This window comes from Rhodococcus sp. C1 (assembly GCF_020809065.1).
GTDB classification, from domain to species: domain Bacteria; phylum Actinomycetota; class Actinomycetes; order Mycobacteriales; family Mycobacteriaceae; genus Rhodococcus_F; species Rhodococcus_F qingshengii.
Window position 1 is genome coordinate 1,843,382 of sequence record NZ_CP078080.1, and the last position, 230,686, is coordinate 2,074,067.

Here is a 230,686-nt window from a genome sequence, read left to right on the forward strand (position 1 = left end):
TCCGGCAATGGCCGGAGCCATCGGTATCTTCGTGGTGCTGCTGGCCACTTTGTCCGCGTTCTTCCTCGATTCGCTTCCGTTCGTGGGAGCAGGCTCGTCCTACTCCGCCGAGTTCTCCGAAGCCGCGGGTCTCAAGCCTGGTAACGAGGTTCGTATCGCCGGCGTGAAGGTCGGCAAGGTCACTTCCGTCGATCTCGACGGTGACCGTGTTCTCGTCGACTTCAAGGTCAGTGACGCGTGGGTGGGAGATCAAACCTCTGCGTCCATTCAGATCAAGACCATTCTGGGACAGAAGTACCTCGCACTAGATCCGCGCGGAACCGACAACCTCGATCCCAAGGATCGGATTCCGCTCGAGCGCACCACCTCTCCGTACGACGTCGTTCAGGCCTTCTCGGCAGCGGCGGACACCGTCGGCGACATCGACACCGACCAGTTGGCGAAGAGCATGGAGACGTTGTCCCAGGCATTCTCCGAGACACCTGGCGACGTCCGCGCTTCGCTCGACGGTGTCAGCCGGCTGTCGCAGACGATCGCGAGCCGCGATCAGGACCTGCAGAAGCTCTTCGCCGCCACCGGGAAGACGTCGCAGATTCTTGCGGATCGCAACAAGGAATTCACCCAGCTGATCCGTGACGGCGGACTTTTGGTGCAGGAACTCAACAATCGCCAGCAAGCGATTTCGCAGCTGCTCACCGGAACTCAGCGCGTCTCTCAGCAGCTCACCGGTCTCGTTCGTGACAACGAGGCGGCAATCGGGCCGGCGCTGACGCAGCTCAACGGCGTCATCGACATCTTGAAGGCCAACAACGAGAACTTGGACAAGGCACTGAAGCTCTACGAACCCTTCATTCGCTTGTACGCCAACGTGGTCGGCAACGGCCGTTGGTTCGACCAGGTCGTCGTGAACCTCCTTCCGCCGGGTCTGCCGGACATTCCGGGCTACCGTGACCCCGTTCGTACGTTGGGAGGCAACTGATGGCTGATACTGCCGAAGCCGGAAGCGGCTCCAAGAAGCGCTCGGTCGCGATCATCGCCGCTGTTCTGATCGGGTTACTCGTAATCGGTGGCGCGCTGTGGTGGGTGTTCACTCGCGCCGGAACCACCAAGATCACCGCCTACTTCGACAAGTCGGTGGGTATCTACGACGGCTCCGACGTTCGTGTTCTCGGTGTCAAGGTCGGCACCGTCGAATCCGTCGAACCCCAGGGAGATCAGGTCAAGGTCGAGCTGCGTGTCGATCGTGGGATCGACATTCCCGCGGGTGCCAGTGCCGCTCAGATCACGCCGTCGGTGGTTGCCGACCGCTACATCCAGCTGACACCGGTCTTCACCGGCGGCGACAAGATGGCCAGCGGTGCAGTAATTCCGATCGAGAAGACGGCGACGCCTGTCGAGGTCGACCAGTTGTACTCCAGCATCGACGAACTCGCGTCGGCTCTCGGTCCTGAAGGTGCCAACAAGAACGGAGCACTGTCCGATTTCGTCGAGACAGGTGCGGCCAACCTCGAGGGCAACGGTGAAGCGTTGGGAGACAGCATCACCAACCTCTCGGATGCCGCACGGACGCTCAACGATTCGCGTGACAACATCTCGCTCACCATCAAGAACCTGGATACTTTTGTGGGCGCTCTCGCGGCCAACGATCAGCAGGTGCGCCAGTTCAACACGCAGTTGTCGGACCTGACCGGATTCCTGGCAGGTGAGCGCGACGATCTCGGTGCCGCTCTGAACCAGCTCTCGATTGCGCTCGGCGACGTCGCGAAGTTCGTGGCCGACAACCGCGATCAACTGGTCCAGACAACCGAAGGTCTCGTCGAACCGACACAGACATTGGCGAACAACAAGGAAGCACTGGCCAACACGCTCACCATGCTTCCGCTGGCGATCTCCAACTTGGTCAACTCGTACGACGCCGAATCAGGTGTGCTGGCTTCACGTCTGGCGTTCCCTGATCTTCAGAACCCGGCCGGCGTGCTCTGCAAGTTGATGGACCTCGGCAAGCTGTTGCCCGGTGATCCGCGGTTCGAGGCATTGGGAAGGCAGATGCAACCGGCTATCGACCAGTGCGCAAACGTCGCAGCGATGACCGACGCAGCCAATCAGGCTGCAGGCCTGAACCTTCCCTTCGGCATCCTTGCCGGTTCCGAACGACAGATGCAGGTAGTTCCGGGCACTGTGCCCGGCGTCGTGTCACCGCGACTGACCAGTGGAAACGGGGAGGGCGAGTGAAGCGTTCATTGATAGTCGGCGCCGGATTGTGCGCCGTCCTGATCTCGGCAACCGCCTGCTCGTCCGAGGGGATCTACGCTGTCCCGCTTCCCGGCGGTCCTGATGTGGGTTCCGATCCGATGCACTTGACCATTCAGTTCGACGACGTGCTCGACTTGGTTCCGCAGTCCGCTGTGAAGGTCGACGGCGTTCCCGTCGGTCGCGTCGACGACGTGTCGGTCGGACCGGACGGATGGACCGCGGATGTCGGCATTATCCTCGACTCGTCGGTTGATCTGCCCGCCAACGCAATTGCCGCGGTCGAGCAGACCAACCTGCTCGGCGAGAAGTTCATCCAGCTGTCGGCCCCGCCGTCCGGACCGGACTCTACGAAGCTGGCCGACGGTGATCTCATTCCGCTGGATCGCACTCGCCACGCCACGGAGATCGAGCAGGTTCTCGGCGCATTGTCGCTGCTGCTCAATGGCGGCGGTGTGGGCCAGTTGCAGCCCATCGTCGAAGAACTCGGTGCCGCGTTCGACGGTCGCGAAGGCAAGACGAGAAGTCTTCTGGAGCAGGCGAACACACTCATCGGTGGACTCAACGAGCAGCGTGACGACATCACACGCGCGCTCGACGGCCTGGATGTGCTCTCGACTCGCGTCAACGATCAGAACGAGAAGATCGGGAAGATTCTCGAGGAACTCCCCGTTGCGACACAGGTTCTCAACGAGCAGCGTCCGCAGCTGACGCAGATGCTCGCTCAGGTGGATCGACTCGGAACAGTGGGAACCGACGTCCTCACACAGTCCAAGGACGATCTGATCGCTGATCTTCAGGCTCTGCGTCCGACGCTGCAGGCGCTCGCAGACTCCGGTGACGACTTCGTGGGGGCACTTCCGTTCCTTCCGACGTTCCCGTTCCCGGACGGTGTCGAGAAGATTGCACAGGGTGGTTCCGTCAACCTCTTCCTGAGTGTCGACCTGCAGATCGGCAATACACTCTCGGGTCTCGGTGTCGGGCAGGGAGAACCGGAATACCGCCAGCCCAAGTTCGGCAATCCCAAGCCGGTGGTCGACCCCTCCAACCCGTACTACAACGGCAACGGACCGCGACCGGGCTGGCCGACAGTGTCACTGCTGCCGATCGCTCCGATCCTGCCGCAGGTTCCCGTTGTCGCCGGCCTTCCCGCCACAACAGCGGGTGACCCGGCAACGCCGGCGCCCGCGGCGAACCCACTCAACCCCATCCAGGGAATGCTGGAACAGTTCGGAATCGGCGGTGATGGACAGTGAGATCAGCTCTGGTCAGATGGCAGCTCGTCGGCTTTGTCGTGGTTGCGCTCCTGGGTCTCATCTACGTCGGCGCCAAGTACGTGCGCCTGGACAACCTCATGGGGTTCGGTCAGTACACGGTCAAGACCGAATTGGCCACGTCCGGTGGGATTTTCACCAACGCCGAGGTGACGTATCGCGGCGTGCCGGTCGGGCGAGTGGGCGACATGTCGTTGACCGAGGACGGAATTCAGGTCGACCTGAAGATCGACAACAGTGCTCCGGAGATTCCCGCGTCGGCCCGTGCCGTCGTGGCCAACCGCTCCGCCATCGGTGAGCAGTACGTCGACCTTCAGCCCGATACCGATCAGGGACCGTTCCTCGAGGACGGCTCGGTGATCGCGGTGGGGGACACCACAACTCCGATCCCGATCGAGGATGTGCTGACCAGTGCCAACGGCTTGGTCAAGTCCGTGCCCGTCGACGCGCTCCACACCGTCGCCGTCGAACTCGGTGCAGCGTTCAACGGCAAGGGCGAGGACATTCAGGTCCTGGCCGATTCGCTGTCCGGTCTCTCGCAGTCCGGGCTCGACACTCTGCCTCAGACGCTCGCGCTGATTCGGAACAGTGAGACGGTACTGACGACGCAGTCGGATCAGTCCTCCGCGATCAAGCAGTTCAGTACCGATCTCGATGCTGTCACGGCGCAGTTGAGGACCAGCGATCCGGACATCCGTCGCTTGATCGACAACGGCATCCCGGCCAGCGATCAGATCGGTGCCCTCATCAACGAGGCGGGCCCGAGCCTGACGACTGACCTGACCAATCTTGCCGCGACCACCAAGACGCTTGCACCCCGAACGATCGCGCTGCAGCCGTTCCTGATCTTCCTTCCCGGCCTGGCCGCTGCCGCACCGACGGTTGCTCCCGGCGACGGAACGGTCCATCAGGGCTTGGTGCTCGAGACCAACAATCCGCTCTCGTGCACGGTGGGTTACGAAGGCACCATGGCGATCCTGGACGAGATGAAGCGTCAGAATCCCAACTTCGACGACACCCAGCAGGATTTCCCGCTCAACACCGCGGCCTCGTGTGAGACGCCGCTGGGCAGCGAGACGGGCGTCCGCAGTGCCAACCGCGTGGTGTACGCCGATCCCGACACGATCCAGCCTTGGGACTTCAAGCCGAAGGTCGATCCGGACAAGTTGAACCTCAACCCGATCGCGACGCAGTTGGCGCCGTTGCTCGGAGTGACACCGAAGTAGACCGATCCGAATGTGGTCGAGTTTGTGCAGTTCAGGCTACTGAGTTGTGGCAGTTGACGATTCGCGGCCAGAGGCTGGGCAAAACAGGTAAGTAGGGTAGTGAGTGTGATTCAGAGAAACAGTTCCCCGCAGTCCGGCGGGCCCGAGCAAGTCGAATCGGGAGCGCCGACAACCGGTAGACCGAAGGGGCTGACAGCGTCTCTGATTGCGGTCGGTGTCTTGCTTCTGGCGGCAGTGGTTGCGCTCGGTGTGTTCGGCGTCCCGTACGTTCGGGCGCTCACCACCGACCGCACCACCGCCGAGATGCGTGACGACGCGTTGATCGGTGCGCAGCAAGTCGCGATCAACCTCAACAACGCGGATTCGGCCAATCTCGACCAGTCGATCGAGAACATGCGTTCTTCGGTGACCGGTGACGAGATGACGACGTATCTGCAGACCGTTCAGGATTCCATCACAGACGAGTTGCGTAACTCGGGCTCGAAGGCTGACACCGAAGTCGTTCAGTCCGCGCTGACCGAGCTCAATACCGATGACCGGACCGCCACGGCACTGGTCGTCGTTCGAGTCACCACGACCCAGGGCAACCAGTTCGTCAAGAATCAGCTCGGCATGCGGCTGGGCATGGTCGAGGTCGACGGGGTCTGGAAGGCTCAGTCGGCTGATCCGATCGGCTCTCGGCTCGATCTCGGCTCCGGCACCCTGCCGGCCACCGACGGCTCCACGCCTGCTCCTGACGCAACGCCCGCACCCGGTTCGGGGACCGAGGCACCTGCCTCCGGTGCTCCCGCACCGACAACCGAGGGCGGTGATTCCGGTGGCCAGTAGTTCGTCGAACCTGCACACCGACATCCCTCGAAGGAGAAGCGCGTAATGCCACCCAAACGTCGTACCGGCGGACCGTCCTCCCCGCAGAACCGTCGGCCGAAGATCGCGGGAAGCGCTCGCTCGCTCAACGTCCCCGCGGGGACGTCCGATTCGGATCCGGTCGAGCCCACGATCGAACAGCCGGAAGAAGAAACACAGGAGGCTGTGAAGCCGGAGGTTGCGAAGCCGGAGGTTGCGAAGCCGACGCTCACGAAGGCCGAGTCCGGAGAAATCGAGCCGCCGAAGACGGAAACCGACGCTCCGGAATCCACACCGGGCCCCGATCTGACCAAACCGGCGAAAACCGTCGCAGACGAGCCCAAGGCCCCTGCTACCCCGGAGACGGGCGCGGGGGAGTCGGCGACAACACCTACACAATCCAAGGCCGGTTGGCGCCTGGTCGCGATCCTGGGGGCCGCAGCGGTCATCGTCGCGATCCTCGCCGGCATCGCCTTCTTCAAAGTCGGCGCGAAGACGGACGACATCGCCTGGGTGGACGAAGGCGCCACGGCTGAAGTTCTTCGTGTGACGCCGTCGGCGTTGGCTGCAGTCTTCACGTTTTCTCCCGACACCTTCGACGCCGATTTCGACAAGGGTGTCCAGGGCCTGAACCAGTCGATGCGCGATCAGCTGACGCAGTACAAGGACACGCAGAAGGCCGGCGTCGAACAAACCCAGACGGCAACGACCGCTGATGTCCCGCTGATCGGGATCACACGGCTAGAGAAGGACCGGGCGCAGTTGCTCGCCCAACTGAACGTCAGCTCGACGCAGAACGGCGTGGCGGCAGACTCTCGCTCCGGAATGGTCATCGTGAGTCTGGAGAAGCAGGACGGAAACTGGCTGATCTCGGAGATTCGCGACCAGTAGCTCGGAGATTCGCGACCAGTAGCACCTGCGCACCAGCGCGAAGATCTGGATCGACGCACGATGTCGGTCCAGATTTTTCGTATGTGACGCCGTTGCTGGCTACACTCCCGGTGGCAGTGTTCGAATGCGCGTCACGAATGTTCGAATGCTGCGACACGCGCTCTCGCCCTTGACGGAGCGGTCCGCAAGGTCCACTCTGATCGGTGAACATGCACGGACGAGTGATCGGCAGTCTCACGTCAGTATCTGAATTCGACCCTCAGTTACACCCGACTCGACATTTCCAGAGTAAGGGTGTACTTTTGGACGTTGCGCTGGCTGCCTCCTGTCCACCCCTCGTCTCAACCGCTGCGAAGTCAAGTACTTCTTGCTTTCTGCGACGGGTTTCGTTCGGGTTGTAACCAGCGAAATTCGAAGCAGATACAGCGGCGGTCGCAACAGCACGGAGCGGCCCGCGTGAGGTGCTGGAAGGACGCATCTTGGCAGTCTCTAGCCAGACCAAGGCAGTTTCCGGAATCCCCGGAGCCCCGAAGAGGGTTTCGTTCGCGAAAGTTCGCGAACCCCTCGAAGTTCCCGGGCTTCTTGACGTACAGACAGATTCGTTCGAGTGGCTGATCGGCGCGCAGAGTTGGCGTGAACGAGCAGCGGCACTCGGCGACAATGCAGTGTCCGGTGGTCTCGAGGACATCCTCGCGGAGCTTTCTCCGATCGAGGATTTCAACGGCACTATGTCGCTGTCCTTCTCCGACCCTCGATTCGACGAGGTCAAGGCCTCGACGGACGAGTGCAAAGACAAGGACATGACCTACGCGGCGCCGTTGTTCGTCACCGCGGAGTTCATCAACAACAACACTGGTGAGATCAAGAGCCAGACGGTCTTCATGGGAGATTTCCCGATGATGACCGACAAGGGCACCTTCATCATCAACGGCACCGAGCGTGTGGTCGTCTCGCAGCTCGTGCGTTCCCCCGGTGTGTACTTCGACATGAGCGTCGACAAGAGCACCGAGAAGGATCTGCACAGCGTCAAGGTGATCCCGGGTCGCGGCGCATGGCTCGAGTTCGACGTCGACAAGCGCGACACCGTTGGTGTCCGTATCGACCGCAAGCGTCGTCAGCCTGTCACCGTCCTGCTCAAGGCACTCGGCTGGACCACCGAGCAGATCACGGAGCGCTTCGGCTTCTCCGAGATCCTCATGGCCACGCTGGAGAAGGACAACACCGCCGGCACCGATGAGGCGTTGCTCGACATCTACCGCAAGCTGCGTCCGGGCGAGCCCCCCACCAAGGAGAGCGCGCAGACCCTGCTGGAGAACCTGTTCTTCAAGGACAAGCGCTACGACCTCGCTCGCGTGGGTCGTTACAAGATCAACAAGAAGCTCGGCCTGAACGCGGGTCAGCCGATCGTTGCATCCACGCTCACCGAAGAAGACATCGTCGCCACCGTCGAGTACCTCGTGCGTCTGCACGCAGGTGACACCTCGATGACGGCTCCGGGCGGCGTCGAGGTTCCCGTCGAGGTCGACGACATCGACCACTTCGGCAACCGTCGTCTGCGTACGGTCGGCGAGCTCATCCAGAACCAGATCCGCGTGGGCCTGTCCCGCATGGAGCGTGTGGTTCGTGAGCGCATGACCACGCAGGACGTCGAGGCAATCACGCCTCAGACGCTGATCAACATCCGTCCCGTCGTCGCTGCGATCAGGGAGTTCTTCGGAACCTCCCAGCTGTCGCAGTTCATGGACCAGAACAACCCGCTGTCGGGGCTGACGCACAAGCGTCGTCTGTCCGCCCTCGGCCCGGGTGGTCTGTCCCGTGAGCGCGCCGGCCTCGAGGTTCGCGACGTTCACCCGTCGCACTACGGCCGCATGTGCCCGATCGAGACCCCGGAAGGCCCGAACATCGGCCTGATCGGTTCGCTGTCGGTCTACGCCCGCGTCAACCCGTTCGGTTTCATCGAGACCCCGTACCGTCGCGTCGTCGACGGACAGGTGACCGACGAGGTCGACTACCTGACCGCTGACGAAGAAGACCGCCACGTAGTCGCGCAGGCCAACTCGGCCATCGACCGCGAGGGTCGCTTCACCGACTCGAAGATTCTCGTCCGCCGTAAGGGTGGCGAGGTCGAGTTCGTCGCGTCCTCCGACATCGACTACATGGACGTTTCGCCGCGTCAGATGGTGTCCGTCGCAACCGCGATGATTCCGTTCCTCGAGCACGACGATGCAAACCGTGCCCTGATGGGCGCGAACATGCAGCGTCAGGCTGTCCCGCTGGTTCGCAGCGAGGCACCTCTCGTCGGTACCGGCATGGAGCTGCGTGCAGCTGTGGATGCCGGCGACGTCATCATCACCGAGAAGACCGGTGTCGTGGAGGAGATCTCCGCGGACTACGTCACGGTGATGGCTGACGACGGAAGCCGCAAGACGTACCGGATGCGCAAGTTCGCGCGTTCCAACCAGGGCACGTGCGCCAACCAGCGTCCGATCGTGGACGAGGGACAGCGTGTCGAGGCCGGCCAGGTTCTGGCCGACGGCCCTTGCACCGAGAACGGTGAGATGGCGCTGGGCAAGAACTTGCTCGTCGCGATCATGCCGTGGGAAGGCCACAACTACGAGGACGCGATCATTCTGTCGCAGCGTCTCGTGGAAGAGGACGTCCTGACCTCGATTCACATCGAGGAGCACGAGATCGATGCCCGCGACACCAAGCTCGGTGCCGAGGAAATCACTCGCGACATCCCGAACGTCTCCGACGAGGTCCTCGCCGACCTCGACGAGCGCGGCATCATCCGTATCGGTGCCGAGGTTCGTGACGGCGACGTGCTGGTCGGAAAGGTCACGCCGAAGGGCGAGACCGAGCTGACCCCCGAAGAGCGCCTCCTTCGCGCCATCTTCGGTGAGAAGGCTCGCGAGGTTCGTGACACGTCCCTCAAGGTTCCTCACGGTGAGACCGGCAAGGTCATCGGAATCCGCGTGTTCTCACGTGACGAAGACGACGATCTGCCTCCCGGTGTCAACGAGTTGGTCCGCGTCTACGTGGCACAGAAGCGCAAGATCCAGGACGGCGACAAGCTCGCCGGCCGCCACGGTAACAAGGGCGTCATCGGCAAGATCCTGCCGCAGGAAGACATGCCGTTCCTCTCGGACGGCACGCCTGTCGACATCATCTTGAACACGCACGGCGTCCCGCGTCGTATGAACATCGGTCAGGTCTTGGAGACCCACCTCGGGTGGATCGGCAAGACCGGCTGGAACGTTCAGATCGCGTCCGACGGCTCTCGTCCCGACTGGGCTGCGACCCTGCCGGAAGAGATGCTGTCCGCTCCGGCCGACTCGAACATCGCCACCCCGGTGTTCGACGGTGCGAAGGAAGACGAGCTCACCGGTCTCCTCGGCGCGACGCTGCCGAACCGTGACGGCGAGCAGATGGTCGGACCCGACGGAAAGGCCACCTTGTTCGACGGCCGCTCCGGCGAGCCGTTCCCGTACCCGGTCTCGGTCGGTTACATGTACATCATCAAGCTGCACCACTTGGTCGACGACAAGATCCACGCTCGTTCGACCGGTCCGTACTCGATGATCACGCAGCAGCCTCTCGGTGGTAAGGCCCAGTTCGGTGGCCAGCGCTTCGGTGAGATGGAGTGCTGGGCGATGCAGGCCTACGGCGCGGCTTACACGCTGCAGGAACTGCTGACCATCAAGTCTGACGACGTGGTCGGTCGAGTCAAGGTGTACGAAGCCATCGTCAAGGGCGAGAACATCCCCGAACCCGGCATCCCCGAGTCGTTCAAGGTGCTCCTCAAGGAGCTCCAGTCGCTCTGCCTCAACGTGGAGGTGCTGTCCTCGGACGGCGCGGCCATCACGATGGCGGACGGCGACGACGAGGACTTGGAGCGGGCCGCAGCGAACCTGGGCATCAACCTGTCCAGGAACGAAGCTGCGACGGTCGACGACCTCGCGAACTAGGTTTCGGTCCCCGGGTTGCTCTTGAGAGAGCGGCCCGGGGGCGTAGTTCACATTTGAATTGGCAGTCAGGTTGCCGGGTGACCGGCAACCGTAACCCCAACGGGGAAAGGAAGTTACGTGCTCGACGTCAACTTCTTCGATGAACTCCGCATTGGCTTGGCCAGTGCAGAGGACATCCGCAATTGGTCCTACGGCGAGGTCAAGAAGCCGGAGACCATCAACTACCGCACGCTCAAGCCCGAGAAGGACGGCCTCTTCTGCGAGAAGATCTTCGGCCCCACTCGGGACTGGGAGTGCTACTGCGGTAAGTACAAGCGTGTCCGCTTCAAGGGCATCATCTGTGAGCGCTGTGGCGTCGAGGTCACTCGCGCCAAGGTTCGTCGTGAGCGCATGGGTCACATCGAACTGGCCGCACCGGTCACGCACATCTGGTACTTCAAGGGTGTTCCGAGCCGTCTCGGTTACCTGCTCGACCTGGCTCCGAAGGATCTCGAAAAGATCATCTACTTCGCTGCCTACGTCATCGTCGGTGTCGACGAGGAGCTCCGTCACAACGAGCTGTCCACCCTCGAAGCCGAGATGCAGGTCGAAAAGAAGACCGTCGCAGATCAGCGCGACGCCGATCTCGAGGCACGTGCGCAGAAGCTCGAAGCCGACATCGCCGAGCTCGAGGCAGAGGGCGCGAAGTCCGATGTCCGCCGCAAGGTCAAGGACGGCGGCGAGCGCGAAATGCGTCAGCTCCGTGACCGCGCGCAGCGTGAGCTGGATCGTCTCGACGAGATCTGGACCACCTTCACCAAGCTGAGCGTCAAGCAGCTCATCATCGACGAGCTCCTGTACCGCGAGCTGGTCGACCGTTACGGCGAGTACTTCACGGGTGCGATGGGCGCAGAGTCCATCCAGATCCTGATGCAGAACTTCGACCTCGACGCCGAGGCAGAGTCTCTCCGCGAGACCATCCGCAGCGGCAAGGGCCAGAAGAAGCTGCGTGCACTCAAGCGCCTCAAGGTGGTTGCGGCATTCCAGACCAACGGCAACTCGCCGATGGGCATGGTCCTCAACGCTGTTCCGGTGATCCCGCCGGAGCTTCGCCCGATGGTTCAGCTCGACGGTGGACGTTTCGCGACGTCCGACCTCAACGACCTGTACCGCCGCGTCATCAACCGCAACAACCGCCTCAAGCGACTGATCGACCTCGGTGCTCCCGAGATCATCGTCAACAACGAGAAGCGGATGCTGCAGGAGTCGGTCGACGCCCTGTTCGACAACGGTCGTCGTGGACGTCCGGTCACCGGACCGGGTAACCGCCCGCTGAAGTCCCTGAGCGATCTGCTCAAGGGCAAGCAGGGTCGCTTCCGTCAGAACCTGCTCGGTAAGCGCGTCGACTACTCGGGTCGTTCCGTCATCGTCGTCGGTCCTCAGCTCAAGCTGCACCAGTGTGGTCTGCCCAAGCTGATGGCTCTCGAGCTGTTCAAGCCGTTCGTGATGAAGCGCCTGGTCGATCTCAACCACGCGCAGAACATCAAGTCGGCCAAGCGCATGGTCGAGCGCAAGCGCGTCCAGGTGTGGGACGTCCTCGAAGAGGTCATCGCCGAGCACCCCGTGCTGCTCAACCGTGCACCTACGCTGCACCGTCTGGGTATCCAGGCATTCGAGCCGCAGCTCGTCGAGGGCAAGGCCATTCAGCTCCACCCGCTGGTGTGTGAGGCCTTCAACGCCGACTTCGACGGTGACCAGATGGCTGTTCACCTCCCGCTGTCGGCAGAGGCTCAGGCCGAGGCACGCATCCTGATGCTGTCCTCGAACAACATCCTCTCGCCTGCTTCGGGTCGCCCGCTCGCCATGCCGCGTCTGGACATGGTCACGGGTCTGTTCCACCTGACCCGTCTCGACGAGGGTGTCACCGGTGAGCTCGTTGCTCCGACCAACGACGAGGCAGAGCAGGGCGTGTACTCCTCGCCCGCCGAGGCTCAGATGGCAGTCGACCGCGGCGCGCTCTCGGTTCAGGCTCAGATCAAGGTGCGTCTGACGCAGCAGCGTCCGCCGCGCGACCTCGAGAACGAACTGTTCCCCGAGGGCTGGAACTACGGTGACGGCTGGACCGCCACCACGACACTCGGCCGTGTGCTCTTCAACGAGCTGCTTCCGGCGGACTACCCGTTCGTCAACGAGCAGATGCCGAAGAAGCGCCAGGCGACGATCATCAACGATCTCGCCGAGCGGTACCCGATGATCGTGGTTGCTCAGACCGTCGACAAGCTCAAGGACGTCGGGTTCTACTGGGCCACCCGTTCGGGTGTCACGGTCTCGATCTCCGACGTGCTCGTGCCGCCGGAGAAGCCTGCCATCATCGAGGACTTCGAGGCTCAGGCCGACAAGATCGAGAAGCAGTACCAGCGTGGTGCTCTGGACAAGAAGGAGCGCAACAGCGCTCTGGTCACCATTTGGCAGGAAGCGACCGACAAGGTCGGCAAGGCCATGGAGGCTCACTTCCCCGACAGCAACCCGATCCCGATGATCGTGAAGTCCGGCGCAGCCGGCAACATGACTCAGGTTCGCTCGCTCGCCGGTATGAAGGGCCTGGTGACAAACCCGAAGGGTGAGTTCATCCCGCGTCCGATCAAGTCTTCCTTCAAGGAAGGCCTGACCGTTCTCGAGTACTTCATCAACACGCACGGTGCTCGTAAGGGTCTGGCCGATACCGCACTCCGCACCGCCGACTCGGGTTACCTGACCCGTCGTCTGGTGGACGTTTCGCAGGACGTCATCGTCCGCGAGGTCGACTGTGGAACAGAGCGCGGCATCGTCACCACGATCGCCGAGAAGCAGGCCGACGGCACGATGATCCGCGATGCTCACGTGGAGACCAGCACGTACGCCCGTACCTTGGCGGCCGATGCAGTCGACGCGAACGGCACCGTCATCGTCGAGCGTGGCCACGATCTCGGTGACCCCGCGATCGATGCTCTGCTCGAAGCCGGCATCACGACGGTCAAGGTCCGCTCGGTCCTGACATGCACCACCGGCACCGGCGTTTGCGCCACTTGCTACGGCCGCTCGATGGCCACCGGCAAGCTGGTCGACATCGGTGAGGCTGTCGGTATCGTCGCCGCACAGTCGATCGGTGAGCCCGGTACCCAGCTGACCATGCGTACCTTCCACCAGGGTGGTGTCGCAGGAGATGACATCACCGGCGGTCTGCCGCGTGTCCAGGAGCTGTTCGAGGCACGTGTGCCCAAGGGCAAGGCTCCTATCGCGGACGTCACCGGTCGGGTACAGCTCGAAGACGGCGATCGTTTCTACAAGATCACCATCGTTCCGGACGACGGCGGCGAAGAGGTTGTCTACGACAAGCTCAGCAAGCGTCAGCGTCTGCGCGTCTTCAAGCATGCCGACGGTCGCGAAAGCCTCTTGGCTGACGGTGACCACGTCGAGGTCGGACAGCAGCTCATGGAAGGTGCTGCCGATCCCCACGAGGTCCTGCGAGTCATGGGTCCGCGTCAGGTTCAGATCCACTTGGTCAACGAGGTCCAGGAGGTGTACCGGAGCCAGGGTGTGTCGATCCACGACAAGCACATCGAGGTCATCGTGCGCCAGATGCTTCGTCGCGTGACGATCATCGATTCCGGTGCCACCGAGTTCCTGCCCGGTTCGCTCACCGAGCGCGCCGAGTTCGAGTCGGCAAACCGCCGCGTTGTCGCCGAGGGTGGCGAGCCCGCAGCCGGCCGTCCGGTGCTCATGGGTATCACGAAGGCGTCGCTCGCGACGGATTCGTGGCTGTCCGCGGCATCGTTCCAGGAGACCACTCGTGTCTTGACCGACGCGGCTATCAACTGCCGCTCGGACAAGCTGATCGGTCTGAAGGAAAATGTCATCATCGGCAAGCTGATCCCTGCCGGTACCGGTATCAACCGTTACCGCAACATCCAGGTTCAGCCCACCGAAGAGGCACGCGCCGCTGCTTACGCAGTGCCGTCGTACGACGACCAGTACTACAGCCCGGACGGCTTCGGCCAGAACACCGGTGCTGCAGTTCCGCTGGACGACTACGGCTTCAGCAACGACTACCGCTAAGCGTTAGTTCGTAGAAAATCCCCCCACTTCGAAAGAGGTGGGGGGATTTTTCATGTCAGGAGTGGGACGTTTTCAGGAGTTGCTGCCGCTGAGGTCCGGGATGACGATCTCCTGGACGGCCCACTTGTTCCCGTCGGGGTCGGCGAAGTAGATGAACCGCCCCCAGGCCTGGTCGTCGATCGGGCTGATGTCGATGCCGCGGCTCTTGAACTCGCGCTCAGCCTCTTCGATGTCCTTGACCACTACCTGCATGCCGACGACCGAGCCGGGCTCGGCGTCGGTGATTCCCTTGCCGATGCAGATCGAGCAGGCCGAACCGGGAGGGGTCAGCTGGACGAATCGCAGGTCTTCGCTGACCGTGTGATCGTGGTCGGCATTGAATCCGAGGCGGACGTAGAAGTCCTTGGCGCGGTCGATGTCGGTGACGGGAATGGCGACCAGTTCGAGCTTGATGTCCATGACGTGCCCTTCATGTGATGGTGAATTCCGGCGACAGGTCCAGTGTTGCGGGTATTGCGGTCAGAAACGGTCCTCATTAGGCGTCCGGATGAAACTTTCCGAATTCCTTGTTGCTCCGAGGGTGCTTCTCTCACTGCTCGACCGATCCCGAACCCGGAGCGGATACCCCGACTCCGCAGCTCTGACGCATTCCGTCGAACGTGCCGCGCACGCCGACGCTCTCGGCTACCACCGGTTCTGGGTCGCCGAGCATCACGCGGTGCCCGGGATCGGGAGCGGGTCGCCGGCAGTACTGCTTGCCGCGATCGGCGCGCATACGCGCGATATCAGACTCGGCAGCGGTGGGGTCATGCTGCCGAATCACCAACCGCTGATCGTCGCCGAGCAGTTCCTGATGCTGGAGGCTCTCTACCCGGGGCGAATCGATCTCGGCCTCGGCCGATCGCTGGGATTCACGGAGCCCGTACGTCAGGCACTACGACGCAGCAAGGACGCTCCGGACACGTTTGTGTCGGACCTGGACGAGGTGAGGCGTTATCTGGACGGATCCGCGGCAGTGACGGCACGGCCGGCGTCGCAGACTGGAGTCCCGATCTTCGTGCTGGCGACGCGCACAGGTCTGAAAGTGGCAGCGCAACTGGGGCTTCCGGTGGTCGTGGGTGGGCCGATACTCGGAATCGGGGGTACCGGCCGGGTGGATGCGTTGGACGAGTACCGCCGAGCTTTCCGGCCCACCGACACGCATCCCGAACCCTATGTGGTGGTTTCTCTCGAAGTGGCGGTTGCCGATTCCACCGACGCGGCGCGTGAGTTGCTGATCCCGGAGGCATACGCGCTCGCAGAATCGTCACGGACGGGGGAGTTTCCGCCGCTCGCGTCGCTGGACGAGATCAGGCGCGCCCCGCGCAGTGATCGAAATGCCAGGCGTATCGAGTCGTTCACGGCGTCGGCGCTGCACGGCACACCTGTCGAGGTGAAACAACAGCTTCACGATCTCGCCGAGCGGACCGGTGCCGACGAAGTGCTGGCGTCGACATCGACGTACGACCGTGACGCGCTTACACTTTCGGACCGCCTGCTACGTGAGGTGCTTTAGCGGTGTGGTTGATCTAACGGGGCACGTGAAACTCGAGCAGAGTGGCGACGGAGTCGTCGAGTTCGGTCCACGGTACCGGTACGGAAAGGACGGCGATCGCCGAAGTGGGGAACTTGTCGCGGATACGTTGGGCCGCTTCGGAGTTTTCGTTCGATGCGAGATCGAGTGCAGTCCAGGGAATTCCGGGTTCGTGTCCGACGATCAGGAGCGTCTTGACGTGGTCGGACGTGGTTCGCGCGGCTGCAATGACGTCTGCGGGTGAGCCGCCGTAGATGGACTTCTCGAATCCGGCGGGAGCTTCGATTCCCGTCGAGGCAAGGGTTTCGACGGTCCGCCGGGAGGTGGAGCACAGAACGGCGTCGACGGGCGGGACGTTTTCACGGATCCATTCGCCGCCGATGCGGGCCTCGCGCAGGCCCCGTTCGGCGAGCGGACGCTCGTGATCACGGATGCCCTCGGGGTAGCTGGACTTGCCGTGTCGCATGAGGACGAGGGTGCGGTGGTCGGCCATGCGTTCACGGTATCCGCTTTGTGCCCGTCAGTCCGGTTACTCTGGATGGTCAGGACCTTGAAGGAGGTTTTCGATGGCCGGTAAGAAGCTCGATCGAACTAATGCCCGAACTGCACTCGAGGTGGTACGAGAAAGCCCCACCATCGCTTTCATCACCGTTGCCCCGGCAGTGGTCGTGTTCGGCGTGGTGTGGTGGCTCTTCGGTTTCTGGGCCGCGATTCTTCTTGCGTTGGTGTTCGGTGTCGCGGCTGTCGCGACCCAGAAACTGCGTTAGAGGGCGCTCACCTGCGCAACTGCGCGGAGCGCTTCGCCGACCAGGAACCAGACCGTGACGGTCTTGTCGTCGACGCGGCTGCGCAGGACGACGTCGTCGCTGGAGACGATGGGGGAGAGGTACTCGATCAGTGCTCGATGCGGAACTGTCCGTAGTTCGGTGCGAGCGCTGAGGACCTCTTCGACTGCCTGCCAGTAGACGGCGTTGTTGACGTGGTCGAACGGGTCGATATCCGTGGCGCGCAGAGCGAACGGCGTGTCCAGAACACCGGCGTCGTCCGCCTCCGGTGCGTTCTCGGCGAGGACACGCTTCCACTTCAGGCGATGCTCGTCGGTGGATTCCTCCAGTGGCCGCATGAAGTCGTCACTCATCCGCGTGGGCATGCCCGACTCGGCGCTGATGTTGATCCAGAAGCCTTCGGTTTCCATCAGCGCGCCGTTGCTGCCGTCGAAGCGCACACGCATGTTCGCCCATCTCGTGGAGAAGCCGGAGCACCAGCGAGTCATCGTCAACTCTTCCGGCCAGATCGCCGGGCGTACGACGTCGACGACCGTACGACGCACTATCCAGAGCGGGTGGGTGTCGATGGCTCCCGCGGCCTCGATGTTGTCGTTGCCGATGTCCTGCAGGTAGCGGGCGACGGCGTCGAGCCTGACCTGCTTGGCGACGTCGATGTCGCCGGTGCGGACCGGGCGGGACTTGACGAAGATCGGTCCTCGGTCCGGCTGTTGCGCGAGCGTGAGATCTGGGTTCACGTGAGATTCCTGTTCGCTGGAGTGAGCCGATTCTGTCAGGCTTTTCAGCGAGTGGCGATTATCTGCTTTCCGCAGCCGGAGCCGTCGACCATTCGTGCCACGGCGACGGCGGTGTCGGCAAGGGGATGAACGGAGTCGATCACCGGGGTGATGTCACCTGCGTCGATCATCTGCGTCAGGACCTCCAGATCGTCGGCGTTCTCCGAAGCGATGAAGGTGCCCATTTTCTGAGATATGAACGGAGACAAGCACTGTGCGCGTATTTGGCGATCGGTTCCGCCGAGCCACCGTCCGCCGTTCTCGCCGCCGACGATCACCAGCGTTCCGGTGCGTGTGAGCGCCCGTCGAAGATCTCGCAGTCGGCGGTTGCCGCCGGTGTCGATGATGACGTCGTACCGATGCGATCCGTCGGTGGCGTCGTCGACGCGGTAGTCGAGAACCTCGTCGGCACCGATGGAGCGGACGGTATCGGTTTTCGAGGTGCTGCACACGCCGGTGACGTGAGCGCCCATGGCTTTTGCCACCTGCACCGCGTAAATCCCGACGCCACCGGATGCGCCGAGTACGAGGACGGATTGGCCCGCCTGCACGCGGCCGTGGTCGCGCACGGCTTGCAACGCTGTGAGGGCGGAGACCGGCACCGCTGCTGCTTGTGCGAACGACAACCGGGCAGGTTTTGCGGCAATCTTCGTCTCCAGTGCGCGTGCGTACTCCGCGAACGAACCGACCGCGATCCCGTATACCTCCTGGCCGACTGCCACGCGGGTCACCGAACTGCCGACGGCCTCGACTCGGCCGGATACGTCCAGTCCGCGTACCCGGTTCCTAGGTCTGCGCAGCCCGAAACCCGCGAGGCGCAACGGATATGGCAGTCCGGCCATGAGATGCCATGCCCCGCGGTCGACGGACGCGGCCTCGACGCGTATCAGCACTTCGTTGTCGGCGACAGTGGGGCGCGGAATGTGGTCGACGTAGAGAACGTCGGCCTCGCCGTAGCGATCCTGTACGACGGCGGTCATCAGTTCCTTCGGCATGCGAGTCTCCGTTCGTCGAATACTTACAACGTAAGTATGGCACTTACGGTGTAAGTTCTGTCAATGTGGAGAAGCGCGCAAGATTGACCCGAGACGACGTCGTACACGCTGCTGTCGCGCTTGCCGATTCCGTCGGAATCGATTCGATGACCATGCGGAAGCTGGGCACCGAACTGGGCGTCGAAGCGATGTCTCTGTACAACCATGTTTCGGACAAGGGGGATCTGCTCGACGGAATGGTCGATGCGGTCTTCGCGGAGATCGATCTGCCGACGCCGGGACGCCCGTGGCGCACGGAACTTCATGTGCGAGCGGTATCGACAAGGGAAGTGTTGGGGAGGCACCCGTGGGCAACTCCGTTGATGGAGTCCCGAACGACGCCTGGTCCCGCGACCCTGCGCCACCACGATGCCGTCATCGGAACGCTACGCGCCGCCGACTTTCCCGTCGCCCTTGCTGCGCATGCCTTTTCGATCATGGATGCGTACATCTACGGCTTCGTGCTGCAAGAAGTGAGCTTGCCGTTCGAAACAGCGCAGGAAACGACGGAACTGGCGAAGGCGATCATGGGCTCGTTCGAGAGCGGTCAGTATCCGCACCTGGCCGAGTTGACCACCGAGCACGTCCTTGCTCCGGGATACAGCTACGCCGCCGAATTCGCTTTCGGTCTCGATCTGATTCTCGACGGACTCGAACGTCTGCACATCGGGAGCGAACGATGATCTGACGTGAGTACCGGGTTAAAGTCGAGAAAACCGGGTTACCGGTCCAGACTTCAGATGTCCCGAAGAGGAGCTTTCTGTGCGCGCCATGGTGGTTACGGAACTGTCCGGTCCCGAAGGAATTGTCGCGCAGGAGGTTCCCGAGCCCGCAGCCGAAGGTCTTGTTCTCATCGATGTGAAGGCAAGTGGCGTCTGCTTTCCGGACCTGCTCATCACCTACGGCAAGTATCAGATCCGCCCGGAACCGCCGTTCATTCCCGGCGCGGAGATCTCGGGCGTCGTGGTCTCCGCGCCGGAAGGGTCGGGTTTCGCTCCGGGCGATCGTGTTCTCGCGGCCGCGTATCTGGGTGGGTATGCAGAGCGGATTGCCGTCAACCCGGCGCAGGTACTCCGAATTCCGGACGGACTCGCCTTCGACGAGGCGGCTTCGCTGATCATCAACTATCAGACGATGGAGTTCGCGCTCGCTCGTCGCGCGAAGATCGTCGCGGGGGAGGCAGTCGTCGTGCTCGGCGCTGCAGGCGGAGTCGGAACGGCAACCATCCAGCTGGCCAAGGCGCACGGTGCCCGGGTGATCGCCGTGGTACGACGCGAGGGCGTCGATGACTTCTTGCGTGAGCTCGGTGCCGACGAGGTGGTCGCGCTGGCTCCGGGATGGGGAGAGCGGATTCGGGAACTGACCGACGGCGTCGGCGCTCAGATCGTGGTGGATCCGGTGGGCGGCGATGCGTTCGACGACGCGGTCCGGGTTCTGGCACCCGAAGGACGACTCGTGGTGATCGGATTCGCCGGCGGCGGTATTCCCGAGGTAAAGGTGAACCGGGTGCTGTTTCGCAATATCAGCATTGTCGGCGCGGCATGGGGTGAGTTCACGCGTACCAATCCCGAGGCGGTAGCCGAGGTACACGCATCGCTGGTAGAACACGTCCGAAACGGCTTGCGTCCGCTGGTCAAGGCACGGTATCCGCTTGCCGACGCAGCAGTTGCCCTGGCTGATCTCGAAAGCGGCAAAGTTCTCGGAAAGGCCATCTTGCTGCAGGAATGATTCTTCGCAACGTGATGGTGGTCACCAAATAATAAGTTGCAACATGTTTTCATTTGGGCAATAGTTGCAACCGCACTACCATTTGCCAGGTGATCGCTTCCGATTCTGATGACCTGTATGGAGCACTCGACGAGTTGTTCACTCGCCTGATGAGCGCCGGTGATTCGGAGTCGATCGATGCGTTGATCGAACTGGATCTCTCGTTCTCTCAGGTGCGTGTGCTGTTCGTACTTGCACAACGTGATGCGGCGATCCCGATCAACGAGGTTGCCGACGAGCTTCGGCTCTCGGTGGCAGCTACGGGGCGGAACATCGATCAGCTCGTGAACATGGGTCTGGTCGATCGCCGTGAAGACGAGCGGGACCGACGCGTCAAGCGGGTTTCCTTGTCGGAGGCCGGTCGTAAGGTGACGACCAACCACATCGAGTGCAAGCGCGGCCAGCTTCGCGAATTCGCGTCGCGTGTTCCTGAGCCAGAGCGGATTCGTTTGTTCGAGGCTCTCAAGCCCATTCTCGCGGGTGACTATCTGCGAGCACTTAACCAGGAGACTTCGCGATGACATCGCCGAACGCGCCGGCACCGGCGTCCGACAAACTTGACGGGGCGGTCCTCAAGATCGCTTCCGTGGTGGTGCTCGGCGCCATCATGTCGATTCTCGACGTAACCGTGGTGAGCGTCGCGCTCACCACTTTTGCCGAGGACTTCGAAACTTCGTACGCCACCGTCGCGTGGACGATGACGGCCTACACACTCGCTTTGGCGACGGTCATTCCGGTTACCGGTTGGGCTGCCGACCGTTTCGGCACCAAGCGCCTGTACATGACGGCCCTGGTGCTGTTCGTACTCGGTTCGGTCGCTTGTGCGATGGCGTGGGACATCACCTCGCTCATCGGCTTCCGCGTGCTCCAGGGTCTCGGCGGCGGCATGTTGATGCCGCTCGGTATGACGATCATGACCCGGGCCGCCGGTCCGGACCGCGTCGGTCGCGTCATGGCAGTTCTCGGTATCCCGATGCTGCTCGGTCCTATCGGCGGCCCGATTCTCGGTGGTTGGCTGATCGAGGCCGCGAGCTGGCACTGGATCTTCCTGATCAACTTGCCGATCGGCATCATCGCTCTGGCTGCTGCGTTCATCATTCTGCCGTCCGACAAGGCGAAGCCTTCGGAGTCCTTCGACTTCCTCGGCATGATCCTGCTGTCGCCCGGCCTGGCGCTGTTCCTGTTCGGTGTGTCGTCCATCCCTGAGGTGGGAACCGTCGCGTCCGCTCGGGTTCTGGTGTCGGCCGGTATCGGTCTGGCACTGATCATCGCCTTCGTGTTCCACGCGCTCAACAAGGATCACCCGCTGATCGACCTGCACCTGTTCAAGAACCGTCAGTTGACCACTGCCGTCATCACGACGTCGCTGTTCATCGTCGCCTTCATGGGCGCCGGGTTGCTGTTCCCGAGCTACTTCATCCAGGTCGGCGGTCACACCACGCTCGCTGCCGGATTGTTGATGGCTCCGCAGGGTCTCGGCGCTATGGTCACCATGCCGATCGCTGGTCGACTGGTCGACAAGATCGGCCCGGGCAAGATCGTCCTGACCGGTTTGCCGTTGATTCTGATCGGCTTGGGTGTGTTCACACAGGTTGCCTCGGATTCCCCGACGTGGCTGCTGATGGGTGCCTTGTTCGTCATGGGCCTCGGTATGGGTTGCACCATGATGCCGCTGATGACCGCAGCTATCGTGACGCTCTCCAACGAGCAGATTGCTCGCGGCTCCACCCTGATGAACATCGTTCAGCAGACCGCAGGTTCGATCGGTACCGCCGTGATGTCGGTGGTCTTGACCAACCAGCTTCTCGATCGTGGCCTCGACACGACGATGGTCGGTGCGGCCTCGCACATTCCGACCGAACCGGGAAGTCCGCAGGAGTCTGCTGCGAATTCGATTCTCAGTGCGGCGTCGGATGCCTTCGGTAACACCTTCCTCGTTGCCACTGTGCTGATCGTCCTGACCCTCATCCCGGCGTTCTTCCTGCCGCGGAGCAAGACCACCAGGCCGGTGGCCGAGGGCGAGACGGCAACGCCGATCGTTATGCACTGACCGCTTTTCGGTAGATCGTTCGTCCAGGTGAGGGCGGCACACATCTTGTGTGCCGCCCTCACCTTTTTGCCGTGGAATACAGCTGGATGGTTGAATGTTTGATCAGTTACATGCAAACGCATGGATCTAGTTCGCGGAGGAGCAACCATGCAGTTCGGAATCTTCACGGTCGGTGACGTCACCACTGATCCCACGACGGGTAGGACCCCGACAGAGCACGAGCGCATCAAGGCCATGACGACCATCGCCAAGCACGCCGAGGAAGTCGGTCTCGACGTCTTCGCGACCGGCGAGCATCACAACAAGCCGTTCGTGCCGTCATCTCCGACCACGATGCTCGGATACATCGCGGCCCAGACCGAGAAGATCACGCTCTCCACGTCCACGACGCTGATCACCACCAATGACCCGGTGAAGATCGCCGAGGATTACGCGATGCTTCAACACCTCGCCGAGGGGCGCGTCGATCTGATGATGGGTCGCGGAAACACCGCGCCTGTGTACCCGTGGTTCGGCAAGGACATTCGCGCCGGTATCCCGTTGGCTCTCGAGAACTATCAACTTCTTCGCCGGCTCTGGGACGAGGAGGTCGTGAACTGGCAAGGGGAGTACCGCACTCCACTCCAGGGATTCACGTCCACCCCGCGCCCGCTGGACGGCGTCGCGCCGTTCGTGTGGCACGGCTCGATCCGCAGCCCCGAGATCGCGGAGATCGCGGCGTATCACGGCGACGGATTCTTCGCGAACAACATCTTCTGGCCGAAAGAGCACTACATCGAGCTGATCAATCTTTACCGCCGTCGTTACGAGCATTACGGCCACGGGTCCGCGGATCAGGCGATCGTCGGTCTCGGTGGTCAGGTCTTCATGCGCAAGAACAGTCAGGACGCGGTCAAGGAATTCCGTCCGTATTTCGACAATGCTCCGGTGTACGGCCACGGGCCCTCACTCGAAGAGTTCACCGAGCAAACGCCGCTGACCGTCGGTTCCCCTGAACAGGTCATCGAGAAGACGTTGGCGTTTGCCGATTTCTTCGGCGACTACCAGCGCCAGCTGTTCCTGATGGATCACGCCGGGCTGCCGCTCAAGACGGTGCTCGAGCAGCTCGATCTGCTCGGTGAGGAAGTTGTTCCGGTTCTGCGCCGTGAGTTCGCGGCCAGGCGGCCAGCACATGTGCCGGACAACCCGCCCACTCACGCGTCGATGAAGGCGGCTCGTGAGGCAAGCAGTGTCACTGCCTGACGAGCAACCGCCTGAGGTTCCGGTCAGCACCACCGAACTCGCCACCGACGCCTGGGAAGCCTTGTTTCGCGCCCAGGTGTCGGTGCTGCGGCGGCTCTCTGCCGATGACGTCTGGGATCAGGTGTCGATGCGCGAGTACGACGTGCTGTTCACGCTGAGTCTTGCGCCGAGTAGTTCCCTTCGCCTGCATGACCTGAATCGGGAGATATTGCTGAGCCAGCCTTCGCTCAGTCGCCTGGTGGAACGGTTGGAGGGCGAAGGTCTGGTAACGAGAAGTGTTGATCCACAGGATCGCCGCGGGACGATCGTGCAACTCACCGAAACGGGTGCAGCGCTGCAGAAATCAGTGGGTCGCCGTCATGCCGCGAGCATCCGCCGCCACGTCGGACCGGCCCTGGACGCGGATGAACTTCGACTGTTGGCCGAATTGTGCACGCGTCTGCGTCTCGCGCAGTCATGACTGGAGGCAGGATGGACGATATGAGCAACCTCGAAGCGCAGCCCGTCGAGCAGGAATGCGAAGGCCATCCGGCGGAGAGCGAGATTCAGATCCTCACCCCGCGCGACGTACCGCTCGGTGGCCCGCGGGCCATGCGAGTGCGACGCACCCTCCCGCAACGCGAGCGTTCGCTGATCGGGGGATGGTGTTTTGCAGATCATTACGGTCCGGATGACGTCGGCTCAGGACCGGGCATGCATGTGCCGCCGCATCCGCATACCGGTTTGCAGACGGTGAGTTGGCTGTTCACCGGAGAGATCGAGCACCGTGACAGCATCGGTTCCCATGCGATGGTGCGGCCGGGTGAACTGAATCTGATGACGGCCGGGAGTGGGATCGCGCACTCCGAGGTGTCGACGCCGAATACGAAGGTTCTGCACGGGATGCAGTTGTGGGTGGCCCTGCCGGATGCGGCGCGCGATACCGCACCCGCGTTCGTTCACTATCGACCGGAGCCGGTGACAACCGATGGTGTCACGCTCAGTGTGTTCCTCGGTTCGCTCGCCGGTGAAACGTCTCCGGTGTCTACCTTCACCGAATTACTCGGTGCCGAGGTGATTCTCGATCCTGGGGCCGAGATCGCCCTCGATGTCGATCGTTCACATGAGCACGGCGTGATCGTCGATCAAGGATCGGTTGTTCTGCGTGGTACCACTGTCGGCTGGGCCGAGTTGGGTTATCAAGCACCGGGTTTCGGAAAACTGACTTTGCGCAATCCGGGATCCGAACCGGCTCGACTGCTACTTCTCGGCGGGCAACCGTTGGGCGAGCAGGTCATCATGTGGTGGAACTTCATGGGCCGTACACACGAAGAGATCGTCGAGTATCGACGCAAGTGGCAGGCCGAGCTTGCCTCCGGATTCGACGGCAGCGTCCCGGACCGGCGTTTCGGCGTCGTGCCGGGATACGACGGTCCGGCGCTCCCGGCACCCGAGTTGCCGAACAGTACGTTGCGGCCCCGAGGCTAGTCGTTGCTCTTGCTGCTACCGGCCGCGAGCGCCGTTTCGATCAGGCTTGTTCGATGTCCTGGTGAGCCTTCGCGAGCATGATGTAGCCGGCGCCGTTGGCGGTGATACCGGCCTTTTCGCCTTCGGAGAGTTCACGTTTGACCTTGGCGGGCACGCCGGCGACCAGTGATCCAGGTGGGATTTGCATCCCCTGAGACACGACGGCGCCGGCTGCAATCAGTGACCCCGAGCCGATGTGTGCGCCGTTGAGCACCACGGCACCCATGCCGACGAGAACGTCGTCTTCGACGGTGCACCCGTGCAGCACTGCGTTGTGGCCGACCGAGATTCGTTCGCCCAGCACTGCGGGGAACGTCGGGTCGGCGTGCACGGTGCAGTTGTCCTGAATGTTGGTGTCAGCGCCGATGGAGATCGATTCTGCGTCGCCGCGGATAACCGCGCTGTACCAGATGCTGGCTCCCGCAGCGATGGTCACCGCGCCGACAACGGTGGCGTTGGGTGCGATGAACGCACTTTCGTCGATCTGCGGGGTGTTACCGAGAACGGTGGCGATGATCGGGTTGGTCATGGTTCTCCTGTGCGTTGGAATGACGTGCTCTGACGGTACCTGGACTACTTCGCTGTGGGTTTTCGATTCATGACGACTGTGCCGACGCCCGCGGCCACCACCAGTGCGATGGCCACGAGTGTGAACGCGTCGAGCGTTTGCCCGATCACGAGGACTCCGGCCAGTGCGGCCGCTGCGGGTTCGAGGGCGATGAGGACGGCAAAGACTTTCTTGGCTAGAGAGCGCAGCGCCCACATTTCCAAGCTGTACGGGATGACGGACGAGAGGACGGCGACGGCTGCGCCTGCGGCGAGCATCGTCGGATCCAGCAGTTCACTTCCGCCCGAGACGACGCCGAAGGGTAGCGTCAATACGGCCGCGACGATGCTTGCGCCTGCCAACCCGTCGGCGCTCGGGAGCGTCGCGGCCAGGTGGGAACCGGCCACGATGTATCCGGCCCACGCAGTAGCGGCGATCAACGCGAACATCACCCCGATCGGGTCCAAACCGGATTCGCCGTGATCGCCCAACCCGAGCAGCAACACTCCGCCGAAGGCGAGCAGCACCCATGCTCCGTCGGCCCACCGACGAGACAGAACTGCGGCCAGGGTGAGCGGTCCGAGGAACTCGATGGTGACGGCCGTTCCGATGGGCACCGTGTCGAGGGCGAGGTAGAAGGCGCCGTTCATCACGGCGAGGGCGATGCCCAGCGCGAAGATGCCTTTGCGCTGCCGGTTCGACCATCTGCTCCATCGCGGGCGGACGATGACGCCGAGGATGATCGCGGCGATCGTCAGCCGCAGCGTCGTGGCTCCGGCCGGCCCGATCTGCGAGAACAGTGTCGTCGCGAATGCCGCTCCGAACTGGAGCGACAGTATCGACGTGAGGACTGCTCCGACCGGCAGTAGCTGACTGCCGGCCTTCATTCTCCGGTGAACTCGGGACTTCGACGCTCGAGCATCGCGGCGACGGCTTCGTGGTGATCTCGGGTGTGGTGGGCGATCGACTGCATGGCGGCCGAGAGTTCGAGCAAGCTCTCGAGGCTCTGGTGCTGGCCCTCGCGGAGGAGCTTTTTGGTCATGCGGAGTACCTGCGGGGGATTGGCGGCTACTCGAGCTGCCAAAGCGTGCGCAGCGGAAAGCAATTCCTCGGGCTCGGTCACCTGCGAGACCAGACCCCAGTCGAGTGCCTTCGCAGCATCGATCGGTTCACCGGTGAACGCCATCTCGGCCGCGCGGGCGTTGCCGATCGCGCGGGGGAGCAGCCACGCTCCGCCGTCGCCGGGAATGAGTCCTACCTTGACGAAACTCTCGGCGAAGACTGCGGCGGTCGAGGCGATGCGGAGGTCGCACATGAGTGAGAGGTCGCAGCCCGCTCCGATGGCCGGGCCGTTGACCGCCGCGATGGTCGGCACCTCACACGTGTACAGCGCGAGCGGGATGCGTTGGATGCCGTGCCGGTAGCCCTGGCGGATCTCGCCGGGTGCGCCACCGAACATGCCCTCCTTGTCTCGCATGTGCTTGACGTTGCCGCCGGAGGAGAAGGCCGATCCGGCCCCCGTCAGAATGACCGTGCGCACACTCTGATCTCGGTTGACCGCGGTGACTGCGTCTTCGAGGGCCTCGATCATGTCGATCTCGGAGATCGCGTTGCGGGTGTCCGGGCGATTGAGGGTCCACGTGACCACATCGCCGGTTCGCGAGATCAGTACGGCGTCGCTCATGGGTGCTCCTGGTTGTCGATGGCAGTTGAACTCAGTCTCTCACCACAGGATTTCGCAATAACAATCATTCGTGCTTGATTTTTATGGATGTGGGTGTGATGCTGGTCGCATGGCCGAACTTCAGACGTTCATCGATGACTTGCGGGCCGAAGGCGAGAGCCTAGACGCCCTGGTTGCGGATCTGCCCGAGGAGAAGTGGGCGACAATGACGCCTGCGGAAGGGTGGACCATCGCACATCAGATCGGGCACCTGCACTGGACGGACAGTGCAGCGATCCTGGCGATCACCGACCCGGACGGGTTCGCGGAGCAGTTGAAGGCGGCGTTCGTGAACCCGGCAGGGTTTGTCGACGACGGTGCTGCCGAACAGGCGGCCCGCCAGCCGGCGGAGTTGCTCGCCGATTGGCGAGCGGGGCGCACCGCTCTCGTCGAGGCGCTCACCGCCGCCCCGGCCGGAACCAAGTTCCCCTGGTACGGCCCGCCCATGGGCGGTGTCTCCATGGCTACCGCGCGACTGATGGAGACGTGGGCGCACGGGCAGGACGTTGCCGACGCACTCGGCGTCGAACGCGCTCCGACGGCGCGCATCAAGAACATCGCTCACCTGGGTGTGCGGACGCGAAACTTCGCGTACTCGGTCAACGAGAAGACGCCGCCCGCCGACGATTTCCGGGTTGAGTTGACCGCGCCGGACGGGTCGCTCTGGACCTGGGGGCCGGAAGATGCGCCGCAGAAGGTCACCGGGCCGGCGTTGGACTTCTGCTTGCTGGTCACCCAGCGTGCCAATCGCGCCGATCTCGATCTGGTCGCCGTGGGTGCCGATGCGGACGAGTGGCTCGGGTTCGCGCAGGCCTTTGCCGGACCCAGCGGTGAGGGACGAGCCGCCGTCGGATCCAGCGGTGAGGGACGAGCATCGAAGGTGGGCAAATGAGTTCGGTACGGATCGGTAACTGCTCCGGGTTCTACGGCGACCGCGTCTCGGCGATGCGCGAGATGCTCGAGGGCGGCGAACTCGACTACCTGACCGGCGACTACCTGGCCGAACTGACGATGTTGATCCTCGGGCGGGATCGGATGAAGGACCCGTCGCTCGGCTACGCGAAGACGTTCCTGCGGCAGGTGGAGGACACGCTCGGCCTTGCGCTCGACAAGGGGGTGAAGATCGTCGCGAATGCAGGCGGTCTCAATCCCGCCGGACTGGCCGACGCGTTGCGCGAGGTCAACACCAAGCTGGGGTTGAACGCGAAGATCGCCCACGTCGAGGGCGACGATTTGATCTCTCGGGCAGACGAACTCGGACTCGGCTCCCCACTGACGGCCAATGCGTACCTCGGCGCCTGGGGCATCGTCGAAGCATTGTCGGCCGACGCCGATGTCGTGGTCACCGGACGGGTCACCGATGCGTCGGTGATCGTCGGTCCGGCCGCTCACCATTTCGGTTGGAAGCGAGATGATTTCGATCAGCTTGCCGGTGCTGTCGCGGCGGGCCACGTTATCGAGTGCGGAACCCAGGCCACCGGCGGCAACTACGCGTTCTTCACAGAGATTCCCAATCTGGGCCGGCCTGGCTTCCCGATCGCCGAGATCAACGCGGACGGAACCTCGGTCATCACCAAGCACGCCGGAACGGACGGCGAGGTGAGCGTCGGCACGGTGACGGCGCAGCTGCTGTACGAGATCACCGGTGGACGCTATGCAGGCCCGGACGTGACGACCCGCATCGACAACGCAGTGCTCACCCAGGAAGGCCCGGACCGGGTGTTGATCAGCGGCGTCACGGGCGAGGCTCCGCCGCCGCAGTACAAGGTCTCCCTGAACACGCTGGCCGGGTTCCGTAACGAGGCCACCTTCATCCTCACGGGTCTCGACATCGAGGCCAAGGCCGATCTGGCGAAGACTCAGCTCGAATCCTGGCTGACGAAGAAGCCCGCCGAACTGGTCTGGACTCTCGCTCGCACGGATCATCCGGATTCCGACACCGAGGAAACCGCGAGTGCGTTGCTGCGCTGCGTGGTTCGCGATTCCGACCCCAAGGTGATCGGTCGCCCTTTCTCCGCGGTTGCGGTGGAAATGGCACTTGCCAGCTACCCCGGCTTCTCGCTGACGGCTCCGCCGAGCAACGGCCAACCGTACGGAGTGTTCACCCCCGGCTACGTCGACGCGGGATCGGTGCCGCACGTGGCCGTACTGCCGGACGGCACGCGCGTGGACATCGCTCCGTCCACGTTGACGCAGGACCTCGAACCCGTCGGCGAACCGGAGCGTCCGGAGCCGTTGCCGCCACAGACGTCGCTTTCAGTACCACTCGGCACGATCGCCGGTGCCCGTAGCGGCGACAAGGGCGGAAATGCCAACGTCGGCGTCTGGGTTCGCACGGACGATCAGTGGAAGTGGTTGGCGCACACACTGACCGTCGAGATGCTCAAGGAACTGCTACCGGAAGCAGCAGACCTGAACGTCACTCGCTACCAGCTTCCGCACCTTCGTGCCGTCAACTTCGTGATCGAGGGAATTCTCGGTCAGGGTGTCGCCTCGCAGGCGCGGTTCGATCCGCAGGCCAAGGGAATTGGTGAATGGCTGCGTTCGCGCCACATCGACATCCCGATTTCGCTACTCCCCGTAACTGACGAGAAAGAGGATTCACGGTGACCGTGTGGACCACACCGGAAAGGCTTGCGCTTCGCGAGACCGTACGCGGATTCGTGAACCAGGAGATTCTGCCGCATCTGACGCAGTGGGAGCGAGACGGCGAGATTCCGCGCGAATTGCACCGCAAGGCAGGCGCTCTCGGACTCCTCGGGGCCAGCGCACCCGAATCGGCCGGTGGTGAGGGCGGCGACGCCGTCGACTCCATCGTGATCTGTGAGGAGATGCATCAGGCAGGTGCATCGGGCGGGCTGTTCGCATCGCTCTTCACCTGCGGCATCGCGGTGCCGCACCTGATCGCGGCCGGCGACGAGGCGCAGATCGAGAAGTGGGTCAAGCCGACCCTGCGCGGCGACAAGATCGGCTCGCTCGCCATCACCGAACCCGGCGGTGGCAGCGACGTCGGCCACCTGACGACAACGGCCAAGCGCGACGGTGATCACTACGTCGTAAACGGGGCCAAGACGTTCATCACCTCTGGTGTTCGCGCCGACTTCGTTGTCACCGCCGTCCGCACCGGTGGCCCTGGTGCGGGTGGTGTCTCACTGCTCGTGATCGAGAAGGGCACACCGGGATTCACCGTCTCGCGCAAACTCGAGAAGATGGGCTGGCGCGCATCCGATACCGCGGAACTGTCCTTTGTCGACGCTCGGGTTCCGGTGGAGAATCTGGTTGGCGCAGAGAACAGCGGCTTCGCACAGATCGCCCAGGCATTTGTTTCCGAACGTGTCGCTCTCGCCGCGCAGGCGTATGCCAGTGCAGAGCGTTGCCTGGAGCTGACCCTCGAATGGTGTCGCGCCCGCGAGACTTTCGGTCGCCCCCTGATCAGCCGGCAGGCCGTGCAGAACACCGTCACCGAGATGGCCCGCAAGATCGACGTCGCCAAGGTGTACACGCACTCGGTGATCGAACGGCACATGGCCGGTGACGGCGATCTGATCGCCGAGGTGTGCTTCGCCAAGAACACGGCAGTCGAGACGGGCGAATGGGTTGCGAACCAAGCCGTTCAGCTGTTCGGCGGCCTCGGATACATGCAGGAAAGCGAAGTGGAGAGGCAGTACCGGGACATGCGAATTCTGGGAATCGGTGGCGGAACCACCGAAATCCTCACCGGCCTCGCGGCCAAGCGATTGGGGTATCAGTCATGAGTGTCATCCGGTCAACACTGGACACCAATTCCGAGGTGTACAAGACCGCAACTTCGACCATGAACACCAAGCTCGCCGAGATCGAGGTCGAGCACGCCAAGGCGTTGGCGGGTGGCGGCGAGAAGTACACCGAGCGGCACCACAAGCGGGGAAAGCTCCTGGCACGCGAGCGGATCGAACTCCTGCTCGATCAGGATTCACCGTTCCTCGAACTGTGTCCCCTCGCTGCGTGGGGGAGTGACTTCCCGGTCGGCGCCAGCACTGTGGTCGGTATCGGCGTCGTCGAAGGTGTCGAATGCCTGATCGTCGCCAACGATCCCACCGTGCGCGGCGGCACCAGCAATCCGTGGACGCTGCGTAAGGGATTCCGGGCCAACGACATCGCCATGCAGAACCGCCTCCCGGTGATCTCCCTCGTAGAGTCCGGTGGCGCAGACTTGCCGACGCAGAAAGAGGTGTTCATCCCGGGCGGGCGTATGTTCCGTGACCTCACTCAGCTGTCCGCAGCCGGAATCCCCACCATTGCACTGGTCTTCGGTAACTCGACGGCCGGCGGTGCGTACATCCCGGGCATGTCCGACCACGTCGTGATGATCAAGGAACGCTCCAAGGTGTTCCTCGCAGGCCCGCCGCTGGTCAAGATGGCCACCGGTGAGGAATCCGACGACGAGGCACTCGGCGGCGCCGAAATGCACGCTCGCAAGTCCGGGTTGGCCGACTACTTCGCCGCCGACGAGCAGGACGCGATCCGCATCGGGCGCTCGATCGTCAAGCGGCTCAACTGGACCAAGAAGGGGCCGGCGCCGCGCGCGGAGATCATCGAACCGCTCGAGGATCCGGAAGAGTTGCTCGGCATCGTTCCGGCCGACCTGAAGATCCCGTTCGATCCGCGTGAGGTCATCGCCCGTATCGTCGACGGCTCCGACTTCGACGAGTTCAAGCCGCTCTACGGCTCCTCCCTCGTGACCGGGTGGGCCGAGCTGAACGGCTACCCGATCGGCATCCTGGCGAACGCACGTGGAGTGCTCTTCAGTGAGGAATCACAGAAGGCCACGCAGTTCATCCAGCTCGCCAATCGTTCCAACACGCCGTTGCTGTTCCTGCACAACACCACCGGCTACATGGTGGGTAAGGAATACGAGGAGGGCGGCATGATCAAGCACGGATCGATGATGATCAATGCGGTTGCCAACTCCAAGGTTCCGCACATCTCGATCCTGCTCGGAGCGTCGTACGGCGCCGGTCACTACGGTATGTGCGGACGCGCGTTCGATCCGCGGTTCCTCTTTGCGTGGCCCAGTTCCAAGTCCGCCGTCATGGGCGGTGCGCAGCTCGCCGGCGTCATCTCCATCGTGGGACGCGCTGCTGCCGAGGCCCGCGGCCAGGTCTTCGACGAGCAGGCCGACGCCGGCATGCGCGCGATGATCGAGAACCAGATCGAGGCCGAGTCACTTCCGATGTTCCTGTCGGGTCGTCTGTACGACGACGGCGTCATCGATCCCCGAGACACCCGCACCGTGGTGGGAATGTGCCTGTCGGCCATCGCCACCGCCCCGATCGAAGGCACCGAGAACTTCGGCGTCTTCCGTATGTGAGGCACGCCGTGACAATCACTTCAGTACTGGTCGCCAATCGTGGCGAAATCGCCCGCCGTGTCTTTGCAACCTGCCGCAAGAACGGAATCGGCACGGTCGCGGTATTTTCCGACGCAGATGCCGACAGCCCGCACGTCGCCGAAGCCGATGCTTCGGTTCGCCTACCGGGTAACACGCCTGCCGAGACCTACTTGCGGGGTGAGCTCGTCATCGCCGCCGCCAAGGCTTCGGGCGCCGACGCGATTCACCCCGGATACGGATTCCTCTCCGAGAACGCGGAGTTCGCGCGCAGCGTCATCGACGCGGGACTGACGTGGATCGGCCCGCCCGTCGAATCCATCGAGCTCATGGGGTCGAAGGTCGAGTCCAAGAAGATCATGGACGCCGCCGGAGTGCCGGTGCTCTCCGAACTCGATCCCGCCGCGGTGACCGAGGCTCATCTGCCGGTGCTGATCAAGGCGTCGGCGGGCGGCGGCGGACGCGGAATGCGTGTCGTTCGTGAATTGTCGGCGCTGGACGGCGAACTGGAAGCGGCGCGGCGTGAGGCGCAGTCCGCTTTCGGCGACCCGACAGTCTTCTGTGAGCGTTACCTCGAGACCGGTCGGCACATCGAGGTCCAGGTCATGGCCGACCGCCACGGTGCGGTGTGGGCGGTGGGGGAGCGCGAGTGCTCGATCCAGCGTCGGCATCAGAAGGTGGTCGAAGAGGCCCCGTCGCCGCTCGTGCAACGCATCCCCGCCATGCGCGACAGGCTGTTCGACGCCTCGCGGCTCGCAGCCAACGCCATCGGTTACGAGGGCGCAGGAACCGTCGAGTTCCTCGCCGACGAGAAGGGCGACTTCTTCTTCCTCGAAATGAACACGCGTTTGCAGGTGGAGCATCCGGTCACCGAGTGCACCACTGGACTCGATCTGGTGGAACTGCAATTGCAGGTCGCTTCAGGTGAAGCACTTCCGGACGATCAGCCGGAGATCCGTGGGCATTCGATCGAAGTGCGCCTGTACGCCGAGGACCCCGCCAAGAACTGGCAGCCGCAGAGCGGAACCGTCCACCACATCGAGTTGCCCGGTGACCCGCAAGAATTCAGTGTTCTGCGTGAGCAGGGCGTTCGCCTCGACTCCGGCGTCGTCGACGGCAGTGTTGTCGGCGTCCACTACGACCCGATGTTGGCCAAGGTCATCTCGTACGCGCCGACGCGGACCGCAGCTGCCCGGCTGCTCGCATCGACGCTGGCGCGCACCAGGATTCACGGGCTGCGCACCAACCGCGACCTGCTCGTCAACGTCCTGGCCCACCCCGCCTTCATTGCCGGAGACACCGACACTGCCTTCTTCGAGACTCACGACCTCGAGAAGCTGTCTACGCCCTTGGCCGATACCGCCGCCGAAAGACTCTCGGCGCTGGCGGCGGCACTTGCCGATGCCGCGCACAACCGGGCGTCGGCCCGCGTCATCGGCCGCTTGCCCAGCGGGTGGCGCAACCTCCCGTCGCAGCCGCAGAGCAAGAGCTACTCCACTGCGTCGGGCGAGTACGACGTCCGCTACTCCCTGAGCCGAAGCGGCGTGCTGAGTGCAGAAGGCTTCGACGACGTGCGCCTGGTATCGGCAACTGCGACCCGGGTAGTGCTCGAGCAGAGCGGAGTACAGCGCTCGTTCGACGTTGCGGCCTACGGGAGTGAGATTTTTGTCGACTCCTCGCTCGGACCCGTCGCGTTGACGGCAGCACCGCGCTTCGTGGATCCGTCGGCAGAAGTCGCCGCCGGTTCGTTGCTCGCTCCGATGCCGGGATCGGTCATCCGCCTCGGTGCCGCACTCGGTGACACCGTCACCGCCGGCCAGCCGATTCTGTGGCTGGAGGCCATGAAGATGGAACACACCGTCACCGCGCCGACTGCCGGTGTCCTGGTGGAACTTCCGGTCGCCGTCGGCCAGCAGGTCGAGGTCGGATCGGTACTCGCACGTGTGGAAGAACCCGCTACAGAAGAGGAAGCATGATGAGTTTCATCGAAACCGAAGAGCAGAAGGAACTGCGGGCATCCGTTTCCAAACTGGGTGAGCGCTTCAACTACGTCGACTACGTGCTGCCCAAGGCGCGAAAGGGGGAGCCGCTCACCGAATTGTGGAACGAGGCGGGCAAACTCGGATTCCTGGGCGTCAACCTGCCGGAGGAATACGGCGGCGGCGGTGCAGGCATCTACGAACTCGCGCTGGTGCAGGAGGAATTGGCGGCGCAGGGTGCCGGTCTGCTCCTGGTTGTCGTATCCCCGGCCATCTGCGGCACCATCATCGGCAAGTACGGCACGGCGGAGCAGAAGCAGCAGTGGCTACCCAGCCTCGCCGACGGCTCCAAGATCATGGCGTTCGGAATCACCGAGGCCGACGCTGGTTCCAACTCTCATCAGATCACCACGACGGCACGCAGGGATGGCGACGACTGGATCCTGAGCGGCAACAAGATCTACATCTCGGGTGTCGATCAGGCTGACGCGGTCCTCGTCGTTGCGCGGACCGAGGACTCCAAGACGGGCAAGCTCAAGCCCGCTCTGTTCATCGTCCCCACGGATTCTCCCGGATTCGTGAAGACGCAGATGGAGATGGACATCATCGAACCGGACCACCAGTTCATCCTCTTCCTCGACGACGTCCGTCTGCCGGCCGACGCTCTGGTCGGCGAAGCCGATGCCGCCCTGATGCAGTTGTTCGCCGGCCTCAACCCCGAGCGCATCCTGGGTGCGTCGATGGCCATCGGCATGGGCCGTTACGCCCTGAACGCCGCAGTGAAGTTCGCCAACGAGCGCACGGTGTGGAAGACGCCGATCGGTGCGCACCAAGGTATTTCGCATCCACTCGCGCAGGTGAAGATCGAACTCGAGCTCGCCAAGCTGATGATGCAGAAGGCCGCGGTGCTCTACGACAGCGGTGACGATTTCGGTGCTGCCGAAGCCGCGAACATGGCAAAGTACGCCGCCGCTGAAGCCAGCATCAAGGCGCTCGATCAGGCGATCCAGACGCATGGCGGCGCAGGACTGACGAAGGAATACGGACTGGCCGCCATGCTCGGTGCGGCTCGTATCGCCCGTGTCGCGCCGGTGAGCCGCGAGATGATCCTCAACTTCGTCTCACAGCATTCCCTCGGTCTGCCACGGTCCTACTAGGAAGAGGCGACTCATGACGGATCAGGACAAGCCATACGTACGGTACGAAGTATCGGGCGGTGCTGCCACGATCACTCTCGACTCACCCCACAACCGCAACGCGATTTCGACGCGGTTGGTCACGGAGTTGCAGGCTGGGTTGACGGCGGCTGCCGCCGATCCGGCAGTTCGAGCGGTGGTACTCACCCACACCGGTGGAACATTCTGTGCGGGAGCCGATCTGAGTGAGGCCTCCGGTTCGTCCGCATCACCGGAGGACGCCGTCAAGGAGCGAGGACGGGGGATGCTGACACTCTTGCGCAGCATTCTCGAGCTTCCCAAGCCGGTGATCGGGCGGATCGACGGTCACGTCCGGGCCGGAGGCATGGGTCTTGTCGGGGCGTGCGACATCGTCGTCGCCGGACCGGCGAGCACCTTCGCGGTGACGGAATCACGGTTGGGTTTGGCAGCGTCCATCATTTCGCTCACGGTCCTGCCGAGGCTCGACCAGCGATCTGCGAGCCGCTATCTGCTCACCGGAGAGAAGTTCGGCCAGCACGAGGCCGAATCCATCGGACTCGTCACCGCCGCGTCGCAGGACACGGGGGAGTCGATCACCGAACTGCTCGGCACCTTGCGCCAATGTTCACCGCAGGGACTTGCCGAATCGAAGTGGATCACGACGCGTTCGGTCCTGGCTGGATTCGACCGGGACGGCGAGGAGATGATCGCGCAGTCGGCTCGGCTGTTTTCCTCTGACGAGGCTCGTGAGGGCATGATGTCTTTCTTGCAGAAGCGTCCAGCGGCCTGGGCGCAGTAGAAACTGCGCAGCTGGGACACAGAAGCGCTGGAACACAGAAGTAGAAGGGATGGCGGCGCGATGACTCGAGAGCCCAAGCAGGACCGAAGTCGAGTCACGCGCTCCCACCTGCTCGAAGTGACTGTGGAGTGTCTCGCCGAACTCGGGTGGAGCGCAACGACGATGAGCGTCGTCGCGCAGCGTGCCGGGGTGTCCAGAGGCGCGATGCAGCATCACTTCCCGACCCGCGAGGACCTCATCACCGCGGCGCTCGAGGTGATGTTCGACGCCCGGATGGATCAGGCACGAAAGGAATCGACCGACCTTCCGGTGGGTGCCGGACGAACCGAGGCGATCATTTCGCGGTTGGTGGAGTACTACACCGGGACTCTGTTCAAAGCAGCACTGCAGGTGTGGACGGCCGCTGCCTCCGACCCCGACCTGCGTGCCCGCGTACTGCCCCTCGAGGAACGATTCGGGCGCATCGCGCACCGCATGGCCGTCGAGAGTCTGGGTGTCGACGACTCCGACCCGGTGACGCACCGCTTGGTACAGGCGACCCTGGACCTGGCCCGCGGGCTGGGGCTGGCTGATGTCTTGACAGACGACTCGCGCCGACGCACCGAGGTGGTCAAACAGTGGGCGGCGCAATTGGATTCCACGCTTGTTCGGGTACCGGTGGCAACTCCCTGAATCGGTAGCGGCGGGGCCGGCGCCGGTGCTCTCGACGCGCACGTGGCGTGTGTCGGGGGCCACCGAGAAGTACAGTCGGCTCCATGGCCGCACGCACTCTCACTTCGATCGGGACTTCGGTATTGGTCTCGGCTGCCGTGCTCTCGGCCGTGGTCGGCTGCAGCTCCGGCGACGGGTCCGTCGATCAGCCGGGCGACGGTGCGGGTTCGCAGGCACTCGCACCTACGGATCCGGGCCCGATGTTCGCCGAATGCGGCTCGGTGACCGACGAGGAAGTTGTCAACGCCTTCAATCTCGGCGCTTTTGCGACGACGACGCGCAACGGCGTCGGTTGCCAGTGGGAAGTCGCCGGTTCGAACGGCCCGAGCGTCAGTTTCTCCTGGTACCGCGGTAGCCCGATCGGCCGCGAACGGGCCGGGTCCGACCTGCTCGGACGTCCTGCCGACGACATCACGATCGGTGGACACCAGGGCTTCATCGCGTCCACGGCAGGTTCGTTGTGCGAGTTGGGTATCGCGTTCGGCGGAGACTTCGTGCACTGGTCGATCACCTACGGTTTGCTGCCACCGACCGCGGATCCATGCACGGTGGCGCGGGATCTGATGGAAAAAACAGTTTCGAGGGCACAGTGAAGTTCGAGGGCGCCGTGAAGCGCATAAGGATCGGACTCGCCCTGGCGGGGTCGCTGGTTCTGCTGACAGGCTGCGGCTCGGTGGTCACCGGGACTCCTCGTGCGGAGGGCAGCTACGGTGGTAGTGACAGCCAGGAATTCGCGAACGTCCTCCAAGAATGCGAAGCCGTCACCGACGAGCAGATCGCCGGTGCCGTGGGTGCCGACGCCGTCGGGCGTGGGTTCTTCGGCGCTATCTGCCGTTGGGACGGCATCGGCGCCGCGGGTCCGATCAAGATCACCTTCAACTGGTTCGAGACGGGCACCCTCGATCACGAGCGCGCTGCATTCGAGCACCTGGGATACGTGGTGGCGAAAATCGACATCAACGGCAGTGGCGGGTACCAGGTTCGCCAGCCGGCCGATCCGCAGAGCTGCGGGGTGAGCGCGAGCGCACCGGCCGGGGGAGTGTTCGGTTGGTGGGTCACCGAGCCGCAAGGCGGCGCGGATCCGTGCGAGGCTGCGGCAAAGCTCGGCGCGTTGACGTTGAACCGCAGCATCTGATCGCGACCGGTCCGGCTGCGTGGTCTGAGTGTGCAGCCAGAGTCTCTGGTCAGAGCGTGAGGTCACTATCACCGTGGCCTCGCTTTGACCTCGTGGCGCGCCGACAGGTATCGTTATGGGTCGTGTCCGGCATGCCCGGGCCGATCTGTGTGCCTAGCTAGGTATTGCCGTGCGCGCGTTCGAGCAGAAACTGCTGATGAACGAGCATCCGGCTGCCTGTGTGGGGGTATGCGACACGCCCGACCTCGGGGGCAGTGCGCGGCATGAAAGTGCTGAGTACAGACTCTGAGGTGGGTGAGGAGCAGCAGCTCTCTTGCTCCAACTGCTAGATCCCTAATTTCAGAACAGCCACGTTTTCGAACGGCCCGAGTTCGCTCGAGCAGTCTGTTCGTCACAAGAAAGCCGGTAAATGCCAACCATCAACCAGCTGGTCCGCAAGGGTCGCCGCGACAAGACCGCCAAGGTCAAGACGGCAGCCCTCAAGGGCAGCCCGCAGCGTCGTGGCGTGTGCACTCGCGTGTACACCACCACCCCCAAGAAGCCGAACTCCGCGCTCCGTAAGGTCGCACGTGTTCGCCTCACGACTTCGGTCGAGGTCACCGCGTACATCCCCGGTGAAGGTCACAACCTTCAGGAGCACTCCATGGTGCTCGTCCGTGGCGGTCGTGTGAAGGACCTCCCGGGTGTCCGTTACAAGATCATCCGCGGCTCCCTCGACACCCAGGGTGTCAAGGGTCGCAAGCAGGCACGCAGCCGCTACGGCGCCAAGAAGGAGAAGAGCTAATGCCACGTAAGGGCCCCGCTCCGAAGCGCCCGCTCATCAACGACCCGGTTTACGGTTCCCCGTTGGTGACGCAGCTCGTCAACAAGATCCTGCTGGACGGCAAGAAGTCCACCGCAGAGCGAATCGTGTACCAGGCTCTCGAGCAGGCACGCGAGAAGACCGGCACCGATCCGGTCGTCACCCTCAAGCGCGCCCTGGACAACGTCAAGCCTGCACTCGAGGTTCGTAGCCGCCGCGTCGGTGGCGCTACCTACCAGGTGCCGGTCGAGGTTCGCCCCGGTCGTTCCACCACGCTGGCACTGCGCTGGCTGGTCACCTTCTCGCGTGCACGTCGTGAGAAGACCATGGTCGAGCGTCTCGCCAACGAGCTCCTCGATGCCAGCAATGGCCTCGGTGCAGCTGTGAAGCGTCGCGAAGACACTCACAAGATGGCCGAAGCCAACAAGGCATTCGCCCACTACCGCTGGTGATGTAAAGCGTCGGAGCAACTGCCATCGGGTGGGGCTCCGACGCTTGTCGCCGTTGGCGGCCTGATCATCGCGACGGATTCCGGACGCAGGTGGCCAGGTTCGCCTCGGCAGAGACATAATTGAAAGACCATGGCCCTGACGGTGGAACACACCGATAAGGCCGACACCCGAAAACCAAGCAACGAGCGGGGAAGAAACCTGTGGCACAGGAAGTGCTGACTGACCTGAACAAGGTCCGCAACATCGGCATCATGGCGCACATCGATGCCGGCAAGACCACCACCACCGAGCGCATCCTGTTCTACACCGGTGTCAATTACAAGATCGGTGAGACGCACGACGGTGCGTCGACGACGGACTGGATGGAGCAGGAGAAGGAACGCGGCATCACGATCACGTCTGCCGCCGTGACTTGCTTCTGGAACAACAACCAGATCAACATCATCGACACCCCCGGCCACGTCGACTTCACGGTCGAGGTGGAGCGGTCGCTGCGCGTGCTCGACGGCGCAGTTGCTGTCTTCGACGGTAAAGAGGGTGTCGAGCCGCAGTCCGAGCAGGTTTGGCGTCAGGCTGCCAAGTACGACGTTCCGCGCATCTGCTTCGTCAACAAGATGGACAAGATGGGCGCGGACTTCTACTTCACAGTCCAGACCATCATCGACCGCTTGGGCGCGAAGCCGCTCGTTCTCCAGCTGCCCATCGGCGCTGAGGACGACTTCGACGGCGTCGTCGACCTGGTCGAGATGAAGGCCATCACCTGGCGCGGCGTGGTCCCGACGGGAACCGCTCCGACCATCGAGGAGATCCCCGCGGATCTCGTCGAGAAGGCTGCCGAGTACCGCGAGAAGCTGCTCGAGACGGTTGCAGAGTCCGACGAAGCTCTCATGGAGAAGTACTTCGGCGGCGAAGAGCTCACCATCGAGGAGATCAAGGGCGCCATCCGCAAGATGACGGTCGCCTCCGAGCTGTACCCGGTTCTCTGTGGCTCCGCGTTCAAGAACAAGGGCGTTCAGCCCATGCTCGACGCTGTCATCGACTACCTTCCGAACCCGCTGGACATCGGCGAGGTCATCGGCCACAAGCTCGGTGACGAAGAAGTAGAGATCACTCGCAAGCCGAGCAAGGACGAGCCGTTCTCGGCTCTCGCCTTCAAGATCGCTGCTCACCCGTTCTTCGGCAAGCTGACCTTCGTCCGCGTGTACTCGGGTCGTATCGATCCGGGTGCTCAGGTGCTCAACGCAACCAAGGGCAAGAAGGAGCGCATCGGAAAGCTCTTCCAGATGCACGCCAACAAGGAGAACCCGGTAGACGAGGCCGTAGCCGGCCACATCTACGCAATGATCGGCCTCAAGGACACCACCACCGGTGACACCTTGTGCGATCAGGCGAGCCCCATCGTCCTCGAGTCGATGTCGTTCCCCGCGCCGGTCATCCAGGTCTCCATCGAGCCCAAGACCAAGTCCGACCAGGAAAAGCTGGGCGTCGCGATCCAGAAGCTCGCCGAAGAGGACCCGACCTTCTCGGTCGAACTCGACGAAGAGACCGGTCAGACCGTCATCGGCGGTATGGGCGAGCTCCACCTCGACATCCTCGTCGACCGCATGCGTCGCGAGTTCAAGGTCGAGGCGAACGTCGGTAAGCCGCAGGTTGCGTACCGCGAGACCATCACCAAGAAGGTCGAGAAGCACGACTACACCCACAAGAAGCAGACGGGTGGCTCGGGCCAGTTCGCAAAGGTCATCATCGCTCTGGAGCCTTTCGTGGGCGAAGACGGTGCTACCTACGAGTTCGAGAACAAGGTCTCCGGCGGACGTATCCCGCGCGAGTACATCCCCTCCGTGGATGCCGGTGCGCAGGACGCGATGCAGTACGGTGTTCTCGCCGGCTACCCGCTCGTGAACCTGAAGCTGTCGCTGCTCGATGGTGCTTACCACGACGTCGACTCCTCGGAAATGGCGTTCAAGGTTGCCGGTTCGCAGGCACTGAAGGAAGCCGCCCGCAAGGCCGGCCCCGTCATTCTCGAGCCGCTCATGGCTGTCGAGGTCACAACGCCCGAGGAGTACATGGGCGACGTGATCGGCGACCTCAACTCCCGCCGTGGCCAGATCCAGGCCATGGAGGAACGCAGTGGTGCCCGTGTCGTGAAGGCGCTGGTTCCGCTCTCGGAGATGTTCGGTTACATCGGTGACCTGCGGTCGAAGACCCAGGGCCGAGCGAACTTCTCCATGGTGTTCGATTCCTACGCAGAGGTTCCCGCGAACGTCTCGAAGGAAATCATCGCCAAGGCGACGGGCGAGTAAGCACAGCGAGCTCCCCAGCCCGCGCCGGCAAGTAACCTCGGTTTCTTCCGGCACGAAGCACGACCTAGTAACAACCAACCGCACTGCTGCATACGGCAAGCAACAACAGTCCAGGAGGACACAAAGTGGCGAAGGCGAAGTTCGAGCGGACGAAGCCGCACGTGAACATCGGCACCATTGGTCACGTCGACCACGGCAAGACCACGACGACGGCGGCCATCACCAAGGTTCTCGCGGATGCATTCCCCGACCTGAACGAGGCTTCGGCCTTCGATCAGATCGACAAGGCTCCCGAGGAAAAGGCTCGTGGCATCACGATCAACATCTCGCATGTTGAGTACCAGACGGAAAAGCGCCACTACGCGCACGTCGATGCACCGGGTCACGCCGACTACATCAAGAACATGATCACCGGCGCAGCTCAGATGGACGGCGCTATTCTCGTCGTCGCAGCTACCGACGGCCCGATGCCCCAGACGCGCGAGCATGTCCTGCTCGCTCGCCAGGTTGGCGTTCCTTACATCCTCGTCGCCCTGAACAAGGCCGACATGGTTGACGACGACGAGATCCTCGAGCTCGTCGAGATGGAGGTCCGCGAACTGCTGGCCGCTCAGGAATTCGACGAGGAAGCCCCCGTCATTCCGATCTCGGCACTCAAGGCACTCGAGGGTGACCCGAAGTGGACGCAGTCCATTCTCGACCTGATGGCTGCTGTCGACGAGTCCATCCCGGACCCGATTCGTGAGACCGAGAAGCCCTTCCTCATGCCCGTCGAGGACGTCTTCACGATCACCGGCCGTGGCACCGTTGTCACCGGTCGTATCGAGCGTGGCGTTGTCAACGTCAACGAAGAGGTCGAGATCGTCGGCATCAAGGAAACCTCGACCAAGACCACGGTCACGGGTATCGAGATGTTCCGCAAGCTGCTCGACTCGGGCCAGGCCGGCGACAACGTCGGACTGCTCGTTCGTGGCATCAAGCGCGAAGATGTCGAGCGTGGACAGGTTGTCGTCAAGCCGGGCACCACGACTCCCCACACGGAGTTCGAGGGCCAGGCATACATCCTGTCGAAGGACGAGGGCGGCCGCCACACCCCGTTCTTCAACAACTACCGCCCGCAGTTCTACTTCCGTACCACGGACGTTACGGGCGTCGTGACGCTGCCTGAGGGCACCGAGATGGTCATGCCCGGTGACAACACCGAGATGTCCGTCAAGCTGATCCAGCCTGTCGCCATGGACGAGGGCCTGCGCTTCGCAATTCGCGAAGGCGGCCGTACGGTCGGCGCCGGCAAGGTTGCCAAGATCATCAAGTGAGACTCTTGTCTCGCTAGCTGATTCACAGCACTGAAAAAGGCGCTCATTCCCTTCGGGGAGTGAGCGCCTTTTCTGTGTCTTCCATCGGGTGGCCTGTGATCGAGTGTTCGGTGATCGGGTGCCTGCGTGGTTCTTACTTACTTGTTGGCTTCCACCCGGTCGAGGTGCAGCAGAACCTGTACTGCGACGGTCGAGCCGTCCAGGCTGCGCCTGGTTGCGCCGGCGATACGTTCGGCCGAAGCGGTGAATCCGGCGACGTCGATCGACGGATCTGCGGTGACGACAATCGACAGCGTCGGCAATCCGCGATCGACCGTCGCTTTGCTCTTGGTGCTCCGCACGCCGGTCAGCTGAGCGAGCTCGGCCGCTACGCCGTCTGCGACGGGTCCGAGATCCACGCTGACGTCGGTACCGGATTCGTTGTGCCGCAATGTGACTGCGCTTGTGCGGCGCCGGCGAAGGTTCAGGTACAACAGCCCGAAACCGGCGAAGACACAGAGGACGAAGGTGCCCGACAGTACCCAGTGCCACCACGGCTCCTCCGGAAGGCCGAAGAGGACCTCCCGATCGAAGCGTGACACCCAGGTTCGAATCAGCGACGCGCCCGCGTCCCACGCGATGGCGTATGCGCCCGCCGCGAGGAGTGCGATTCCGACGATGAGGACGATGATCCGATCGACCGCGGAGATCCAACGGTTCACGAGGCGTCCTTTCGTCGTACTACAGTTTCTCGCACGACAACCGAAAGTTGCAGTGGCCGCTGCAGTATCGCGAGGTGGGGCCGAACCGCCGCGTCGACGGCTGCGGCAAGTTCAGCTCGATCGCCACCGGTCGATTCGATGTGGACCTTGACGTGTTTACGGTCGACGCTGGTGTGAGCCGAGCCGACGCCGGGAACGACCGCTGCGTGGCTACTGCACAGACGTGCAATGTCAGTCGGCCGCATCCACACCGTCGATGCGCTCGGGCTCCCGAGTGGGACATGGGTTTTCGCACGGCGTTTGATCGCCGACATTATCAGGACAACACCCGCGACAACGGCAGCGATTGCCACCGGAAGTAGCCACGGTTGCCAGTGCAGACGAGACGTCCACTCCACGGAGTTTCGGATCCAGGGTGCCGATTCGAAAGTTCCACGGTTGATGAACCATTCGCGCGAGACGACGAAGGCGAGTGCGAGTAGACCACACGCGATGACGACGGCCGAAACCGCGGCCGCCGGGTTCGCAGAGGGGACCCGCGGCGGAATCGGATCCGAGAGTGCCTGCTGTGCCGGGCCCTCCGCGATCTCGACGCCGGAAACACAGGAGTCGTCAGAACCCTCGGTTGCCGCGATCATCACGTTCATGTCGTGGAGTGGAAGCCCGGTCAGCGATTCGACGCTGCGACCGACTTCCGTTCGCACCCGGCCGGTCAACTCGGTGACCGAACACGGCCAGGACACGGCGAGGAAGAGATTGATCGCGACGGCGTCGCTACCCATCGAGATGTCGGCTCGCGGAAGGTCGCGTCCTGTCAGGCGGGTCAAGCCACCGGACTGGCGGACCACCCCCGGGACGTTCACCGCTGCGGCCGTGGCGATCTTGGCCATCGCACGGTCCTTGATGACCAAGGAGCCGCGTAGGCCAGGATCGTCCGCTGCGCTGGGATCGGACGGCTCAGCCACGGCCACGGCTTCGGAGGATCGCGCCGAGGTCGAGATGTCCGTCGCGGTGTGCTCCGATCGCCATACCGGCGGCGCCGAGCAGGACTGCGAAGACGAAACCGCTGAACCCACCCATGATTCCGGCGAGTGCGAGGAGCAGACCGACCAGCAGTCCGACGGTGGTGCTGTTCATGTCAGTTCCCTTCTCGAATGTTCGGTGCAATGTCTGTGACGGTGGCAGGCTCGGTGACTGCGTTTTCGGCATCAACGGGTAGATATCCCGCTGTCGACAGGTCGCCGACGGTCACGTTCACCGGTACGTCGACCAATCTCGCCACCACCGCTCGTACGCGTTCGGCGACGCTGCGAACGTCGGCCGGATAGTGAACGGAAATGTGTACAGCACAGGAGTTTTCGTCGACGACGACGCCGGTGATGCGGCGTCCGGGGAGGTAGGTTCCCACTTCGCCGAACTGTCCTCCGTGCAGATCTGCCACTTCCGGGATGGCAAGAACCGCGTCGGCGACTACCTCGGCCGCGTCGATCTCGCGGCCGGCGTCGGCGGTACTCACTGAACCCTCGGCTTGGCTTCCGGATCGGTACTGCCGCCGCTCTCTGCATCCTCGAAGAGCATGACGTCGAAGACGGTGATGTTGACCTCGGTGACCTCGAGACCCGTCATGCTTTCCACTGCGGCAATGACGTTGCGGCGGATACCTACCGCCAGTTCGTGGAGTGCGACGCCGTACTCGGCGACAATGCCGATGTCGATGGCGGCTTGTTTCTCGCCTACCTCCACCGCCACGCCCTGGGCATGGTTGACGCGGGCGCCCGGTATGCGGTCGCGAAGTGCCCCCACCGCACGCGCTGTGCCCCCGCCGACGTCGTACACGCCGTTGATCTCGCGGGTCGCGATACCGGCGATCTTGGCGACCACGGCGTCGGCGATGATCGTCTTACCCTGGGTGCTGACTAGTTCCGCGCCACCGTCGGCGCCGAATCGGACGCTGTTCTTTTCACTGGAATCGCTGGTCATGGGGGCTCCCTGCTCATGTGTCAGTGCGTGCGTCTGAAGTACCTCCAACTGTAGTGACTGGTAGGTGACCATGCGGGATGCACCACACCTACTCCGGCATTTGGTATGGCAGAGTCGGAGGCAAATAGTGACGGCGTTCATAGTGAGCGCTGCAAGTGACGTGGGTCGGACAGGGTGGTACGTGGTGGCACGGATAGTGATCGTGGGTGCGGGTTTGTCGGGACTGCGGACCGTCGAGGAACTGCGACGAGCTGGTTTCGAAGGTGAATTGACGCTCGCGGGTGGGGAAACGCATCTGCCCTACGACAGGCCTCCGTTGTCGAAGGAAGTGATCCGCGGCGACAAGGACGAGACGACCTTGCGTCCGGCCGAGTTCTACGTCGAGAACAAGGTCGATCTCAAGCTCGGTTCGCCGGCAACCTCGGTGGACACGGTCGCCAAGTCGGTGGCGTTCGCCGACGGATCCACCCTGGACTACGACGAGTTGGTCATCGCGACCGGACTGACTCCGCGTCGCATCTCCGGCCTTCCGGAGTTGTCCGGAGTGCACGTTCTGCGCTCCATCGAGGAAGCGTTGGCCCTCCGCGCCGACCTTGCTCCCGGTAAGCGTGCGCTGATCGTCGGGGCCGGCTTCATCGGCTGCGAACTGGCCGCGAGCATGAAGTCTCACGGCGTCGACGTCGTGTTGCTCGAACCCCAGCCGACGCCGCTGGCGTCGGTGCTCGGCCCCACGGTCGGCGCCCTCGTCGAACGTCTGCATCGGAACGAGGGCATCGACGTCCGAGTCGGTACGGGCTTGACCTCGTTGTCCGGCGACGGAGCGGTTGCCGCGGCGACCTTGAGCGACGGTTCGGAAATCCCGGTCGACGTGGTCGCGATCGGAGTCGGTTCGGTGCCGGTCACGGGATGGCTCGACGGTTCGGGGATCGAACTCGACAACGGAGTGCTCTGCGACGGCGTCGGCCGCACCAGCACCGAACACGTCTGGGCGGTCGGCGACGTCGCGTCCTGGCAGATCGGAGATCGACGCAAGCGTGTCGAACACTGGACCAATGCTGGGGACCAGGCCAAGATCCTGGCGGGAGCGATCACCGGAACGGGTGATCCGGACGCGCCGGCGCAGGTTCCGTACTTCTGGAGCGATCAGTACGACGTCAAGATCCAGGCATTGGGGACCGTCGCACCCACGGACACCGTTCACATCGTGAAGGACGACGGCCGAAAGTTCGTCGCCTACTACGAGCGCGACGGTGTGCTGGCAGCTGTCGTCGGCGGCGGTAGCGCGGGAGCTGTGATGAAGATGCGCGCGAAGATCGCAGCCGGCACGCCCATCTCGGACGTGTTGGAGTCCACACCGGCCTGAACGGATGAGGCAGGACCGGTTCCGAGACGATAGATTTGTGCGGTGATCGTTGCACTCATCGACTCGGGACTGGGCCTGCTCCCTACCTCTGCGTGGCTCAGACGCCTGCGCCCGGATCTCGATCTTGTGCTGTCCCTCGATCCGGACGGCGCCCCCTGGGGGCCCAAGCCCGAGGAGTGGGTCGTCGACCGGGTACTCGGTGCGGTGCGCCGGAGCCTCGATCGTGGGGCTCAGGTCATCGTTCTTCCATGCAATACCGCGAGCGTCACCGCTCTCCCACACGTCCGTGAACTGGTCGGACCGGGTGTGCCGGTCATCGGAACGGTGCCCGCGATCAAGCCCGCGGCCGCCGCGTGCGATTCAGTGGCGATCTGGGCTACCGCCGCGACGACTGCCAGCCGGTACCAAGCCGATCTGATCGAACAGTTCGGCAACGGCGCCAAGGTCGTCGGGGTGCCGTGCCACGGCCTGGCCGATTCGATAGACCTCGGTGATCGTGCAGCCGCACTTGCAGCCATCGAATCCGCAGTGGCCCGGACGCCGGACGACGTCAACGGCGTTGTCCTCGGCTGCACGCACTACCCACTGCTCGCGGACGAAATCGCAGCGCGGCTACCCGCCGGTGTCACACTCTTCGACAGTGCCGAAGCCGTTGCACGACAGACCCTGCGGCGGATCGACGGGCTCGGTGACGCGGGTGAAGGATCGGGAACCGTCGAGGTTTTCGTGAGTGGACGTCCGGGCGCGCTACCGCCCAGCGCCGAAGCCTTCGACGCCGGGCGGTTGTTGGGCGCGATCAAAGCCTGATCCAGCCTGCAGCCAGCCATTCATCAATGGGCAGCTACTCCGCTCCGTCAATGGGCGGCTACGCCGCTCCGTCAATGTGCGGCTACGCCGCCGTGACCCCCGTGATGCATCCGCGCACTCATCACCGGCATCGCACTCACCGCGACCACAACGGTCAGGACCCCGACCACCCAGGCCGTCCACGACGCACCGCGTAGAGCGTCGAAGCTCATGACCCAGGGTGAAATGAACATCAAGACGCCGAAAACGCCCATCGCGTAATCCGCCATGGCCATGTCCGGACGTGCCATGTGCGCCAGACCCGACAGTGCAACCAGGACACCCAGGACGACGAGTGACCACATTGCCCGATCGGTGGTGTCGAGCCACATCGGCGAGAGAGCCGCAAAGACGCCGAGAACCACCGCGACGGCATCTTGCATTCGATTCCACGACTTCATGACGAGACCTCCAAAGACGAGAGTGTGTCCACCTGTAGTACACGCCCGCGGCAGATCGAGATCAACTCTCCGCCAATTGCATTCGCGTTGCAGTTAGAGGCGATGTGGAGGCTCGAATATCAAGATTTGTGACTATTCGTCCGGATTGCCACGAGCCCGCGCGGAGCGCTGGCCGCGATATGTCCCGAGAGTGCCATGAGGGTGAGAGTGGTGAATGCGATAGCGGCGGTGATCATGGGTGGTCCTTTCACTGACTGTCCTCGAGTGTCGTCTGCCGACCTGTGGCCGAGCAGGGCACACGGTGTGAGGACGCTGAGAGAATCGAAGAGTCCGCACAGACGACCCGTGAGAAGGTTCTGGGGTGTCGCAATCGAGTGCCCAGGACGTGATCGAACAGTTGGCCGACCTCGCGGATCCCGCGGATGCCGTCCAGCTACAGAAGTTCTTCAAGACAGCGCCGGGGGAGTACGGCGAGGGTGACGTCTTCATCGGCGTGCGAGTACCGAAGACGCGTTCGGTGGTGAAGAAGCATGTCGGTCTCGAGTTGCCTCAGGTACGCCTCCTTCTCGACAGCGACGTCCACGAGCATCGCTTGGCCGGTCTGTTGATCCTTGTTGCTCGATTCGAAAAAGTCAGTCGCCCAAAATTTTTCGACGACGAGAGTCGCTCCCGCATCGCCGACTTCTATCTCAGCGCTGTCGAGGACGGGCGGGTGAACAATTGGGATCTCGTGGATTCGTCCGCCGGACAGATCCTCGGCGGCTGGCTGTACGACCGAGATCGCCGGCTGATCTTCGAGCTTTCCGATTCGGGTGACCTGTGGCGACGACGGGTGGCGCTGCTGACGACGTACGGATTCATCACTCGCGGCGACGGGTCGACCACGCTCGAACTTGCCGCGCAGGTGCTGGGTGATCGACGAGACCTGACCCAGAAAGCGATGGGCTGGATGCTCCGCGAGGTGGGCAAGCGGGTGGACCGGGATTTGTTGACCGGTTTCCTCGCGAAGAATGCAGCAGACATGGGACGCACGGCGCTGAGCTACGCGTGCGAACACCTGACCGCAGAAGAGCGAGCGCACTTCCGGGCGGCCCGCTAGCGAAGTACCGCTCGGTAGGTTGTGGGACGATTCTCGGTATGCCCGCCACCCGTGTCGAGGCGTCTCGAATTGTGACGATCGGTTCACTGATCGCTGCCGGCGTCGCAGCTCTGTGTTATCTCGTGTTCTCCGTTCGAGCCGTCGAACCCGTTGATTTTCTCGTCTACCGCTACGCTGCCCAGGCGTTCGCAGCGGGATCGAACATCTACGAGGGCAATCTGTCCGGCCCGTTGATCGTCGAAGAGGGTATGCCGTTCACCTACACCCCATTCGCGGTGATCTTCCTCTGGCCGACTGTCCTCTTCGACTGGTGGACTGCCTATCTGCTGTGGTCGGGATTGTGCATCGCGGCGTTGGTGTGGACGGTTGCGAGGTTCACTCCCGCTCGCGTCCCCAAGCGGCCGCTCGTCATGGCGGCATTGGTCCTGGCCGTGTCGGTGACCCCCATCGTCAGTGCGCACATCTCATTCGGCCAGGTGAACTTGGTGCTGATGGTGCTCGTACTGCTCGATGTGACTCGCCGAGAGGATTCGAGATTCGGCCGGTGGTTTCCGCGAGGACTGCTGATCGGCGTCGCGGCCGCGATCAAGCTGACTCCGGCTCTCTTCATCGTCTACTTCGTCGTCACGAAGCAGTGGCGACTCGCGATCTGGAGTTCGATCGGATTTGCCGCGGCGACCGCCGTCGCAGCAGTGGTGGACCCGGCCGTCAGCTGGACCTTCTGGTCGGACGTCGTCTGGAACCTCAGCGACCGGGTGGATTTGAGCGGGCAGGCGATCGCGAGTGCCGGCAACAGTTCGCTGCAGGGCGGACTTGCCGCGCTGGGCCCATGGACAGCGTCTCTGGCGATGCCGTCGACCGTGCTGTGCGCGGGGGTAGCGCTATGGATCGCCCGAGATGTCTATCGCGTCGGGCGAGCGGTCGATGCGGCGTTGGTGATCGGATTGAGCGCGCCGATTCTTTCGCCGATCAGCTGGATTCACCACTGGGTGTATCTCGTGCCTGCCGCCGTCACGGTTCTCTTTCGGCTTCGATCGCCGCTGCAGTTCGGTGCGGCCGCTCTGGGGTTGGCGATCGTCTACTGCGGGCCGAGTATGGGACAGCAGTTCATCGAGACGTCGCCGCTCCTGCTGTCGTTCGGGTTGGTCTTTCGTGAGGGTTTCCTGATCGTGACCCTCGCACTGATTCTTGCGCTGTGGCGGTTGCCCACAACGGCGCCTGCGTGGGTTTCGCGGCGGGACTCGGAAGATGACTCGGGAGACTCCGAACATGACAAAGCCCCCGATTCCGCAGGGAATCAGGGGCCGTCATGCATCGAAGCAGGGTTCAGAACTCGATCTTCAGGTGATCGGTGATCGGCTTCGCCTGGCAACCGAGGATGTAGCCGTTCGCCACGTCCTCGGCGTCGAGGATTTCGGAGTTGTCCATCTGAACTTCGCCTTCGGTGACGGTGCAGGCACACGACCCGCACTCGCCTTCCTGGCAGGAGTACGGCACGTCGAGGCCCTTGGCGAGCATGATGTCGACGAGCGTCTGCTTGCGCGGCCAGACGAGGGTGTGGGTTTCACCGTCCAGTTCGACCTCGACGGTTGCGGCGTCGGCTGCTTCCTCGTCGGAGACCTCGGCTACCTCGACGTCACGGAACGGGTCACCCGCGAGTGAATTGAAGACCTCGGCGTGAACCTGCGTGCGGGGCATGCCGGCCTCTGCCAGTGCCTTGTGGACGGCGTCCATGAAGGGGCCTGGACCGCACATGAAGGCCTCGTACGCGACAAATGGCTTGGCCAGTGTCGCCAACTGTGAGACGGCGGGGAGTCCCTGCACGGTTTCGATCCAGTGGACAACGGTGAGGCGGCCGGGGTGTTGCGCTGCCAATTCGCGAAGTTCGGCGCCGAAGATGACGGACTTCTCGTCGCGATTCGCGTAGATCAGCACGACGTTGCCGCTGCCCTGCGTGAGGGCGGACTTGAGGATCGAGATCACCGGAGTGATACCGCTGCCTGCACCGAAGAGCAGGAAGTCGTGATCGAGCGACTTGGGCGTGAAGACACCTGACGGCGGCAGCACTTCGATGGTGTCGCCGACCTGGAGCTTGTCGCACAACCAGTTGGAGCCGTAGCCGTCGACGGTTCGCTTGACGGTCACCTTGGGGGCGTCGTCGGTGAAGGGTGAACTGGCCAGCGAGTAGCAGCGTGCGACCGAGCCGGTCTGATCACTCGGGATGCGCAGGGTCAGGAATTGACCTGGCTTGTAGTCGAACTTGTCCTTCAGTTCTGCGGGAATCTCGAACACCAGCGACCGGGCGTCGGAAGTCTCTTCGATGACTCCGGACACGGTGAGTACCGCCGATCGCGAGCTGTGCGGTACCTCGACTGTCGTCATCGCGAAGCTAGTCCTCTCGTGAAGCTGGGTAAAGCGCAGGTCAGTGAAGTGCAACATCTAGAACGTGTTCTAGTTCAATGTTAGCAGTGATGAAAAGCTACTGGGGATCGTAGTCGCCGAGCAACACGTTCCCGATCAGCGGGAACCACGGCGGTCTGATCCAGCCGTCCTGGCAGTCCGGGGTGGCGTCGACCTGCCCGAACGGGCGGTTCGTGAGCGGCGTCCGGGCGGTTGAGCTGCCGAAGTCTGTGCACGGGCTGTTTGTCGGTACACAGTGGGAACCAGGTGAGACGCCGGTCACAAAGATTCGGCTCGAATCCCTCCCGCAGTCACATTCGTGCACATCCCTGAGGAGATACCGATGGCTATCGAGCTCAACCAGATCTGGGACTTTCCCATCAAGGAGTTCCACCCCTTCCCTCGCGCCCTGATGGGTGTGGGCGCTCACGACATCATCGGGGTGGAGGCCAAGAACCTCGGCTTCAAGCGCACCCTTCTGATGACGACCGGTCTGCGCGGTTCGGGCATCATCGAGGAACTCGTCGGCAAGATCGAGTACCAGGGTGTCGAGGTCGTGCTCTACGACAAGGTCGAGTCGAATCCCAAGGACTACAACGTCATGGAGGCCGCGGCTCTCTACCAGAAGGAGAAGTGCGACTCGATCATCTCGATCGGCGGTGGTTCGAGCCACGACGCCGCCAAGGGCGCTCGCGTCGTGATCGCACACGACGGTCGCAACATCAACGAGTTCGAGGGCTTCGCCAAGTCCACCAACAAGGAGAACCCGCCCCATATCGCCGTATCCACCACGGCCGGAACGGGTTCCGAGACGTCGTGGGCGTACGTCATCACCGACACGTCGGACATGAACAACCCGCACAAGTGGGTGGGCTTCGACGAGGCGACCATCGTCACCCTGGCGATCGACGATCCGCTGCTCTACTACACCTGCCCTCAGCATTTCACCGCGTACTGCGGCTTCGACGTACTCGCGCACGGCAGTGAGCCTTTCGTGTCTCGTCTCGATTTCGCGCCTTCGCTCGGTAACGCGATCTACTCGGTCGAGTTGGTCGCGAAGAACCTGCGCGAGGCCGTCTTCGAGCCGCGCAACCTCAAGGCCCGCGAGGGAATGATGAACGCGCAGTACATTGCCGGGCAGGCCTTCAACTCCGGTGGGCTCGGCATCGTTCACTCGATCTCGCACGCGGTCAGTGCCTTCTTCGACAGCCACCACGGTTTGAACAACGCAATCGCGTTGCCGCGTGTGTGGGAGTACAACCTGCCTTCGCGCTACGAGCGCTACGCCCAGTTGGCCGGCGCACTCGGTGTCGACACTCGCAACCTCACCACGGTTCAGGCCGCGGATGCTGCCGTCGAGGCTGCCATCCGTCTGGCCAAGGACGTCGGTATCCCCGACAACTTCGGTCAGGTTCGCACCGACTCGTACGCGAAGAACCAGATGAACACCAAGAAGTACGAGGGCCGTGGTGATGTCATCAAGGGTGACGAGAAGACTGTGCGCGCCATCTCCGAGCACATTCAGGACGACTGGTGCACCCCGGGCAATCCCCGTGAGGTGACCGTGGAGTCGATGATCCCGGTTGTCGATCACGCGATCAACAAGTCGTACTTCTAGCAGGGCCTTCGGCCCCGTGCGCCTTTTTGGTAGCCCGCACTACCAAAAAGGCGCACAGGGGCTTGCCCCCCATGAAAGGTATTCCATGTCCGGTCGCAGTTTCTCCAGCGGAATCGAAGTGAAAGATGCTCTGCGAGAGCAGGACTACATTGCCGATGACGAGTTCGCGGTAGTCGTTCATCTGGCGACGGCGCTGGGGCGTCCGCTCCTGCTCGAAGGTCCGGCCGGTGTCGGCAAGACGGAACTGGCGAAGTCTCTGGCTGCGATCGGGGGCCGCAAACTGGTGCGATTGCAGTGCTACGAAGGGCTGGACGACAATCGCGCCCTGTACGAATGGGACTACGCGAAGCAACTCCTGCACGTGCAGATGCTCCGCGACCGGATCAGCGATCAGGTTTCCGAATTCGACAGCGTCGCCGAAGCGTCCAAGTTTCTGGCCGATCAGGATTTCGGTTTGTACTCCGAGAACTTCCTGTCCGTACGACCGCTGCTCGAAGCAATCCTCTCACCCGATCCGGTAGTGCTTCTGGTCGACGAGGTAGACCGCACCGAGGAGTCGATGGAAGCACTGCTCCTCGAGATTCTCGCCGAACAGCAGATCACCATTCCCGAGGTCGGTACGTTCGTTGCCCGCTCGCAGCCCTGGGTCATCCTGACGTCCAACGACACCCGCGAGCTCTCACCCGCACTCAAGCGTCGTTGTCTGCATTACCATCTCGGCTATCCGACATCGGAGCGTGAACGCGAGATCGTCACGGCCCGAGCGCCGGAGGTGGATTCGGCTACGGCCACCGAGGTTGTCGAATTGGCTCGCATCTTGCGTGATCTCCCGCTGCGCAAGAGCCCGTCCATCTCGGAGGTCATCGACGCGGCCAGAGCGGCAACAGTGCTCGCGGCCGGCGGATTCGACACCGCTTCCGACGCCAAGGTGCGCGACATCCTGCTCACGGCGTTGCTCAAGTACTCGTCCGATGTGACGCTGGCCAAGGAACGATTCGACGGAAAGCGTCTCGAATCACCGTCGCGTGACGGCGGCGAGCCGATCGAGCGGTCCACGGTGGCAAGCAAACCCGCCAACACGACGACGGCCGTGTTCCGGGGCACGGGTGGACGTGACCCTCATCAACAGGGAATCCGCGGCGGCAGCGGAATCCGTTCGACGCGATGACGACGCTCGGTGGCCTTGCCGTGTGGCAACCGTCGTTTGTTCTCGACGTGGTGTCCGCGAGTTTCGGCCGATTGCTGAGGGCGGCCGGAGTTTCCGCGTCACCGGCCGAGGTCATCGAGGTTCGGCGTGTTCTCGCGATGGTCGGCGCTTCGGATCGTGAGACGTTGCGAGCATGTCTTCGGGCAGTGTGCGCCAAGTACTCTCACGAGCAGGCCGGTTTCGATCGGGCGTTCGACGCGCTGTTCCGGCCGGCCGCAGGCAAAGCGCACGGCGAGCGGATGGGTTCGCGCGCCGAGGTGGCGGACGGTCTACCTACCGCGCTGGGGATCGACGAGGATCAAGAAGTTGGTCGGTACGCCGAGTACAACGAGCGTGCGGCCGAGGTCGGCGACTACTTCGACACTCCGGAAGCGGAGAAGGGCTTCAACCCGCACAAGGACGACGACGATGTGTCGATGACGTCGAGCGATGCCGAACTGTCGGTCGATACCGGTTCGGAGACCGGTCGACGCGGAGTCAGTTACACGGTCGACGTGGACCGTGCAGCATCGGCGGTGGCCGGTGACCTGAGCACCAGTGTTGCTGCAGCAGTGGTCGGCTCGCTGTCCTGGGACGATCCGACGTCGATCCTCGCCTGGTTGGATGCCTACGACCCGAGCAAAGCGTATGCAGATGTCTCCGACGACGGGCCGTTGACGCAAGCACAATTGAACCGGCTCGTCGAGGCGGTCGAAGCGTTCGTGCAAGCACTCTCGGCAGCTGCACTCGCCGAAACCGCTCCCGATGCGCCCGACAGTGAATCTGCAGCGGGCGCAACGCACAACGACATCGAACTCGCGTGCCACGAAGTGCTTCGGCGGATGAGAGGACCGTCCAGACCTCGGCCCCGTGAGCGCTCTCGTGGGCATCTCGACATGCGGCGCACGGTGCGTTCGAGTCTGCGCACCGACGGAATTCCCTTCCATCTGGTCGTGAAAGCTCCTCGCCCCGATCGTGTTCGACTACTTCTCATCGCCGACGTGTCGCTGTCCGTGCGCCCCATCACCGCGTTCACTCTGCGCTTGGCTCAGGCAATGCATCGCCGAGCAGATCGTTGTGAAGTCCTCGCCTTCGTCGATCGTCCGGTCGACGTGACCGACACCCTTCTCGCCAGTAGTGGTGACGGCGCACTGGCCGCGGTACTCGCGCACCCGGTTCTGGATCTGGAAGCCAGCAGCGATTACGGGCGGGTGCTCACAGAATTGTTGGACGAGCACGGAAACACCTTGAACTCACGGACGTCTGTCATCATCGTGGGCGACGGTCGGTGCAACGGGTTGCCCCCGCAGGCGGACAAGCTCGAGGAACTCCGCCGAAAGGTCCACCGTCTGGCCTGGATCACGCCTGAACCACAGCGTTACTGGAACCAGGCATCGTGCGCGATGCCGGAGTATTCGGAGATCTGCGACGAGGTTGTTGTTGCCCGAGATGCCGCGCAACTGATGGCAAAGGCCGCCGAGCTGGGGCACGCACTTCGCTGATGTCAGTGCACTTCACCGATGTCACTGCGCGATCTGTCGTGAACTAGTTTGATCTCATGTCCGAAATCAGGGGATCGATCTGGCGACCGATCGCGGCGCTGACAGTGCTCGGCGCCGTGTGTGGGGTTGTGGCGCTCGGCGTGTTTCAGTGGTGGTGGAAGTCGTTGGCGTCACCGCACATTCTCACCGGAGGATCCTATCGGGAGCCGTTTTCCGAACCGACATACACCGGACCCATATTCATGGACCTCTTTCCGGCAGAACCTGCCCCGTGGTTGTACTCGGGACTGGTCCTCGGACCGACTGTGGTCGGCTTGCTCGCCGGGATCGTGTTCGTGGTCTTCGTCCGGTGTAATCGTGCGCAGAACCGCGCGAGTACACCGGACGAATCATCAGAGCGCTAGCAACGCGCGCGAGCGCAGGCGGGGGTCTGCCAACGGACGTAGCGCCAAGCGCAGCAGGACCAAGACGTTGTCGTCGCCGGCAATCCTGTTGACTTTCAACGTATTGCACTCGACACACTGGTGAACGAGCATCCATTCACCGTCTTGACGGACCGACAGGCACAGCGCCGCCATGGCACCTCGGCACTGTTGTGCTCGGTCGCCCGGAACGCGACCGTCCACGTGGCGGCTGGCCAGACAGTTCGGGCAGTGGTTCCGATGAGCGGTACCCGGCGCCGCAGTGGAGATGTCCAAACGGCATGTGAGACAACGGAAGCTCGATCCTTGTTCTCCGCCGATTCCGTGCAGTACGTGCTTGGCCCGTTGCGGTGCCCGCCGCGCGCGGGTGCTGGGATTCCTACGTGGCATCTGATTCCCCCTCACAAGTCGCCGAAGGCTTCGAGCGGGAAGGGCGGTTGCGCGAGCGGTCGCACTGCCATTCTCATCAACAACAACTGGTTGTCGTCTCGGCTGACGGGGTTGGAGGTGAGCTCGAGGCACTGTGCGCAGCGGTGGATGATCATCCAATCGCCACTGCGCAGTACTGCGATCGAAATGGGAGCCATCCGCATTCCGCAGTCCGACGGTCCACCTTCCACCTGGTCGAACAGGTGTCGGGAATGCAGGCAACTGGGGCAGTGGTTTCGGCGATCACCATCGGGGCCGTACGTCATGACTGTGAGTCCGCACTGAATGCACGAGAAGGTGTCGGTTTTCGAGATGGAATTGTGTGATTGAGGCACTGGAGAACTCCTAGCTGAGTGAACAAAGCAGTAGGAGCAGGCCGAGGGGGCCTCGCGGCTGTCAGTCCGACGTTTCGAGGATCAGCATGTGACCCTCGAGGTTGCCGGCAGTGCAGGGGCGGGAGGCGCGCTCGGCGCGGGCTGGGTCATAAACACCTTCTGAATCGGTTCTACGGGCCACTCTGGCCGCAACCGAAAGTACAGCGGGACCTTCTCGCCGCGCCATTCATTTTCCCGAGACGCCTTACCTGCCCGAACGGGTAGGTAAGCGCCTCTCCTTCGGTGGGTGTGCCCCGACTGCTGTCCGCGTAGGCTCGGGGCCAGCGATTGTAAGGTGGATCACACCAGTTTGTGCACGTGGGAGTTGATGCGCTGAGAGCGACGGATGCGAAATCCCGACCGGAGATCTCAGAGCAGCGAGAGGAGAGTGGGGTCGTGTCCGTGGCATACCCGGATGCTGTGAACCACGGTGTTCATCGCCGCGGCACTGCTGCTCGACTGGTCAAATTTCACGCCCCCGAGATCGTCTTCGGTATCGGTTCCCTGGTCGAGGCAGCACACGCGACTCTGAGGTTCGGCGGGTTCCGGCCATTCCTGGTCACCGATCCCGGTCTGATCGACGCGGGGTGGGTCAGCGAACTCGAAGACCATCTCACGGAGCAGGGATTGACGGCGACGGTGTGGTCAGGGCTGACGCCCAATCCCAAGGACTTCGAGATCGCGGCCGGTTTCGAGGTGTACCAGGAAGGCGAGTGTGACGTCATCATCGCGCTCGGCGGCGGTTCGGTCATCGACGCGGCTAAAGGTGTAGCCGTCCTCGCTGCCAACGGTGGCAACATACTCGACTACGAGGGGGTAGATCAGGCGACCAAACCGATCCCGCCGTTGGTGATGGTTCCCACCACGTCCGGCACGGGCGCGGACGTGTCGCAGTTCTGCATCGTCACGGACACGACCCGCGGCACCAAGATCACCATCATCGGCCGGGCGCTGGTGCCAGATGTGACGGTCATCGATCCGCGGTTGCTCACGACGATGCCCGAGTGGCTCAATGCAGCAACAGGATTGGACGCATTGACGCACGGAATCGAAGCCTTCGTCTCACTGGCGCACAATCCGTTGACCGATCATCACGCGCTCCGCGCGGTCGGCCTCGTGACCGAGAACCTGGTGCACACGATCCAGGACCCGATGGAGATGGAAGCTCGATCGGTGATGGCGCAGGCGAGCCTCGAGGCCGGGTTGGCGTTCACCAACGCGATACTCGGAGCCGCGCACGCCATGAGCCATCAGGTGGGCGGCATGCTCGACCTTCCGCACGGCGTCATCAACGGAATTCTCTTGCCCCACGTCATCCGGTTCAATTCCACCACGGACGCCGCCCCCTTTGTCGCCATCGCTGCGGCACTGAGTCTTCCCGAGCAACGCGGCACCCCGGAGGAAGCAGCGCTGGCGGTGGCCGACCGGGTCGAGCGTCTCGCCCGGGAGGTCGGTGTGCCGAAGGGGCTGGGGGAGTTGGGTGTTCGCGAGGAAGACCTGAGTAGGCTCGCCAGCTTCGCGTTGCTCGACGCCTGCATGTCCACCAATCCCAGGGAAGCGACGCAGGAACAGATGGTGGCGTTGTTCCGAGGTGCCTTGTGAAGATGGACGCTGTGAAGATGGACGCTGTGAATTGGTGCAGGCGATGACCGCGGACCTGTCCCGGCTCACCGGATTACGATCGGGTAAGAGTTCGTTCTACCCGCAGTATCGCGGTGCGGCCGAGCGCCTCGAACGCGTCGTGCATGCCTTGGAGTTGATCTCGCGGGCTTTGGTGCGCACCGTCGAGGGGCCGGAAACCCTCGTCTGCGCGGTCGCGGAAGCTGCCCGTGCGCATCTGAGTGCCAACTGGATAGTCTTCGCCTTGGCTGACGGAACTTTGCCCGACGCCGGACCACGGCGACTGGTTCTCGGCCCGGACGCCACCCCTTTTCTGGTCGACAACGTCGAGGGGCCGCCACTTCCGGAGGATGTCGTCGAATGCCTCGACGACATCCGGTACGGAAGAATCGAATCCAACTCGGTGATCGACGCGCACTACGCGTTTGTGCCGATCGTGCTCGGTGGCGGCGTGGTAGGTGCCTTTGCAGCCTGGACGCCGGCCAACCGAACCCTCGACACGACGGACGGAGCCGTGCTCAGCATTCTGGCCAGCCAGACTGCTGTGGCTCTGCAGAATTCGGCGCTCTATCAGCGCGGACAACTACTGCTCGAGCGTGCCGAAGATGCGTATGCGGAGGCCAATCGTACTGCAGCCGACCTTGCGGTGCGCAACAGCGAATTGGAGTCCACTCAGCGTCAACTCGGAGTGGCGCACCGGCACCAAGTGGTCGACGACGAACGTCACCGGATCGCCCGCGAACTGCACGACAGTGTGACACAGGCGGTGTTGTCGGCCGGCATGCAGATCGAGGTCTGCCGGAGTGACATCCCGGAGGCTGAACGCAGTGAAAGACTGGACTTGGCAAAGGATTTGACCAGGAGGGCGGTCGAGCAGCTTCGTTCGGCGATCTACGCGCTCAATCATTCGTCGGACGCGGACCGGACGTCGTTGCCCGAGATGCTCGAGCAGCTCGGCGTGGTTCACATGCCGGACGAGTTGGCGGTGAGCGTTCGCGTCGGCGGTACCCCGACCGAACTTCCGGGCGATGCCGAACACGCTCTTCTCCGGATCGCGGGGGAAGCGCTCTTCAATGCAGCGGTCCATGCTCACGCGAATCGGGCGGTGCTTCGTCTGACCTATCGGGCGGACTCCGTGTTGCTGTCGGTCTCCGACGACGGTGACGGCGACCCTGCGCGAATGCGTCTGATCCTCAAACTCGCAGCCACCAACGACGTCGACGGCCGCCATCGCGGTCTCGCGAACATGCAGGCGCGAACACTCGAGTTGGGTGGTGCGCTCGAAGTACGGCGCGCGCGGATCGGTGGGATTCAGATTCTCGTGCGACTACCACTGCCGTTCGACTCGGGCATGGAAAACCTTTGCTCCACCACTGAAATCGAGAGCGAGGAATCATGACTACTGCGCGTCCCGTCATCACCCGCGGAGCATCGCCGGTTCTGGGATTGGTTCGAATCGTCCTGGTCGACGACCATGCAATTCTGCGGCAAGGGCTCCGCTCGGTTCTCGAGCGCGAAAGCGATCTCGAGATCGTGGGGGAGGCGTCGTCCCTCGCCGAGGCACTCGCCGTGGTCGACAAGGTCGGCCCGGACATCGTCCTGATGGATCTCAAACTCTCCGCCAGTTCGGACTACGAGGGACTGACCCTGTGTGGCCAGCTGTCCTCGGCGCATCCCGGCCTCGGACTGTTGGTTCTCACCACGTTTCTCGACGATCAACTGGTGGTGCGAGCGGTGCACGCGGGTGCTCGCGGCTATGTCGTCAAAGACGTCGACACCACCGAATTGGTGCGTGCGATCAGGGCGGTCTCGCGGGGTGAGAGTGCGTTCGATTCGCGCAGCGCGTCAGCTGTCGTGCGATCGCTCAACGGGCAGTCGTCGTCGAAAGAACGATTGACCGATCGCGAACTCGAAGTGCTCAGACTCCTCGCAAACGGCTTGTCCAACATCAAGATCGGTGAGAGATTGTTCATCTCACCGACCACCGTCAAGTTTCACGTCAGCAACATCATGCGCAAACTCGAGGTGAGCCGTCGAGCAGAGGCCGTCTATGCCGCGAGTAAGCAAGGTCTGATCTAGCTCTGCTCGGAGACCGTCCAGGCGCGCAGCGCTTGATGCTGTAGGAGGAGCACGCTCGAACGAGTTGTGCGCAGAGTCGACGCGGTCATCTCGGCAGTCAGACCCACTGCGATTCGTAGTACCAGAACCTCACGTTGGTCGTCGGTCAGGCGACGCGGGCGTTTGAATTGTCCGTCGATGTTGCGTGACTGGGGAATTGACGCAATTCGTCGAGAGGCCAACTCGTACGCGAAGGTCTCGATGCGTGTGTCGGCCGAGATCGTGTCGGACATTCGTGTGACGACGTCCAGGGTGCATTGGTGGGCGAGATCGTCGGCGAATGTCGCGACGGGCGTCCCGAGGAGTCTGGCGCGATAGTAGAGAACGACGCGAGGGTGCAACCGGGCCAGTAGTTTCGACAGTGCATGGTGATCACCGGCGAATGCCTCGGCGGCGGTGCGATTCAGGGAAATCGATCGTTCACAGGTTTCGGGTGAAGCGGTACGCGCGAAGGGTGGAGTCGGTGAAGTGTTCGCGCCCCTGATCGACAGCTTCATCAGCAACTCCTCGATTACACCGCACCTGACCATGCTGGAACGAGAATTGAGGTACCCCGCCGAAATTGCGGGTAAACCTGAAGTTACCTGCCAGGTGTCCGGTCTTTTCGCCGGGAGCGCCAGTCCGCGAGCATTCGCGGCATTTCCGCGGCCATGAAGTCGAAGAAGTCGCGCAGATCTGCCATACGATCGCCGGCGGTTGTTCCTTCACCGAGGACTCGTATGCCCTCGTCCGCAACTGCCGAGACCTGGTAGAGCGAGGACTGTTTCGTGACAAACGCGTCGGCCCACATGTCGACGCTGACGCAGTAGTGCTGACGCCGCGATCCGGGGACGGCCACACGCTCGATCAATCCGACTTGCTGGAGGTATCGGACGGCTCCGGAAATGGCGGCGGGGCTCACTCCCAACCGAGATCCGAGATCTCCTGGCGTGGACGAGGGTGTCTCGCTGGTCATCAACGCGGCCCAGACGCGGGCGGGCATCGGCGGAAAACCCATGTCGCTCAGTACGAGTGAGAGTCGCTCGACATAGTGTCGGCTCTCGTCCGGTGCAACGGTGTGGCTGGTGTCGGTCATCGGAACCCTTCGATCTTTCCGTCTTTTCTATCTTCACACATTTGTGAAATCGGCGTACGGTCAAATTCATGGGTGCGGCAATTTCAGTGAAAAGCCTCGTCAAGACCTTCGGTACCACCCGCGCGCTGGACGGCCTCGACCTCGACGTCTCGACGGGTGAAGTGCACGGATTCCTGGGGCCGAACGGTTCCGGAAAGTCCACCACTATTCGGGTGCTCCTCGGCCTGCTCCGCTCGGACTCCGGAGACGCAACCGTTCTCGGCGGCGATCCGTGGCGAGACGCTGTTACTTTGCATCGACGTCTCGCCTATGTGCCTGGCGACGTGAATCTGTGGCCCAACCTCACCGGCGGTGAGGCTATCGATCTGTTGGCGGGCCTGCGCGGTGGCCTGGACCGAAAACGCCGCAGCGAGTTGCTCGATCGCTTCGAATTGGACCCGACCAAGAAGGCGCGCACGTACTCGAAAGGTAACCGGCAGAAGGTTGCACTCGTGGCCGCGTTCTCGTCCGACGTCGACCTTTACGTCCTCGACGAACCCACATCGGGGCTCGACCCGTTGATGGAGGCGGTATTCCAGGACTGCGTCGAGGAGGTGGCTCACGCCGGAAAGACGGTACTGCTGTCGAGCCATATCCTCGCCGAGGTCGAAGCGCTGTGCGATCGCGTGAGCATCATCCGCGACGGGCGGACGGTGGAAGAGGGAACACTGTCCGAACTCAGGCATCTCACGCGCACGTCCGTCGCGGCGGAGACGCAGCGTCCGATCGACGGACTCGACGGACTCGGCGGTGTCCACGACGCGGTGATCGACGGTAACCACGTCACCTGCGAAGTCGAAAGCGCGCAACTCGGACCACTCATGACGTACTTGGTCGGATTCGGAATCGTGGCGCTCACTTCCACTCCGCCGACTCTCGAAGAACTTTTCTTGCGGCATTACGGTGACGAACGGGCCAGGGAGACTTCGGTACACCTGCGAGCCGAGACCGGAGTACGGCCGTGACCGTTGTTGTCGAGGCCGCTCCACCGGTACCGGCCTCGGCAAGTCAATTCACCGGCACACGCCGACTGGTTCGGCTGGCTTTGCGGCGGGACCGAATTCAGCTCTCCGTGTGGGTTATCTCCATCGTCTTGTTCATGCTGCTGGTTGTCGCCAGTGTGACCGGGCTGTACTCGACACCCGAGGAATTACGAAACATCGCAGTCAGTTCCGCGGTATCGCCGGTCGCGCTGGCGACCAACGGGATCGTGTCCGGTGATTCGCAGGGCGCGATAGTCGCCAGTCAGTCGGTGCTCGTGTTCGCGTTGGTGGCCGCATTGATGAGCACCCTTGCGGTGGTTCGCCATACGCGACAGAACGAGGAGACCGGCCGAGCCGAGATGATCGGTGCAGCGGTGGTAGGTCGACGAGCGCTCCTGACCTCCACATTGATCGTAACGGTCGGTGCGAACGTCGTTCTTGCACTGGGAATTGCACTGGGATCGATCGCCGTCGGTTTGCCTGTCGTCGGTTCGTTCGCGTTGGGCGCCTCGATAGGTGGGACCGGAATCGCGTTTGCCGGAGTGGCAGCCGTGACGGCGCAGATCACCGACGGTGCTCGTACGGCCAACGGCCTGGCGGGTGCCGCGATCGGCGTTGCGTTCATGCTGCGCGCGATCGGCGACGTGAACAGTACGGTCGTCGACGACGGAACTCGCGTGGTCAGTGGCTGGTTGTCGTGGCTCTCGCCGATCGGATGGGCACAACAGATCAGACCTTTCGACGACGACGCCTGGTGGATCCTGTTGTTGCTGATCGGATTCGCGGCTGTGCACGTGGTGGTGGCTTTTGTTCTCATCGGCCATCGCGATCAGGGAGCGGGACTCGTTCAGCCCCGACCCGGCCCGCCAGTCGCGGCATCGTGGCTACCGTCGGCTTGGGGCCTGGCGTGGCGCATGCAGCGAATGACGATGTTCTGGTGGATCTTTGCCGTTGTCATACTCGGGTTCGCGTACGGCGCTGTGGGCAACGAGATCGACGCGATGGTGGGATCGTCGCAGCAGACCGCGGAGATGTTCGAGAAACTTGGCGGCGGCGGATCGGATCTGGTGGATTCCTACTTGGCCACTGCTCTGGGGCTCACGTCGATAGTCATCGCGGCGTATTCGGTCCAGAGTCTTCTCCGGATGCGGGGCGAGGAAACTTCGGGACGGCTCGAACCGTTGCTGGCAACGTCTTTGTCGCGGTGGAGGTGGATGCTTTCCCACCTGGGTGTGGTTGTGGGCGGCGTGATCCTCGCGCACGTCTTGATGGGTGCCTTCACCGGATTTGCCTTCGGGCTCGTCACGGACGACATCGGCGGCAACACACTTCGCATGACTGGCGCCGCGTTGGCCTATCTGCCTGCGGTGCTCGTAGTCGTGGGGTTGGTGTCGTTGGCTTTCGGACTGTTTCCGACGTACGCGTCGGCGCTCTCCTGGGGAATCTTGGCGGCATGCATCGTGCTCGGGCAACTCGGCACGTTGCTGAAGCTTCCGCAGGTAGTGCTGGATCTGTCGCCCTACACTCACGTGCCGGGTGCCCCTGCCGAGCCGGTGACAGTTCTGCCACTGCTGGCAATGATCGTTGTGGCAGTGGTGCTTTCGACAGCATCGCTTGTTGCGTTCCGTCGTCGCGACCTCCAGGTGTAGGAGAGCTGAAACTCAACTCAGAATTCGACGAAGCTGGCGAGCCCGAGCAGCAAGTCGTCCGGTCGAGTCGAATAGTTCGGATTCGTCAACACAGAGAGTGTCCGTCGCCCAGGCAGTCCCGTGGCGTAGGCGATACCACGGTGACAGCGTTCGGGGATCTGCCGTGAGGTGCTCCGGGGTGAAATGCGCGGTGAACTCGATGGTCGGTATGGCCACGGGCATCGTCAGTGTCGCGAACAGTCCGGGCGGAAGCGCGTCGAGAAGGACCGCGGCGCGCTCTTGGGCCGTGAAATCGAGGTCTGTGAGCAGGCGGATCCAGACGTCGAATTCAGGGGAGTCGCCACCGGCGAACGGCCTCGCGGAATTGATCGGCCGGATGTCGAGGTGCTGGGCGAACGGCACAAAATCCACCGGGATCTCCAGCGGCGGCAGGGTTGACGGGTCGGCCGGAGCCGGTTCGGCGACAGGGGCGGACATTGTTGTAGCTCCTATGTCGCGGGCCAACCGAACGAGAGCGGATCCCGAACCGGTCAGCGTGACGTGGCAACTGACGGTCCGCCCGCCCCGCATCTCGCCGACAGTCAACTCGGCCGGCCCAGGAGGAACGGGGCGGTCCAGATGCGCCGTGACTGCCAGCGGTTCGGCTCCGGACGCGTCGGCCGCCACCCGCAGCATCCGTGCAATTGCGAGTCCGCCCTGGATGCCGTCGAAACTCCGCCAACTGGAGTCGAATTCGGTGTGATGACGCGCTGCGTCGGTCGACGGCGCGGCCGCCACTGATGCCTGACTAGTAATTGCCATAGTCAGCACCCTAGGTGCTGACTATGGCTATGGCAAGCTAGGGTCTATTCGGGAGTGCTGGACGACCCACCGAAGAGCATGTAGATGAGGATCTGAAGAATGCCGAGAGGATTGATCTCGCCGAGGCTGCTCATGTGTGAGGAACTCCTGATTGCAGGGATGGGTATTGTTGCGTCGCAACGTCACTGAAAGTACGGCAATTCGAACAGTGTGGTGCGAAATTTACCGATAATTCACTGTCCGCGAGTCGAGCGGCAGTGCAGGTAGGCGTCAGTGACCACGTCGAGAACGCGATTGCCGTGTGCATCGACCAATTTCGCTGTGATGGTCACCAATCCTCGCGCGCGATTGTCGAACACGACGTTGTCGACGGTGACCTTTCCGCTCAGGGTGTCACCGGGGCGAAGCGGACGGAGGAAGCTCACGTCGCGCATGGTTTTCCCGGCGATCACGTTCCACTGGTCGTAGAGACTGGCGACCACCAACTTCTGGCAGATCGACAGGGTGTGCAGCCCGCTGGCGATCAACCCGCCGAAGACGCCGGACTCGGCGGCTTCCTTGTCGATGTGAAACCACTGGGGATCCCACTGAGTTGCGAACTCGACGATTTCCTCTTCGGTCACCGAATACGAACCCAATGGGATCACTTGGCCGATCTCGAGATCCTCGGCGAACACTGCGCGTTTGTGAAGGGCGGCCGAATCGTTCATGGTTGTGAAAATCTCCTGCGTGTTCCGGGTGTACTCGGAACATACTCTCGCAGTGTGTTCGAGTCGGTCTCCGGTGTCGTCGGGCAATGCAGGGTCACTAGAATCGCCACATGGTCGACGACGCGAAAATCGAGCCGAGGGCGCTGGTAGGAAAGTGGCACTTCGAGCGGGACATCGTCGACCGCCTTTCCGGTTCCACCAAGCATGTATTCGGCGAGACCACTATCTCCGACGCCGGTGACGGTCGGATGCGCTGGTACGAGAGCGGCACGCTGCGTGACGGCGACCTGGAATTACCCGTGTTCCGAACTCTGTTCATTGCCGAGCGCGGCCTCGAGTGGGCCGTGACATTCGAAGACGGCAGAGAGTTCCACGACTGGGCGCCGGGGGAGGAAGTCGAGCACCTGTGCGGTGCGGATACCTACCGCGGGCGAATCGACGTCACTGCCGGAGATCGATCGACCTGGACTGTCGTCTGGACCGTGACGGGGCCGAGCAAGGACTACACGATGACCACGCATCTCACCCGGCCCTGATCACATCGCTCGCCAGTTACTCGACGCCGATCGTCACCTCGGTGGACTTCACGAATACCGTTGCGGCTTGGCCTGGTTCAAGATCGAGATCCAGTGCGGCATCGCGGGTGATCGACGAGGTCACAATCTGATTCCCGCCGTCCAACTTCACCTTGACCGTCGCCATGACGGTGCCGAGGTTGACCTCGGTGATGGTGCCGGTGAGTTGATTTCGTGTGGACAGTCGCATCGCTGAACTCCTGTGCTCTCGGGTGGGTGTTCTTCGACCATAATGCGATGGTCGCGTGTCTACCCAGCGATTCCGCAGGTGCGGACATGCGGGCGCCGCCGGTGCGCGAATATTGTCGGGCGGTGGAGGTAGATTCCGGTCATGACTGAACCCGTGAAAGGCCCGGCGTCGTATTTTCCGTCGATCGAGAAGAAGTACGGTCGGCCGATCGGTGAATGGCAAGAGCTGATCAGAAGCTCAGACCTCACGAAGCACATGGAATTGGTCAACTGGTTGAAGTCGGAGCACGGTATGGGTCATGGGCACGCGAATGCGCTTGTCGCCCATACGCTGAAAGAAGGCTAGTTCTTTTCAGGCGGCCGATGCGTCCAGCACCAACCAGCCGCCGTGATGCTCGAATACCTCGAACGGCACACGGCTCTGCCGGCCGACCGCACGCAGTGACTCGAGATCGAAAGTGCGGATGTGGCCGTGGCACGCGGTGGCTTCGTCTTCGAAGGGGACTGCAATGACGACCCGTTGACGCGCGATCCGGAGTGCTTGCGCGATCACGGCCTCGCCGACTGCGTCGTCGACGTGTTCGAGGAGATGAATCGCGGTGACGGTGTCGGCGCTGTTGTCCGGTGCCGGTACTTCACCCGCGTCGCAGATCACCGTGTCGATCGTGATGCCGAGTTCGGGGGCGACCGCGTCGAGCAGGATCATCGTTCCGGGCAGGATGTCCGTGGCGGTCACGTCCATTCCGGCGCGCGCGAGCCGCAGGGGCAGGAAACCGAAGCAGGAACCCAGATCGAGTACGGAACCGCGAACCAGTTCTTCGGCTTTGTCGTGAATCGGCGCGAAATCTGCAGTGCCGTCCAATAGTTCGGCAAGGGAGTTCCGGTAGTAGGTGGTCCAGGATTCGAGAGCGCCGTCCACGGTGGAGCGAACCAGGCCGACCATCGTCAACTCGAATTCGTCCTGACCGAACTCCGCGTCCTGGATCGACGAGGTGACTCCGGCGACGAGTCGCTCACTCAGATCGGCGGGAGTGAGGGAGTGCCTGACGTGGAGGCGACCGCCTCGGCGATCGAGCGAGATCGGACCGGACTCGACGCGTTCGACGGTGACATGTCCGAACGACCACAAGCCCGGCGTCGACGGCGCCAGGGAATCCAGGACGGGTTCGTTCGTGATGGTGGACATGATCGCCTTTCTCAGGTGGTGATGCTTTCTCAGGTGCTGATACCGGTCCGCAGGGACTGCGTACCTGTTTTCAAGAGTTCCGGTAGCTCGAGTGAATCGTCGGTGAGCCACTGCTCGTACGCCGACATCGCGACCCCGAGCAGAAGATAGCCGACCGTGCGTGGGCCGTGATCGGTCGGCTCGAGATTCATTCGGCGTGCGACGTAGTCGGCGACCACCTGCCGCCAACCTTCGTACATCACCACAGAGTATGCCTGAAGCGTCGGAACTTCGAGGATCAATTCCATCCGTTTGCGATGTACCGCAGTCTCTTCCGGTGGGAAGGTGTTGAACGTCAACAATGCGGATTCGAGTGCGTCGACCAACGGAATATCAGCGGGCAGTGAATCCAGGTGCTCGCGCATCTCGTCGAGATGTCCGTCGAAGTCTCCCCAGGGGACGGCGTTCTTGGACGGGAAGTAGCGAAAGAAGGTCCGACGCGCGATGCCGGCGGCGTCGGCTATCTGGTCGACGCTCACCTCGTTGAAGCCGACTGTCGAAAACAGTTCGATCCCGATCGTGCTGATTCCCTCCTTCGTTGTGGAGGGGCGACGACCTATCCGAGCGGACGGTTTCTTGCGGCTACGCATACTTTTTTCGCTCCATGTGTGTCATTCTGCACTCGATGCCATTACAGTGGTGAACCGAGTCACAGTGAAGTCCCACTAGTGACCACCAACTCCCAGGTTGGAAGTCTGATCTACAGACTTCCAGACGGAGTGCGACCGCAGGAGGAATCCATGTCAGATCGTGACAACAAGGCGCTCGAGAACGACCTCGTCGAGGAGTCCCTCGTGGAGGAAGTTTCCATCGACGGCATGTGCGGCGTGTACTGACCGTGTCTGCTTTGGATCTCGATGCGGGGTGGAAACTCCACCCGCAGGTAGCGCTTCGCCCCGAACCTTTCGGGGCGTTGCTCTACCACTTCGGAACACGCAAGCTGTCGTTCCTGAAGAACACGACCATCGTTGCGGTGGTCAAGGCGTTGCCAGACCATCCTGATGTCCGGTCCGCACTACGTGCGCAAGGCATCGAAGATGACGCGGCTCCCCAATATGCCCGCGCGCTGAGCACTCTCGCCGACTCGCACATGATCGTGCCTGTCTGAGCCAGACGCTCGCCCCCACGTGCGGAACAGCCCTTCCGCACGTTCGCCCGCTTCATTTCTTCGCGAGGACACAGCCATGACCTCAGTTCTTGAACAGCCCTCCCCGCCCGCCAAGGTGGGTCGCCTCGTCGATCAGTTCGAACTCGGACTCGACGCCCCCATCTGCCTGACGTGGGAACTCACCTACGCCTGCAACCTGTCCTGCGTGCACTGCCTTTCGTCGTCGGGTCGTCGTGACCCCAACGAGCTGAGCACCGAACAGTGCAAGTCCATCATCGACGAGCTGCAGCGTATGCAGGTTTTCTACGTCAACATCGGTGGCGGCGAGCCGACGGTACGCTCCGACTTCTGGGAGCTCGTCGACTACGCGACCGACCACCAGGTTGGTGTGAAGTTCTCCACCAACGGCGTGAAGATCGACAAGAAGGTCGCGGCGCGCCTCGCAGCCAGTGACTACGTCGACGTGCAGATTTCCATCGACGGTGCCACCGCTGAGGTCAATGACGCTGTGCGCGGGCCTGGTTCGTTCGCGATGGCCGAGCGCGCTCTCGCGAACCTGAAGGAAGCCGGCTTCAAGGACGCCAAGATTTCGGTGGTCGTCACGCGGCACAACGTCAGTCAGCTCGACGAGTTCAAGGCTCTCGCGGACAAGTACGACGCGACCCTGCGCATCACTCGACTGCGTCCTTCGGGCCGCGGCGCCGACGTGTGGGACGACCTGCACCCGCGTCCGGAGCAGCAGCGTGAGCTCTACAACTGGCTGGTCGCCAATGGCGAAGGCGTCCTGACGGGCGACTCGTTCTTCCACCTCTCCGCCTTCGGCGATGCACTGCCCGGTCTCAATCTCTGTGGCGCGGGCCGCGTCGTGTGCCTGATCGACCCGGTCGGTGACGTGTACGCATGCCCCTTCGCGATTCACGAGCAGTTCCTCGCCGGAAACATCGTGAAAGACGGTGGATTCCAGGAAGTCTGGCAGCACTCGGACCTGTTCGAGGAGCTGCGATCGCCCCAAACCGGTGGCGCCTGCAGCAAGTGCAACCACTACGACTCCTGCCGCGGCGGCTGCATGGCAGCCAAGTTCTTCACCGGACTGCCGATGGACGGACCTGACCCCGAGTGCGTCATCGGCAACGGTGAAATGGCACTGGCGTCGGCGGGCGAGGTCCCGAAGTCCAGTGTCGACCACTCCCGTTCCGGTCAACGTAAGACCCCACGCGCATCGGTGCCACTGACACTGATGATGCGTCCGCCCGCCAAGATTTGTGACGAAAACCCGCTTGCGGGAATGCAGTAACTACTGCGCGATACCGACAGTGCGGCGAAAGCTGCACCCCAGAGAGGTCAGTTCAATGGCTAAGAATGCTTTCTTCGAGACGGTGGCAGAAGCACAGCGCCGTGCGAAGAAGAGGTTGCCCAAGTCCGTGTACGCGGCGTTGGTGGCGGGATCCGAGAAAGGGCTGACGGTCGACGACAACGTCGCGGCATTCAGCGAATTGGGTTTCGCTCCCCACGCTGCCGGGCTGTCGGACAAGCGCGAGATGTCCACCACCATTATGGGCCAGGACATTTCGTTGCCCGTCATGATTTCACCGACCGGTGTGCAGGCAGTGCACCCCGACGGTGAAGTAGCGGTAGCCCGTGCGGCTGCAGCACGGGGAACAGCCATCGGACTGAGTTCTTTTGCCAGCAAGTCCATCGAAGAAGTTGCCGCGGCCAACCCGCAGGTCTTCTTCCAGATGTATTGGGTCGGCAGCCGCGACGTGCTCCTGCAGCGTATGGAGCGCGCTCGCGCTGCCGGTGCCAAGGGCCTGATCATCACCACCGACTGGTCCTTCTCGTACGGTCGCGACTGGGGCAGCCCGTCCATCCCCGAAAAGATGGACCTCAAGGCGATGTTCCAGTTCGCACCCGAGGGAATCATGCGCCCGAAGTGGTTGCTCGAGTTCGCCAAGACCGGCAAGATCCCGGACCTGACCACCCCCAACCTCGCGGCTCCCGGCCAGCCTGCACCGACGTTCTTCGGCGCATACGGCGAGTGGATGCAGACTCCGCTTCCGACGTGGGAAGACATCGCCTGGCTTCGTGAGCAGTGGGGTGGACCGTTCATGCTCAAGGGCATCATGCGCATCGACGACGCCAAGCGAGCTGTCGACGCCGGTGTCTCCGCTATCTCGGTCTCCAACCACGGTGGTAACAACCTCGACGGCACCCCGGCGCCGATCCGTGTGCTCCCGGGCATTGCCGAGGCCGTGGGCGATCAGGTGGAAGTTGTTCTCGACGGCGGCATTCGACGCGGCGGCGACGTCGTCAAGGCGCTCGCACTCGGAGCCAAGGCCGTCATGCTCGGGCGCGCCTACCTGTGGGGCCTCTCGGCCAACGGCCAGGCCGGTGTCGAGAACGTGCTCGACCTCATGCGGATGGGCATCGACTCGGGGCTGATGGGCCTCGGCCACTCGTCCATCACCGAACTGAGCCCGGCGGACCTGGTGATTCCGGAAGGCTTCACACGCACATTGGGTGCCAGCTGAGATTACGGCTCCGATAGAGCTGTGAGTTGACACTCGACGAACACACGACCCTGGCCGGACGCCTCGTCCGGTCCAGGGTTGTTTTCGGTCCGCACGAGACCAATCTTGCTGTGGGACGCTCGCTTTCCGATCGGCACCGTGCGTACTACCAGCGCCGCGCCGAGGGCGGAACCGGGATCGTCGTCACCGAAGTGGCCTCGGTATCGGAGAACGACTGGCCGTACGAGCGGGCGCCGTTGGCGTCGCAATGTGGCCCGGGGTGGCAGTCGATCGCGGCTGCATGTGCTCCGTACGGAACGCTGGTTCTGGCCGGGCTCGGTCATACCGGCATGCAGGGATCGAGCGCATACTCCCAGTCGGTGCTGTGGGGACCGTCAAGAGTGGCCGACCCGGCGACGCGTGAGTTGCCGATGGCAATGGGGCAGCCGGAAATCGACCAGTTGATAGCCGGCTTCCGTGAGGCGTCGGCGCTGGCCGTCGCTTCGGGAATGGACGGAGTGGAACTCGATGCCGGTCCTCGAAGCATTCTGCGACAATTCCTTTCGGGTCTGACCAACACTCGGCAAGACCGATACGGTAGCGATCGCGTTGCTCTTGTTCGCGAGGTCATCTCGGCAGTGCGCGAGGAAGTCGGGTCGGATCACGTTGTCTCCCTGCGGTTGTCCTGTGACGAGGAAGCTCCATGGGCGGGCCTGACGCCCGATCTTGCCATCGGTATCGCGCGTGAAGTGTCTCCGTTCCTCGATCTCCTTGTCGTCGTTCGTGGCGGACTCTATTCGTCTGACCGGTACCGCCCCGATTTTCACTGCCCGCCGAACTTCAACCTCGATCTGTGCCGTGAGATCAAGGCCGCTCTGTCGATTCCTGTTGTCGTGCAGGGGAGCGTCGTGGACATCGCCGACGCTCACGCGGCGCTGGAAGTAGGTGAGTTCGTCGAGATGACCCGGGCCCAGATCGCAGACCCGGACCTGGTTGTGAAAGCCGCGCGCGGCGATCGTCCCCGGCCGTGTGTGCTCTGCAATCAGACGTGCCTCGTGCGTGATCCTCGCAATCCTGTCGTGACGTGCGTCGGGAATCCGAGCGCGGGTTTCGAGACGGTGGACCCCGATGAGCGAGAGCAGATTTCGACACCGGGAGCCGTGCTGGTCGTGGGGGGTGGCCCCGCTGGGATGGAAGCCGCACGGATCTCGGCGGTGGCGGGGCACTCGGTCACACTCGTCGAGAGTTCATCGCAGTTCGGCGGCATGATCCGAACTTTTGCGCGAGGTGACGGCCGTAGCCGGTTCGCACTCCTCGCGCAGTGGTTGGAGGACGAATGCCGTCGTAGCGGCGTGACGATGCGGACCGGGGCGGCGCTCGACGCCCAAGACCTGGGTGACGCACGCAGCCGGGGCGAGTTTGTTGTCGTTGCCACCGGTAGTGCTGCGAGGCCGCCGACGTATCCGGTCGACGATTCGGTTCGATGGTTGGATGCGTCGGAAGCCTTCGAGAAGTTGAGCACCGTGGGGCCGGGTCCGGTCGCGCTGATCGATCCCCTCGGTGGACCGATCGCGGTGGCGCTCGCAGAAGCACTCGCGGCCCATGGCATCTCCGTCTCGATTGTGACTCCCGACAGCATCGTCGGTTCGAGGCTCGGTGCGAGTGGGGATCTGGTCGGCGCCAACACGCGCATCCAGCAGGCCGGGGTCACCAGGGTGCTCGCGTCACGTGTCACCGAAATCGCTCGAGGGGCCGTCTGCGTCGAACACGTCCATACCGGCGAGCGGTCACAGCTCGAGTGCGAAGTGGTGATCGACTGCTCGCCTCGTCTGCCGAACGAAACGCTGAAGGAAGAGGCCGACATTCAGGTGGGCGACTCGGTTGCCCCGAGAACTGTTCTCGAATCCATCCGCGAAGGGCGCTTTGCAGGGTTTACTACTAGAACGAGTTTCAATTCTGCAGAGAGGGCTATCTCATGACACAGGGTTCAGTTCGTTCGCTCGAAGGTCGCGTTGCTTTCATCACCGGCGCAGCGCGCGGTCAAGGACGTGCGCACGCGGTCAAGATGGCGCGCGAGGGAGCAACGATCATCGCGGTCGACGTATGCGCGTCGGTGGCGTCGGACAATTCCTACGACGCAGCAACTTCCGAGGACTTTGCCGAGACGATACGTCTGGTGGAAGCGGAGGGCGGGAAGATCCTCGCCCGTGAGGTCGATGTCCGTGACGGCGCAGCGCTCACCGCGGTGGTCAAGGACGGCGTCGAACAGTTCGGACGTCTCGACATCGTGGTCGCCAACGCCGGGGTCTGCAACTGGAATCGATTCTGGGAAATGTCGGACGAGCAGTGGGAAACCCTGATCGACATCAACCTGACCGGAGTCTGGAAAACCCTCAAGGCCTCGGTGCCGGCGATCATCGAGGGTGGGCGCGGTGGATCGATCATCGTGGTCAGTTCGGTGGCCGGACTCAAGGCGCTGCCCGGACAGGCGCACTACGCGAGCGCCAAGTTCGGTCTCGTCGGTCTGACGCAGGCCGCGGCAAAGGAACTGGGGGAGTACAAGATCAGGGTCAACTCGATCCATCCTTACGGAGTGAATACGCCGATGGGGGTCGACCAGGGCGCTCTCGAGGTATTTGCAAAGTTTCCGCAGTACCTTCCCAACTTCACTCCGATCCTCTCGGACATCGCTTTCGCCGAACCTGACGAGATCGCCGATACCGTCCTGTGGCTCGCCGGTGACGGTTCCCGCACCGTCACGGCAAGTCATATCGCTCTCGATCAAGGAAACTCCAAGGTCTGATGACGCCGTACCCGCGCCTCTTCGCGCCACTGCGCCTGGGCAACCTGACACTCCGCAATCGGGTCGTGTTCTCCGCACACCTGACCAATTACGCGGAGAACGGGTTGCCGACGGAGCAGCACGCGAGCTACTACGAGGCGCGGGCACGCGGCGGTGCGGGTCTGATCATCACCGAGGAGCACTCGACGCATCCTTCGGATCGACCGTACGAGAAGATGATTGCGGGCTATCGGCCGGAAGCGATCGAGGGATACCGGCGGATCACCGACGCCGTTCATGCGCATGGTTCGTCGATTCTCGCGCAGATCAACCACAATGGGGGTCAGGGCGCTGGAACCTATTCGCGATCGCCGCTGTTGGCGCCGAGCGCCGTTGCGGATCCGTTGTTCCGCGAGGTGCCCAAGGCTGTCGACGACGCGGACATTGCCGAGATTCTCGCAGGGTTCGCCCTTGTTGCGCGCAACTGCGTTGCCGGTGGCTTCGACGGGGTGGAATTGCAGGCGTCGCAGTCGTCCATCGTGCGCGCGTTTCTCGCACCCTCGACCAACCTGCGCACTGATCGCTACGGCGGGGGCGTGGCGAATCGTGCGCGTTTCCTTCTCGAAGTGCTCGGGGTACTGCGTAAGGCCATCGGCCCTGATCGTGTGCTCGGTGTGCGCCTGAGTGGATACGAAGGAACGCGGGGTGGCATCGAACTGTCCGACGCGGTAACCACCGCCCAACTCATCGAAGCTGACGGTCACGTCGACTACATCAACACCACCGTCGGAATGGCCACGGAAACACTGCATCTGGTCGAAGCATCGATGGCTGTACCCACCGGCTACGCCAACTTCGTCCCGTCTGCGATCAGGGAGGTCATCGATCTTCCAGTCGTCGGAGTCGGCCGTTTCAAGACGCCGGAGCAAGCCGAAGCTGCACTCGAGGACGGTGTATGCGATCTGGTGGGCGTAGTTCGCGGGCAGATCGCCGATCCGGATTTTGTGAACAAGGCGCGTGCTGGTCAATCGGTACAGGTGCGAACCTGCCTGTCCTGCAACCAGGAATGCGTCGGGCGGATGGGTCTGGGACGTTGGTTGGGGTGCACCGCAAATCCGCGCGCTGGTCGGGAATCGGTACCGCTGCCGATGCCGCGGCGACGGGGCCGCACGGTGGTGGTGGTCGGTGGCGGCCCCGCCGGCCTGCAAGCTGCGGCTACAGCGGCCCAGCGAGGTCATGCGGTGACGCTGTTCGAGCGTGAACGAAGACTTGGGGGACAGATTCTTACCGCCTCGGTGGTACCGGCTCGCCGTGAGCTCGCCGACCTCGTCCGGAATCTCGAATCTGAGTGTCGCCGAAGTGGTGTGACGATCGAGTTGGATGCTGGAGCTGATCTCGCGATCGTGGAGGAGCGCGCGCCCGAGGTGGTCGTGATTGCAACCGGAGCGCGGCCTTTACGCCCAGCGTGGGCGGGTGGATCAGAGCGTGTGGTGGGTGTTCGAGACGTTCTCGACGGCAAGATTCTGCCGAGTGGAACGGTGCTCGTCTACGACGAACTGGGATTCCATCAAGGTACGTCGGTGGCGGAGTTCCTCGCTGATCGAGGCTGTGCCGTCACGATCGCGACCAACGGTATGGTGGTCGCGCAGGACCTGAGCATCACCCTGGATTTCGAGGGGTGGAACCGCCGAGCGTTCGAGAAGTCGATCGGTCAACGGACAGATCTGATGGTGACTTCGGTGAGCGCTGGGGCCTCGCCGCTCGTGAGCTTGGTTCACCTTCCGACGGGTGTGACCGAGGAAGTTGCAGTCGACTGGGTGGTCTTCGCGACACAGCAGGAACCTGTCGACGAGTTGTGGAACACCTTGCAGGGAAGCTGTTTCGAGAAATTTCGCATCGGTGACGCCTTGTCTCCGAGGCGTTCGCACGCGGCCGTCATCGAGGGGCATCGGGCCGCGTTGGCGATATAGTCGTCCGTTTTGTCCCTGGTTCTCGAAAGTATGTTTTGAGCATGGACAGTCGGGAAGCGTGGCAACTGGATGGCGTGGGCCTCAAGAGCGAGGTTCTCGATCTGGTGCGCGCCCGGCACGAGTTGCAGTCGCGGATGGTGCTGCTGATCGTGGAGATGTTTTCCCGGGAGGTTCTCGGCGGGAAGGGTTTTCGGGCGATCGCGCAGTGGTTGCACGGGTCGACGAATCTGGAGATCGGTGAGTGCAGTCTGCTGGTCGGGTTGGCGCGGTTGTTGATGCTCGAACCCGTGGTGGCGATGCGTTTCATCGTGGTGACGTGGATGCGTTGAAAGCCCGTCAGGTGGCGTCGTTTTGTCAGCATCCGCCCAAGAACATGACCCTGGCGGATGTGGACAAGGCCCGCGGGATCCTGCTTGGCCTGGCGTCGAAGAACATCGCCGATTGTGATGCGGTGCGGGCGGCGATCCGGCGGATCGAGAAGCAGTACGGCAAACGCGAGGACGGCGTTCCGGTCGGCGAGGATTCCGAACGTAACGAGTTCTACGCGTCGAAAGGCCTGTACGGCAGAGTAACTGTGAAGGGCGAACTGGATGCTGTGAACGGGGCCCGGTTGATCACGTTGTTGTCGAGCCTGTCGGCTCCGACACCGGAAAAAGACGGCGTCAAAGACACCCGCACCCCGGCGCTGCGGCGTGCGGACGGGTTTTGTGAGTTGTTGCGCCGGTATGAGCGGGCGGGGTTGGGCCCGATCGAGGGCGGGGTGAAACCGCACATCACGGTCACCGCCAGCGCGAAAGACATGACGGATCTGCAAGCGTTGAAGGACTTGCTGCCGTCGACCGATGAACTCGGGTTTGCGTGGACGGATTGGGTAGGTCCGATCAGTATCGATACCGCGCGGATGTTGGCGTGCGACTGCACCGTGACGCGGATTTTGTTGGATGAGAATGGTGTTCCGCTCGAGTGCGGTAAGGAAGCGAGAACAGCGACGGTTCCGCAGCGGCGGGCGTTGGCGGTTCGTGATGGCGGGTGTGCGTTTCCGGGATGCGGAACGCCGTCGGGGTGGTGCGATGCTCATCATATTGTTCACTGGAACGATGGTGGCCCAACAGATCTCGACAATCTGATTCTGTTGTGCGGTCATCATCATCGGACGATGCACCACATGGAGTGGCGGGTGGAGATCGGGCCGGATCGGAAGACGGTGTTCTATCCGCCGATGTCGGTTGATCCGTATCAACAGCCGATCGGTGGGAACAGCCCACCGACAGCGGCGTGAACCGCGACAACTGACGAATACGCCGGGCACAACAAAATGCCCCGGTGTATCCGCATGCAGTGTTGCGGTGGGAGGGGCCCACACCAAATACGATCGGGGGATGAGTTCTCCGCGTGACCTTGCTGCCATCCCGAGTCCTGCGCTCGAGGGCACTGCGCTCACCGTCGTGGTCCCGGTCGGTTCTTTCGAACAACACGGACCGCACCTGCCTCTCGATACCGACACTCGGATTGCGAGAGCAGTCGCACAGGCTCTGCCCGACGTCGTCGTGGCCCCGGCCATCGAATACGGGGCGAGCGGCGAACACGAAGGGTTTGCCGGCACGATTTCGATCGGTGCGGAGGCCATGGAAACCGTCGTCGTCGAATACGGAAGGTCGGCGTTCCGATGGACGAAGAGGGTGCTGTTCGTCAACGGCCACGGCGGAAATGGTCCCGCATTGGCCAAAGCGGTGGCACTTCTGCGGTATGAGGGGCGTGATGCTGCTTGGGCGCCGTGCGCTGTTCCGGGTGCCGACGCGCATGCCGGACACACTGAAACGAGCCTATTGCTGCACCTTTCGCCCGATTTGGTGCACATGAGCCTTGCTGAGACAGGAAATTTGTCTCCTATCGCGGACCTGATGCCAGGAATGCGTTCGGGCGGTATGGTCGCTGTGTCGCAAAACGGCGTTCTCGGCAATCCAGTCGGGGCTACCGCCGAAGACGGCGCATACATCTTCGGTGAGTTGGTAGGACGCGTGACGGATGGACTGGCCCGGTGGGAGCCTGGTCCAGATGGGAGGCTTCGGTGACGACCACGACCGAGTGGGGGCGGACGGTCCACCTGCGACGGCTTTCGAGGCTGCGACGAGTTGCAGCACGACGGGCTACGTCCCTTACGATCATCTGATGCGACCAGCAAGACTCCCCGACGGCTTCGGCATTCGGTTGGACCCCAAGGTGCGCACGTACTCGGGTGGCCGGGTACTCATCGGCGGATCTCCGACGCGGATGCTCAAGCTGGCGCCGACGGCTGCGGCGATGATCGGTGACGGCTTCCTCGAGGTGGTCGATCAGCAGAGCGCTGCGGTTGCGCGACACCTTCTCGATTCAGGTGTCGCGAATCCTCGTCCGATGTCGACGCCGTCCGCTGCCGATGTCACGGTCGTGATTCCGGTCAAGGACAACCAGGCCGGCGTCGAACGCCTATTGCCCGTCCTCAAGGATCTGACCGTCATCGTTGTCGACGACGGTTCGGAAGTGCCGGTGGAGCCCCGTCGCGCCTGCCCGGGCACCGGCACCATCACAGTGGTCCGGCACGAGAGTGCCCGCGGACCCTCGGCAGCGAGAAACTCGGGATTGCGTTCGGCCCAAACACGTTTCGTAGCTTTTCTGGACTCTGACGTCATACCGCGTGCCGGTTGGCTCGAGTTGATGTTGGGCCACTTCAGCGATCCGGGGGTTGCCCTTGTTGCACCCCGCATCGTCGCCCTCGATCCGTACGGGACGGCGCTGGCGCGGTACGAGAACATGCGATCGTCTCTCGACCTCGGACGCAAGGAAGCTGCGGTGAAGTCGGGCAGTCCGGTCGCCTATGTCCCCAGCGCCGCCGTGATCGTCCGGCGCGACGTGGCACTCGAATGCAACGGTTTCGACGAGAGTCTCGAAGTAGCCGAGGACGTCGATTTCTGCTGGCGACTGCAGGCTGCGGGTTGGCGACTGAGGTACGAACCGGTTGCGCATGTCGCCCACGATCATCGAGTTCAGTTCGACAAGTGGTTCGCCAGGAGAGCGTTCTACGGCACGGGTGCGGCGCCGTTGGCTGCAAGACACGAGGGTTCGGTTCCGCCGATGGCGATGTCGTTCTCGACGCTCTTCGCGTGTATCGCCGCTGCAACACTGACCCGTTCCGGTCTTGCCGGCGCACTCGGCGCTTTGCTGTTTACCGTTTACCGGCTGCGAAAGATGTTCACCGGCCTGAGTCAACCCACCCGGATCGCGGCGATCCTCACCGCGCAGGGAGTTGTCGGCGGATTCTGGCAACTCGCCTCGGCAATGTGTCGTCACTACTGGCCCGTGACGCTCCTGGCGGTGATCGCCTCCCGTCGAATTCGGCGGCTGGCCGTCGCTGCAGCAGTCACCGAAGGTTTGGTGGACTGGTATCGCCACCGTGAGCCAGGCGGGCTGGGACCGGTTCGGTACGTCTTCTTCAAACGAGCCGACGACATCGCGTATGGAGCCGGACTCTGGCGTGGCGCATTCGACGCCCGCGACTGGGCGGCGCTGAAACCTCGAATCACCAAGTGACAGAAGCCGACTACGCAGATTTCCTGGTTGTCGGTGGTGGCACGTGTGGTTGCGTGGTCGCAGCCAGGCTCAGTGAAGATCCATCCGCCACGGTGATGCTCCTCGAATCGGGAAGCGGATATCGATCGGCGCTCGAACTCCCGGACGTCCTGGGTGATCCGTACCGACTGCCGGTCGGACCTGCGAGCGAATACACGTGGACCTATCCGGTCGAACTGACGCCGCGTCGGGCGTCCACAATTGCGCGGGGGCGGACACTCGGTGGATCCGGAGCCGTCAACGGTGCGTACTTCACCCGCGCGACCCGTGCTGATTTCGAGAATTGGCCGAGTTCATGGCGATACGACGACGTCTTGCCGTACTTCAAGAAGTCCGAAACGGATCGTGATTTCGAGGGCGAGTTCCACGGGACCGCCGGACCGATCCCGGTCGAGCGTCGAGCGTGGGACCAACTACATCCACTGAGCGGCGAGTTTCATGCGGCAGCGCTCGGAGCAGGCTTTCCCGACGACGTCGACAAGAATGCGCCGGACTCGTTCGGGGTGGGCCGAGTGCCACTGAACGTCTCGGATCATCGTCGGATCAGTACGGCGATCGGGTATCTGATGCCGGCGTTGCACCGGCCGAATCTGCGGGTGGAATCCGGAGTGAACGTCATTCGCATCGCGTTCTCGGGTACCCGTGCGATCGGCGTCGACGTTCTCGACGACGGTAATGTCCGACGCATTCGTGCCGACCATGTGGTCGTGTGTTCGGGCGCGGTGGCGACACCGCACATTCTCCTGAATTCCGGTGTTGGTCCAGCGGAACAACTTGTAGGGCAGGGAGTTTCCGTCGTTCTCGATCGACCGGGCGTCGGACAGAACTTCGTCGACCACCCGGAAGTGCTGCTGCCGTACCATTTTTCGAAGCCCCGCACGATTCGATCGCAGACTCCGGTGCTGGAGACAGCCCTCAACCTCGCTGAGATCGAAATCCGTCCGTACACAGCATCTTTCACAGACCTGGTTCCCGGTGTGCCTCGCATGGACCACGGCGTCGGAGTGGTCCTGATGGCGCCGCACAGCCGGGGAAGCATCGAACTGGTATCGGGGGATCCCGCTGGGGCGCCGCGTATTCGGTACAACTATGTCGCGTCGGCGCACGATCGAGCTGCCATTCGGGAAGGGATGCGGATCGCCGAGAATCTTCTCGAGTCGATCGCCGAGACGGGGTTGATCGATCGCCCCGTCGTGGAGTACACCGATGAGTGGGTCGAATCCCGCCTGGGAACGTCGCTGCATATGTCCGGTAGTTGCGTGATGGGTGCCGAGGCGGACCCGTTCGCAGTCGTCGACGGTCGGTGCCGTGTGATCGGCGCGCAAGGACTCAGTATTGTTGACACGTCAATCCTGCCGACGATCCCGACCCGCGGCCCGCATGCGACCGCGGTGATGGTCGCGGAACGAGCAAGCGCCATTCTGCTCGGTGACGAGTGACCGCGAGGGGTAGCAGGCTGGGTCGGCAGTCATACCGAATGGTCGTTCTCGCCTATGGGCTGTGATCGGCGTTACAGTGGTCCACGGAGCGGAGGAACGCAAAATATGGCACGTGAACAGGCTGTGCCCGGCAACCCGTGGGTGGCGGTCAGGCCAGGCGATGACGTCGCGTTACTCGCGCGGCGACTTTCGTCTGCCCATCAGTCGTTCATCGATGCTCGCGGCGTGCCCGGCCAGGGGCTGACCGACGACTCCCATGTCCGCTCGGTCGTACTCGAGTCCTGGATGCGGAGCCGCAACAAGGGGGTAAATCCCGATGTGGTCGGCAACCCTGAGATGCTCGAAGGGTTGGAGCTCGAAAAGTATCGCTCCGCGCATCCCATGTCACTGATCCGTCCGGTGATTCGGAAACTCCTGGTGGAAGATGCTGCCGAGACCGGACTACTGATCGCGATCAGTGACGCACACGGTCGATTGCTTTGGGTGGAGGGTGACAACTCGGCCAAGGACAAGGCGTTGTCCATGAACTTCGTTGAAGGCGCCGACTGGAGCGAAGATCGTGTCGGCACCAATGCGCCGGGAACGGCGCTTGCTCTCGATCACTCCGTACAGATTTTCGGATCCGAGCATTTCAACCGAACCGTGCACGACTGGAGTTGTTCGGCCGCACCCGTCCACGATCCCACCACTGGGCAAATCCTTGGTGCCATCGACATCACCGGTGGTCCCAGGGTTGCGGTTCCCGAAGTGCTGTCACTGATCCGTGCAACTGTCGCGGCCGCCGAATCGGAATTGCGATTCCATCTCTTGAACTCGCCCATCCCACTCAGTGCCACGGCTCCGCGCCTCGAAACATTCGGTGCCGGCCGGCCGACGCTGGTTCGCGGCGGTGACCGCATCCCGATTTCGCAGCGTCACGCCGAGATTCTCCTTCTGCTTTCCGAACACCCGGAGGGCCTCAGCTCCGACCACCTTGCGGTCCTGCTCGACGAGGGCGAACTCGACGCAGTGACCATTCGCGCGGAAATGTCGCGGCTTCGTAAGGTTTTCGGCGCCGACCGGCTGGCTTCGCGCCCCTATCGGATCATCACGGAGTTCACGACAGATGTCGGCGATGTGCGGGCAGCGTTGGACCGAGGCGACGCAGCGACGGCGATGAAACTGTATTCGGGCCCGGTGCTGGCGGGCTCTGCCTCCCCGGGAATCGAAGAGGTGCGGGAAGAACTACGCACCAGGGTCCAGGCAGCTCTGCTGCGTGGAGGTGACGCCAACCTTCTGGCCCGGTGGACCACGTCGGTGCACGGCCGCGAAGACTCCGTCGTGTGGGAGGCCTACCTGTCCACGTTGGATCCTCAATCTCCGCTGTATTCGCAGGTCCAGGCTAGAATTGATCTCCTCGACCGCCAATTGGGCATCTGAGAATCATCTGCGTTTCTCGCACGCAACGTACTTGCAACGTTGCAACTCCTAGTGTTGTGAATCACACCCCACCGGGGGGTGGGATTGCAGTCACCGATTTGGTGGGTGCGCCCAGGAAGATCACGTTTACATAGGAGCTTGCAATGACCGTGTACGCCCGCCCAGGTACCGCCGACGCGATCATGTCCTTCCAGTCTCGATACGACAACTGGATCGGCAACGAATGGGTTGCTCCGGTCAAGGGTCAGTACTTCGAGAACCCGACACCGGTGACCGGACAGAATTTCTGTGATGTGGCTCGTTCCACCGCAGAAGACATCGAACTCGCTCTCGACGCAGCGCACGCAGCAGCTCCGGCCTGGGGCAAGACCTCGGTCGCCGAGCGCGCGATCATCTTGAACAAGATCGCTGATCGTATGGAGGAGAACCTCGAATCCATCGCACTCGCCGAGTCGTGGGACAACGGCAAGCCGATCCGCGAGACCCTCAACGCCGACATTCCGCTCGCCATCGATCACTTCCGATACTTCGCGGGAGCTATTCGCGCACAGGAAGGTTCGCTCTCGGAGATCAACTCCGACACCGTGGCGTACCACTTCCACGAGCCGCTCGGCGTAGTCGGCCAGATCATTCCGTGGAACTTCCCGATCCTCATGGCCGTGTGGAAGCTTGCCCCCGCCCTCGCTGCCGGCAATGCCATCGTGCTCAAGCCTGCCGAGCAGACGCCAGTCTCGATCCTGCACCTCATCGGCATCATCGGTGACCTGCTGCCTGCCGGTGTTCTCAACATCGTCAACGGCTTCGGCGTCGAGGCCGGAAAGCCGCTCGCGTCCAGCCCGCGTATCAAGAAGATCGCGTTCACCGGTGAGACCACCACCGGTCGCCTGATCATGCAGTACGCGTCGCAGAACCTTATCCCCGTCACCCTCGAACTCGGTGGCAAGAGCCCCAACATCTTCTTCTCCGACGTTCTCGCCTCAAACGACGACTACCAGGACAAGGCACTCGAGGGCTTCACGATGTTCGCCCTCAACCAGGGCGAGGTCTGCACCTGCCCGTCACGTTCGCTGATCCAGGAAGACATCTTCGACGAGTTCCTCGCGATGGCAGCCATCCGCACCAAGGCTGTGCGCCAAGGGGATCCGCTCGACACCGACACCATGATCGGTGCCCAGGCCAGCAACGATCAGCTCGAGAAGATCCTCTCGTACATCGAGATCGGCAAGGCCGAAGGCGCCAAGGTCATCACCGGTGGTGAGCGAGCCGAACTCGGCGGAGACCTGTCCGGCGGCTACTACGTCCAGCCGACGGTGTTCACCGGCAACAACAAGATGCGCATCTTCCAGGAAGAGATCTTCGGACCCGTCGTCTCGGTCACCTCGTTCAAGGACTACGACGAGGCCATCGAAATCGCCAACGACACGCTCTACGGTTTGGGCGCCGGTGTCTGGTCCCGCGACGGCGGAGTTGCTTACCGCGCAGGCCGCGACATCCAAGCCGGTCGCGTCTGGACCAACACGTACCACCAGTACCCGGCACACGCCGCTTTCGGTGGATACAAGCAGTCCGGCATCGGCCGCGAGAACCACCTGATGATGCTCTCGCACTACCAGCAGACCAAGAACCTCCTGGTCAGCTACGCCCAGAAGGCTCAGGGCTTCTTCTGATCTACCCACCGGCACCCGTGAGCCCCTCGCTGCGGGTGCCGGTGAGCAAGACTGCAACACGCGAAACCTGCACAAACACACGGAGGTTGGAATGAGCGCCACGGACACACCCGATACCGGCGCCGTTCCACCCCGGTTGGTGACCACCGCTGGGGCGGCTGACCTCCTGCGCCGCCTCAGCGGGACTCACGGCGAACTGATGATGCATCAATCCGGCGGATGCTGCGACGGCTCGGCCCCGATGTGTTATCCCTCAGGCGAATTCATCGTCGGGGACCGTGACGTACTACTCGGAATCGTCGATCTCCGACTTGCTGTCGGAGAGACTCCCGAAGACCTTCCCACCGGAACCGACGCTGTACAGGTCTGGATTTCCGGATCACAGTTCGAAGCCTGGAAGCACACCCAGTTGGTGCTGGACGTCGTGCCCGGCCGCGGCAGTGGATTCAGCCTGGAGTCTCCTGAAGGATTCAGATTCCTCAGTCGAGCAAGGGCATTCACACCGGACGAAAACGAAGCACTCGGCGCGTCGAGCATTCTCGTGGGCGCTGATTGGGAAGCGGGCGTGCGTCCTTTGCCCCCGACGGTTCCCCAGGTGGTCGCCGAGGCCGTCGACGCCTGCCCGGTGCCGGGCGCGGCCGCCCGATCCTGAGAACGGCAGCCTGAAGAAGATCTGAACAGACTCGGGACCGCTCACATGACAGCCAGTTAACAGCACGGTCATCTCCAGGCGACCTTCTCCGTACATCGCCCACATACCGTTCATTTCACGCGACGCATCCACCGTGCGTCGTCTCATTCTTGACCGATTCAGAGGATGGACATGTCTCTTTCCGACCACGCAACCGGCAAAAACGCCGGTGCCGCGGGTGCACACCACGACGGCGCAGACTTCCATGCGGAAGACAATTCGTATCTGGAGAAACGAACACTCCGAAAGGGAACAGCAGGGTGGGTGCTGCTTGCGGGGTTGGGTGTCAGCTATGTGATTTCCGGTGACTACGCCGGCTGGAACAACGGTCTGGCCGAAGGTGGTTTCGGTGGCCTTCTCATCGCGGCGGTTGTCATCGCGGGTATGTACCTGGCGATGGTGCTCGGTATGGCCGAGATGTCTTCGGCACTTCCTGCCGCTGGTGGTGGATACACGTTTGCCAGACGGGCCATGGGGCCCTGGGGCGGATTTGCCACCGGCACAGCAATTCTCATCGAGTACTCGATAGCACCCGCAGCGATCGCGACCTTCATCGGTGCGTACGTCGAGTCCCTGAACCTGTTCGGGATCACCGACGGCTGGTGGGTGTACCTCGCGGTGTACGCGATCTTCATCGGCATTCACCTCACCGGCGCCGGTGAGGCACTCAAGGCGATGTTCATCATCACCGCCATTGCACTCGTCGGCCTGGTCGTGTTCGCGGTTTCGGCTGTCGGCCTTTTCGATTCGTCCAACCTCACCGATATCGCCGTCGACACCAGCGCAGTCGGATCGTCGTCGTTCCTGCCATTCGGTCTGCTCGGAATCTGGGCCGCCGTGCCCTTCGCGATCTGGTTCTTCCTTGCGGTCGAAGGTGTACCGCTGGCCGCCGAGGAAGCACGTGAGCCGGAGAAGAACGTCCCCCGCGGCATCATCATCAGCATGTTGATCCTGATCGTCACAGGCGCAACGGTTCTCTTCCTCGCCACCGGTGCGCTCGGCGCAGACGCCCTGTCCACCTCCGGAAATCCGCTCGTCGAGGCTCTGGGGGACAGCGGAGCGGCAAAGGCCGTCAACTACATCGGACTTGCCGGTCTGGTCGCGAGCTTCTTCTCGATCATGTACGCCTACTCACGCCAGACGTTTGCGCTCTCCCGCGCCGGCTACCTGCCGAAGAACCTGTCGGTGACCAACAAGCGCAAGGCCCCCACTCTCGCTCTCGTCGTACCCGGAATCATCGGCTTCGCGCTCTCACTCACCGGTGAAGGTGCAATGTTGCTCAACATGGCGGTGTTCGGCGCGGCAGTGAGCTACGTCCTGATGATGGTGAGTCACATCGTTCTTCGTAAGCGTGAGCCGAACATGCCGCGCCCGTACCGCACGCCCGGCGGTATCGCCACCACCTCGTTTGCACTCGTGATCGCGGCAGTGTCGGTGGTCGCCACCTTCCTGGTCGATCCCGTTGCGGCACTGCTGACGTTGGTCGCCTTCGGTGTTCTCATGGCGTACTTCGGTCTCTACAGTCGCCACCACCTTGTTGCCAACTCGCCGGACGAGGAGTTTGCTGTACTTGCACAGGCGGAAGAAGAATTGGGATGAGTCGCGGGATGGCCAAGTATCACCAGCAGGTATCCGGAACCAACTACTCGTTCGACGGTCTCGTCGATCTGATGGCAAAAGCGACACCACTGCGGTCGGGTGACGAACTAGCCGGTTGCGCGGCAAGCTCCGACGCCGAACGTGCTGCTGCTCAATGGGTTCTGGCTGATCTTCCGTTGACGGTGTTCCTCGAAGATCTGGTGGTTCCGTACGAGGACGACGAGGTAACCAGGCTCATCATCGACAGCCACGATCGCCTGGCCTTTGCGCCGGTGGCCCACCTGACTGTTGGCGGACTACGAGACTGGTTGCTCGAGACCGCGTCGGCGCCGGAAGCTTCCGCACGGTTGTCCGCCGTAAGTCCCGGGCTCACCCCCGAGATGGTTGCGGCGGTCAGCAAGATCATGCGCAATCAGGACCTGATCGCCGTCGCGAAGGCCATCACCGTGACCGCGGGGTTCCGTACGACCATCGGACTGCCCGGCCGGCTGAGCACCCGACTCCAGCCAAACCACCCGACAGACGATCCACGCGGCATCGCGGCGGCCACATTGGACGGTCTCCTGATGGGATGTGGCGACGCCGTCATCGGTATCAACCCCGCGACGGATTCACCCCAGGCCACCTCGGATCTGCTCCACCTGCTCGACGACATCCGTCAGCGATTCGAGATCCCGACTCAGTCGTGCGTGCTCTCGCACGTGACCACCACGATCGGACTGATCGAATCGGGGGTGCCGGTCGATCTCGTCTTCCAGTCGATTGCCGGTACCGAAGGCGCCAATTCCGGTTTCGGAGTGAACATTCCGCTCCTGCGTGAGGGCAACGAGGCCGGGCGCTCCTTGAACCGCGGAACGGTCGGCAACAACGTCATGTACCTGGAGACGGGGCAGGGGTCCGCCCTCAGCTCAGGTGCCCACTACGGCACCGGCGGAGCCCCGGTCGATCAGCAGACACTCGAGACCAGGGCATACGCAGTGGCACGTGATCTCGAACCGCTGCTGGTCAACACCGTGGTCGGCTTCATCGGTCCCGAGTATCTCTACGACGGCAAGCAGATCATTCGCGCGGGCTTGGAGGATCATTTCTGCGGAAAACTCCTCGGGCTGCCGATGGGAGTGGACGTTTGCTACACCAACCACGCCGAAGCCGATCAAGACGACATGGACAACCTGCTCACCTTGCTGGGCGTCGCCGGCGCGGCGTTCGTGATCGCGGTGCCCGGCGCCGACGACGTGATGCTCGGCTATCAAAGTCTGGCGTTCCACGACGCGCTGTATGTGCGTAAGGTTCTCGGTTTGCAGCCCGCCCCGGAGTTCGAGACCTGGCTCCACAATTTGGGGATGACCGACGCAAACGGTCGGGTTCTTCCGATCGATGCCGAAATGTCGCCGTTGCGGGCTTTGACGGTGAACTCATGACCGAAGATCAGGCACCGATCCTCGATTTCTGGGGTCCACTGCGCAAGACCACACAATCGCGTATCGGGTTGGGCCGTGCCGGTGATTCGTTGCCCACCAAGCGGGTTCTCGAATTCAAGGCAGCGCACGCCGCAGCTCGCGACGCGGTCCACGAGCCACTCGACTCCGAGACGCTTGCCAGTCGGGTCGAAGGGGTGGGCATCGGGGCGCCGGTGGTGGTCGCGAGCAGCGTCTCCACCCGCAGTGAGTATCTCCGGAGACCTGACCTGGGGCGCCAACCGGCTGACCTGGGTGCGATCTCGAGTTCCGACAAGGAAATCGGGTTCATCCTCGCCGACGGACTCTCGCCACGCGCACTGATGGACCACGGCGAGCAATTACTGTCTGCGTTGGTCACGGTGTTGGGGGAGCGGTACTCGATCGCGCCGCCCGTGATCGCCACGAATGCCCGTGTGGCACTGGGTGATCACATCGCTGCCGCGATGGGAGTGCAGACGGCGATCGTCCTGATCGGCGAACGTCCAGGGCTCTCCGTTGCGGACAGCGTCGGGATCTATCTGACTCACCTTCCGCGCGTCGGTCGTACCGACGCGGATCGAAACTGCATTTCCAATGTCCACCCACCCGAGGGACTCGGATACGAGCAGGCTGCTCGTGTCGTCCTGGGATTGGTGACGGGAGCGCGCCAGTTGGGCCGCTCCGGCGTCGACCTCAAGGACACCTCTCGCGCCGACGCCGTTGCGTCGGGAGAAGTGCTGACGCTCGATTAGTTGACGGAATTGGCAGATTTCTGCGTCAGAGATACAGCACGCGATACTTGAGGCTGCCCTGGAGCTTGCCGACGAGATTGCCGGCGTGAACGAACCACCTTCCACGCGGAATTGGAGAGAACCTGCTCGGAACAAGCGGATTGAAAAGCAGAAGCGCGAGTAAAGTAGTTCCAAGGGTTCTCATTGGGGTACGGCGGTGACCGAATTCTCGAAAATGTGAGTAGAGCTGGGCTGACGCCATCCCGTATGCGCGCGTCTGATTCCACGTTTCGCGATAAGTGCTGCGCAGGCGATACGCGACGACTGCCTCGGGTGCGTGAGCCAACTTCATTCCTGCCAATTGGAGGCGCCAGCTGAGATCGATGTCTTCACCGGAGTTCACGTAGCGAAGATCGAAACCGTCGACCTGGTCGAAGGCAGATCGCCAAATACCGAATGTGCAGGTTATTCCGTAGGGAAGAAAATCATCGCTGCCGAACTGTGTGTTCGTAAACGTGCGCCATGAAGCTACCTCGGCGGAGTTGATCGACATTGTTTCTACAACTCCACCAACTGCATGCGCGTTCGCCGCAGCATGTGTAAGAGCTGTGAGCCAAGACGGGTGAACACGATCGTCTGCGTCGCAGAATGCGATGAAGTCGCCACGTGCGGCCGAAACACCTACGTTGCGTGCGTACCCACCGCCTCGGGCGGAGGACGCATCGATTAGTCGTAGAGTCAGTGACTGAGAAAGCACATGGTTTGCGATGTGCGTACCAAGGCCATCACTGGACCCGTTATCGGCAACAAGGACCTCGAATGCGCCTTCATAGTCCTGCTCGGAGAGGGCAGTGAGTTGTTCGTCGATGTGATCCATTGCATTGAACGCGGGGATCACCACCGAGACTAGTCGGGGAATCACCTGGGTAAAGATATCGTAAGAAAGGGAACTTTGCCCTGTTTCCGAATTTTGGTAAACGGCAACGCATCATTCAGCCGCTGGATTGTGATCTTATTCTTTCAGGCCCCTTGTCGGGCTGCGGAAACCCAGGGGTGTCCGCTGTGATGCTGGAGCCGCAGAGGCGGCACGTGAGTAGGAGAAATCGATGGCCTTCGCTGGCAATGTGGACGAGTTGGCACTGCTCCAAGCAGTACGTCTCAAGGAGCGGGTCGGAGCGGTCGTCCTGGCCGAGCACCTGGGCGTCAGCTCGGCTTCCGGTCAAGCTGCGTACGACGCACTTGTCGCGCAGGGCAAAGCGGTCGAAGCGGAAAACGCCATCAGCCTGACCGAGAAAGGTTTGGCAGAACTCGAAGATCAGTTGGACGCCGAGCGCGTCTCGATCGACGAGGACTCCATCGGTGAGGTGTACGAGGCGTTCCTTCCCTTGGACGAGGAGTTCGCCGCGCTCATCGACAACGCAGATGCGGATTCCCTTGCAGAGTTGGATCGCCGGGCTGCAAACCTGTTCGACGATCTGTCGGCATTCGTTCCGCGGTTGTCTCGTTACCAGGATCTCTTCTCGGATGCTCTCGCGAAAGTGCAAGCGGGGGAGTCCAAGTGGATTTCCGAACCGATCATCGACTCCTACGCCACGGTGTGGGGCGAGATCCGTCAGGAACTGTTCGGGGCTGCCGGTAAGGCTTGATCCGTAGCGTTGCACCGTGACGCCGTTTCTCGAGGGCCGTCCGATTCGTGAGAACGAATCGGACGGCCTGCGGCATGTCGAGGGTCGTGAAACTCGTTACCATTGCATACAAGTGGTGACCGAGATCACTCCTACCCCCTTTCGGGGGTAGTGCGGGGGTGAGCCACATCACTACCTTTCCTTCTATCGACGGTGATGCCCACAGGGCGACACCACGGGACCACGGAGGAATCGAGTGACCACAGTCTCTCCCACAGGCGGCACCAGTGCCGCCGGCGCCGGGGGTGCGAGTGCCGCAGGTGCGACGCAGCCCCCGCAGAACACCACCAGTGTGCGGCGCGTCGCAATCGCGAGTTGTATCGGCACGACTATCGAGTTCTACGACTTCTTTATCTACGGAACCGCTGCGGCACTTGTCTTTCCGACGGTGTTCTTCCCCGCGCTCGGTGCCACCGCGGGAACTGTCGCGTCGTTTGCGACTTTCGCAGTCGCATTCATCGCCCGGCCCGTCGGCGCAATGTTGTTCGGACACTTCGGTGATCGCATCGGTCGCAAGAAGACGCTGATCTCGACGCTCCTGCTCATGGGTATCTCGACGCTCCTGATCGGCTTGCTGCCGGGTGCTGCAACCATCGGTGTCGCGGCCCCGATCATCTTGGTGCTCTTGCGATTCGGCCAAGGTTTCGCGGTCGGTGGTGAGTGGGCAGGCGCAACCTTGCTCACCGCGGAATACGCTCCACCGGGCAAACGTGGTCTGTATGCGATGTTCCCGCAGCTCGGCCCTGCAATCGCATTCGTTCTCTCGAGCAGTACCTTCCTCATCACCGGCGCAGTTCTCGGCGACACCAACCAGGCTTTCCTCGATTACGGCTGGCGTATCCCGTTCCTGTTCTCCATCGTGTTGGTCGGCATCGGCCTCTACATGCGACTCGCTATCGAGGAGACTCCCGTCTTCAAGGCGGAGCAGGCAGAGCGCGTCGCGGAGCAGAAGAACGAAGCACCTCGCACCCTCCCGTTCCTGGATGCTTGGCGGTTCCAGACCAAGGAGATCCTCCTCTCGGCAGGCGCCCTGGCTTGCCTGTTCGCGTTCTTCTACATGGGCACGGCTTTCCTGACGAGCTACGGAACAAAGACCCTCGGCTTCTCCCGTCCGTTCGTCCTGTCTGTCGGTATCGCTTCCGCGGTTGTCTTCGGTGCGGCGATCGTCGTTTCCGCTCTGTACTCGGACCGCATCGGGCGCCGCAAGGTCATCATGATCTCGTGTGGTCTGGCCGTCGTCTGGGCGCTGGTGCTGTTCCCGCTCCTCGACACGGGATCGCCGATCGCGTTCATCATCGGAATGTTCGGCACGCTCATGATCTTCGGAATCGCCTACGGCCCCTGCGGTGCGCTGCTTCCGGAAATGTTCCAGACCCGCTACCGCTACACCGGTGCCGGCCTCGGCTACAACCTCGCCGGAGTGCTCGGTGGGGCAGTGCCGCCGCTGATCGCCGCACCGCTGGCCTCGGCCTACGGGAGCATGGCCATCGGAGTCATGCTTGCGATCCTGGGTGTGTTGAGCCTGATCTGCACCTGGGCACTCGTCGAGACCAAGGACCACGCGCTGTAACCACTGTGCGCCTTCATTAACCGCCGGCGGCTAATAAAGGCGCACAGCAGGCGGGTGGGGTGTCCGGACTCTGAACAGTTACGGCCACCCCGCACCGGGAAGTATGTCGTGCATCACACCGAATCGAGTAAATTCGTAGATGAGAGGGTCCGCTGCGGCGGCCCCTCTCATAGGTGCCTGAACAGGTAACCGGAGAGGACAGAACACATGAGTACGCCGCTGCCCAGCTATACGTCCGGAGTATGGGACGGTCCGATGCTGGGCGACACCATCGGAGACAACCTCGATCGCACGGTTGCCGCACATGGCGACCGCGATGCGTTGATCGACCACGCCAGCGGTCGACGATGGACGTACCGGGAGTTCGCCGAGCAGGTGAACGGGCTCGCTGCCGGACTACTTTCCCGTGGTGTGGGGAAGGGCGATCGGGTAGGAATCTGGGCTCCCAACTGTCCGGAATGGACGTTCACGCAATACGCGACGGCAAAGATCGGCGCGATCCTGGTCAATATCAATCCGGCGTACCGCTCGCACGAGTTGCAGTACGTACTCGAGCAGGCCGGGATCTCGACGCTGGTGTCTGCGGCCAGCTTCAAGACCTCGGACTACGCGTCGATGATCGAGACGGTGCGGCCGCAGTGCCCGGATCTGACGTCGGTGCTCCTGCTCGGTTCACCCGAGTGGGACGCGGTGTTTGCAGACGGCTTGGCGGCGCAGGCAAGCGATCCGGCTCCGCTCGCCGCAGCCCAGGCCGCGTTGTCGGCCGACGACGCGATCAACATCCAATACACCTCGGGTACTACCGGTTTCCCGAAGGGCGCGACGCTCAGTCACCACAACATCCTCAACAACGGCTATTTCGTCGGCGAGTTGTGCCACTACAGCGAGGTCGATCGGGTGTGCATCCCGGTGCCGTTCTACCACTGTTTCGGCATGGTAATGGGCAACCTTGCGTGCACCAGTCACGGTGCTGCCATGGTCATTCCGGGTCCGGCTTTCGATCCGCGTGCTTCGCTCGAAGCCGTTCAGGCCGAAAAGTGCACGTCCCTCTACGGCGTTCCGACGATGTTCATCGCGGAGTTGGCGTTGCCGGACTTCGACAGCTTCGATCTGTCGTCCCTTCGCACCGGCATCATGGCGGGCTCGCCCTGCCCGGTCGAGGTGATGAAGCAGGTCATCGATCGCATGGGCATGTCGGAGGTGTCCATCTGCTACGGCATGACGGAGACCTCGCCGGTGTCGTTGCAGACCCGCTCGGACGATTCGATCGAGCAGCGCACCGAAACGGTCGGACGGGTAGGGCCGCATCTCGAGATCAAGATCGTCGATCCGGCAACCGGATTGACGGTGCCCCGTGGCGAGCCGGGTGAACTGTGCACGCGTGGTTACTCGGTCATGCTCGGATACTGGGAGAACCCGGAGAAGACCGCCGAGGCGATCGACGCTGCCCGGTGGATGCACACCGGAGACATCGGAGTCATGGACGAGGCCGGATACGTCGCCATCACGGGACGCATCAAGGACATGGTCATCCGCGGTGGCGAGAACGTCTATCCGCGTGAGATCGAGGAGTTCCTCTACACCCACCCCGACATTCTCGATGCGCAGGTCATCGGTGTACCCGACGCAAAGTACGGCGAGGAATTGATGGTGTGGGTCCAGATGCGCGAAGGTGCAGACGATCTCGACGCCGATTCGGTCCGCGCGTTCTGCACCGGCAAGCTCGCGCACTACAAGATTCCGCGGTACGTCCATGTCGTCGACGAGTTCCCGATGACAGTCACGGGCAAGGTCCGCAAGATCGCGATGCGAGAACAGGCGATCGAATTGATCGGTCAGGCCTGAGAGTATGTCCGCGAACCCAGGGGAGCGTGAGCCGGTACGCCCCGAGATCGCGCTCTCCTGGAAGCGTTCTCGACTCAGTGGCCTCGACCCGTCGTCGGCCATCGCCGTGGACACCGAGGAGCAGGACGGTGAGTCTCGTCTGCTCCGGGCCGCCGCACCCGTGCTCGACGAAGTTTCGCAACAGATCGCGGGCACCGGTTTCTGCGTGCTGCTTGCCGATCGAGAATGCCGCGTCGTCGCTTCGGTGTACTCCGACAGTCGCGTCGAGCGAACGATCGAGCGGTTGGGCGTCGTCAACGGTTCACGCTTCGGCGAAGAGCACGCCGGCACCAACGCGCTCGGTACGCCCCTCGAGGTCGGACGAAGCGTGGTGATCCACGGTGACGAGCATTTCCTCGACAGCCTCAAGGGTTTGAGCTGCTACGGACAGCCGATCCTGCATCCCGTCACACGTCGTGTCGAAGGCATTCTCGACATGACCGGCGTTGTCTCGCAGGCCAACCCACTGTTCGCGCCCTTCCTTGCGCGTGCTGCAGCGGACATCGAGAAACGGCTGCTCGAAGGCTCGAAAGCATCGGAGCAGCGGCTGGTCGACGCATTCCAGCGAGTTTCACATCAGCGCCACATTGCCGTCGCGGCCATCGGCGACGACATCCTGCTGAGCAACCGAACCGCTTTGGATCTGCTCGACACCGCAGACCATGTATCGCTCCGTTCCTTGATTGCCGACCTGAATCCGGACCAATCACGATTGGTGACAGTCGAATTGGCGTCCGGCGCTCTGGCGCGAGTTCAAGCCGACCGGATTTCCGGGGCTGACGGTGGTGCGCTCTTCCTGGTCGAACCACTCCAACGGGAACGGGCACCGATCCGCAGAACGCACGAGCGGGCACCGTCTCCGGGCGAACGACTGCGGCGCGACCTGATGCGGGCGCGGGCAACCTCTGCCGCCGTGGCGATCTCTGGTGAAGCGGGATCCGGCCGAACCTCGGCAGCATCGGACGTCGTCGGCAGTGTCGATGCGAGTTGGCTCGATGCCACGCGAATCGCGTTCGACGGCCGTGAGCAGTGGGTCACCGATCTCGTGCGAGCAGCCCGTAAGCGTTCGGGCGTGGTCGTGATCGAACAGGTACAACTCCTTCCTGACTCGGTGTTGCCGCTGGTCGCAGACCTGATCGACGCCAGCGCCGAGGGGCCGAAAATCGTACTGACCAGCGGAGCGGCAGTTGATCTTCCGCCGACCATCGCCGCGCTGCTCTCACGATGCGCCTCCCGGGTTGTCATCACCCCACTGCGCGAGCGACAGGCTGAGATCGCCGAGTTGGCACAAGTCATGTTGGAGGGGATCTCGCCAGAACTGAGGTTGACCGCCAGCGCTGCCGAAGCACTCGCGGCGGCCAACTGGCCGGGCAACCTGGCCGAATTGCGCGTCGTGTTGAATCGCGCCTCGGATGAACGCTCGAGCAATCGCATCGACGTCGCTGATCTGCCCGAGGACTATCGCACCACGACCAAGGTGTCGCGGTTGGCAGGGCGGGAGAAAGCCGAGCGCCAGGCGATCATCGGAGCGTTGAAAGACTGCGGCGGCAACAAGGTTCACGCGTCGGCGCAACTCGGAATCAGCCGAAGCACTCTCTACACACGGATGCGGGCGCTCGACATCACTGTGTAGTTTGCTGTCCGACTTCAGTTGTACAAAGTTCGGACAGTTAGCACCCCCGGAAGCGCGGAAGTATGGCGTGCATCACATTCGCACCTCACTACTTCAGGGGAGTTTCCGATGACGGCAGTAGCCGAACACACCATCAGTTCCGCGGTACAGGGTTTCCTGAACGGACCGAAGAAGCTCTACATCGGCGGCGAATTCGTCGACGCCGCTTCGGGTCAGACCTTCGCGACGTACAACCCGGCTGACGGACAGAAGCTCGCAGACGTGGCACACGGTCAGGCCGAAGACATCGACCGCGCGGTACGTGCCGCTCGAACGGCTTTCGAGGACGGCCCCTGGTCACGTATGAAGGCAAACGAGCGCGAGCGGATGATCTGGCGCGTCGGCGACATTCTCAGTGCTCGTGCCGAGGAATTCGGTCAGCTCGAAGCTCTCGACAACGGCAAGTCCGTTGCCATCGCCACCGCCGTCGACGTGGCTTGGGCCGCAGACGTTTTCCGCTACTACGCGGGTTGGGCCACCAAGATCGAAGGCAGCACCGTCAACGTGTCGATGCCCTTCTCTCCGGGCGGCGAGTTCCACGCCTACACCCTGCGTGAGGCGATCGGCGTCTGTGGACTGATCGTGCCGTGGAACTTCCCGCTGCTGATGTCGTCGTGGAAGCTCGCCCCCGCGCTCGCCGCCGGCAACACGGTGATCCTCAAGCCCGCTGAGCAGACCCCGCTCACCGCACTGCTTCTCGCGGAGGTCTTCGAAGAAGCAGGCTTCCCGCCCGGCGTCGTCAACATCGTTCCCGGCTTCGGCGATGCAGGTGCTGCTCTGTCCGGCCACGACGACGTGGACAAGGTTGCGTTCACCGGTTCCACCGAGGTGGGTAAGAAGATCGTCGACGCCGCCAAGGGCAATCTGAAGAAGGTTACGCTCGAGCTCGGTGGCAAGAGCCCCAATATCGTGTTCGCCGACGCCGATTTCGATTCCGCGGTGGAGGGTTCGCTCAACGCGTGGCTGTTCAACCACGGACAGTGCTGCGTTGCGGGTACTCGTCTGTACGTCGAGGACACCATCTTCGAGAAGTTCACCGAGGCCGTCGCGCACGCAGCGAGCCAGGTCAAGATCGGACCCGGCCTCGATCCCACCACCCAGCTCGGACCGCTGGTCTCGCAGGAGCAGTTCGACAAGGTGACCGGCTACCTGCGTGAGGGAATCGCCGACGGCGCACGTGCACTGACGGGCGGCAACCGCTGGGGCGATCAGGGCTACTTCGTCGAGCCGACCGTCTTCGTTGACGTCAAGCCCGAATTCTCCATCGTTCAGGAGGAGATCTTCGGACCCGTCGTGGCGGCGCTGCCGTTCAATGCGGACGACGGACCGATCACTGCCGCAAACGATTCCATCTACGGCTTGGCCGCCGGCATCTGGACCCGGGACATTTCCAAGGCTCACCGCACGGCGAAGCGCTTGAAGGCCGGTTCGGTGTGGATTAACCAGTACAACGGCTTCGACACTGCAATGCCCTTCGGTGGATACAAGCAGTCCGGCTGGGGCCGCGAGCTCGGCGCTTCGGCTATCGATCTCTACACCCAGACCAAGGCCGTCAACATCGCTCTCTGACCGACCCCATCGCTCATTCTCGTCCGACAATCAAGGAGATCACCAGTGAAGACCAAAGCTGCTGTACTGCTCGAGCCCGGAAAGCCTTTCGAGATCATGGAACTCGACCTCGACGGCCCGGGTGTGGGTGAGGTACTGATCAAGTACACCGCTGCCGGACTGTGCCATTCGGATCTGCACCTGACCGACGGTGATCTCCCGCCGCGTTACCCGATCGTCGGCGGACACGAAGGCTCGGGCATCATCGAAGAGGTCGGCCCAGGCGTCACGAAGGTCAAGCCGGGCGACCATGTCGTGTGTAGCTTCATCCCCAACTGCGGCACCTGTCGCTACTGCTCGACCGGTCGCCAGAACCTCTGCGACATGGGTGCCACCATCCTCGAAGGCTCGATGCCCGACGGTTCCTTCCGTTTCCACGGCAACGGAATGGATTTCGGCGGAATGTGCATGTTGGGAACGTTCTCCGAGCGCGCCACCATTTCTCAGCACTCGGTAGTCAAGATCGACGATTGGCTTCCCTTGGAGACGGCAGTGGTCGTCGGCTGCGGCGTGCCGTCGGGTTGGGGAACGGCCGTCAACGCAGGCAACCTCCGCGCCGGTGACACCGCGGTGATCTACGGCATTGGTGGCCTCGGCATCAATGCCGTTCAGGGTGCGGTTTCGGCCGGCTGCAAGTACGTCGTTGTGGTCGATCCGGTTGCTCTCAAGCGTGAGACCGCACTGAAGTTCGGTGCTACGCATGCCTTTGCAGACGCCGAGAGCGCCGCTGCCAAGGTCAACGAGCTGACGTGGGGACAGGGTGCCGACGCGGCGCTCATCCTTGTCGGCACCGTCGACGAGGACGTGGTCAGTGCAGCGACGGCAGTGATCGGCAAGGGTGGCACCGTGGTGATCACGGGACTCGCCGACCCCGCCAAGCTGACCGTTCACGTGTCGGGTACCGACCTGACGCTGAATCAGAAGACGATCAAGGGCACGCTGTTCGGGTCCATGAATCCGCAGTACGACATCGTGCGACTGCTGCGTCTCTACGATGCCGGTCAGCTCAAGCTCGACGAACTGATCACCAACACCTACAGCCTCGAAGACGTCAACAAGGGCTACCAGGATCTACGTGACGGCAAGAACATCCGTGGCGTGATCATTCACGACAAGTAACCCCAAGTGCTGTGCGCCTTTATTAACCGCCCGCGGTTAATAAAGGCGCACAGCACTATTTCTTGGCTTTCGACAAAATCTGCATCAACTGAAGTAGCGCCGAGAACTTCGCGAACACCGAGCGCGAGACCACCGGACCGAAAGCCGCGGTGTCGGTTGCGTCGAAGGCGTCGAGCAGATCCCGAAAGCTTTCGATCTGCTTGATCATCGCGTCCAGGTCGACGTGCGTGACGGCGTCGGCTTCGCGCAGAGCGAGCAGGTACTGCGGCGCCGTCACCAAGGCGACCGCCGGGATCTTCCGCTCGAACAGTGGTTCGCCCTCACCGAAATGAATGACCGGTCCTGGCGCCACGATTCGGCGATCGCCCGCTCCAATGTCGCGCCACAGCGGTGCAACGATGTCGTGCACTTCCCGACTCGTCGCGTAGAGCAGTTCCGGTTCCGGAGTGGTCTCCAAGGCATAGCCGCCGGTCGAGTTGTCCTCGGTATCACCCAGTGCGCCGAGGTGCTCGATGGCGATCCCCGCTACGGCGCGCGCCTGACCGGCTTCGCCCTTCCACATCTCGGGGTGCGCTTCGAGCCAGGTGGACGTTGCCTGTCCGTGCTTGGACACCGCTGGAATACGAAGGTGGCCAGTCGTCAGGACAAAAACGTACGACCGTCGATGCGGCTGCGCCACGGCGTGCCGCGCCAACGCCAACATTCCCAGATGGCCGTTCTCCTCGACACCGTTGGTTCCGTCGCTGTGAGTGATGAGCAGAATCGTCTCTTCGGGTGAGGTTCCGGGGGACACCGCCCACACCGTGTCGGTCCGGGTGTCCGGATGCAGAGTCGCATCCAGTACCAGAGTCGCCAGCTGACCGGAGCGAGCTGCAGCGACAACCTTCGCGCCCTCGTCGCCGGCCACCCAGACGGCGGGGATGTCGTGATATGGCTGCGTGAACGGAAGATATTGTCCCAGTGCGTTGTCCGGAGCGATGTCACGCCACACCGCGATCACGCCGAGGACACCGGCCTTGCGGGCCTTGTCGAGCTTCGGGCCCAGAAGTGTTGCGGAGAGAACCGGATTTCGAAGTGTCTCGTCGGTGGCGATCGGGCCCCACTCGCTGACCAGTAGCTTGCGGGGGAGATCGATGTGCGGGACCTCGATCACTGCGATCGCGCCCTTGGCCGCCGACCACTTGGGGCGTCGCGCGCTGACGTAGACCAGGGGAGCGGAGATTCCCTGTGGCCCGGTCAATCCGGAGTAGGGGAATGCGGACGAAACTCTGATCGGTCCCGTCGGCAATTCGATGCGAAGTCCGTCAGGTGTCGCCGGCAGATCCCAGCGTTCGAAAGTGTGTGAATCACGCCGGACGTCGAGGCCCAGTTCGGTCAGTTCGTTCGCGACTTCTTCCACCACCTCGTGGTGTGCAGGAGAGCCCGTCAATCGTGGGCCCAGCGCGTCGAGTCGCTGTTGGCCGGCAAGGAGGAGATCGCGATCGACGGCCTGGCCGTGATTCATGGGATTGCCTTTCGTACTACGTGGCGTCTGCTCTGGCGAGGCGCCTGCCCGTGTCGTGTCCACGGTACCGAGCGGTCTGAAAACGGGACGAAGGCGCGTCGGATATGCCGTTTTCGCAGATATACCGGGTGCCAACAGGCCGATCGGTCCGTACCGTATGTCCCTGGCACCGAAAGACTCCGTGTTCTTCGGACAGACCAGTCCACGGCGAGAGAGGCCTACGTTGGCTACGTATCTTTACAGGTTGGGGAAGTTTGCTTTCCGCCACAAGTATCTTGTGGTGGCCGCGTGGATTATCGTGATCGCGGTGGTGGGGGGCGCAATCAGCGCCACAAATCCGACGTTCTCCAAAGAATTCAATCTTCCGGGCACTGATTCCCAACGTGCGACCGAGTTGATGAACGAGAACTTTGCAGCGGCAGCAGAGCAACAAACTCAGGCGTCGACCAGCATTCTCATCGCGGCAGACGACGGACTTGCCGCACACAGCGATCAGATCGACCAGTTGATCGCGCAGGCGAAGACGTTGCCGGATATCGTCGATCCCGAGAAGATCGTCAATCCGGTGACCCTCGCGGAGGCAAATCCGGCGGTGGCGTCGGCCGTTCTCGGCGACAACGGCAAGGTCGGGCTGATCCAGCTCAATCAGTCGATTCGCATCGAGGATCAGACACAGGCCAACAAGACGGCGTTCCTCGACTTGATGGCAAAATTCCGCACCGGTGGCCTGCAAGTCGAAGGCACCGGTTCGATGATGCAGGTACAGGCCGCAGGTGGTCTGTCGGAGATGCTCGGCTTCGCGGTGGCGTTCATCGTGATGATCGTGGCGTTCGGCGCGCTCATTGCGGCCTTTATTCCGCTGTTCACCGCAATTCTGGGAATTGCGCTGGCCACTTTGACGGTCACACTCGGTTCGGGCTTCTTCGACATCAACGAAGGCGTCACGGGAATCGTCACGATGATCGGCATCGCAGTATCGATCGACTACGCGTTGTTCATCGTTTCGCGTTACCGCAGTGAGCTCAATTTGGGCGGAACGAGGGAAGCCGCTGCCGGGCGCGCAGTGGGTACTGCCGGTTCGTCCGTCGTCTTCGCCGGCCTGACGGTTGTGGTCGCGCTGGCAGCCCTGGCGGTGGTCGGGGTTCCGATGATCACCCAGATGGGAATCTCTGCAGCGGTTGCCGTCATCATCGCCGTCCTCGGCGCAATCACGTTGATCCCGGCTGTCCTGGGTATCTTCGGCAGATTCGCGTTCTCGCCTCGTATCCCCGGGCTTCGCCACGGTGACGAGCCCGAGACGATGGAATCCAACGGACATCGCTGGGCCAAGATAGTCACCAAGTACCCGTGGCCGATCGCGGGTGCTGCGCTGGTGCTTCTGGTGATCGCGGCTATTCCGATGACGAAGCTCGAACTCGGACTCTCGTTCACTCAGGACGAAGAGCGGCCGGCACTTGCCCTGCTGCAACGTGGGTTCGGTGAAGGCGTCAATGGCGAATTGTTCGTCGTGCTCGACGCGCCTGACGGCACCGATATCACCGCGATTGCCGAAGGCACTGTCGCGCACATCAAGGGCCTCGACAACGTCGCAACTCCGGATCAGTTGATGTGGGTCGGAAACGGACCCGACGCGGCAAACCCGATGGCGGGCGCCAACTCTGCGCTCATCGCGGTCACCCCGCAGATGTCACCGAGCGGCCCCGAAACTCACGAGCTGATGAATCAGATCCGGGATTACGGATCGACGGTGAAATCGGAAGGCGCAGAACTCGGTGTAGCGGGGCAAACCGCGATCGTAGCCGACATGTCGTCGAAGCTCAGTTCCGCGCTCATCCCGTATCTCATCGTGGTTGTGGGGCTGGCGTTCATCATCATGATGGTCGTCTTCCGCTCGATCCTGGTGCCGCTGACCGCAACTCTCGGATTCCTGTTTTCCGTCTGTGCGACCTTCGGCGCCACGGTGGCCATCTTCCAGGAGGGCGACTTCGGGCTGATCGAGCACACACAACCCATCATCTCGTTCCTGCCGATCTTCATGATCGGTGTGGTCTTCGGGTTGGCGATGGACTATCAAGTGTTCCTCGTGACGCGAATGCGCGAGGAATACGTGCACGGATTGTCGGCCAAGGACGCCATCATCTCCGGCTACACCCATGGTGCTCGCGTGGTCGCGTCGGCGGCCATCATCATGATCTCCGTGTTCGGCGCATTCATGCTGTCCTCGGAGACGACAAGCAAGATGATGGGCTTCGGCCTCGCGGCTGCAGTCTTCTTCGACGCCTTCATCATCCGCATGATCGTGATCCCTGCGGTCATGTCGATTCTCGGTGATTCGGCATGGAAGTTGCCGGCGTGGCTCGACAAGATCCTGCCGAACGTCGACATCGAGGGTGAAGCGATTCGACGGATTCCGATCGAGCAGGATCCGGATTCCGATCCAGACCCGAATCAGGTGCCTGTGAGGGTGTAAGCACTCAGGCAGTCAGAACGGGGTGCCGGTTGCACAGCAACTGGCACCCCGTTCTTCTGTGTTCATACGGAGCCCGCGCGATAGGAAACCATCCGGTTGGTAACAGAAATTGCTGTGATCGCGACAGGAATTCCAGAGGCGACGCGCATCGGGGGCGAGCCGTGACGGTGACTGCGAGGGTACGTGTCGAAGGAGCAAACCGATTTGAAGCGGGCCGAGAAGTGGACCTTCGCGCTGACGGTCGTCTCCCTGATCGCCGGTGGGACAGTGGTTGCCGGGCTGGTGGATCGGTGGAGCAGTTCGCCGTCCGATGACATCTCGGTAGCTGCGTCATCTTCGATCACCATGACGTCCACACCGGACGAGATTCCGGCGGAAGACGTGCCTGAATTCTCGTACGTCACGCCGAGCGCGGTGTACCCGACCACGATTCCGGGTTGTGAAAGCGTCGAAGCGCCGGACGACGAACACGGAATCTCGATCTTCACATCGACAGGTGGCGACGACGCGTACGACGACCCACGTTTTCCGTGGTTTTCCGGCGCCAAAGCTGTATCGATGTCGGATGCGGTCGCCGATGCGATTCCGGACGGCGTCGAGATCAAGTTCGCCAGTCCGAGCCGATCACTCCAGTTCGGTCCGATCTCGGCACCGTCGACCTCGGACGAGTTGCCCGAGGGATGGACGATCGAGGATCTGGCGTCCACTGATGCGTCGGCGACAATACTTCGAGGCGAGGCCAGTGGTGGACTGTCGGTCTCGGTCAACAGCAGTAAGGCGCCGGTTCCTCCGTGCATTGCCGGTTCTCTCGTCGAACGTCGCTCACTCGCGGATGGTTCAGTTGTGGACGTGCAGGACTCGTGGAGTGAAATCAACGGACAACGCACTCTCTCTCGTTCGGCGTTCCTTTACGGCATCGATGGCACACGAGTTCACGCCTATCTCGATGACACTGCCGATCGAGTCGGCGCCGAGGTTCAGGCAAGCGGCGCGCTTCCACTGACCATCGACGAACTGGTGTCCTTGGTCAGCCTGCCGCAACTGCGAATCACGACGCCTGCTCCGCCGGGTACGGCACCGCTTTCGCCCGGGTGCCACGGGATCCCCCGAGACTCTGGCGACGTGGCCGAACTCGATCGCGCGACGATCGAACGTCTCAACGCGGTACTCGAAGTCAGATGGCGCGCTGTACCTCCGGGTTTTCCGATTCTTGATACCGGACCGGGCACTATGACGGTGGCGGAGAATGACAAGTCCACTGCATGTCAGAGACTTCTCACCCGGACGGGAGACAGCGAGTCGACGCTCAACATGACAATTACCGGCGGACAACCACTCCCTACGGAGCCCAACAAATACGACCCTTCCTACGACGGGCACCCCTTGGAGGTCGTGACGCGACCGGATGGATCCGTGATCGAGCGAGACGAACGGAACTACGCGACCGTGCCCATGACAAATGACGGCTCGAAAGCAGAATCTACGCAGGAAACGAGCAGGTCGGTGGTCGTCACCCGCCCGAATGGGACCCAAGTCTCGGTTTCGTCGTCGGCTGCGATCCCGAACGATCCGATGACGTTCGCGCAGTTGGAGTTTCTCGCGACGACCGAAGGCCTGGAGATTCGATGACCACCAGATTCTCCCCGAAATCGCGACTTCGGATCGCGGCCGCCGCAGCCGTAGTCACCGTCACTGCCGCCATCGCCACGGTGGTCACGTCGACGAGTTCCGAACCGACAGCGATCTCGTCGCCGCTATGGAGCGTCGAGGCCTCCGAGATTCTCGGGCGCGAGTTCGCGATCTTCCGGAGCCCACTTGTTGGAACCGAATTCAACATGGACATGGGCGGATTCATCGACGCCGGATCACTCGTGGTCACGATGATCGGTATGCCGGATCGTCAGGCGTATTCGTTGGACGACGCAGAATTGGTCGGATTGGACGCCGAAGATGGCACAGTTCGTTGGCGCACGTCGGCGGTCGACATCGGTGGTTGCTCCGAGACTCTGCTCGGCAGTTCGGTGCTGTGTTTCTCCGGGCCGTACGTATCCGGTGGTTCGTACTCGCTGTTCGACATCGAGACGGGAGAGCGGCGAGACATCAAGACACCGTGGTCGCCGATCGTCGCGGTTGTCTCGGGCGACACCGTACTCGCGCTCGAAGGTGATATCGAGAGCAACGACGTTCGCGTGCACAGCGGAACCGTCGACGATCCGGAAGCGAACTGGTCCAAAGCGTTCGACGTCGGTGGATCGTGGGAAGCCGGATACGTCGATCCGGTGATGTCGGTTCACGGCGACCTGGGCGTGATCGCTCTCGACGAGTCCTTGGGATTCGACCTGAAGACCGGCGAACAGCGGTGGGTACACGGTTACTCCACCTGTTCGACCGCGCACACATCGTCCGACGGGGTGACGTTGGTGTCGGATGGCGGTTGCGAAGGCAATGGCCGTCCGACAAGTGAGTACGCGCTCGATCAGTACGGGCGCGAGTTCGCCAGGACGGACGAACTGCCCTCGGAGTCCTCGTACTACGGCGGACGATACAGCAGAGATGATCCGGCGGGAGGATCGACTCCGATCATTCTGGGACACAGCGGTTTCGACCGGACTTCGGGCGAGAAATTGTGGTCCAACAGTGAAGTCTTCGACACCGCACAGTCGTTGGCGGTGATCGGCAACGTGATCGCCGTGACCCGTTCTGGTTCCGAGCCCGAGGTCCAGTTCGTGGACCTGCTCACCGGGGAGGTCCTGTGGCGATCGAACGCCGAGCGCGCCGGGGAGGTTGTCTGGCACGGCGATGTCGTTATCGACGAGGGAAACGTCTACGGAACGGATATCCGTACAGGCCAACGTAGTTGGGAGGTTCGGGTGGACCAGGACGGGGACGACGAGTTCACCCCCTGGGCGATGCCGCGGGAGCTGTGGGCGGGGGACAAGGCGCTGTTGCGTTCCAGTGAAGACCGCATCACGGCGTTGAAGGTGTCGTGAGATCCGGTGTGGTGCATGTCCGTTAATACACTCGGATAAGCGCTCGGTACTCGGCGGTCAGCGGCCCGAACGGTCATCGATGAGCGGGTTTCGGTGTACCTCGTGGAGGACACGGCGGACTTTTGTGCGCATCAGCAACGAGGGGCTCTCTGCTGCACTGTCACTTCGCACCTGTAGTGAATAGCGAGGCTGGATTGGCTACTGGTTGACCGGCATGATTCGTCCTTGCGATTTGCCGAACAAGCGTCTGAACTCAAAACGCTCCTGCTCGAAATTGTATGCACGGTATATCGGCCATGCCAAGGCGTGGACCACTGTGTCCAGCCGGATCAGGAACTTGAAGCGCCAATTCATGATGTTGTGGAGTCGAAGGACCGATTCAGAAGCGCGGTTGTACTTCGAGTATTCGCGCGGAGGTGTTTCTCCCCGCCTCCCCGATGTTTCGACGCGCATGGAGTCGCACTGTCCGATTGTCAACCCGATCTTCTGGAGACTTATCGAGAGATCCATGTCTTCGTGAATGTCAGTGCGCTCGCTCAAATTCTTCCGCACTTCTAGCCACGCAGATCTCTTCACAGCCATGTTCGCTCCGGTAGCAGCTAGCACTCGGCGATCATGATTGAACTTTCCACGTCGAATTTGTCGGTCAAGTACGAACCGGTGGACGCGCGAAAAAGGGGATTCGAAGAGGTATGTGACGCCCGCAACGGCGCAGTGGGTGGAGTCGGGGCCGAGGAATTCGCAAATCGCGGCCGCCCATCCGGTCTGGACCCGGGTGTCGGCGTCGATTCGGCCGACCAGTTCACAAGAAGACGCGTCAAAACCCGCATTTCGGGCATGCACAACACCTTGGCGTGACTCGAAGATATATCGAACTTTTTCGTGTGACCCTGCGTAGCGTTCTATTATCGAGGCAGTTCGGTCTGTGGAGTTGTTGTCGACTATCAAGATTTCGTCGATTGTGTCACCTTGGGCGAGCAGACGGTCAATGCAGTCCGCGATTCCTGCCTCTTCGTTAAACACAGGTACAACGACCGACAATTGATTTCGGTTAGGCTTCTCAGTCGATTGCTTTGGGGACGTCACAATCGTTCCTGAGGTTTACGGTTTGGGCGAATCTTCACAAAATAACGGTATCAATCAATTTTTCACCCTCAAAATCGTGGCACTCGGGTAGGTAGGCCATGCCGAAACGGCCGCATGGCTACTGGTGTACGATTTGTTCTTTTTGTTGAGATTCGCGTTTGTAAAATTGCAGGTAGCGGGATATCTGATCGATAAGAGGGCTGTGGCGGCGCCGGCTGTCGGTCGATGTGCGGGCCGCCGTTCGAGTGCCAGAACTTATGCCGTATCTCACGCATTCCATACCGTGGTGGATGACTTGATGAGACGGACTGCCCGACTGTTTGGCCTCGGCGTAGGTTTACTGCGAGATTCAGATCGAACTATGCCGAACGGCCTTCCCGTGCGGATCGACTTCCCCGAGCGATGGAACGTCTTCGCCCCCGTGTACTCGGCGCATGAGCTCGTCGTCGAGTTGCCAACCGCCGTCGGTAAGGTATTCAAGATTCCACTGATCAATGGCGCAATGCGACGGGTGATCGTCGAAGAGGTTGTCGACCTCGCCCTCGCGGCCGAATTGTCGTCGATGGTGACCGGGCATCGGTATACCTCGACCAGTTGTCGGCGAACGATCGTGTGGATCAGCTACGAGACCGTATTCTGCACTATCACTTCGAATCTGCGGTGATTATCGAAATCGATGGGCTACTGGTGAACCGGCATGATTCGACCCTGCGATCTGCCAAACAAGCGCCTGAACTCCAGGCGCTCCTGCTCGAAGTTGTAGAGGCGGTAAACGGGCCACACGAGCGCGTGGAGCATCGAGTCGCCCCAGATTGTCAGTTTGAGGCGCCAATTCATGATGTTGTGAAGGTGCAAAACCGATTCGGATGCCTGGTTGTACTTCAGGTACTCCAACGGAGGGGTTTCACCGCGTCGACCGGACGTTTCTGCTCGCATGTCGGCGATCTGACCGATCGTCATCCCTTCCTTCCGAAGGCACAGTGAAAGGTCGATATCTTCGTGGATGTCCGGCCGGTCGCTGACTCGCTCGCGGACGGCCAGCCATGCGCTTTTTCTGATCGCCATGTTTGCTCCGGCGACAGCAAGCACTTGACGTTCGCAATCGAACTTTCCCTGCTTGACCTGACGGTCCAGTGCGAAACGGTGGATTCGGGCAAACGGCGATTCGAAGAGATAGGTGAGTCCGGCGACCGCTGAATGCGCAGTGCTGCGCTGGAAGAAACCTTTGACCGCACGGGCCCATCCCGGTTGGACCCGCGTGTCTGCGTCGATCCGACCGATGATGTTGCCGGTCGAGGCGTCGAAGCCGGCGTTCCGCGCATGAACGACGCCTTGCCGGGCCTCGAAGACATATCTCACTCGGTCGTGCTTCTCGGCGAACTTGTGAATGATCGATGCGGTGCTGTCCGTCGAGTTGTTGTCGACAATCAGAATCTCATCGATTTCCGACTCGGTCAGTAGACGCTCGATGCAGCCGGAAACCGCGTTCTCTTCGTTGAATACCGGAACAACCACCGAAAGTCGATTAGTGGACAAGTGTTCAATGTCCTGCATGAATGCGGTCACTGTATTCCTTTGCTGGGCAATTGGGTCCAGTCCTTCGCAAAGGTTACGATAGCAATTGGTGACCATTCGGACAATTTGAACCGAGGGCCATATGATCAATCCCGCAACAGCTTATTGCGGGAAACGATCAGCATAAGTGCAGCTGGCACGGCATAAATGCATGCAGAATAAGGCTTTCGGAACTGATTGATTTTTACCCACTCGAGTCTATTGGTCGGTCGAACACCGGACTTTAGTCCTTCTAATTCCGGCAAATATAATGCTGCCCGTTCGCTGGATTGTGAATCGACACTGCGGCAACCGCCGGGCAATATCTGGATGTCGCAAGTTGCTTTTCAGTGAAGTGGAGTCGGTGCAGCGCAAGTGTCGTATTTGTAGATTCAACGGTCCCTCGTCGGCCGGGTTGTCGCCATCTGCAAATATTTGCTTTTGTAGCTGTCGGTCTGGATTTTCCAGTGAAGTCTGCTCCCGCGACTTTTCAGCACCGATTTCCGATGTGCAAACAGCAGTCGGCACCTACCTATCGGGTCAGGATGCCTTCGGTTTCGGGTGCCGGAACGGTTTTCCCCGTGATCGGATCGACTTCCTCGAGCGGTGGAACGTCTTCTCCGTCGAGCACTCGGCGCATGCGCTCCTTGTCGAGCTGCCCCTCCCAATTGGCGACCACGAAGGTTGCGACACAGTTCCCGAGCAGGTTCACCGACACCCGCATCGAATCCATGATTCGATCGGCGCCCAGTAGGAGAGCGACTGCGGCTACGGGAATTGCGCCGTGACCGATTGCGGCCACGGTGGCCGACAGCGCCAGGAATGACGATCCCGGCACGCCGGCCATTCCCTTCGAGGTGAGCATCAGAACCAGGACGGCAGTGATCTGTTCACCGAGTGTCAGGTCCACGCCGAGTGCCTGCGCCAGAAACAGCATGCAGATCGACAGGTACAGCGTCGCGCCGTCGAGATTGAACGAGTAGCCGGTAGGCACCACTAATCCTGTTGTAGTGCGCGAGCATCCGGCGTTGGTGAGCTTGACCATGATTCGGGGCAGAACTACTTCGGTCGACGCCGTTCCCAAAGCGAGGAAGAGTTCGTCCTTGATGTACTTGACGAACTTCCACAGGTTCACGCCCGCGAAGTACCTGACTATCGCGGCCAGGATGAGGATGAACAGGACGGCGGCGAGATAGCATGCGGCGATCAGCTTTCCGTAACTTCCGAGCGAAGCGATCCCGTACTGACCGACGATGTACGCCATCGCGCCCAAAGCGCCCAACGGCGCCAGTCTCATGATCCAGCCGATGATCGTGAAGAACAGATGGTTCAGACGATCGACGAGTTCGAACACGATCGGTGGTCCACTCTCACCCGCCTTGGCCAATGCGAGCCCGAACAGTACGGCGAAGAAGAGGACTTGGAGGAGTGCGTTCTCGGCGAAGGCCGAAACTATCGACACCGGAATGATATTGAGCAGGAATTCGACGGTGTGGGGAAGTTCGCCACTTCCGGTCTTGGCGGCCACGGCGTCCGCACCGTTCGCCAGCGTCTCCGGATCGATGTCGAATCCCGCACCCGGCTTCATCAGATTTCCGATGAGCAGCCCGAACAACAGGGCGAAGGTGGTCACGACCTCGAAGTAGATGAGTGCTTTGACGCCGATACGCCCCACGGCCTTCAGATCCCCGACGTGGGCGATCCCGATCACAACGGTGCAGAAGATGATCGGCGCGATCAGCATTTTGATCAGCTTGATGAACCCGTCGGCGAGGGGCTTGAGGTTCGCGCCGAATTCCGGCCACAACCAGCCGATGAGAACACCGATGACGATAGCGGCGATCAATTGCACGAACAGTGATCGGTACCAGGGCGGCTTGTTGGCGAGTCGCGCGAGCTCGCTGTTCGGCAGTTTTACGGAAGTGGGCATGGATGGGAACGGTAGGTCCGCTTGATTGCGAAAAAATAACTCGCGAATGTCGTGGATGTAACGCGTCGAGGTTGCATCTCGGACAACAATTCGGTCAACAAGCGACAGTTGTGTGTGACTGTGGTTATTGTTTCTCTGAGCGGTGATCTTCCGTCCGCGTGCATGCACGACGTGTGAGAGGGGCTGTCATGGGGCAAATTATCGGAACCATCATTTTCGGCGCAGTCATCGGAATCCTGGCTCGTCTCGTACTGCCAGGTAAGCAGCAGTACGGCATGATCGTGACCGTCGTGCTGGGTATCGCCGGAGCGCTTATCGGGTACTGGGTCTGGGGAGCGATCTCGGACAAGGGCGACACGGGTGGAATCGACTGGATCCGCTGGATCATCAGCATCGCCGCGGCGGCCGTGCTCTCGATCGGCTACAGCGCCGTCACGGGCAAGAAATAGCAAGCCGACCCAATTGGAGAAGTGCGCCCTCCCGAAGTTCGGGAGGGCGCACTTCTTTTTGTTTGACCTAGTTGTCCGACCCCAGTTGTGAGCGAACGGCACTTTCGTCGCCTCAGATGCGCCGAAAGGCGCGTTCGCTCAGGGGAGGGGGACCGAAGTCAGAGCGCCCGTCGCTGAAGATGCAGCGCCTCGAGGAACTGCGCCGGCAGATCCTGCTCGAGGATTTCGTCGTCAGGATGCGGTAGCGCTTTGATTTTCGCGAACTCGTCGTTGAGTCGTTCCATCTTGACGTCCAGGCGGTGTGCCGCGGCCGCTGCCTCGGTGAGTTCGTCGAGGAGTTCGACGGGAACCTCGCGGTTGTACTTGTAGTAGATCTTGTGTTCGAGGCTCGCCCAGAAATCCATCGCGATCGTGCGGATCTGAAGTTCGATCGGTACGTGCCTGACGCGGTCACTCATGAAAACCGGGACCTCGACGATCAAGTGCAAGCTCTTGTAGCCGTTGGGTTTCGGATCGGCGATGTAGTCCTCGCGCTCGATCACCCGAAGGTCCGTCTGGCTGGTGAGCATCTCGGCGATTCGGTACGTGTCGGAAATGAAGCTGCAGGTGATACGTACTCCAGCGATGTCGAAGATGTTCTTCGAGATGTCGTCGATCGTGAGCGGGATGTTCAGGCGTTGAGCCTTACGCAGGATGCTGTCCGGTGACTTGACCCGTGACGTCACGTGTTCGATGGGGCTGTACTGATTGATGTGAGTGAACTCGTCCTTGAGGATGTTCACCTTGGTCATCAGTTCGGAGATTCCGAATTGGTACAACATCATGAAGCGGGAGAACTCGGTCCGCAGTTCGGCGAAATCGGCCCTGCTGACCCCACTGCTGTCTTCCACGTTCGGCACCCTCATCTGTTAGCTGGTGTAACCAGTCTGCCACCGATTGTGCCGTGTCCGGTTTCAGTGGGTGCGCAGTGCGGCGAGCGTCATATCCCGCAGGACTCGACGCGCGCGTGCCGGCGAAGCGGGGTTGGCGCTGTGAGGGGTCGAGTTGATCAGACCGAAGGTGGCATGCGCTTTGATTCGTGCGTCCGCCTGATCGAGTTGGGGATCGAGTTGCTCGAGCACCCCGACCCAGACCTCGACGTACTTGCGCTGCGTCTGGCGTACCTGTCGACGCGCGTCGGCCGGCAGGCTTTCGAGGTCGCGGTCCTGGATGCGGATCAGGTCCGGCTCGCCGAGCGCGAAGTCGAGGTGGAACTCCACCAGTGCGTCGAGTGCGGCGCTCGGTGAGTCCGCTGCCTCCGCTGCCGCAGAACCGCCTTCGTGCAGGCGCGTGCTGATGCCGACGAGAAGTTCCACGAGGACGGCATCCTTGTTGGGGAAATGCCGGTACACGGCCGGGCCGCTGATGCCGACGGCCGCGCCGAGGTCTTCGAGTCGCACACTCACGAATCCACGCTCGGCGATCAACCGGGCGGCGGCGTCCAAGAGTTGACGTCGACGGTCGGCCTTCATCTGATCGCGTCGCGTCGGAGCTGCTACCTGCTCAGAGGTCATTCTCTCGATCTTTCTTCGCTTGTGTTCTGGACAACTCAGTTAATCATAGTTAATCTAGTTTCAGTTATCGAGCATTAACTCATGGCGAAGGCGGCGGGATGACTCCCAGTGGAATCACGCAAGAATCGGGCTACCGGTCCGATCACACCGTTCTGGTGGACGAACTGAAGAAGAAACTCGCGCAAGCAGCGCTGGGTGGCAACGAGCGCTCTCGCGAGCGTCACGTGAGCAGAGGGAAGTTGCTGCCGCGAGATCGCGTCGACTCGCTGCTCGACCAGGGCAGCCCGTTCCTCGAGCTGTCCCCACTGGCGGCCAACGGCCTGTACGACGACGAGTGCCCGGGCGCCGGCGTCATCACCGGTATCGGCCGTGTGTCGGGTCGCGAGTGCGTCATCGTTGCCAACGACGCGACGGTCAAGGGCGGCACCTACTACCCGATGACGGTGAAGAAGCACCTGCGCGCGCAGGAAGTTGCGCTGCAGAACAACCTTCCCTGCATCTACCTCGTCGACTCCGGCGGCGCCTTCCTGCCGCGCCAGGACGAGGTCTTCCCGGACCGTGAGCACTTCGGCCGGATCTTCTACAACCAGGCGACCATGAGCGCCAAGGGGATTCCCCAGATCGCCGCGGTTCTCGGTTCGTGCACCGCGGGCGGCGCCTACGTGCCCGCGATGAGCGACGAAGCAGTGATCGTCCGCAACCAGGGCACCATCTTCCTCGGCGGCCCGCCGCTGGTGAAGGCAGCCACCGGCGAGATCGTGACGGCGGAAGAGCTCGGCGGCGGCGACCTGCACTCCAAGGTTTCCGGCGTCACCGACCACCTGGCCGAGGACGACCGCGACGCACTTCGGATCGTGCGCAACATCATTGCCACGCTCGGCCCCCGCTCCGAGCGCCCGTGGGACGTCATCTCCACGGTTCCGCCCGTCGCCGATCAGAGCGAGCTGTACGACGTCGTTCCGACTGATCCCCGTACTCCGTACGACGTGCACGAGGTCATCACCAAGCTCGTTGACGGTGGCGCGTTCCAGGAGTTCAAGGCTGAATACGGCAAGACGCTCGTCACCGGTTTCGCGCACATCGAGGGCCACCCGGTCGGCATCATCGCCAACAACGGCGTGCTCTTCGGCGAATCCGCCATGAAGGGAGCACATTTCATCGAACTGTGTGACAAGCGCAGTGTGCCGCTGCTGTTCCTGCAGAACATCGCAGGCTTCATGGTAGGACGCGACTACGAGGCCGGCGGCATCGCCAAGCACGGCGCCAAGATGGTCACGGCAGTCGCGTGTGCACGGGTCCCCAAGCTGACAGTCGTCATCGGCGGCTCGTACGGCGCCGGCAACTACTCCATGTGTGGACGCGCGTATTCACCTCGCTTCCTGTGGATGTGGCCGAACGCGCGCATCTCGGTCATGGGCGGCGAGCAGGCCGCGTCGGTGCTCTCGACGGTTCGTAGTGACCAGCTCGACAGTGCGGGTAATCCGTGGTCGGCCGAGGACGAAGAATCCTTCAAGGCGCCGATCCGCGAGCAGTACGAGGCTCAGGGCAATCCGTACTACTCCACTGCGCGGCTGTGGGATGACGGTGTCATCGATCCCGCAGATACCAGAACTGTTCTCGGCCTGGCCCTTTCGGTGTGTGCGAACGCGCCGATCGAGCCGGTCTCCTACGGCGTCTTCCGGATGTGAGCGAAATGACTGAGTTGCGCACTATCGATACTGTTCTCGTGGCCAACCGCGGTGAGATCGCGGTTCGCGTGATCCGCACGTTGCGTGAGTTGGGAATTCGCAGCGTCGCCGTCTACAGCGACGCCGACGCGAATGCTCGCCACGTCCGCGAGGCCGACACTGCCGTCAACATCGGACCGGCCGCGGCGCGTGAAAGCTACCTCGTCATCGACAAGGTCATCGACGCTGCCAAGTCCACCGGTGCTCAGGGTATTCACCCCGGTTACGGCTTCCTGTCGGAGAACTCGGCGTTCTCGGCTGCCTGTGCGGCTGCCGGAATCGCCTTCCTCGGCCCCTCCGAGCACGCCATCGAGGTGATGGGTGACAAGATCACCGCGAAGAACGCCGTTGCCGCGTTCGACGTACCGGTGGTCCCGGGTATCGCTCGCCCCAATCTGACCGACGAAGAACTGATCGCAGCGGCCGAGGACATCGGCTACCCGGTGTTGGTCAAGCCTTCGGCCGGCGGAGGCGGCAAGGGAATGCGTCTGGTCGAGGATCCGGCCAATCTGGCCGAGGCTCTTCGCAGTGCCCGCCGTGAGGCCGCGTCGTCGTTCGGCGACGACACCCTGTTCCTCGAGCGATTCGTCCTGCGGCCCCGGCACATCGAGGTCCAGGTTCTCGCCGACCAGCACGGCAACGTCGTTCACCTCGGTGAGCGCGAATGCAGCCTGCAGCGGCGTCATCAGAAGGTCATCGAAGAGGCTCCCTCGCCGCTGCTCGATCAGGTGACCCGTGACCGGATCGGCGCGGCAGCGTGCAACACCGCTCGAAGCGTCGATTACACCGGCGCCGGCACCGTGGAGTTCATCGTCTCCGCCGACAAGCCGGACGAGTTCTTCTTCATGGAGATGAACACCCGCCTCCAGGTCGAGCATCCCGTTACCGAAATGGTGACCGGACTGGATCTGGTCGAATGGCAGGTCCGCGTGGCAGCAGGGGAGAAGTTGGCCTTCTCCCAGAGTGACGTCACGCTGACCGGGCACGCCATCGAAGCTCGTGTGTACGCGGAGGATCCGGGCCGTGGATTCCTGCCGACCGGCGGCCGCGTCGTCGATCTGGTCGAGCCGTCAGGTTCCGGCGTGCGCGTCGATTCCGGACTGCTCGCGGGCACCGTCGTCGGCAGTGACTACGACCCGATGCTCAGCAAGGTCATCGCCCACGCTCCCGACCGCGCGGGCGCACTGCGCAAGCTCGATCGCGCACTCGGTGACACCGCAGTGCTCGGAGTCGTGACCAACATCGAATTCGCACGGTTCCTCCTCGCTGATCCGGATGTGATCGCGGGCAACCTCGACACCGGTCTGCTCGATCGTCGCGTCGAAGACTTTGTCGCAGCCGACGCCTCGGACGAGGTGCTCATTGCTGCCGCGGCGTATCGCTGGCTCTCGCGGTGGACAACCTCGGAACGCTTTGATCCCTGGGATGTCCCGAGTGGGTGGCGCGTCGGAACTCCCGCTCCGACCAGCATCAGGCTCTCCGCCGGCACCCGAACGGCGCACGTTGCGATCGTCGGCGTTCCCGCGGCTGCAAAGGTCGAGGTCGAAGGTTCACAGCCGCGCGCATTCAGCGCGACCCTGACGGGATCCGAACTGGCGGTGGTGATCGACGGACGTCGACGCACGTTTGTCGTCGCCGAGACCGATGGTGGTCTGTGGCTGGCAGGCGGCGGAACCTGGCACGTGCGCGAGGTTGCCGAAGTCAGCGTTCGCGGTGAGGACAAGCACGCCGGTGACGCCGAAATCGCCAGCCCCATGCCCGGTGCCGTCATCGCAGTCAACGTCGAGAACGGCGCGGCAGTGAGCGCGGGACAACCACTCGTCGTGGTCGAGGCCATGAAGATGGAGCACTCCTTGACGTCCCCGATCGACGGGATCGTGGAAGTGCTTGTCCGTCAGGGCGATCAGGTGATGGTGGATCAGGTTCTGGCCCGCGTGGTACCTGTCACGGACGAAGAGACTGCAGAAGTAAAGACCGAGAACACGACGCAGAAGGAAGACGCCTGATGTCCGATTACCTTGCCACCGGAGCGCTTCCGGACGAATACCAGCAGCTCGCCAAGACGGTTGCGGATTTCGCGAAGACCGTAGTGGCACCGGTTGCTGCCGAGCACGACGCCAACCACACCTTCCCGTACGAGGTAGTGGCCGGGATGGCCGACATGGGACTGTTCGGCCTGCCGTTTCCCGAGGAGTACGGCGGAATGGGCGGCGACTACTTCGCACTCTGCCTGGCGCTCGAAGAACTGGGCAAGGTCGACCAGAGCGTCGCGATCACTCTCGAAGCTGGTGTGTCCCTTGGTGCCATGCCGATCTACCGTTTCGGTAACGAGGCACAGAAGCAGGAGTGGCTTCCGCAGCTCACCAGCGGCAAGTCGTTGGCGGCCTTCGGCCTGACCGAACCCGGTGCGGGTAGCGACGCCGGCGGCACCAAGACCACCGCGAAGTTCGACAGCGGTGAGTGGATCATCAACGGCAACAAGCAGTTCATCACCAACTCGGGCACCGACATCACCAAGCTCGTGACGGTCACCGCGGTCACGGGTGTCAAGGACGGCGGCAAGAAGGAGATCTCGACGATCCTCGTGCCGACCACGACGCCCGGCTTCACGGCCGAACCGGCGTACAACAAAGTCGGTTGGAACGCATCCGACACCCATCCGCTCACGTTCGCCGATGTTCGTGTCCCCGAAGAGAATCTGCTCGGTGAGCGCGGCCGCGGCTACGCGAACTTCCTGCGCATCCTCGACGAAGGCCGCATCGCCATCTCCGCGTTGAGCGTCGGTGCCGCCCAGGGCTGCGTCGACGAGTCGATCAAGTACGCCAAGGAGCGCGAGGCGTTCGGTCGCCCCATCGGACACAACCAGGCCATCGCGTTCAAGATCGCGCGTATGGAGGCTCGTGCCCACGTCGCACGTACCGCGTACTACGACGCGGCCGCACTCATGTTGTCGGGCAAGCCGTTCAAGAAGCAGGCGTCTATCGCCAAGCTGATTTCCTCCGAAGCTGCCATGGACAACGCCCGTGACGCCACGCAGATCCACGGCGGATACGGCTTCATGAACGAGTACGCCGTCGCGCGCCACTACCGTGACAGCAAGATCCTCGAAATCGGTGAGGGAACGACCGAGGTGCAGTTGATGCTCATCGCTCGTGAGGCAGGGCTGTGACGAACCCCAAGAAGATCACTCAGCGCGGGCTCTGGTTCGAGGAGTTCGAGGTCGGCGCGATCTACGAGCATCGCCCAGGCCGGACGGTGACCGAGGCTGACAACGTCCTGTTCACGACTTTGACCATGAACACGCAGGCGTTGCATCTCGATGCCGCGTACAGCGAGGACACTCAATTCGGTGTGCGGCTGGTCAATTCGATGTTCACCCTGTCGACCATCGTCGGCCTGTCCGTCGCGCAGTTGACGCAGGGCACCATCGTGGCGAACCTCGGTTTCTCCGAGATCAGCTTCCCGAAGCCGCTCTTTCACGGCGACACCTTGTATGCCGAGACGCTCATCGCGGACAAGCGCGAGTCGAAGAGCCGTCCAGGTGAAGGCATCGTGACGCTCGTGCACACCGGGCGTAACCAGCACGGTGACGTCGTCGCACTGGCCACGCGCAAGACACTGGTGCAACTGCGTCCGGCAGAGGTGTCCTCATGACGTGGACACCGCCGGGGCCGGCGTGGTTGTTCTGCCCGGCGGATCGTCCCGAGCGCTATGCGAAGGCCGCGGCTGTTGCCGACGTCGTGATCCTCGATCTCGAAGACGGTGTGGCTCCGGCCGACAAGGAAGCCGCACGTGCAGCCCTGATCGACACGCCTCTCGATCCGGAGCGGACGGTCGTGCGCGTCAATCCGGTCGGTACGCCTGATCACGAACTCGATCTGATCGCGCTGGACGGCACACACTATTCGCGTCTCATGCTGTCCAAGTGCGAATCGGCCGAGGACGTCCTCTCGCTCGCACCGGCGGACGTGGTTGCGCTCGTCGAGTCCCCGCGAGGAGCCCTCGCCGTGGCCGACATCGCGCTTGCTGCGAACGCCATCGGTGTCATGTGGGGAGCCGAGGATCTTGTTGCCGGTCTCGGCGGCAACTCGAGCAGGCACCCGAACGGTTCGTACCGCGACGTTGCCAAGCACGTCCGATCGACGTCTCTCCTGGCCGCGAAGAGCTACGGCCGGTTGGCTGTCGATTCCGTGTACCTCGACATCAAGGACCTCGTCGGCCTGGGCGTCGAGTCCGCTGATGCCGTCGCAGTCGGCTTCGACGTGAAGGTTGCGATCCATCCGAGTCAGGTCGAGGTCATCCGCGGGGCCTTCGCACCTTCGGAAAAAGAGATCGACTGGGCCACACGAGTGCTTGCCGCGGTGTCTACTGAACGTGGTGTGTTCGCGTTCGAGGGCAAGATGGTCGACGCTCCCGTTCTCCGTCACGCCGAGAAGCTTCTTCACCGAGCCGGAATCTTTCAGCAGAAGGAGAACTAACGGATGAGCAAAGTCGTGAATACGGCAGCTGAGGCAGTTGCCGACATCGCGAGCGGATCCAGGCTCGCAGTGGGCGGCTTCGGGCTGTGCGGTATTCCCGACGCACTGATCGCGGCGATCGCCGACGGCGACGCCACCGATCTCGAGGTGTTCTCCAACAACTGCGGTGTCGACGACTACGGTCTCGGCATTCTGCTCGGCGCGCACCGGATCGCCAGGGTGACGGCGTCGTACGTGGGGGAGAACAAGGAGTTCGCGCGCCAGTATCTCGCCGGTGAGCTCGAAGTGGAGTTGACGCCGCAGGGGACGCTGGCCGAGCGGCTGCGAGCAGGCGGTACCGGCATCCCGGCGTTCTACACTCCGGCCGGCGTCGGCACCCCGATCGCCGAGGGCGGCTTGCCGTGGCGATACAACCCGGACGGTTCGATCGCCGTGGCGTCGCCACCGAAGGCGACGGCAGTGTTCGGTGGCCGCACGTATGTATTGGAAGAGGCGATCACCGCTGACTTCGCGCTCGTGCACGCGGACTACGGCGACACCGAAGGAAATCTCGTCTTCAACAAGACGGCGATGAACTTCAACCCGCTTGCTGCCATGGCCGGCCGGATCACCATCGCGCAGGTGGAGAACCTCGTCGAGCCGGGCGACATCGACCCCGCACACGTGCACCTACCTGGAGTGTTCGTCGCGCGGGTCGTGCACACAGGCCCACAGGAGAAGCGGATCGAGAAGCGGACCGTCTCAGGAGGCACCAAGTGACCAGTGCAGAGGAAACCCGTATCGGTTGGACTCGCCACGAGATGGCCGCTCGCGCTGCCGCCGAGATGCGGCCGGGGGAGTACGTCAACCTCGGCATCGGCCTGCCGACTCTGATCCCCAGTTACCTGCCCGAGGGCGTCAAGGTGGTCCTCCACAGCGAGAACGGCATCCTCGGTACCGGACCGTATCCGACCGATGATCAGGTCGATGCCGACCTCATCAATGCCGGTAAAGAAACCGTCACCGTCAATTCAGGCGCCGCGTTCTTCGACTCGGCTCTCTCCTTCGGCATGATCCGCGGTGGTCACATCGACACCGCGGTGCTCGGCGGGATGCAGGTGTCGAAGACCGGTGACCTTGCCAACTGGATGGTGCCGGGCAAGATGGTGAAGGGTATGGGCGGGGCGATGGATCTGGTCCACGGTGCCCGCCGCGTCATCGTCGTGATGGAGCACACCGACCGCGACGGCAATCCCAAGATCGTCGAGGCCTGCACGCTGCCGCTTACCGGTCAGAGCGTCGTCAACCGGATCATCACCGACCTGGCAGTGCTGGACGTCACCGCGGACGGGCTGCAGCTTGTGGAGCTGGCTCCAGGGGTCAGCAGCGAGCACCTGAAGAGTGTGACTGGTGTGGGCTTTTCCTGAAGCTTCGTACCGTAAATCGAAGAACGCGCCGACCGCTGGTCGGCGCGTTCTTTCGTCGGTCTGTCGGCGAGTACCGATAGTCTCGATCAGCGACTGTCGAATCTTGTTCGAGCTCAGACACCCAGTACCCGGCGGCCCTGTAAATTGTCCGAGGTGACTGATGTGGATTGGGGTGTAGATCGTCGGTTGCAATTGATTGTCCCAGGGGGAGAGGTGTCGCGCGCCGCGTCTGAACGGTGTGTTTCGGCAATGCGATCGGGGGGTAGATGAGCTGGGCGATTTGTAACGAATTGCAACAAAACCGTCGATACACCGGGGTATGGATTTCTCTTGTCACCTATGTATCGGAGACAATGGGTGGTTCTGGCTCGTCGAGGTTGGATGAGGTCGGTAGCTGCTGCGAATCGGACGTTCGGCTCGCACGGGTGCGCAATGGTGTGGAAGAGAGGCTGTGGGCGTGAATTCGCTGGGTAACGGAGAACTGGGGAGCGGCAAGCCGGAGGTCGGCAGCTCGCCGGAAGACGTTCAGCGATCCGACGCATTCCCGCTTTCCGCGGCCCAGCTCGGTATGTGGTTCGCGCAACACCTCGATCCCGCCGTTCCGGTCAACATCGCTCAGTACGTCGAACTCCGTGGTGCTCTGGAACTTGACGCCCTTCGGCAGGCCTGCGCAGACGCCGGTCGCGAAATCGGGTCGGCCTTCGTCCGGATCTTCGAGATCGACGCCCAGCCTTACCAGATCATCGACCCCGCACTCGATGATTCGGTCGGTTACGTCGACCTTCGTAGTGAAGACGACTCGCACGACGCTGCCATGCGGTGGATGCGAGCAGATCGCAGCCGGCCGATCGACATGCTCACGGACCGCTTGATCTCTGCCACGATCCTGCGGCTCGGCGAGAATCGCTACTACTGGTACACACGGGTCCACCACACAATTCTCGACGGTTTCGGTGCGTCGACGTTCGTCACTCGTGTGGCGGAGCTGTACTCGGCGCGCGTGGAGGGCCGGGATCCGGAGCCGAGTGAGGCCTCCGATCTCCGGAACGTCTACGAGGTGGACAACAAGTACCGCCAGTCGAGTCGTTTCGAAACCGATCGCAAGTACTGGGCAGACAAGATCGAGAATCTCGACGAGATCTCGAGCCTCGCGGGTCGAAGTGCCGCGCCGGCTCCAGTCAGTCGGATCGACAGTGCAGCGCTGTCCAACCACGTCGAGGCTCTGCTCGGGCGGTTCCTCGAGCGCATCGAGAAGACCACTGTTGCCGGCACTGTCGTCGCGGCGTTTGCGGCGTACCTCGCTCAGATGACCGGACGAGAGGACGTGTCGCTGAGTCTGCCCGTTTCCGGTCGAACAACAGCCGTGCTGCGTCGATCCGGAGGCATGGTCTCCAACGTCGTGCCGCTGCGCCTTACCGTCACCGCGGACACCACCGTCCAGGAGCTTCTGGACGATGTCAGGAACGAAATGTCCGGCGCACTGCGCCACCAGCGATACCGACACGAGGACATGGTTCGCGGCGGGGACGGGCCGGGCCGGGGCGGATTCTTCGGCCCCTGGATCAACATCATGATGTTTTCCACCGAGTTGGCGTTCGGGCCCCTCGTCGGCGAACTTCACATCTTGTCCACGGGTTTGATCGAAGACCTCGGTGTCAACCTGTATCAGAGCGTCGGCGATACCCGCACACACATCGACTTCGAGTCGAATCCCAATCTGTATGCGCCCGCGGACGCCCAGCGAAATCACTCGCGGTTCGTGGAGTTTCTCGAGAAGTTCGTCTCGGCCGAAACGAGCCGCAAGGTCTGGGATCTTCCTGTCGCAACCGACGAGGAGCGAAACAAGGTTGCCTTGTGGAACCGCACCGGCTTCCACGTTGCCTCGCAGACCATCACCGAAGCATTCGAGCGTCAGGTCGAGAGAACTCCCGATGCCACCGCTGTCGTTTTCGAAGGCGCCAGCCTCACGTACGCCGAATTCGACTCTCGCGCAAATGGTTTGGCTCGTCAACTCATCGCCATGGGTGTTGGGCCCGAATCGCTTGTAGGACTGTCGATCCGCAGGTCTTTGGACTTGATGGTCGGTCTGTACGCGATTGCCAAGGCCGGCGGAGCCTGGGTACCGGTGGATCCCGACCACCCAGCCGACCGCACCGCCTACATTCTCGAGTCGGCGCAGCCCACGTGTGTTGTGACCACTGCGCGGGACGACGTGGATCTGCCCTCGGGCACACGGGTCATCGAGATCGACACACTGGACTATGGGCAGCTCGACAGCAGACCGATCGTCAACGCAGATCGCCTGTCTCCCTTGCATTTCTCGAACACTGCGTACGTGATCTACACCTCGGGTTCGACCGGTCGACCCAAGGGTGTCGCGGTCACTCACGCGGCGATCAACAATCAGCTTCAGTGGATGAACGCCGAGTACGGGCTTTCGGCGTCGGACATTTACCTGCAGAAGACCGCTACGACATTCGACGTGTCGCTGTGGGGATTTTTCATGCCGTTGCAGGTCGGCGCCACGCTCGTCGTCGCGACTCCGGACGGTCATCGAGACCCGATCTACGTGGCGAACAAGATCGCGGAGCTCGGCGTCACGATCACCGACTTCGTGCCATCCATGCTCACGCTGTTCACTGCGAATGCACCTGCCGGATCTTGTGATTCGTTGCGCCACGTGTTTGTCATCGGCGAGGCGCTCCCGCCCGAGACGTCTTCCGCCTTCCGCGAACTCTGTGGAGCCGGACTGCACAACCTGTACGGTCCGACCGAAGCCGCGGTATCGGTCACGTACTACGAGGCCGTTGTCTCGGACACCACTTCCGTGCCGATCGGTATGCCGCAGTGGAACACTCAGGCACATGTGCTAGACGGGCAACTTCGCCCGACGCCCATCGGACAGCCAGGTGAGCTCTATCTCGCCGGCGTTCAACTCGCGCGCGGATACGTTGGTCGACCGGACCTGAGCTCGGATCGGTTCGTAGCCAATCCGTACGGCACGGCCGGTGAGCGTATGTACCGCACCGGCGACCTCGTTCGTCGCCGTGAGGACGGAAATCTCGACTACATCGGGCGTACAGACTTCCAGGTGAAGTTCCGCGGGCAGCGCATCGAACTCGGCGAGATCGAGACCGTCCTTCTGGCGCACCCCGACGTTTCGCAGGCTGTCGTTTTGGTGACCGTCACCCCGACCGGTGATCAATTGGTCGGCTACGTCGTGCCGGGTCCAGGCCGAAACATCGATGCTGCGGTGCTCAGTGAGTTCGCCGGCCGAAGCCTCCCGTCGTACATGGTTCCGGCCGCGTTGATGGTGCTCGATGCGTTGCCGCTCAACACGAGTGGCAAATTGGATCGTGCCGGGTTGCCCGAGCCGGTGTTCGCGAGTGCGAAGCAGTACCGCGAGCCCCGCACCGAAATCGAACGCATCGTGGCGGACGTGTTTGCCGACGTTCTCGGTGTCGAGCGCGTCGGTATCGATGACGACTTCTTCGAGCTCGGTGGAAACTCTCTGGTTGCAACACAATTAGTGACGCGAGTGGGTTCGGCATTGGGAGTGCAACTCGGCGTTCGAGAGCTCTTCGAATCCACCACGGTCGCCACCCTGGCGGCCCGCGCCGAGTCGGTGGCGGGCAACGCCAGGCAGCTCACCCCGCTGATCGCCAAGCCTCGTCCCGAGGTCGTCCCGCTCTCGCTTGCGCAGCAGCGCATGTGGTTCATCAACCGTCTCGATCCGTCGACGCCCGCCTACAATCTTCCGTTCACGGTCCGGCTCACCGGTTCGGTGGACCCGTCCGCCCTGCATGCCGCGGTGATGGATCTTCTCGAGCGACACGAGTCCTTGCGGACGATCTACCCTGATGTCGACGGAACCGCGCAACAGCTGGTTCTGCCGGTCGACCGGGCCGCGGTGGAGTTGAATCCGGTCAAGATTCGGAATTCGCATCTCGACGCGGCGCTGTTCGACGTGGCGTCTCGCGGCTTCGACGTGACGCTCGAAATCCCGGTACGGGTTGCCCTCTTCGAGGTGTCTCCGACGGACTACGTCCTGGTGATGGTTCTCCATCACATCGCTGCAGACGGACTGTCGTTCCGTCCGCTCGCACGTGACCTTCTCGTCGCCTACTCGGCGCGAAGTGAGAAGTCTGCGCCGGCGTGGACGCCGCTGCCAATTCAGTACGCCGACTACGCCCTGTGGCAGCGCGAAGCACTGGGATCCGACGAAGACCCGCGCTCGGAGTCGTCTCGCCAGATAAACTTCTGGCGCCGGGCACTTGCCGATCTGCCGGATCAGTTGGATCTGCCGACCGACCGACCTCGTCCTGCCATCGCGTCCAATCACGGCGCCAAGCACCATTTTCAGATCAGCGAACGCACGACGCGCAAGTTGAACGAGTTGGCGCGCTCGAGGAGCGTCTCGCTGTTCATGGTGTTGCAGGCGGCATATGCAACGCTGTTGAGCCGGCTCAGTGGTACCTCCGACATCGCGATCGGTGCCCCGATCGGCGGGCGAGGCGATCAAGCGCTCAACGACGTGATCGGCATGTTCGTGAACACCCTGGTGCTTCGCACCGAGGTCGATCCGAACGAACGATTCGAAGAGTTGCTCGCTCGGGTAAGGGAATCGGGCTTGTCTGCCTACGGGCATGCCGATGTGCCGTTCGAGCGGTTGGTCGAAGTCCTGAGTCCGGCGCGTTCGCAGGCTCGTCACCCGCTGTTCCAGGTTGCGCTCACTGCGGAGATCAGTGGACGACGCGAACTGGAATTCTCAGGTGTCAAAGCAGTTGCAGCTGAATTGGAAGTACCGGTCGCCAAATTCGATCTCGAGCTCATGGTGTCCGAGAATCCTGAAGGCAGCGAAGACTCGGACGTCTTGAGCGCCACCTTCACCTATGCCACGGACCTGTTCGATCCGGCCACGGTGAACACTTTCGCTACTCGGTTCGTGCGCATCCTCGATGCCGTGGCTACCCGACCTGAAACGATCGTCGGCGATATCGACCTGCTCTCACGCTCCGAGCGCACCGATCTGACGGTCGTAGCCGCGGATGACACGATGCCCCGGCAGAGTCTCGTCGACATCTTCCTGTCCGGCACGGCTGAGGCGGATTCGGTTGCTGTGCGCTTCGAGGGTCGATCGATCACCTATCGAGAGCTCGATGAGCAGTCGTCGAAGCTCGCACGGGTTCTGATCGGACGTGGCGCCGGCCCCGAGACCATTGTTGCTCTCGCCTTTCCTCGCTCGTACGAGATGGTCTGTGCAGTATGGGCGGTGGCGAAGTCAGGGGCGGCATACGTCCCAGTCGACCCGAGTTATCCGGAAGACCGTGTCCGGCACATGCTGGCCGATTCTTCGGCCGCGATCGGACTCACGTCGGGACAGTTCGTAGATCAGCTTCCTGCGGTCACAGAATGGTTGGTCCTTGACGGCCAGGCGCTGAACGGAGAACTGTCGGCGCAATCTTCAGCGCCGGTCACGGACGAGGACCGAATCGCTCCGATTCACAGTTCTCACGTTGCATATGTCATTTACACATCCGGTTCCACGGGAAAACCGAAGGGTGTCAGCGTCACTCACGGTGGACTCCGTGGCGTCAGAGACGCAGCACAGCGTCGCTACGGGGTAGAACAGTCCTCGCGCTTCCTCCATATCTGTTCACCGAGCTTCGACCCGTCGGTACTCGAATGGATGGTCGCCTTCTCCGCGGGTGCAACTTTGGTGATCGTTCCGTCGACAATTATCGGTGGACACGAGTTGTCGGATCTTCTTCATTCCGAGAAGGTCACACACGCGATCATCACTCCCGCAGTACTCGGGACCATGGAGCCGGCAGAGCTGCCTGAATTGCGAGTCGTCTCCGTCGGCGGTGACGTGACCACTCCCGAGTTGCTGGCGAAATGGGCCCCAGGGCGCGCCTACTTCAATGGGTATGGTCCGACCGAGACCACTATCATCTCGTCGTTCGGCGATCTCGCGATCGGCCGATCGATCGACATCGGGCGTCCCGTCGAGGGCATGTCGGCACTGGTACTCGACGAGCGTCTGCATCCTGTTCCAGTCGGTACCAGGGGAGAGCTCTACTTTGCGGGCGCTGCATTGGCTCGCGGCTACCATGAGCGGCGAGGCCTTTCTGCGGAACGGTTTGTCGCCAACCCGTATTCGCCGGATGGCGAGCGAATGTACCGGACCGGCGATGTCGTGCGCTGGACCGGCGGAGACGCGCGCGGTGACGCGGGGGTTCTCGAATACGTCGGCCGCAGTGACTTCCAGGTCAAGGTTCGCGGATTCCGTATCGAACTCGGTGAGATCGACGCAGTTCTGTCCTCGCACGAGTCTGTGCGCTTCGCGGTGACGGTCGGAAGCGAAGGCGCGGCGGGTGTCACAACCCTCGTTTCCTACGTCGAACTGGCTGACGGGTCGAGTTTCGATCGGGACGTGCTCGCCTCGTTCGTGGCGGAGGCTCTGCCGAGCTACATGGTTCCGTCCGTCATCATGGAACTCGCTGAGGTTCCGTTGACCCCGGTGGGCAAATTGGATCGCCGGGCTTTGCCGGAGCCTGTTTTCGAGGTCCGCGAGTTTCGTGCACCCACCACGCCGGTGGAAGAGATTGTCGCGCAGGTGATTGCGGATGTTCTCGGAGTGGAACGAGTCGGCCTCGACGACGACTTCTTTGAACTCGGTGGCAACTCCCTGGTGGCTACTCAGGTCACCTCCCGATTGGGGCGGGCGCTCGACACTACGGTGCCGGTGCGAACGCTATTCGACGTTTCCACCGTCGAGGCGCTCGCCGCACACATCGAGTCGCACGTAGGTAGCGGCGGGCAGAAGGCGCTCGTCGCACAGGTGCGTCCCGCGGAAATTCCGTTGTCGCTGGCGCAGCAGCGCATGTGGTTCCTGAACCGCTTCGACACCGACTCAGCTGCTTACAACATCACTTTTGCTCTGCACCTGACTGGTCATCTCGATACTGCCGCGATGGAAATGGCGCTGGAGGACGTACTGGCCCGGCATGAGGTGCTCCGAACGGTATATCCGGACGGGGCTTCCGGACCGAAGCAGTCGATTCTGTCGCTCTCGGAGGCGTTCGGCGGGCTGACCGTGGAGTCGGTTTCGGATCAGGACGAGCTCGAAAGTCGAGTCGCTGCAATCGGATCCTCAGCGATCGACGTCACCGTCGACGTGCCGATCCGTGTCCGCCTGTTGACGGTCAGCGACACCGAGCACACCCTTGCGATCGTGGTTCATCACATCGCCGCTGACGGTTGGTCGATGGCGCCCCTGGCTCGCGATGTCATGATTGCCTACTCGGCACGCAAGGACGGGATCGCGCCGGCGTGGCAGCCGTTGACTGTGCAGTACGCCGACTATTCGTTGTGGCAGCGTGAGGTTCTGGGCTCGGAATACGACTCGGAATCACTGATCTCGCAGCAGATCTCGTACTGGACCGAGACTCTGGCAGACCTACCGGACGTGATCGAGCTTCCGTCGGACCGGTCTCGGCCTGATGTGGCGTCGATGCGCGGCGAGCGATTCGCGTTCGAGATCTCCGGGGATGTGCACCGTCGATTGGACGCGCTGGCACGGGAGAACAACGCGACGCTCTTCATGGCGTTGCACTCGGCGCTTGCCGTTCTGATGGCCCGACTGAGCGGGACCTCGGACATCGCCGTGGGCACTCCCGTTGCCGGTCGCGGGGACGAGGCGCTCGACGATCTCGTCGGCATGTTCGTCAACACGCTTGTTCTGCGCACCGAGGTCGACCAGGCCCAGGCTTTCACAGATCTGCTGGCTGCGGCGAGTGATTCCGCGCTCGGAGCGTTCGCTCACTCGGACGTGCCCTTCGAGCGGTTGGTGGACGTCTTGGCTCCCGCCCGGTCGCAGGCCAGACATCCGCTCTTCCAGGTTGTGCTGTCCTTGCAGAATCTCGCGCAAACGGCATTGGAACTGCCGGGACTGGCGATCAAGGCCGCCGAAATCGACACGACCACTGCCAAGTTCGACCTCGAACTCGCAGTGACAGAGTCGATCGGCGAAGACGGGATCCAGCAAGGGCTCTCGGCCGAATTCACGTTTGCTGCAGATCTGTTCGACGTTTCGACGGTCGAGGGGTTTGCTCGGCGTCTGGTTCGTATCCTCGAGACTGTCGTGTCGGTTCCTTCGATTGTCGTCGGTGACATCGATATTCTCGATGCGGCCGAGCGGGGTGTGCTGGCCGATGTTCATGGAGGTCAGTCGGTCTCGGGAACCCTGGTCGAGATCCTCACAGCGGCGGCCGCTTTGGATCCGTCGGCGGATGCGATTCGCTTCGACGGTCAGTCGATCAGCTACCGCGAACTCGACGAGCGGTCGTCGCGACTCGCTCGTGTTCTGATTGCGAAGGGCGTCGGGCCGGAGGATCGGGTCGCGATCGCGATTCCGCGTTCGGCCGATTCAGTTCTCGCTCTGTGGGCGGTGGTGAAAACGGGTGCTGCATTCGTGCCCGTCGACCCGACGTATCCGGTTGACCGTATCGCCCACATGATCTCCGATTCCGGTGCGGTGCTGGGTCTTGCGCTCAGTGACGTCGAGGCAGGATTGCCGTCGGCGTTGACGTGGGTTGTTCTCGACGACGAGAGGACAGTGTCGGCGTGCGCGGCAGAATCTTGCGCGCCGGTAAGTGATTCGGATCGACGCAGTGCGATCGACGAGCGGCAGCCTGCTTACGTCATTTACACCTCGGGCACCACGGGTCTGCCCAAGGGCGTTGTGGTCACCAATGCGGGTGTGGCGAACTTCTGCGCCGAGCAGGTCGAGCGCTATGCGCTGACCGCGGATGCTCGGACGCTGCATTTCGCCTCGCCGAGTTTCGATGCTTCTGTTCTCGAGTTGCTGATGGCATTCGGAGCAGCATCGACGATGGTGATTGCGCCGACGACGGTGTACGGCGGCGCGGAATTGGCCGAGATCTTGCGCTCGGAGGGCGTGACGCATGCGTTCGTGACGCCCGCTGCGCTGGCATCAGTGGATCCGAGCGGGCTCGACGCGTTGCGGGTGGTTGTCGTCGGTGGCGAAGCCAGTTCGCGGTCTCTCGTTGCCAAGTGGGCGGTGCCGCTTCCGGATGGCGGTGTGCGTGGATTCTTCAATGCGTACGGTCCGACGGAGTCGACAGTCGCCTCGAACATCAGCGATACGCTGACCGCGTTTGATCGTATGAACATCGGCGGCCCGATTCGGGGAATGGCCGCGCGGATCTTGGACGGCCGCTTGCAGCCCGTTCCGGTTGGTGTCGCAGGTGAGTTGTACGTGTCGGGTGTTCAGGTCGCTCGTGGATACCTGGGACAGCCGGCATTGACAGCGGGTCGTTTTGTCGCAGACCCGTTCGGGGCGCCGGGAGAGCGGTTGTACCGCACGGGTGACGTGGTCCGGTGGATCGACGGTGGCGCAGTGGAGTACGTGGGCCGCAGTGACTTCCAGGTCAAGATCCGTGGGTTCCGTATCGAACTCGGCGAGATCGAGGCCGCGCTGACCCGTTGCGCGGGCGTTGCGCAAGCTGTTGCTCTCGTTCGTTCCGACGATCACTTCGGAGATCGTCTCGTTGCATACGTCGTGCCGCAGGCCGGCGCCGAGGTGGATCCCGCACAGGTCATCGAGTCGGTGTCGACGTTCCTGACCGGCTACATGGTCCCCGACTCGGTACTGGTACTCGATTCGATTCCGTTGACCACCGCGGGCAAGACGGACATCAAGGCTCTGCCCTCGCCCGTGTTCGAGTCCAAGGTGTACCAGGCGCCGATCACGACCGTCGAAGAGACTGTCGCGCAGGTGTTCTCCGAAGTTCTCGGAGTCGCACAGGTTGGCCGCGACGACGACTTCTTCGAGCTCGGAGGCAACTCGCTGATCGCGACCCGTGTCGCCGCACGACTGGGGGAGGCGCTTGACACAAGCGTTCCGGTTCGTGCGCTCTTCGAAGCGTCGACCGTGCAGTCACTCGCCATCCGGCTCGAGCTGCACGCCGGTTCGGGTGCCACGGCCCCACTGGTCCCGCAGTCCCGGCCCGCTCGGATCCCACTTTCGTTGGCGCAGCAGCGCATGTGGTTCCTGAACAGGTTCGAACCCGAGTCCGCAGTCAACAATATTCCGGCCGTGCTTCGTATCTCAGGGAATCTGGATGTCACCGCGCTCGACGCCGCAGTGCGCGATGTCGTCGAGCGCCACGAGGTGCTTCGGACCGTGTATCCGGAAACGGACGGGATCGGTTACCAGCTCGTCCTATCCGTGTCCGAGATGTGGTCGGGACTGACTCCGATTGTAATCACCGAAGCGGCAATCGAAGCCGAAATCGCTGTGCTGGTGACCGTCGGGTTCGACGTTACAACGGAAGTTCCGTTGCGCGTGCGGCTCTTCCAGCTGTCCGACGGCGAGTACGTGTTGGCATTTGTTGTGCACCACATCTCCACTGACGGCTTCTCGATGGCACCCCTGACACGTGACCTCATGCTTGCCTACGAGGCTCGCACTCGTGGTGGCGTTCCGTCGTGGGCACCGCTGCCAGTCCAATACGTGGACTACACGCTGTGGCAGCGCGATGTCCTCGGTTCCGAGAGCGACGAACAGTCGGTGATCTCCCGCCAAATCGGATACTGGCGTGAAGCGCTGGCAGAATTGCCGGGGCAGCTCGATCTACCCAACGACCGCACTCGCCCGCAGCGGGCGTCCGGACGAGGCGCCAACTACGACTTCATCGTGGACGCACAAATGCAGGAGCGCCTCGAAGCCTTGGGACGCACGCACAATGCGTCACTGTTCATGACTGTGCACGCGGCGCTTGCCGTGACACTGGCGCGCTTGTCGGGTACGACCGACATCGCGATCGGAACTCCCGTCGCAGGGCGCGGGCAGGCACAACTCGACGACCTTGTCGGTATGTTCGTCAACACGTTGGTGCTCCGTACCGAGATCGATCCGGCCGGTTCGTTTGCCGAATTTCTGTCGGCGGTGCGCGAGCGCGATCTCGAGGCTTTTGCACATGCAGACGTGCCCTTCGAACGGTTGGTCGAGGTTCTCGAACCGGTACGGTCGCAGGCTCGCCATCCGCTGTTCCAGGTCATGTTGTCGTTCCAGAACCTCTCGGGCACCGAGCTTGTCCTCGGTGATCTGACGGTCTCGCCGTTGGATTCCGATCTCCCGGTGGCTAAGTTCGACCTCCAGTTGACGCTCACTCAAGCCGTCGACCAGTCCGGCGTTCCTTCTGGACTAGCAGCTCAGTTTACTTACGCAACAGACCTTTTCGACGAGTCGACAGTGGCCTCGTTTGCGGACGGGTTGTGCCGTGTCCTGGCGAGCGTGACAACTGATTCTCTTTCGCCGGTGGGTGCAGTGGAGATCCTCGACGAAGAGGAGTCGTCGCAGATTCTGGGGTGGTCGCGCGGACAGCACGTACCGTCAGCTGACGTCTCGATTCTCGGCTTGTTCGCGCAGACAGTGGTCGAGTTCCCGGAGCGATCGGCCGTCGTTGCCGGCAACGTCACGTTGTCGTACGCAGATCTGGATGTTCGTTCGTCCGTATTGGCAGCGGAGTTGGTTGCAGCGGGCGTAGGTACGGACGATGTCGTGGGAGTGATAATTCCACGTTCATGGCAGTGGATCGTCGCATTGGTAGCGGTATGGAAGGCCGGGGCGGCCTATCTGCCGATGGATCCTACATTGCCGACGCAGCGCATTGAGGCGGTTCTGTCCGATATTGACGCGCGGTGCGTAATCGCTGTCGACGACGTTTCTCTGACCGTGCCGGTAATTCGCATACAAGACGTGGTGGAGACGACGGGCACCCCTGAGTGGGTTGATCGCTGGGTCGGGCACGGCGCGGATTCTCGTTCCGCCTATGTGATCTCGACATCCGGCTCCACCGGTCGTCCGAAGCCGACAATCGTCGCGATGGCAGGTATCGCCAACACCGTCGCGTGGTATCGATCCGAGATTCCGCCGGCCGCTAGTGTCCTGGTGGCGTCATCTCCGAGTTTCGACCTGACCCAGAAGAATGTGTGGAGTCCGCTGTCGAGCGGCGGAACTGTGATTGTGGCCCCAGCCGGGTTCGATCCGTCGGAGATACTCGGTGTAGTGGCGAGTTCGCATGTGCAGGTGGCGAACATGTCTCCGAGCGCGTTTGAAGCGTTGGTGGATGCGGATTCCGACGGTGCGTTGTCGCGCCTTCAGGTCGTCTATCTTGGAGGCGAGCCGATTCAGGTGAGGCGCCTTGCCGCACTGATGAACTCGGGTGTTCGAATCGTGAACAGTTACGGCCCGACGGAGGCGTCGGACGTGGTGTCGCGGCGTGACGCCTCCGTCGATGACATCATGGGTGTGCCGATCGGATCGCCGATTCCTAATATCGATCTTTTCGTGCTGGATTCGCGGTTGCAGATCGTACCAGTAGGTGTCGTCGGCGAGTTGTACGTCGGTGGTGTCGGCGTAGGCCGCGGCTACGGCGCTCGATTCGACCTGACTGCGGGACGATTTGTCGCCAATCCGTTCAGCGATAGTGGATCTCGTCTGTACCGGACAGGTGATCTGGTCCGCCGGAACCGTACGGGAGAATTGGAATACCTGGGGCGCACCGACTTCCAGGTCAAGGTCCGCGGCCTCCGTATTGAACTCGGTGAAATCGAGTCGGCACTGGTATCTGTGGACACGGTGGCGTCTGCCCTCGTGACAGTGCATCGGGATCAACTGGTCGCGTACGTGGCGCCGGATGCCGGAGTTATCCATCCCAATGCACTTCGCGTGCACCTGAGTGATCGTCTGCCTGATTACATGGTCCCGGCGCTTTTCATCGTGCTCGACGCAATGCCTCTCAATGCGAACGGCAAGGTTGATCGCCGTGCCCTACCTGAACCGGTTTTCGAGGTCGTAGCTTTCCGGGCTCCGACGTCGGTGGTGGAAGAGGTCGTGGCGCAGACATTTGCGGATGTTCTGGGCATTGAGCGTGTCGGTTTGGATGACGATTTCTTCGCGCTCGGAGGTAACTCGCTGATCGCGACACGGGTGATGTCTCGTCTGGGGCAAGCGCTCGAAACCAAGATTCCGGTCCGGATGCTGTTCGACGCGTCGACTGTGGAAGAACTCGCTGCGCGCATCGACGGACACGTCGGCGGCGACGGAGAACGAGCATTGACCGCGCAGGTGCGTCCGGCGCAGGTGCCGCTGTCGCTTGCTCAGCAGCGCATGTGGTTCCTCAACCGCTTCGATACAGAGTCGGCCGTCAACAACATTCCTGTTGCAGTTCGTCTCACCGGCGAGCTGAAAGTGGATGCTCTTCGTGCGGCGATTACCGATGTCATTGCACGACATGAGGTTCTGCGCACGCTGTACCCGGAGATCGACGGCGTTGGCTACCAGCAGATTCTCTCGCCGGAGGATGCCTCGATCGAATTCGATACAGTGCGCACTGCCGAGAGCAACCTTCAGGCAGAGCTCTATGCCTTCTTCGCGGAGGGATTCGATGTCACCGTCGAGGTTCCGTTGCGCGCCAAGCTGTTCCAGGTCGCCGATGATGACTTCGTGTTGTCCTTCGTGGTGCATCACATCTCCACCGACGGTTTCTCGATGGGCCCGTTGACCCGCGATGTGATGACCGCGTACTACGCGCGCTCACAGGGGCAGACCCCGACGTGGGCTCCGCTGCCGGTGCAGTACGCCGACTACGCGTTGTGGCAGCGCGAGGTCCTCGGCTCCGAGGACGAGCCGACGTCCGTCATCGCGCAGCAGATCAACTACTGGTCAGATGCCCTGGCCGACCTGCCCGAGCAGCTGGACCTTCCCAGTGATCGCACCCGCCCCGAGATCGCAACGGGACAAGGAGCGAACCACACCTTCACCATCGACCCGCAACTGTGGGCCGATGTGGAAGCAACAGGTCAGGCGGCGGGCGCAACCCCGTTCATGGTCGTCCACTCTGCGCTGGCCGTGCTACTGGCACGGTTGTCCGCGACAACCGACATCGCAATCGGCGCTCCTGTCGCCGGTCGCGGTGAAGCGCAGCTCGACGACCTGATCGGTATGTTCGTCAACACTTTGGTGCTGCGTACTGAGGTTGATCCGTCGATGTCGTTCGCGGAGCTGTTGGCTTCTGCGCGTGAAGTGGATCTGCAGGCGTTTACCCACGCTGACGTTCCGTTCGAGCGGATCGTTGAAACGCTCGATCCGGTTCGTTCGCAGGCTCGTCATCCGTTGTTCCAGGTGGCATTGACCTTCCAGAACCTTGGACAGAGTGCTCTCGAACTGCCCGGACTCACCGCCGCTGCTGTGGAATTCGACGCAGCACTGGCCAAGTTCGATCTGCAATTCACTCTTGAAGACGCCGCTGACGCCGGTATGTCCGGCACCCTGACCTACGCGACGGATCTGTTCGACGCGTCGACAGCGGCCGAGTTCGCTGATCGGTTCGTGTCCGTCCTCCGTGGCGTTGTCGCGAATCCGGCCGCTGCCGTTGGCGACGTGGATGTTCTGACCGCCGGTGAGTTGGATCGCGTTCTGTCATGGAGCGACACGGGTGTCGACAGTGGTGTGGATTCGACGTTGTCGGCGTGGTTCGATGATGCTGCTGCGCGGTTTGGTGATCGGACCGCAGTGCGGTTCGGTGACGATTCGTTGACGTATGCGGAGTTGTCGGTTCAGTCGAATCGGTTGGCGCGCAGGTTGATTGCTCAGGGTTGTGGTCCGGAGTCGTTGGTGGCGGTGGCGTTGCCGCGGTCGGCGGATCTTGTGGTGGCGTTGTTGGCGGTGGTGAAGTCCGGTGCGGGGTATCTGCCGGTGGATCCGTCGTATCCGGCTGATCGTGTCGAGTTCATGTTGGCTGATGCTGCTCCGGTGGCTGCGATTTCGTGGTCCGGGCGTGAGTTGGTGTTGCCCGCTGGTTTGCCTGTGGTTGATATCGACGCGGTGGATTTGTCGGAGTTCGATGGTTCGGTGGTTTCGGATGCGGATCGTGTTGCGCCGTTGCGGTCGTCGAATGTTGCGTATGTGATTTACACGTCGGGTTCGACGGGTCGCCCGAAGGGTGTGCAGGTTCCGCACACGACGGTGGCGAAGTTGTTTGCGAATACTGAGAGTGTGTACGGGTTCGACGAATCCGATGTGTGGACGATGTTCCACAGTTATGCGTTCGACTTCTCGGTGTGGGAGTTGTGGGGTTCGCTGTTGTACGGCGGCACGTTGGTGGTTGTGGACTATGTGACGTCGCGGTCGCCGGAGCAGTTCCTGGAGTTGCTTGCTGCTGAGCGGGTGACCGTGCTCAATCAGACGCCGTCGGCGTTCTATCAGTTGGCCGAGGCTGATCGGTTGGCGTCGGAATCCGGTCAGGCCGCTGAGTTGTTGTTGCGGTGGGTTGTTTTCGGTGGCGAGGCGCTCGAGCTTCGACGCTTGTCGGACTGGTACGGCCGCCGCGGTGACAGTGCGCCGACGTTGGTGAACATGTACGGCATCACGGAGACGACGGTGCATGTCAGCCATCGCGTGCTGGATGCTGCGATGGCGGCGGATGCGTCGGCGAGTGTTGTGGGTCAGGCTATTTCGGGTCTGCAGGTGTTCGTGCTCGATACGCGTTTGGCTCCGGTGCCTGTTGGTGTCGCGGGTGAGATGTATGTCTCGGGTGTGCAGTTGGCTCGGGGTTATCTGGGTCAGTCGGGGTTGACGTCGACGCGGTTTGTGGCGAGTCCTTTTGCTGCTGGTGAGGTGTTGTACCGCACGGGTGACGTCGCTTCGTGGAACAGCGCTGGTGATTTGGAGTATCTGGGTCGCGCGGATGATCAGGTGAAGATCCGTGGTTTCCGGATCGAGATCGGTGAGATCGAGTCTGCGGTGTTGGCGGATGTGTCGGTGGCGCAGACGGCGGTGGTTGTTCGTGAGGATTCTCCGGGTGATCAGCGGTTGGTGGCGTATGTGGTTCCGGCTGCGGGTGTGAGCGTTTCGGTCGAGGATGTCCGCACCAGTGTGGGTTCGTTGTTGCCGGAGTACATGGTGCCGTCGGCGTTTGTGGTGTTGGATGCGATTCCGTTGACGGTGAACGGGAAGTTGGATCGTCGGGCGTTGCCGGCTCCGTCGTTGCAGGTTGCGGTGTTCCGGGCTCCGACGTCGGTGGTGGAAGAGGTTGTGGCGCAGACGTTTGCGGATGTTCTGGGTGCCGAGCGTGTCGGTTTGGATGACGATTTCTTTGCGCTCGGTGGTAATTCGCTGATCGCGACGCAGGTGACGTCGCGGTTGGGTCAGGCTCTTGATGCTGCGGTGTCGGTGCGGGAGTTGTTCGAGGCGTCGACCGTCGAAGGCCTGGCCGCTCGCCTCGGTTCTCATGTCGGTGGTGGTTCGCGTGCGGCGTTGACTGCGCAGGATCGTCCGGCGCAGGTGCCGTTGTCGTTTGCGCAGCAACGCATGTGGTTCCTCAACCAATTGGATCGCGAGTCGGCAGCCAACAACATTCCGATGGCGATCACGCTTACCGGAGAGTTGGATGAGGCGGCGTTGTACGACGCTGTCATGGACGTAGTGAAGCGTCACGAGGTCCTGCGCACGGTCTACCCCGAGGTGGACGGTATCGGCTACCAGCGGATACTGCCGGCGGCGGGAGTTCCGGTGAATCTGGCTCCCGTGCCGCTCGAGGCATCCGACATCGTCGCGGCGGTGACGGAGTTCGTCTCATCAGGTTTTGACGTTACGGCTGAGGTTCCGTTGCGGGCCAAGCTCTTCCAGCTTGCCGAGGACTCGTTTGTACTGGCGATAGTGATTCACCACATCTCCACCGACGGTTTCTCGATGGGCCCGTTGATCCGCGACGTGATGACCGCGTACTACGCCCGCTCACAGGGGCAGACCCCGACGTGGGCGCCGTTGCCGGTGCAGTACGCCGACTACGCGTTGTGGCAGCGTGGTGTTCTCGGTTCCGAGAGTGACACGGAATCCGTACTCGCAGAGCAGATCGGCTACTGGGCTAAGGCTCTCGACGGAGTTCCAGACCAGATCACCTTGCCCAGTGACCGCGCGCGTCCAGCCGTGTTCACCGGACGGGGAGCCACCTACAGCTTCCCGATTTCCGCGGATGTTCACCGCGGACTGGCTGCTGTGGGTCGCGAGCACCAGGCATCGCTGTTCATGGTGATGCACTCGGCGTTGGCAACACTTCTTGCCCGGTTGTCCGGCACCACCGACATCGCAGTCGGTACCCCGGTGGCCGGTCGCGGTGAAGCGCAGCTCGACGATCTGATCGGCATGTTCGTCAACACCCTCGTGCTTCGTACCGAGGTGGATCCGGGGATGCGTTTCCTCGATCTGCTTACGTCGGCGCGTGAGAGTGATCTCGCGGCTTTCGCTCACGCAGACGTGCCGTTCGAGCGGCTGGTCGAGGTTCTCGATCCGGGGCGTTCGCAAGCGCACAACCCGTTGTTCCAGGTTGCCTTGGCATTCCAGAACCTGGGGCAGAATAACCTGACGCTGCCGGGACTCGATATCACTGAATTCGCTATCGCGGAAACCGTAGCGAAGTTCGACCTTCAGTTGACTCTGGTGGAAGCTGCCGATGGTCACGGAATGACTGCGACCTTCACGTATGCGACGGATCTCTTCGACGAGGGGACAGTTGTCTCCTTCGCCGAGAGGTTGACTCGAATTCTCGAAGCCGTCGCCGTGGATGCGACGCAGGCTGTCGGCGACATCAACATCCTCCAAGCGCCTGAGCGCATCGAATTGACCGGTCGCCGAGCGTCCTCGGGCATCGAGCCGAAGCCGTTGGCCGACATCCTGGCCGAGACCGCGTTGCAGTATCCCTCCAACGAAGCTCTCCGCTACCAGGATCGGTCGATGACCTACGCCGAGGTCGACGAGTGGTCGTCGCGCCTCGCCCGCGTCCTGATCGCTCGCGGTCTGGGCGCCGAAGACCTGGTCGCAGTGTCGATTCCGCGTTCTATCGAATCGGTCCTGCTGGTGTGGGCGGTATCCAAGACGGGCGCCGCGGTTGTTCCCATCGATCCGCACTACCCGGCTGACCGCATCGCGCATATGGTCTCCGACTCGGCCGTCTCGGTCGGTCTGACTCTCGAAGCTGAACTCGCAGGGCTTACCGACACCGTGGAGTGGCTCGCGATCGACAGTGATGCTTGCGCGGAACTGATGGCAGCGCAGGATAGTTCACCGATTCGTGAAGATGAACGTGTTCGCCCCGTCCTTCCGGCGCATCCCGCCTGGGTGATCTACACATCAGGCACAACGGGCTTGCCCAAGGGTGTTGTTGCTACCGGTGCGGGCCTCGCGAGCTTCAGTGCAACGCAGGCACAGCACTACCTGGTGACGCCGAACTCCCGCACGCTGCACTTCGCGTCGCCGAGTTTCGACGCGTCGATGCTCGAACTGTTCCTGGCTGTCGCGACAGGCGCTGCCATGGTGATCGTCCCGACGTCGATCTTCGGCGGCGACGAGTTGACCGCGCTGTTCAAGTCCGAACGCGTCACACACGCCTTCATCACGCCGGCGGCGTTGGCTTCCATGGATCCGTCGGGCCTGAACGACCTCGAGGTGGTTGGTGTCGGCGGCGAGGCGTACTCGCCGGAGTTGATGGCCAAGTGGGCGGATCAGCCGAACCGTCGACGTACGTTCCTCAATGTCTACGGTCCCACCGAGACCACTATCGTCACCAACGTCAGTGTGCCGCTGATGCCGGGCGACCGGATGACCATCGGCGAAACCATCGGCGACATGGCCGCGTTTGTTCTCGACACGCGTCTGCAGCCCGTCCCCGTCGGTGTGGCGGGTGAGCTGTACCTGTCGGGTCCTCAGGTCACTCGCGGTTACCATCGCCGCCCGGGATTGAGCGCGGATCGCTTTGTTGCCAACCCGCATGGCCTGCCCGGTGAGCGCATGTACCGCACCGGTGATGTTGTGCGTTGGACTGACCAATATCAGGTTGAGTATGTGGGCCGCAACGACTTCCAGGTGAAGATCCGTGGCTTCCGCATTGAACTCGGTGAGATCGACGCCGCCCTTACGGCACACTCGGACGTCGAGTTCGCCGCGACGATGGGCACCACGCTGACGTCCGGTGCTCCGGCGCTGGTGTCGTACGTGTTTGTCGGCAAGGAATCTGCTGTCAGCTCGGCGGATCTGAGTGAGTTCGTCTCACGCACTCTGCCGGCGCACATGGTGCCTGCGTCGATCATGGTTCTGACCGACATGCCGCTGACCCCGGCCGGCAAGCTGGACCGAAAGGCTTTGCCGGAGCCGGTATTCGAGGTCAAGGAGTTCCGCGCTCCCACCACCGAGATGGAACGCATCCTCAGCGAGGTCTTTGCCGACGTTCTCGGCCTCGATCAGATCGGTACCGACGATTCGTTCTTCGCTCAGGGCGGAGACTCGATCATGTCGATCCAGTTGGTGTCCCGCGCCAAGGCCCGAGGTGTTCTCTTCACGCCCAAGGACGTGTTCGAGAACAAGACGGTGGCAGAGTTGGCCGAGGTCGCCGTCTTCGGCTCCGACGCCGACGCGATCACTGTTCTCGCCGAGATCGAAGGCGGCGGCATCGGTTGGATGCCGCTCACTCCGATCAAGCGCTTCATGTTCGAACGGCCTGGCAGCTACCAGCGTTTCAACCAGCTGTTGACGTTGGAATTGCCGCTGGGAATCGACCGGACCGGTGTTGTCGAAACGTTGACTGCGGTCATCGATCACCACGACATGTTCCGTTCGCGTCTGGTCGATGATCAGCGTGGTCCGGGCATGGCTGTGTCCGCGCCCGGAACCGTCGACGTGGATGGTTCGGTGCGCCGGGTGCAGGTGGATCCCGCGATTGCGGATACAGAGCTGACGGCCATCGCGTCGGGCGCTCTCGACGACGCTCTCGGCCGGTTGGATCCGGCCGCTGGTGTCATGGCTCAGTTCGTGTGGATCGACTTCGGTGACACGCGTACCGGCCGATTGATCGTGGCTGCGCATCACCTGATCGTCGACGGCGTCTCCTGGCGAATTATCGTGCCGGACTTGATTTCCGCGTGGGCCCAGCGCAGTGGCGGAAGTGTGCCCGTGCTCGAACCGACGGGCACGTCCATGCGTACCTGGGCGCACTCGCTGGCTGCGGAATCACGATCCGACAAGCGACTGGCAGAACTGCCACGGTGGCGTAAGACGCTGTCGACTCCGGACCCCATTCTCGGTTCGCGTGCGTTCGACCCCTCCGTCGACGTTGCGGCAACAGTCGAGCGTGTGCGCGTGGAGGTGCCCACAGACGTCACCGAGACGCTGCTGACCACCCTGCCCGAGATGTTCCGCGGCGGAGCCAACGACGGTTTGCTGGCCGGACTTGCTCTGGCACTGGTGCGCTGGCGGCGTGACCGGGGCATCGACACCGAAGCGGCACTGCTCCAGCTCGAGGGCCACGGCCGCGAAGAGGGCGTCGTCCCGGGTGCCGATCTTTCGCGCACCGTCGGCTGGTTCACGGCGGCCTTCCCCGTCGCCCTCGACCTTGCCGGTATCGACATCGACGACGCCTTCGACGCCGGAGTTGCTGCGGGAGCGGCGATCAAGGCAGTCAAGGAGCAGTTGCTCGCCGCTCCCGACAAGGGTGTCGGCTACGGACTGCTGCGGTACGTCAACGACGACACCCGCACCGAGCTGTCGAAGCTGAGCAGCGGGCAGGTCAGCTTCAACTACCTGGGCCGCATTGTGGCGGAGGATATTCCGGCTGCAGCGCAAGGCCTCGGATGGATTCCGGCACGCGACTTCTCCGAAGTCGCTGCGCCGGAAGACCCGGACATGCCGGCCAACAAGGTTGTCGACATCAATGCCATCGTCAACGACGGCCCTGACGGCGCGGTGCTCGAAGCATCGTTTGCCTTCCCGAACGGATTGCTGAGCGCCACCGAGGTGCAAGCCCTGGCCGACCTGTGGGTCGGAGCACTCACAGCGCTGGCGCAGCACGCACAGGCCGTCGGCGCAGGCGGACTCACGCCGTCGGACGTGCCGCTGGTAACGCTGACCCAGCAGGATCTCGACGGGTTCGAGCAGCGTTTCCCGGCGGTGCAGGACGTCTGGCCGCTGGCTCCGCTGCAGTCGGGTCTGCTGTTCCACGCTGTGATGGCCGAGTCGACCGTCGACCTGTACTCCGTGCAGATGGTTCTCTCGCTGTCCGGCCGCGTCGACGCGGATCGCCTCCACGCCGCAGCACAGGCCATCATCGATCGTCATCCGAACCTGCGCACCGCATTTGTGGTCGATGGAACGGGTACACCGGTCCAGGTAGTTCTCGGTGACATCGACGTGCCGTGGCGCGAACTGGATCTCACCACAATCGCCGACAGCGAAGAACGACGCCGAGAGTTGGATCGGATTCTTGCCGAGGACCAGGCCACGCACTTCGACATGTCGAACCCGCCGTTGATCAAGTTCACGCTGATCAAGATCGCGGCGAGCGAATACCGCCTTGTTGTGGCAAACCACCACATCATCCTCGACGGCTGGTCCATGCCGCTGCTGCTCCAGACGCTCCTCGGCCACTACGCGATGCGTGGGAACATTCCCGCTCAGACGCGGGCACTGAGCTACCGGAACTACCTCGCGTGGCTGGTCCAGCAGGATCGCAGTGTGTCCATGGATGCCTGGGCGAAAGCGCTGGGCGGCGTCGAAGAGCCGACGTTGTTGGCTCCCAACGTCGTTGGTCAGGAATTCAGTGCGCTGTCGCAGAAGTTGCAGATCTCGCTCAGCGAATCGGTGACCGCGACACTGACCGGTTTGGCATCGAGGACCGGCGTTACCGCCAACACGATCGTCCAGGCTGCCTGGGCAATTCTGCTGGGACGCATGACCGGTCGCCAGGACATCGTCTTCGGTGCCACGGTCTCCGGCCGTCCGCCACAACTCGACAGCGTCGAGAAGATGGTGGGTCTGTTCATCAACACGCTGCCCGTGCGTGTCCAACTGGATCTGGCCGAGTCCGTCGAGGCATTGCTCTCCCGGGTTCAGATCGAACAGGCGGGATTGCTCGATCACCATTACCTCGGCCTGACCGACGTGCAGAGCGCCGCGGGCGTCGGCGGACTCTTCGACACTCTGGTGATCTTCGAGTCCTACCCGGTCGACCGTGACGGTCTTGCAGCGCAAGCAGAGTTCTTGGACGGCATGGTGATCGATGATGTCGCCTCCGACGATTCCACGAACTACCCGCTCACATTGCTGATCGGTCTCGACGACCAACTGCACCTGACTCTTCGCTACCTACCCGACTTCTTCGACGAGTCGTACGCGCAGGCCCTGCTGGGTCGCCTCGAGACTCTGCTGACAGAAATCGGTGAAACGCCGTCTACTGCAGTCGGTGACATCGAGATCATGACCGCGCCTGAGCGCGCTTTGGTGCTCGACACCTGGAACGACACCTCTCATCCGGTTGTGGGTGGGTTGTTGTTGGATGGTTTTGATTCTGTGGTGGGGGTTTCTTCGGGTTCGCGTGCGGTGGTGTGTGGGGATGTGGTGCTTTCGTATGGGGAGTTCGATGAGCGGGTTAATAGGTTTGCGCGTTATTTGATTGGTTTGGGTGTTGGGCCGGAGTCGTTGGTGGGGTTGGCTGTTCGGCGGTCTGTGGATTTGTTGGTTGGGTTGTATGCGATTGTGCGTGCGGGTGGGGCGTGGGTGCCGTTGGATCCTGATGCTCCGTCCTCGCGTAATGAGTATGTGTTGGATTCGGCTGATCCGGTGTGTGTGGTGTCGACGGAGCGTGATGGTTTCGTGGCGTCGGGTCGTCGGGTTGTGTGTGTGGATGTTGTTGATGTGTCTGGTTTTTCGGGTGCGCGGGTGTTGGATGTGGATCGGCGCTCGCCGTTGCGGGCGTCGAATACGGCGTATGTGATTTTCACGTCGGGGTCGACGGGTCGGCCGAAGGGTGTGGCGGTCTCGCATGCGGCGATTGTGAATCAGCTCGAGTTCATGCAGGGCGAGTATCGCTTGACGTCGTCTGATGTGTATTTGCAGAAGACGGCGACGACGTTCGATGTGTCGTTGTGGGGTTTTTTCATGCCGTTGCGGGTGGGTGCGGTGTTGGTGTTGGCGTCGGCTGATGGTCATCGGGATCCGGGGTATTTGGCGTCGGTGATTGATGATCAGGGTGTGTCGGTGACGGATTTTGTGCCGACGATGTTGTCGACGTTTTCGTCGTTGGTGGATCCGGGGTTGTTGGGTTCGTTGCGTGATGTGTTGGTGATCGGTGAGGCGTTGCCGGTGGAGGCGGTGCGTGAGTTCGGGTTGGTGTCGTCGGCGCGGTTGCATAATTTGTATGGTCCGACTGAGGCGGCGGTGTCGTTTACGTTTGCGGATGTGACGGCTGCCGGGTCGGGGTCGGTGGTCTCGATTGGTGTGCCGGAGTGGAATTGCCGGGTGTTTGTGTTGGATTCACGCCTTCGGCCGGTTGCTGTGGGTGTTGCGGGTGAGTTGTATTTGTCGGGTGTGCAGTTGGCTCGGGGGTATGTGGGTCGTCCGGATTTGAGTGCGGATCGGTTTGTGGCGTCGCCGTTCGGTTCGGGTGAGCGGATGTATCGGACGGGTGATTTGGTCCGTTGGAACACAGTTGGTGAGTTGGAGTACATCGGTCGTACTGATTTTCAGGTGAAGTTCCGTGGTCAGCGGATCGAGTTGGGGGAGATCGAGGCGGCGCTCACGGCGCATGGGTCGGTGTTGTCGGCTGCGGTGGTGGTGCGTGGGTCGGTGATGGGTGATCAGTTGGTGGGGTATGTGGTGCCGGCGGTGGGGTCGGTTGTGGATGTGTCGGTGTTGCGGGGGTTTGTGGGGGAGCGGGTTCCGGGTTATATGGTTCCGGCTGCTGTGGTGGTGTTGGATGCGTTTCCACTTAATTCGTCGGGGAAGTTGGATCGGGCGTTGTTGCCGGAGCCGGTGTTCGAGGCTCGGGTGTTTCGGGCTCCGGTGTCGTCGGTGGAGTTGGTGGTGGCGTCGGCGTTTGTGGGTGTGTTGGGTGTTGATCGGGTGGGGTTGGATGATGATTTCTTCGAGTTGGGTGGCAACTCCCTCATCGCGACTCGGGTTGTCATGCGCATCGCCGAAGAACTCGAGACGGCCGTACCGGTTCGCCTTCTGTTCGAAGCGTCCACCGTTCAGGAACTCGCCGCACGTCTCGAATCACACGTCGGTGAAGGAAGCCGCCTTGCGCTGACAGCTCAGGATCGACCGGAAGAGATTCCGCTTTCTCTTGCGCAGCAACGTATGTGGTTCCTCAACCGGTTCGACGGCTCCGCCGGTGCCTACAACATGCCGTTTGCTCTGCGACTGAGCGGTGAACTCGATCTGGGCGCGATGCGTGCAGCGATCGGCGACGTAGTAGGCCGTCATGAAACCCTGCGCACTGTGTATCCGGAAACCGATTCGGGACCGGTCCAGGTCATCGAACCGGTAGGACATACACCGGTGGAATTGGACGTCGAAAGCGTCACGGAAGCCGAGATTGTCGGCAAGCTGGTCGAATTGGCGTCGACGAGGTTCGACGTGACGGCCGAAATCCCGCTGCGGATTCGGTTGTTCCAGTTAGCCGAGAACGAGTACGTCCTTGCCGTGGTGGTGCACCACATCGCCGCGGACGGTTCCTCGACTACTCCGTTCGCCCGTGACCTCGTCATGGCCTACGCGGCCAGGGCACAGGGAACGGCGCCGGGTTGGGCTCCGCTGAATGTGCAGTACGCGGATTACAGCTTGTGGCAGCGTGAGGTACTGGGAAGCGAGGAAGACCCGGAATCAGTGTCGTCCGAGCAGATCGCCTACTGGAGCCAGGCTTTGGCCGGGTTGCCCGATCAGCTGGACCTGCCGACGGACCGTCTGCGTCCCGCCGCGCAGTCGTACCGTGGGGGTTACCTCCACTTCGAGATCGATGCAGCAGTGCATCAGGGCTTGGCATCACTGGCCCGTGAGCACGGAACAACCTTGTTCATGGTCACGCACGCGGCATTCGCGGTCCTGTTGGCGCGCCTTTCCGGCACCGACGACATCGCCGTTGGCACCCCGATCGCGGGCCGTGGCGAGCGTGCGCTCGACGATCTGATCGGCATGTTCGTCAATACTCTGGTATTCCGGACACACGTCGACGGTTCCGACAGCTTCACGGAACTGCTTGCCCGCGTGAGAGAGAACGACCTGCAGGCGTTTGCGCACGCCGACGTTCCGTTCGAGCGACTGGTCGAAGTTCTCAACCCGGCACGTTCGACCGCTCGGCACCCGCTCTACCAGGTGGGCTTCCTCTTCCAGAACATGGAACAGGCAAGCCTGGAACTGCCTGGTCTTACGGTGAAGGGCCTGGAGATCGACAACGGTGTCGCTCAGTTCGATCTGCAGTTGATCGTCGGTGACAACTACGACGAGCGTGGCGTTGCCTCCGGCATCTCGGCCGTATTCAGCTACGCGCACGACCTTTTCGACGAGTCGACAGTGCAGTCCTTCGCTGATCGGTTCAACACCGTTCTGGCAGCGGTGGTTGCCGATCCGTCGATCGTGGTCGGCGACATCGACGTGCTCGATCCGCGTGAGTCGAATCAGGTTCTGCAGGAATGGAATGCAACGGAGCAGGTACTCGACGCCGAGGCGACACTGGTCGATCTGTTCGATCAGCAGGTTGCCGCGCACGGTGATGCCGTCGCGTTGGTGCACGGGCTCGAATCGCTGACGTATGTGGAGTTCGACGACAAGGTCAACCGGCTCGCCCGTCACCTGATCGAACTGGGTGTCGGTCCGGAGTCGTTGGTGGCATTGGGAATGCGACGCTCCATCGACCTGGTGATCGGCATGTACGCCGTTGCCAAGGCAGGCGGCGGTTATGTTCCGATCGATCCGGATCATCCGGCCGATCGCACCGGGTACGTCCTCGAGATGGCCGCGCCGGTCTGCGTGCTAAGCAACGAGAACGACGCACCGTCGCTCGCGGGGATCGACAATGTTCTTCTCATCGACACCCTCGATCTGTCGCGCGTCTCCGGAGCGCCGGTGCGCGGCGACGAGCGGATCGCACCGCTTCGTTCGGCGAATACCGCGTACGTGATCTTCACGTCGGGATCGACCGGCAAGCCGAAGGGTGTGGCGCTGTCCCACGCCGCGATCGTCAATCAGCTTCTGTGGAAGCGTGATCGCTACGGTCTCGACCAGACCGACGCAATGTTGCTCAAGACTGCAGCGACGTTCGACCTCTCGGTCTGGGAGTTCTGGTCCGCGTTGACATCCGGGTCCCGCCTGGTCATCGCCGACCCGGACGGCCACAAGGACGCCGAGTACATGCTGGCGCTCATCGCTCAGGAGAAGGTGACGACGCTGCACGCGGTGCCGTCCATGCTCTCGATGCTGACGGCCGCAGCAGACGGCACTCTTCCGCAGTCGCTCGAGCGTGTCCTTGCCATCGGTGAGGCCTTGCCCGCGGCAACGGCGGCAGAGTTCCGCAAAATGTCCGACGCGGCACTCGTCAATCTGTACGGTCCGACCGAGGCTGCGGTGTCAGTGACCGCGCACGATGTGGACGAGAGCGACACCTCGTCGGTCTCGATCGGTGCCCCGGAATGGAATACGCAGGTCTACGTGCTCGACGAGCGACTGCATCCCGTTCCGGTCGGAGTTACCGGTGAGCTGTACCTGGCCGGAACCCAGTTGGCTCGCGGTTATCACGGCCGCGCCGACCTGACGTCGGAACGCTTTGTCGCCAACACCTTCGGAGAACCGGGCACACGTCTGTACCGCACCGGCGACCTCGTTGTCTGGCGCAGTGGCGGTGAACTCGAGTACGTCGATCGTGCCGACTTCCAGGTGAAGATCCGCGGCTACCGCATCGAACTCGGTGAGATCGAAGCTGTTATCAGAGCTGCTGAGTCCGTGGACGCCGCGGTTGTCGTCGCGAAAACCGATCCGCGACTGGGGGATCGACTGGTCGGGTACCTCGTTCCGCAGGCCGGAGCCACCGTCGACGTCGACAGCGTGAAGGCGGAACTCGTCCGCGAGTTGCCGAGTTACATGGTGCCGTCGGCGTTGATGGTGCTGAGCGAATTGCCGCTCAACATCAACGGCAAGATCGATCGAAAGGCGCTGCCGGAACCCGAATTCGAGGCAACGGAGTTCCGTGCCCCGAGCAATCCGGTCGAAGAGATCGTGGCCTCGGTGTTTGCCGAAGTCCTGGGCGTTCCACGAGTCGGGTTGGACGACGACTTCTTCGATCTCGGCGGGAACTCGCTGATCGCCACACAGGTCGTGGCCAGGTTGGGTCAGGCACTTGACGCCCAGATTCCGGTGCGGATCATCTTCGAAGCGTCGACTGTCGGACTGCTGGCGTCGCGGGTGCTCGAACACGCCGGTTCAGGTTCGCGGGCACAGTTGGTGGCGCAGGAACGGCCGTCGCAGATTCCGTTGTCGCTCGCTCAGCAGCGGATGTGGGTTCTCAACCAGATAGACCGCAGGTCTGCCGCGTACAACATCCCGGTCGCGATCCGGATGTCCGGCGATCTCGACGTCGCAGCATTGCAGTCGGCCGTCTCCGACCTTGTTGCTCGCCACGAGATCCTGCGGACGTTCTATCCCGCTCTCGGGGACGGCCCGACGCAGTCGATTCAGTCCAAGTCGGCAGCCGTTGTCGACATGGCCGTGCTGTATGTCGGCGAAGACACGATTGGGGCCGAGGTCGCGAAGGTCGTCGGTCAGGGCTTCGACGTCACTGCCGGTGTTCCGCTGCGCGTTCGCCTGTTCCAGATCACGCCCACCGAGCATGTCCTGATCGTCGTGGTCCACCACATCAGCGGCGACGCGTTCTCGATGGCACCGATGATCAGGGACACGATGGTCGCGTACACGGCGCGTACCGGGGGAGCGGCACCCGAATGGGCTCCGCTCGAAGTCCAGTACGCGGATTACACGTTGTGGCAGCGCGACGTTCTGGGTTCCGAGGACGATCCGGACAGTGAACTGTCGACGCAGCTTGCCTACTGGACGCAGGAACTTGCCGGCGTTCCCGAACTTCTGGAACTGCCGACGGACCGTCCGCGTCCACCAACGCAGTCGATGAAGGGCGCGGACTTCCTGTTCACGCTCGGCGCCGACTCCACGCGTCGAATCGCGGAGATTGCGCGTGAGCAGAACTCGACCGTGTTCATGGTCGTGCACGCCGCGTTCTCGGTGCTGCTGTCCAAGCTCAGCGGCTCGAACGACATCGCGATCGGTACACCGGTGGCGGGTCGCGGCGAGCGAGTCCTGGACGACCTGGTCGGTATGTTCGTCAACACGCTGGTGTTGCGCACGCAGGTGAAACCGGCAACCACGTTTGTCGACCTGCTGCAGCAAGTGAAGGAGAAGGACCTCGCGGCGTTCGGAAACGCAGACGTGCCCTTCGAGCGTCTGGTCGAGCAGGTCGGCCGTGAGCGCTCGCAGGCATACTCACCGCTGTTCCAGGTGATGCTCACGTTCCAGAACATGGCACTGGGTACGTTTGCGCTGCCAGGGCTCGAACTGTCGGCGGTGGACGACGGATTCGACTCGGCGATGTTCGACCTGCAGCTCACCGGTATCGAGGAGTTCGACGAGGGCGGTACGCTGTCCGATATCCGGATGCGATTCACCTATGCAACCGATCTGTACGACGCCGCAACCATGGAACTGTTCGCGGCCAGGTTGCGGGCCGTGGTCGACGCCGTTGCCGCAGATCCGACGGTGGTTCTGCGGACCATCGACATCGTGACGGACTTCGAACGCGCGCTGATCGAGGCAGCCGAGCCGAAGACCGCCGCCGATCTTCCGGACCTCGCATCAGCGGCCGCCGCAGCAGATCCGACGGCGGTTGCCTTCACGCACGGTGACACCGCGGTGACCTTCACACAGCTGGCCGAAAAACTGGCTGTGATGAAGCAGACGATGGGTGCGGCGCTCACTGCCGACGCATTGGTCTCGGTTTCGCTGAACGGTCTGGTTCCGGGCATTCTTCCGGCACTAGGCGCCGACGGTATTACCTCGCTCGTCCAGTCTTTGATAACTGACGCGCAGGCCACGCTGGGGAAGGGTTCCGGTACGGACGGGTAATATGCAGTATTTGCCCCATGGGCGTTGATCTGTACGACCAGTCGTGCGTTGGATCTGCGCCGTGCTGTCGTCAGTTGGAGGAAGTGTTGATGTCCGTCGGTATGCCGGGACCACAGTCGCTGACGATCGAGGAACTGCCGAGATTGATCGCTGCAGTAGCCGAGGCGGAGCCCGACCGGACAGCGCTTGTTCATGCAGACGCCGAGGTCACCTACGAACGGTTGCACTCGGAACTGACCACACTCGACTCCGCGATGGGTGGTGCGCTCGGCCCGGACGCACTTGTACCGGTCGTGATCTCCACGCTGCTGCCGGAGTTGCTCGCCACACGAGAGGGTGGCCTTGAATCCGTCGTCGGTGCGCTCATCGCCGACGCGACTTCCGTCGTTGCTTTCGAGGCTCCGTCGGTCGTCGAGTCGACTCTCGTAAGTCTGTTCGAGGAGCAGGTCGCGCGTACCCCCGATGCCGTCGCCCTTCGTTTCGGCTCCACGGCGTCGACCTACGCGGAATTCGATCGCCGGGTCAATCAGCTCGCCCGCGAGCTCGTCGCCCGTGGCGTCGGACCGGACACACTCGTCGGCCTGGGTATCCGTCGGTCCGTCGAACTGCTGGTTGCGATGTACGCGATCGTCAAGGCCGGTGGTGCGTACCTACCACTCGATCCCGACCATCCCGCTGAGCGTCTGGCGTATGTGATCGACGTCGCCGCGCCCGTCCTCGTGCTGACGACGTCAGTGGACGCGGTCGGCATTCCCGAAAACGTCGATGTACTGCGGATCGATGACATCGATGTCTCGGCGCACTCAGGCGCGCCGCTTGCCGACGGTGACCGGCTGTCACCGCTGCGCACCGACAATCTTGCGTACGTGATCTTCACGTCGGGTTCGACCGGCAGGCCAAAGGGCGTCGGTGTGTCACACGAGGCAATCGTCGCCAACCTCCGATGGAGGCAGAGCGAATATCCCTTCACCGACGAAGACGTCATCCTGCAGAAGACGCCGTTTACGTTCGACGTGTCGGTGTGGGAGTTCTTCTGGCCGTTGCAGGTCGGCGCTTGCCTCGTGATCGCGAAGCCGGACGGGCATCGTGATCCGGCCTACGTCGCAGCGACGATGATCGAGTACGGCGTCACCGTTGTACATTTTGTCCCCTCGATGCTCGCGGTCTTCGTCGCTGAACCGCGCGCTTCCGAGATCACCTCGCTACGTTACGTTTTTGCCTCGGGTGAAGCGCTTCCCGCCCAGACCGCCGCGCGGCTGCGCGACGTCAGCACCGCGGAACTGCACAATCTGTACGGACCGACCGAGGCAGCCGTCGACGTCACGTACTACGCAACCGGACCGCAGGACGAGGTCTCCATTCCGATCGGCCGTGCTGTCGCCGAAACAGAGCTACTCGTCCTCGACGACGCACTGCGTCCAGTACCTCCCGGCGTCCCCGGCGAGCTTTACCTCGCGGGGGTCCAGCTGGCCAGAGGGTATGTCTCCCGCCCCGATCTGACGGCGGATCGGTTCGTCGCGCATTCCACCTCGGACGGCGAGCGCATGTACCGAACCGGCGACCTGGTCCGATGGCGCGGTGCCGGCGCCGACCGCCTGCTCGAGTACCTCGGCCGCACCGACTTCCAGGTGAAGCTGCGGGGACTGCGCATCGAACTCGGCGAAATCGAATCAGCGCTACTCGACAACGACGCAATCGCACAAGCGGCCGTTCTCGTCCACTCCGATGCGGCTTTGGGCGACAATCTGGTGGCATACGTGGTTCCCGCATCGGGAGTTGTGCTCGACACCGACGCTCTTGCACGTGAATTGGGTGGACGCCTGCCGGACTACATGGTGCCGTCGCTGTTTGTCGAACTCGAGGCGTTTCCGCTCAATGCCAGTGGCAAGCTGGACCGCAAGGCGCTGCCGGCGCCCGAGTTCACAGCGCAGGTTGTCGAATACCGGGCAGCGAGTACGCCGGTCGAGAAGACGTTGGTTGCGATCTTTGCCGATCTGCTCGGTCGGGACGACCTCGGCATCGACGACGGATTCTTCGACCTCGGGGGCAATTCACTGCTCGCGACGCGAGTGGTGGCGCGCGCGAACGCCGAACTCGGCGTGGAACTCGACATGCGAGCTTTCTTCGATGCTCCGACGGTATCCGAATTAGCTTCTCTCGTAGGCGATTCTGCTGGCCGCGGTACGAAGGCTCCTCTCGTTGCACAGGAACGTCCCGACCGGATCCCGCTTTCGCTTGCGCAGCAGCGTATGTGGTTCCTCAACCGGTTCGATTCCACGTCAGCCGTCGATCACATTCCGGTGGCCCTACGCCTGAGCGGTGTCCTCGATGTCGCGGCACTACGCGGCGCGATCACCGATCTGGTCGAGCGCCATGAGAGCCTGCGAACCGTCTACCCCGAAATCGACGGTGTCGGATACCAGCAGGTTCTCGCCGCGTCGGACGTCGTGCTGGACGTGACACCGGTTGTAGTCCCGGAATCCGACCTGATCGACCGTGTCACTGCCGTTGTCACCGAGGGCTTCGACGTCACGACGCAGGTTCCCTTGCGGGCCAGCCTGTTCCAGGTCGCAGACTCGGAATACGTCCTCGTCTTTGTGGTTCACCACATCAGTGGCGACGGTTTCTCGATGGGGCCGTTGGTCCGCGACGTTGTGAGTGCGTACGCAGCTCGATCGCAGGGTTCAGCGCCCGATTTTGCTCCTTTGGGGGTCCAGTACGCGGACTTCACGCTGTGGCAGCGGTCCGTTCTCGGCGACGAGAGCGACCCGGAATCGTTGATTTCGCGGCAGATCGACTACTGGACGCATCAGTTGGCAGGGTTGCCGGAACTGCTCGAACTTCCGACAGATCGCCCGCGGCCTGCTGTAGCGACCAACCGTGGTGCGTCGCACCAGTTCTCGATCGAGAAGAACTTGCTCGTCCAGCTCGAATCGTTGGCGCAGCAACACAAGGCTTCGGTCTTCATGGTGCTGCACAGTGCCATTGCCCTCCTGCTTGCCCGGTTGTCCGCGACGTCGGATATCGCGATCGGTACGCCGGTCGCAGGTCGTGGCGATCGCGCTCTCGACGATGTGATCGGCATGTTCGTCAACACGCTGGTCCTGCGCACCGAGATCGACTCCGCGAGTTCGTTCGCGGACGTGCTGAAAGCCGCTCGCGGTACCGATCTTGATGCCTTCGGCCATACGGACGTTCCGTTCGAGCGCCTTGTCGAGGTCCTCGATCCCGCCCGCTCCCAGGCGCACAACCCGCTCTTCCAGGTCATGCTGGCATTTCAAAACCTCGGCCAGAGCGAACAGAGCGCTGCCGACATCGACGGGTTGACGGTTACGGGCGTCGAACCCGAATCCGCGGTGGCCAAGTTCGACCTCCAGTTCACCGTCTGGGAAGACCCCGAGCACGGCGGGCTGTCGATCATGATTGATTACGCCACAGATCTTTTCGACCCGTCGACCATCGAGTCTGTTGCCTCACGGTTGGCGGCGCTCCTCGCCGTCGTCGCGGAAAATCCGGCCATCGTGGTCGGTGACATCGACCTGCTCACCGTCGACGAGCGCGAATTGGTGATCGGCACCTGGAACGCCACGGACCACGAGGTGCCGGGCAAGACGCTGGTCGACATGTTTGTCGAACAAGCGCATCGGACTCCGGACGCCACGGCACTCGTCTACGAGGACGAGCTGCTGACCTATCGCGATTTCTCGGCGCGTGTGCATCGACTCGCCCGGATGCTGGTGACAATGGGTGTCGGACCTGACACCTTGGTGGGCTTGGCAATCAGACGGTCAATCGACTTGGTTGTCGCGATGTACGCGGTGATCGAAGCAGGCGGGGCCTATCTGCCGGTCGATCCCGATCAGCCCGCCGATCGCAACGAGTACGTTCTGGGGACGGCCGGACCGGTGTGCGTGCTGACCACCGATCGTGACGGTTTCACAGCGGGCACCACGGTTGTCTCGTTGGATTCGCTGGATACTTCCCAGTTCTCGGACGCAGCGCTTGTTGATACCGATCGGCTGGCGCCGCTGCGGCAGGACAACACGGCGTACGTGATCTTTACTTCCGGTTCGACCGGTAAGCCGAAGGGTGTTGCGGTTTCGCATCGGGCGATTGTGAATCGTCTGGTGTGGATGCAGGACGAGTACGGGCTGACCGGCGATGATGTGGTGTTACAGAAGACGCCGTTCACGTTCGATGTGTCGGTGTGGGAGTTCTTCTGGCCGTTGCAGGTTGGTGCCCGACTAGCTGTTGCCGAACCAGACGGACACCGCGACCCCGCCTACCTCGCGTCCGCCATTTCCGACTACGGCGTCACCACCGCGCACTTTGTTCCGTCGATGCTCGACGTGTTTGTCGGAGAACCCTCGGTGGCGGCGTGTACTTCTTTGACCCGGGTATTCGCCTCCGGTGAGGCGTTGACACCACAGGTGGCGTCAACGCTGCGGACAGTTCTTCCCGCTGCGCGCTTGCATAACTTGTACGGTCCGACCGAGGTCGCGGTCGACGTGACGTACCACGAGGTCACCGAATCCGACGTCGCAAGTGTGCCGATCGGTGCGCCGGTGTGGAACACCCGGGCGCTGGTGCTCGACTCGCGGTTGAATCCGGTGCCGGTCGGAGTTGCGGGGGAGTTGTACCTCGCCGGTGTCCAGCTTGCACGCGGCTACCTAGCTCGGCCCGATCTGAGTGCCGACCGGTTTGTTGCGGATCCGTTCTCCGGTAACGGACAGCGACTTTATCGCACGGGTGACTTGGTGCGGTGGAACAGTTTTGGTGAGATTGAGTACATCGGTCGAACGGATTTCCAGGTCAAGCTGCGCGGACTGCGCATCGAACTCGGTGAAATCGAATCGGCTCTACGCGATCACCCTGCGGTATCCGCGGCGGTAGTACTGGTTCGCAGCGACCAGTTGGTGGCGTATCTGACGCCGGCAGATGGAGTCAGCCTCGACTGGGACGACATTGCCGAGGCGTTGTCGCAGCGGTTGCCCGCATACATGATTCCGGCCTCTCATGTTGTGCTCGGCAGCTTCCCGCTTGGCTCCTCGGGCAAGCTCGACCGTGCGCAGTTGCCGGATCCAGTGGCTCGTAGTGCCGAGTTCCAGGCGCCGGTCACGAGTGCCGAAATTGCTGTGGCTCAGGTCTTCTCGGACCTTCTGGCAGTCGAGAAGGTGGGATTGGGCGACAATTTCTTTGCCCTCGGGGGTAACTCCCTCATGGCTACTCAGGTTGTTGCGCGGCTGGGACAGAGGCTCGACACCACCGTCGGTGTGCGGACACTGTTCGACACACCGACCGTCGGGGCACTTGCTGCCCGTATCGACTCGGGGACAACCCCGGCGGCGCGGCCTCCGCTCACCGCGCAGGTCCGGCCGGAGCGTGTGCCGCTCTCGCTCGCGCAGCAACGCATGTGGTTCCTGAACCGCTTCGAACCGGGATCGAATGTCGACAACATCCCAGCCGCACTGCGATTGACCGGCACGCTCGATGTCGACGCGCTCGAGGACGCTCTCGACGATCTGGTGCGTCGTCACGAGAGCTTGCGAACTATTTACCCCGAGATCGACGGCGTCGGTTACCAGCAGGTTCTCGAACCCGCTCGTCTGATCAATCTTGCCCCGATCGACGTGGATGCCGATGATGTGGTGGCTCAGGTCGCCGCTGTGGTGGCGCCCGGGTTCGACGTGACCACCGAAGTGCCCATTCGCGTTTCGCTCCTGCGGATCACTGATTCCGAGTTCGTTCTCGTATTTGTCGTCCATCACATAAGTGGTGACGGATTCTCGATGCTTCCATTGGTTCGGGACGTCGTCGCGGCATACGGTGCGCGATCGGCCGGAGCGGCGCCGCAGTGGGAACCACTTCCGGTGCAGTTTGCCGATTTTGCTTTGTGGCAGCGCGAAGTCCTGGGCAGCGAGAGCGATCCGGACTCGGTGATTTCCGGGCAGTTCGACTATTGGCGAACACAATTGGCCGGTGTTCCGGATCAACTCGAGCTGCCGACGGATCGGCCGCGGCCCCGAATTGCAACCAATCAGGGTGCCTACCACGACTTCTCCGTTGACGCGGATTTGCTCGAGCGCTTGAACGCGGTCGCCCAGGCATCGAACGCCTCGCTGTTCATGGTTGTGCATTCTGCGCTTGCGCTGCTGCTCGCAAAGCTGTCGAGTTCCACCGACATCGTGATCGGCACTCCCGTTGCCGGACGCGGTGAGCAAGTGCTCGACCACGTCATCGGAATGTTCGTCAACACGTTGGTACTGCGAACCGATATCGATCCGGCGTCGACGGTCGCCGACCTGATCCACCGCGCCCGTGAAACCGATCTCGGCGCATTCGATCACGCGGACGTTCCGTTCGAGAGCCTTGTCGAGATCATCAACCCCGAACGGTCACAGGCACGGAACCCGCTGTTCCAGGTCATGCTGACGATGCAGAACATTGGCGGCTCGAGTCCGGAGTCGGCAGCGATGAACGGTGTTGCGGTGTCCGCCGTGGACATCGAATCGCCCGTCGCGAAGTTCGATCTCCAACTGACGGTGAGTGAATCGCCACAGGGCGGCCTTCTTGCGCAGTTCAACTATGCAACAGACCTTTTCGACGCAGCAACCGTGGAACTGTTTGCGCAGCGTTATGTCACGATTCTGCGCGCCCTGGCGGATGATACTTCTGCTGTCATCGGCGACATCGACCTATCGAGTGCCGACGAGCGCCGGCGAGTGCTCGTCGAATGGAACTCGACCGAGCGTCGTGTTCCCGACTCCACCCTGGTAGATCTCTTCGAAGCCCAGGTGTCGGCAACACCGGATGCGCCGGCAATCACGTTCGACGCTACGACGCTGACATACGCGGAATTCGACGCCCGGATCAATCGTCTTGCACGCCATTTGATCTCGATCGGTGTCGGCCCCGATGCCATGGTGGGATTGTCGATGCGACGATCGCTCGACCTGCTGGTCGCGATGTACGCGATAGTGAAGTCAGGCGGCGCGTACGTTCCGATCGATCCGGATCAGCCGACCGAACGCAATGAGTACGTTCTTTCGACCGCTGTCCCGGTCTGTGTCCTCACCACTACGCTGGATCGATTCGAGACGCCGGTCTGTCCGGTTGTTCAGGTGGGCACGCTCGACCTGTCCACTCACTCGGACGCTGCGATCTCCGATGCGGATCGTCTATCTCCGTTGCGCAGTGACAACACGGCGTACGTGATCTTTACTTCCGGTTCGACCGGTAAGCCGAAGGGTGTTGCGGTTTCGCATCGGGCGATTGTGAATCGTCTGGTGTGGATGCAGGGCGAGTACGGGCTGACCGGCGATGATGTGGTGTTGCAGAAGACGCCGTTCACGTTCGATGTGTCGGTGTGGGAGTTCTTCTGGCCGTTGCAGGTTGGCGCTCGGTTGGTCGTTGCTGTAGTGGACGGACACCGGGAACCGGCATACCTCGCAGCTGCTATCGCGGAACACGGCGTCACCACTGTGCACTTCGTGCCCTCGATGCTCGAACTGTTTGTCGCAGAACCCGCAGTTCGCGGAGCGGATGCCCTGCGTCGGGTATTTGCCTCGGGCGAAGCACTGCCACCGCAGGTTGCGCAGGACCTGTGCACACTCCTTCCGCAGGCTCGACTGCACAATCTGTATGGGCCTACCGAAGCGGCAGTCGACGTCACATTCCACGAGGTCACGCCATCGGATTCCGAGATCGTCCCGATCGGATCGCCGGTCTGGAACACCCGTGTCCTGGTGTTGGATTCGCGTCTGCGCCCGGTGCCGGTGGGTGTCTCGGGTGAGCTGTACCTGGCGGGAATCCAGTTGGCGCGCGGCTACGTCGGTCGGCCGGACCTCACGGCAGATCGCTTTGTCGCAGATCCGTACGGACCTTCCGGCAGCCGCCTGTATCGCACGGGGGATTTGGTGCGGTGGAACAGCGTTGGTGAGGTCGAATACATCGGGCGGACCGACTTCCAGGTCAAACTCCGCGGATTGCGGATCGAACTGGGCGAGATCGAGGCAGCATTGCGCGATCAGCCGTCCGTTGCGTCGGCTGCGGTGGCAGTGCGCAACGAACAATTGGTTGCCTACGTTGTGGGACACGCTGGCGCAGTAGTGGACTGGGCATCGGTCGAGACAGCACTGGCCGCACGACTGCCCGGCTACATGGTCCCGACGGCGCACGTTGTGCTCGAGGCATTCCCGCTGGGCACGTCCGGCAAGCTGGATCGCAAGCAGTTGCCCGATCCTGTTGCTCAGATCGCTGCCTTCCGTGAGCCACGGAGTGTGGCGGAGCTTGCGGTCGCGCGGATTTTCTCCGACCTGCTCGGCATCGAGCAGGTTGGCCTCGACGACGATTTCTTCTCGCTCGGCGGCAACTCGCTCATCGCGACTCAGGTCGTTGCGCGACTCGGCGAGGCGCTCGACACGACGGTTCCTGTTCGCCTGCTGTTCGACGCGTCCAGTGTGGAATCCTTTGCCTCGCTTATCGACTCGCAATCCGGTAAGGGTGCCCGCCCGCCGCTGGTGGCGCAGGAACGACCGGATCGTGTTCCGCTGTCGATTGCGCAGCAACGCATGTGGTTCCTCAACCGGTTCGACGCGTCCTCGGGTGTGGACAACATCCCGGTGGCCATCAGGCTGACCGGAGAGCTGGACATTGCGGCGATGCAGGCTGCGCTGGTGGACGTGTTCGAACGTCATGAGATTCTGCGAACGGTGTATCCCGAGATCGACGGCGTCGGTTATCAGCAACTGGTGGATGTGGACCGGATGGTTCCGGATCTGACGCCGGTTCGCATTCACGAATCCGTGGTTATCGATCGAGTTGCAGGCGTGATCCTTCCCGGATTCGACGTCACTCACGAGGCGTCGGTTCGAGCGCGATTGTTCGATTTGAGCCAGTCCGAGTACGTCCTCGTTTTTGTGATCCATCACATCAGCGGTGACGGCTTCTCGATGGGCCCGCTGATCCGCGACTTCGTCTCCGCGTATGTTGCACGGTCGCAAGGGCAGTCGCCGCAGTGGCAACCATTGCCGGTGCAGTACGCCGACTTTGCGTTGTGGCAGCGGCAGATCCTCGGCAGCGAGGACGATCCCGAATCGGTTATCTCCGAGCAGGTCACGTACTGGCAGGAACGCTTGGCCGGCATTCCGGACCAGTTGGATCTGCCGACGGATCGTCCGCGGCCGCGCATCGAATCGCACCGCGGAGCCGGATACGATTTCTCGATCGATGCCGAGCTCCGGGCGGGTCTCGATCGAGTGGCCCGTGAGGTCAATGCATCGCTCTTCATGGTGGTGCACAGCGCCCTGGCGGTCGTGCTCGCGAGGTTGTCCGGGACATCGGACATCGTGATCGGTACCCCGGCCGCCGGCCGTGGTGAACGTGCTCTCGACGATCTGATCGGTATGTTCGTCAATACCCTGGTGCTTCGCGCCGAGGTCGACCCCGAATCGTCGTTCGCAGACTTGGTCAGACATGTCCGGGAATCGGATCTCGGCGCGTTCTCGCACGCGGACGTCCCCTTCGAACGGCTCGTCGAGATTCTCAACCCCGAGCGATCTCAGGCCAGGCATGCGTTGTTCCAGGTCGGTCTGGCGTTCCAGAACCTGCAGCGATCGGTTCTGCAGTTGCAGGATCTGGACGTTGCCGACTTCGCGTTGCCGGACCTGCTGGCAAAGGTCGATCTGCAGCTGACCTTGATCGAGTCCGAGTCGTCGGGCAACGGAGGACTGACCGCCCAGTTCACCTACGCGACCGACCTGTTCGACGAGTCGACAATCGCATCCCTCGCGAACCGATTCCTCCGCGTTCTGAATGCTGCAGTAGTCGACTCGACGCAGGTGGTCGGCGACATCGATATCATCGAAACATCCGAACACGCACAGATTCTCGACTGGTCACGGGGCAGTGACGATGGCCGGCTCGACGCGTCACCGATGATGCTGTTCGCACAGTACGTCGACACCGATCCGTCGGCGTGCGCAGCGGTTGCCGGTGACGTCGAATTGTCCTACGGGGACCTCGATGCACTGTCCTCGGTCGCGGCCGCTCAACTCGTCGTCGCCGGCGTCCGTCCGGACGACGTTGTCGGCTTGATCCTGCCGAGGTCCTGGCAGTGGGTCGTAGCGATGGTGGCTGTGTGGAAAGCCGGTGCCGGCTATCTTCCGATCGACCCTGCTCTTCCGGAAGAACGGGTGAGCGCACTGCTCTCCGATATCGCGGCACGGTGTGTGGTGGCGATCGAGACGCCCGACCTCGATCTCCCAGTGGTGCTCATCGGTGACGAACCCGTGGTCGCTGCCGACGCACCGTCGTGGATTGATCATTGGCGTGAGGACGGCGCGGATGCCCGAGTCGGCTACGTCATTTCCACGTCCGGTTCGACCGGGCGACCGAAGCCGACCGTCGTCCCGATGGCAGGTATAGCGAATACCGTTGCGTGGTATAACTCTTCGCTGCCGGCACGCGCCGGGGTGGCTGTGGCGTCGTCACCGAGTTTCGACCTCACGCAGAAGAACGTGTGGGGACCACTGACGAGTGGTGGAAGTGTGCACCTCGCACCCGCCGGCTTCGACCCGAGTGAGATCCTTCGTGTCATCGCAGACGAGCGAGTCACGACGGCGAATATGTCACCCAGTGCTTTCGACGCTCTGATCGATTCTGACGAAGACGACGTGCTGGCAAGCCTCGAGGTGGTGTTCCTCGGCGGAGAGCCGATACAGGTCAGCCGTCTGGGGCACCTGCTTTCGCGCGGAGTTCGAATCGTGAACAGCTACGGTCCCACCGAAGCGTCGGATGTGGTGTCGTTCCAACAGGCGACGGTTGCGGACACACTCGGTGTTCCGATCGGCTCACCGGTGCCGAACATCGATCTCTACGTGCTGGATTCACGATTGGGTCTTGTTCCGTCCGGAGTTGTCGGCGAGCTGTACGTCGGTGGTATCGGAGTCGGTCGTGGCTACGGCAACCGGTACGACCTGACGGCAGAACGGTTTGTTGCTAACCCCTTCGGAGTGGCCGGCGAGCGCATGTATCGAACCGGCGACCTCGTGCGCCGCAACACAGCCGGTGAGCTCGAGTACATCGGGCGCACGGACTTCCAGGTCAAGATCCGCGGTTTACGCATCGAGCTCGGTGAGATCGAATTCGCTTTGAACGCCGTGGATTCCGTCGGGACCGCCATCGTCACAGTCCACGCTGATTCGGCGGTGGGCGACCAGTTGGTTGCCTACGTCGTTGGCGTCCCAGGTGCTGTGATCGTTCCGGAAATCCTGCGGGACGCTGTAGCGCAGCGCTTGCCGGAGTACATGGTTCCGTCGGCGTTCATCGTCATGGACTCGGTGCCGCTCAACGCGAACGGAAAGATCGACCGTCGGAGCCTGCCCGACCCGGTGTTCGACACGGCGCCGTACCGCGAACCGCTCACCGTTGTCGAGAAGGCAGTTGCAGTTGTTTTTGCCGATCTTCTCGGCGTAGACCGAGTCGGACTCGACGACGATTTCTTTGCGCTCGGCGGAAACTCGCTTATCGCGACGCGGCTCGCGGCCCGTCTCGGTCAGACGCTCGATACCACTGTTCCGGTTCGGATGTTGTTCGACGCCACGACAGTCGAGGCACTGGCCCTTGCCATTGCGGCATCAGTCGGTTCGGGTCGACGAAAGTCACTCGAAGCCGCGGAACGCCCGGACCGGTTGCCACTGTCACTCGCGCAGCAGCGGATGTGGCTTGTCAACCAGATAGACACGGCCGCAGGGACGTACAACATTCCGATGGTGTTGCGGTTGACCGGCGACCTCGACGTCGACGCATTGCGGGCCGCTCTGCGCGATGTCACCGATCGGCACGAGTCGCTCCGGACGTTCTATCCGGCAGACGACAACGGACCAACACAACGGATTCTCGACGTCGACGATGCGCCGCAGTGCGCTGTCGCTGCCGTTGCGGACGCATCCGAGTTGTACTCGCGCGTCGCCGCTGTGATGTCGACGGGCTTCGACGTCTCCACAGAAGTACCTGTGAGGATGGAACTTCTGCACTGCGGGACCGGCGAGTACGTCTTTGCTCTTGTTGCACACCACATTGCCGCCGACGGTGAGTCGATGGCGCCGTTGGCGCGCGACATGATGATCGCGTACGAAGCCCGGACCAGAGGCAGCATTCCCGGGTGGAGTCCATTGACCGTGCAGTACGCGGACTTCGCGCTGTGGCAGCGTGACGTCGTGGGCACGGCCGACGAGGTCGGTAGTGTCGCTGCCGCTCAACTCGAGTACTGGCGGGGCAAGCTTGCTTCGCTTCCCGCGATGGCCGGATTTCCGACGGATCGCCCACGTCCGAGTGTGGTGTCACCGGCAGCGGGCGCCGTCGAGTTCACCGTCAGTGAGCAGATCCACGCCCGGTTGGTCGAGATCGCCCGCGAACGGAATGCGACTGCCTTCATGGCATTGCACGCCGCACTGGCCGTATTGGTTGCACGGGTCGGGGCAACCGACGACTTTGCGATCGGTACCGCAGTAGGTGGGCGAGGGGAGCGTGCGCTCGACGATCTGGTCGGAATGTTCGTGAACACGCTTGCCTTGCGGACTCAGGTAGATACTGCAGCAAGTTTCGACGATCTGGTTGTTGCCGTGCGCGACGTGGATCTGGAGGCCTTCGGGAAGTCCGACCTCCCGTTCGAGGAAGTATCCGAAGCGTTGGGTGCCTCGGCCGACGGACTCTTCCAGATCATCTTGTCGCTGGAACCCGCTGGCGGAGCCGAGTTCTCGCTGCCGGGCTTGACGATCAGCGGAGTCGATTCACCAGTGGCGACCACGAAGTTCGACATGCAACTGACGCTCGGTAGCGCCGCGGATGGATACGGACTCTCCGGCGTCTGGATCTACTCGACTGATCTGTTTGACCAGGGAACCGTCGAATCGTTCGTGGAGCGGTTTGTTCGCGTACTCGAACAGGTCACCGACAACCCATCGAGGCCGGTCGGCGACATCGAATTGCTCACCGCAGCAGAGAAAGACGAGGCTCTCAGCGCTGCAGTTCAGTCCATCGCTCCGAGCGGATCAGGTGCGGCGCTCCTGCCGCAACTGCTGGCGTCGATAGTCGAGGCTGACCCCGAAGCTCCCGCCGTTGTGGTCGGCGACGAGGAAATCGACTATGCCGCAGTCGATTCACGTTCCTCGCAGCTTGCGCGTCTGCTCATCGATGGTGGCGTCGGTCCAGGAGACTTCGTGAGCCTCTCCGGCGTATCGGGAGCAGGCGAAGTAGTGGCGTGCTGGGCAATTGTCAAGACCGGGGCAGCGATAGCAGTCGGGCAGGCCGGAGAGGTTCCGGACTCTGTCGTGACGATCACGCCGGAAACACTCGACGCTGCGGTCGCACAACCCGCGCGTGCGATCAATTACACCGACCGCATTCGCCCGCTCACCGCGGACGACGTCGCCTTCCAGGTGTTCGGAGACGGAGCCTGGGAGCAGACGTACGGGGAACTCACCGCAACCCTGTCGACCTGGAGCGAGAAGTACGCGATTGATGTCGAGTCGCGAGTGCTGCAGACCGGCTCGATCGACGCGAGCGGATGGGTGCCCGCGATTCTGCTCGCTGCATCGGCGGGTGCTGCGTGGGTGGTGGCAGGTAGTGACATCGAATCGCTCGACGACCTGCTAGCCGACGAGTGGGTGACACACGCGGTGCTGTCGGTGGATGACGCTGCAAGCATCGATCGCAGCCAACTGCCGGATCTCGAACACGTTCTCGAGGAGCACAGCCCACAGTCGTGGTGACCTCACGCACCGCGAGTGGTGGAACTCATATCCACTCGCGGTACACGGCGCTCGGCAACTCCGTGGCTGTAACAATGGCACTCGGTTGCCGATGCATTGTGGGGAGCCGCAACGGGCGAGATGACCGTGAAAACAAGTATTACGCGAAGGTGAGTTGTCTGATGGCGCAAGGGGCCGACGTACACGCAGATCGATCATCGGACGTGATCGAATGAGCGCAGACGATCCGACCCCCGCAAAGACACGCGGAAGCCGCAAACCCCGTCCCACCCGTACTCGCCGCGTTCGAGTGCCCTTGCTGCCGCAGCTACTGGCGGCTGCCGTCGATATCGACCCAGGCGCCGTCGCCATCCGCTTCGACGGTCGTTCCGTCACCTACGCCGAGCTGGATGCCGCGTCATCGCAGCTGGCGCGTCTCCTCATTGCTCACGGAGTGGGACCGGAAGATCGGGTAGCGATCTCCATCCCACGCTCCGTCGAGTCGGTGTGCGCACTGTGGGCCGTCGCGAAGGCCGGGGCCGCATTTGTATCGGTTGATCCCAACTACCCGGCCGACCGCGCCTTGCACATGCTTGTCGATTCCGGCGTCTCGATCGGCTTGACGGTAGGCGCTGTCGCCGACGGACTGCCGGCGAGTATTCAGTGGTGGGAACTCGACAACGCCGTGTTCCTGGCAAAGGCGGCCGAACTTCCTGCCGAACCGGTGTCGTACACCGAACGTGCCGGAACTTTGCGTGCGGAGCATCCCGCCTACGTGATCTACACCTCGGGTTCGACCGGTCGACCCAAGGGCGTTGTCGTCACGCATGGAGGCATTGCGAACCTGTGTGCCGAGCAGATCGAACGCTACGGTCTCACTTCTGCATCCCGAACCCTGCACTTTGCATCGCCCAGCTTCGATGCCTCCGTTCTGGAATTGCTCCTCGCATTCGGCACCGGTTCCACGATGGTGATCGCACGCCCCGATGTGTACGGCGGCGACGAGCTCGCCGAACTGCTCACCGAAGAAAAGATCACCCACGCGTTCATGACGCCTGCTGCACTGGGATCGCTCTCTGCGGAGGGTGATTTCGACACGCTTGACGTTGTTGTCGTGGGCGGCGAAGCATGTTCGCCCGCACTGGTGACTCAGTGGGCGCCCGGACGAAAATTCTTCAACGCGTACGGCCCCACCGAAACCACCGTCGTCGCATCGATTGCCGAACTGACGGTCGACAGTCCGGTCACGATCGGCGACCCGGTGCGCGGCGTCGGACTCTACGTTCTCGACTCCCGCCTGCAGCCGGTGGCGACCGGCACTGCCGGCGAATTGTATGTTTCCGGAACACATCTCGCCCGCGGGTACAACCAGCTACCCGCGACAACTGCGGCAAGTTTTCTGGCAAACCCGTTCGCGGACACGGGCGAACGTCTGTACCGCACCGGCGACACCGTTCGCTGGATCAAGGCCGGCGACGACCAACGCAGTCTCGAATACCTCGGCCGCGGTGACTCTCAGGTCAAGATTCGCGGATTTCGTATCGAACTCGGTGAGATCGACGCAGTTCTCGCCGCAGTTCCCGGTGTCGAATTTGTGGCGACACTTCCTCGGAGTGGGCCGACGGGTGAACCAGCATTGGTGTCGTATGTAAAGGCCGGGAACACGCTCGACGCTGAGGCATTGACAGTCCACGCACGCGGCGCACTGCCTCGGCACATGGTCCCGGCCGCAATGGTGATGCTCGAAGATATTCCGCTGACTCCGGTCGGCAAGCTCGACGTCGACGCATTGCCGGCGCCCACATTCGAATCGCGCTCGTACCAAGCGCCATCCACGCCTGCCCAGAAGCTTGTGGCCGACGCGATTGCCGATCTACTCGGCCTCGAACAGGTCGGCGCTTCGGATGATTTCTTCGAATTGGGTGGCAACTCCCTGATCGCGGCCAAGCTGGCCGGTCGTCTGGGCGCAGCGTTCGATACCCGCGTTCAGGTGAAGACTCTGTTCGAAGCGTCTACCGTCGAAGCGCTCGCCGCTCGCATCGAAGCCGAGACGGAAACGATCGGGCATGTGGCCTTGGCACCGATGGTTCGTCCTGATCGTGTGCCATTGTCTCTTGCGCAACAGCGTATGTGGTTCCTGAGTCGGTTCGACGCGGAATCTGCTGTGAACAATATTCCGATTGTTCTCCGCTTGTCCGGAGAACTTGACGTGAGTGCGCTTGCGCGCGCTGTTGAGGATGTTGTCGCTCGGCACGAGGTGCTGCGGACTGTGTATCCGGAGTTCGGCGGTATCGGCTATCAGGACGTTCTCGAAGTGTCCACGGCAGATATCGATCTGGATCCTCGGGATCTCGACGAGTCGGAGTTGCTTGCAGCTTTGGCGCCGCTGGTGACCGTTGGGTTCGACGTTTCCGTTGCAGTTCCACTTCGGGTGCGTCTGTTCCGTACCAGCCCAAGTGAATTCGTTCTCGCAATTGTGGTTCACCATATCTCTGCCGACGGTGTTTCGGTTGGTCCTCTGGTGCGTGATGTTGCATTGGCCTATCTTTCCCGGGCGCAGGGCGGCGCCCCGGCGTGGTCGCCGCTTGCGGTGCAATACGCAGATTTTGCGTTGTGGCAGCATGAGATTTTGGGGGTCGATTCTGATCCGGCGTCGTTGATGTCGGAGCAATTGCGTTATTGGAGTGAGAATCTCGCGGGGTTGCCGGAGAAGATCGATCTGCCGTTCGATCGGAAGCGCCCGGCGGTTGCGTCGACGCGTGGCGCGGTGCATCGTTTCGATATCGACGGTGAGTTGCACAGGGCTCTGGAGCAATTGGCGTTGGATCGTGGTGTTTCGCTGTTCATGGTTGTGCATGCGGCCCTTGCGGTGCTGCTTGCGCGGATGGCGTCGACTGACGACGTGGTTATCGGTTCGCCGATTTCCGGTCGAGGGGAACCTGCGCTCGATGATCTGATCGGGATGTTTGTCAATACACTGGTGTTGCGTACGCCGGTGACGCCGAACATATCGTTTGCCGATCTTCTCGATCAGGTTCGTGAAACCGATTTGGGTGCATTTGCCAACGCGGACTTGCCTTTCGAGCGTTTGGTGGAGGTTCTCGATCCGGCCCGTTCGCAGGCGCATCATCCGTTGTTCCAGGTTGCGTTGTTCTTCCAGAACATGGCAGGTGACGCTCTGGAGTTGCCTGACCTGCGAGTCTCGGAGTTCGATGCGGGAATCGATATCGCAAAGTTCGACCTTCAGTTGACGGCGTCGCCGGTTGAAGACGAGGCCGGCGTCGGTACCGGCATGGTGATGTCGTGGCTCTACACGACAGATCTTTTCGACGCCGCTACTGTTGGCGGGCTAGCCGAGCGCCTGACTACCATTCTCCGTGCGATGGTCACGAATCCGGGAACTGCTGTCGGTGACGTGGAACTGTTGTCCACCAAGGAAACACAGAACATCATCGAAGACTTCAACGACACGTCTCGTCCGGTTGTGGGTGGGTTGTTGTTGGATGGTTTTGATTCTGTGGTGGGGGTTTGTTCGGGTTCGCGTGCGGTGGTGTGTGGGGATGTGGTGCTTTCGTATGGGGAGTTCGATGAGCGGGTTAATAGGTTTGCGCGTTATTTGATTGGTTTGGGTGTTGGGCCGGAGTCGTTGGTGGGGTTGGCTGTTCGGCGGTCTGTGGATTTGTTGGTTGGGTTGTATGCGATTGTGCGTGCGGGTGGGGCGTGGGTGCCGTTGGATCCTGATGCTCCGTCCTCGCGTAATGAGTATGTGTTGGATTCGGCTGATCCGGTGTGTGTGGTGTCGACGGAGCGTGATGGTTTCGTGGCGTCGGGTCGTCGGGTTGTGTGTGTGGATGTTGTTGATGTGTCTGGTTTTTCGGGTGCGCGGGTGTTGGATGTGGATCGGCGCTCGCCGTTGCGGGCGTCGAATACGGCGTATGTGATTTTCACGTCGGGGTCGACGGGTCGGCCGAAGGGTGTGGCGGTCTCGCATGCGGCGATTGTGAATCAGCTCGAGTTCATGCAGGGCGAGTATCGCTTGATGTCGTCTGATGTGTATTTGCAGAAGACGGCGACGACGTTCGATGTGTCGTTGTGGGGTTTTTTCATGCCGTTGCGGGTGGGTGCGGTGTTGGTGTTGGCGTCGGCTGATGGTCATCGGGATCCGGGGTATTTGGCGTCGGTGATTGATGATCAGGGTGTGTCGGTGACGGATTTTGTGCCGACGATGTTGTCGACGTTTTCGTCGTTGGTGGATCCGGGGTTGTTGGGTTCGTTGCGTGATGTGTTGGTGATCGGTGAGGCGTTGCCGGTGGAGGCGGTGCGTGAGTTCGGGTTGGTGTCGTCGGCGCGGTTGCATAATTTGTATGGTCCGACTGAGGCGGCGGTGTCGTTTACGTTTGCGGATGTGACGGCTGCCGGGTCGGGGTCGGTGGTCTCGATTGGTGTGCCGGAGTGGAATTGCCGGGTGTTTGTGTTGGATTCACGCCTTCGGCCGGTTGCTGTGGGTGTTGCGGGTGAGTTGTATTTGTCGGGTGTGCAGTTGGCTCGGGGGTATGTGGGTCGTCCGGATTTGAGTGCGGATCGGTTTGTGGCGTCGCCGTTCGGTTCGGGTGAGCGGATGTATCGGACGGGTGATTTGGTCCGTTGGAACACAGTTGGTGAGTTGGAGTACATCGGTCGTACTGATTTTCAGGTGAAGTTCCGTGGTCAGCGGATCGAGTTGGGGGAGATCGAGGCGGCGCTCACGGCGCATGGGTCGGTGTTGTCGGCTGCGGTGGTGGTGCGTGGGTCGGTGATGGGTGATCAGTTGGTGGGGTATGTGGTGCCGGCGGTGGGGTCGGTTGTGGATGTGTCGGTGTTGCGGGGGTTTGTGGGGGAGCGGGTTCCGGGTTATATGGTTCCGGCTGCTGTGGTGGTGTTGGATGCGTTTCCACTTAATTCGTCGGGGAAGTTGGATCGGGCGTTGTTGCCGGAGCCGGTGTTCGAGGCTCGGGTGTTTCGGGCTCCGGTGTCGTCGGTGGAGTTGGTGGTGGCGTCGGCGTTTGTGGGTGTGTTGGGTGTTGATCGGGTGGGGTTGGATGATGATTTCTTCGAGTTGGGTGGCAACTCCCTCATCGCGATGAAGTTGGCGTCCGAACTGAGTGCATCTGTTGGTGTCGACGTCCCAGTGCGCATGCTGTTCGGTGCATCGACAGTCGAATCCCTCTCTGCCCGAATCGAAGACACACTTCGTGGTAGCGCGCCGTCGTCGAGTCAGGCGCTCGACGTTCTATTGCCGATCCGGGATGCTGGATCGTCGGTACCGGTATTCTTCATCCACCCGATGAGCGGGCTGGCATGGAAAGCCTCCGGCCTGGTTCCTCACCTCGACGCGCAGACGCCGCTCTACGGACTGCAGGCGCCGGTGATGACGGAATCGTGGCCTCTGCCCACATCAGTCGACGCATTAGCTGAGCGGTACGTTCGCGAGATGCTGAGTGTGAATCCGAGCGGCCCGTTCCACATCGTCGGCTACTCGCTCGGCGGGTTCATCGGACACGCGTGTGCAGTTCTGTTGCGCTCGAAGGGGTTCGACGTGAAGCTGGCAATGATCGATCCTCGCGGCACTACCGAAGTCGGGGAGAACCAGGCCCGGGACAACGTCTCCGAACTGGCCGCTGGATGGGGGGTCGACGTCGGGGACACTCTGGATCTCGGTGCGTTGGGCCGGGACGAGATCCTCGCGCTCGGCCGATCACTCGATTCCCTGTCATTTCTCACGACCGAGCAACTCGGATCTCTGTACGATTTTGCGATCTCAGCTGCCTCGATGATCGACGGGTACGAACCGCGCGTCTTCGACGGTGACGCTGTACTTCTCAGCGCCACCGTAGCCGTCGGTTCGACACTCGAACTTGCGGAGGCCTGGAAGCCTTACGTCAACGGAACCCTGGCTGAGACAACGGTCGAGAGTTCGCATCACTCGATGATGGAAACCGATCAGCTCGCGCTGATCGGTCCACGATTGTCGGCGTTCTTCAGGAGCTGATCGGACCGTTTGGGGGACGTCGGGACGAATCGGAACGAGAAGCCGACGTTCTGCGTGTTTGTCAGGTCCCGGGCCAGGTTGGGCAAGAACCGACGTCGGTATATGCCTGGCATTTTGGGTCAGAGGTGGCGCTTCCTGCCAAAAAGGCTGGGCAGCTTGGAGTTCCAATGCGAGCTGAGTGAGACCATACGGTTGAGTCACCTACGGCAATGTTTCCTTCGAGGACGCGACTCGACGCCGTGACCGGCAATCCAGATACCGCAAACTCCGGATCCATGAACCGATTCCGCTGTCGTACTCATGACTGTGTGTCAGGCGTGCGTCGAACGAATCGGCGCAGCCGCAGGTTGTGCAGCAATACATGTCTAACTTCGTGCGTTCGGTAAGTGAAACAGCACACTACGACGAAGGCCGCCTGTACGGACACGCCGCGTCGGGCGTGTAGCGATCAGGTGGCCTTCGAGGCAGATCGGGCGTTGATCAGATTCCGAGCGAGCCGGCGATGAACGGCCACGACTTGTGCAGCTGATCCTGCCAGTAGCCCCACGAGTGGGTCCCTACCGGCTGGAAATCGACAACTGCCGGAATGTTCAATTCATACAGGCGCTTGGCCATGTTCGAAGTGCAAAGGTTGGTCGCTGCTTCGATTGGGCCGCCGATGATGATCTGGTTCTCGGTGTACGCGCGACCATCGCTCAGGCGTGGGTTGAGGAAGGTGTCGTTCGGAATTCCGGGAAGTCCGTTGCCCGTGCTCATGTAGATCGGTGTCCCACGTAGCTTCTCGGCGTTGACGAGCGGATCGTGTTCGACCCATCCTGGCCCGTCCAGCGGTCCCCACATATTGGTGATGTCGTCGACTCCGCCGATCCATTCCGTGGTCGTCCGGACGAATGCTTGTCCGAGGGGATCGCTGGTCTGTGCGCAGCCACTGTAAGCGGCAACAGAACTGTAGAAACCGGGGTACTCGATCGCCAAGTTCAGTACCGACGTACCGGACATCGAGATGGCCGAGATGGCTTGCTTACCGTTGCTCCCCAGCTCTTCGTTCAACAACGGAGGCAATTCTTTGCCCAGGAAGGTCGACCACTTATTGCGTCCAGCCTTGGGGTCGTCCTTCTCCCAGTCCGTGTAGTACGAGAGTCGACCGCCGACAGGAGTGGCGACGTTCACGTTCTTGTCGGCAAAGAACTCGACTACGTCGGTTTGCCTTTCCCACGTAGCAGCGTCTTCCCCGCCGCCGGCACCGTTCAGTAGATACACGATCGGGCGAGGCTCGGAATTGTCAGCGGGAGTGATGACCTGGATCGGAATGACCTTGTCCATCGACGCCGCATAAACATTGACTACGAGTTGACGGTCATTGACCTTCTCGACGGACTTGACGTAAGAGCCCGTCGACGCTGTTTCGGATGAGTCGCCACCGACGCGCGCGGGGGTGGCCTGCGCGAGACCGGCTGTGATCAGTGAGCTGGCAACAGCCAGTACACCGATCTGTACGGTGCGTCGCCAGGAAGTGGAATTTCGCGTCAAGACCTCATACCTTTCGGTTGATTCATTGTCGATTGCGACCTTGTCGCATTCAGAGCATTAAGTCGGTTATTGTTTGTGGACTGTTAGCGTATTTAGATATTCAAATTCTGGTATGAGGCCACACTCGCTGGATGCGTCTGTCATGAAGTCTCCGCAGCCCGGCGGTAACCCCGAATCGCAGGATATAGAAATACTGCGATCATTCCCGCTGACCAGGCAAGCATTTTCAGAACTGGCACCAGGACCGGCCCTCCGAGTGAAAGTCCGCGCATAGCGTCGACTGCGACGGACATCGGTTGTGCGGCAATTACGGGTTGAAGCCAGACCGGATATGCCATTGTCGGGACAAAACCGCTGTTGAAGAACATCAGCAGGGTGCACCCAATGGAAACCAATTCGACGAGAGGGACATTTTCGGACATCGTGGCGAGAGCCGTGACCATTACCGCGAACCCAATGCCGAATGCGATGGGTAGAAGTATCATTGCCGCTGCCGCAAGCGGGCCCTGAGTGAACCGGAACCCGACGGCATAACCTACGCCGATGATGACGATCGTGGTCAGTAGAACTCGAACGGCTTCGGCCATCATCCGGCCCACTAGGCCCGATGCGCGGTGTGCGGGAAGCGTCCAGAAACGAGCGAGCAGACCGCTCTTCCTCTCGCCCCGCAAGCCCACTGCGCTGGCGATCGAACCGAACATCGCTCCCACGAGAATGATGAGCGGGACTGTCCCATAGATACTCGATTGCCCGGTGGCAGCGGTGATGGAATTACCCAGAACAACGCGAAACATGATCAAGGTCAACGCGGGGTAAACGAGCGCTTGGATTGTGGTCGAAGGATCGCGCGCCCAAGTGATCAGAAGGCGTTTCGCCTGTATGAGGCTGTGTGTCCAGAGCGCGCCAGCCGAACTTTCAGGTAGTGCAGCGTCGGGTAGTGGGAAAGCGAGTGTCCGCCCGCTGCGTATTTCCTCGCTCTTTTCAAGAGAACTCATCACACTCGCCTCGTACTTGCCCAGTATGCGAGAGGCCCGCATATCGCTATCAACCCGATCGACCAAGCCGCGACTGGTACCAAGGTATTCGGGGTGAGGCTGCCGGCAGCCAGGTCACGCATGGCGTAGGAGAACTGAGATACGGGCTGATTGCGTACGAAGGGTCTGATCCATTCCGGGAATCCGCTCTCCGGAACAAATCCACACGAGAGCATCCCGAGGATCAATTGGGGAAGTGTCAATGCCTGACTGGTTGCTTGCGGGCTCTTCGACAGTGAGCCGATTGCATCGCCACCGAGCGACAAACACGTACTGAAAGTCAACGCGATCACGCAGAAGAGTACGGCCTGTGACAGACCACCGACGAAGCGAAATCCGATCGCATATCCGTAGATCAGAGCTGCTGTCAGTGAGACGACGGACCGGAGGAATCCACTACTCATCCGCGAAAACAGTGGAACCGGGCCGAATACCGGCATGGTTTGCATCCGACTGCTGAAGCCAGTGATGCGTTCGGTCGCCGACATCTGCGCCGCTGAGATCGAAGTGAAGGCCATCGCCTGCAAGACGATGATCGGCATCAAAAACTGTGCGTAATTGATGCCCTGCAGCTGCATTACGAACTTGAGAGGCAGATAAAAGCCGACCGTGAAGATCAAGGGCGCGACGATTGCGACGAGCAATTCGTGCCGGCGGATCATTGCGCGAACGGTACGGCCGGTAAGTGTCCACCACTGTGTTACAGCGGACGGCTGCGGACGACGATGACGCCCGATGCGAGCTGCATTTGGCACCGTGATGGACCGTTGACCTACCTGTTTCAAGGCAAGATCTTGAGTTGCGTACTTCGTCGTCGTGGTCACGGCGCATCGCTTGTTTCGCTCGGACGCGACTGCCCCGTCAACGACAGGAACACGTCGTCAAGTGAAGGCCTGCGCAGGGCGATGTCCGCGAGTGGTATCCGTGCGTGATCGAGACGCCGCAGGGCTTCTGCAAGGGTTGCAGAACCACGGGGTGCGGGAATTGCAATTCGGCCGTTCTCGACTGCCAGATCGAAGCGGAAGTCCGGCGGAACCAAATTACCCAACGCGTTGGCTGCTGGTCCCAGCAAGCTTGTCTCAGCGGGAACGATTTCGCAGAAGCTCGCGCCGGTTCGTGCCTTCAATTCGTTGGCGGTCCCCTCCGCGATGACGGATCCTTTGTCGATGACAATGATGTTGTCGCTGAGAAGGTCAGCTTCCTCGAGGTACTGAGTGGTCAGCAGAACCGTGATGCCTTGCTCTTTCAAAGTCTGCACGAGGTTCCACACGCTCTGGCGGCTGCGAGGGTCCAGTCCAGTCGTCGGCTCGTCGAGAAATACGACTTCTGGCCTCACCACCAATCCGCACGCAATGTCGATGCGTCGTCGCATGCCGCCCGAGTACCCTGCAACAACTCGCCCCCCAGCTTCCACTAGATCGAATTCTTCGAGAAGTTCCACGGCTCGTTGCCTGGCGGATGCGCGATCGAGACCCATCAGGCGAGCGAACAGTTCGATGTTCTCGCGTCCGGTGAGTGCGTCGTCGAGTGCGGCGAATTGGCCAGTCATCATGATCGAACGGCGAACGTCGGCTGGGTTTCGAGCGACGTCGTATCCGGCAACCATTGCGACGCCGCGGTCAGGCCGAATCAACGTGGACAGAACCTTGACGGTGGTGGTCTTACCTGCGCCGTTGGGTCCAAGGATGCCGAGCACTGTGCCCTTGGGAGCTTGGAAGTTGATGCCACGCAATGCGTGTACATCCTTGAAGGACTTGTGAACGTCCTCCACGACTACCGCCGCGTCCGTCGATAAGGGCATCAATTCTCCGCTGTCTACATGGATGTTCGGGCCGAGCTGTGCTTGGACAGGGCTTCTCGGCCATGTCCTTTCTCGAGCAAGCCGTAGCCCGAGCCGGAGTCACTGGTAAGGGTCCCAGTGGTTGCGGGAACCTTGTACGTCTATCTCCGGATGCACAGTGGATGTTACCGGAGGGACAACCTCGGTCCGGCCTTCGCGCGGTGCGGAGTGATGCAAATGTGCAGCTTGGCGAGAAGCCGAGGTCAGGTCGACCGACGGGAATGTGCGATATCGCACAGTGTCCGGTGCCTGGCCTGATTTCGGATCGCCGACAGGTGTGAACTGTGTTCGCGCGTGCTGAGTGCTCGTCGAGTATGACGAGTTCGTACTCGATCGACGGGCACCCCTGACTCGATCATCAAGTCGACTCACTCTGGCGAGGTAGCCTACTGCTCATGGATATCGGCACGTTGTCAGTGGTGGTTCCCGTGTACAACGAGGAGGATTACATCGCCGGGTGTTTGGAGTCCCTCTCTCGTCAAGGGGACGAAATACTCGAGATAATTGTTGTCGACAACAATTCCACCGACCGCACCCCTGAAATCGTGCGTTCTTTCGAGCAGCGGGATTCTCGAGTCCGATATCTTGTCGAACCGCGTCAAGGCGTTGTTCATGCTCGTAATGCCGGGTTCGACATCGCAGTGGGTGAATTCATCGGTAGGGTCGATGCGGATTCGCGTGTCGCACCAGGATGGGCGCGAGCGGTTCGAAGTTCCTTCGCTTCTCATGATCTTGATGCCGTTACCGGTTTCTCGTTGTTTTACGAGTCACCGTTTTCAGGGCTTCAGCGAGCAGCGGTGAACAAAGCCGAGGCCCGTGGCGATTTCCACGGAATCAAACCTGCGCACGCACTGACTGGTTCGAATATGGCGATTCGGGCGACGTCGTGGCGCTCGATCCGCGACAAGGTCAGTGATCGCACCGACATTCACGAAGACGTGGATCTGTCGCTGTGCCTGGTGAAGGCAGGGATGCAGTTCGGCACTGACCTGGACATGCGGAGCGAAATCTCCGGCCGAAGGGGAGAGACTGGACCCATCGAGTTTCTGTCATACAACAAGGCTTCGGTGACAACGCTCGAGTATCACCAGGCTATGACTGCACGACTACGTTTGATGATTCTCAAGTCGTCAATTCTGCATGCTCTGATGTGGCCGGCGTACCGAATGTACGACCGGCAAACCGATCGGCTGTCATGGCGGAAACTGCTGTCAGGTTCCGGAGCCCGCACTATGCCCGTGGATTCGTGAGAGTCGGCTACATCCTGTCCAGATTCAAGGTCTTGTACAACCTCTCGATACCGCTGTAATCCTGTACGAACAGTTCGTTGCTCGGTTCCAACGCGACATCATCGAGCATCTTCTGTCCGCCGGGTATGGCTTCGATCTCCATGATTGCTCGCCACGCGCCGAAGTCGGTCCCGCTGAAAGCGCGCATGGCGCCCTCGAAGCCTTCCAGTAGATAGCTGCGATCTCCACGATCCAAGGAATCCCAGACCAGCACCGCCAGTTCCCCGGCAATCGAGGCATGGCAGTACTCGTCGCGAGCGTGCAACCGAATGGTCGCGCGGTTGATCGACTGCACGCCCGGGTCGTCCGAGATCAGGTCGAGGTATGCGGTGATCGACACCTCGGCGACGGTCATGAACGCCAACTGTGTCAGCGCGATCTTGCGCGGATCACCGGCTGCGTCGAGGGCTTGCGCCCGCGTGCGGACCGTCAGGACGTCGGGCAATGCCTTGGTCGGCAGCCCCCAGCCCCTGCCTCGACGGGTCGCTGAACTGGCATTGAAGTGCATGAGCGTGTGATATTGCTCGTCGACCATCGCTTGATTGACCGCCACTGCAGCCCAATCTCCGAGACCGACGCCGAGTCGGTCTTCGGCGAGAACGTCGAAGCCGGGATTGACGACGTACTTCTCGATGTCCATGACGTTCTTGTTGAACGCGATCCATGCCCAGGCTTGCAGGCGTTGCTTCTGCTCGGGGCTCAATGCCAGGTAGGTCGGATGCTCCGCGAACGGGAGAAGTTCTTCGGGGTAGTCGGACAACGACGAATCGAAGAGATCGTCCAGTTCCGGCTCCGCCTTCTTCACGGTTGCCCGGCGCGCCCAATTGCTCGCAAGGCGGCGGACGATTGCACTCTCGACCGGATCGGAGGCGTCGTACTCCGGGAGGCTGGGCGGACTCACTCCAGGTCTCATCGTGCCCTACTCTCTGTGCCCTTCGGCGATCTCCCTGTGCCCTTCGGCAATGCGATCGAACAAGCTCTGGCACTCCGAGTTCAATTCGCCTGAGCGATTGTCGAGCGCTGCGTCGGCGGTTTTCATCAGCGTCGTGAAGTCGCCGAGGGTCTCGGCCGCCCTGTCCACCTGTGCGGTGGCATCGAACAGTGCTTTTCGTGTCGCACCTGCGCACGGATTGCCCGCTTGTACGTCCCAGTACACCTCCGGTTCGCCGCCGGCTACACGTGCCAGGAGCGCGAGCAAGGCCCGATGCGGGGGAGGGGCGACCGCGAGGAGATCGTCGGCGGAAACTCCGAGTTCGGCCAGGGCAACGCCGAAAGCCAGCACCGACGCGTGTGTCAGAACCTGGGTGGCCGCAGCCAACCGGTCGTGACGATCGGCGTCCATCACCGCGACCGACGCTCCCCACGAGCGCACGATGTCGAGGAATCTGTCGGACTGCGGACCGCCGACGTACGGCACTGCGATGACGGCCCGACCGCGTGGCCCGAGCGACGGACGGAACATGGGGTTGAGTCCGAGGAATTCCCCTTCTCGGCCGGCGTCGGCGATTGCTGCGTCCATCCGCGATTTGACCGACAGCGTGTCCACAACGAGAGCGCCGGATGTCCGAAGGCTCGGTAGTGCGGCTAGAGCGACCTGTTCGGGAACCGCGAGCACGATGATGCGCGAGGACTCCACGTGCGCGAGGACTTGCTCACTGGGTTTCGTGATGTCTCCGACGACTACATCTCCGTCGGGATCGCTGCCTGCTGGGTCGACGACGGTGACGGTCGACCCCCCGGCGCGAAGCAGTTCGACGAACATGGATCCGACGGCACCCAGCCCGCCGACAACCGTCGCTGTGCCTGATGCCGCCGTCATGGCTGGATCTACCCGCCGTACTCGAGGACCCGCGAGGACACCGCATCGAGCGCACGGAGCAGCGTGGACGCCTTGACCGTGGTCTCGTCGAATTCTTCTTCCGGATCGGACAACGCTGTGATGGCACCGCCGATTCCGAAGGTCACGCCGCTCTCGGTGCAGACCAGCGACCGGATCACGATCGAGAGGTCCGCGGCGCCACCGAGCGCGAAGTACCCGATCGATCCCGAGTAGACCCCACGTGGGCCTGATTCGAGGCGGTCGATGATCTCCATCGTCCGTACCTTCGGGGCGCCGGTCATCGATCCACCGGGGAACGCGGCACGCACACAGTCCACCGCCGACGACCCCGGACTCAGGTGTCCGCGCACCGTCGACACCATTTGGTGAACGGACGAGTACGACTCGATCGCGAACAGCCTCGGAACGTGGACACTTCCCGGAACGCAGACCTTGGTGAGGTCGTTGCGGGTGAGGTCCACGATCATCAGGTTCTCGGCGCGGTCCTTCTCGCTGTCGAGCAGGTCCTGCCGTAGGGCAGCATCACGCGCTCGGGTGACGCCGCGCGGGCGGGTCCCTTTGATCGGCTTGGACTCGACGTTGCCGGCCGAGTCGACACGAAGGAACCGCTCAGGCGAGGCCGAGACCACCGAGATGCCGGTGAAGTCGAGAAGTGCGCTGTACGGCGTCGGATTGATCGAGCGCAGATACTCGAACGCCTGCTGTGCATCGATCGTCTCGTCGACGCTCGCCATGTTGGTCAGACACACCTCGTAGGACTCACCCGCCCGGATCTCCGAGAGGGCCGTTCCGATCAACGACAGGTACTGATCGCGATCATGCCGAAGGCGAGCCTGCGTCCAGACGGTGTCGCTGATCAGCGGAACCGGGGTGCGTTCCGGAAGGTCCGCGCCGATCCGCGCCAAGGTGTCGACGGTCGATTCGAGCCAATCGTCATAGCCGGCGTCGCGGACTTTCTCGCGCAATCTCAAAACGTGAGTGCGGCCCGCGGTGTGATCGATGACGACGGCGCGATCGGCAAACACCAGAGCGGCATCAGGAGTGGGTGCCGGATGGACTGCCCTTCCTCCGGTCTGTGCTTTCAGTTCGTAGCCGAGGTAGCCCACGTAGCCGAGGTTGAAGTCGAGTTCCGGATGCGAGGGCACGAAGCGTGTCGAGAGTTGTGCGTCCAAGTAATCGAAGAAAGGAACTCGAATGTGCTCGTCGGACAAGCCTTTTCGGCTGACAGTCAGTACCTCGGCTTGCACGTCGTACGTGATGAACTCGGCCAGCGGCCCCGACGAATCGCCGAGAATCGAAAAGCGCGCACTCGGCTCTGCGGTTGCCGCGCGGTCCAGCCAGAACGCGTTCGGGCCGTCGGCGAACAGTGCTGCATAGGCCGCCGACGGGTCCACTGCAAAATCGAGAGTCACGTCGTCGACGTCGTAGTTGATCGCCGGCCGCAGGTCGGGTGTTTGCGGAACAGGTTCGGGTCGGATCACCGAATCCAGAGTGCGTCCGACGGACAGATCGCGGAAGTTCGCGAGCAAATCTATGCCGAACTCGGTGCTGATGGACTCCGGATGGAACTGAACTCCCCACATCGGCTTGGTCCGGTGCCGGACACCCATGAGCAGACCGTCGGACGTCCACGCGGTACGAACGAAGGCGTTCGGCAGATTCTCGACGGTCAACGAGTGGTAGCGAACAGCTCGGAACGGCGACGGAAGTCCGGCAAAGATGCCCGAGCCGTCGTGATCGATCAGCGAAATTCGGCCGTGCATCGGTACGGGCGCAACCACCACGTCCGCGCCGAACAACTCGCACAGGCCCTGGTGGCCGAGACAGACACCGAGAAGTGGGAGAGGCGCTTCTTCGATGAAACGGCGGCTGATTCCGAAATCACGGTCGCGATCCGGCCGGCCGGGACCTGGGGAGATGACCACGTTGTCGTATGACGCGAGATCGAGGGAATCCCAATCCGCGTCGTTGCGGACCACGGTCGGCACAACCCCGTTGACCTCGGTCAACAGGGTGAACAGGTTGTAGGTGAACGAGTCGTAATTGTCCACCAGAAGGGTGCGGGAACTCATGTCGATGATCCTGATCTCGGTCCGACGGATTCCCGAACAGTGTCCTCCTCCTCAACAGGTGCGTTGATCACCAGGTCTTCGAGTCGACAGGTCTCGGCAATCATCAGCTCGTACAGGGCGTTGAAGAAGTCTGGGGAGAGGTCGTGTCTACGGGCGAATTCACGCGCCCGCTCCTGCACGAGGCGGACGCGGCCGGGTTGCATCATCGGAACCTCGCGGGAGCGCTTCCACTCGCCGATGCGCAGGCAGAGTTCCAGCCGCTGCCGCACCGTCTCGAGAAGTAGAGCGTCGATGGCGTCGAGGTCGCGCCGGAAGCTGTCCAATCCCTCGGCCTCGTCCGGATACGACGAGGTCTGCGTGCCTGCTTCGGAACTCGTTGTGGTCAAGAACTCTTCCACGAGGCCTCCCGGTGCTCGGCGTGACGCGAGGTCGACAATGTGGTGCCCGGAACGCAACCCACCTCCGGACACCGGCACCCCGACCGACCATCGCCGTTCGGGGAGGTGTTCCACGATCGTCATTCGCCGAAACCTGCGGTGGTGCCTAATTCTGCGAAACCTGTTTGGCGGGCGAATCAGGTTGCGATGCAGGCGGGTTCGTGAGTGCCTACTTGGGGGAGACCCAGGTGGTGATTTCGGCGTGGACTACTTCCTTGCCGCCCCGGTCGAAGATCGAGATGGGAACGAGAAGTTCCGTGCCACTCTCGATCGCCGCGAAGTCCGGCAAAGTCTCGAGTCGGGCGACCGCCCGCAGGCCGGTCTCGGCCTTGGCGAGGTAGTCGACCTTCATGGACTTGGGGATCCAGCGGTGCGAGTTCGGAACCGTCGCTTCGCTCAGCATGCCCATTGCGACCTCCGCGAGATTGCATGCAGCGATCGCGTGGAAAGTGCCGAGATGATTGTGGACGCCCCACCATTTGGGGGAGCGGACCTCGCAGAGCCCTGGTTCCAACTTGGTCACCCGGGGGAGAACAGAGGCGAAATAGGGCACGCGAATGGACATCGCCGCCGAGAAAACTGCATGTCCGAGGGCATTGTCCGGCAATTTCTGCCATCCGCGATAGGTAGGGCTGGAGGTAGTCATAGGCCTATCTTACTTCTGAGTAAGGTTGTTGTCGCGCAGCTCACTCGGAAAAGGCAGTTCGGGGGAGTTGAGGATTTGGGCCAGGTACGGCATACTGGTCGGGTTGCCTTGTCCGGGACGCGGTCGATTGCGGCCGTGATCGGGTAAGGGTAAGACGTCACAGACGATCGATCGCAGATCCCGTCAGGGTAATCGGGTCAACGACTGTGACCATGCAAGACGAGAAGTAATGCAGGACGGAAGCAGTACCTACTTTGTGTTCGACATCGAACACGTCCGGTACGCATCACGCGCCAGATAATCGAAAGATTGTCCGGCGCAGGATGAGTGAGAAGGCGACACGCCCGACCGCGTGTACCGGAGAACAATGACAAACGAACAGCGGCAGCAGATCCTGATCTCGATCCGAATCTCGGTACTCCCGAGAACTTGGACTTGGTCCCGATCGCTTCAGTGTTCGTCGTGTCATCGTCCAGGCAAGGACTGTGCAGACGAGGTAGCTCGAGCCTGACCAGGCGGGCTACGAAACGCGGCAAGAAAAGGACACTAAGCGTGGCGGGACAAAAGATCCGCATCAGGCTCAAGGCCTACGACCACGAGGCGATCGACGCGTCAGCGCGCAAGATCGTCGAGACGGTAACCCGTACGGGTGCCCGCGTCGTTGGACCTGTGCCGTTGCCGACCGAGAAGAACGTATATTGCGTCATCCGCTCGCCGCACAAGTACAAGGACTCGCGCGAGCACTTCGAGATGCGTACTCACAAGCGGCTGATCGACATTCTCGACCCGACGCCGAAGACGGTTGACGCGCTCATGCGCATCGACCTTCCGGCCAGTGTCGACGTGAACATTCAGTGACGGCGGAGACAAAAACAATGACTGATACCAAGATCAAGGGAATCCTGGGCACCAAGCTCGGCATGACCCAGGTCTTCGACGAGAACAACCGGGTTGTCCCGGTCACCGTCGTGAAGGCTGGGCCGAACGTCGTAACCCAGATCCGTACCGAAGAGCGTGACGGCTACAGCGCCGTTCAGCTCGCGTTCGGCGCCATCGACCCGCGCAAGGTGAACAAGCCGACTTCCGGCCAGTTCACCAAGGCTGGTGTGACCCCGCGTCGCCACGTAGTGGAGCTCCGCGTTGCGGACACCTCCGACTACGAGGTCGGCCAGGAGCTCACCGCCGAGGTCTTCGAGGACGGCGCATACGTCGACGTCACCGGAACCAGCAAGGGCAAGGGCTTCGCCGGAACCATGAAGCGTCACGGCTTCAAGGGACAGGGCGCGTCGCACGGTACCCAGGCTGTTCACCGCCGCCCGGGCTCCATCGGTGGCTGTGCAACTCCCGGCCGCGTGTTCAAGGGCATGCGCATGTCCGGACGCATGGGTAGCGACCGCATCACGACGCAGAACCTCTCGGTCCACAAGGTGGATGCAGAGAACGGCCTGCTGCTGATCAAGGGTGCGATCCCCGGCCGCAAGGGCGGCCTCGTGATCGTCAAGAGTGCAGTGAAGGGTGGTGCACGGGCATGACCAGCACCGAGACCAAGTTGACCCTGGACGTCAAGGTCGCCGGCGGCAAGACCAACGGCACCGTCGATCTCCCCGCTGAGATCTTCGACGCTCCGGCCAACATCGCGCTTCTCCATCAGGTTGTCGTCGCGCAGCTCGCAGCTGCTCGTCAGGGAACCCACTCCACCAAGACCCGCGGCGACGTCCGCGGCGGTGGCAAGAAGCCGTACCGCCAGAAGGGCACCGGCCGCGCACGCCAGGGCTCGACTCGCGCACCGCAGTTCGTCGGCGGCGGAACCGTTCACGGCCCGCAGCCGCGTGACTACAGCCAGCGCACCCCCAAGAAGATGAAGGCAGCCGCTCTTCGCGGAGCCCTCTCTGACCGCGCACGCAACGAGCGCATCCACGTCATCACCGAACTGGTTGCAGGGCAGACGCCTTCGACCAAGGGCGCAATCGCGTTCCTCGGCGAGATTTCGGATCGCAAGAAGCTGCTGCTCGTCGTGGGTCGCCAGGATGTAGCCGCTTGGAAGAGCGTGCAGAACCTGGAAGGCGTGCATCCCATTGCACCCGACCAGCTCAACACCTACGACGTGCTCAATGCAGACGATGTCGTGTTCAGCGTCGAGGCACTCAACGCGTTCATCCACGGGCCCGCAGAGAGCGCTCAGAACAAGGAGGACGCCAAGTGAGCACCATCGCTGACCCCCGCGACATCCTGCTCGCTCCGGTCATCTCCGAGAAGTCCTACGGACTGATCGAGGAAGGCACCTACACCTTCCTGGTGCACCCGGACTCGAACAAGACGCAGATCAAGATTGCCGTCGAGAAGGTCTTCGGCGTCAAGGTGACCAGCGTCAACACCGCCAACCGTCAGGGCAAGCGTAAGCGGACCCGATTCGGTTACGGCAAGCGCAAGGACACCAAGCGCGCGCTCGTGACCCTGTCCGCTGACAGCAAGCCCATCGAGATCTTCGGAGGACCGGTCGCGTAAGCGCCGGGACTTGACGAGACATAGAGGACGAGAAGACTCATGGCAATCCGTAAGTACAAGCCGACAACACCGGGCCGTCGTGGCTCGAGCGTCTCGGACTTCGCCGAGATCACTCGGTCGACCCCCGAGAAGTCGCTGGTTCGCCCGCTGCACGGTCGCGGTGGACGTAACGCACACGGTCGTATCACCACCCGTCACAAGGGTGGCGGACACAAGCGTGCATACCGACTGATCGATTTCCGTCGCAACGACAAGGACGGCATCCCGGCAAAGGTCGCTCACATCGAGTACGACCCCAACCGCACAGCAAACATCGCACTCCTGCATTACGCAGACGGTGAGAAGCGCTACATCATCGCCCCCAAGGGCCTGGTGCAGGGTTCACCGGTCGAGTCCGGTGCAGGCGCCGACATCAAGCCGGGCAACAACCTGCCGCTGCGCAACATCCCGACTGGTACCACCATCCACGGTGTGGAACTGCGTCCCGGCGGCGGAGCCAAGATGGCTCGTTCCGCAGGCGCCAGCATCCAGCTCCTCGGTAAGGAAGGCAGCTACGCCACGCTGCGTATGCCTTCCGGTGAAATCCGTCGCGTCGACGTGCGCTGCCGCGCATCCGTCGGCGAGGTCGGCAACGCCGAGCAGTCGAACATCAACTGGGGCAAGGCCGGCCGTATGCGTTGGAAGGGCAAGCGCCCGACCGTTCGTGGTGTCGTGATGAACCCGGTCGACCACCCGCACGGTGGCGGCGAGGGCAAGACCTCAGGTGGACGCCACCCGGTCAGCCCGTGGGGTAAGCCTGAAGGCCGTACCCGCAAGAACAAGGCAAGCGACAAGATGATCGTCCGTCGCCGCCGCACCGGCAAGAACAAGCGCTAGGAGGGAGTGAAGGATGCCACGCAGCCTTAAGAAGGGCCCGTTCGTCGATGACCACCTCCTCGCGAAGGTGGATGTACAGAACGAAAAGGGAACCAAGCAGGTCATCAAGACCTGGTCCCGTCGTTCGACAATCATCCCGGACTTCATCGGCCACACGTTTGCAGTTCACGACGGCCGCAAGCACGTCCCCGTGTTCGTTTCCGACTCCATGGTCGGACACAAGCTCGGAGAGTTTGCACCGACCCGCACGTTCAAGGGTCACATCAAGGATGATCGGAAGGCGAAGAGGCGATGAGCAACACCGAAACCGCCAACCCGACTGCCAAGGCTGTAGCGAAGCACGTTCGCGTTACGCCGATGAAGGCACGTCGAGTTGTGGACCTGGTCCGCGGGCGCTCGGTTGAAGACGCCCTGAACATCCTGAAGTTCGCGCCGCAGGCAGCGAGCGAGCCGGTCGCCAAGGTGATCGCCTCCGCAGCAGCCAACGCCGAGAACAACCTCGACCTCGACCCCAGCACGCTTGTCGTTGCTACGGCGTTCGTGGACGAGGGCGCGACCCTCAAGCGGTTCCAGCCGCGTGCACAGGGACGTGCGTTCCGTATTCGCAAGCGCACCAGTCACATCACCGTGATCGTGGAGAGCCTGCCGAAGACCGGAACATCGACCCGTAATCGCCGGAAGGGAAGTGCTCAGTAGTGGGCCAGAAAATCAACCCGCACGGCTTCCGTCTCGGCATCACCACCGACTGGAAGTCTCGCTGGTACGCAGACAAGCAGTACGCGGAGTACGTCAAGGAAGACGTCGCGATCCGTAAGCTCCTCGCCACCGGCATGGAGCGCGCAGGAATCGCGAAGGTCGAAATCGAGCGCACCCGTGACCGTGTTCGCGTGGACATCCACACTGCACGTCCGGGCATCGTCATCGGCCGCCGCGGCGCCGAAGCCGATCGCATCCGCTCCGAGCTCGAGAAGCTGACCGGCAAGCAGGTTCAGCTGAACATCCTCGAGGTCAAGAACGCAGAAGCTGAAGCACAGCTCGTCGCACAGGGTGTGGCCGAGCAGCTCTCGAACCGCGTTGCCTTCCGTCGTGCAATGCGCAAGGCCATCCAGTCGGCCATGCGTCAGCCCAACGTCAAGGGAATCCGCGTTCAGTGCTCCGGTCGTCTCGGCGGCGCCGAGATGTCCCGGTCGGAGTTCTACCGCGAAGGCCGTGTGCCGCTGCACACGCTTCGTGCGGACATCGACTACGGCCTCTACGAGGCCAAGACCACCTTCGGTCGCATCGGCGTCAAGGTCTGGATCTACAAGGGCGACATCGTCGGTGGCAAGCGTGAGCTCGCCGCCAACACGGCCGCACCGGCCGGGGATCGCCCGCGTCGTGAGCGTCCGAGCCGTCCGCGTCGTTCCGGTGCCACCGGTACCACTGCGACCAGCACCGAGGCCGGCCGCGCAGCGACCGCAACCGCCGATGCTCCCGCAACTGAACAGAATCAGGAGGGCTGACGCATGTTGATCCCACGGCGGGTCAAGCACCGCAAGCAGCACCACCCGAGCCGTTCGGGTGCCGCCAAGGGCGGTACCCAGGTGACCTTCGGTGACTACGGCATCCAGGCTCTCGAGCCTGCCTACATCACCAACCGGCAGATCGAGTCCGCTCGTATCGCCATGACTCGGCACATCAAGCGTGGCGGCAAGATCTGGATCAACATCTTCCCGGATCGCCCCCTCACGAAGAAGCCGGCCGAAACCCGAATGGGTTCCGGTAAGGGTTCGCCCGAGTGGTGGATTGCCAACGTCAAGCCCGGACGCGTTCTGTTCGAGATGACATACCCCAACGAGGAGATTGCTCGTGAGGCCCTGCGCCGCGCGATGCACAAGCTCCCGTGCAAGTGCCGGATCGTGACCAGAGAGGAGCAGTTCTGATGGCTACTGGAACCCCAGCAGCAGAGCTCCGCGAGCTCAGTGAAGACGAGCTGGTCACCCGGCTCCGTGAGTCGAAGGAAGAGCTTTTCAACCTTCGTTTCCAGATGGCTACCGGCCAGATGGACAACAACCGACGACTGCGCACCGTTCGTCACGAGATCGCGCGCATCTACACCGTCCTGCGTGAGCGTGAGCTCGGACTCGCTGTGGGTCCGGATGCAGGTGACGCGGCATGAGTGAGGAAAAAGCAGTGAGCACAGAAGAGCGCGCGAGCCGTAAGGTCCGTGTCGGATACGTCGTGTCCGACAAGATGGAAAAGACGATCGTGGTCGAGCTCGAAGACCGCGTCAAGCACAAGCTCTACGGCAAGATCATCCGCCGTACGACCAAGGTGAAGGCGCACGACGAGAACGGCGTTGCCGGCGTCGGCGACCGCGTTCAGCTGATGGAAACCCGTCCGCTGTCCGCGACGAAGCACTGGCGTCTGGTCGAGGTCCTCGAAAAGGCCAAGTAAGCCTGATCGAATCCTCGAGCTGATCGAGTATCACCGAATGGCCCGCTTCCCCTTGGGGGAGTGGGCCATTCGGCTTTCCGGGGGCTTTCGGGGCTTTCCGGGCGAAGGGTTCGAGTTGCGTCGAGTACGGCTGATTTGGTATTCGGTGAACCCTTCCCTACAATAGAACGGTTGCCTGTGGCAGAGGTGTGTCTTCACGTGCGCAGCTCGAACGGTGCTTGCAGTGATCGTCTCCCGACGTCAGTCGGTGGGACTGCAGCTCAGACACGACGCAGGTGGCAACAATGACCGCGCGCACCGGGTCGGTAATCCGTTGCGCACGAAATTCCAGGTCTAGGGAGATCAAGTGATTCAGCAGGAGTCGCGAGTTCGCGTCGCTGATAACACGGGTGCCAAGGAAATCCTTTGCATCCGCGTTCTCGGCGGTTCGTCACGTCGCTACGCCGGGATCGGTGACGTCATCGTCGCCACCGTCAAGGACGCAATCCCCGGTGGAAACATCAAGAAGGGTGAGGTCGTCAAGGCCGTCATCGTTCGCACGACCAAGGAGCGCCGTCGTCCGGACGGTTCCTACATCAAGTTCGACGAGAACGCTGCAGTGCTCATCAAGGCTGACAGTGATCCCCGTGGAACCCGCATCTTCGGACCCGTCGGCCGTGAGCTGCGCGAGAAGAAGTTCATGAAGATCGTTTCGCTTGCCCCGGAGGTGCTGTGATGAAGGTGCACAAGGGTGACACCGTTCTGGTCATCGCCGGCAAGGACAAGGGCGCGAAGGGGAAGGTCATTCAGGCCTACCCCGCGACCGACAAGGTCCTCGTCGAAGGCGTGAACCGAATCAAGAAGCACACCGCGGTTTCCGCGAACGAGCGCGGAGCATCCTCCGGCGGCATCGTCACGCAGGAAGCCCCGATCCACGTTTCCAACGTTGCAGTCGTCGACTCGGACGGAAACCCCACCCGCGTGGGCTACCGCACCGACGAAGAGTCCGGCAAGCGCGTTCGGATTTCCCGGAAGAACGGGAAGGACATCTGACATGACCTCCACCGAAAACAAGGTCCAGCCGCGCCTCAAGGCACGCTACCGCGCTGAGATCAAGGACGCGCTCAACAGCGAGTTCGACTACTCGAACGTCATGCAGATCCCCGGCGTCGTCAAGGTTGTCGTCAACATGGGCGTCGGCGACGCTGCCCGTGACGCCAAGCTGATCAACGGCGCTGTCCATGACCTGTCGCTGATCACGGGCCAGAAGCCCGAGATCCGCAAGGCACGTAAGTCCATCGCGCAGTTCAAGCTCCGCGAAGGTATGCCCATCGGTGCACGCGTCACCCTCCGTGGTGACCGCATGTGGGAGTTCCTGGACCGCCTCGTGTCTGTCGCTCTGCCCCGTATCCGCGACTTCCGCGGTCTCTCGGGCAACCAGTTCGACGGCAACGGCAACTACACGTTCGGCCTCAACGAGCAGTCGATGTTCCACGAGATCGACGTGGACAAGATCGATCGCCCCCGCGGCATGGACATCACCGTCGTGACCACCGCAACCAACAACGAAGAAGGCCGTGCACTGCTCAAGCACCTCGGCTTCCCGTTCAAGGAGAACTGAGCGCATGGCTAAGAAGGCATTGGTCAACAAGGCCAACAAGAAGCCCAAGTTCGCGGTTCGCGCCTACACCCGCTGCCAGCGGTGCGGTCGCCCGCACTCGGTGTTCCGCAAGTTCGGCTTGTGCCGTATCTGCGTTCGCGAGATGGCTCACGCCGGCGAGCTTCCCGGAGTTCGCAAGAGCTCTTGGTGATCTGAGGCCCTCGGGCTTCGTCACACCACGCATGTGAATGGGCGTGGGTTCCTTTGGAACCCACGCCCATTCGTGTTTTTCATCGAGATGTGAATCGTGCCGATCCTGAAAAGAACTGCCCCGCTGCGACTCTGGTTGAAAGCGATCATCGTTCGTCGGTGTCGTTCTTCGGTGCCGAACGAGCAGTTCAGATTTCGGGGTGCGTCGATAGCTTCCCGATCGCATCCTTCGGGCGGCAGTGGGGGAGGCGACATGGGATCCCGGTGGACACCTGCGCCAAAGTTCCCTACACTAGAGCGGTTGCCGTGGCTGACGCATGCGTTCAGCTCGGTGCGGTAACTTACGCCGTCTGACACAAGTCGGACGGCCCAGCCGAATTGCTGGAGGCCCACGATCGGATTCGTCCGGTGTTGCATGGGAACCACAGCGAGAAAGGTGTCGAGGTCGACCTATGACCATGACTGACCCCATCGCAGACTTCTTGACGCGTCTGCGCAACGCCAACACGGCGTACCACGATGAGGTGAAGCTTCCCCACTCGAAGATCAAGGCGAACATCGCCGAGATCCTCAAGCGCGAGGGCTACATCTCCGATTTCCGTACCGAAGACGCAGAGGTCGGCAAGACCCTCATCGTCGATCTGAAGTACGGTCCCAGCCGCGAGCGTAGCCTCGCCGGCGTGCGTCGCGTTTCCAAGCCCGGTCTCCGGGTTTACGCGAAGTCCACCAACCTGCCCAAGGTCCTCGGAGGCCTCGGCGTGGCCATCATCTCCACGTCGTCCGGTCTGCTCACCGATCGCCAGGCGGCCAATCAAGGAGTAGGCGGGGAAGTCCTCGCCTACGTCTGGTAAGGGAGGCCACCACAATGTCGCGTATTGGAAAGATTCCGGTCACCGTCCCCGCGGGCGTTGACGTCACGATCAGCGGCCAGGATGTCACCGTCAAGGGTCCCAAGGGCACCCTCGCGCTGACCCTCTCCGAGCCCATCGCAATCGAAAAGGCAGAGGACGGCTCGCTGAGCGTCACGCGCCCCGACGACGAGCGTCGTAGCCGCGCGCTGCACGGTCTGTCGCGGACCCTGGTTGCGAACATCATCACCGGTGTCACCGAGGGTTACACGAAGAAGATGGAGATCCACGGTGTTGGTTACCGTGTGGCACTGAAGGGCAAGGACCTCGAGTTCGCGCTCGGCTTCAGCCACCCGGTGCCGATCGAGGCTCCTGAAGGCATCACCTTCGTCGTCGAGTCGCCCACCCGGTTCTCGGTGTCCGGCATCGACAAGCAGAAGGTCGGGCAGATCTCGGCCAACATCCGTCGTCTCCGTCGTCCGGACCCGTACAAGGGTAAGGGCGTGCGTTACGAGGGTGAGCAGATCCGCCGCAAGGTCGGAAAGACGGGTAAGTGATATGAGCCAGACTGCAAACCAGAAAGCCAAGCGGATTCCGCTGGGCAAGGATGCGTCCACCAAGCGTCGTCTCTCGAAGACGCGTCGTCACTTCCGTCTCCGCAAGAAGGTCTCCGGCACGCCCGAGCGTCCCCGCTTGGTCGTCAACCGGTCCTCGCGCCACATCCACGTCCAGCTCGTGGACGACCTGGCCGGCCACACCCTGGCCTCCGCGTCGACCATCGAAGCAGACGTGCGCGTGGCAGAAGGCGACAAGAAGGCTGCGAGCGCGAAGGTCGGTCAGCTGATCGCCGAGCGCGCCAAGGCTGCCGGCGTGGAAGCAGTTGTCTTCGACCACGGCGGACACGGCTACCACGGTCGCATCGCGGCCCTGGCAGACGCGGCTCGCGAAGGCGGGTTGAAGTTCTGATGACCAACATTTTCAACGGAAGGACAGCCTGATGCCGGGACGTCAAAGGCGTGACGGCGGAAGCGGACCCGCCGGACAGAATGGCCCCAACAGCGGTGACAACAGCAACGCTCGTGGGGACAACCGTGGTGGCGGCCGTGACCGTCGCGACGGTGGCCGTGGCGGAAACGCTGCGGAGAAGTCACAGTTCATCGAGCGCGTTGTCACGATCAACCGCGTTTCCAAGGTCGTCAAGGGTGGTCGTCGCTTCAGCTTCACCGCTCTGGTGATCGTCGGAGACGGCAACGGACTGGTCGGCGTCGGCTACGGAAAGGCCAAGGAAGTTCCCGCGGCCATCCAGAAGGGTGTCGAGGAGGCTCGCAAGAGCTTCTTCCGCGTCCCGATGATCGCCAACACCATCACTCACCCCGTTCAGGGTGAGGCTGCTGCCGGCATCGTCATGCTTCGCCCGGCAAGCCCCGGTACCGGTGTTATCGCCGGTGGCGCTGTGCGCGCCGTGCTGGAGTGCGCTGGTATCGCGGACATCCTGTCGAAGTCGCTCGGTAGCGACAACGCCATCAACGTCGTGCATGCGACCGTTGCTGCGCTCAAGGGTCTGCAGCGTCCCGAGGAAGTTGCGGCTCGCCGCGGCCTCACCCTCGAAGAGGTTGCACCCGCCGGCATGCTTCGCGCTCGCGCACAGGCTGCTGGGAGTGTGAAGTAATGGCAGATCTCAAGGTCACTCAGATCAAGAGCATCATCGGGACCAAGCAGAACCAGAAGGATTCTCTGCGCACGCTGGGTCTCAAGGGCATCCGTCAGACCGTTGTTCGTGAGGACAACGCACAGAACCGCGGTCTGATCAACGTGGTGCGCCACCTCGTAACAGTTGAGGAGGTCTAACCATGACCATCAAACTGCACCACCTGCGCCCCGCTCCGGGATCCAAGTCCAACAAGATTCGTGTTGGACGCGGTGAGGGCGGCAAGCGTGGTAAGACCGCAGGTCGCGGTACCAAGGGCACCAAGGCACGTAACACCGTGCGCGTGGGCTTCGAGGGTGGACAGATGCCGCTTCACATGCGTCTGCCCAAGCTCAAGGGCTTCACGAACCCGTTCCGCGTCGAGTACCAGGTCGTCAATGTCGGCGACATCGCCCGTCTGTTCCCCGAAGGTGGAGCAATCACGGTCGAGGATCTCGTCGCCAAGGGCGCAGTCCGCAAGAACCAGCTCGTCAAGGTTCTGGGCGACGGCGAACTGACAGTTGCCGTTCAGGTGACCGTCGACAAGTTCACCGGTTCCGCTAAGGAAAAGATTGCTGCTGCCGGTGGTTCCGCCACCGAGCTGTGAGTGATCACGCGTAGCTAGTCCGATGGCCGCAGCGCAGCGTTTGCTGCGGTGCGGCCATCGGCGTCTACGAGGTCGTGTCACAGGTACGAGGTCGTGTCACAGATTGGTCGTGCATGCTCGGACGGGCCAGTATTCTGGTCACCGAGTGGCAAATGTATCTTCGGCTTACCCGGTTTTCGTGGTCTGCCCGCCTAGTTCCCAAATGCTCACTGTTAGAGTTCAAAAGTTCGACAGGTCAAAACGATCTGTCTCCCTACCGTCGTGCCAGGAGGATCTTTGCTTTCCGCCTTCGTCTCGGCCCTCAGGACCCCAGACCTGAGGCGGAAGATCCTCTTCACCCTCGGCTTGGTGGCTCTGTATCGGGTCGGCGCTCTCATCCCGTCCCCAGGTGTCGACTACGGCCGTGTGCGTCAGTGCATAGATATCGCCAACTCCGGTGACTCAGCAGGTATCTACTCGCTGATCAACCTGTTCTCCGGCGGCGCTCTGCTGCAGATGTCGATCTTTGCGATCGGCATCATGCCGTACATCACGGCGAGCATCATCGTGCAGCTCCTGACCGTGGTGATTCCGAAGTTCGAGGAACTTCGGAAAGAAGGCCAGTCCGGCCAGGCCAAGATGACGCAGTACACGCGTTACCTGTCCATTGCTCTGGCAATCCTGCAGTCGACCGGCATCGTCGCTCTTGCGGCACGCGGACAGTTGCTCCAGGGCTGTGACGACATCATCGCCGACAAGTCGATCTTCGGACTTGTCATCATCGTGCTGGTCATGACTGCCGGTGCTGCCATGGTCATGTGGTTCGGCGAGGTCATCACCGAACGTGGCGTCGGCAACGGTATGTCCCTCCTCATCTTCGCCGGTATCGCATCGCGTATCCCGAGCGAGGGCAAGGCAATCCTCGACAGCCGTGGTCCGCTGGTCTTCGCCTTCGTCTGCCTCGCAGCGCTGCTGATCATCGCCGGTGTCGTCTTCGTCGAGCAGGGTCAGCGTCGTATCCCGGTGCAGTACGCGAAGCGGATGGTCGGACGCAAGATGTACGGCGGATCCTCGACGTACCTGCCTCTGAAGGTGAACCAGGCCGGCGTCATCCCGGTGATCTTCGCGTCTTCACTGCTGTACCTCCCGAACTTGATTGCACAGCTGACTTCGGCCAGTACAGCGGTCGACCCCAGTTGGTGGCAGCGCCTCATCAACACCTACCTGGTGAATCCGGCCAACCCGGTGTACATCGCGATCTACTTCGGCCTGATCGTCTTCTTCACGTACTTCTACGTCGCCATCACCTTCAATCCCGAAGAGCGCGCCGACGAGATGAAGAAGTTCGGCGGCTTCATCCCCGGTATCCGACCCGGTCAGCCGACCGCGGACTACCTCAACTACGTGCTGAGTCGCATCACCCTTCCGGGTGCGATTTACCTCGGCACCATTGCTGTTCTGCCCAACCTGTTCCTCGACATCGGGAATGGCGGCGGCGCGCAGAACCTGCCGTTCGGTGGCACCGCGGTGCTGATCATGGTCAGCGTCGGCCTGGACACCGTGAAGCAGATCGAGAGTCAGCTAATGCAGCGTAACTATGAAGGGTTCCTCAAGTGAGACTTGTCCTCCTTGGTCCTCCCGGTGCCGGCAAGGGCACCCAGGCCGCTATCTTGTCCGAGAAGTTCGGCGTTCCCCATATCTCCACGGGTGATCTCTTCCGCGCGAACATCGGTCAGGCCACCGCTCTCGGTGTGGAAGCAAAGAAGTACATCGACGCCGGCGAACTCGTACCGAGCTCGATCACCAACGACATGGTGAAGGCTCGCGTCGCAGAACCGGACGCAGCAAACGGTTTCCTTCTCGACGGATTTCCGCGCTCGGTCGAACAGGCTCAGGCACTCGAGGGAATCTTGAAGGATCTCGACACCAAGCTCGACGGTGTCCTCTCCTTCGTCGTCGACGAGGACATCGTGGTCGAGCGTATGCTCGCCCGTGGTCGTGCAGACGACACCGAGGACGTCATTCGCAACCGACTCCGGGTCTACCGCGACGAGACGTCACCGCTGTTCGATTACTACAAGGACAGCATCGTCTCCGTCGACGCGATCGGCGAGGTCGAAGAGGTCAACGCTCGCGCACTGGCAGCGTTGGGTAAGTAATGGTCTTCGGGCGCAAACGCAAGGTTGTTCCGTTCCGCTCCGCGGGCGAACTCGACGCGATGGCTGCTGCCGGCGCGATCGTGGGTTCGGCTCTGGTGGCGGTTCGCGCTGCGGCGAAGCCCGGTGTCAGCACTTTGGAATTGAACGCGGTCGCTGAATCCGTCATTCGTGACGCCGGCGCCGTGCCCTCGTTCCTCGGGTACCACGGCTTCACCGGCTCGATCTGCTCTTCGGTCAACGATCGCGTCGTTCACGGAATCCCTTCAGCTCAGGACATCCTGGCTGAAGGCGACCTGGTTTCCATCGACTGTGGCGCGATCCTCGACGGATGGCACGGTGACTCCGCTTGGACGTTCGGTGTCGGTGAGATCAGCGTCGCCGATCAGGAGCTCAGCGAAGCCACTCGGCTTTCCATGGAAGCCGGGATCGCGGCAATGATCGCCGGCAACCGTCTGACGGATGTTTCGCACGCGATCGAGGTCGGTACTCATGCCGCCGAGAAGTTGCACGGTCGTTCCTACGGCATCGTCGACGGATACGGCGGACACGGAATCGGCCGGGAAATGCACATGGATCCGTTCCTCGCCAATGAAGGTGCCCCGGGTAAGGGTCCTGAACTGGTTGTCGGATCTTGCCTGGCGATTGAGCCGATGCTCACGCTCGGCACCACCGACACGGTGATTCTCGACGACGACTGGACCGTTGTGACGACCGACGGGTCCCGTGCGGCGCACTGGGAACACACTGTCGCAGTGACCGAAGACGGTCCGCGGATTCTGACACTCCGGCCGGAGTAGTCGACACAGTCGCTGACAAGTGTTGGCAGCGAGCATGATTCATGTTCGAGAAGTCCCAGCCTCATTTCGAGGCTGGGACTTTTTCGGTGGGGGAGCGGTGTGTGTCGTCACCCTGACCGGAGGCGCATTTGGCCTGGTCGTTTACATCGCGTAACATGGCTAGGCGGTGCGCTATGCGCGTCGATAGTTCGTGTGCCTACGCCTGGATCGCTCCGGGATCGGGCTTTCGAACTGCCGACGATCTTTCCATTGCGTGCCAATGTAACGGAAGCCGATGCACGAAGCATGCCAAACCAAACGGATCGCGGAGGATATGGCTAAGAAAGACGGGGCCATCGAGGTCGAAGGACGAGTAGTCGAGCCGCTGCCCAATGCGATGTTCCGCATTGAGCTCGAGAATGGCCACAAGGTCCTCGCCCACATCAGCGGAAAGATGCGTCAGCACTACATTCGCATCCTCCCGGAAGATCGCGTTGTCGTAGAGCTCTCGCCCTACGATTTGTCGCGCGGACGCATCGTTTACCGCTACAAGTAACGAACTTCCCGGACCTGACCTGGGTCAGGGAGAAGTATGTCTGCCGCGGTTCATCGCGGCGGGCTGCGACAAAACAGGAGATCAGAAGACGTGAAGGTTCAGCCGAGCGTCAAGAAGATCTGCGAGAAGTGCAAAGTGATTCGCCGTAACGGTCGAGTCATGGTGATCTGCGAGAACCTGCGTCACAAGCAGCGTCAGGGCTAGATCTAGCTTTTCGAAGATCTGCTTGGCAACAAGCAAAGAAGACCTCCCAGTACCAGCCATTGTTGACGAGACCCCACGCGATCGTTCACCGATCGCCAAGGTCGGACAATGGTTCACCCCCGGCACGGAGGCCGGGGCCCCACTGAGTTAGTTGATGAGATCATCTGCGCCTTCGGGCGTCGGTACTCGGCAAGAGGCACAGGGGAAGGGCTGGGAGCAGACCTCCGCACACCGATAAGGAAATGCCAACATGGCACGTCTCTCTGGTGTTGATCTTCCTCGCGAAAAGCGCATGGAGATCGCACTGACATACATCTACGGCATCGGCCGTACCCGCTCCAAGGAAATCCTTGACGCCACCGGCGTCAGCCCGGATCTCCGGAGCAAGGACCTCTCGGACGAGGACCTGGCAAAGCTCCGCGAGTACATCGAGGAGTCGCTCAAGGTCGAGGGTGACCTTCGCCGCGAGGTTCAGGCCGACATCCGTCGCAAGATCGAGATCGGCTGCTACCAGGGCCTGCGCCACCGTCGTGGTCTGCCCGTGCGTGGTCAGCGCACCAAGACCAACGCCCGTACCCGTAAGGGTCCGAAGCGCACCATTGCCGGCAAGAAGAAGGCGAAGTAATGCCCCCGAAGTCACGTAGCACCGGTCCGAAGAAGACCCAGAAGACGCGTCGCAGGGATAAGAAGAACATCCCGCACGGCGCCGCTCACATCAAGAGCACCTTCAACAACACCATCGTGTCCATCACGGACCCCGCCGGAAATGTCATTTCCTGGGCGTCTTCGGGACACGTCGGCTTCAAGGGTTCGCGTAAGTCGACTCCCTTCGCCGCTCAGCTTGCTGCTGAGAGCGCTGCCCGTAAGGCGCAGGAGCACGGTGTCAAGAAGGTTGACGTCTTCGTCAAGGGACCGGGATCCGGTCGCGAGACCGCAATCCGTTCCCTCCAGGCCGCTGGCCTCGAGGTCGGCACCATTTCCGATGTAACCCCCCAGCCGCACAACGGCTGCCGTCCGCCCAAGCGGCGTCGGGTATAGCGGGAAGGATAGGTAGAAGAAAATGGCACGTTATACCGGACCCATCACCCGCAAGTCGCGTCGTCTGCGCGTCGACCTCGTTGGAGGCGACCAGGCATTCGAGCGTCGCCCGTACCCGCCCGGACAGCACGGCCGCGCGCGTATCAAGGAGAGCGAGTACCTGCTCCAGCTGCAGGAGAAGCAGAAGGCTCGCTTCACCTACGGCGTCATGGAGAAGCAGTTCCGCCTGTACTACAAGGAGGCGAACAACCGCCCCGGCAAGACCGGCGAGAACCTGCTTCGCATCCTCGAGTCGCGTCTCGACAACGTCGTGTACCGCGCAGGCCTCGCTCGCACGCGCCGTCAGGCACGTCAGCTGGTCACGCACGGTCACCTTCTCGTGAACAACAAGAAGGTCGACATCCCGAGCTACCGCGTCTCGCAGTACGACATCATCGATGTCAAGGAGAAGTCGCTCTCCACGCTTCCGTTCCAGGTTGCGCGTGAGACCGTCGGCGATCGCCCGGTTCCCGGGTGGCTGCAGGTTGTCGGCTCGCGTCTGCGGATCCTGGTTCACCAGCTTCCCGAGCGCGCGCAGATCGACATCGCTCTGCAGGAACAGCTCATCGTCGAGTACTACTCGAAGTAAGGCGCTTCGCACCCCGTGAGTGGTTGAGGAGTCTCCGGACTCCTCAACCACTCACAGGGCCGCAGGCCCTTTCCCATCGTGGGCGTCAAATAGTGGACGTCCGTACAGGAGGAAATACCAATGCTCATTTCTCAGCGACCCACGCTGACCGAAGAGGTCATCGCTGATAACCGCTCGAAGTTCGTCATCGAGCCCCTGGAGCCAGGTTTCGGGTACACGCTCGGCAATTCGCTGCGCCGCACGCTGCTCTCGTCGATCCCCGGCGCTGCTGTCACCAGCATCCGTATCGACGGCGTTCTCCACGAGTTCACCACCGTCCCGGGCGTGAAGGAAGATGTCACCGACATCATCCTGAACCTCAAGGGCCTCGTCGTGAACTCCGAAGAGGACGAGCCGGTCACCATGTACGTCCGCAAGCAGGGCCCCGGCGCTGTTACTGCGGGCGACATCGTGCCCCCGGCAGGCGTCACCGTGAACAACCCTGATCTGCACATCGCCACCCTGAACGACAAGGGAAAGCTGGAGATCGAGCTCGTAGTCGAGCGCGGTCGTGGCTATGTCCCCGCCGTTCAGAACAAGGCGTCCGGCGCAGAGATCGGCCGTATCCCGGTCGACTCGATCTACTCGCCGGTGCTCAAGGTCACCTACAAGGTGGAGGCCACTCGCGTCGAACAGCGCACCGACTTCGATCGGCTCGTTCTCGACGTGGAAACGAAGAACTCCATCACCGCACGGGACGCGCTCGCTTCGGCGGGCAAGACCCTGGTTGAGCTCTTCGGCCTGGCCCGTGAGCTGAACGTCGAAGCAGAAGGAATCGAGATCGGACCCTCGCCTGCCGAGGCCGATCACATCGCTTCCTTCGGACTCCCCATCGAGGATCTGGACCTCACGGTCCGCTCCTACAACTGCCTCAAGCGCGAAGGTGTTCACACCGTCGGTGAGCTTGTCGGCCGTACCGAGTCCGATCTGCTCGACATCCGCAACTTCGGACAGAAGTCCATCGACGAGGTCAAGGTCAAGCTGCATTCGCTCGGCCTGTCCCTCAAGGACAGCCCCGCATCCTTCGATCCCACCACCGTTGCAGGCTACGACGCCGCCACCGGAACGTGGAGTGACACTGATGCCGGTTCCTTCGGCGATGCCGAAGGTACCGAGGACTACGCCGAGACCGAACAGCTGTAGCAGCTCAGGTCCTTTACTAGGAGATCATCATGCCCAAGCCCAAGAAGGGTGCCCGCTTCGGCGGGTCGGCTTCCCACCAGAAGGCGATTTTCGCCAATCTGGCTACCGCGCTCTTCGAGCACGGTCGCATCACCACCACCGAGTCCAAGGCCAAGGCACTGCGCCCCTACGCCGAGAAGCTCGTCACGCACGCAAAGGCCGGCACGCTGGCTCACCGTCGTGAGGTGCTGAAGGTCATCCGCAACAAGGATGTCGTTCACACCCTGTTCGCCGAGATCGGCCCGTTCTACGCGGACCGTAACGGTGGATACACCCGCATCATCAAGACGATCCCCCGCAAGGGTGATAACGCTCCGATGGCAATCATCGAGCTCGTCAAGGAAAAGACCGTCACCTCCGAGGCTGACCGCGCTCGTCGCGTCAAGTCCTCGCAGGAAGCTCCCGCCGCAGAGAACGTCGTCGAGGCCGTAGAGGCCGACGCGACCGACGCTGAGGTCGAGAACGCTGACGCAGTCGTCGAGGCCATCGAGGACGAGACCGCAACTGCGGCCGACGCTCCCGAGGCCGAAGAGGCCAAGAAGGACTAGTCTCCCTTGGTTTCGGCACACGCTGAATCGAACGAGCCCGCCGCCCCCATCGGGGACGGCGGGCTCGTTCGATTGCGGCTCGACATCTCCTACGACGGCACCGACTTCTCGGGTTGGGCCCGCCAGACCGATCTGCGCACCGTGTGCGGTGAGATCGAAGACAAGTTGGGAACGGTGCTTCGACACCCGGTTCAGTTGACCGTTGCCGGTCGAACCGACGCCGGTGTCCACGCCACCGGTCAGGTAGCGCACGTCGACGTTCCGGGAGAGTTGCTCCCGGACGATCCGTCGCGGCTCGTGCGCAGACTTGCACGATTTCTGCCCAAGGACGTTCGGGTCAAACAGATATCGGTGGTTCCGGGTGACTTCGATGCGCGCTTCTCCGCGATGCGACGCTATTACGAGTACCGGGTGACCAACGCGGCGTTCGGAGTGGAACCACTACGCGCACGCGACACCGTCTCGTATCCCAAACCACTCGATCTCGGAGCGATGCAGGATGCGTCGAATCGGCTGCTGGGTCTGCACAACTTCGCGGCATTCTGCAAGCGTCGAGAAGGCGCTACGACGGTGCGGGAGCTGCAGCGTTTCGACTGGACCCAAGAGGGCACGGTGTTCACGGCGTACGTGAATGCTGACGCATTCTGCTGGTCGATGGTTCGCAGTCTCGTCGGCGCAGTCCTCTCCGTCGGTGAGGGACGGCGCACGGCCGCCTGGGTGGCAGGTTTGCTCGACGAAACGTCGCGATCCAGTTCCATCCTCGTTGCGCCGGCGCACGGACTTTCGTTGGTCCGCGTGGACTACCCCGACTACTCGGAACTGGCTGCCCGCAACGCGATTACCCGTGAGACCCGCGAGATTCCGTCTTCGGGTGGATGCTGCGGCGACTGAACATCACCATGCAAAATGCCCTCCCACTCTGTGTGGGAGGGCATTCGTATCGGGGGGCTATCCCGCCAGTTGGCGCGCGATGACCAATCGCTGAATCTGGTTGGTGCCCTCGAAGATCTGCGTGATCTTGGCCTCGCGCATGTAGCGCTCGACGGGGAAGTCCTGGGTGTATCCGTACCCGCCGAATACCTGAACGGCGTCGGTGGTGACCTTCATTGCCGCGTCGGTGGCCACGAGCTTGGCGACGCTCGCGTTGCGTGAATACGGAACTCCGGCGTCGCGGCGGCGGGCTGCATCGAGGTAGGTGGCTCGCGCGGAGTCGACTGCGGCAGCCATGTCCGCGAGCACGAAACCGAGTCCCTGGTGATCGATGATCCGCTTGCCGAATGCCTTGCGCTCCTTCGCGTAAGCGACCGCGTCGTCGAGCGCGCCTTGAGCGATTCCGACGGCAACGGCGGCGATTCCGAGTCGGCCGGAGTCGAGAGCGCTGAAGGCGATCGGCAGCCCCTGGCCGCGCTGACCGATCAATCGCTCCTCAGGAATGAAGGCGTCGTCGTAATTCGCGGAGGCAGTGGGGACCGCGCGTAGCCCCATCTTCTCTTCGGGTTTTCCGAAGCTGAGGCCTTCGGTGTCCTTGTCCACCAGGAGGCAGGAGACGCCGCGTGAACCGTCGTCACTGGTGCGTGCGAAGAGATTGTAGAAGTCCGCCTTGCCGCCGTTGGTGATCCAGGCTTTCGAGCCGTTGACGCGGTAGCCGCCGTCGGTGGGCGTCGCCTTGCACGACAACGCGGCGGCGTCGGATCCGGCCTGCGCTTCGGAAAGGCTGTACGCGCCGATGGTGTTGCCGCCCAGCATGTCCGGTAGCCAGCGGTTCTTCTGTTCGTCGGTGCCGAAGGTGAACAGCGGGAAGCACGACAGGCTGTGCACGCTCACCGCCACTGCAACCGCTGCCCAGCGTGAGGCGATCTCTTCGAGCACTTGGAGGTACACCTCGTACGGCTGATCGCCGCCGCCGAACTCCTCGGGATACGGAAGGCTCAGCAGACCCGCCTGTCCGAGTGCGGGGAACACTCCGTCTGGATACTTCTCGGCCTTCTCGTATTCGTTGACCTTGGGCGCGAGTACCTTGTCCGCGACATCACGCGTCAGTTCGATGAGATCGCGAGCTTCTTGGCTGGGCATCAGGCGTTCGACGGGCACGGTCGGCTCCTAGCTAGGTAATAGTACTGAGAACGATACTGCAGTACTGTTGTAGGTATGGCAAGGCTGGTTCACAAGACGACTGCGCGCAGGGCAGAGTTGTTCGATCAATTGGTCGAACTGTTCTTGAGCGAGGGTTTCGCCCACCTCACGCTCGACGAGATCTCAGCTCGTCTGCACTGCTCCAAGAGCACCTTGTACACCGTGGCGGCTGGCAAAGAGGATCTGGTGCGGGCGGTGACAGTGCACTTCTTCCGGGCGGCGACCGATGCAGTGGAGAGTGCAGTCGCCGCCGAAACGGCCCCGACTCGTCGAGTCGCGGTGTATCTCGAAGCAGTGGGTGATCGGCTGTCCGCGGCGTCCAGTCAGTTCATGGAAGACCTGGCCGAATCGGTGTCGGCGAGCCAGGTCTACGAGAAGAACACGTCGATCGCTGCTGATCGTGTGCGATCGCTCATCGTCGAGGGGGTCGATTCGGGCGCATTCCGGCAGGTACACGCATCATTTGTCGCCGATGCCGCTGCGGCGACGATGGTTCGGATCCAGCAACGCGCGGTCTACCGGGCAACTGGTCTGGACGATGCCAGCGCTTATCGGGAACTGGCAGCACTCATCACGGACGGGATCACTGCGTGATCAGTCGCTAGCATCGACGTTCATGGCACCTTTGAACGTCGAAGTCATCGTAGGTTCGGTCCGCGAGGGGCGAATGGGACGAGCAGTGGCGGACTGGTTTGTCGAGCGCGCAACCGCGAACCCGTCGTGGAACGTATCGGTGATCGACCTCAGAGAGCTGTCGTTGCCGCAGGATTTCTCGGATTCACCTGCCACGGAGGTTTTCCGCCGGCGAATCGGGCGCGCCGACGCTGTTGTCGCCGTGACCTCCGAATACAACCACGGGTATCCGGCTGCTCTCAAGACCGCATTCGATTCGGTGAAACACGAGTGGCGTGCCAAGCCGATCGGATTCGTGTCCTACGGCGGGATTTCAGGTGGTGTTCGGGCCGTCGAGCAACTGAGGCAAGTGGTGGCGGAGTTGCACATGGTCTCGGTGCGTCAAAGCGTGACCATTCACCGGGTGCGTAAGCAATTCGGACACGAGCCGTACGGCGTGGATTCGATTGCGATCGATGCAAGCGAGAAGATGATTCGTGAATTGGATTGGTGGGGAAGCGGATTGCGGATGCAACGTGCAAGTGATCCCTATCCCGGCTGATCTTGGACATACGCGATCACGCCATCTGGTGAGCGTCGCCGGCTCGTGGACGGCCGATGAACGATGTCTCGGAAGCGATGGTCACGAGAGTCAGGTCGACGCGTGTACGGCCGGTTTCGACCGTGATCTTGTCACCGAGTGCGAATGGCTGGACTATCGAGATTTCAGGGTCGACCCGAGGCCATTGGCGTGGATGTCCGTACACATAGATTGCGGTCACGCCGGCACGCGGAGATAACCCCTCGACGCCGTCGAACACGACAGTGTTGAAGGCGCCCTCAGGCCCACCGCCCTGCCCGGACACGCGGAGTCGGTCAGGCACTCCCATCGAGTCGGTGAGCGCGGTCCACGCTTGCGGTCGATCGGTGTGGACGAGTACCAGTGCGCCGGTCGCGATGGCTCGAAAGATCAACTGCTGAGCCAGATAGAGTTCGCCGGCGACAAGAACGGTGTTGACGCCCGGCCCCGAAATTCTGGCCGCGACACCGTGCCCGTTTCGGTCCGAGCCGATGAGTTGGCCGCACCCGGCAAGGGGTAGAGCGAGTGAGTCGAGTGTGCCCCCGTCCATGCGAACGCCCGGCGTGATGCCGTCCAGCGCGGCCAATGCGGTTGGCAAGTTGGTCAGCAATCCGTCGCGCTGGCGCCCACGTAGCGAGACCAAACCGGCCAGCGGTGCGTTCTCAGGTGGATTGCGCGTGGTGAAGCGACATGTCGCACTGACCTTCGCCTCTCCGCGTTGTCCGGTGGGTCGTAACCGAATTGTCACGGACGTCCCGACCGTTGCCACTGCCCACACTCGGGTCAGGGTCGCAGTGGTGATGAAACGGGGTTCGATCCCAAATCCGACGTTGGACACGCCAGGCAAGGGGGTACTTCGCCACGTTTCGGTGACCTCGTGGCCGGCCACTCCTCTTGTCACCTGGGCAGTGGACGACGCGATCTCCGGTGCGGTCAGGATCCGCGCCTTGCACCCCGCTGAATCGAGCACCCGGATGACACGATTGGCGGCAACAGCTATCGCGCGGCCGGCGCCCTGTTCGCCCCCGCCCCGGCGTTCGACTGCTGCACCACCCTCCAGCGCGTCGAAACGTAGTGCAAGCCAAACACTTCTGGTGGCGGTGGCTGGTAGTGGTCCGATGAGACGTTCGTAGACTTCGGTGGCAGGCGTTCCCGACGCGGCGCGGTATCCGCGACTGACGATGTCGATGCCGGTGAGTGAGATGTCGTGCTGATAGAGACAATTGGCGAGGGCTGCCGTGGGCAGAAGGTGGGAAGCGTCGAACGAATGACGGCCGATCCTGGTCAGGTAGTCGCGTGGGGGAGCGATCTCGACGACAGCGACGAGCGAAGATCCGTCCACTCGGAGCCCGATGGACTGCTCGGAGGGAGTGTGAAAACTGACGATCGTGCTGCGGTCGACGTCCTTGCGGTGCAGATAGCGAAAGTACCTGACAATCCAGGACATTACCGACCAACCGCCCACATGAAGCAGCATTGATCCGGCAACCACACAACCGATTGCCAGCGCCCAGAACCAATCGAGCCCACTGGCCATCGCGATTCCGCCCGCACCGATTCCGAAAATCTGTGCCGGCACGAACTCGCGCGTCGAAATCCTGTGTGACGACGGCCAATGCTTCAACCGCGATCGGTCCACGGTTCCTCCCCGATACCTGACCTGCGAACTACCCGAAAATTTCCGCCCCAGCGGAACTGTACTGTGTCTTCGCAAGGGGATGTAAGGCACGGGGGGAATGATGGCTGCGACACCTACCACGCGCTGGCAGGTCAACGGGTACCGATTCTTGGTCAGGCGGATGGAACATGCGCTGGTCAGACGAGACGTGCGGATGCTTCACGATCCGATGCGATCACAGTCGCGCGCGTTCACCGTCGGAATAGTCCTCGCTGCACTGGGATTGGCGGGTTGCGCTGTACTCGCTCTGTTTCGGCCACAGGACAGAATCGGCGATGCAGAGATCGTCGTTGCAAAGGAATCGGGCGCGATGTTCGTCGCCATGGAGGGTACGTTTCGCCCTGTGCTGAACTTGGCCTCCGCACGACTGATTCTGGGTTCGCCAGGAAAACCGGCAATAGTCAAGGCATCCGAGGTCGAGGCGAAACCCCGGGGCGCGCTCGTCGGCATTCCCGGCGCACCGTCCGCGCTGCCGGAATCGGCCGACCCTACCAACGCCGCGTGGACGGTGTGCGATTCCGTCGGATCCGACGGGAGAAAATCGTTGACGACTTCGGTCGTGGTCGGCTCGTCCAATGTCGGCGAAAACACGACATATCTGACGAATGACCGTGCATTCCTGGTGAAGTCGGGTTCCGATCACTTTCTCGTGTACGACGGGAAGCGAGCGGAAATCGATGTGGACGATCCGGCGATCATGCGGGCTTTGGGCCTGGAAGGAGCACAGGCGCGACCGATCAGTATCGGATTCCTCAATTCGATTCCCGAAGTTCCGCGCATCGAGGCTCCGCGAATCCGCCAACTGGGATCGGCGCCCCGGTTTCCTCTGCAGAACAAGACTGTCGGCTCCGTCGTCCAGGTTTCGGTGGGTGCGGACCCGCAGTACTACGTGGTACTCGAGAACGGGATCCAGAAGATCGGTGCGGCGCTCGCCCAACTGATCTACTTCTCGGATTCGCAGGGCGCCACCGGGATCGCGAGCGTCACCCCTGATGCCATCAGTCGTATTCCCTCGGTGAGTGAGCTGGCCGTCGACTTGTTGCCGCGGGTGGTTCCGGAGATCGTCGATGATCACGGCGCACCTGTCGGCTGTCTGGAATGGGCTCCCTCACCTGCAGTCGAGGGCGCCGAAAGTAGTTCTGCAACGCTGAAACTTGTCGCTGGATTGCAGGTTCCGATCCCGGAGGGTGGCAAGTTGGTGTCCTTGGCGCAGGCGGACGGATCGGGTGACAATCTCGACAACGTCCATGTCGAACAGGGATTCGGCGGATTTGTTCAAGCGACCGGAATCGAGACGAACAGCACCAGGCACGACGGAGTGTTCTACGTAGCCGATACCGGTGTGAAGTACGGTGTACCGGACGAAATCTCCGCTCGCGCGCTCGGATTGACGCGAACGCCTGATCGCGCGCCTTGGCAGATGCTCGACCTACTTGCATCAGGTCCCGCGCTCGAGAAGAGCAATGCACTGATAGCTCACGACGGAATCGCCCCCGATACAGCGCCGGCCGCTCCGGTGAACTGAACACTGCTGACGGTTCAGGGATCGATGTTCTGGCGTTCGGGAAGATGTCGACGAATTACTCGACGAAGAGGCATCGATGCCAACAGCGTCAGTAGGGCGAGGGTGCCGACCGTTCCGGCTCCGACGAGTGCCGTGTCGCGAGATCGGTTGTCGGGGGTCGGCGGCGTGGGTAGGGGATCGATCGACACCGACTGATGGTTGACCTTGACGCGTTCTCCTGGGGCCAATTCGCCCGTCACTGCCGCAAGTGGATCGATGACGCCGTGACCGACGTAGGGATTCCAACCCTGCGCCGGAGCGTGGGCGGTGGCTTCGATACGTTGCATGACCTGAAGCGCAGTCAGTTCCGGGTGAACCGACCGGACCAGTGCGGCGGTCGCCGCGACAAAGGGCGCAGCGAAACTGGTCCCGTTGAACGACTGTACGGCGCCGTCGGAGCCGTACACCCCGATGGTCAGACCGGGCGACGTCGGGTGAAGTGAGGTGATTCCGGTGCCGGGCGCCGCCACGTCGACCCACGGACCGCCGAGGCTGAAGGAACTGGCGGCGCCATTGGGGTCTACCGAGCCGACCGTGAGGACATAGTCGTCGTACCAAGCCGGACTGGCAATCGTCGCAACCGAGTTCCATGGATCGGCTAGGGGATTGAGGGGATCCGGCGGCGGATTCTGGTTCTTGCAACCTCCGGATCCGACGTTCCCTGCAGCTGCGACGACTACGACGTTCTTCGCGATCGTGGCGTATTCGATTGCAGCGCCGAGTCGTTGGTCGCTGATCCCGTCCCCGGCAGGCTTGCAGGCGACTTCGGAGATGTTGATGACGCTTGCACCCATGTCCGCAGCGTGACGGACGGCCGATGCCATGGTGTCGACGTTTCCGTACCCGGATGAGTTCTCGGCTACAGCAGGGTCTTCGCGTTGGCCGGCCACCGAGAAGGCGGCACTGGACTGCCTGATCGAAATTATCTGTGCGTCAGGCGCAGCTCCGGAGAATCCGGAACCCTCGACTTGCTGGGCGGCGATGAGACCGGCCACGACAGTTCCGTGTGCGTCACAATCGTCGGTGCCGTCGGAGGTACCGACGTAATCACCGCCGCCGTCGAGCGATGGCAGCCGGGGATGTCTGCTGACACCGGTGTCGATGACAGCAATTCGCTGTCCCGCCCCTCTGGTGATCGGCCACACAGAATCGAATCCCAGATCTCGTTGAGAACGTGGAATGTCCGCACCGTCACCACCTGCCACGGCTGGGACGCACAGGGTTCGTTGTTCGGTGGGTTGTGGAGGTGCAGGCGGACCGTCCTCGGGCAGCATTGCAGGATCGATGGGGGAGGGAACCGCGCTCGATGCGCCACCTGCCCCGGCGAGAACGCTGAAGGCAACGATCACGAGACTGGCGCAGATGTTTGTTGCCCGTCGAATCACCATCGATCACCGATCGCTCAGAGGCCACGCATGAGCGCGAAGAGGCCACTGACCCAGCAGATCAGCGGAACGATTGCTGCAATCGCAGCGAGGTCCAACAGCTCGGCAGCGCGTCGCATCACGGGGCTGAATGTGTTCTGGGGGGCAAGGATTCCCAGAACCAGTGCCAGGAGGAGAACGGTCATCGTGATGGCGAAGACGACCAATGCATGGTCGCGATGGGTCCATGCCATGTCGCCCAGGAGAACGAGAATCACCGAGATGCCTGCCGCGATGAGTGGCACAGCCTGCTGTGCGCCCGCGTAGGTGCGCCCGCGAAACATCAGCACGACGGCCGTCGCGAATGCGAGAGCAAGATTCGGCCAGACGATCCCCTGACCAGGCCAGGACCACGCGAGTGCGACGGCAGCGACGAGCGCGACCACTGACGTGGCCACGATCAGCCCAGTCAGATAGCTACGCGCCCGCCCTGCCCTTTCCGCCAACTCGGTCAGCCCGGGTAGTTCGGGTTCGGGCAGTCCGTCGCGGTCGTCGTCGAGGGGATTACTCGGCGTCGGAACAGGGGGAAGCGGTAGTCGCGCGAACAACATCGACAGTCGAGCGGTGAACGTGAGAACGATCAATGCGGCGGCAATCACCGCGCCGCTGACGGTCGCGGTGCGCGCCTCGGGAAGCGTGGTAGTGACGGCAAAGGTGCCCACCGCCGCGAGAAGGACGACGAGAAGTGCTGTGAAGACAGCTAATCCGGTGCCGCACAAGCGGAAGCAGATCAGAGTTACCGCAGCGGCAGATGCCGAACCGAGAAGCAGATGAGCCGAAAGAACAGTGCCGGGCACGCAGAGTGCGCCGGAGACGAACGCCAGTGGCACCGAAGCGCATCCGAGCGTGACGGAACTTCCAGAGTCTCCGTACACCCGCGCTGCCACGACGGCGGCGACGGTGAGCACCAAAGACGTCACTCCGCCGCAGACGGCGCCGATCAGTCCCGTGTCGCCGAGGACCAGGGCGAGGGCCGCGACGAGCGCAGCGACGAGGGCGGCGGTCGAGCCGACAATGCGCGCGGTGACCGGAGTCCAGCGTCGGTAGACGTCCGCATCCGTGGCCGCGACGGTGTACATGATGTCGTCGAAGAGTGGGGGCGGGGCAGCGGTGTCCGAGGCCTCGAGTACGAGCAATTCTCCATCGCGGATTCCGTGCTCGTGCAGCGACAGCGTCGGTGCCAGCGGTGCCCTGCCGACTTTCGACAGAGTCCAGTCGACGGGCTCGAATTGTTCGGTGGTGTGGTCGAACTCGTTGAAATTGCTGTGGTTGACAATTGTGTCCACAATGCCCGGAATGACCACGGTGAGTGGAACACGAAGCGGCACCGCAAGATCCACCTGCGAATGGGCTGAAAGTACCGTCAACCTGCACAGTTCGGCAGAATGACTCGCGCCTCGTCCGTTTCCGGTGTTCGCAGCGCTGGTTGTAGTGGTGCTGGTCAAGATCTGTCCCCTCCCATGACGCGATTCCCCCTTCGCGTCACCCCAGTTCACCCGAACAATACGACATGAACTGCGCGCCTGTATCGGAGACAGCGCCGACAACAGGTGGCACCGACCCGAGTGTCGGTGTTGTGATCTACTCTCTTGCAATTGCGCGAGTACGCCTTGGGGGGGCCGGCGGTAGTCGGACGAGGCGTCTGGCGGCAACAGCTGCAGCACCGATGGGGGTGGGTGAATTGAGCACTGTCAGATTTGCGCGTCGAGCACGCCGTGAATCGCCGCGCACACCGGGCGGCGAGGTGACGCTTCAGCCCCCACCGGAGATACCTCGCGTCACGCCGGGAAACCTACTGACCAAACTACTTCCGGTGATCATGGTGGTTGCCATGATCGGCATGGTGGCGCTGATGTTCTCTTCCGGCATGGCGCGCAATCCGATGTCCCTGCTGTTTCCGGTCATGATGATGGTGTCGATGCTCGGAATGCTCGCCGGGGGCGGTCGTAGCGGTGGAGCAAGAGCGTCCGAAGCGAACGAGGACCGCAAGGACTACCTCCGGTACCTGGATCAGATGCGTAGTGATGTTGCTGCGACGACTGGTGCGCAGCGTGCTGCTCTCGAGTGGAGCAATCCCGAGCCGTCGCTGCTCTGGACACTGGCCGGGACTGTGCGGATGTGGGAGCGTCAGATCACCGACTCGGACTACTGCCACGTTCGGGTAGGTCTGGGTACACAGCGATTGGCCACCAGACTCGTGTCTCCGGAGACCGGGCCGGTCGAGGATCTCGAACCCGTCGCTGCTGTCTCACTTCGGCGATTCGTCCGTGCACATTCGGTTGTGCAGGACCTGCCGACCGCCGTCTCGCTTCGCGGGTTTGCTGCGATGTCCATCGAGGGGCAGAGAGATTCCGCTCGCGCGCTTGTCCGCTCGATGTTGATGCAACTGTGCACATTCCACGGTCCGGACACGGTCCAAGTTGCGGTGGTGTGCGGTCCCGATACCGAATCCGAGTGGGAGTGGGTCAAGTGGCTCCCACACGTGCAACACCCGCAGTCTCAGGACGGCACCGGCACTGCACGCATGGTGTTCGGTTCGTATCTCGAATTCGAAAGTTCCCTCGGGGAACCGCTTTCGATGCGTGCTCGATTCGCTCGCAACACTCCAGCCAGTGCGGGCGTTCCGCATCTCGTGCTGGTCGTGGACGGTGGCTTGCTCGAAGGTGACACCGGCCTGTTGTCCGACTCCGGGCTCGACTCGGTGACCGTCCTCGACCTGTGCGGGTTCTGCCCGCGGCTGGTGGCGACGCGTGGTTTGCGACTGGTCGTCGGTAGCGATCAGATCGGCGCGGTGAGCAGCGCAGGAGTTGAGAACTTTGCGAGGCCCGACGCTGCGACGACGAGCCTGGCGCAGGCGTTCGGCCGTCGCATCGCACCGTTCCGTGCGGCATCGCAGAATGCCGTCGACGCAGCTGACGACGACCGATCCCTTCGGACGTGGAGCCAGATGTTGGGGATAGGAAACGTTGCGAGGTTCAATCCTGAGCATGGCTGGCTTCCACGTCAGGGGCGCGACCGACTCCGTGTGCCGATCGGTGTCGGACAAGACGGAAACCCCGTCGAACTGGATCTGAAGGAGTCGGCCGAGAACGGTATGGGTCCGCACGGGCTGTGTATCGGAGCCACCGGTTCTGGCAAGTCGGAGTTCCTGCGAACCTTGGTGCTCGGCCTGATCGCGACCCACTCTCCCGACGCACTGAACCTCGTCCTGATCGACTTCAAAGGCGGTGCAACCTTTCTCGGCCTCGAGGAGGCGCCGCACGTTGCTGCGATCATCACCAACCTTGCCGAGGAATTGGCGATGGTCGATCGTATGAAGGACGCGCTCGCCGGCGAAATGAATCGTCGACAAGAACTGTTGCGTGCGGCAGGAAACTTCGCAAACGTGTCCGATTACGAGAAGGCGAGGCTGGCCGGCGCTGCACTAGATCCCTTGCCGGCACTCTTCGTGGTTGTCGACGAGTTTTCCGAACTGCTCAGTCAGCAGCCGGAATTTGCCGAATTGTTCGTGGCCATCGGGCGATTGGGCAGGTCACTTCACATTCACCTGCTGCTGGCCAGTCAGCGACTCGACGAAGGAAAGCTCCGGGGTCTCGACAGCCATCTTTCGTATCGCGTCGGGTTGAAAACGTTCTCGGCGAACGAGTCTCGTTCCGTCCTCGGCGTTCCCGATGCTTATCACCTTCCGGGCACACCCGGTGCGGGATACCTGAAGTCCGATTCTGCTGAGATCGTTCGCTTCCAAGGTGCGTACGTGTCAGGCCCGTACGAGGGCGAGCGGATCGTGCCCACTCGATTCTCGGTCGATTCCCCCGTCGAACTGGCGCCGCTGCCGTTTACCGCGAAGCCCGTGATCGGACCAGAGGCCGTTGTCGTTCCCGTCGAGCCCGACGTCGTCGACATGGGTGAAATCGGTGACGATGCACGTACTCTCATGGGAGTCCTCGTAGACCGCATGCGCGGTCACGGTCCACGTGCGCATGAAGTGTGGCTCCCGCCGCTCGAGTCATCTCCGACGCTTGACCAGTTGTTGCCGCGGTGGGCGACCGGTGATCAACCTCGCGGAAATCTGAGCGCTCCCTTCGGCATAGTCGACAGGCCGTTCGATCAGCGCCGCGATCTACTCGTCGCCGATCTCAACGGATCGACTGGCAACCTCGCGATTGTCGGCGGCCCGCAGTCGGGAAAGTCGACGGCGTTGCGCACGTTGATCTTGTCTCTGAGCATGACGCACACGCCGGAACAGATTCAGTTCTACTGCCTCGACTTCGGCGGTGGAACGCTCCTCGGATTGAAAGATCTGCCGCACGTCGGATCGGTGGCAAACCGCTTGGATTCCGACCGCGTCCGGCGCACAGTTGCCGAGGTACTCGGTGTGGTCGCTAAACGGGAGCGACTGTTTCGTGACCTCGGCATCGAATCGATGGCCGATTTCCGTAGATTGCGAACAGCTGATCCCACCGGGGAAGGTGAGGCTGCGGGACTCCGAGAGGACCCGTACGGTGACGTCTTCCTCGTCGTCGACGGTTGGCCAAGCGTTCGTTCGGATTTCGAATCACTCGAGCCCCAGATCAACATGCTCGCCGGTCAAGGTTTGTCCTTCGGTGTACACGTGATCGTCACGACGTCGAGGTGGGCCGAGATCCGGCCGGCACTCAAGGATCAACTGGGTACTCGCATCGAACTTCGTTTGGGTGATCCGGGAGATTCGGATGCGGGTCGCCGGAAAGCCGGCCTGGTGCCGGAAGGTCGACCGGGTCGTGGCATCACTCGCGACGGACTCCACCTTCTCACCGGACTACCTCGAATCGACGGCCTACCGGGTAGTGAGAACTCGAGTACGGCTGTGGTGGCGACGGTTGAACGTATTGCAGCCATGTCGAATTCGCGTCCGGCACCCACCGTGCGGATGCTCCCGGATTTCTACTCGCGGGCAGAACTTCTCGAAGCTGTCGGGACCCGGTGGCCCTCAACGAGCGCGGCCGACGGTCGGTGCCTCACGGTGCCGATCGGGCTCGGTGAGACCGACCTCGCCCCGGTGTACATGGACTTCCGGGAACACCCGCACCTGTTGATATTCGGCGACACCGCGTGTGGGAAGACATCTCTCTTGCGTGGAATAGCCGAAGGGATCATCGCGTCGAACACACCGGCCCAGGCCAAGCTGATCATCGGTGACTATCGGCATTCCCTGCTGGGCGTGGTCGAAGGGAATCACCTCGGCGGGTACTCGGCGTCGTCGACGACCTTCGGTGAATTGATGGTCGACTTGGCTCGGATCGTCGCTGCCAGAATGCCGAACGCCGAAACAACGCAGCAGCAATTGCGGGAACGGTCGTGGTGGAGTGGGCCGGAGATTTACGTACTGATCGACGACTACGACCTTGTGGCCACACCGAGTGGAAATCCGGTGGCGCCGTTGCTCGAATACATTCCGCACTCCAAGGACATCGGTTTGCACCTGGTTATTGCCCGCCGTTCCGGTGGTGCGGCCAGAGCACTGTACGAGCCGGTCATTGCGAGAATTCGCGACATGGCGCCGGCCGGATTGATCATGAGCGGAAGCCGTGACGAGGGAAATCTCGTCGGCACTGTCCGCGCGTCGGCGATGCCGGAAGGCCGTGGGGTCTACGTTTCCCGCTCGCAAACCCAACTTGTCCAAGTTCCGTGGATGCCACCGCTGTGACCGCTCCGTCCGCAGTGTCGGTCTCGTTACATTGGGGTGCATCGAATATCTGGGTCGTATCGGGTCAACGCGAATTCTGTTGCAGTGCAGACCTCCGACGCGAACCGGCGTCGGGCCCCGGTGCGGCCGGCGAGAATGCGATCGATTACATCGACGACGATTATGTCGACGTGGATGGTCGGGTTGTCCCGACAGTCTTGGAGGTGGCCAGGCTGATCTCCAGTGCGATGGACGGGTGCGGAATCGTCGACGCAGACATTCTTCATCTCAGTCATCCCTCGGATTGGGGTGCCCCACGCAGGCGGCGATTGCTCGATGCCGCACGTCGAGTGGCGCACGACGTCGTACTCGTTCCGACGTCGATCGCGGCGGCGAGGTCGGCTCATACGGCTTGGCGATCGCGGTGTGTCGTCCTCGAACTGCGAGGCGGAACGGTGGTCGCTTCTGTTGTCGCTGAGGTCGACGGTGAACTCCGAATCGACGGAACACAAAGTTCGGAGATCGCAGACGTTGCGGGGTTGTTTTCCGCAATCGGGGATCTATCGGTTCGGGACGCTGTGGTGTTGGTCGGGCCGAGCTCTCATGCTGTTGCGGCTTCGCTCGAACGGGGGTCGACGAATGTTCACGGCCACGCGAGCATCCGAATTCTGGACGAGAGCCGGGTGGCTGCGTCTCTGGTGGATCCTCAGACGCTCGTTCGCCAGACAACCGCGCGGGACAGTTCGGGACGAATTGTCGACAATTCGGCTTTCGGCGCCGGGTGGGTAGGCGATACGGATGGCGCGAAGTCGATTTCTGGCGCGGACTCGAATGCCTCTTCGCCGCGTCGCGTCGGCGGGCGGCGAAGAGGCCGTCGATGGTTCGCGGCGGCGCTTGCGGTGGTCGCCGTCGCCGGTGCGGTCGCAGCAACGGTCGTGGTGTCCACTCGCGATCGAGGCGATTCTCGGTTGGCGGGGTCGGTCGCAGCCACGGCGGAAGTCGAAGTCGAGATCGTGGAGGCGTCGAAAGAGCAGGAAACGCCTGCACCGAAGACTTCGATCTCGTCGATCGAGTCCGGGGCCACTCCGGAACTTACTCGTGTGGACGTGGGAAGCGTTGCGGCAGAATTGCCTTCCGATTGGAAGCTTCTGTCGCGAGGGACCTCGAGCGGGCGTACCGATTTGGTACCCGGTTCGGGTGCGGATCGCAAGATCGTGGTCATCGAGAAACGTCTTGCGGAAGGTGTGGGATTCGATTCCGTCGAAGCTGTTTTGCGTCAGCAGTTTTCGACGTTCGAGGACCCCTTGCGGTTCGCAGAGTTTGCTGTGCTCGACGATGCCGCAGGAAAACGGGCAGTGGTGTACGTCGAGTTTCCGGACGATTTCTCCGAGGTGCGTTGGCACGTATACGTCGACAACGGACGGCAAGTGAGTATCGGCTGCCAGTATCTGGTCGGTGAGTGGGGCAGTCTCGAAGCGGACTGCCTGCGGATGTGGCAGTCGGTCGAATTCACACCGTGACCGGATCGGTCGGTTCTGAAAATATTCTTCGGTCGGGCCGGAACCGTTGGTACGAAGGTCGCGTCAAAGTATGTGTAGCGCACATCAGGGAGTTCCGCTCGACCCCGGTGCACATCCGACGGACAAAGCCCGTTGTGTGTGATCGCCGATACCGAACGGTACTCACCGAATCCAGGGGGACGACATGGGCTTTACCGCAACTACCGCTGAATTGATCGATTCGGCGGGGACCATCGACGGACATCTCGGTGACATCAGGGGGCTGGTCAACGCTGTTCGGTCGGAGGCCGACGCTTCGCACAATTCGTGGAACGGTGCGGCGCAGGTCGAATACGCAGGAATCATGGAGCGATACAACAGCGCGGCCCTGAAGTTGGACACAGCTCTGACCGACATCTGCGAGCAGATCAAACAGGCCGCGGGAACCTTCGACTCGACCGAAGACGACAACGTCAGCTCGCTTCGCGGCGCGACGGTGAACATGTCCTGACCGCCAGCACTTCATCGTCCGGTCAAGCAATCCTCAGCCAGTAGTTCTCACAAGTTAGTTCTCACAAGTTCTCTCCAGTCACACCGAACCGGGAGCAGTTATGTCCGACAGGATCAAGTACGACTTCAGCGGCCTCGCAATGCTGTCCGATCAGATGAAACAGCAGGCCAAAGCGATCAACGACAAACAGGGCGACATCAAGGTTGTCGTGGACAAGCTGCAAGCAGGCTGGGAAGGGGCAGGTTCCGAAGCGTGGAACGACGCACAGCGTCGCTGGGCCCAGGCTTCCGAAGAACTGAACATGGTTCTCGCGCAGATCGCCGGAGCGACGGCGAGCGGCTCGGAGAAGATGCAGGAAGCTGATCGGATCGCCGCAAACGGGTTCGGTCGCTGACAACATCCCATGCCGTGATGACACCCCGCCTGCCCCGGTACCGTCAGGTTGCCGGGGCAGGCGCATGTCGATCGCTCGCGTCGCTGTGCTGGACGATGATGCTGTTGGCAGGAATGGCTGCGCTTTGACCTGGCAGCGGGTAGACCGGTATCGTCTATCGGTGGCGTGCCGTAGGGCTCCGGCAGAAATGCGTGGAGACCGGCGGTTCTCGGGTCTCAACTGGCCGCCGAGGATCGTTTACGCGATACGCACATGGTCAGCAGTGGAATGAATTAAGACGAGGAAGATCTGTGTCTACGTACACCCCGAAGGCCGGAGATGTGACCCACACGTGGCACGTCATCGACGCCACTGACGTGGTGCTCGGCCGTCTTGCCGTTCAGGCAGCGAACTTGCTGCGTGGCAAGCACAAGCCCACCTACGCGCCGCACATCGACGGTGGTGACTTCGTTGTCATCATCAACGCAGAGAAGGTTGCCATCAGCGGCAACAAGCTGCAGGGCAAGAATGTTTACCACCACTCCGGATTCCCGGGTGGCCTGAAGTCCCGCACTGTCGGTGAGGTCCTCGACAGGACTCCCGATCGTCTCGTCGAGAAGGCCATTGTCGGCATGCTCCCCAAGACGAAGCTCGGCCGCGCAATGAGCAGCAAGCTCAAGGTTTACGCGGGCCCGAATCACCCCCACACCGCGCAGCAGCCGGTGCCGTTCGAGATCAAGCAGGTCGCACAGTGACATCGCCGGAAGAGCAGAACGTGTCCGAAGAGAACATCGAAGCAGTGGAAGAGCTTGTCTCTGACGCAGTCGAGGTCGTCGAAGAGGTTGCTGCAGCTACGCTCGCACCGATCGTCCTCGATCGCCCGGTCCAGACCGTCGGTCGCCGCAAGGAGGCTGTCGTTCGCGTCCGGATGGCTCCCGGTACCGGTCAGTTCAAGCTCAACGGTCGTACGTTGGAGGACTACTTCCCCAACAAGGTTCACCAGCAGCTGATCAAGGCTCCGCTGGTGCTCGTCGAGCGTCCCGAGTCTTTCGACATCATTGCACTGCTGCACGGTGGCGGCCCGTCCGGTCAGGCAGGCGCACTGCGTCTGGCTATCGCGCGCGCACTCATCGAGGTAACCCCTGATGATCGTCCGGCCCTCAAGCGTGCAGGCTTCCTGACGCGTGACGCCCGCGCGGTCGAGCGTAAGAAGTACGGCCTGAAGAAGGCCCGTAAGGCATCGCAGTACTCCAAGCGCTGATGCTTTGCCGAGGTTGACCCGACGGGTCTGCTTCGGCACCTGTTCACCACAAGAGCGGGCGTCCATCGTTACCGGACGCTCGCTCTTGTGTTTCTCGGAGAAATTCCCTTCTCGAGTTCCCTTCTCGAGGTTCACAGGATTCAGGAGTCGTTCTATGGGTCGGTTGTTCGGTACTGACGGTGTTCGTGGACTTGCCAATTCGGATCTGACTGCAGATCTTGCATTGAGATTGGCAGTTGCCGCGGCGAGCGTACTGACAGCCGATACCGCGGACGAACGTCCGACCGCCGTGATCGGCCGCGATCCTCGCGCCAGCGGTGAGATGCTTCAAGCCGCGGTGACCGCAGGATTGAGTTCCGCGGGTGTCGACGTGCTCGACGTGGGTGTTCTTCCGACTCCGGCAGTTGCATACTTGACGGCAAAGCTCGACGCCAGTCTCGGTGTCATGATCTCTGCATCGCATAATCCCATGCCGGACAACGGAATCAAGATTTTCGCAGCCGGTGGACACAAGCTCGATGATGCTGTCGAGGTGGCGATCGAGGATGCACTCGACGGCACTGCACCGCCCGTCCTACCGACAGGTGCCGGGATCGGCCGCGTCCGTACGGTCGACGACGCCGCTCAGCTGTACCTTGCGCATCTGGCGAGCGCGGCGAGCGAGCCACTCGCTGGACTCACCGTTGTGGTCGACTGCGCCAACGGCGCTGCTTCCGCGCTCGCACCGGTTGCCTACGCGGCAGCGGGCGCTCGCGTCATCGCGATCAGCGCCGATCCCGACGGCCTCAACATCAACGACGGCTGCGGATCGACGCACCTGGAGAATCTTCAGAAAGCCGTAGTCGATCACGGGGCGGACCTAGGCCTCGCGCACGACGGCGACGCCGACCGTTGCCTGGCCGTCGACGAGACCGGAGCGGTGGTCGACGGTGACGCGATCATGGCAGTTCTGGCGATCGCGATGAACGACGCCGGCGAGTTGGTCGAGAACACTCTCGTCGCGACTGTCATGAGCAATCTCGGTTTGCACATCGCGATGCGCGAGGCCGGTATCAACATCGTGACTGCTGCCGTAGGCGACCGCTACGTCTTGGAGGAACTGCGCGCGGGCGGATACAGCCTCGGCGGCGAGCAGTCAGGCCATGTCGTGTTGCCGGCGTTCGGCACCACGGGCGATGGGATTCTCACCGGCCTCCGGCTGCTCGGACGCATGGCTCGCACGGGTAAGTCGGCATCCGCACTGGCCGCAACGATGACAACCCTCCCGCAGGTTCTGATCAACGTGAAGGTCGGGGACAAGGCGACAGTCGCAGCATCGCCGTCGGTACTCGCAGCAGTCGCGGACGCAGAGCGCGTCCTCGGTGACGGTGGTCGCGTGCTCCTGCGCCCGTCCGGGACAGAGCAACTGGTCCGCGTCATGGTCGAGGCCACCGAACTTCCGCTCGCGCAGAAGCTGGCCGACGAGTTGGCCGAGATCGTCGGTTCGGTTTAGCCCCTCATTACGCGTTCGCGTTTTGAGGGAACGTAATTGCGCCCTGCTGCGTCCAAGGAGTCAAAGGCCGCTCGACGTGCGAGTGGTTCCGCTGAAACTTGGGGGCGCTCGTGGATGTCGACCGCGCTGGAACAGATGAATTGGCACGCCAAGCGGTGTCGGTGGCCCAGGCTCTGCGCGATTCTGCGGACCCGATCAGGCGTCTGCGATTCAGCGGTGCCGTTTCGGGCCGTGATTACGCCGAGCATGGAGCCGCGTTGGCATCGGCATTGGCGGTCCTGAATTCACGCTTGACGGGGCGTGCCGATCTTCTCGATACGTTGGCGCCTCGGCTTTCCTCTTCGGCTGAGGTGATCGCTGAGGTGGACGATCAGGGTGCGCGGCGATTGCGAGACTCCAGCGGGTCGGTCTCATGAGACCGACGAGCGGTACCGCACAGGCAGTACCAAACAGCTACTATTGCGTCGAAGATATTCTTGCACTGCGTGATTCACGCGTGCGTCCCGACGAAATCCTGGATGCTGGTGCGAGGGGATTGCAGTTCTTCGATCGATTTCACGACCTGGCCTCTCGGTTGGGCTTCGAAGAACGGATGCTTTCGTCCTACGAGGATGCGTATCGCGCAGAGGCCGGTATCGATTTCGAGGCACTAATGCGAGATGCGTCGGACATGGCCGCAGCGGTGGACGGTTCGGTCGCCGAGATCGCGATGCTGACGACCCTGGCGGAGAATCTTCCTTCAGTGTGGAATGTTTCCGGCGTGGGTGCGGTCGTAGATCAGGCCTTCGCGGCGCGGCGTGAAGCTCGGTCCGATGCGGATTCGGCGCCACTGTTGATCACGCTGGCCGACGAGTTCGCGCGGACGGTTCGAACGGCTTTGGCAGACAAGGCTTTCAAGGTGGCAAGCCTCGACCGGGCGACGATCGGCGGTCTGGGTGCGGGGGAGATCGACCAGCTGACTCACGTCGCTTCCACCGGTCGTGGTGCGGCGCCATGGCTGGACACGGTTTTTCGTTCGGCGTATCTCGATACTCGCGATGAATTCGACAGGGCGTGTGCGGAGTGCGCGAGCGCGGTTGGTCATGCTTTTGACGCCGCGACCCAGTGGGTGACAGACGCGTTCACGTCAACCTTTCCGATCGCCGAGCCGAGTGCATCAGGTGTCGCCGCCGCTCCTGTCTCTTTCTCGATCGGCGGCAACACTTGGGGCTTCTCGATTGCGTCCGACGGTCGTGGGGTGAGTCTGGATGTTGCAGGTGCTGACGGGAACTCTGTGTCGGCCACCCTGGAGTTGAGCGAAAATGGTTGGCCGAGAATAGTGCTCGATGCCGATCCGGAGATGTCGCTGCACGAGGCGCGCCCGCAAGAAGCGTCCCAGCCTGCGACACTCCAGCCCGAAACTCCCGACCCTGAGATTCGCGAGCACGAGGTGCCGGTTGAATCCAACGCCGAGTTCTCGCCCGCGCCGGACCCGGAGCCGCCTTACACAGTCCCCGACGAGTCGATCGTGGCTCCCGACGGAGAGACGGGCGCTGAGTTGGCCGGAGCTGGTCCGCTGTGAAGTCCGTTCACGCGCCGTTCGAAGCGATCCGTCGAACCCTCGATTCTCAACTCGACGACTTCCGTGAGCGCAGAGTGGCCGCAACGAGCGCGGAATCGCACCAGGAGCCGCCGTCCGAAACGACATCCGCCGAGAATGACACGGATGGGCCGGTCAGGTCCGGCCCGTATCTGCGATCCGCGTCAGAGCCGACGCCGACGCCGCCGTGCTCGCCGCCGGAGTCGGTGGCGAGTACGGACTCCTACTTACGCAACAGCTGGCTGGCCCGCGCGTCGGAGTGAGGTTCGACCGGCAGCAACGGCGCCGTGTGCGGAATCTCGACGTCGGGATCAGCAAAATCCTTGTACTTCTTGTCGCCGGTCAGATGGAACAACAGGAAGCCCGTGAGCAGGCACCGTGTGGCGGCCTGCGTCTTGCGCTCCGATCCACCGAGGCCCAGGGCGCCGAGGAGTCGGCGGCCTTCGATCAGTCCGGCGTCTTGGGCGTCATTCACGGTACGTGCGATGACAGGACCGCCCCACTCCACGCTCAGCGGCCGGGCATTGCTGGTCAAGGAATCGACGTCGTCTTCGCCGGCGAGGATCAATCCGGGCGCTGTGATCTTCGACGCGTAGTTCTCCGCCTTGGGTGCTGTCGGGGCCGGGAACAGTGCGGCTACCGCACCGACATCCCCGCGCTGCGCTGCGGCCAGTACCGCAGCGCCCGCGCCCATGCCGTGACCGGCAAAGGCGACCCGATCGGGTTGGACGCTGATCTGGCCGGGGCCGAGTCGCACGCCGACGCAGATGTCGAGCGTCGCTCGAAGATCTGCAGCCAATCCGAGATGTGACGGGACCGGACCGCGTTCGCTGTCGGGCGCCGCTGCGACAATTCCCCAGGAAGCGAGGTGCTGGAGTGTCTGCTCGTACTTGTGGGACCCGACCATCCACCCGTGCGCGAAGGCAACGGCGGGGAGATTGAAACCGGTTTCCGGCGTGTACACGACACCCGGCTGTCCGGCCAGGGCGAGGTTGCCGCGGAGAACTCGGTGCGGGCCGCGCTTGGACAGCTCACGGGTCAGTGTCTTCAGTTTCGGTGCCACGGTTGAAGACGTTATCCGATGAGCCGCCTCGTGTATGCGGAGCGGACGCTGCAACCAGGTGCGGGAACCGCAAAATGCGCCCACCGCCGATGTCCAAGTACCCTGAGTCACCATGTGCGGAATCGTGGGATACGTCGGCCACCGCCCAGCTCTGGGCGTTGTGGTGGAGGCTTTGCGACGAATGGAGTATCGCGGGTACGACTCGTCGGGAATCGCGATTCTCGACGGAACCGGTGGGGTCGAGATCGAGCGTAAGGCCGGTAAGTTGGCCAACCTCGAGGCGGAGCTCGGCGAGTACGGTGCGGATCACTTCGTCGGTACGTCCGGTATGGGCCATACCCGTTGGGCGACGCATGGGCGTCCGACGGACCGCAATGCGCACCCGCATCGTGATGCCTCGGGCAAGCTGGCTGTCGTTCACAACGGAATCATCGAGAATTTTGCCCCGCTGCGTGCGGAGCTCGAGGCTGCAGGCGTCGAACTGCAGAGCGACACGGATTCCGAGGTCGCGGTTCACCTCGTCGCCCGGGCGTACGCCCAGGGGCCGACGGCAGGTGATTTCATCGAGAGTGCGCTGTCGGTGGTTCGTCGGTTGGAAGGTGCGTTCACGCTCGTCTTCACGCACGCTGATCATGCGGACACGATTGTCGCCGCGCGCCGCTCGACACCGCTCGTAGTCGGTGTCGGTGAGGGCGAGATGTTCCTCGGCTCCGACGTCGCTGCATTCATCGAGCACACACGCGATGCGGTTGAACTCGGACAGGATCAGGCAGTGGTGATCACTGCCGACAGCTACCGGATCTCCGACTTCGCGGGTAACGAGGCAGAAGGACGCCCGTTCCGCATCGACTGGGATCTCGCGGCCGCCGAAAAGGGTGGTCACGATTACTTCATGCTCAAGGAGATCGAAGAGCAGCCGACCGCTGTCGCCGACACGCTCCTCGGCCACTTCGAGAACGGGAAGATCGTCCTCGACGAGCAGCGGTTGTCCGATCAGGAACTGCGCGACGTCGACAAGGTGTTCGTTGTCGCTTGCGGTAGCGCTTACCACTCCGGTCTGTTGGCGAAGTACGCGATCGAGCATTGGACGCGTCTACCTGTCGAGGTCGAACTCGCCAGCGAATTCCGTTACCGCGACCCGGTTCTCGATCGCTCGACGCTTGTTGTCGCAATCTCGCAGTCGGGGGAAACGGCCGATACGCTCGAGGCTGTCAAGCACGCCAAGGACCAGAAGGCACGCGTCCTGGCGATCTGCAACACCAACGGTGCACAGATCCCGCGTGAAGCCGACGCAGTTCTCTACACGCGGGCAGGACCGGAAATCGCGGTCGCGTCCACCAAGGCGTTCCTGGCGCAGGTGACCGCGAACTACCTCGTCGGTTTGGCTTTGGCGCAGGCTCGCGGAACCAAGTATCCGGACGAGGTCGCCCGCGAGTACGCCGACCTCGAAGCGATGCCCGCATTGGTCAGCAAGGTGCTCGAGACGGCAGAACCGGTGCGCGCGTTGGCGCGCCAGTTCGCGCACGCGTCGACCGTGCTGTTCCTGGGGCGTCACGTCGGCTACCCGGTGGCGCTCGAGGGTGCGCTCAAGCTCAAGGAGCTTGCGTACATGCACGCCGAGGGCTTTGCCGCCGGTGAGCTCAAGCACGGCCCGATCGCCTTGATCGAGGAGGACCTTCCGGTCATCATCGTCATGCCGTCGCCGCAGGGCCGCGCTGTCCTGCACTCGAAGTTGGTGTCCAACATTCAGGAGATCAAGGCGCGCGGGGCGACGACTATCGTCATCGCTGAGGAAGGCGACACCGTCGCCGCGGCGCACGCGGATCACCTGATCGAGATTCCGGCGTCACCGACTCTGCTGCAGCCGTTGCTGTCCACGGTTCCGTTGCAGATCTTTGCGGCCGAGGTTGCCGCGGCGCGTGGCTATGACGTCGACAAGCCGCGTAACCTGGCGAAATCGGTTACGGTCGAGTAGCTTTCGCTAGAAAATCGGGCCCCGCAGTCGCAAGACTGTGGGGCCCGAGCGCGTTACGGCGTCTCGACGACGACGGTTCCGCGCATCTCGGGATGCGGTGTGCAGGTGTAGTCGTAGGTTCCGGGTTCGGTGAACGTGTAGGTGTAGGTTCCCGATTTCTTGAGCGGACTGCGGAGTTTGCCCTTGGCGTCCCCGAGGCCGTTGACGTCGTGGGCCATTCCGTTGTCGTCGAACACCCACGTGACCGTCTCGCCGACATTCACGGTGATGGACGCGGGGGAGTACGCCATCCCGGAGATGGTCACCACGGGTCCGCTGGCCGTCGTTTCCGGAGCCGGTGGTGTGGAGTCGGTGCCGGAACTGCACCCGACCAGACCGAGAGCGAGCACGAGACCCGCGATTGCCGGGCGAAGACGTGATTTCATGGTTTCGAGGGTAGCGACGGCAACTGAAGGGTTCCGACATGCGTGGGTACTACACAGCCGATCAGGTGCGAGCAGCTGAGGCGCCGCTGCTCGACAAGCTGCCCGACGGGGTGCTGATGCGTCGAGCGGCGTACGGTCTTGCGCGAGTAGTCGCGGACGAATTGCGTTCCCGTACAGGGTCGGTCGCGCATCGGTCGGTGACGCTTCTGGTCGGTACGGGCGACAACGGCGGTGATGCCCTGTGGGCCGGTGCGTTGCTCCGCAAACGAGGTGTGAGCGTGCGGGCCGTGTTGCTCGATCCGGCGCGCGCTCATCGGGCGGGCCTCGATGCTCTCTTGACGGCCGGCGGCCGAGTCGCCGCCGAAGTCGGGTCGCCGGATCTGGTGATCGACGGCATCGTCGGGATTTCCGGGCACGGCGGTCTACGGCCTGACGCGGCCGATCTCGTCGGCCAGGTGGATGCACCGATCGTGGCGGTCGATCTTCCGAGCGGCGTCGACGCGAACACCGGCGCAGTGGACGGCCCGTCGGTGACTGCTGATGTGACGGTCACATTCGGTGCGCTCAAGCCGGTACACGTACTCGCGGCTCCGCTGTGTGGTCGTGTCGAACTCGTGGACATCGGATTGAGCGTCGGCGAACCCGAATTCGGTTCGCTCGATCCGGCGGAGGTCGGTGCGCTGTGGCCGGTGCCCGGTCCGGAGGACGACAAGTATTCGCAGGGTGTGGTGGGCATCGTTGCGGGAAGTGAGCAGTATCCCGGCGCGGGCGTGCTCTGTACCGGTGCCGCGGTAACCGCGACCGCCGGCCTGGTCCGCTACGCCGGGCACGGCGCCACCGAGGTGCTCGCCCGGTTCCCGGAGGTGATTGCGAGTGAGACCTTCCAAGCCGCCGGGCGAGTTCAGGCGTGGGTGGTCGGCCCCGGTATGGGTACCGACGACGACGCCGCGCGACTTCTGGCGTCGGTGCTGGCTACTGATGTACCCGTTGTTGTCGATGCGGACGGACTTACCCTCCTCGCTCAGCGTCCCGAACTTGTCGCAGGCCAGACCGCGCCGACACTGTTGACGCCCCACGCCGGCGAGTTCGCTCGATTCACAACTCTTGGCGACGACAGGATCGCGGCCACGCGTGCTCTTGCCGCACGCCTCGGAGTCACGGTCCTGCTGAAGGGCCATACGACGGTGATCTCGGATCCCGGCGGTGAGGTGCTGGTCAACGATGCCGGCGGCTCCTGGGCATCGACGGCAGGTTCGGGTGACATCCTCTCCGGTGTGATCGGTGCGTTGCTGGCGGCGGGTCTGAGCCCTCTCGAAGCCGGGGCCGTCGGGGCGCGGGCTCACGCGTTGGCTGCGAACATCGCCGCTGCCGGCGGTCAGAGCGATGTCGCCGGAGCACCGATTTCGGCTTCACCCCTGCTGGGAGGTCTGCGGGAATCAGTGCGTGTGCTTCGCTCTTTTGCCCTCGATTGAGGGTGTTCAAACCCGAACACGTGTCCGATTCTGCGTGGGTGGCAGGATTGTCGCCATGACGCTTGCCCAGGGAAGAGCACCGAAGGAGCCTGCGGAGGGGAAGGCGAGCCGACTCGACGACGCAGTAGGGCCGCAGACGGAGGCAGTCGTCGATCTGGACGCGATCGCGCACAACGTGCGTGTTCTGCGTGAATTTGCCGGGGATGCAGCGTTGATGGCGGTCATCAAGGCGGACGGATACAACCACGGCGCAGTTGCGGTGGCGCGGACGGCGCTCTCGGCGGGAGCCCGGGAACTCGGCGTCACCACCATCGCGGAGGCACTGGTCCTTCGCGAGGCAGGCATCACCGCTCCCGTTCTTGCCTGGCTGCACGGCGTCGACGCCGATTTCGCCTCGGCGATCCGATCGGACGTCGAGATCGGCGTGTCCTCCCCGCGACACCTGGCCGCTGTCGTCGACGCGGCACGGGTTCTGGGACAACAGGCGATGGTGACGCTCAAGGTGGACACCGGTCTCAATCGCAACGGCGTATCGAGAACCGAGTGGCCGCAGATGCTCGACGACCTCGCCACTGCGCGGGACGTGGGCACGATCAGGCTGCGCGGAGTGTTCTCTCACCTCGCGCACTCGGACGAACCGCATCACGACGTTATCGACATGCAGAAGCAGCGTTTGATCGACGCGGTTGCCGACGTCCGCGCTCGCGGATTCGACCCCGAAGTTGTTCATCTTTCCAACTCCGCTGCTACAGTCACCCGTCCTGACCTGCGGTTTGACATGGTTCGGCCCGGAATCGCGATATATGGATTGTCTCCGGTGCCCGAACTCGGAGATTTCGGTTTACGACCGGCGATGACGCTGCGAGCGAAGGTGATTCTGGTGAAGAAGGTAGCCGCCGGAGAGGGCGTCTCCTACGGGCATCAGTGGGTCGCACCGCACGACACCACTCTTGCGCTGCTTCCCGTCGGCTACGCCGACGGTTTGTCTCGCTCACTGAGTGGCAAGTTCGAAGTGCAGTTGGGCGGTAAGCGTCGCCAGGCTGTCGGGCGAATCTGCATGGACCAGGTATTGGTGGACCTGGGTCCGGACGGTGACGGAGTTCGCGAAGGCGACACCGCGATCTTCTTCGGCAACGGCGATCACGGCGAACCCAACGCGCAGGCCTGGGCCGACGTACTCGACACCATTCATTACGAGGTCGTGACCGGGATACGTGGACGCACTGTGCGTACGTACATCGGGGGAGAGACGTCATGAAGACTGCAGGAAAGATGAGCATTCTCGGTGGCCTGCTCAGCGCCGTGGCGCTCGGCTCGATGGCCGGCGTGAACGCATTCAAGACCGCGACGCGTCCGGGCCGGGAAATCTACGCGGACGAGGACTTCGACCTCATGACGCGCGACCGCAAGAGCACGGTGCGCACCGAGGACGGTGTCGAGCTGGCAGTTCGCGAAGTGGGACCGGACGACGCTCCGCTGACAGTCGTTTTCGTGCACGGATACTGCCTGAGTGCGCTGTCCTGGCATTTCCAGCGCCGCCAGCTCGAAGAGCGATGGGGCAACAAGGTTCGCATGGTGTTCTACGACCAGCGCGGACACGGAGACTCGGGCATGCCGCGTTCGAAGAGTTGTACGGTTTCTCAGCTCGGCCGCGACCTCGCGACCGTCGTCGCGGCCAAGGTACCCAAGGGACCGATAGTTCTGGTCGGTCACTCGATGGGCGGCATGACGGTACTCGCGCTCGCCGGTCAGCGACCCGAATGGTTCGAGGGCCGAGTCATCGGCGTGGGGCTGGTCGCGACGACGGCGGCAGGCCTGGCCGAGACCGGCCTGACCCGCAATCTGCAGAATCCGATCATCGACGGATTCCGGTTGGCAGTGCGCACCTCACCAGGAATAGTTCAGCATGCCCGGGGCGCTGCGCGAGTATTGATCACGCCGATCCTGCGTGCGGCCTCGTACGGCACCGATGTCAGCCCACGGCTGCATGAACTCTCGGACGGCATGCTCGACCGCACCTCGGTTGTGACCATCGTCAATTTCCTGCGGACGTTGGAACTGCACGACGAGTCCGCTTCTCTCGAGGTCCTCGCGCACACACCGGCAGTCGTGATCTGCGGCGATCAAGACATGATGATTCCGTTCATCAGCTCCAAGCGTCTCGCTGCCGATCTCCCCGAATCCGAACTCGTGCGAGTTCACGGGGCCGGCCATCTGGTGCAGCTCGAGTTCCCGGCGATCGTGACGGACGCAATCGACAAGTTGGTGCAGCGAGCGCAGGTAGAAGAGCGGTCCGATGTCGGCTGAGAACTCCACGGGACTTCCCGTGTCCGGACAGATCACGTTGGAAACGGCCGAGGATACCGAGGCTTTCGGCCGACGCTTGGCGGCGGGACTTGTTGCCGGCGACCTGGTGGTGCTGGACGGTCCACTCGGGGCAGGCAAGACCGCGTTGACGCGCGGAATCGGCGCCGGGCTCGGGGTGCAGGGCCGGGTGACGTCCCCGACGTTCGTCATCGCTCGTGAGCATCGTCCGGGCACCCGCCCCGGCGGCGGAGTTCCCGTCGGCATGATCCACGTCGACGCATACCGGCTGGGAGACAGCGGACCGCATGCGCTCGACGAACTCGATGCCCTCGACCTCGACACCGACCTCACCGATGCAGTGGTGGTGGTCGAATGGGGTGGTGACGTCGTGGAAAGGCTCGTCGAACGGCACCTGCGAGTGCAGCTTCATCGGGAACCCGAATCGGATGTGCGGACTGCGAGTTGGTCCTGGACGTCGTGAAAGGGAGTTTGGTGTCACAGACGTCGTGAAACGGCGTTTCGTGTCACAGACGTCGTGACCCTCCCGGGCCGGAAGTAGTTCTTCACGTGCGGGTACCCTGAGAAATCGTGCTTGTTCTCGCAATTGACACCTCCACTCCGGCAGTCACTGCCGGAGTCGTCTCCCTGTCGGCTTCGTCGCCGGACCCAGTGTCACCGGACGCAGAGTCACCGGACACAGTGGAGACGCTTGCCGTGCGTGTCACGGTCAATCCTCGTGCGCACGCCGAGGTCTTGACCCCTCACGTCCTCGAATGCCTCGCCGAGGCAGGGCTCACACCGGCCGACTTGAACGCCGTCGTCGTGGGTGTCGGGCCAGGGCCGTACACCGGACTGCGTGTCGGCATGGCGACGGGCGCTGCCTTCGGTGACGCACTCGGTGTTCCCGTGTACGGCGTGTGCAGCCTCGATGCGATCGCGGCTGCGGTACCGACCACACCGAGCCTGCTCGTCGTGACTGACGCGAGGCGTCGCGAGATCTACTGGGCGCGCTATGACGGCGGAGTGCGCGTCGAAGGACCGGCTGTGAATTCCGCCGGCGACGTCGATCCTTCGCCTTCGACGCTGATTGCCGGATCCGCTTCGCACGTGGACTTCTTCGATCTACCCGTCGACCCGGCGGAGACACCTTCACCGGCCGGGTTGGTGACAGTCGCTGCTCGCGAGATCCTGTCCGGCTCGGTTCCGGCCCCGCTGGAGCCGCTGTACCTCCGACGCCCGGACGCGAAGACCCTTGCAGAACGTGGCAAGTGAGACAGAGCAGATGAAGTACAGCATCGAGCCGATGAACGTCGATGACGCCGAACGGTGCGCGGAGTTGGAGCGCGCGTTGTTCGCAGGCGACGGACCCTGGAGCGCACAAGCGTTCGTCTCGGAACTTGCAGGCGCACATAATCATTACTTCGTTGCCCGGGAGCCTGACGGTCACGTCCTCGGCTACGCCGGAGTCGCATTGTTGGGGGCGTCGCCCAACATGGAGGCCGAGGTTCACACCATCGGTACAGATCCCTCGGCTCAGCGACTCGGAATCGGCGGCGCGTTGCTCGATGCGCTTCTGACTCTGGCGGATTCACGGCAGTGCCCGGTGTTCCTGGAAGTGCGCACCGACAACGAACCTGCCATCGCGCTGTACCGGCGCGAAGGATTCGAGATCGTCGGAACGCGAAAGAAGTACTACCAGCCCAGTGGGGCAGATGCGTACACGATGAGACGGCCTGCCGTGCTCGGTGTCCGCGAAATTGAGGAGCAGCAAGCATGATCGTCATGGGTGTCGAAAGTTCTTGCGACGAAACAGGTGTCGGTATCGTCCGCTGGAACGGTGACGGAACCTGCGAATTGTTGGCCGACGAGGTGGCATCGAGCGTGGATCAGCACGCCAGGTACGGGGGAGTGGTTCCCGAAGTGGCCTCGCGGGCTCACCTCGAGGCGATCGTGCCGACGATGCGCCGTGCCCTTGCTGTCGCCGGTATCGAGAAGCCCGACGCGCTGGCCGTCACCATCGGACCCGGCCTGGCCGGCGCGCTGCTGGTCGGTGTAGCCGCAGCGAAAGCCTATGCGGCAGCATGGAACATCCCGTTCTATGCGGTCAATCATCTCGGCGGTCACGTCTCGGTGGACACTCTCGAGCACGGTCCGTTGCCCTCGTGCGTCGCATTGTTGGTCTCCGGCGGTCACACACACCTGCTTCACGTCGAAGATCTGGGCAAGCCCATTGTCGAACTGGGCACGACTGTCGACGACGCCGCCGGTGAGGCCTTCGACAAGGTGGCCAGACTGCTCGGACTCGGCTTTCCCGGTGGACCGGCACTCGATGCTGCTGCGCAAGAGGGAGATCCGAACGCAATCGCCTTCCCTCGCGGCATGACGGGGCCGCGCGATTCGCGGCACGACTTCTCGTTCTCGGGACTCAAGACGTCCGTCGCGCGCTATGTCGAATCGAAAGAGCGCGCAGGCGAGACCTTTTCGATCCCGGACATCGCTGCCTCGTTCCAGGAAGCGGTTGCAGACGTCCTGACGATGAAGGCAGTGCGTGCAGCCAAGGATGTCGGTGTTGACACGTTGGTTCTCGGCGGCGGCGCCACGGCCAATTCGCGCATCCGCTCACTCGCCGAGCAGCGCTGCACCGAAGCAGGCATCACGTTGCGCATTCCGAAACCTCGACTGTGCACGGACAACGGCGTGATGATCGCATCGTTGGCCGCTCACCTGATCGGAAACGGCGCAGGCCCTTCGGAATTGAGTGTTGCGACGGACCCGGGGCTGTCGGTCTCCGTCAGCCAGCTGATGCACTGAAAATCGGCCGACTGAGAATCAGCCGACCGGGGCCGGTTCCCGATCCGGTGTGGTCGCGGGACCGTTTTCGGGCATCGAGGTATTCGGTTCACCGGGCTTCGTTGTCGGATCACCACCACCAGGGGTAGTGATTTCGGTTTCGGTGGAACCGGATCCAGGAGTCTCCGGCGTCGTCGGGTTCTCGCCGCCGCTCTCACCCGGGCCGAGACCGCCGCCGGGGTTTGCCTCGGTCGGATCGACCGGGGGCGTCGCCTCGGTGTCCGGTAGCGTCGGCCACCACGCCGGTGGATCGGGCAGCGTGATTCCGGGAATGGTCGGCCAATTCGGAGTGGTCGTTGTCGTGGTCGGCGGCGTGGTTGTCGTCGAGGTGTCCGGGATCGGCGCAGGCGGAAGTGTGTACTGATGCGTTGTGTACGAGTGCGTGTCGTAAGGCTGCGAGTCGAACGGGGTGGTGGGATACCCGTACCGAGGATACGTGCTGCCGGCTACCGAAGGCAGAGGATCATGAGACGGAATGATCGTCGATCCGGTGCTCGGTGTCGCTTCGGGGCTCACCGTCGTCGTGGTCGACCCGGTTCCGACGGGCGAGACCGCGGTGTCGTCGGTCGGAACCAATTCCTTTGCGCCGTAACCGAGTACCAGTCCGCCGACCACGAGCGCACCGATCAACGCTCCCGATACCTTGGCGGTGGATCCGGAGCGCTGGTCACTTCCGGAGCCCAGCAGCGGGAAACGAATTGCGGTGATCGAATCTGCCAGGAGTGCAGCACCTTTGGTTGCCGCAGTCTCGGGCTCGACTATCTCGACTATGGGGACGTCGACGGCAGCGGCGACGGCGGACCGCACGGCCGGAATATGTGCGCCACCGCCGATGAGTACAACGGCACCGACGGGCCGCGGTGAGCCCTTCACGACTTCACGGATGAAGGTGACGGCGCGCTCGATATCCGGGGCGATGATGGCCTCGAACTCGTCGCGCGTGATCGCCATCGCGTCGATCGGAAGGTCGACGGTCACCTTGGTGGACGTGGACAGTTGCTCTTTGGCGACATGGCACCGGGCGGCAAGAAGTTCCGCGTCGGTGTACCGGCGCAAGTGCCCTGGCGCCTTCTCGGTCACGAAGTCGACCAATGCCCGGTCGATTCCGGCCCCTGCGAGGGCGTCGATACGGTCGGAGTGCAGAACTTCACCGGTGTGGTCGACGACGGACACCGTCAGACCTTGATCACCGACGTCCACCTGAGCTGTCGTGTCGTACCGCTCGGTTTTCCCTGTCTCGGCGAGATACGCGTGTACGGCGGCAGGTTCGGGGATTGCACGGACCTGCTTCGGCGAGCGCGAAAGAGATGACCTGATGCTCGCGAGTTGATCGTCCGTGCGATAGCTGACACCGATCGAGCGCGGCGCTTCAGATCCGTCCGTTACCTGCGTCGTCATCAGCTTGATGGATGCTCTGACAAGGTCACCGACGTTGGAATTGGCCTGATCCGCCGAGACGAAGCGAGTCTCGGCAGGCACGGCGCCTGGCGCGTTTGTGCTGGTATCGGTGTCGACGAGTGCTGAATAGACACCGGAAGATCCAGTGGAAATTCCCAGTGAACAACTCATCGCACACCTCCTCACAGTCAATTCCGGTCAATGTTCAATCGACCGCCGTTATATGAACGTTACAGAAGGTTCGTGAGGATTGCTCAGTGCTTTTCGTCTCCGTGACGTCCTTTTCGGACCGAAAGGGTGGTTTTACCTGCGAAATTGTCGATCATTGATTCATGCGGAAAAAAGGCGATTCTCCCCACATCGACCGGGAACGACGACGCGCGCTGATCCGTGGTGCAGTGCTTCGACCCACGCTGACGGTGATCGCCTTCGGATGCGCGTATTTCTTTCTGCCGTGGATCGATGTACATACCGCCAGTGCAATCTTCCTCTTGATCGGTGGAGGCGCCGCGGTACTTGCCGTGACCACCTGGCAGGTGTGGCGAATTCTGCGTTCCGATGTGCCATCTCTGCAGGCGGTCGAAGCTGTGGCGGTGGTGATGCCGACGTACTTGTTGTTGGTGTCCATCACCTATTTTTCGGTCGAGCATGCAAGCCCTGGCAGTTTCACCGAACCGCTGTCGCGTATGGCGGCGCTGTACTTTTCGTTGTCCGTCTTCTCGACAGTCGGATTCGGTGACATCGCCGCGCAGACGGACCTTGCCCGGGGGCTCGTGAGCCTTCAGATCGTCTGCAATCTGGTGTTGATCGGATTCGGCGTTCGATTCGTCGTTGCCGCAGTGTCGTGGGCGAAAGCGCACCGCTCGCCTTCGAGCGGACCTGAAATCACCTAGGACACTGCGGCAATCGGAGTCATCGTCCGGTTTGGACCAACAATTCGACGTTCTGGTCGACGCCGGTA

Annotated in this window: 184 protein-coding genes and 1 pseudogene (2 of these 185 cut by a window edge); 138 read left to right on the forward strand and 47 right to left on the reverse strand. The window is 62.3% G+C overall.

What is annotated here, in order from left to right:
* The 8 genes from KTR60_RS08630 to KTR60_RS08665 all read left to right on the forward strand — a co-directional run.
* Positions 1-979, forward strand: partial view of an MCE family protein gene (locus KTR60_RS08630; RefSeq protein WP_003942053.1) — the 3' portion only. The gene continues 17 nt to the left of window position 1, outside the view; 979 of the gene's 996 nt are visible here — the last part of the coding sequence; its start codon lies off the left edge, out of view; it ends in the stop codon at positions 977-979.
* Positions 979-2,232, forward strand: coding sequence for an MCE family protein (locus tag KTR60_RS08635; RefSeq protein ID WP_003941941.1), 1,254 nt, complete (start codon positions 979-981; stop codon positions 2,230-2,232). The genes KTR60_RS08630 and KTR60_RS08635 overlap by 1 nt, the downstream gene beginning before the upstream one ends.
* Positions 2,229-3,506, forward strand: a complete 1,278-nt coding sequence (locus KTR60_RS08640; RefSeq protein ID WP_042453094.1) for an MCE family protein — start codon at positions 2,229-2,231, stop codon at positions 3,504-3,506. Before KTR60_RS08635 ends, KTR60_RS08640 begins: the two co-directional genes overlap by 4 nt.
* Positions 3,503-4,750 (forward strand): MCE family protein, encoded by a 1,248-nt coding sequence (locus KTR60_RS08645; RefSeq protein ID WP_003942085.1) that lies wholly within the window; start codon positions 3,503-3,505, stop codon positions 4,748-4,750. Before KTR60_RS08640 ends, KTR60_RS08645 begins: the two co-directional genes overlap by 4 nt.
* 99 nt (positions 4,751-4,849) lie before the next feature.
* Positions 4,850-5,578 carry a hypothetical protein gene (locus KTR60_RS08650; protein ID WP_007728440.1) on the forward strand — a complete coding sequence of 243 codons (729 nt, stop codon included), beginning with the start codon at positions 4,850-4,852 and terminating at the stop codon, positions 5,576-5,578.
* Between the two features lie 45 nt (positions 5,579-5,623).
* Positions 5,624-6,487: a hypothetical protein gene (locus KTR60_RS08655; protein ID WP_065352141.1), complete on the forward strand. Its 864-nt coding sequence runs from the start codon at positions 5,624-5,626 to the stop codon at positions 6,485-6,487.
* Positions 6,488-6,948: 461 nt separating this feature from the next.
* On the forward strand, positions 6,949-10,455 hold the full coding sequence (rpoB, locus tag KTR60_RS08660; RefSeq protein ID WP_003942068.1) for a DNA-directed RNA polymerase subunit beta: 3,507 nt from the start codon (positions 6,949-6,951) through the stop codon (positions 10,453-10,455).
* A 117-nt stretch (positions 10,456-10,572) separates the two neighbouring features.
* Positions 10,573-14,529, forward strand: coding sequence for a DNA-directed RNA polymerase subunit beta' (locus KTR60_RS08665; RefSeq protein WP_003941914.1), 3,957 nt, complete (start codon positions 10,573-10,575; stop codon positions 14,527-14,529).
* A gap of 72 nt (positions 14,530-14,601) precedes the next feature.
* Here KTR60_RS08665 and KTR60_RS08670 read toward each other — a convergent pair whose 3' ends face one another.
* Positions 14,602-14,988, reverse strand: coding sequence for a glyoxalase superfamily protein (locus tag KTR60_RS08670; RefSeq protein ID WP_003942070.1), 387 nt, complete (start codon positions 14,986-14,988; stop codon positions 14,602-14,604).
* 88 nt (positions 14,989-15,076) lie between these two features.
* On the opposite strand from KTR60_RS08670, the gene KTR60_RS08675 reads away from it, so the two are divergent.
* Complete coding sequence (locus tag KTR60_RS08675) at positions 15,077-16,084, forward strand: LLM class flavin-dependent oxidoreductase (RefSeq protein ID WP_228402028.1); 1,008 nt, start codon at positions 15,077-15,079, stop codon at positions 16,082-16,084.
* A 13-nt stretch (positions 16,085-16,097) separates the two neighbouring features.
* On the opposite strand, the gene KTR60_RS08680 is transcribed toward KTR60_RS08675, so the two are convergent.
* A complete protein-coding gene (locus KTR60_RS08680; RefSeq protein WP_007728426.1) occupies positions 16,098-16,595 on the reverse strand; it encodes a SixA phosphatase family protein in 498 nt (165 codons plus the stop codon).
* A 73-nt stretch (positions 16,596-16,668) separates the two neighbouring features.
* On the opposite strand from KTR60_RS08680, the gene KTR60_RS08685 reads away from it, so the two are divergent.
* Positions 16,669-16,869, forward strand: a complete 201-nt coding sequence (locus tag KTR60_RS08685; protein WP_003941897.1) for a hypothetical protein — start codon at positions 16,669-16,671, stop codon at positions 16,867-16,869.
* Here the strand turns inward: KTR60_RS08685 and KTR60_RS08690 are convergent.
* Together KTR60_RS08690 and KTR60_RS08695 are read right to left on the reverse strand one after the other, a co-directional pair.
* On the reverse strand, positions 16,866-17,624 hold the full coding sequence (locus tag KTR60_RS08690) for an acyl-[acyl-carrier-protein] thioesterase (RefSeq protein ID WP_007728423.1): 759 nt from the start codon (positions 17,622-17,624) through the stop codon (positions 16,866-16,868). The two genes, KTR60_RS08685 and KTR60_RS08690, sit on opposite strands and share 4 nt — an antisense overlap.
* Positions 17,625-17,668: 44 nt before the next feature.
* Complete coding sequence (locus KTR60_RS08695) at positions 17,669-18,658, reverse strand: NAD(P)-dependent alcohol dehydrogenase (RefSeq protein WP_007728421.1); 990 nt, start codon at positions 18,656-18,658, stop codon at positions 17,669-17,671.
* A 65-nt stretch (positions 18,659-18,723) separates the two neighbouring features.
* Between KTR60_RS08695 and KTR60_RS08700 the strand changes: the two genes are divergently transcribed.
* The 7 genes from KTR60_RS08700 to KTR60_RS08730 all read left to right on the forward strand — a co-directional run bounded on the left by KTR60_RS08700 (position 18,724) and on the right by KTR60_RS08730 (position 25,223).
* Positions 18,724-19,380, forward strand: a complete 657-nt coding sequence (locus tag KTR60_RS08700) for a TetR/AcrR family transcriptional regulator (RefSeq protein WP_003941871.1) — start codon at positions 18,724-18,726, stop codon at positions 19,378-19,380.
* 79 nt (positions 19,381-19,459) lie between these two features.
* Positions 19,460-20,425, forward strand: a complete 966-nt coding sequence (locus KTR60_RS08705) for an NADPH:quinone oxidoreductase family protein (protein ID WP_228402029.1) — start codon at positions 19,460-19,462, stop codon at positions 20,423-20,425.
* Positions 20,426-20,514: 89 nt separating this feature from the next.
* Positions 20,515-20,985, forward strand: a complete 471-nt coding sequence (locus KTR60_RS08710) for a MarR family winged helix-turn-helix transcriptional regulator (RefSeq protein WP_003941890.1) — start codon at positions 20,515-20,517, stop codon at positions 20,983-20,985.
* The gene (locus KTR60_RS08715; protein WP_003942006.1) at positions 20,982-22,514 is read left to right on the forward strand and encodes a DHA2 family efflux MFS transporter permease subunit; all 1,533 of its coding nucleotides are present in this window, start codon (positions 20,982-20,984) and stop codon (positions 22,512-22,514) included. The genes KTR60_RS08710 and KTR60_RS08715 overlap by 4 nt, the downstream gene beginning before the upstream one ends.
* 147 nt (positions 22,515-22,661) lie before the next feature.
* A complete protein-coding gene (locus KTR60_RS08720; protein ID WP_228402030.1) occupies positions 22,662-23,756 on the forward strand; it encodes an LLM class flavin-dependent oxidoreductase in 1,095 nt (364 codons plus the stop codon).
* A complete protein-coding gene (locus KTR60_RS08725; protein WP_042453108.1) occupies positions 23,743-24,216 on the forward strand; it encodes a MarR family winged helix-turn-helix transcriptional regulator in 474 nt (157 codons plus the stop codon). Before KTR60_RS08720 ends, KTR60_RS08725 begins: the two co-directional genes overlap by 14 nt.
* A gap of 20 nt (positions 24,217-24,236) precedes the next feature.
* Complete coding sequence (locus KTR60_RS08730; RefSeq protein ID WP_228402032.1) at positions 24,237-25,223, forward strand: pirin family protein; 987 nt, start codon at positions 24,237-24,239, stop codon at positions 25,221-25,223.
* Between the two features lie 40 nt (positions 25,224-25,263).
* On the opposite strand, the gene KTR60_RS08735 is transcribed toward KTR60_RS08730, so the two are convergent.
* The 3 genes from KTR60_RS08735 to KTR60_RS08745 are packed head-to-tail and all read right to left on the reverse strand — an operon-like array spanning position 25,264 to position 27,493.
* Positions 25,264-25,791 (reverse strand): gamma carbonic anhydrase family protein, encoded by a 528-nt coding sequence (locus KTR60_RS08735; protein ID WP_118606313.1) that lies wholly within the window; start codon positions 25,789-25,791, stop codon positions 25,264-25,266.
* A 44-nt stretch (positions 25,792-25,835) separates the two neighbouring features.
* Positions 25,836-26,696, reverse strand: coding sequence for an EamA family transporter (locus KTR60_RS08740; protein ID WP_007728407.1), 861 nt, complete (start codon positions 26,694-26,696; stop codon positions 25,836-25,838).
* Positions 26,693-27,493 carry a crotonase/enoyl-CoA hydratase family protein gene (locus KTR60_RS08745; RefSeq protein WP_047268912.1) on the reverse strand — a complete coding sequence of 267 codons (801 nt, stop codon included), beginning with the start codon at positions 27,491-27,493 and terminating at the stop codon, positions 26,693-26,695. Before KTR60_RS08745 ends, KTR60_RS08740 begins: the two co-directional genes overlap by 4 nt.
* A gap of 109 nt (positions 27,494-27,602) precedes the next feature.
* On the opposite strand from KTR60_RS08745, the gene KTR60_RS08750 reads away from it, so the two are divergent.
* The 14 genes from KTR60_RS08750 (at position 27,603) to tuf (ending at position 43,554) form a co-directional block, all read left to right on the forward strand.
* Complete coding sequence (locus KTR60_RS08750) at positions 27,603-28,424, forward strand: TIGR03084 family metal-binding protein (protein WP_003941918.1); 822 nt, start codon at positions 27,603-27,605, stop codon at positions 28,422-28,424.
* Positions 28,421-30,142 carry an acyclic terpene utilization AtuA family protein gene (locus KTR60_RS08755; protein ID WP_047268913.1) on the forward strand — a complete coding sequence of 574 codons (1,722 nt, stop codon included), beginning with the start codon at positions 28,421-28,423 and terminating at the stop codon, positions 30,140-30,142. Before KTR60_RS08750 ends, KTR60_RS08755 begins: the two co-directional genes overlap by 4 nt.
* Positions 30,139-31,287 carry an acyl-CoA dehydrogenase family protein gene (locus KTR60_RS08760; RefSeq protein WP_042921024.1) on the forward strand — a complete coding sequence of 383 codons (1,149 nt, stop codon included), beginning with the start codon at positions 30,139-30,141 and terminating at the stop codon, positions 31,285-31,287. The genes KTR60_RS08755 and KTR60_RS08760 overlap by 4 nt, the downstream gene beginning before the upstream one ends.
* A complete protein-coding gene (locus KTR60_RS08765) occupies positions 31,284-32,882 on the forward strand; it encodes an acyl-CoA carboxylase subunit beta (protein WP_003941989.1) in 1,599 nt (532 codons plus the stop codon). The genes KTR60_RS08760 and KTR60_RS08765 overlap by 4 nt, the downstream gene beginning before the upstream one ends.
* Positions 32,883-32,890: 8 nt before the next feature.
* Positions 32,891-34,876, forward strand: a complete 1,986-nt coding sequence (locus tag KTR60_RS08770) for an acetyl/propionyl/methylcrotonyl-CoA carboxylase subunit alpha (RefSeq protein ID WP_228402033.1) — start codon at positions 32,891-32,893, stop codon at positions 34,874-34,876.
* Complete coding sequence (locus tag KTR60_RS08775) at positions 34,876-36,036, forward strand: acyl-CoA dehydrogenase family protein (protein WP_003942033.1); 1,161 nt, start codon at positions 34,876-34,878, stop codon at positions 36,034-36,036. The genes KTR60_RS08770 and KTR60_RS08775 overlap by 1 nt, the downstream gene beginning before the upstream one ends.
* Positions 36,037-36,049: 13 nt before the next feature.
* Positions 36,050-36,835: an enoyl-CoA hydratase family protein gene (locus KTR60_RS08780; RefSeq protein ID WP_047268915.1), complete on the forward strand. Its 786-nt coding sequence runs from the start codon at positions 36,050-36,052 to the stop codon at positions 36,833-36,835.
* A gap of 60 nt (positions 36,836-36,895) precedes the next feature.
* Positions 36,896-37,507, forward strand: coding sequence for a TetR/AcrR family transcriptional regulator (locus KTR60_RS08785; RefSeq protein WP_003942008.1), 612 nt, complete (start codon positions 36,896-36,898; stop codon positions 37,505-37,507).
* Between the two features lie 83 nt (positions 37,508-37,590).
* Positions 37,591-38,139 carry a DUF3558 domain-containing protein gene (locus KTR60_RS08790; protein ID WP_003941874.1) on the forward strand — a complete coding sequence of 183 codons (549 nt, stop codon included), beginning with the start codon at positions 37,591-37,593 and terminating at the stop codon, positions 38,137-38,139.
* Positions 38,136-38,681: a DUF3558 domain-containing protein gene (locus tag KTR60_RS08795; protein ID WP_003942022.1), complete on the forward strand. Its 546-nt coding sequence runs from the start codon at positions 38,136-38,138 to the stop codon at positions 38,679-38,681. The genes KTR60_RS08790 and KTR60_RS08795 overlap by 4 nt, the downstream gene beginning before the upstream one ends.
* 409 nt (positions 38,682-39,090) lie before the next feature.
* Positions 39,091-39,465: a 30S ribosomal protein S12 gene (rpsL, locus tag KTR60_RS08800; protein ID WP_003941908.1), complete on the forward strand. Its 375-nt coding sequence runs from the start codon at positions 39,091-39,093 to the stop codon at positions 39,463-39,465.
* Positions 39,465-39,935, forward strand: a complete 471-nt coding sequence (gene rpsG, locus KTR60_RS08805) for a 30S ribosomal protein S7 (RefSeq protein WP_003941856.1) — start codon at positions 39,465-39,467, stop codon at positions 39,933-39,935. Before rpsL ends, rpsG begins: the two co-directional genes overlap by 1 nt.
* Positions 39,936-40,135: 200 nt before the next feature.
* Complete coding sequence (fusA, locus tag KTR60_RS08810; protein ID WP_007728394.1) at positions 40,136-42,238, forward strand: elongation factor G; 2,103 nt, start codon at positions 40,136-40,138, stop codon at positions 42,236-42,238.
* A gap of 125 nt (positions 42,239-42,363) precedes the next feature.
* Complete coding sequence (tuf, locus tag KTR60_RS08815; protein WP_003941926.1) at positions 42,364-43,554, forward strand: elongation factor Tu; 1,191 nt, start codon at positions 42,364-42,366, stop codon at positions 43,552-43,554.
* A gap of 137 nt (positions 43,555-43,691) precedes the next feature.
* Here the strand turns inward: tuf and KTR60_RS08820 are convergent, their stop codons facing one another.
* Genes KTR60_RS08820 through KTR60_RS08840 form a run of 5 tightly spaced genes read right to left on the reverse strand, consistent with a single transcriptional unit; the run spans position 43,692 to position 46,235 of the window.
* Positions 43,692-44,255: a hypothetical protein gene (locus KTR60_RS08820; protein WP_054187810.1), complete on the reverse strand. Its 564-nt coding sequence runs from the start codon at positions 44,253-44,255 to the stop codon at positions 43,692-43,694.
* On the reverse strand, positions 44,252-45,226 hold the full coding sequence (locus KTR60_RS08825) for a DUF6286 domain-containing protein (protein WP_416309261.1): 975 nt from the start codon (positions 45,224-45,226) through the stop codon (positions 44,252-44,254). The genes KTR60_RS08820 and KTR60_RS08825 overlap by 4 nt, the downstream gene beginning before the upstream one ends.
* A complete protein-coding gene (locus tag KTR60_RS08830; RefSeq protein ID WP_003942043.1) occupies positions 45,213-45,392 on the reverse strand; it encodes a hypothetical protein in 180 nt (59 codons plus the stop codon). Before KTR60_RS08830 ends, KTR60_RS08825 begins: the two co-directional genes overlap by 14 nt.
* Before the next feature lies 1 nt (position 45,393).
* Positions 45,394-45,771, reverse strand: coding sequence for a hypothetical protein (locus KTR60_RS08835; protein ID WP_042453130.1), 378 nt, complete (start codon positions 45,769-45,771; stop codon positions 45,394-45,396).
* The gene (locus tag KTR60_RS08840) at positions 45,768-46,235 is read right to left on the reverse strand and encodes an Asp23/Gls24 family envelope stress response protein (protein WP_003941912.1); all 468 of its coding nucleotides are present in this window, start codon (positions 46,233-46,235) and stop codon (positions 45,768-45,770) included. The genes KTR60_RS08835 and KTR60_RS08840 overlap by 4 nt, the downstream gene beginning before the upstream one ends.
* 184 nt (positions 46,236-46,419) lie before the next feature.
* Here KTR60_RS08840 and KTR60_RS08845 point away from each other — a divergent pair, with 184 nt between their 5' ends.
* Positions 46,420-47,598 carry an NAD(P)/FAD-dependent oxidoreductase gene (locus KTR60_RS08845; RefSeq protein ID WP_228402035.1) on the forward strand — a complete coding sequence of 393 codons (1,179 nt, stop codon included), beginning with the start codon at positions 46,420-46,422 and terminating at the stop codon, positions 47,596-47,598.
* A 42-nt stretch (positions 47,599-47,640) separates the two neighbouring features.
* Positions 47,641-48,405: a glutamate racemase gene (locus KTR60_RS08850; RefSeq protein ID WP_042921015.1), complete on the forward strand. Its 765-nt coding sequence runs from the start codon at positions 47,641-47,643 to the stop codon at positions 48,403-48,405.
* Between the two features lie 71 nt (positions 48,406-48,476).
* On the opposite strand, the gene KTR60_RS08855 is transcribed toward KTR60_RS08850, so the two are convergent.
* Positions 48,477-48,845: an SPW repeat domain-containing protein gene (locus KTR60_RS08855; protein WP_003941901.1), complete on the reverse strand. Its 369-nt coding sequence runs from the start codon at positions 48,843-48,845 to the stop codon at positions 48,477-48,479.
* Between the two features lie 361 nt (positions 48,846-49,206).
* Here KTR60_RS08855 and KTR60_RS08860 point away from each other — a divergent pair, with 361 nt between their 5' ends.
* Together KTR60_RS08860 and KTR60_RS08865 are read left to right on the forward strand one after the other, a co-directional pair.
* On the forward strand, positions 49,207-49,944 hold the full coding sequence (locus KTR60_RS08860; protein WP_228402036.1) for a DNA alkylation repair protein: 738 nt from the start codon (positions 49,207-49,209) through the stop codon (positions 49,942-49,944).
* A 38-nt stretch (positions 49,945-49,982) separates the two neighbouring features.
* Positions 49,983-51,299 (forward strand): glycosyltransferase 87 family protein, encoded by a 1,317-nt coding sequence (locus tag KTR60_RS08865; protein WP_228402037.1) that lies wholly within the window; start codon positions 49,983-49,985, stop codon positions 51,297-51,299.
* Here KTR60_RS08865 and KTR60_RS08870 read toward each other — a convergent pair.
* A complete protein-coding gene (locus tag KTR60_RS08870) occupies positions 51,271-52,326 on the reverse strand; it encodes a ferredoxin--NADP reductase (protein WP_003941851.1) in 1,056 nt (351 codons plus the stop codon). The two genes, KTR60_RS08865 and KTR60_RS08870, sit on opposite strands and share 29 nt — an antisense overlap.
* Before the next feature lie 361 nt (positions 52,327-52,687).
* Between KTR60_RS08870 and mdo the strand changes: the two genes are divergently transcribed.
* From mdo to KTR60_RS08890, 4 genes are all read left to right on the forward strand, one after another.
* Positions 52,688-53,962 carry an NDMA-dependent methanol dehydrogenase gene (gene mdo, locus KTR60_RS08875; protein ID WP_003942095.1) on the forward strand — a complete coding sequence of 425 codons (1,275 nt, stop codon included), beginning with the start codon at positions 52,688-52,690 and terminating at the stop codon, positions 53,960-53,962.
* An 85-nt stretch (positions 53,963-54,047) separates the two neighbouring features.
* A complete protein-coding gene (locus KTR60_RS08880; protein ID WP_063314739.1) occupies positions 54,048-55,130 on the forward strand; it encodes a MadB family AAA-type ATPase in 1,083 nt (360 codons plus the stop codon).
* The gene (madC, locus tag KTR60_RS08885) at positions 55,127-56,650 is read left to right on the forward strand and encodes a MadC family VWA domain-containing protein (RefSeq protein ID WP_064114064.1); all 1,524 of its coding nucleotides are present in this window, start codon (positions 55,127-55,129) and stop codon (positions 56,648-56,650) included. The genes KTR60_RS08880 and madC overlap by 4 nt, the downstream gene beginning before the upstream one ends.
* Before the next feature lie 56 nt (positions 56,651-56,706).
* Positions 56,707-57,054, forward strand: a complete 348-nt coding sequence (locus KTR60_RS08890) for a hypothetical protein (RefSeq protein WP_054187805.1) — start codon at positions 56,707-56,709, stop codon at positions 57,052-57,054.
* On the opposite strand, the gene KTR60_RS08895 is transcribed toward KTR60_RS08890, so the two are convergent.
* Together KTR60_RS08895 and KTR60_RS08900 are read right to left on the reverse strand one after the other, a co-directional pair.
* On the reverse strand, positions 57,043-57,462 hold the full coding sequence (locus tag KTR60_RS08895; RefSeq protein WP_054187804.1) for an RNHCP domain-containing protein: 420 nt from the start codon (positions 57,460-57,462) through the stop codon (positions 57,043-57,045). The genes KTR60_RS08890 and KTR60_RS08895 overlap by 12 nt on opposite strands.
* Positions 57,463-57,473: 11 nt before the next feature.
* Positions 57,474-57,767 (reverse strand): RNHCP domain-containing protein, encoded by a 294-nt coding sequence (locus tag KTR60_RS08900; RefSeq protein ID WP_230359893.1) that lies wholly within the window; start codon positions 57,765-57,767, stop codon positions 57,474-57,476.
* Positions 57,768-58,271: 504 nt separating this feature from the next.
* Here KTR60_RS08900 and KTR60_RS08905 point away from each other — a divergent pair.
* The 3 genes from KTR60_RS08905 to KTR60_RS08915 are packed head-to-tail and all read left to right on the forward strand — an operon-like array spanning position 58,272 to position 61,574.
* Positions 58,272-59,477 carry an iron-containing alcohol dehydrogenase gene (locus KTR60_RS08905; protein WP_003942060.1) on the forward strand — a complete coding sequence of 402 codons (1,206 nt, stop codon included), beginning with the start codon at positions 58,272-58,274 and terminating at the stop codon, positions 59,475-59,477.
* A 43-nt stretch (positions 59,478-59,520) separates the two neighbouring features.
* Positions 59,521-60,894 carry a MadS family sensor histidine kinase gene (locus KTR60_RS08910; RefSeq protein ID WP_003941844.1) on the forward strand — a complete coding sequence of 458 codons (1,374 nt, stop codon included), beginning with the start codon at positions 59,521-59,523 and terminating at the stop codon, positions 60,892-60,894.
* Positions 60,891-61,574 carry a MadR family response regulator transcription factor gene (locus KTR60_RS08915; protein WP_042453153.1) on the forward strand — a complete coding sequence of 228 codons (684 nt, stop codon included), beginning with the start codon at positions 60,891-60,893 and terminating at the stop codon, positions 61,572-61,574. Before KTR60_RS08910 ends, KTR60_RS08915 begins: the two co-directional genes overlap by 4 nt.
* On the opposite strand, the gene KTR60_RS08920 is transcribed toward KTR60_RS08915, so the two are convergent.
* Together KTR60_RS08920 and KTR60_RS08925 are read right to left on the reverse strand one after the other, a co-directional pair.
* Entirely contained in the window at positions 61,571-62,110 is a 540-nt protein-coding gene (locus tag KTR60_RS08920; RefSeq protein ID WP_007728324.1) for a hypothetical protein, read from the reverse strand. The genes KTR60_RS08915 and KTR60_RS08920 overlap by 4 nt on opposite strands.
* An 83-nt stretch (positions 62,111-62,193) precedes the next feature.
* The gene (locus KTR60_RS08925) at positions 62,194-62,688 is read right to left on the reverse strand and encodes a GbsR/MarR family transcriptional regulator (RefSeq protein WP_007728322.1); all 495 of its coding nucleotides are present in this window, start codon (positions 62,686-62,688) and stop codon (positions 62,194-62,196) included.
* 68 nt (positions 62,689-62,756) lie between these two features.
* On the opposite strand from KTR60_RS08925, the gene KTR60_RS08930 reads away from it, so the two are divergent.
* Together KTR60_RS08930 and KTR60_RS08935 are read left to right on the forward strand one after the other, a co-directional pair.
* Positions 62,757-63,692, forward strand: coding sequence for an ABC transporter ATP-binding protein (locus KTR60_RS08930; protein ID WP_228402038.1), 936 nt, complete (start codon positions 62,757-62,759; stop codon positions 63,690-63,692).
* The gene (locus KTR60_RS08935; RefSeq protein ID WP_228402039.1) at positions 63,689-65,359 is read left to right on the forward strand and encodes an ABC transporter permease; all 1,671 of its coding nucleotides are present in this window, start codon (positions 63,689-63,691) and stop codon (positions 65,357-65,359) included. Before KTR60_RS08930 ends, KTR60_RS08935 begins: the two co-directional genes overlap by 4 nt.
* Before the next feature lie 12 nt (positions 65,360-65,371).
* Here KTR60_RS08935 and KTR60_RS08940 read toward each other — a convergent pair whose 3' ends face one another.
* Positions 65,372-66,160, reverse strand: coding sequence for a thioesterase family protein (locus tag KTR60_RS08940; protein ID WP_042920993.1), 789 nt, complete (start codon positions 66,158-66,160; stop codon positions 65,372-65,374).
* A 233-nt stretch (positions 66,161-66,393) separates the two neighbouring features.
* Entirely contained in the window at positions 66,394-66,870 is a 477-nt protein-coding gene (locus KTR60_RS08945) for a MaoC/PaaZ C-terminal domain-containing protein (RefSeq protein WP_050656084.1), read from the reverse strand.
* 110 nt (positions 66,871-66,980) lie between these two features.
* Between KTR60_RS08945 and KTR60_RS08950 the strand changes: the two genes are divergently transcribed.
* Positions 66,981-67,406 (forward strand): DUF6314 family protein, encoded by a 426-nt coding sequence (locus tag KTR60_RS08950; RefSeq protein WP_003941962.1) that lies wholly within the window; start codon positions 66,981-66,983, stop codon positions 67,404-67,406.
* 16 nt (positions 67,407-67,422) lie between these two features.
* Here KTR60_RS08950 and KTR60_RS08955 read toward each other — a convergent pair whose 3' ends face one another.
* Entirely contained in the window at positions 67,423-67,635 is a 213-nt protein-coding gene (locus KTR60_RS08955) for a TOBE domain-containing protein (protein WP_003942061.1), read from the reverse strand.
* 141 nt (positions 67,636-67,776) lie between these two features.
* On the opposite strand from KTR60_RS08955, the gene KTR60_RS08960 reads away from it, so the two are divergent.
* Complete coding sequence (locus KTR60_RS08960; RefSeq protein ID WP_007728313.1) at positions 67,777-67,980, forward strand: DUF4287 domain-containing protein; 204 nt, start codon at positions 67,777-67,779, stop codon at positions 67,978-67,980.
* A gap of 6 nt (positions 67,981-67,986) precedes the next feature.
* Here KTR60_RS08960 and mftM read toward each other — a convergent pair whose 3' ends face one another.
* On the reverse strand, positions 67,987-68,820 hold the full coding sequence (gene mftM, locus KTR60_RS08965; RefSeq protein WP_058038123.1) for a mycofactocin oligosaccharide methyltransferase MftM: 834 nt from the start codon (positions 68,818-68,820) through the stop codon (positions 67,987-67,989).
* 29 nt (positions 68,821-68,849) lie between these two features.
* Positions 68,850-69,449: a mycofactocin system transcriptional regulator gene (gene mftR, locus KTR60_RS08970; protein WP_007728311.1), complete on the reverse strand. Its 600-nt coding sequence runs from the start codon at positions 69,447-69,449 to the stop codon at positions 68,850-68,852.
* Positions 69,450-69,599: 150 nt separating this feature from the next.
* On the opposite strand from mftR, the gene mftA reads away from it, so the two are divergent.
* The 17 genes and pseudogenes from mftA (at position 69,600) to eutC (ending at position 89,838) form a co-directional block, all read left to right on the forward strand.
* On the forward strand, positions 69,600-69,695 hold the full coding sequence (gene mftA / locus KTR60_RS08975; protein ID WP_063836238.1) for a mycofactocin precursor MftA: 96 nt from the start codon (positions 69,600-69,602) through the stop codon (positions 69,693-69,695).
* The gene (mftB, locus tag KTR60_RS08980) at positions 69,680-69,967 is read left to right on the forward strand and encodes a mycofactocin biosynthesis chaperone MftB (protein WP_007728309.1); all 288 of its coding nucleotides are present in this window, start codon (positions 69,680-69,682) and stop codon (positions 69,965-69,967) included. The genes mftA and mftB overlap by 16 nt, the downstream gene beginning before the upstream one ends.
* Positions 69,968-70,043: 76 nt before the next feature.
* Positions 70,044-71,261 carry a mycofactocin radical SAM maturase gene (gene mftC, locus KTR60_RS08985; protein WP_003942089.1) on the forward strand — a complete coding sequence of 406 codons (1,218 nt, stop codon included), beginning with the start codon at positions 70,044-70,046 and terminating at the stop codon, positions 71,259-71,261.
* Positions 71,262-71,316: 55 nt separating this feature from the next.
* Positions 71,317-72,495, forward strand: coding sequence for a pre-mycofactocin synthase MftD (mftD, locus tag KTR60_RS08990; RefSeq protein WP_003942047.1), 1,179 nt, complete (start codon positions 71,317-71,319; stop codon positions 72,493-72,495).
* A 26-nt stretch (positions 72,496-72,521) separates the two neighbouring features.
* Entirely contained in the window at positions 72,522-74,453 is a 1,932-nt protein-coding gene (locus KTR60_RS08995; protein ID WP_228402040.1) for a mycofactocin system FadH/OYE family oxidoreductase 1, read from the forward strand.
* Positions 74,450-75,277, forward strand: a complete 828-nt coding sequence (locus KTR60_RS09000; RefSeq protein ID WP_064689523.1) for a mycofactocin-coupled SDR family oxidoreductase — start codon at positions 74,450-74,452, stop codon at positions 75,275-75,277. The genes KTR60_RS08995 and KTR60_RS09000 overlap by 4 nt, the downstream gene beginning before the upstream one ends.
* The gene (locus tag KTR60_RS09005; protein WP_228402041.1) at positions 75,277-77,226 is read left to right on the forward strand and encodes a mycofactocin system FadH/OYE family oxidoreductase 2; all 1,950 of its coding nucleotides are present in this window, start codon (positions 75,277-75,279) and stop codon (positions 77,224-77,226) included. Before KTR60_RS09000 ends, KTR60_RS09005 begins: the two co-directional genes overlap by 1 nt.
* Positions 77,227-77,267: 41 nt before the next feature.
* Positions 77,268-78,505, forward strand: a pseudogene (locus KTR60_RS09010) (DUF222 domain-containing protein).
* 100 nt (positions 78,506-78,605) lie between these two features.
* Positions 78,606-79,298 carry a mycofactocin biosynthesis peptidyl-dipeptidase MftE gene (gene mftE, locus KTR60_RS09015; RefSeq protein WP_054186896.1) on the forward strand — a complete coding sequence of 231 codons (693 nt, stop codon included), beginning with the start codon at positions 78,606-78,608 and terminating at the stop codon, positions 79,296-79,298.
* 97 nt (positions 79,299-79,395) lie between these two features.
* Positions 79,396-80,793, forward strand: coding sequence for a mycofactocin biosynthesis glycosyltransferase MftF (mftF, locus tag KTR60_RS09020; RefSeq protein WP_007730153.1), 1,398 nt, complete (start codon positions 79,396-79,398; stop codon positions 80,791-80,793).
* The gene (gene mftG / locus KTR60_RS09025; RefSeq protein WP_007730154.1) at positions 80,790-82,271 is read left to right on the forward strand and encodes a mycofactocin system GMC family oxidoreductase MftG; all 1,482 of its coding nucleotides are present in this window, start codon (positions 80,790-80,792) and stop codon (positions 82,269-82,271) included. The genes mftF and mftG overlap by 4 nt, the downstream gene beginning before the upstream one ends.
* 105 nt (positions 82,272-82,376) lie before the next feature.
* Positions 82,377-83,690 carry a helix-turn-helix domain-containing protein gene (locus KTR60_RS09030; protein WP_007730155.1) on the forward strand — a complete coding sequence of 438 codons (1,314 nt, stop codon included), beginning with the start codon at positions 82,377-82,379 and terminating at the stop codon, positions 83,688-83,690.
* Between the two features lie 143 nt (positions 83,691-83,833).
* A complete protein-coding gene (gene adh / locus KTR60_RS09035) occupies positions 83,834-85,357 on the forward strand; it encodes an aldehyde dehydrogenase (RefSeq protein WP_007730158.1) in 1,524 nt (507 codons plus the stop codon).
* A gap of 91 nt (positions 85,358-85,448) precedes the next feature.
* On the forward strand, positions 85,449-86,009 hold the full coding sequence (locus tag KTR60_RS09040; protein WP_003942021.1) for a DUF779 domain-containing protein: 561 nt from the start codon (positions 85,449-85,451) through the stop codon (positions 86,007-86,009).
* Between the two features lie 165 nt (positions 86,010-86,174).
* The gene (gene eat, locus KTR60_RS09045; RefSeq protein WP_003941913.1) at positions 86,175-87,647 is read left to right on the forward strand and encodes an ethanolamine permease; all 1,473 of its coding nucleotides are present in this window, start codon (positions 86,175-86,177) and stop codon (positions 87,645-87,647) included.
* Positions 87,644-89,068, forward strand: coding sequence for an ethanolamine ammonia-lyase subunit EutB (locus KTR60_RS09050; RefSeq protein ID WP_007730162.1), 1,425 nt, complete (start codon positions 87,644-87,646; stop codon positions 89,066-89,068). Before eat ends, KTR60_RS09050 begins: the two co-directional genes overlap by 4 nt.
* On the forward strand, positions 89,065-89,838 hold the full coding sequence (eutC, locus tag KTR60_RS09055) for an ethanolamine ammonia-lyase subunit EutC (RefSeq protein WP_007730164.1): 774 nt from the start codon (positions 89,065-89,067) through the stop codon (positions 89,836-89,838). The genes KTR60_RS09050 and eutC overlap by 4 nt, the downstream gene beginning before the upstream one ends.
* A gap of 25 nt (positions 89,839-89,863) precedes the next feature.
* Here eutC and KTR60_RS09060 read toward each other — a convergent pair whose 3' ends face one another.
* Complete coding sequence (locus KTR60_RS09060) at positions 89,864-90,718, reverse strand: glycosyltransferase (RefSeq protein ID WP_019744241.1); 855 nt, start codon at positions 90,716-90,718, stop codon at positions 89,864-89,866.
* Positions 90,719-90,923: 205 nt separating this feature from the next.
* Between KTR60_RS09060 and KTR60_RS09065 the strand changes: the two genes are divergently transcribed.
* From KTR60_RS09065 to KTR60_RS09090, 6 genes are all read left to right on the forward strand, one after another.
* Positions 90,924-91,463 (forward strand): hypothetical protein, encoded by a 540-nt coding sequence (locus tag KTR60_RS09065; RefSeq protein WP_228402042.1) that lies wholly within the window; start codon positions 90,924-90,926, stop codon positions 91,461-91,463.
* Positions 91,464-91,794: 331 nt separating this feature from the next.
* The gene (locus tag KTR60_RS09070; RefSeq protein ID WP_085998903.1) at positions 91,795-93,072 is read left to right on the forward strand and encodes an MFS transporter; all 1,278 of its coding nucleotides are present in this window, start codon (positions 91,795-91,797) and stop codon (positions 93,070-93,072) included.
* A gap of 207 nt (positions 93,073-93,279) precedes the next feature.
* Positions 93,280-94,917, forward strand: coding sequence for an AMP-binding protein (locus KTR60_RS09075; protein ID WP_208689720.1), 1,638 nt, complete (start codon positions 93,280-93,282; stop codon positions 94,915-94,917).
* A gap of 4 nt (positions 94,918-94,921) precedes the next feature.
* Positions 94,922-96,589 (forward strand): sigma-54-dependent Fis family transcriptional regulator, encoded by a 1,668-nt coding sequence (locus tag KTR60_RS09080; RefSeq protein ID WP_003942072.1) that lies wholly within the window; start codon positions 94,922-94,924, stop codon positions 96,587-96,589.
* Positions 96,590-96,697: 108 nt separating this feature from the next.
* Positions 96,698-98,197, forward strand: a complete 1,500-nt coding sequence (locus tag KTR60_RS09085; RefSeq protein WP_019744236.1) for an aldehyde dehydrogenase family protein — start codon at positions 96,698-96,700, stop codon at positions 98,195-98,197.
* A gap of 45 nt (positions 98,198-98,242) precedes the next feature.
* Positions 98,243-99,355: an NDMA-dependent alcohol dehydrogenase gene (locus KTR60_RS09090; RefSeq protein WP_003942086.1), complete on the forward strand. Its 1,113-nt coding sequence runs from the start codon at positions 98,243-98,245 to the stop codon at positions 99,353-99,355.
* A gap of 55 nt (positions 99,356-99,410) precedes the next feature.
* Here the strand turns inward: KTR60_RS09090 and KTR60_RS09095 are convergent, their stop codons facing one another.
* Positions 99,411-100,859, reverse strand: coding sequence for a hypothetical protein (locus KTR60_RS09095; RefSeq protein WP_058227514.1), 1,449 nt, complete (start codon positions 100,857-100,859; stop codon positions 99,411-99,413).
* 223 nt (positions 100,860-101,082) lie between these two features.
* Between KTR60_RS09095 and KTR60_RS09100 the strand changes: the two genes are divergently transcribed.
* The 3 genes from KTR60_RS09100 (at position 101,083) to KTR60_RS09110 (ending at position 106,319) form a co-directional block, all read left to right on the forward strand.
* Positions 101,083-103,329 (forward strand): MMPL family transporter, encoded by a 2,247-nt coding sequence (locus KTR60_RS09100; RefSeq protein ID WP_047268953.1) that lies wholly within the window; start codon positions 101,083-101,085, stop codon positions 103,327-103,329.
* A 183-nt stretch (positions 103,330-103,512) separates the two neighbouring features.
* A complete protein-coding gene (locus tag KTR60_RS09105; RefSeq protein WP_228402043.1) occupies positions 103,513-104,958 on the forward strand; it encodes a hypothetical protein in 1,446 nt (481 codons plus the stop codon).
* Complete coding sequence (locus KTR60_RS09110; RefSeq protein WP_228402044.1) at positions 104,955-106,319, forward strand: PQQ-binding-like beta-propeller repeat protein; 1,365 nt, start codon at positions 104,955-104,957, stop codon at positions 106,317-106,319. The genes KTR60_RS09105 and KTR60_RS09110 overlap by 4 nt, the downstream gene beginning before the upstream one ends.
* Positions 106,320-106,517: 198 nt before the next feature.
* Here the strand turns inward: KTR60_RS09110 and KTR60_RS09115 are convergent, their stop codons facing one another.
* Entirely contained in the window at positions 106,518-107,405 is an 888-nt protein-coding gene (locus tag KTR60_RS09115) for a glycosyltransferase (protein ID WP_228402045.1), read from the reverse strand.
* 361 nt (positions 107,406-107,766) lie between these two features.
* On the opposite strand from KTR60_RS09115, the gene KTR60_RS09120 reads away from it, so the two are divergent.
* On the forward strand, positions 107,767-108,069 hold the full coding sequence (locus tag KTR60_RS09120; protein WP_054186885.1) for a hypothetical protein: 303 nt from the start codon (positions 107,767-107,769) through the stop codon (positions 108,067-108,069).
* A gap of 17 nt (positions 108,070-108,086) precedes the next feature.
* On the opposite strand, the gene KTR60_RS09125 is transcribed toward KTR60_RS09120, so the two are convergent.
* Both KTR60_RS09125 and dctA read right to left on the reverse strand, forming a co-directional pair.
* Positions 108,087-108,959, reverse strand: a complete 873-nt coding sequence (locus KTR60_RS09125) for a glycosyltransferase (protein WP_228402046.1) — start codon at positions 108,957-108,959, stop codon at positions 108,087-108,089.
* Between the two features lie 532 nt (positions 108,960-109,491).
* Positions 109,492-110,889: a C4-dicarboxylate transporter DctA gene (gene dctA, locus KTR60_RS09130; protein WP_228402047.1), complete on the reverse strand. Its 1,398-nt coding sequence runs from the start codon at positions 110,887-110,889 to the stop codon at positions 109,492-109,494.
* Positions 110,890-111,077: 188 nt separating this feature from the next.
* Between dctA and KTR60_RS09135 the strand changes: the two genes are divergently transcribed.
* Positions 111,078-111,338, forward strand: a complete 261-nt coding sequence (locus KTR60_RS09135) for a GlsB/YeaQ/YmgE family stress response membrane protein (RefSeq protein ID WP_003942027.1) — start codon at positions 111,078-111,080, stop codon at positions 111,336-111,338.
* Positions 111,339-111,496: 158 nt separating this feature from the next.
* On the opposite strand, the gene KTR60_RS09140 is transcribed toward KTR60_RS09135, so the two are convergent.
* The gene (locus tag KTR60_RS09140; protein ID WP_019744227.1) at positions 111,497-112,243 is read right to left on the reverse strand and encodes a GTP pyrophosphokinase; all 747 of its coding nucleotides are present in this window, start codon (positions 112,241-112,243) and stop codon (positions 111,497-111,499) included.
* Between the two features lie 48 nt (positions 112,244-112,291).
* On the reverse strand, positions 112,292-112,891 hold the full coding sequence (locus KTR60_RS09145; RefSeq protein ID WP_003941968.1) for a TetR/AcrR family transcriptional regulator: 600 nt from the start codon (positions 112,889-112,891) through the stop codon (positions 112,292-112,294).
* A 98-nt stretch (positions 112,892-112,989) separates the two neighbouring features.
* Here KTR60_RS09145 and KTR60_RS09150 point away from each other — a divergent pair, with 98 nt between their 5' ends.
* From KTR60_RS09150 to KTR60_RS09195, 10 genes are all read left to right on the forward strand, one after another.
* Positions 112,990-114,579, forward strand: coding sequence for a carboxyl transferase domain-containing protein (locus KTR60_RS09150; RefSeq protein WP_228402048.1), 1,590 nt, complete (start codon positions 112,990-112,992; stop codon positions 114,577-114,579).
* A 5-nt stretch (positions 114,580-114,584) separates the two neighbouring features.
* Positions 114,585-116,624 carry an acetyl-CoA carboxylase biotin carboxylase subunit gene (locus tag KTR60_RS09155; protein WP_228402049.1) on the forward strand — a complete coding sequence of 680 codons (2,040 nt, stop codon included), beginning with the start codon at positions 114,585-114,587 and terminating at the stop codon, positions 116,622-116,624.
* Positions 116,624-117,787: an acyl-CoA dehydrogenase family protein gene (locus KTR60_RS09160; protein ID WP_007730190.1), complete on the forward strand. Its 1,164-nt coding sequence runs from the start codon at positions 116,624-116,626 to the stop codon at positions 117,785-117,787. The genes KTR60_RS09155 and KTR60_RS09160 overlap by 1 nt, the downstream gene beginning before the upstream one ends.
* Positions 117,784-118,272 (forward strand): MaoC family dehydratase, encoded by a 489-nt coding sequence (locus KTR60_RS09165; RefSeq protein ID WP_003942078.1) that lies wholly within the window; start codon positions 117,784-117,786, stop codon positions 118,270-118,272. The genes KTR60_RS09160 and KTR60_RS09165 overlap by 4 nt, the downstream gene beginning before the upstream one ends.
* The gene (locus KTR60_RS09170; protein WP_003942031.1) at positions 118,269-119,096 is read left to right on the forward strand and encodes an HpcH/HpaI aldolase/citrate lyase family protein; all 828 of its coding nucleotides are present in this window, start codon (positions 118,269-118,271) and stop codon (positions 119,094-119,096) included. Before KTR60_RS09165 ends, KTR60_RS09170 begins: the two co-directional genes overlap by 4 nt.
* 3 nt (positions 119,097-119,099) lie before the next feature.
* Positions 119,100-119,855, forward strand: coding sequence for a CoA transferase subunit A (locus KTR60_RS09175; RefSeq protein WP_007730192.1), 756 nt, complete (start codon positions 119,100-119,102; stop codon positions 119,853-119,855).
* Between the two features lie 41 nt (positions 119,856-119,896).
* Complete coding sequence (locus KTR60_RS09180) at positions 119,897-120,502, forward strand: 3-oxoacid CoA-transferase subunit B (protein WP_039973146.1); 606 nt, start codon at positions 119,897-119,899, stop codon at positions 120,500-120,502.
* A gap of 457 nt (positions 120,503-120,959) precedes the next feature.
* Positions 120,960-149,540, forward strand: coding sequence for a non-ribosomal peptide synthase/polyketide synthase (locus KTR60_RS09185; RefSeq protein ID WP_228402050.1), 28,581 nt, complete (start codon positions 120,960-120,962; stop codon positions 149,538-149,540).
* Positions 149,541-149,629: 89 nt separating this feature from the next.
* Positions 149,630-163,312, forward strand: coding sequence for a non-ribosomal peptide synthetase (locus KTR60_RS09190; RefSeq protein ID WP_228402051.1), 13,683 nt, complete (start codon positions 149,630-149,632; stop codon positions 163,310-163,312).
* 211 nt (positions 163,313-163,523) lie between these two features.
* Entirely contained in the window at positions 163,524-169,319 is a 5,796-nt protein-coding gene (locus KTR60_RS09195; RefSeq protein WP_228402052.1) for a non-ribosomal peptide synthetase, read from the forward strand.
* Between the two features lie 480 nt (positions 169,320-169,799).
* On the opposite strand, the gene KTR60_RS09200 is transcribed toward KTR60_RS09195, so the two are convergent.
* From KTR60_RS09200 to KTR60_RS09215, 4 genes are all read right to left on the reverse strand, one after another.
* Positions 169,800-170,849, reverse strand: a complete 1,050-nt coding sequence (locus KTR60_RS09200; RefSeq protein ID WP_228402053.1) for an alpha/beta hydrolase — start codon at positions 170,847-170,849, stop codon at positions 169,800-169,802.
* 140 nt (positions 170,850-170,989) lie between these two features.
* Entirely contained in the window at positions 170,990-171,844 is an 855-nt protein-coding gene (locus tag KTR60_RS09205) for an ABC transporter permease (RefSeq protein ID WP_047888604.1), read from the reverse strand.
* The gene (locus KTR60_RS09210; protein ID WP_228402054.1) at positions 171,844-172,707 is read right to left on the reverse strand and encodes an ABC transporter permease; all 864 of its coding nucleotides are present in this window, start codon (positions 172,705-172,707) and stop codon (positions 171,844-171,846) included. The genes KTR60_RS09205 and KTR60_RS09210 overlap by 1 nt, the downstream gene beginning before the upstream one ends.
* A complete protein-coding gene (locus KTR60_RS09215; protein WP_228402055.1) occupies positions 172,704-173,684 on the reverse strand; it encodes an ATP-binding cassette domain-containing protein in 981 nt (326 codons plus the stop codon). Before KTR60_RS09215 ends, KTR60_RS09210 begins: the two co-directional genes overlap by 4 nt.
* Before the next feature lie 434 nt (positions 173,685-174,118).
* On the opposite strand from KTR60_RS09215, the gene KTR60_RS09220 reads away from it, so the two are divergent.
* Positions 174,119-174,973, forward strand: a complete 855-nt coding sequence (locus KTR60_RS09220; protein ID WP_228402056.1) for a glycosyltransferase family 2 protein — start codon at positions 174,119-174,121, stop codon at positions 174,971-174,973.
* Between the two features lie 7 nt (positions 174,974-174,980).
* On the opposite strand, the gene KTR60_RS09225 is transcribed toward KTR60_RS09220, so the two are convergent.
* The 5 genes from KTR60_RS09225 to KTR60_RS09245 form a co-directional block, all read right to left on the reverse strand.
* Entirely contained in the window at positions 174,981-175,925 is a 945-nt protein-coding gene (locus tag KTR60_RS09225) for a diiron oxygenase (RefSeq protein WP_228402057.1), read from the reverse strand.
* Between the two features lie 6 nt (positions 175,926-175,931).
* Positions 175,932-176,831 carry a prephenate dehydrogenase dimerization domain-containing protein gene (locus KTR60_RS09230; protein WP_228402058.1) on the reverse strand — a complete coding sequence of 300 codons (900 nt, stop codon included), beginning with the start codon at positions 176,829-176,831 and terminating at the stop codon, positions 175,932-175,934.
* An 8-nt stretch (positions 176,832-176,839) separates the two neighbouring features.
* Positions 176,840-178,924 carry an aminodeoxychorismate synthase component I gene (gene pabB, locus KTR60_RS09235; RefSeq protein ID WP_007728560.1) on the reverse strand — a complete coding sequence of 695 codons (2,085 nt, stop codon included), beginning with the start codon at positions 178,922-178,924 and terminating at the stop codon, positions 176,840-176,842.
* Entirely contained in the window at positions 178,921-179,445 is a 525-nt protein-coding gene (locus KTR60_RS09240; RefSeq protein WP_019747551.1) for a chorismate mutase family protein, read from the reverse strand. The genes pabB and KTR60_RS09240 overlap by 4 nt, the downstream gene beginning before the upstream one ends.
* Before the next feature lie 85 nt (positions 179,446-179,530).
* Positions 179,531-180,007 (reverse strand): hotdog fold domain-containing protein, encoded by a 477-nt coding sequence (locus KTR60_RS09245; RefSeq protein ID WP_003940943.1) that lies wholly within the window; start codon positions 180,005-180,007, stop codon positions 179,531-179,533.
* Between the two features lie 552 nt (positions 180,008-180,559).
* Between KTR60_RS09245 and rpsJ the strand changes: the two genes are divergently transcribed.
* From rpsJ to truA, 32 genes are all read left to right on the forward strand, one after another.
* Complete coding sequence (rpsJ, locus tag KTR60_RS09250; protein WP_003938093.1) at positions 180,560-180,865, forward strand: 30S ribosomal protein S10; 306 nt, start codon at positions 180,560-180,562, stop codon at positions 180,863-180,865.
* 17 nt (positions 180,866-180,882) lie between these two features.
* Positions 180,883-181,539, forward strand: coding sequence for a 50S ribosomal protein L3 (rplC, locus tag KTR60_RS09255; protein ID WP_003940826.1), 657 nt, complete (start codon positions 180,883-180,885; stop codon positions 181,537-181,539).
* Positions 181,536-182,210 carry a 50S ribosomal protein L4 gene (rplD, locus tag KTR60_RS09260; protein ID WP_003940723.1) on the forward strand — a complete coding sequence of 225 codons (675 nt, stop codon included), beginning with the start codon at positions 181,536-181,538 and terminating at the stop codon, positions 182,208-182,210. The genes rplC and rplD overlap by 4 nt, the downstream gene beginning before the upstream one ends.
* Positions 182,207-182,512 carry a 50S ribosomal protein L23 gene (gene rplW / locus KTR60_RS09265; protein WP_003940990.1) on the forward strand — a complete coding sequence of 102 codons (306 nt, stop codon included), beginning with the start codon at positions 182,207-182,209 and terminating at the stop codon, positions 182,510-182,512. The genes rplD and rplW overlap by 4 nt, the downstream gene beginning before the upstream one ends.
* A gap of 39 nt (positions 182,513-182,551) precedes the next feature.
* The gene (gene rplB, locus KTR60_RS09270; protein ID WP_003940895.1) at positions 182,552-183,388 is read left to right on the forward strand and encodes a 50S ribosomal protein L2; all 837 of its coding nucleotides are present in this window, start codon (positions 182,552-182,554) and stop codon (positions 183,386-183,388) included.
* 13 nt (positions 183,389-183,401) lie between these two features.
* The gene (gene rpsS, locus KTR60_RS09275; protein ID WP_003940820.1) at positions 183,402-183,683 is read left to right on the forward strand and encodes a 30S ribosomal protein S19; all 282 of its coding nucleotides are present in this window, start codon (positions 183,402-183,404) and stop codon (positions 183,681-183,683) included.
* Positions 183,680-184,084, forward strand: coding sequence for a 50S ribosomal protein L22 (gene rplV / locus KTR60_RS09280; RefSeq protein WP_003940717.1), 405 nt, complete (start codon positions 183,680-183,682; stop codon positions 184,082-184,084). Before rpsS ends, rplV begins: the two co-directional genes overlap by 4 nt.
* Complete coding sequence (rpsC, locus tag KTR60_RS09285) at positions 184,084-184,890, forward strand: 30S ribosomal protein S3 (RefSeq protein WP_003941003.1); 807 nt, start codon at positions 184,084-184,086, stop codon at positions 184,888-184,890. The genes rplV and rpsC overlap by 1 nt, the downstream gene beginning before the upstream one ends.
* A gap of 3 nt (positions 184,891-184,893) precedes the next feature.
* The gene (gene rplP / locus KTR60_RS09290; RefSeq protein WP_003940899.1) at positions 184,894-185,310 is read left to right on the forward strand and encodes a 50S ribosomal protein L16; all 417 of its coding nucleotides are present in this window, start codon (positions 184,894-184,896) and stop codon (positions 185,308-185,310) included.
* The gene (gene rpmC / locus KTR60_RS09295) at positions 185,310-185,546 is read left to right on the forward strand and encodes a 50S ribosomal protein L29 (protein WP_003940734.1); all 237 of its coding nucleotides are present in this window, start codon (positions 185,310-185,312) and stop codon (positions 185,544-185,546) included. The genes rplP and rpmC overlap by 1 nt, the downstream gene beginning before the upstream one ends.
* On the forward strand, positions 185,543-185,824 hold the full coding sequence (rpsQ, locus tag KTR60_RS09300) for a 30S ribosomal protein S17 (RefSeq protein ID WP_003941020.1): 282 nt from the start codon (positions 185,543-185,545) through the stop codon (positions 185,822-185,824). The genes rpmC and rpsQ overlap by 4 nt, the downstream gene beginning before the upstream one ends.
* A gap of 346 nt (positions 185,825-186,170) precedes the next feature.
* Positions 186,171-186,539, forward strand: coding sequence for a 50S ribosomal protein L14 (gene rplN, locus KTR60_RS09305; RefSeq protein WP_003940951.1), 369 nt, complete (start codon positions 186,171-186,173; stop codon positions 186,537-186,539).
* Positions 186,539-186,856: a 50S ribosomal protein L24 gene (rplX, locus tag KTR60_RS09310; protein ID WP_003941019.1), complete on the forward strand. Its 318-nt coding sequence runs from the start codon at positions 186,539-186,541 to the stop codon at positions 186,854-186,856. The genes rplN and rplX overlap by 1 nt, the downstream gene beginning before the upstream one ends.
* Position 186,857: 1 nt before the next feature.
* Positions 186,858-187,424: a 50S ribosomal protein L5 gene (gene rplE / locus KTR60_RS09315; protein WP_003940924.1), complete on the forward strand. Its 567-nt coding sequence runs from the start codon at positions 186,858-186,860 to the stop codon at positions 187,422-187,424.
* A gap of 4 nt (positions 187,425-187,428) precedes the next feature.
* The gene (locus KTR60_RS09320; protein ID WP_003940698.1) at positions 187,429-187,614 is read left to right on the forward strand and encodes a type Z 30S ribosomal protein S14; all 186 of its coding nucleotides are present in this window, start codon (positions 187,429-187,431) and stop codon (positions 187,612-187,614) included.
* A 451-nt stretch (positions 187,615-188,065) separates the two neighbouring features.
* Positions 188,066-188,464: a 30S ribosomal protein S8 gene (gene rpsH, locus KTR60_RS09325; protein ID WP_003940873.1), complete on the forward strand. Its 399-nt coding sequence runs from the start codon at positions 188,066-188,068 to the stop codon at positions 188,462-188,464.
* Between the two features lie 14 nt (positions 188,465-188,478).
* A complete protein-coding gene (gene rplF, locus KTR60_RS09330) occupies positions 188,479-189,018 on the forward strand; it encodes a 50S ribosomal protein L6 (protein WP_228402059.1) in 540 nt (179 codons plus the stop codon).
* A 1-nt stretch (position 189,019) separates the two neighbouring features.
* A complete protein-coding gene (gene rplR, locus KTR60_RS09335; protein WP_003940996.1) occupies positions 189,020-189,427 on the forward strand; it encodes a 50S ribosomal protein L18 in 408 nt (135 codons plus the stop codon).
* A 31-nt stretch (positions 189,428-189,458) separates the two neighbouring features.
* Positions 189,459-190,130: a 30S ribosomal protein S5 gene (gene rpsE, locus KTR60_RS09340; RefSeq protein WP_003940718.1), complete on the forward strand. Its 672-nt coding sequence runs from the start codon at positions 189,459-189,461 to the stop codon at positions 190,128-190,130.
* On the forward strand, positions 190,130-190,309 hold the full coding sequence (gene rpmD / locus KTR60_RS09345; RefSeq protein ID WP_003940751.1) for a 50S ribosomal protein L30: 180 nt from the start codon (positions 190,130-190,132) through the stop codon (positions 190,307-190,309). Before rpsE ends, rpmD begins: the two co-directional genes overlap by 1 nt.
* Before the next feature lie 2 nt (positions 190,310-190,311).
* The gene (rplO, locus tag KTR60_RS09350; protein ID WP_003940829.1) at positions 190,312-190,755 is read left to right on the forward strand and encodes a 50S ribosomal protein L15; all 444 of its coding nucleotides are present in this window, start codon (positions 190,312-190,314) and stop codon (positions 190,753-190,755) included.
* Between the two features lie 276 nt (positions 190,756-191,031).
* Positions 191,032-192,351, forward strand: a complete 1,320-nt coding sequence (gene secY / locus KTR60_RS09355) for a preprotein translocase subunit SecY (protein WP_003940773.1) — start codon at positions 191,032-191,034, stop codon at positions 192,349-192,351.
* A complete protein-coding gene (locus KTR60_RS09360; RefSeq protein WP_003940868.1) occupies positions 192,348-192,893 on the forward strand; it encodes an adenylate kinase in 546 nt (181 codons plus the stop codon). The genes secY and KTR60_RS09360 overlap by 4 nt, the downstream gene beginning before the upstream one ends.
* Positions 192,893-193,690: a type I methionyl aminopeptidase gene (map, locus tag KTR60_RS09365; protein WP_003940806.1), complete on the forward strand. Its 798-nt coding sequence runs from the start codon at positions 192,893-192,895 to the stop codon at positions 193,688-193,690. Before KTR60_RS09360 ends, map begins: the two co-directional genes overlap by 1 nt.
* A 313-nt stretch (positions 193,691-194,003) precedes the next feature.
* A complete protein-coding gene (infA, locus tag KTR60_RS09370; RefSeq protein WP_003418601.1) occupies positions 194,004-194,225 on the forward strand; it encodes a translation initiation factor IF-1 in 222 nt (73 codons plus the stop codon).
* A 90-nt stretch (positions 194,226-194,315) separates the two neighbouring features.
* Complete coding sequence (rpmJ, locus tag KTR60_RS09375) at positions 194,316-194,429, forward strand: 50S ribosomal protein L36 (protein ID WP_003938068.1); 114 nt, start codon at positions 194,316-194,318, stop codon at positions 194,427-194,429.
* Between the two features lie 250 nt (positions 194,430-194,679).
* On the forward strand, positions 194,680-195,054 hold the full coding sequence (gene rpsM / locus KTR60_RS09380; RefSeq protein ID WP_003940834.1) for a 30S ribosomal protein S13: 375 nt from the start codon (positions 194,680-194,682) through the stop codon (positions 195,052-195,054).
* Positions 195,054-195,467: a 30S ribosomal protein S11 gene (gene rpsK / locus KTR60_RS09385; RefSeq protein ID WP_003940683.1), complete on the forward strand. Its 414-nt coding sequence runs from the start codon at positions 195,054-195,056 to the stop codon at positions 195,465-195,467. Before rpsM ends, rpsK begins: the two co-directional genes overlap by 1 nt.
* Positions 195,468-195,489: 22 nt before the next feature.
* On the forward strand, positions 195,490-196,095 hold the full coding sequence (gene rpsD / locus KTR60_RS09390; protein ID WP_003940769.1) for a 30S ribosomal protein S4: 606 nt from the start codon (positions 195,490-195,492) through the stop codon (positions 196,093-196,095).
* A 120-nt stretch (positions 196,096-196,215) separates the two neighbouring features.
* Positions 196,216-197,277 carry a DNA-directed RNA polymerase subunit alpha gene (locus KTR60_RS09395; RefSeq protein ID WP_003941016.1) on the forward strand — a complete coding sequence of 354 codons (1,062 nt, stop codon included), beginning with the start codon at positions 196,216-196,218 and terminating at the stop codon, positions 197,275-197,277.
* A 29-nt stretch (positions 197,278-197,306) separates the two neighbouring features.
* Positions 197,307-197,864, forward strand: a complete 558-nt coding sequence (rplQ, locus tag KTR60_RS09400; protein ID WP_007728580.1) for a 50S ribosomal protein L17 — start codon at positions 197,307-197,309, stop codon at positions 197,862-197,864.
* A gap of 6 nt (positions 197,865-197,870) precedes the next feature.
* Positions 197,871-198,755, forward strand: a complete 885-nt coding sequence (gene truA, locus KTR60_RS09405) for a tRNA pseudouridine(38-40) synthase TruA (RefSeq protein ID WP_228402060.1) — start codon at positions 197,871-197,873, stop codon at positions 198,753-198,755.
* A gap of 57 nt (positions 198,756-198,812) precedes the next feature.
* Here the strand turns inward: truA and KTR60_RS09410 are convergent, their stop codons facing one another.
* Complete coding sequence (locus KTR60_RS09410; protein WP_007728582.1) at positions 198,813-199,955, reverse strand: acyl-CoA dehydrogenase family protein; 1,143 nt, start codon at positions 199,953-199,955, stop codon at positions 198,813-198,815.
* Between the two features lie 57 nt (positions 199,956-200,012).
* On the opposite strand from KTR60_RS09410, the gene KTR60_RS09415 reads away from it, so the two are divergent.
* The gene (locus KTR60_RS09415; protein WP_003940885.1) at positions 200,013-200,591 is read left to right on the forward strand and encodes a TetR/AcrR family transcriptional regulator; all 579 of its coding nucleotides are present in this window, start codon (positions 200,013-200,015) and stop codon (positions 200,589-200,591) included.
* A 22-nt stretch (positions 200,592-200,613) separates the two neighbouring features.
* A complete protein-coding gene (locus KTR60_RS09420; RefSeq protein WP_003940967.1) occupies positions 200,614-201,171 on the forward strand; it encodes an NADPH-dependent FMN reductase in 558 nt (185 codons plus the stop codon).
* 16 nt (positions 201,172-201,187) lie between these two features.
* On the opposite strand, the gene eccE is transcribed toward KTR60_RS09420, so the two are convergent.
* The gene (eccE, locus tag KTR60_RS09425; protein ID WP_267133016.1) at positions 201,188-202,768 is read right to left on the reverse strand and encodes a type VII secretion protein EccE; all 1,581 of its coding nucleotides are present in this window, start codon (positions 202,766-202,768) and stop codon (positions 201,188-201,190) included.
* Positions 202,769-202,925: 157 nt separating this feature from the next.
* On the opposite strand from eccE, the gene eccB reads away from it, so the two are divergent.
* The gene (eccB, locus tag KTR60_RS09430; RefSeq protein ID WP_080726634.1) at positions 202,926-204,392 is read left to right on the forward strand and encodes a type VII secretion protein EccB; all 1,467 of its coding nucleotides are present in this window, start codon (positions 202,926-202,928) and stop codon (positions 204,390-204,392) included.
* 14 nt (positions 204,393-204,406) lie between these two features.
* Here the strand turns inward: eccB and mycP are convergent, their stop codons facing one another.
* Together mycP and eccD are read right to left on the reverse strand one after the other, a co-directional pair.
* Positions 204,407-205,819 (reverse strand): type VII secretion-associated serine protease mycosin, encoded by a 1,413-nt coding sequence (gene mycP / locus KTR60_RS09435; protein WP_204855605.1) that lies wholly within the window; start codon positions 205,817-205,819, stop codon positions 204,407-204,409.
* Between the two features lie 14 nt (positions 205,820-205,833).
* Complete coding sequence (eccD, locus tag KTR60_RS09440) at positions 205,834-207,300, reverse strand: type VII secretion integral membrane protein EccD (RefSeq protein ID WP_083057798.1); 1,467 nt, start codon at positions 207,298-207,300, stop codon at positions 205,834-205,836.
* A gap of 236 nt (positions 207,301-207,536) precedes the next feature.
* On the opposite strand from eccD, the gene eccCa reads away from it, so the two are divergent.
* From eccCa to KTR60_RS09485, 9 genes are all read left to right on the forward strand, one after another.
* A complete protein-coding gene (gene eccCa / locus KTR60_RS09445; protein ID WP_228402062.1) occupies positions 207,537-211,541 on the forward strand; it encodes a type VII secretion protein EccCa in 4,005 nt (1,334 codons plus the stop codon).
* On the forward strand, positions 211,538-213,040 hold the full coding sequence (locus tag KTR60_RS09450; RefSeq protein WP_050655861.1) for a type VII secretion-associated protein: 1,503 nt from the start codon (positions 211,538-211,540) through the stop codon (positions 213,038-213,040). Before eccCa ends, KTR60_RS09450 begins: the two co-directional genes overlap by 4 nt.
* A 184-nt stretch (positions 213,041-213,224) precedes the next feature.
* A complete protein-coding gene (locus tag KTR60_RS09455; protein WP_003940986.1) occupies positions 213,225-213,530 on the forward strand; it encodes a WXG100 family type VII secretion target in 306 nt (101 codons plus the stop codon).
* 100 nt (positions 213,531-213,630) lie between these two features.
* Positions 213,631-213,924: a WXG100 family type VII secretion target gene (locus KTR60_RS09460; protein WP_042449746.1), complete on the forward strand. Its 294-nt coding sequence runs from the start codon at positions 213,631-213,633 to the stop codon at positions 213,922-213,924.
* A gap of 290 nt (positions 213,925-214,214) precedes the next feature.
* Positions 214,215-214,658 carry a 50S ribosomal protein L13 gene (gene rplM, locus KTR60_RS09465; RefSeq protein WP_003940842.1) on the forward strand — a complete coding sequence of 148 codons (444 nt, stop codon included), beginning with the start codon at positions 214,215-214,217 and terminating at the stop codon, positions 214,656-214,658.
* Positions 214,655-215,164: a 30S ribosomal protein S9 gene (gene rpsI / locus KTR60_RS09470; protein ID WP_007728596.1), complete on the forward strand. Its 510-nt coding sequence runs from the start codon at positions 214,655-214,657 to the stop codon at positions 215,162-215,164. The genes rplM and rpsI overlap by 4 nt, the downstream gene beginning before the upstream one ends.
* A gap of 154 nt (positions 215,165-215,318) precedes the next feature.
* The gene (glmM, locus tag KTR60_RS09475; RefSeq protein WP_007728598.1) at positions 215,319-216,656 is read left to right on the forward strand and encodes a phosphoglucosamine mutase; all 1,338 of its coding nucleotides are present in this window, start codon (positions 215,319-215,321) and stop codon (positions 216,654-216,656) included.
* Positions 216,657-216,766: 110 nt separating this feature from the next.
* A complete protein-coding gene (locus tag KTR60_RS09480; protein WP_162114143.1) occupies positions 216,767-217,072 on the forward strand; it encodes a hypothetical protein in 306 nt (101 codons plus the stop codon).
* An 80-nt stretch (positions 217,073-217,152) separates the two neighbouring features.
* Positions 217,153-218,217 carry a hypothetical protein gene (locus tag KTR60_RS09485; protein WP_228402063.1) on the forward strand — a complete coding sequence of 355 codons (1,065 nt, stop codon included), beginning with the start codon at positions 217,153-217,155 and terminating at the stop codon, positions 218,215-218,217.
* A gap of 241 nt (positions 218,218-218,458) precedes the next feature.
* On the opposite strand, the gene KTR60_RS09490 is transcribed toward KTR60_RS09485, so the two are convergent.
* Complete coding sequence (locus KTR60_RS09490) at positions 218,459-219,298, reverse strand: chlorophyllase/cutinase-like alpha/beta fold protein (protein ID WP_003941000.1); 840 nt, start codon at positions 219,296-219,298, stop codon at positions 218,459-218,461.
* A gap of 112 nt (positions 219,299-219,410) precedes the next feature.
* On the opposite strand from KTR60_RS09490, the gene glmS reads away from it, so the two are divergent.
* Positions 219,411-221,273 carry a glutamine--fructose-6-phosphate transaminase (isomerizing) gene (glmS, locus tag KTR60_RS09495; RefSeq protein ID WP_003940837.1) on the forward strand — a complete coding sequence of 621 codons (1,863 nt, stop codon included), beginning with the start codon at positions 219,411-219,413 and terminating at the stop codon, positions 221,271-221,273.
* A gap of 53 nt (positions 221,274-221,326) precedes the next feature.
* On the opposite strand, the gene KTR60_RS09500 is transcribed toward glmS, so the two are convergent.
* On the reverse strand, positions 221,327-221,698 hold the full coding sequence (locus tag KTR60_RS09500) for a plastocyanin/azurin family copper-binding protein (protein ID WP_003940908.1): 372 nt from the start codon (positions 221,696-221,698) through the stop codon (positions 221,327-221,329).
* A 38-nt stretch (positions 221,699-221,736) separates the two neighbouring features.
* Here KTR60_RS09500 and KTR60_RS09505 point away from each other — a divergent pair, with 38 nt between their 5' ends.
* The 7 genes from KTR60_RS09505 to tsaD all read left to right on the forward strand — a co-directional run bounded on the left by KTR60_RS09505 (position 221,737) and on the right by tsaD (position 228,288).
* Positions 221,737-223,170, forward strand: a complete 1,434-nt coding sequence (locus KTR60_RS09505) for an NAD(P)H-hydrate dehydratase (protein WP_228402064.1) — start codon at positions 221,737-221,739, stop codon at positions 223,168-223,170.
* A 55-nt stretch (positions 223,171-223,225) separates the two neighbouring features.
* Positions 223,226-224,428 carry an alanine racemase gene (alr, locus tag KTR60_RS09510; RefSeq protein ID WP_050655850.1) on the forward strand — a complete coding sequence of 401 codons (1,203 nt, stop codon included), beginning with the start codon at positions 223,226-223,228 and terminating at the stop codon, positions 224,426-224,428.
* Complete coding sequence (locus KTR60_RS09515; RefSeq protein ID WP_228402065.1) at positions 224,425-225,477, forward strand: alpha/beta fold hydrolase; 1,053 nt, start codon at positions 224,425-224,427, stop codon at positions 225,475-225,477. The genes alr and KTR60_RS09515 overlap by 4 nt, the downstream gene beginning before the upstream one ends.
* On the forward strand, positions 225,467-225,958 hold the full coding sequence (gene tsaE, locus KTR60_RS09520) for a tRNA (adenosine(37)-N6)-threonylcarbamoyltransferase complex ATPase subunit type 1 TsaE (RefSeq protein WP_003940673.1): 492 nt from the start codon (positions 225,467-225,469) through the stop codon (positions 225,956-225,958). Before KTR60_RS09515 ends, tsaE begins: the two co-directional genes overlap by 11 nt.
* A 107-nt stretch (positions 225,959-226,065) precedes the next feature.
* Positions 226,066-226,749 (forward strand): tRNA (adenosine(37)-N6)-threonylcarbamoyltransferase complex dimerization subunit type 1 TsaB, encoded by a 684-nt coding sequence (tsaB, locus tag KTR60_RS09525; RefSeq protein WP_054188122.1) that lies wholly within the window; start codon positions 226,066-226,068, stop codon positions 226,747-226,749.
* 10 nt (positions 226,750-226,759) lie between these two features.
* Positions 226,760-227,254 carry a ribosomal protein S18-alanine N-acetyltransferase gene (gene rimI / locus KTR60_RS09530; protein WP_003940971.1) on the forward strand — a complete coding sequence of 165 codons (495 nt, stop codon included), beginning with the start codon at positions 226,760-226,762 and terminating at the stop codon, positions 227,252-227,254.
* Positions 227,251-228,288, forward strand: coding sequence for a tRNA (adenosine(37)-N6)-threonylcarbamoyltransferase complex transferase subunit TsaD (tsaD, locus tag KTR60_RS09535; RefSeq protein ID WP_003940730.1), 1,038 nt, complete (start codon positions 227,251-227,253; stop codon positions 228,286-228,288). Before rimI ends, tsaD begins: the two co-directional genes overlap by 4 nt.
* A gap of 18 nt (positions 228,289-228,306) precedes the next feature.
* On the opposite strand, the gene KTR60_RS09540 is transcribed toward tsaD, so the two are convergent.
* Positions 228,307-229,896, reverse strand: a complete 1,590-nt coding sequence (locus tag KTR60_RS09540) for an Hsp70 family protein (protein WP_228402066.1) — start codon at positions 229,894-229,896, stop codon at positions 228,307-228,309.
* A 161-nt stretch (positions 229,897-230,057) separates the two neighbouring features.
* Here KTR60_RS09540 and KTR60_RS09545 point away from each other — a divergent pair, with 161 nt between their 5' ends.
* Positions 230,058-230,618, forward strand: coding sequence for a potassium channel family protein (locus tag KTR60_RS09545; protein WP_007728612.1), 561 nt, complete (start codon positions 230,058-230,060; stop codon positions 230,616-230,618).
* A gap of 19 nt (positions 230,619-230,637) precedes the next feature.
* On the opposite strand, the gene KTR60_RS09550 is transcribed toward KTR60_RS09545, so the two are convergent.
* Positions 230,638-230,686: the 3' end of a TIGR03767 family metallophosphoesterase gene (locus KTR60_RS09550; protein WP_228402067.1), read on the reverse strand. It continues 1,667 nt past the right edge of the window; 49 of the gene's 1,716 nt are visible here — the last part of the coding sequence; its start codon lies beyond the right edge, outside the window; its stop codon occupies positions 230,638-230,640.

Bases quoted from the DNA above. Each gene is read 5' to 3' on its own strand.
- tsaD (WP_003940730.1), top strand. From the start codon at position 227,251: ATGATCGTCATGGGTGTCGAAAGTTCTTGCGACGAAACAGGTGTCGGT.
- rplB (WP_003940895.1), top strand. From the start codon at position 182,552: ATGGCAATCCGTAAGTACAAGCCGACAACACCGGGCCGTCGTGGCTCG.
- KTR60_RS09515 (WP_228402065.1), top strand. From the start codon at position 224,425: ATGAAGACTGCAGGAAAGATGAGCATTCTCGGTGGCCTGCTCAGCGCC.
- KTR60_RS09110 (WP_228402044.1), top strand. From the start codon at position 104,955: ATGACCACCAGATTCTCCCCGAAATCGCGACTTCGGATCGCGGCCGCC.
- KTR60_RS09230 (WP_228402058.1), bottom strand. From the start codon at position 176,831: ATGACGGCGGCATCAGGCACAGCGACGGTTGTCGGCGGGCTGGGTGCC.
- KTR60_RS08890 (WP_054187805.1), top strand. From the start codon at position 56,707: ATGTCCGAAATCAGGGGATCGATCTGGCGACCGATCGCGGCGCTGACA.
- KTR60_RS09135 (WP_003942027.1), top strand. From the start codon at position 111,078: ATGGGGCAAATTATCGGAACCATCATTTTCGGCGCAGTCATCGGAATC.
- KTR60_RS09030 (WP_007730155.1), top strand. From the start codon at position 82,377: ATGGCACGTGAACAGGCTGTGCCCGGCAACCCGTGGGTGGCGGTCAGG.
- glmM (WP_007728598.1), top strand. From the start codon at position 215,319: ATGGGTCGGTTGTTCGGTACTGACGGTGTTCGTGGACTTGCCAATTCG.
- infA (WP_003418601.1), top strand. From the start codon at position 194,004: ATGGCTAAGAAAGACGGGGCCATCGAGGTCGAAGGACGAGTAGTCGAG.
- KTR60_RS08920 (WP_007728324.1), bottom strand. From the start codon at position 62,110: ATGAAGCTGTCGATCAGGGGCGCGAACACTTCACCGACTCCACCCTTC.
- KTR60_RS09240 (WP_019747551.1), bottom strand. From the start codon at position 179,445: ATGACGATCGTGGAACACCTCCCCGAACGGCGATGGTCGGTCGGGGTG.
- rpmC (WP_003940734.1), top strand. From the start codon at position 185,310: ATGGCTACTGGAACCCCAGCAGCAGAGCTCCGCGAGCTCAGTGAAGAC.
- KTR60_RS09175 (WP_007730192.1), top strand. From the start codon at position 119,100: ATGAGCAAAGTCGTGAATACGGCAGCTGAGGCAGTTGCCGACATCGCG.
- mftF (WP_007730153.1), top strand. From the start codon at position 79,396: ATGCGACCAGCAAGACTCCCCGACGGCTTCGGCATTCGGTTGGACCCC.
- KTR60_RS08775 (WP_003942033.1), top strand. From the start codon at position 34,876: ATGAGTTTCATCGAAACCGAAGAGCAGAAGGAACTGCGGGCATCCGTT.
- KTR60_RS09220 (WP_228402056.1), top strand. From the start codon at position 174,119: ATGGATATCGGCACGTTGTCAGTGGTGGTTCCCGTGTACAACGAGGAG.
- KTR60_RS09225 (WP_228402057.1), bottom strand. From the start codon at position 175,925: ATGAGACCTGGAGTGAGTCCGCCCAGCCTCCCGGAGTACGACGCCTCC.
- mycP (WP_204855605.1), bottom strand. From the start codon at position 205,819: ATGGTGATTCGACGGGCAACAAACATCTGCGCCAGTCTCGTGATCGTT.
- KTR60_RS08755 (WP_047268913.1), top strand. From the start codon at position 28,421: ATGAGTTCGGTACGGATCGGTAACTGCTCCGGGTTCTACGGCGACCGC.
- KTR60_RS08900 (WP_230359893.1), bottom strand. From the start codon at position 57,767: ATGACGTACGGCCCCGATGGTGATCGCCGAAACCACTGCCCCAGTTGC.
- rpsK (WP_003940683.1), top strand. From the start codon at position 195,054: ATGCCCCCGAAGTCACGTAGCACCGGTCCGAAGAAGACCCAGAAGACG.
- KTR60_RS08940 (WP_042920993.1), bottom strand. From the start codon at position 66,160: ATGGCAATTACTAGTCAGGCATCAGTGGCGGCCGCGCCGTCGACCGAC.
- KTR60_RS09245 (WP_003940943.1), bottom strand. From the start codon at position 180,007: ATGACTACCTCCAGCCCTACCTATCGCGGATGGCAGAAATTGCCGGAC.
- rplO (WP_003940829.1), top strand. From the start codon at position 190,312: ATGACCATCAAACTGCACCACCTGCGCCCCGCTCCGGGATCCAAGTCC.
- KTR60_RS09205 (WP_047888604.1), bottom strand. From the start codon at position 171,844: ATGAGTTCTCTTGAAAAGAGCGAGGAAATACGCAGCGGGCGGACACTC.
- KTR60_RS08865 (WP_228402037.1), top strand. From the start codon at position 49,983: ATGCCCGCCACCCGTGTCGAGGCGTCTCGAATTGTGACGATCGGTTCA.
- KTR60_RS09320 (WP_003940698.1), top strand. From the start codon at position 187,429: ATGGCTAAGAAGGCATTGGTCAACAAGGCCAACAAGAAGCCCAAGTTC.
- KTR60_RS08960 (WP_007728313.1), top strand. From the start codon at position 67,777: ATGACTGAACCCGTGAAAGGCCCGGCGTCGTATTTTCCGTCGATCGAG.
- glmS (WP_003940837.1), top strand. From the start codon at position 219,411: ATGTGCGGAATCGTGGGATACGTCGGCCACCGCCCAGCTCTGGGCGTT.
- KTR60_RS08635 (WP_003941941.1), top strand. From the start codon at position 979: ATGGCTGATACTGCCGAAGCCGGAAGCGGCTCCAAGAAGCGCTCGGTC.
- rplD (WP_003940723.1), top strand. From the start codon at position 181,536: ATGACCAGCACCGAGACCAAGTTGACCCTGGACGTCAAGGTCGCCGGC.
- KTR60_RS09085 (WP_019744236.1), top strand. From the start codon at position 96,698: ATGACGGCAGTAGCCGAACACACCATCAGTTCCGCGGTACAGGGTTTC.
- KTR60_RS09190 (WP_228402051.1), top strand. From the start codon at position 149,630: ATGTCCGTCGGTATGCCGGGACCACAGTCGCTGACGATCGAGGAACTG.
- KTR60_RS08855 (WP_003941901.1), bottom strand. From the start codon at position 48,845: ATGAAGTCGTGGAATCGAATGCAAGATGCCGTCGCGGTGGTTCTCGGC.
- KTR60_RS09180 (WP_039973146.1), top strand. From the start codon at position 119,897: ATGGCCGCTCGCGCTGCCGCCGAGATGCGGCCGGGGGAGTACGTCAAC.
- rpsM (WP_003940834.1), top strand. From the start codon at position 194,680: ATGGCACGTCTCTCTGGTGTTGATCTTCCTCGCGAAAAGCGCATGGAG.
- KTR60_RS08785 (WP_003942008.1), top strand. From the start codon at position 36,896: ATGACTCGAGAGCCCAAGCAGGACCGAAGTCGAGTCACGCGCTCCCAC.
- KTR60_RS08915 (WP_042453153.1), top strand. From the start codon at position 60,891: ATGACTACTGCGCGTCCCGTCATCACCCGCGGAGCATCGCCGGTTCTG.
- KTR60_RS08765 (WP_003941989.1), top strand. From the start codon at position 31,284: ATGAGTGTCATCCGGTCAACACTGGACACCAATTCCGAGGTGTACAAG.
- KTR60_RS09000 (WP_064689523.1), top strand. From the start codon at position 74,450: ATGACACAGGGTTCAGTTCGTTCGCTCGAAGGTCGCGTTGCTTTCATC.
- KTR60_RS09160 (WP_007730190.1), top strand. From the start codon at position 116,624: ATGTCCGATTACCTTGCCACCGGAGCGCTTCCGGACGAATACCAGCAG.
- KTR60_RS09125 (WP_228402046.1), bottom strand. From the start codon at position 108,959: ATGCAGGACATTGAACACTTGTCCACTAATCGACTTTCGGTGGTTGTT.
- KTR60_RS09120 (WP_054186885.1), top strand. From the start codon at position 107,767: ATGCCGAACGGCCTTCCCGTGCGGATCGACTTCCCCGAGCGATGGAAC.
- KTR60_RS08910 (WP_003941844.1), top strand. From the start codon at position 59,521: ATGACCGCGGACCTGTCCCGGCTCACCGGATTACGATCGGGTAAGAGT.
- KTR60_RS08840 (WP_003941912.1), bottom strand. From the start codon at position 46,235: ATGACCAGCGATTCCAGTGAAAAGAACAGCGTCCGATTCGGCGCCGAC.
- KTR60_RS09460 (WP_042449746.1), top strand. From the start codon at position 213,631: ATGTCCGACAGGATCAAGTACGACTTCAGCGGCCTCGCAATGCTGTCC.
- pabB (WP_007728560.1), bottom strand. From the start codon at position 178,924: ATGAGTTCCCGCACCCTTCTGGTGGACAATTACGACTCGTTCACCTAC.
- rpsQ (WP_003941020.1), top strand. From the start codon at position 185,543: ATGAGTGAGGAAAAAGCAGTGAGCACAGAAGAGCGCGCGAGCCGTAAG.
- KTR60_RS09500 (WP_003940908.1), bottom strand. From the start codon at position 221,698: ATGAAATCACGTCTTCGCCCGGCAATCGCGGGTCTCGTGCTCGCTCTC.
- KTR60_RS08715 (WP_003942006.1), top strand. From the start codon at position 20,982: ATGACATCGCCGAACGCGCCGGCACCGGCGTCCGACAAACTTGACGGG.
- KTR60_RS09505 (WP_228402064.1), top strand. From the start codon at position 221,737: ATGCGTGGGTACTACACAGCCGATCAGGTGCGAGCAGCTGAGGCGCCG.
- KTR60_RS08895 (WP_054187804.1), bottom strand. From the start codon at position 57,462: ATGCCACGTAGGAATCCCAGCACCCGCGCGCGGCGGGCACCGCAACGG.
- dctA (WP_228402047.1), bottom strand. From the start codon at position 110,889: ATGCCCACTTCCGTAAAACTGCCGAACAGCGAGCTCGCGCGACTCGCC.
- KTR60_RS09075 (WP_208689720.1), top strand. From the start codon at position 93,280: ATGAGTACGCCGCTGCCCAGCTATACGTCCGGAGTATGGGACGGTCCG.
- rpsD (WP_003940769.1), top strand. From the start codon at position 195,490: ATGGCACGTTATACCGGACCCATCACCCGCAAGTCGCGTCGTCTGCGC.
- mftA (WP_063836238.1), top strand. From the start codon at position 69,600: ATGTCAGATCGTGACAACAAGGCGCTCGAGAACGACCTCGTCGAGGAG.
- eutC (WP_007730164.1), top strand. From the start codon at position 89,065: ATGACCGAAGATCAGGCACCGATCCTCGATTTCTGGGGTCCACTGCGC.
- tsaE (WP_003940673.1), top strand. From the start codon at position 225,467: ATGTCGGCTGAGAACTCCACGGGACTTCCCGTGTCCGGACAGATCACG.
- mftD (WP_003942047.1), top strand. From the start codon at position 71,317: ATGGCTAAGAATGCTTTCTTCGAGACGGTGGCAGAAGCACAGCGCCGT.
- mftE (WP_054186896.1), top strand. From the start codon at position 78,606: ATGAGTTCTCCGCGTGACCTTGCTGCCATCCCGAGTCCTGCGCTCGAG.
- mftC (WP_003942089.1), top strand. From the start codon at position 70,044: ATGACCTCAGTTCTTGAACAGCCCTCCCCGCCCGCCAAGGTGGGTCGC.
- rplQ (WP_007728580.1), top strand. From the start codon at position 197,307: ATGCCCAAGCCCAAGAAGGGTGCCCGCTTCGGCGGGTCGGCTTCCCAC.
- KTR60_RS09080 (WP_003942072.1), top strand. From the start codon at position 94,922: ATGTCCGCGAACCCAGGGGAGCGTGAGCCGGTACGCCCCGAGATCGCG.
- KTR60_RS08735 (WP_118606313.1), bottom strand. From the start codon at position 25,791: ATGACCAACCCGATCATCGCCACCGTTCTCGGTAACACCCCGCAGATC.
- eccB (WP_080726634.1), top strand. From the start codon at position 202,926: ATGATGGCTGCGACACCTACCACGCGCTGGCAGGTCAACGGGTACCGA.
- KTR60_RS09040 (WP_003942021.1), top strand. From the start codon at position 85,449: ATGAGCGCCACGGACACACCCGATACCGGCGCCGTTCCACCCCGGTTG.
- KTR60_RS09155 (WP_228402049.1), top strand. From the start codon at position 114,585: ATGACTGAGTTGCGCACTATCGATACTGTTCTCGTGGCCAACCGCGGT.
- KTR60_RS08780 (WP_047268915.1), top strand. From the start codon at position 36,050: ATGACGGATCAGGACAAGCCATACGTACGGTACGAAGTATCGGGCGGT.
- KTR60_RS08790 (WP_003941874.1), top strand. From the start codon at position 37,591: ATGGCCGCACGCACTCTCACTTCGATCGGGACTTCGGTATTGGTCTCG.
- rplR (WP_003940996.1), top strand. From the start codon at position 189,020: ATGAGCCAGACTGCAAACCAGAAAGCCAAGCGGATTCCGCTGGGCAAG.
- KTR60_RS08930 (WP_228402038.1), top strand. From the start codon at position 62,757: ATGGGTGCGGCAATTTCAGTGAAAAGCCTCGTCAAGACCTTCGGTACC.
- rplV (WP_003940717.1), top strand. From the start codon at position 183,680: ATGAGCAACACCGAAACCGCCAACCCGACTGCCAAGGCTGTAGCGAAG.
- KTR60_RS08670 (WP_003942070.1), bottom strand. From the start codon at position 14,988: ATGGACATCAAGCTCGAACTGGTCGCCATTCCCGTCACCGACATCGAC.
- rpsE (WP_003940718.1), top strand. From the start codon at position 189,459: ATGCCGGGACGTCAAAGGCGTGACGGCGGAAGCGGACCCGCCGGACAG.
- KTR60_RS08695 (WP_007728421.1), bottom strand. From the start codon at position 18,658: ATGCCGAAGGAACTGATGACCGCCGTCGTACAGGATCGCTACGGCGAG.
- KTR60_RS09415 (WP_003940885.1), top strand. From the start codon at position 200,013: ATGGCAAGGCTGGTTCACAAGACGACTGCGCGCAGGGCAGAGTTGTTC.
- KTR60_RS09150 (WP_228402048.1), top strand. From the start codon at position 112,990: ATGACTCCCAGTGGAATCACGCAAGAATCGGGCTACCGGTCCGATCAC.
- rpmD (WP_003940751.1), top strand. From the start codon at position 190,130: ATGGCAGATCTCAAGGTCACTCAGATCAAGAGCATCATCGGGACCAAG.
- KTR60_RS08740 (WP_007728407.1), bottom strand. From the start codon at position 26,696: ATGAAGGCCGGCAGTCAGCTACTGCCGGTCGGAGCAGTCCTCACGTCG.
- mdo (WP_003942095.1), top strand. From the start codon at position 52,688: ATGGCTATCGAGCTCAACCAGATCTGGGACTTTCCCATCAAGGAGTTC.
- rplF (WP_228402059.1), top strand. From the start codon at position 188,479: ATGTCGCGTATTGGAAAGATTCCGGTCACCGTCCCCGCGGGCGTTGAC.
- KTR60_RS08745 (WP_047268912.1), bottom strand. From the start codon at position 27,493: ATGAGCGACGCCGTACTGATCTCGCGAACCGGCGATGTGGTCACGTGG.
- KTR60_RS08720 (WP_228402030.1), top strand. From the start codon at position 22,662: ATGCAGTTCGGAATCTTCACGGTCGGTGACGTCACCACTGATCCCACG.
- KTR60_RS08750 (WP_003941918.1), top strand. From the start codon at position 27,603: ATGGCCGAACTTCAGACGTTCATCGATGACTTGCGGGCCGAAGGCGAG.
- KTR60_RS09095 (WP_058227514.1), bottom strand. From the start codon at position 100,859: ATGAATCACGGCCAGGCCGTCGATCGCGATCTCCTCCTTGCCGGCCAA.
- madC (WP_064114064.1), top strand. From the start codon at position 55,127: ATGACGACGCTCGGTGGCCTTGCCGTGTGGCAACCGTCGTTTGTTCTC.
- rpsH (WP_003940873.1), top strand. From the start codon at position 188,066: ATGACCATGACTGACCCCATCGCAGACTTCTTGACGCGTCTGCGCAAC.
- KTR60_RS08945 (WP_050656084.1), bottom strand. From the start codon at position 66,870: ATGAACGATTCGGCCGCCCTTCACAAACGCGCAGTGTTCGCCGAGGAT.
- map (WP_003940806.1), top strand. From the start codon at position 192,893: ATGGTCTTCGGGCGCAAACGCAAGGTTGTTCCGTTCCGCTCCGCGGGC.
- eat (WP_003941913.1), top strand. From the start codon at position 86,175: ATGGACATGTCTCTTTCCGACCACGCAACCGGCAAAAACGCCGGTGCC.
- KTR60_RS09545 (WP_007728612.1), top strand. From the start codon at position 230,058: ATGCGGAAAAAAGGCGATTCTCCCCACATCGACCGGGAACGACGACGC.
- adh (WP_007730158.1), top strand. From the start codon at position 83,834: ATGACCGTGTACGCCCGCCCAGGTACCGCCGACGCGATCATGTCCTTC.
- KTR60_RS09050 (WP_007730162.1), top strand. From the start codon at position 87,644: ATGAGTCGCGGGATGGCCAAGTATCACCAGCAGGTATCCGGAACCAAC.
- KTR60_RS08680 (WP_007728426.1), bottom strand. From the start codon at position 16,595: ATGGCCGACCACCGCACCCTCGTCCTCATGCGACACGGCAAGTCCAGC.
- KTR60_RS08730 (WP_228402032.1), top strand. From the start codon at position 24,237: ATGAGCAACCTCGAAGCGCAGCCCGTCGAGCAGGAATGCGAAGGCCAT.
- rimI (WP_003940971.1), top strand. From the start codon at position 226,760: ATGAAGTACAGCATCGAGCCGATGAACGTCGATGACGCCGAACGGTGC.
- KTR60_RS09140 (WP_019744227.1), bottom strand. From the start codon at position 112,243: ATGAGGGTGCCGAACGTGGAAGACAGCAGTGGGGTCAGCAGGGCCGAT.
- rplP (WP_003940899.1), top strand. From the start codon at position 184,894: ATGTTGATCCCACGGCGGGTCAAGCACCGCAAGCAGCACCACCCGAGC.
- KTR60_RS08880 (WP_063314739.1), top strand. From the start codon at position 54,048: ATGTCCGGTCGCAGTTTCTCCAGCGGAATCGAAGTGAAAGATGCTCTG.
- KTR60_RS09215 (WP_228402055.1), bottom strand. From the start codon at position 173,684: ATGCCCTTATCGACGGACGCGGCGGTAGTCGTGGAGGACGTTCACAAG.
- KTR60_RS08955 (WP_003942061.1), bottom strand. From the start codon at position 67,635: ATGCGACTGTCCACACGAAATCAACTCACCGGCACCATCACCGAGGTC.
- mftR (WP_007728311.1), bottom strand. From the start codon at position 69,449: ATGCGTAGCCGCAAGAAACCGTCCGCTCGGATAGGTCGTCGCCCCTCC.
- rpsS (WP_003940820.1), top strand. From the start codon at position 183,402: ATGCCACGCAGCCTTAAGAAGGGCCCGTTCGTCGATGACCACCTCCTC.
- KTR60_RS09540 (WP_228402066.1), bottom strand. From the start codon at position 229,896: ATGAGTTGTTCACTGGGAATTTCCACTGGATCTTCCGGTGTCTATTCA.
- KTR60_RS09455 (WP_003940986.1), top strand. From the start codon at position 213,225: ATGGGCTTTACCGCAACTACCGCTGAATTGATCGATTCGGCGGGGACC.
- KTR60_RS09170 (WP_003942031.1), top strand. From the start codon at position 118,269: ATGACGTGGACACCGCCGGGGCCGGCGTGGTTGTTCTGCCCGGCGGAT.
- KTR60_RS08655 (WP_065352141.1), top strand. From the start codon at position 5,624: ATGCCACCCAAACGTCGTACCGGCGGACCGTCCTCCCCGCAGAACCGT.
- KTR60_RS09005 (WP_228402041.1), top strand. From the start codon at position 75,277: ATGACGCCGTACCCGCGCCTCTTCGCGCCACTGCGCCTGGGCAACCTG.
- rpsL (WP_003941908.1), top strand. From the start codon at position 39,091: ATGCCAACCATCAACCAGCTGGTCCGCAAGGGTCGCCGCGACAAGACC.
- KTR60_RS08830 (WP_003942043.1), bottom strand. From the start codon at position 45,392: ATGAACAGCACCACCGTCGGACTGCTGGTCGGTCTGCTCCTCGCACTC.
- KTR60_RS09145 (WP_003941968.1), bottom strand. From the start codon at position 112,891: ATGACCTCTGAGCAGGTAGCAGCTCCGACGCGACGCGATCAGATGAAG.
- rplX (WP_003941019.1), top strand. From the start codon at position 186,539: ATGAAGGTGCACAAGGGTGACACCGTTCTGGTCATCGCCGGCAAGGAC.
- KTR60_RS08675 (WP_228402028.1), top strand. From the start codon at position 15,077: ATGAAACTTTCCGAATTCCTTGTTGCTCCGAGGGTGCTTCTCTCACTG.
- KTR60_RS08950 (WP_003941962.1), top strand. From the start codon at position 66,981: ATGGTCGACGACGCGAAAATCGAGCCGAGGGCGCTGGTAGGAAAGTGG.
- rpsG (WP_003941856.1), top strand. From the start codon at position 39,465: ATGCCACGTAAGGGCCCCGCTCCGAAGCGCCCGCTCATCAACGACCCG.
- rplC (WP_003940826.1), top strand. From the start codon at position 180,883: ATGACTGATACCAAGATCAAGGGAATCCTGGGCACCAAGCTCGGCATG.
- KTR60_RS08870 (WP_003941851.1), bottom strand. From the start codon at position 52,326: ATGACGACAGTCGAGGTACCGCACAGCTCGCGATCGGCGGTACTCACC.
- KTR60_RS09420 (WP_003940967.1), top strand. From the start codon at position 200,614: ATGGCACCTTTGAACGTCGAAGTCATCGTAGGTTCGGTCCGCGAGGGG.
- mftM (WP_058038123.1), bottom strand. From the start codon at position 68,820: ATGTCCACCATCACGAACGAACCCGTCCTGGATTCCCTGGCGCCGTCG.
- alr (WP_050655850.1), top strand. From the start codon at position 223,226: ATGACGCTTGCCCAGGGAAGAGCACCGAAGGAGCCTGCGGAGGGGAAG.
- KTR60_RS09065 (WP_228402042.1), top strand. From the start codon at position 90,924: ATGGCCTTCGCTGGCAATGTGGACGAGTTGGCACTGCTCCAAGCAGTA.
- KTR60_RS08925 (WP_007728322.1), bottom strand. From the start codon at position 62,688: ATGACCGACACCAGCCACACCGTTGCACCGGACGAGAGCCGACACTAT.
- KTR60_RS09395 (WP_003941016.1), top strand. From the start codon at position 196,216: ATGCTCATTTCTCAGCGACCCACGCTGACCGAAGAGGTCATCGCTGAT.
- rplE (WP_003940924.1), top strand. From the start codon at position 186,858: ATGACCTCCACCGAAAACAAGGTCCAGCCGCGCCTCAAGGCACGCTAC.
- KTR60_RS09195 (WP_228402052.1), top strand. From the start codon at position 163,524: ATGAGCGCAGACGATCCGACCCCCGCAAAGACACGCGGAAGCCGCAAA.
- KTR60_RS08685 (WP_003941897.1), top strand. From the start codon at position 16,669: ATGGCCGGTAAGAAGCTCGATCGAACTAATGCCCGAACTGCACTCGAG.